Here is a 230,686-nt window from a genome sequence, read left to right as displayed (position 1 = left end):
AAAGCTTGCTTTCAGGCTTAAAACGTACCAAACAAATAGAAAAAATACAAGATTATGTATTTATGATTAAGGTTTATAATAATTAATTACCCAAATAAATTAATATTCTTGAAACCCTGTTGATTAATCTCCTCAGGGTTTTTTATTGGATTTTATAATTTGATTGTATTAAAATAATATAAAGTCTATGTATTTACTATGCTATTGTTTAGATTTGTTTAAATCAATTTAAAATTAAATAGTTATGAGTATAAGAATAGGCGATACCGCACCGAATTTCCAGGCAAATACTTCAATAGGTCCAATTGACTTTTATGAATATTTAGGAGATAGTTGGGGAGTTTTGTTTTCTCACCCGGCAGATTATACACCCGTTTGTACAACAGAATTAGGTCGCACGGCTGCATTGAAAGATGAATTTGAGAAACGTAATGTAAAAGTATTGGCATTAAGCGTTGATACAGAAGAATCTCATAAAGGATGGATCAACGACATCAATGAAACGCAAAACACATCTGTTGAATTTCCAATTATTGTCGATTCAGACAGAACTGTGGCTAATCTTTATGATATGATTCATCCTAATGCATCAGAAACTTTAACAGTTAGATCTCTTTTTGTAATTGGCCCTGATAAGAAGGTAAAGCTCACAATTACCTACCCGGCGTCCACCGGAAGGAATTTTAATGAAGTTTTAAGGGTTATTGATTCCTTGCAACTTACTGCCAATTATAGCGTAGCCACTCCGGCTGATTGGAAAGATGGAGAAGATGTTATTGTTGTGAATAGTATTAAAACTGAAGATATTCCGGCAAAATTTCCAAAAGGACATCAAATCATAAAGCCATATTTGCGTACAACCCCTCAACCAAATAAATAATTGCATTAATTTTTTTCTATTTCGCAACTTTCTTGTTGAATTATCGAAATAGGATTGCGTTATATGCCTAAATTATTATATTTGATAGTTTTGTTTCAATATTAACGCTTAATCTTATTGTTTAATTGACTTAAATGATGAAAATGATTGATTGAAATACTGATCAAAGCGTAAGAGTTTATTTATTTTATACAATTTTTTATTTTTTATGGCAACCGGAAAAGTTAAATGGTTTAACACTCAAAAAGGCTTTGGATTTATTGTACAAGAAGACAATAAAGATCTATTTGTACATTTTAAAGACGTTTTAGGCGGAATCGAAAGCTTAAAAGAAAACGATGCAGTTGAATTTGAAGTAGCTGAAGGCAGAAAAGGTTTACAGGCAGTAAACGTTAAAAAAGTTTAAGCGAAAACTATATATCTCATCCAGCAAAAAGAGGCTGTCCAAAAAGTCAACCCGTCATTCCCGTGAAAACCTATCATGCAGATACAAATATTTTCAGGTAATGATTATGTCGTCATTTCCACAAGCAAGTGCTCATCGAAGATAATCTTAAAACTTTCGATATTGAAAATGCATTAAGATACCCGATTAAACTGGAGATTACGACAGAACGAGTTTTTTGGAGGGCCTCTTTTGACTAATAGTACTGTACAATTGTTGTTTTTAAAACAATATTATTACCATTAATATCTTTTGTGAAAATCAAAAAGCGATCTTTATCGGGCTTTACTTTATACTTTTTAGCTAAATCCTCTGGTTTAGCAGGGTAATTTCTCACAATAATATTACCAGATAGCTCAGAAGCTTTTTTTAGTTCTCCTGTCGATAAAACTTGATCTATTCTGAATATCCTTCCGGCAAAATCAGTGTTCAATTCATCTGAAATATACAATTGCGTATAAGGATGCAGCTTTTGTAAATTATATTTCTTACCTATAAGATTAAATGCACCAGATTTCAGTAATGCGGCATCAGGTTCGTATAAATAATTTGATTTAGAAATTTGTACGGCAAAATGAACCTCATCGTTTAATTCTGATTGTAAGAAAGAAAAATGTTTTTCCGTTTGATTTAGCGTTACTGCGACAATTTTTACAGTTCCGTCAAAATCCTTATCAATTACCCAAAGGAGTTCCTTACATTCATTTTTTAAACTTACAATATGAATCTCACTTACATATTTTAATTCGAGCAACCCTGCAGTAATATCGAGTAACGGAGCTGTTTTAATAATAATTCTTGCAGATTTAGACAGCAGTTTATCTAAATGACTCACCACATCAGGTGTACAATCTCTTAGCATAAAAACTTTTCCTGTTTCAGCACGTCTCGCCGGATCGATGTAAATAGTATCGAAATTTTCGGAACCAGATTCTATATATTTAATTCCATCCAAAGGCAGAAAATCGATATTATCTATTTGCAAAACTTCTGCATTATGTTTTGAGATTTCAGATAATTCAACATTGATTTCGCAATGAACAATTTGTTCAACTTTTTTTGCAAAATAATAAGCATCAACCCCGAATCCTCCGGTTAAATCAATTAAAGAATTGCCTTTTGCTATTCTGGATTTATACTTTGCTGTGGTTTCTGATGATGTTTGCTCAATGGATAAAGGTGGGGGATAATAAATGTTTGAGGTATTGAACCAGGTCGGAAGTTTCTTTTGAGATTTCTTTTTAGCTAAAATTTGCGCCGCAAGTTCTGCCGACGAAACGCCTACAAAAGGACTTTTAGCTAAGGCGATTTGAGCTACATCTGCATTTAAGTTTAAATGGATGTAATCCTGTACGGCTTTGGCTAAAATTTTATCGTTCATTATCTTTATTGAAAAATTATCGTTATTTCAACTGGGGCGCAGTTGAATAAGAAATCCCTGAAAATATGATATGCGGGAAATCAATTACACTCTATTCTTCATTACCATTTGACAAGTGTGGCGACTCTTAACTTCAAGAAGGATCTCTTTATCAACCGTAACGCGGTCTATAGTGTTTTGGTTATAATATCTGATTGTTACCAACTCTAAATCTTTATTGTATTTCACGGCAAAACTTTCCGATAAATCTTTAATTAATTTTTCAATTTGAGCCGGATGATCATCAACACTCACTGAAAAGCTGATGGCTGAGTTCAGCATGGTGTTAATTTTAATTTTATGCTTATGGAAAAGTTCAAAGATGTTACTCAAATTTTCCTCTATGATGAAAGAATAATCTTTAGGAAATATGGAAATTAAGGCCTGATTAATTTTGAAAATAAAAGAGGGAATAGGAAGTGGATTGTTATCTTTCGTAATGGCTGTTCCGGTTCCTGCTGGTTGAATGAAAGACCGCACAAATAACGGGATTCCTTTATTTTGTAAAGGTTTTATGGTTTTAGGATGAATGACCGTTGCTCCGTAATAAGTTAACTCAATCGCATCATGATAAGAAAGCTGTGCTATTTTTTCCGTTTCATCAAACCATTTCGGATCAGCATTTAAAACACCTGGAACATCTTTCCAAATGGTAAGTGCAGCAGCATCTAAGCAAGAAGCAAATATAGCTGCTGAATAATCTGATCCTTCCCGGCCTAGGGTTGTAGTGTAATTTTCACTCGTTCCGCCAATAAAGCCTTGGGTTACAATAATATTATCGGCCAATAAAGGAACTAAATCACGCTGAATAATCTGGTTACTTTTAACCCAGTCTACCTTTCCTTCTTTATAAGTATTATCTGTTTGGATATAGTTTCTGGCATCAGTCCATAGTGATTTATTGCCGGTTTCGTTTAGCCATGCAGCAACAATCTTCGTAGAAACCACCTCACCAATTGAAACGATCTGATCATAAATGTAATCTTCATCATGATCTGGTTCATCTTCAATTAACCAATCAATTTCAACGAAAGAATTAGCAATATCATCATAAACAGGGTTTGATTTGCCTTCAAATAATTCTTCAATAATATTAAAATGAAAGTATTTAATTTTATCGAAAATTGCATGTGTATTATCGCTTTGCGATAAATAAGCAAGAGTTAAATCTTCTAGTTTATCTGTTATTTTGCCCATTGCCGAAATTACAATAAGCAGTTCTCCGTTTTTATAATCGCGAACGATATTGGCCAGATTTTTTACACCAGCAGCATCTTTAACCGATGCACCACCAAACTTAAAAATATCCATATTAAAATGCCTTAACCTGTTCAGTAGAAAGTGCTGCGTTAAGCCAGCCACTTTCTAAATGTGCTTTGTACTTATTATAGAAATTTATTGCAGGCTCATTCCAATCCAGTACTTGCCATACCATTCCATTATATTTTTTGTCTTTTGCCTCTTCAATCACTTTTTCAAAAAGTACTTTCCCAATGCCTTTTCCACGCATATCTTCGGTTACGATAAAATCTTCGAGATATAATCTACATCCTTTCCAGGTTGAATACCGGGTGTAAAACAGGGCAAAGCCAACAATGATTTCATCAACTTCAGCTACGAAAGCTTTCCATACCGGATTTTCACCAAAACCTGCTTCAATGAAATGATTTAAATCTACCGTAACTTCTTCAGGCGCTTTTTCATAAAGCGCCAATTCATTAATTAATGTCAATATTCTAGGGCAATCTTCCGCCTTAGCGATTCTGATGTTTAAATTCATTTAATTTGCAGAGAGATTTTTAAAATGTTTGATTATTCTTTTACCAAAAATGCTGCTCCCGATGCGCACCATTGTACTGCCTTCTTCAATAGCAATTCTGTAGTCAGCGCTCATACCTGTTGATATTTCTTTAAAGGCATCATCCTTGTGAAAGAAGCTTATTTTGATGCCCTCAAAAAATACCTTCAATTCATTAAACTCTGTTGCGATTTGTTTTTCATTTTTGGTATTGGTGGCAATGCCCATCAAGCCTACAATCCGAATGTTTTGTAGTGCCTGGTATTCTTCAGATCTCAAAAGCTCAATCACTTCATCAAAAGCCAAACCAAATTTCGTATCTTCATCAGCAATATAAACCTGTAATAAACAATCAATTATTCTTTTGTTTTTCAAAGCTTGTTTATTAATTTCCTGAAGCAGTTTTAAGCTGTCAACCCCATGAATTAACTTAACAAACGGAGCTATATACTTAACTTTGTTCGTTTGTAAGTGACCAATCAAATGCCATTCTATATCTTTTGGAAGCTGCTCTTGCTTTTCAACCATTTCCTGAACAAGGTTTTCTCCGAAAACTCTTTGACCAGCCTCGTACGCTTCCAATATAGCTTCAACAGATTGTGTTTTAGAAACAGCAATTAATTTAACTCTATCAGATTCTACTTCGCTTTTATATTGCTTAAGATTATCAGCTATGCTCATTTATAACTATTTTTGGGTAAAATTAACAACCTTGCCGCAATTTGGGCAAAAAATAATGTTTTAAATTAATAATGAAGAAACTAGTTTGGGTTTTAGCAGTAGTTGTTTTATGGCTGGGGTGTAAACAAAAAGTGCCGAATGGAATTATAAATCGTGATAAAATGGAAGACATATTATATGATATTCATTTGGTTGACGGTTATCTTTCTACCATTTATATGCAGGATTCGGCCAGGAAGGTTGGTGCTGCTTACTATAATGGCATTTATAAAAAATACAATACAGATTCTGTTCAATACACGAGGAGTTTAACGTATTATAACGGCAACCCTGAAGTGTTACAGGAAATTTATAAGGGGATCGCTAAGAAACTAGAGGATCAAAAGATTAAAATGCAAAAGGCAGATTCGCTTATACAAAAAAAGAGATTTAGAGCAGATTCGCTCAAGATCATTAAAAATTTTAAAACAGACTCTTTAGCGATTAGAAAAAAGATGAAACCAGATTCTTTATCGAAAGCCAAGGCTGATGCCCAAATTAAAAAGAGAAAAGCACAGGCAGATTCACTTCTTAATTCAAAAAAAGGACGTGAATTACAAGTTGTGCCTACATTAGTACAATAATATGTTATATCCCGAAAATTGTTTAGAACGTTTAGGATTTGTAGAGATAAGACAGCTGATTAGCAAACATTGTTTAAGCCCGATGGGGCAAGCAATGGTGCAAAAGATGCAGGTAATGAACCGTTTTGATCAAATCGATAAATTTTTACGCCAAACCAATGAGTTTAAGAGTATCCTGCAAAACCAGGAGCCATTACAAATTAACACCTTTTTTGATATTAAATCACTGGTTGAAAAAATCAGGGTAGAAGGTACTTATCTTTTAGAAGATGAGTGGTTCCAAGTATATACATCTTTGCAAACTGTTTTTTCAGTTTTGCGTTTTTTTGAAGAACGAGCAGAAGTTTACCCTACGCTGGAAGCTTTGTTTGAACATTTGCCTATTGAAAAAAATATCCTTCGCAAAATTGAAACGGTTATTGATCCTAAAGGCAAGATAAAGCCAAATGCCTCGAAAGAACTTCAGGAAATTACCTCAGCAATTTCCAGAACAGAGCAAGATGTTCGTAAAAGAATGGACTCCATTTATAAACAGGCCATAGCCAATAATTGGGTGGCCGATGGTAGTTTAACCATTCGCGATGGGCGGATGTGTATTCCTGTTTTGGCTGAAAATAAACGAAAATTGAAAGGTTTTGTGCATGATGAATCGGCAACTGGCCAAACTGTTTATATTGAGCCGGAAGAAGTTTTTACGTTAAATAATAAGCTTCGTGATTTAGAATTTGATAAACGCAGAGAAATCATTAAAATATTAATTGCTTTAACCGATGATTTACGTCCGTATTCGCCCTTGCTATTATCTTATCACGGATTTTTAACGAAACTGGATTTTGTTAGGGCGAAGGCTTTATTTGCTATGGATATTGAGGCAGAAATGCCCGGTTTGCTTAAAGAACCTAAAACGAAGTTGATCAACGCAAGGCATCCTTTGCTATCCATTTCTTTTGCTGCTGAACAAAAAACGGTTACGCCCTTAAATATCCATATTGATGCAGAAACCCGGGTGGTTTTAGTTTCGGGGCCGAATGCAGGCGGTAAATCTGTTTGCATGAAAACGGTTGGTTTATTGCAAATTATGTTACAAACCGGTTTATTAATTCCAGTTGATGCAAATAGTGAGGTTGGTATTTTTGAAAATATCTTTGCTGATATTGGAGATGATCAATCCATCGAAAGCGATTTAAGTACTTACAGTGCGCATTTAAAAAAGATGCGTTATTTTGTTGAGCATGCCTCTCCAAAAACAATGGTTTTAATTGACGAGTTTGGTACAGGTACTGATCCGCAGTTCGGCGGACCCATGGCTGAAGCTGTTCTGGAAGTTTTGAATAATAAAAAGGTTCGCGGTGTGATTACCACTCACTATTCCAATTTAAAACTTTTTGCGGGGAACACACCTGGATTAGAAAATGCGTCGATGCTTTTTGATAATGCTAAAATGAAGCCTTTGTATGTTTTGGAAATGGGTAAACCCGGAAGTTCTTATGCTTTTGAAATTGCTCAGAATATCGGTTTGCCGGAAGAAGTTATCCGGTTAGCTAAAGAAAAAACAGGGTCGAATCAAAATCGGGTAGATACAATGCTTGTCGATCTGGAACGTGAAAAGAAAAATGTTTATGATGCCAAAGTCAGCTTGGCTAATCAACAGAATAAAGCTAAAAATTTAGTTGCTGAGAATGAGAAATTAAAAGCATTTTTAGAGGAGAATAGAAAAGTTTTAATCAAAGAAGCCAAACAGGAAGCTCAAAATATTATTAAAAGCGCTAATAAGCTTGTTGAAAACACTATTGCTGAAATTAAAGAAAAGCAGGCTGATAAACTTGCTACGAAAGAACTCCGTCAGAATTTGCAGCGTGAATTGGTTAAAAATAGTATTCCGAAAGAACGACCAAAACCATCGCAAGTTGTTGTTGATGGAGAAATTGAAGTTGGTGACTGGGTAAAATTTACAGATAGTGAAACCACAGGTCAGGTTCTGGAAATCAATCGCAATGAATTGGTTTTAGCCATTGGTGATTTACGTTCTAATGTAAAAAAGAATCGCGTTCAAAAAATCAGCAATAAAGAAGCTAAAAAAGTTATTCAAAGTAGTGGTAGTTCTTTTGCCGGCAGAATGAATGATGCAGTTTCAGGGTTTAAGGCTGAATTGGATCTTCGCGGCAAGCGTACAGAAGATGCTTTATTTGAAGTAGAAAAGTATCTTGATAAAGCCATTATGCTTGGTTTTCCATCAATTAAGATTATTCATGGAAAGGGCGATGGTATCCTCAGGAAAATGATTAGGGAGTATCTTCGTAAATACAGCCAGGTGAATAGAATGGAAGATGAACATGCTGATAGAGGTGGGGATGGGATTACCTATGTTTATTTGAATTAAAATTTAAAATATTTCGCGTTAAGTTTTTTCTGTCGCATTTACGCGGAATATTTTCGTACATCGTCCTTGCAAGAATATTCTCCGATTTTTCATTGGTAATAATCGTGGCGATTTCCTTTTGGGTTTTCGATATGAACAACCACGAGATTGCCATAACAATAAGCCTATAATTGATAACATAATAAATACAATGAAAATGATCTTAATTTAGTTCTAAATCGTTTTATTTGTATTGATAAATTTTAAAATGGTTGTTACCAACCCAATGATCTAACCAAATTAATATATGACGATGTTGAAATCTTTAAATGGCTTACTGGCCATTGCAGTTTTAGGATTGGTTTCCTGCCAGTCGGAAAGTAAAAAATCAACTGTAGCTGATTCTGCTGCAGTGGTTAAATTAGTTGCCGATTCATTTCAAAAAGAAATTGATGGAAAGAGCACCGGCCTTTATACATTAAGAAACAAAAATAATGCAGAAGCCATTTTTACCAACTATGGAGGCCGATTGATAAGTTTACTAATTCCCAATAAGGATAAAGAATTAATTGATGTTGTAGTGGGATTTAAAAGTGTAAGTGATTATGAAACCTCAACAGAGCCTTATTTTGGGGCAACGATAGGTCGATATGGAAATAGAATTGCTAAAGGCAAGTTCACATTAAACGGCAAACAGTATTCATTGTTTACAAATAATGGCCAAAACACACTACATGGCGGTAAAAAAGGTTATCAATATGTGGTTTGGGATGCAAAACAGATTAATGATCACATTGTTCAGTTCGATTATTTATCAAAAGATGGTGATGAGAATTTTCCAGGTAATTTGAAAGTTTCAGTAACGTACACTTTAACTGATGATAACGAATTGAAAATGGATTATCAGGCAACAACAGATCAGCCAACAGTTGTAAACTTAACCAATCATGCCTTTTTTAACTTAAATGGAGAGGGAAGTGGCGATATTCTAAATCACGAAGTTAAAATTTTTGCCGATGAATATACTCCTGTTGATTCGACCCTTATCCCGACGGGTAAAATTGAAAAAGTAAAAGACACTCCTTTTGATTTTACCAGTTCTACAAAAATTGGTGCCCGTATTAATAATAAAAATGAGCAGCTCACTTATGGCAAAGGTTATGACCACAATTATGTTTTAAATAAAACCAAAGCGATGAACATGTTTCATGCGGCCAGTGTTAAAGGAGATAAAACAGGTATTGTAATGGATATTTATACCGAGGAGCCAGGGCTACAGTTTTACAGTGGTAATTTCATGCAAAGTAAAAATACGTTTAAAACAGGCGCTAAAGATGATTTCAGAACCGCGTTTTGCATGGAAACCCAACATTTTCCTGATTCTCCTAATCAACCAGCTTTCCCCTCAACAGTGCTAAAGCCAGGGCAGGTTTATAAAACGAGTTCTATTTATAAGTTTTCTAATTAGAAACCGGCTCCACGTATAATATCTATAAAAAACGGACTGCTAATAACGGTCCGTTTTTTTAAAATAAGCTTTTTAAAACCGGATCGTTATAATCTTCAATAAAAGCGATGATATTGTTGTAAGCAGAAAATTCATCTGCATGGTGCATGGTGGTTAAAGCAATACATTTCATTCCTGCATTCTGAGCAGCTTCTACACCTTTTGGGGCGTCTTCAAAAACCACACATTCATCTGCCGGAATACCTAAAATAGCTGCTCCTTTTAAAAATGTCTCAGGATCAGGCTTACTGTTCAAAACATCTTCTGCACTCACAACGGCTTTAAAGTACGAGCGTACCTGTAAATTATCTAAAACAAAATCAATATTAAAAGGGATGGCAGCAGAACCAATGGCCATTAATATTCCTGATTTCTTTGCACTTTCCAGAAAATCAGCCAAACCCGCAATTAAGCTCAGGTGTTTTTTGTATGCTGCCTGATAGCGATGCTCTTTTTCTATTGAAATCTGATCAATTTGTTCCTGAGAAAAATGGCCAACACCAAAAACTCTTTCCAACAAATCCTGATTCTTGCCATACATTTCTTTTTTTACTGCCTCGAAACTTATGCTTGCACCTAAATCTTTTGTTAATATAGAATGCCATGCGTGATTATGAAATTCCATATCGTTAATCATTGTACCATTCAGGTCGAAGAGAAATGCTTTTGGTTTTTTATCCATCATGGAAGCAAAATTATCAGAATTTTTTAATGATTATATTAAATTTAGTTTAATGATTCAAACCCGGGTTAATATTGCCATAGCAAGCCCTCCATTTAAAAGTTTTGTATTTGGAAAATTGTTTTACAAATAATACATTGCAACGTTAATGGTCTCAGGATATTAATAGATGAACTTATGAGTGTAATAAAAGACGATAGTGAGCATTTGATCGAATTTTTAAACAATATTCATCCATTAGGTAAAGAGGTTATTGCTTTAACTAAACAGGAAACTTTTAAAGTGTTCCTGAAAAAGAATGAGGTATTGCCTTGTCCCATTAAGCAAGGGGAAGATGGTGTGTTTTTCATCCTGGAGGGAATAGTAAGGGGTTTTATTGTTGATAATGGGAGAGATATTACAACTTCAATTATGGAGGAAAATTACTTAATCGGCCATGTTCGCAACTCTTACCCGGATAAGCCCGTTTATCAGGAACAGTTTCAGGCACTCGAAGATTCCAAATTGCTGGTTGTTAGTCATAGTTTAATAGATCAACTGTACCTTCAATATCCTGATGTAAATATCTTGGGTAGAAAATTATTGGCTATTCACTTCCATATGTCGAAAGAAGGAGCAATTTTATCAAGAATTCCATCGGCAGAAGCAAGATATAATCAATTCCGGAAAATTTATCCTAACCTGAAAAACAGAGTGCCTGTTAAATTTTTAGCAACCTACCTGGGGATGAGGATTGAGACATTGAGTAGAATCAGAAAAAAAGAGAAATAGATGGATAGCCTAAAGCTGATCAGTTTTTAATGTGCCTTTTTTAAAATAAAAATAACACAATGGGAACAAACAGATCAATCCCAGCAAAAATCCACATAGTGTATCAGTGAACCAATGGGCTCCTAAATATATCCGTGATGGGGCAATAAAAATCATAAGGAAAGCAGAGATATAAGTAACTATGTTTCTTGTTGTTTTGGGGATGTCTTTGAGCTTGTTCATTAGTATAATCAGGAAACCAAAAAACAAAACATAGGAAAGTACATGCCCGCTTGGGTAACTTTGAAATCTATTAACCTCCACCAATCTTACATAAAATGTAGTAGGACGGGGACGATTGATTACATTTTTTATTCCTAAAATAATCAATCCCGAAAATAAAATGGTGGAAATAAACAGTGCTTCACGCTTGAACTTCTTCCAGTAAAATATCGCCGCGACAATTAAAACAGATAATAAGGAATAAGGAAGTTCTCCGAAAAAGCTAATGGCCAGCATGGTTTTATCCAGCCAGCTTGCCTGATATTTCTGTATCAATAACGAGATTTTTATATCGAGCGGTATTATTGGATTGTGCGCAATGAAAATGCTGAGTAGGGTAAAGGCTAAAATAAGTAAAGTAAGTATAATACTTAAGGTGCTGCGTTTTATCTGCATGATAGATGAAATGAATTTCTCAAAACTATCGTTTTCTAATTATTGTACCTTATCATTTATGCAAAAACTTAATTACCTAAGTTAAGTACATTTGCACCCAGGGGCTCTTCTTTTATTCTTTCCAGTTTTTGTTGATGTACCGTAATCATAATTTCTACCGATCCGGTACCAACGGTTGCAGCTAATAAATGACCACCATGTGCTTTCAAATCTTTGCCTGTTACAACGCCATGCGTGTGAAGAGACGCTTTTCCGTTTTGCCAGGCAATTGAACCGTTCATGCTTGCCAGTTCTACATCTTTAAATTCTTTTGGTTCATATTCTTTTGTTTTGAAGTTAAAGAAACCAAATTTTGCATTTACAAATCCCATTCCTGAAAAATTTGCACTTGGGATGTTTTCCTGGTTTGCTAAATTTTCCAGATGTGCTAAAACGTCATCTCCTTGCCGTAATACCATTAAAAAACCTGTTGGTATTTTGATATATCTTTTGGTGGTATCCTGATTAATGCCTTGCGCCATAATGTTCGTGTTTGTTACTCCCCAAAATAGTAACAATAGGTAAATTAGTTTCTTCATTTGATCAAGCCTTTTCTGATGTATTGATAACACGAAGGGTAAAAGAAATGTTTGCAGCAATAAATTTAAGTTAAACACCAGCATCTGGTTTTAAATCCATAAAGGAAATGATGCAATCTATCAAGGAAAAATGCTTTTATGTATAAACGGTTAGGAGATTTAAAATTGATTTACAATCTTCACATCAGATAGTAAGGATATCTATGCTTTTATAGTTGGCAGATTTAGTGATCTGCCAGCTGAAAGGCCAAAATCAGTAACAACAGAAAAATCATTCTTAAAGTTATATTCCCAAAAATTAACGCTCCAACCGAAATTGACCTCCTTCAAAAAAGGAGGCAATCAGGTTGATTCGATTTTCCTCTTTTTAACTTCTTCAGTAAACAATAGCTAAACTTTAATGGTTTATTGTTTATGGACACTAAGCCATATACTAACAAAAGCAAAATTAAAGTTCCCCGCTTTGAAGAAAGTGCTGGTTTTTACACTACTCCACAGCACAGCAAAACGATGGCTAAGAACAGGGGAAAAAATAGTGGTCCTGAATTAAAACTACGTAAAGCGTTATGGGCTAAACGCATTCGCTTTCGAATTCATCCAAAAGGATTTCCGGGGAAGCCAGATTTGGTTATCAATAAATATCGTTTAGCAATTTTTGTTGATGGCGATTTTTGGCACGGTTACCAATGGGAAGAGAAAAAACAAGCATTTAAAAAAAATGTAGACTTCTGGATTCCAAAAATTGAAAGAAATATGCAGAGAGACCAGGAGATAAATGAACTGTTGATTGCCAAAGGTTATACTGTAATGCGATTTTGGGAACACCAGATCAAGGAAAAACTGGCATTATGTGTCAATCAAATAACATTATTTATAGAAGCAGCCAAAATGGGAGTACTTCCAACATTAGATGATTAATTATCCGTTCGTTTTAAAACTTATTATTTGACTACAATTTGTTTTGGATCAGTAACCACGATCTGGCGTTTTCCTTTGAACTCAGAAACCACGCCAGTTACGCAAATATTGTTTCCGATAAACATTGCCGATGGCTCAGAGGTAAATTTGGCCTGATCTTCTTTATTGATTACGATTGTTAAAACCTCATTTGGATAAGCTCCACCTAGATTAATTAAACTTAAATTATCCAACAACTTTGAGCTATACACAGAATCACATACGCTTACAGTTTTCCCGATATACTGAGCGGCATCTTTAGCCAATATTAATGTTTGACTTTTGGCAACGCCAGCCGCCAGAACGATCAAAAATAGGAGAGAGAACTTTTTCATATTGATGGGATGAGTTGTTTGGCTAAAATACTTTTACGCTTTTGTTTAGCAGAACAAAGTTAAAAACGAATTTAATAGAAAACAATGTATAATTGTAAATACTGAAATATAGTTTAGTTATTGAAGTGTAATTTTACAATTACTTAGCTTATAATTTTTACTTGTACGTAAAGCCATCTAATAACTCCATCGTTTTTATAGCCTCTTCTCCACTGCAGGGGTTGTCCGCCTGATTTAAAAAATAAGCCACTACCTTTTCAATCATGGGTTGTTCTACATGTTCTATAGGCAGAAAATCAAGTGTTTCTACAATAGTATTTACAGTAAGTTTAATCTGATGACCAAACATTGGGAAACTGATTTTTCCTTTTGATCCGTAGATATTACAAACATCCTGCTGTTCGCCATCGGCCACCGTAAAGCACCAAGTGCCATTAAAAATAATGCCCTTTTCAAATAAGATATGCCCCGTGACTAAATCATCCACTTCCCGATCGGTAGCCTGGCTTAATGATACGCCGTGAAAATTCTTTACTTTTCCGAAGAAGTATAGCATTAAATCGAGCTGATGCGGGGCCAGATCGTGAAATAAACCACCTCCGGCAATTCCGGGATCCAATCTCCAATTGTAGTCAGATTTTGCAATAAGATCTGTTTTTTCAGATTGTAGCATTCTTAGATCGATAAAACGAATATCTCCAATAATTTTATTCTCTAACAGATCTTTTATCTTTATAAATAAAGGTTGCTCCCTCCGGTAATGAGCTACACTTAATTTCACGTTGTACTTATTTGCTGCAGCCACCATACGCTTAGCAGCAGCGCTGTTTAAAGCCATTGGTTTTTCTACATAAACTGGTTTTCCGGCTGCAAGTGCTTTTATGGTATATTCTTCATGTTGCAGCGGCGGAGTGGCAATGTATATCGCATTTATTTCCGGATCATTAATTAATGCATCTGCATCGTTGTACCATTTCGGAACACCGTGTCTTTTTGCATAATCTGCCGCTTTAATAGCATCTCTTCGCATTACTGCTACTAATGATGAATTCGGAACCTTGTTAAAGGCAGGTCCGCTCTTTACTTCGGTTACATCGCCGCAACCAATTATTCCCCATTTAATCTTATCCATAATGCGAAGAATGATTTTTTATTGGGTTTGAAGTTAACATTAGCTTTTTATTTTCATTAAAAAAGATTAGTAAAAAGCAAAAGTAAGCAAAACGGTTAGAACCGTTGCTATACAATGCTTTATAAAATAGTAGTCTTAGTTTGGAACTCGGTGTCTGATAGGTTTTGGGCTTAAAACGACAAGGTTAGGTTACTAATTCGTTACCGATTGATAAAGGCAACTATATAACTTAACTGATTATATTTCAGCGTTTTGCACCCATTTTTATATTTCCTTGTAACTCAATGTAATTTAATTTTAAACATTAAACATTTGAGTTATGGAGCAGACAAAAAAATCGACGTTCAAACTGCTTTTCTATTTGAAAAAGAACGAACTGAAAAAGAATGGTAACGCCCCGATTATGGCACGTATTACCATTGATGGAACAGCTAAAACTTTGGGAACAAAGTTAGAAATTGACCCTAACAATTGGGATTTAAAATACGGAAGAGTTGAAGGCAAGAGTGCCACAGCTTTGGGCATTAACAAAAAGCTGGACAACATACGTGGGCGTATCGACAAAATATACGAAGATATGCTGAAGCACGAGGGCTTTGCAACCGCACAGAAAGTAAAACTTTCGTTTTTGGGTGTTGGTGTAATGGATGATGCCATATTGAAAGTGTTCAACGACCAAAATGAAGATTTTAAAAAATTGGTCGAAAAAGAAGAACGGTCTGAAAGCACCTATAATAAGTACATCACAGTTTACAACCATCTTAGCACGTTTATAAAAGAACGCTATCATCGTGATGATATGGCTTTTCGGGAATTGACTGCCGATTTTATCCGTGAGTTTGATTTTTACCTCCGGTACGATTTACAGTGTGCACATAATACGGTTTGGGTTTACACAATGCCTGTATTAAGTCTGGTGGAGTTAGCTATTAAGAAGGGCTTGATACGTAATAATCCGTTTCAGGATTACGAAATTAGTATGGAAGAAACCGACAGGGGTTATATTCTAAAAGAAGACGTAGAAAAATTGATGATGTGTATGCCGTCACACCCACGGTACGAACTTGTAAAAGACCTGTTTATTTTCAGTTGTTTCACCGGGCTTGCTTATGCGGATATTAAAAAATTGACAAGGAACAATATTCAATCTTTCTTTGACGGTCATCAGTGGATTATCAGCAGGAGAAAGAAATCAGATGTTGCTTCCAATGTTCGGTTAATGGAAATCCCGAAACGCATCATTGAAAAGTATCAGGGTGCAACCCGTAATGAATTTATCTTTCCGGTTCCGACCAATGCGACCTGCAATACTCACGTTGGTAAATTGATTGAGAAAGCAGAAATTATTACGGAACAAAAAGTAACTTTCCACACGGCAAGGCATACTTTCGGAACAATGTTCTTAACAGAGGGTGTACCGCTTGAAAGCCTTAGCAAAATGATGGGGCATAAAAATATTTCTACTACACAGATTTATGCAAAGATTACCAGCCAAAAAATCAGCAGGGATATGGATTTGGTTTCGCCTAAGTTTAAGGCTATGGAAGATGCGTTTTTAACGGTAGCTATTTAATTAAATCCAACACAACTTATAGAACAGAGCTTGACGGCTCTGTTTTTTTTTGCCCAAACTTTTTGATAGCCAAAGCACATTTACCGCTTTCCTATTCCCTCACTGTAAAAGAGTTTTTTCGGCTACTTCTGAAACAGCCATTTGAAAAATGCTCCATCTCCGCTAAAGCCATTTACAACATTTTTAAAATCCCTGGTAATGTGGCTGTCAAAGCCACACAGAAAAAAAACATTTATCAATCCAGCTAATTGGAAGTGTTATTTCAAATCACTACGAACCATTTTCCAATGCCATCTTCTTAGGCTTCCACAATAGTTTTTATCCAAAGTGCCGTATGCTTTTTTGTCCCATTTCAAGAGCAAAGGTATTTCCGTGTTCTTAACGCCGACAAAAGGTCACGCAAGTTTGGAAAAAAATCTCCACCCCTTGGGTAGTATTTGTTTTCCAAAACCTTGTGTCGGCTAAACCCGAACCTTTTATGCTCGTGAAACGAAACATAGCATACTCCGGCTCTTTAAACGAATAAAAAAAATGTCAGATACGAAGATTAAAAGCATTGAAAATGGTAATGAAACGAAACAGCACCTCCTCCCATTGCCGAATAAATCAAAAAAAATCAAATCGAAATCAATAACTAAAAATCAAAGAAGATGAACATTACAGGAAGACTGACAAGAAATGCGGAAGTACGCACATTGTCGAACGAAAAACAGGTAGTAAACTTTTCAGTAGCGGTAAACGACAGCTATCGGAACAAACAGGGCGAACGAGTAGAGCAAACCACCTACTTCGATTGTGCCTATTGGATAACCGCAAACGTGGCAAGGCTACTGACAAAAGGCACTTTGGTAGAACTCACAGGACGAGTAAGTCCGAGAGCGTGGGTAAACAAAGAGGGCGAAGCAAAAGCAGGTCTGAATTTCCATACCTCACAAATCAAACTGCACGGAGGTGGAAACAGAGCCGAAACCGTACAGGCTACTGCACAATCTGAAAGCAACGGATTTACAACAGAGGGAACAGAGGACGACCTACCATTCTAACAACTAAACGAGTATTCAATCATTTTTTAACATCAAAATTTTATCAAAATGGCACATAATATTTATTTCAATGAGAGAACAGGAAAGCACAGTTTCTTTTCAGTACAGCAAAAAGCGTGGCACGGTTTGGGGCAAATCGTGGAGCAATACCCAACGAGCGAGGAAGCAATCAAACACGCTGGGTTAGATTACGAAGTCGTAAAATCCCCACTATTTACCAAAGGTTCGGACATTATCGAAACAGCCAACGGCATAGAAATAGGCAGTAGCGAATTGGAAGTGCCCAACTATTTTGCCAACATTCGCACCGATAACAATACTGTATTGGGCGTAGTGGGTAAAGATTACCATATCGTACAAAACCGTGAAGCCTTTAATTTCTTTGATGCTATTGTAGGCGGTGGTGAGGGTATTCTATACGAAACCGCAGGAGCATTAGGCAAAGGAGAACGCATTTTTATCACAGCCAAATTGCCCGACTATATCCGTGTAGGCAATGGCGATGATGTAACCGAAAAATACATTTTCCTTACCACTTCGCACGATGGTAGCGGAAGTATTACGGCAGCGTTTACACCTATCCGTATCGTTTGCCAAAACACCCTTAATGCTTCTTTACGTACTATGACCAATGTTGTCCGTATCAAACATACTTCGGGAGCAAAACAGCGTATTGAGAACGCCCACAAGATTATGGGATTGGCAAACACATTGAGCGACCAATTAGAGGGCATTTTTAATGATTGGACAAAGGTAAGAGCCACAGATAAAGAAGTAAGAAAACTAATCCAATTGGCACTTTGTCCAAACAAGGAAACGCTTGACCTTATCCAAAAAGGTGCGGAGGATGAAATGTCCACCGTGTTCAAAAACACCGTTGATAATGCTTTTCTCTATGCAATGACAAGCGATACCCAACAAATGGACACCACCAAAGGCACTTTGTTCGGAGCGTACAACGCTGTTACAGGCTACTTCCAAAATGTACGCAGTTACAAAGACAACGAAGCCAAACTACAATCCATTGTTTTAGGTGGAACGGCTCAACTCAAATCACAGAAAGCATTTGAATTGTGTACCGCCTTTGCTTCGGAAGGTGCGGAAATCCTAAACCTTAATTAAATAACAACAGGCTACCGCCTTAATCGGTGGTAGCCTACTATAAACTAAAACAATGACAATAGGAATATATAAAGCAACGCTGAAACACGACACAGGCACAACAACGCTCAGAGTAGTATCACTAAGCGGAAAGCAGGGAGCTATACAGCAGATAACAACCGCAGAGGGTTGTCCCGAATGTGCCATTGTGGGTATAGTAGAAATTTTTAACGATACAAGACAGCAGGATATGAAAGCAACAACAATTGGGGAAGCAAAAAGTCGGGCGAGAGCCAAGAGCCTTGAAAAGAAGCACAAAGACGAAAGCATATTTATTATTTACTGCAATCGTACAGAGCATTTCTACATAGATACGGACGGTTTAATACGCCTTTGGGAAAAGTCGCACGGCTACTATGTAAATGGGGTTTATACCGCAGAAGATTAACTAACAATAAAACATTTGATTATGGCAAATTGGTGTAACAATGCGGTTGTTTTCGAGGGAAGACCCGAAGCAATCGAACAGATACAACAGCTATTCAAGGCAATGGCTGAAAAACAGAAAAAAGAAGAATGCGGACAATTGCCCGATTTCGTAGAGGACAACAATGGCGGTTATTTCTTCAACATCTATTGGAACGAGGGAGATAAAGGGATTTTTCAATACGAAACAAAATGGTCGCCCAATACCGAAGTTTTGAAAAAGATAGCAGAACAGTACGAAGTTGATTTTGTACAGGACTATGAGGAATTGGGAAATGGTGTATATGGTAAGTCAACATTCTATGACAAGCTACTCACAGATATTTATTTGGAAGATGAGGATTTTGAAGCCTATCAGTTTGAAGAAGAAACCGACATCTATCATTTCGAGGGTGAGGAATACGGTAGCGACTGTGAAATATTGGAAACCTTGTTGGAGCGGAAAATTAAAAATCATCAACTTTTAAACCAAGCACAATGAAAACTGAAACAATAGCCACAAAGTTTGTCCGTCACGATGTACCCGAATTACAATCCCTGCAATACGCTAAAGTGTACGTGTTAAGGGAAAAACTGAACAAGGGCGAAAAGATGAACAGAGCCGAGAAAAATTGGCTTGCAGAAGCCGTAAACCGAAATGCCTTTTTCAAAAAAGCAGTTCCCTTGCAGGGTTATCGGTTTGGGTTTGAGGATGTGCTGAAAACCTATTTGGTTAAGCAGTACGACAGTTGGCACGAATACAATGCCCCCGACAAAACAAGTCTTAAAAGCATTGTTTACGGCAGAATTGACCAAATAGCAGAAATCAAAAATTAACAGGATAGCAATGTAAATAACAGATTTAAACGGTTGCCTAATTGAAGTAACAGACCTTGACGAAGCCATAAGAATAACGGCAGACTACAAGGAATACAGGCACAAAGACAAAAGTTTTTCGGAGTTTGACAAAAGGCAAAAAGCCTATTGGACGGATATGTACGAGAAACTAACAGCAATCAAAGAACAAGTAACAACACATTAAAATTTAAGAGCAATGAACACAAATTTTTTCAATCAGATACAGCAGTTGGATTTTACAGGAGTATTGCAACTGAACATTTCCAAAGGAGCAGAAAATAACCTAATCGTATCGGTATTGCTCAATAACGAGCAATGCGGAGATAGTGCCAAAAACCTCATTCCCCCATTGACGTTCAACGCCACACCCCAAGAGTTTGACGAGGGATTTTTTGAGCAGATAAAAGCACCTGTCAAAACCGTTTCGGGTGTAATGGTGGATATGGAAAAGTTCCTAAAACAAATGGAAGAAGTCAAAAAGCAATCGGCAATGGAGAAAGAAAAAACCGAGAAAGCCAAAAAGGAAAAAGAAGCCAAAGACAAAAAATACAAAGACGGTATGGCAAAAGTGGACGAACTCGAAAAAGAGGGCAAGTTCCGTGAAGCGTGGATTAAAGTACCCGACATTACCGAGTTTCCCGAAAAAGCGGACGAAATACGCAAACGCAAAACATCATTGTCCGACAAATTCGCTACACCGAGCCTATTCGGAGCAATGGACGAACCAACACCCGAACCGCAAGAGCCAAAACAAGCGGAAGAAGTTACGGCAGATTATCCCATTGATGAAGTAGAGGAAGAAGAAACAGAATATTAACGATTAAAAACGAATAGTATGTTATTAGCAACGCGATTAGAACGAGTTTTTATACTCAAAGATAAAGGACAGGACATCAGACTGACCGACCCCGAACCACGTTGGAGTGTGGAAGCAGTAATGAATTTTTACGCCAATATGTACCCGATACTTACAACCGCAAAAGTATCCGCACCACAAATCAAAGATGATGCGGTAGAATACAAATTTGAAAGCGTAATGGGAACGAAAGGTTAAACCAAAAATCAAAAACGATGAATTATGCAACGCAACATCATATCGGGAACTATCAGCATACCCGAACAGAAACGCCAACGGCAATTGCACCGACAGTTGAGCGAGTTTGCCCATTGGATGCAAAGACCAAAAGATGCAAACGAAGTGCGGAAAGACAAGCAGAAATCCGTACCGATTGCAATGCTACCAATGGTTTTTTAAAATCGGTATTCCTGCCTAAACTGAAAGAAACGAAAACCGTACAGGCTTTTAAGGAAACCGCAAAAACGGAGAGGGATTTTTACAAGTCCCTTTCCAATCTTGCCGAGCATTACAGCATTGAAACAATGAATACCAAAGATTTTAAATTTCCGTACAATATTGCTTTGGGTATGTGGGATATTGAAGCCAAACTAAAACGTACCAATGCAAATTGGGATAATTTCAAATTGATACAGGACAGTAAGAAAACCTATTTTGTGAGTGAGGAAAGATATGATACAGGCACAACCCTTTATTATATTCCAATCCTGCCACTTTTTAAAATGTTGCACAATACGAAGCATAAAAAGAACGCCCAATTGTTGATTTCAGTTTGCAGTTACCTCTATCACATTGCCGACATTCCTTATTACAGACAGGAAAACAGCTATTTGTATTGGCTCTACGAAATGCACAAAGATTGGATAGAGGATGATTACGAAACAGAAGAAACAGATACCTACAAAAATGAGTTGAACAAGGCGGAGCAAATTGGCGACAATATAGAACAGAAACTATATAACCGCATCAATTTAACGGTATTTGAACAGCGTTTAAGCCGTTTCAAAAGCCGTAATACATTTGACAACGAATGTTGGCAGATAGCTTCTAATGCCTTTGCCCTTTATACGGAATATCCGACAGCAAGTATTTTCAGAAATGCACCCATACCCGAACAAGACCCTTATAACGATGATTACGAAAATGAAGCTATCGGAATGGAAAAGTACATTTCTTTTACAGCAGACACTAAAGGTTGGTTATATGAAAACCTTACCGATAGTATCAACAATGAATTTAACGAGTGCGGAACAATGGAAGAACCTACCATTCACAAAACCTTTGACGGTAGCGAAATAACCGCAACCAACCTTGATTTTGAAAACCGTCTTTTTGCCTTGTTAGACGAATTGTGTTCGCTATTGTATAACTATTAAAACCACAACGTAATGAACAGCGTAAACGACATAACAGGGAATTTTGGAACATTGTACCTGCCAAAATCTGCTTTGGTTTTTTATGAAGCCAAAGGAACGGAAAAGACAATGTATGTTGAGCATTTTGATATGGATAAAAATGGCAATCCTGTTAATGCACACCCATTGAGCGTAAAGGAAGCCGAAGTATTGGCAAAGTCTTTACAGACTGATGAAGAAAAGAGTAAGGCATTTTTAAAACCGAAGGGAATTTTGCCGACTAACATTCTGCACATCAATCCGAGCAATGATAAAGGTAAGGTGCTATGGTACACCAAATCACAGCAAAAACAACTGTATTTTGTCGATAGTCTGGGCATACCCAACGGAAAGGCACAAGTACCCGCAATGCTTTGGTTAGCGAGTAAAACCAGTCTGACTGTTTTTGCTTTGGCAAACGACAGAAGACCCACCGAAAAAACACCTTTGCACTATGTACCTTTCTTCAATATCTACGAAAAGGGCAATGTATGTATGGGAACGGTAAGCATTGATATTAAAAATTCGGCTTCGGTTGAGGAATTTATACAGGCTTGGGAGCATTATTTTTTCAATTCCTATTTCAGTCATTCATTATGCGAAAACTTAACCAAAACGAATATTGTAAACCTTTGGAAAGACCTTATCAATACGGATAAACCCTTTCCGAAAGAAACATTGAAAAAGACCAACAAAACCCTTAAAAATCTATTGTGATGAATACCGAGAAAACAAAAATACATTTTACGGATAATTATCTGATCAATCCGACCAATCCCATTACGGTAAACCTTATCGGAGCAGGTGGCACAGGGTCAAAGGTATTGACAGCTTTAATGGAAATGAACCACAGCTTAATTGAATTGGGACACGCAGGGTTACAAGTCCGACTTTGGGATGATGACATCATCACAAGTGCCAATTTAGGCAGACAGCGTTTTGCAGAATGCGAAACAGGATTGTACAAATCCGTATCACTAGTAAACCGAGCCAACCGCTTTTCGGGTACAAGTTGGAAAGCAGAAACCCAAAAGTTTGAAAAGGATAAATTCGGGCGATTACCCGAAAATGCAAAATCCACTATTTATATTACGTGTGTGGATAATGTACAGACAAGGTTTGGTGTAGCCGAAATTCTAAAGGAAATCAGCTACCGTAGAAACTACAGCCGAGATGAACCAAAGTATTGGTTAGATTTTGGGAACAGCAGGCACACAGGGCAAGTGTTACTATCTACAATAGGAACTATTAAACAACCCAATTCAGAAAAATACGAAACGGTGGCAAGCCTGCCATTTGTTACCGAAGAATTTGGTGATTTGCTGAAGCAATCTGAACAACAGGACAACACCCCAAGTTGTTCACTTGCTGAAGCATTGGAAAAACAGGAATTGTTTATCAATTCATCATTGACCCAAATGGGTTGCTCTTTACTATGGAACTTATTCCGCAACGGAATGACCGAATACAGAGGTTTTTTCCACAATCTGAAAGACTACCGCACCCAACCGATAAAAGTCGCCTGACGGGAAAATCGGGCGGCGAAAAGACACTTCCTTCCGTTGGTCGGAACCGCCTTTTCGCATTTAAATCGGTGCAACCACTTTGCCAAAATGTATTGCATCGCACCGTCCTCACTTCACATTTTATCAAACAGGTTGCGACATTATTTGCGTGGGATATTCGGTATCCCTTTCGTTGTTTTAGACGACTTCTTTTCTTTCCACATAAGCGACCAAAGAAAAGAAGCAAAAGAACGCCGCCTGATTAGAACAGATATTTTTATACTATTGAAGCTGGATGATTATTTATTGTCAAAATATTCGTGGGCAATTTTCGATACTCCCACACTAAAATATCTTTTGTCATTGATAACTCCCTCAATTGCTGTTTTAAAATCGTCCGCATCGCTACCGATAAGCAGATAATTTTCAAAACCAATTCCCAAAAGACTTTTTACCGTTTCATCTGTATCAATATCACTATGGGCAATCAGTTTGATATTTGGATATTTCGACTTTAATTCCCGAAGCTGTGCCAGCACATTCTTGTCGTGAAAATCAAGGTCAATAATACAGGCTTTAGGAAGTGTTTTTAAAGCGGATAATTGCGATAGTCCGTCCTCAATGCTTTCTGAACGGAACAATACATTAATTCCTGAAGCAACGAGGTCGTTGCTGGTCAAATCCAAAATCGGGCTTTTATCATTGATAAAGGCAATGTTGGTTTGTTCGGGGTTGTTTACAGTGTTCATAATACCAATTTTTAATGTTTAGTAAGTGGAACCCTGCACAAAAAAAGAGGCGTAGGCAACCACACTTACCGATACTAAGGCACTGGTACGCCCAAACCCCGAATAAGCGAGCGCCCACGCCATAACGTGAGCGTTCTTACTTATTGCCTCGGGGTTACAAAAATTACCAGTTTTTAGTACCAAGACCTAAAGCAAAAACACTTTAAGTATTTTCTATATTTTCAAATACAAATATAGTGAAGCTATAAAAGTTCAGCAACATATATTTGGTTAATAATTACCAAAGCCTATGAGAAATAGCTTTATCTAGTTTTCTCCTTCAATTCTTTCACTTCATTTTTTAATTCCCGTAACATTCGCATAATGGCGACACTATCCAACTGCAAATCATCTTTAGAAAATTCCTTTGTTGCAATACTGCAAGCATATTCCCATATTTCAAATATATCCCAAAGCGGAATATTGTAAGGTTTAAAACAAGAATTGTCGGGACACACCTCCAACGCTTCATCAAAAACACCTGATAGTCGTTTATAGGTAATCCCTTCACTTCGAGTTATAAAAACATAGGTTTTCCCTACTTTTAAATCAGTCAGTTGCTCCAGATACTTTCCGATAATATACGAACTATCCTGATGGGGAGGCATAGAACCTCCATCGGCAGGAAAAGCTCTGTACTTTCCAAATGTCAGGAAAGGCAAAGAAATGGTTTGTAGGCTTTCGATATATTCGGGGTCTGCATATCCGTTCAGGTAGCCCATTGAGGCTTTATGCGGTATAATTTCAATTTTGTTTTCCCCTCTATTATCAACCTTTACAGGCAATAAAATTCGGTTGTCTGGCAATTCCAAAATATCTTTTAAGGGGTATTTTTTTAAATCCACGGAGACCAATAAATCTATACTGACATTGTAATATCTTGAAATCTTTAATAGAATTTCAATTGGTGGTTCTGCTACGTTGTCTTCATACTTCCCATAACGACCACGGGTTATAATAAGGTCATCAGCTACCCGTTGTTGAGAGTAACCAAGCTGACCACGTAAATACCTTATATTTTCAGATAGCAACAACATTGCGAAGATTTGTAGCAACAAAGATAAAATATTTTGCTACAAATCTTAGTAATTTTGACAATTAAGATTTTGTGAGTTATGGAACGTACCATTGTACATTGCGATTTAGATACCTTTTTTGTTTCTGTTGAACGCCTTTTAAACAGCAACCTTACTGGAAAACCTGTATTGATTGGAGGCAGTTCCGACCGTGGTGTTGTAGCTTCGTGCAGTTACGAAGCACGTAAATTCGGTGTGCATTCTGCTATGCCGATGCGACTGGCGAGACAGCTTTGCCCCGAAGCTATATTGGTGCGGGGCGACCACGACCTATACAGCAAATACTCCAATATCGTTACAGAAATCATCGAAGAAAAAATCCCGGTAGTGGAAAAAGCATCTATTGATGAACACTATTTGGATATGAGCGGAATGGATAAGTTTTTTGGTACGTGGAAGCTGACACAGGAACTTAGGCAGCGTATCATCAAAGAAACAGGGTTACCCATATCGTTTGGTTTATCAGCAAATAAGACCGTGAGCAAAATTGCTACCGGAGAAGCCAAACCCTGCGGAGAGCGCAAAGTAGATGGCGGAACAGAAAAGCCTTTTTTAGCACCGCTTTCCATTCGTAAAATACCAGGCATCGGCGAAAAGACCTATCCTTTACTCCGTAATATGGGTATATCCCATATTTACACCTTGCAACAGATGAACGTATTTACAATGAAGCAGGTATTAGGCGAAAATGGTATCAGCATTTGGAACAAAGCCAATGGTATAGACAACAGTGAGGTATTGCCATTTCATCAGCAAAAAAGTATGAGCAAGGAACACACTTTTGAGCAAGACACTATTGATATGGAACTATTGAGAAGAATAATGCTTTCAATGGTAGATGAACTCGCTTTTGACCTTCGGAAAGATGGCAAATTGACTTCCTGCATTACGATAAAAATCCGTTATAGCAATTTCGATACCCATACTACACAAGCCAAAATTGCATTTACTGCATCAGAGCGGGTAATTTCCGAAAAGGTACTTCAGCTTTTTAAAAAGTTATATAGCCGTCGTATGCTCATACGCCTGATTGGGGTCAAATTCAGCAATCTGATAACAGGCTCGTATCAGGCAGATTTATTTGATGATACGCTTGAAGACATAAACCTTTCCCGAGCAATGGACAATATCAGAATACGGTACGGGCATCAATCGGTAATGCGTGGTTTTGCACTTTAAAATTCAATTTTGTTATGTTAGTTAATCTGCACAGCTATTTTAGTTTGAGGTACGGTACAATGAGCCTTGCAACGCTCATTGAGAACCTTCGTACATATGGTTATGATACGGCAGTATTGACGGACATTAATAATTCTTCGGCAACATTGGATTTTATCAAACAATGCCGTGAAGCAGGGATAAATGGATTGGCAGGAATGGATTTCAGGAACGGCAATCAGTTCTTATACGTTGGAATTGCTAAAAACGAAGAGGGCTTTAAGGAACTGAACGATTTAATGACCTTTGCCAACCGTAACAAATCAGACTTACCAACCGTAGCACCCGAATTTAAAAACGCATTTGTGGTTTATCCCTTTGGCTCGATTAAGGAACAGGCACTAAAGGATAATGAATACATCGGCATCCGTCCACAGGAAATCAATAAATTTATTGTTGCTCCCAAAAAGCATTGGGAACGTTATGTAGTATTACAACCTATTTCATTCCTGCAAGCCGATTTTCAACTCCACAAGCAATTGAGGGCTATTGATAACAATATTCTTATTTCCCAATTGTCGCAGGAGCAAATCGCACAGGAAAGTGAAATTTTCATAAGCAAGGCAGCACTTATTAAAGCGTACAATCCAGTACCTATATTGATAGAAAACACCAACCGTTTACTGGCTGAATGCAGTTTTAGTTTTGATTTTAAAAGCACAAAAAACCGTAAGACCTTTACGGGAAACCGATTTGATGACAAGCAACTCTTATACAAATACGCTATTAACGGTTTTGCCAAAAGATATGGTGCAAATGACAAACAGGCGAAAGAGCGTGTATTAAAGGAGTTGGATATAATTGACAACCTCAATTTTTCCAGCTATTTTCTCATTACAGACGATATATGTCGATATGCGAGAAGCCGAAATTTTCACTATGTTGGCAGAGGCAGCGGGGCAAATAGTATTGTAGCCTACTGTTTAGGTATTACGGATGTATGCCCCATTGAACTGAACCTGTATTTTGAACGTTTCCTGAACCCCAAGCGTAAAAGCCCACCAGACTTTGATATTGACTTTTCGTGGCGTGACCGTGACGAAATGTACGATTACATTTTCAGGCGATATCAGAGTGAACATACCGCACTAATGGGTGCAATGGGAACATTCAGTGACCGTTCCATTATCCGTGAATTGGGGAAGGTTTATGGACTGCCTAAAAGTGAAATAGACCGTCTTGTAAACGAGCCGGAAAGTATGCTCAATAAAAATGAAGTAACCAATACAATATTGTCTGTGTATAATCAGATGGCAGACTTTCCGAACCAGCGAACGATACACGCTTCGGGCGTTTTGATTTCTGACAAGCCACTCACGTATTATTCTGCACTGGACTACCCACCAAAAGGATTGCCTACCGTACAGTATGATATGTATGTGGCAGAAGATATTGGCTTTGAAAAGTTTGATATTCTTTCCCAAAGAGGCATTGGACACATCAAAGATTGCAAGGAATTGATACGTGCCAACAAAGATATAACGGTAGATACCTCAAACCCCAAACGGTTCTTTACCGACCCTGTTATTGCGGAGCAACTGCGTTCGGCAAATACTGTCGGTTGCTTTTATATCGAAAGTCCGGCAATGCGACAACTGATAGGCAAATTACGGTGCGATAATTACCTCACATTGGTCGCTGCAAGCTCTATCATTCGCCCGGGCGTGGCTTCATCAGGAATGATGCAAGCGTATATTGAAAGGCATCTGAACCCCGAAAAGGTTGAGTATATCCACCCTGCTTTTAAAGAGCAGTTGGAGGACACTTACGGTATTATGGTATATCAGGAAGATGTGATGAAAATAGGGCATCATTTCGGAGGTTTGGATTTAGCGGAAGCCGATGTATTGAGGCGTATGATGAGTGGAAAATACCGGAACGTTAATCATTTGGCAGAGATTGAAGACAAATATCACAGCAATTGCCGTGAGAAAGGTTATCCCGATGAGGTAGCCAAAGAGGTTTGGCGGCAAATGCAATCATTTGCAGGATACAGCTTTAACAAGGCGCACAGTGCATCTTTTGCAGTAGAAAGTTATCAGAGCTTATACTTAAAAACCTACTACCCATTGGAATTTATGGTTAGTGTACTTAATAACTACGGTGGCTTTTATTCCCGTGAGGTTTACATAAATGAAGCGAGAAAAGCAGGTGGAAATATCTGCCTACCTTGTGTAAACAAAAGTGCCTTTGATACGTCCATTGACGGGAGCGATATCTATTTAGGATTTGACTGTCTGCTGAACCTCGAAAATAGATTAGCTCAGCTTATCCCTGAAGAGCGGGAACGCAACGGAGCTTACCTAAGTCTGGAAAATTTCAACCTGCGTACTGGTGCAGGATTAGAACAGCTAATTATCCTTATTCGTTGTGGAGCATTCCGTTTTTTGGGAGTAGGAAAAAAGGAACTGCTTTGGGAAGCACATTTGCTTTTGAATAAAAGCAGGAATACCAAATCACAGGTCGGACAGTTGTTCGAGAGTAGTACCGAAAAACCACAATTGCCTGTATTCGTTACCGATGAATTGGAGCACCTTTATGATGAAATTGAGCTAATGGGCTTTCCCGTTTCGGGCAGTATTTTTGACCTCGCCAAATCGGATTATCGGGGTAATGCAAATGCAAAAACACTGGCTTCATATCGTGGGCAGATTGTGAGAACAGTTGCTCATTTGGTTGCATCCAAAACGGTACGGACTAAAAACAAAAGTCTGATGAAATTCGGAACATTCATTGATGTGAACGGCGATTTTATTGATACGGTACATTTTCCGCAAAGCCTCCAAAAATCGCCATTGCGGGGTAATGGTCTTTATCTGATAGAAGGCAAAGCAGTTGTAGATTACGATAGTCCCGCCATAGAAGTACATCGCTGTGCGATGATGCCCATTAAACCCGACCCAAGAAGCGTTTAGCTATACTTTAATGCTGCTATAATTTTGCTCCAGTATGGTCATAATATCCGTTTCCTTATAAATAATTTTACCGCCTATTTGTATATACGGCAGAATATTATCATCACGGTATTGCTGTAAAGTCCGCTTGCTGATATGGAGCAGCTTGCAGACATCTTCGCCCGACAAGTAAATTTCTCCGTTCATTACAGGGCGGTAGTTTTTCAATATGCTTTCAATACGGTTTCTTAGCTGCCTAATCATTTCCTTATGGGCGATGATTTCGTCATTGTCATTCGTGAATAAATCCATTTTCAACAGTATTGTACGGCTGTCCGGCTTCGAGCAAAGCCTGTACATCCGAAAGTTTATAATAGTTCTTACGGTTCAGTTTTGAATGAGGCAGCAAGCCTTTGTCCTTGTAGGTCTGCAAAGTCCGTTTGGTAATGTTCATCATCAGGCACACTTCCTGGTTATCGAGCCATTGCTCTTCCTTGAAAATGGGCGTGTATTTCCGAGTGGCTTTTTCGGTCAGTTCCAAAAGCTCCTTTATATCATTCTTCATTCCGTCTAATGCGGATTTCTGTACTGCGATAACTTCCATAGTCTGCTCAATTTTTCTGTGGAAGTCGAATTTATAAAGGCTTTTTGCAGGGTTAGGAAAGGTTGCACCCGTTGGCTTTGAAAGGCAGTATTTGGCAGTTTATTATTGTCATTAAATGAAAAATCGGATAACCTTTTGGGCTACCCGATTTTGTTTTAAATCTTGTCAGAAGAATATGTATCAGCGTTGGGCAGGTTGTTCTGCATTCACTTCCTGCTGTTGTTTTTCCTTTTTCTCACGGGAATACACCCACAATGACAACAATCCGAATATAATCAGTGCATAAGCTATCCATTTGCCAACCCTTTCGACAAATTTAATAAAGACAGAACTTTCATAAGAGGAAAATCCCTCTGCTCCCATAGGGCTGCGCCTGTAAAACTTTCTACGGTTAATCCAGTAACGAAGCCCCAAGCCTGCAACCAAAAATATTATACCTATAACCAATGAAGCGACCATAACCTATGCTTTTAGTATTCCAGTTGATAAATTTAAAAAATATTGACGAACCTTTAAAATTATCCCTGTTCAATATGCTGTAAATCAGAACGATTTACCTTTCGATAAGCCGTTTTTTCTGAAACATACAAACCAATTTAATCACTACTGTTAAACTGAAAACTTATCTGTTTTTCGTTCCCGAAACTGTCGGAAATCCAAACCTCAAAGGATTGCGATACGGCAGAAGCGGAAGTATAATACAACCTGAACTGCTCTGTGGGCAATTGGTAAAGGTCATTGGGCAGGTACGGCGGTTCATCATAATACTGCAATATGCCTTGTCCGTCAAACTGGAAGTAACGGATGAAATACTGCGTGTTGCTGTAATTTCCTGTTCGCTGTATGGTAATGCGTATCTCAACGGTCTGCCCATTGGCAACATCTTTAGGTACAGGCATCACTTTTACCTCAAAAGGAAAATCATTCTGTATTTCGAGTTCATCGTCTTTGCTACAAGATACCAGCGAAATTGAGCCTGTCAGGATTGCCAATAATAGGTATATTGGCAGTAATCCCGTTCTGAATTTATTGAATATTGCTATCATCGTTTTTACGTTTTAAAAGTTAAACCTTAATCCCAAACCTGCCGATGGTCGGAACTGCTGTAAGTCTGTACCCCAAAGGACTTTTGTACGCCCTTGTAAGACGAGTACAAAACGGTCGGACAGATACGTTTCAAAAGTCAGGCGACCACCTGTACCATAAATGAAATTATCCTCGCTCAGTATCTGAGCTCCGTCATACAACATTGCTTCGCCCCGGTTGATGGTTTCGTAACCGACCACACCAGTTATCCCAAAATTCAGCGTGATATTTTTTCGGGCATCGCCCAACAAAAAGAAGCTGTAACCGCCCTCTGCGGAATAGGTTTCCTGTGGGATGCGGAGGTCTTTGTAATCGTGGTACTGGTGCGTGTATTCCAACGCCCAAATCTGATAATTGCCATTTTTACCGTTCACGGTCATACCGATATTGATATAATAGTCATTGCCGATTTTGTCATCGGACAAAATACCTGTACTCACTTCCAATCCTTTTTGCTTTGGCAACATTCTTTGTGCCTGTGTAACCGTGATGGCCATAAAGATGAGCATCACGGTATAGATATACTTTTTCATATTATCTGCTTTAAAAGGTTATTAAAATTTTAGGTGCATATCGTTAATCAAACGAGCTTTGATTAAGTCGGAATTTTCTACCTGAAGCGTTTGATGTCTGCCGCCATTCTTCTCAAAAATCTCAATCAGCAATACCTTGTCATCGGCAATGGTAAATTGGTCAAGCAGAAACACATTTTGTTCAGTCGATTTTCCGTTTATTCCGTCCTCCAATGGCTTATAAGTTCTTAATGGTATCAATGGTCGTTCCTGCACTACGGTACGTTTGGCTACTTTCTTATCTACTAACTTGAAATTCACAAAATCAATCTGAAATGGTACATTGGACTTGTTTTTGACTTCCGTATGAAAATAGTATTTCCCGTTGTGGATGTAGATGCCTTTCAGAATGAAGTGTATTCCAAAACTCTTAGCCCCGATATGCTTTACAATCCTTTTGTCTTTCTTGTAAATGGTTTCCAATAACAAGCCTGCCAATGACGGCGAATTGTTGCCCAATTCCTCGAAAAGCACATCGTTTCCATTGGCTTTATCTACTGCCTTTTGCATAGTCAGCAGGTCATAGCTCAATGCTTCCGGGTAAGAACTGTAATACACATTGAAGCTGTAAAAACGTCCGTCATTGGTAATCACAGAAAAGTTCGTTTCCGGCTCAAAATCCCTTACGGTTGCCTTTACACGCAATACGTTTTCCGCATCTTCTGCCTTACCTGCAATCAGGTATTCGCTTCCTAAATCCACATAACGAATGGCGGTCGGGAAAATAAGGTGCGAAGTTTTATCGTAAGTAACTTCCATACGATACGGTTCTATCTTGCCCAGGGCAAGCGGTGTTTTTGCATTTACACTATCCTGTGCAAAAGAGCTTACGGCAAAGCCGATAGTAAGGGCGAATGCCCAAAAGGTTTTAAAAAGATTTTTCATCGTCTATAATATTTAATTTTAATGGTGATGAAGCTTGTCCTGTTGTACAGGACAGGTTTCATTGTTTTATTTATTTGAGTTCAACATTATTTTTTAGAAACGAGGAAGACCTGATGACCTGCCTTTAGGGTAACTTTGGGTGTTCTTACCTTTTTGGCGAAATAGCCCGAAATACCCTGCACCACGCCACGGCTTAAATCAGCAGCGACCTGTTGTCCGGCATTTTGCGTGAGCATTACACTGGTTCCTCCTGTCTGGCTCATATTGCCTGCCATTTCGGTAAGAGCATTCATTTCGGGAGAATACGGCACGTATAGTCCCGGTTGTCCGTCCAAATCGTAAATGGTAATATCCACGGGGATAATATTACCCTCCAATTCGATATTGGTAATTTTGAGTTGCAAACGTCCGCCCTGAAATTTGGCATTGGCGGTTACAATCGTTCCTTGCGGAATGGTGCGGATTGGCGTTTTTGCAGGTTCCAATAATCGCAATCTTACACCCGTTTCGCCGACAACCGTTTGTGCATCGTGTACACAGGCTTTGATACTGTTTTTCGGTTGCACCATTTGCTCGGCAGCACCTGCGGTATAAAAACCTCTGTTTCGGGTTTCACTCCAATCGGCTAAAAATGCACTATCACTTGGCTCACGGTACAAGGCTGATACGGTGTTTTTCCTTGTAGGCGTGAACGCCACAAAATGCTCTTTTTGATTAGTTCCCGAAGTTGCTGAAGCTGTACCACTATTAGCAGGAGTGGCTTCTGCTGTGTTCGTAGTACCTTGTGGAAGATACTTTGCCGCCATCTGGTAAGATTTTTCCATTAGGGCAAGCTGGTCATCAACGGTTGTAGGCTTAGGTATATCCCGTTCAGCTAATTGCTCTTTGAGTTCGTCCAACTGTCTGCGGAGTTCAATTGTTTCCGAATTGTCGTCCTGGTAGAAATTACCCAAGGTGCTTTGCATATTGCGGTAACTGCTCAATGCAGGATTGCCGTTTCTTCCCGAACCTCTGCTACCAACATAGCTATTGCTTTCGTCTTCTTCGGGAAGCTCATCTATGGGTTCATCTTTGTCTTCGGTATTCCAATAGTCCGAAAGTGTTGCAAGTGCATTGCGTTTTTCCTGCTCTTTGCGTTCGAGCATTTCCAACTCGTAAGCCTTGCCTTTGTCGGCAGGCATTCCTGCTCCTGTAGCTTGTGGTACGGCATCGTTCAACCCGATGTTCTCGATTTCGTTTTTGTCTGCGGAGGGTTTAAATATCAAGTACATACAGCCTACAAAGACAATTCCCATCAAGCCAAATATGAGCGGCTTTTTGAGTTTTTCGGCTTTGTTCTGTGTGCCATCTTGCAGCACATCGGCGGTTTCGTTCGGGCTACCTTCTGTTATCCGAACAACCGACTTTTTGTTCTCATTTTCTTTCATAAATCTGATTTTTTAAAATTGTTGATACTGTGTCCCGCAAGGCTGCCGGACTTTCACGTTTTTTGAGGACAGGGTTTTCGATATGTTCAATGACTATATCATTGGACTTTCCGGCATCATACCATACTTTGAGAACAACCCCTGTGGTAAGCAGCAGATAGCCCACAAAAAAGTACAGCGTATATTGGTGCTGTTTCCTTATGGGCAATGCCCGCCAACGGTCATCCAGCTTGTCAAAATACCTGTCCATATTTTCCCTTAATTTTTTCATACTATTACTGTTTGAGGTTATTACATTCTGAACCCTCTTTTGCGGGGAGCAAGCTGTTCTTTAGGCTTTTCGCTTACCTGGGCAATGGCTTCTTTCCTTGTCGGAAGCGAACTTGTTGAGAGGTCTGTCAATTTCGATTGCTTCAGTAATTGCCCGTACCGGTCTGTTCTTTCAATATTCATTTTCTGTACATCGAAAAGACCGTCTTCATACTTTACCCACATATTGCATTCAACCTTTGGCTTATCGTCACCATTCCATTGCAGGTAAGTTTTCAGCATCAGGATGTTGGGCAGCATCGGTTTATCCATTCCGTTTTTACAAGCCTCCAAAAACCTGCTGATGCTGTCTTTGATTTTGTCGGCATAGGCTGCCTCCGTTTGGAAATAACCATCGTACCCTTTATCGGTCAGGGTTTTTGCGAATGTGTCTAAATCAAGTGACTGTTTCATATCACTTATTTTTTTAGCGTTCGATGACTTCTATATCCCGGTTTTCTACCACCGAAAATTTTTCGATGTTAAAGCCCTGGGGATTGTTGTCGGAGCGAACGGAGTTTACGAGATAGCAGGAAGTAATCAGGTTGCGTCTGGTTACGTTGCTCGACCGGATAATGAACTGTTTGGCATAGGTTCGTACCGCATACGGATAGGTGTCGAAGTTGCAGACAACACTATCTACTTCTATGCGCTGCTGCACGTTACCCGAAATTATCCGGCTGTAATAGCCCTTTTCCGACAAGTCTTTGTAATAATCGAAAGCCGATTTATCGGCAAGGTTGAATGCCCTGCGCATATTGCTTTCGATAGCATTTTTGTCGGGAGCAAGCGTAAAGAAAAGCTCGTGAAAACGTCTGACGTGTTCCCTTGCTTCCACAGGTCGGTTGATACTTGCATCCTGCGATAAGGCAAGCATCAGTGATTTACCATTATCCAGTACATAGATTTTCTGGCGTTGTTCGTCTGCAAAGCGGTAGGATTGCCATACGGCATATCCTACCACGCCAATGCAGAGAACGGCAAACACAATGGCATACAAACGTATCTGCCTAAAGCTGTTTTCTATATTTCTTAGCGTTTTAAATTCCATTTTTAAATGATTTGATTGTTTTTATTTTCCCATTAATTTCCCACCGATATTACCTGCCGCCGAGCCTGCACCAGCTCCGGCAATATTTCCGGTTTTCATTGCAGCTTGGTTTACGTTGCGGGTAAAGTTCCCTGCACCTCCGGCTTGGATTACCCACCCTGTTACGGTCGGTATAGTGAAGTACCCAATGATGCCGATAATCATAAAAATGATGTACACCGTATTACTCGTATCAGGTATATAGGTAGGGTCAGCCAGCATTGCTATATCCCTTTCCAATATGAGGGATTGTATTCTTGCCAGCATAGAACTGAACAAATCCGAAACGGGAAGCCACAAGTAAACACTTACATACCGGGTCAGCCATTGCGTGAGCGTGGACTGAAACCCGTCCCATACGGAAATAGCAAAAGCTATTGGTCCGAGTATGGAGAGGACTATCAGGAAAAATGTTCGTATTGTATCAATAACCAAAGCCGCCGCCTGAAAAAGTATCTCCAGCAGATTGCGGAACCAATCTTTTATGGCTTTTTCTATCTTGTAGGCTTGCCTGTCCATATACATTCCTGCCATTGTGCCAATGTCGGAGGGCGACCAACCGAGTTCGTCCAGTTTCTTATCAAACTCTTCGTCTGATACCATATAGGCGGTTTCGGGATTTCTGACCATTGCCTCGTATTCCAATTGGTCTTTCTGTTGCTGCAATTGGTTCAGGTCGAGCACCTGGTCTTCGAGTATCTGGTGAGTCCCTATAACCACCGGGCTTAGAACCGCATTGATGGTTCCCAAGACGATAGTCGGAAAGAACATAATGCAAAGCCCCAAAGCGAACGGACGTAACAAAGGGAACATATCAATAGGTTCGGCACGGCTTAATGCCTGCCAAACCTTTAATGCCACATAGAACAATGCTCCCAATCCCGCCAGCCCCTTAGCCACTGCCGCCATATCGCCTGCAAGCGGCATCATATCGTCGTAAAGCGAACGCAGGAGTTCGTGAAGATTATCCCATTCCATTTTTACCAGTATTTTTGGTTAGCAGTTCCATAGAGTTCAAGCACTCTTTGGGCATCGTTTTTCTTTTTCGCTCTCAGGTAGCTTACAGAAATATTCTTATTGGTGTAGTAGCGAACAAGGCTGTGGTAGTCCTTAACTTCTTTGTACACACGGTCAATAATATCCATACGCTCTTTGTCGTTCAGTGAAAGGCTTGATGCTGTTATTATCTGTTTGAGTTCTTTCAGCAGTTCGGTACTTTCATTCAGCAATGCCGAATAACCGTTACCAATGGCTACCAATTCCTGTGGCGAAAAATTGGGGTCGTTCATCATCTTGCCGAAATTCTGCACATACATTTCGGACACATCACCTACCAGCAAAACAGTCTGTTGAACCTTACGGGCATCTTTCACAAGGTTATTGATTGCTTTGAGCTTATCGTAATACTCTTTGCCTTGCTCATATACTTTCTTCACTTCGTTGAAGTTCTTGACCACATTGCTCACGGTGGAAGAAGTCTGTACGATTTCGTTCGCAGAGTTGAGAATACCTGAAGCCAGATTTGCAGGGTCGGTTACAACCCATTGGGCATTTGCGGACGGTGCTACGGCAAGCATAAGTGCCGTACACACCAGTAACATTACTTTTTTCATTGTCTTGAAATTTTTGATTGTTAATAATTATTGATTTACCTGTTCACGCCGTTGCATAGCGATATGCTTGATGGCGAGTTCGACGTTACCGTCGAGTTCCGATGCGAGCTGCATCACTTCCATTTTTTCGGTTTCTTCGGTGGTGTATGCAAGATATTCCTCCAAACTAACTTCGGTGGCATATACTGCCGAGTGTGTACCACCTAAGCCAATCCAAACCTCTTTGTACAGTCGGCTCGCATCGTTGTTCATATTGATGGAAAGTACCTGACCTTTCTCTTTGTCCGTCAATCCGAGCATCGCTTGTATGTCATCGAATTTGTTCATATACTTACGTTGGTCTAAGAGGATTTTGCAGTCGGAGTTATTGATGATACTTTCCTTTACAATGGGCGACTGGATAATGTCGTCCACCTCCTGCGTGACCACAATGGCTTCTCCGAAAAATTTCCTCACAGTCTTAAAGAGGTACTTAATGTATTCTGCCATTCCTTCTTTGGCAATCGCTTTCCAGGCCTCTTCAATCAAAATGAGTTTGCGAATACCTTTCAGCCTCCGCATCTTGTTGATAAAGACTTCCATAATGATGATGGTTACTATGGGAAAGAGGATTTTGTGGTCTTTTATCGCATCAATTTCAAACACGATAAAGCGTTTGGAAAGCAGGTCTAATTGCTTATTTGAATTGAGCAGATAATCATACTCGCCACCTTTGTAATAGGGTTCGAGTACGTTCAGGAAATTGGCAATATCAAAGTCTTTTTCCCTTACCTGTTTTTCTTCGAGTACCTTACGATAATCGCCTTTTACATACTCATAGAAACCGTTAAATGACGGGTAAATATCTTCCTGTTTGATACGCTCGATATAACCGGAAACCGCATTGGAAAGAGCAACTTCTTCCGAACGGGTTGGCGGTTCATCATCACGCTTCCACAGTGTCAGTATCAAGGTCTTGATACTTTCACGTTTTTCGATATCAAACACGCCATCATCGGTATAAAAGGGATTAAATGCAATCGGGTTGTCTTCGGTGTACGTGAAGTAAACCCCGTCTTCGCCTTTGGTTTTTCCTTTAATCAGCTCGCATAAGCCCTGATAGGAATTACCGGTATCTACCAAAAGTACATGTGCACCCTGTTCGTAATATTGCCTAACCATGTGATTTGTAAAAAAAGACTTACCCGAACCTGACGGACCAAGAATGAACTTGTTCCGGTTCGTGATAATCCCACGTTTCATCGGTAAGTCTGATATATCCAAATGGATAGGCTTTCCCGTAAGCCTGTCCGCCATTTTGATACCGAACGGAGAGGGCGAATTGTGGTAGTTGGTTTCTTCCGTGAAGAAGCACAGTGCCGGTTCAATGAACGTGTAAAAACTTTCTTCGGAAGGAAAATCTCCGGCATTGCCCGGCATTCCAGCCCAATACAAAGTGGCTACGTCCGTAGTGTTATGTCTGGGCTTACACTCCATCAACGCCAACGCACTACCGCAATCATTCTTTAGCTGTTTCAGTTCCGCAGGATCTTCCGACCACGCCATAATGTTGAAGTGTGCTCTTATGGAAGACAGCCCGAACGAATGTGCTTCGTTCAGGTATTTTTCTATCCATTCTTTGTTGATTTGGTTCGCACGACTGTACCGAGCCAATGAGTGCATATTGCGGGCAGACTTCTCAAACTTTTGCAGGTTGTCGTCGCTGTTATCTAAAAACAAATACTGATTGTAGATGTGGTTGCAGCTTAACAACAAGCCCACAGGTGCGGCGAATGATAGACGGCAATCGCTCCGGTCGGTAGATAGCTTTTCAAAACGGGTATCTGCCGATACCGTTCCAGGCAAATCGTCCGTATCGGACAAGGTATGCAGCGATAACCTTTTATTTCCGATACGGACTTCTTCAGCCCCCAATGCGATGTCCTGCATTGGGGTTCCGGCTTCTCTTGACAGCGTAAGGTATTGCTCTAACAATCCCTGCTTTTCATCAGTGCCGATAATGTCATCTTCGGTCAATCGTCTAAGCGTTACAAAACCACTATCGTTTACGATACGCTCAAATTGAGCAACCGCCTCCATAAAGCGGTGTATCGTTTCCTTGTTCCTGATTTCTTTTGGTATCAGCATTCCTTTGCAAAGCGAACTGAAGTTGCTTTGCATACGCATTCTTTCCTTAGTGGTCTTGGTCAGGAACAGGTAGCAATAGTGGTTCAGAAATGGTCGCTCGTTGAAATGACTTTGATAGCTTTTAGACAGGAAACTTTGGTCTTCCTGTGCTAAATCGGGAGCGTAGTTTTCTTTGATGTACCAATCCTGCTTATGGATTACCGTAAAATCGGGCAAGGTTTTGATTGCCTTGTGCCAAGCGGAATGAACGGCTTCATATTCCGCAGATGCTACCGTAAACAGCTCCGGCAAACGCACTTCAAAGCAGGCGGTAATGTCCGCATCTTTGGAAAGGATGCAGTTGTTCTCTACTGCCAGCAATGGAAATTTGTTTTCCAGCGTTGTTGTCTTTGCAACGTTTCTCATAGGGCATTCGATTTAGGAGTGAATTTTAAATAGCGGTGTACAGGTTTGCGACAGATGATGTAGCGGGGATGCCTTTTATTCGCACCAATTTTCATTAGTCCGTGTTCGCCATACTTTTTGTTTAGTGAAAAGGTCTGCCACACAATGAGCGAAGCACCGCCTGCTCCGAGGAACAGGCAGATGTAAGAGTTTACGCCAGCCATATACAGTATCATCACGAAAATGAGTGTGCCGAGTAGCCCACCTGCAAAGATGAAGAGGTACTGTGCTTTCAGTCCTTTAAATTCCACTGTCCTGCCAATGCCTTTGTTTATGTTGTAACTGTTCATAAAGCAAAGGATTAAAGGAAGAATGAACGCAGGATGGTAGCCGCTACGATTAAGAAGATACACGCACCGAACCAGCTTGCCGCAGTCTTCGATGTATCAGGGTCGCCCGAACTGAATTTGTTGTACACCTTAACGCCTCCGATGAGCCCAACCACCGCACCGATGGCGTAGATTAATTGGGTTGCGGGGTCGAAATAAGACGTTACCATTTGGGTAGCCTCGTTGATACCAGCCGAACCGTTTCCCTGTGCGAACGCACCAATTCCTGACAGCATTGCCACGGCTGCCAGCAAAACTTTTTTTCTCTGTTTTTCCATAATTGAAACACATTAATTTGTTACAGTTTGCCCACACCTTGCGGGCTTTCGGAACAAAGGTGTTTCGGAAATCAAAGCAATCTAACAAAGTGGCTGTCAAAGGAATGATTTGGCGTTGAGTGGCGTTGTAGAACTGACTTATATAAAAAAAGCATCAAGCTATTAGGCTTGATGCTTTCAAATACCAAAGTTACTACTATAACTATTTACTTTCTACAGCCAAAACATTGGTAACAAATCTTCGTCCTCTATTTTGTGCTCCTACAACTACAACTATATATTGAACCAGTAAGAAAGAAAAATAATATATGTTAATCGGCCAAGTTGCAATAACAAGAGCAGGAATTCCAATAAAGACTATAAATAGAAAGGACAATGAAGCAGAATCTCTAGCTAACAAGAACGTTCTGTGACTTTCGGAAATTACAATATCTAAAGTGTTTTTCTGGTAAATTTTATACCACAGCCTGTTTTGATCTTTGGGATTTTTAGGTAAATTCCCATGAATCTCTTTCAGTTTTTTTCTGTCTATTCGAGGATCTTCTTTACTTAGTTTTGAAAACGCTATTGAGCCTGGCAAGGGGTTTTTGAGTTTCCAAAAAACCAGTATAGCTTTTTGATTGCTTGATAATAAACCATTCAATAAAAACAGCAGTAATGGAGCTATAGATGCACCAAGACCTTTTATTATTAAAACGATATCGAATTCATTTGCTATTTCTTTAAAATACTGTGGGAAGATTATACCACATATAATTAAAATATTTGCTGACAGTAGGATCCACAATTGTGGAGTATTCTTTGCCTTTAAATTCACAGGTTTTTCCATATTCACTTCAATTTAAAATACGTAAGGAAATATACCGGTTGGAGTAATAATGGATAAAAACACAGGCAATGGCGGTTGAAGATTACTACATTCTTCTTTGTGCTTCTTCACGCTTTCCATATCCTGTTTACTAAGACAATTAGGTCCATCAGGATGAGTGTGCCATTCCCCGACATAACCAATTTGACCTCCTGAACTCTTTTCTATTGCTGAAATTTCATTCGCTAAACCATTTTGTCCTCTGACAAACTGTGTTGTACTACCTTTGCTATCCAAAGGAGCTTTGATCGAACCAGTAATATGAATTGTTTTCGTTTTATAATTACAAACACCAACAAATACACCTCCCGTCTCATTTTTTCCAGCAATCGTAAACTCTTTAGTCAATTGCTCTACAATACCTTGCTTAAATCGAATTTCCCAATTAGTATTGTTAACTGCCTGAAACATATCAAATGGTTTTACATTAAACACCTGTGTTTCAATTCTATAGTCTTTTGAATCTATAATGCGATTCAAATATATTTTACCTTCCGCTGACATCATACTCATTTCTTTCTGTAGAACACCAGAAAAATAAGATGCATGAGAGGAAATTTTATGGTCTGATAAAACTGTCGTTTCCGAATTACAGCCTACACCAACATGCACTGTTAAATTAGAGTGAGCGGATGCCTGTTCATTCTTAAGCCAGTTTCTAATATTCAAATCGTTTTCAGCAAGACTAAACAAATACACTTGCAAATCATCCAATCTGGGGTTTCTATTATTACCTTCTTTGTACATTATCCCCAAATTTCCAAAATCACTTATTGAGGCACTTACTACATGATTATTATCTATATTTCTTAATGTAGACAATCGATTAAAAAATGCTTCGGAAGCAGTAAAATCTAATACCCAATCATATTTCTCAAATGTTTCTTTTTGGCCTATAAGCCCATCCTTAAAAGAAGTACCACTTATTATTTTTGTATTTTCATAAGGGTAAATTTTCTCTATTTTTTCTGCTAATGCTTCGGCTTTATTGTGACCTACATCCTCTCCAAATAATGTGTGTCTAACTAAGTTATGCGGAGAAATATAATCTGGGTCGATCAAAGTTAAGTTTGTCTGTCCAGATCTCGCTAAATGCATTATCATCTTAGATCCGATTGCACCACACCCAAAGATAACATTTCTTTTGCTGTCTGAAATTTTGTCCAATCCTGATATATGACCGGCTAATTTTTTAGTTAGAGGTTGGTTGTGCGATAACATATCTATCGGTACGTTATTGACAATTTTTTCCTGTTCGATGTCACTGGAAGTTACCTTAAAGCGTAGGTTTATGAATTCTACATTCGATGAATAGCCAATCAGTTGACTAGGTCTACGTATTCCAATTATTACAGGAAAATAGATATACTCGTTTATTTTACTATAGGTAGTAATGAATTTTTCAAACTCTTTATATTTAATATGATAATACTCACAAAACAATTTAAACTCGTCCCATGACCTTGGAATATTTACTTCATATTCTCGTCTTATCACATCTTCTTCACTCCATAGCACATATCCGTAATAATATTTCTTTCTTGTAACATCTTCTTTGTCTTTTTTACGTTCCTCGTCAACTTCCTTAATAGTAGTAAGTGCATTTTTATCAGTAATCGGCCTAACAAATTTATACGTATACCTACCCAAATTACTCGGACGTTCGAACAAGACAATTGAAAACTTATCTCCAAATTCAAAAGCTGCTTTATTAGCAACAACAGTCAGAAGGGTATCATAGTCATAAATTATACTTCCCGAGTATCCCTCTAATCTCAATGGTTCATATTGTTCACCATTTTCAGTTAACTCACCTGTAGCACCATCTCTAAGCCAGTTGCTTATTCGTATTACGAGGTCTTCAATCCTTTTATTTGCATACCATTCGTCTGCATTTCCTCTTACATAACAGAAGGCCGGCGGGCGATTATTAACTGCTACATAAAGATGAGCAAGATTGTTTTTAGGAAAATCTAACCTGTCAGTATAAACTCGAGGAGCTGAAACTGGATAATTAATTAAATCAAACACAAAAATAACAGGCTCTTTTTCTCTAATGTCTAAATCGTCAAAATTCCCCAGACTAGGTAAGTCAATATTGATCTCAATTGGAATAGCGATTCTACTATTTCCCCAATCCAAAATCTTTACTTGATCACCTTGAAGTTGACATAATGATTTTAGAGAATCCTGAATTTCAGGATTCTCTATATCATTAGTAAATAACGGTAGGCTATCACTAAACTTCTCCATTTCCGTATTTTGAAGTGGTGTTTACAATACCTAAACCAGCTCCTCCGGCAACCTTAGCTGAACCCTCAACATGCTTAGGTTTTACTATTCCTTGAGAAGTAACCTCAAACACGATTGGTTGCGGAATCTTGTTAACTATGTTATACGTAGTAGTATTCAGAAAATTTCCATCCGTTACTTTTTTAACATACTCGCGTTTAGCCTCATAATGAGGTGGATTATCCTCGTCATTTAAGATTTTTTTACTTGATGCAATAACCTTTGCATTATTCCTCCTGTAGTTTAAAACTTCCAATGAAGTATCTTTCGGATCAGGATTTTCTTCTTGTGGCCTATCGTTAAAGAATGACCAAGAGCAGTGATGAGGAGAAAGAAATAAATCCCATTTCAAAGCATGTTCATTTTTGTACTTTTTAGTTTTTTCTAAAATAATACACCATGAAGTGTGATCAGAATCCCCCCCAAACATTGCAAGAGTTGAGAAATCTTGCTGATAAGATGTCTTTTTAAATCTCGCTTGAAACACAATGCTCGTTGAATTTTTTTTATCGTCACCTAATGCTTCAAGATGTTCCTTGAAGGGGGCATGTATGAATATTGAAAACAATACTTGATTTCGGTCATTAAAGCGGTCTACTATGTCTCCTGGTTTAGCTCTTAAATGATCTAAGTCTTTATAATCTGTACTTCCGTCATACCCGATAATCTTAATTCTATTTCCTGCATTATCCTTTTTAGGGTCTTTGCTTCGATGTAGTGAAAGCCGGCGTTCTGCTTCCTTTTGGTAAGCATCTTCATCATCATTTGTATGTTCCTCAGCAATCATTGGAGAAAACCACATTGTGTCTACTCTGATAAGCCCTTCCTTCTTATCACTTTCTGAATATTTTTCGGGAGCTCCTTGATAGAAGTGCTTTTTAAAGCCTCTACAATGATCTTGATCACCATGAGTTAAGATAAATACGTCAACATAGGGTATACCATTACTATACTGCAAGCTTTGCAATAAATCTTTTTTAACATCATATGTTTCGTCGTTGTCACAATTCCTGATGTTACAATCAACCACAATGGTTGTTTTGTCTTCCAAAGTAATTAGAGAGGTATCTCCATTACCAACTGGGTAATACTTAATAGTAGCGTTTGCCATTTAATTTTCTTTTTTATTTAATTAATACTTTTATCATTATCGTCTACCTAATTTTATAAAAATGGTAGTCCTAGCATAAACATTAGCAAAGCCAGACGATCATTGACCACTATAAGAAAAGAAAATGACAATTATATTTGCACAAATAACAAGTTTGTTTACTTTTGTGCTATTCCAATCACAATATCATTTATCCATTCTCATAAGTGGACACTTGAAAGAAACAGTAGGCATAGTTTAAGTTGTCGCATTTCTTAAACTATGCTTAAATTTCTCTAATATTTTTTTTTACGTTTTTATTCTATTTTTTTCTCAAATTTTCCACCTCCTTTTTTAAATCATTAATAGTTTCTGTTAGCTCTTTACCAGCCTTAAGGTATTCCATTGGATAATCTTCCTTGAGCTCATTCATCATTAGGTAATATATAGGCTTCAGCATAGTTCTAAGATCCAAATCATTATTATCACTAAACATATCTAAAGCAATATCATATTCTCTTTTAGCAATCAGTAACAGGAAAAATTCTACAAGTTCTGAAATATTTCTGTGAGCATAGCTATCATCATCAGTGCTGTTATGTAAAATGGCAGCTTGCTTTTTTACAATGCCTATTGCTTCCGTCAAATTGTCGTTCCACAATAGTATTTTAGCATAAAGTAACTCAAAGCGACTATTTATATCGTCTGGTTTGTATTTTTCAAGCAACTCTTTTGTGAATTTTTTCCTATTATTTCTCTTAGATCTATAGATGCTCTGTACCCAACATCCTATCACAGAAGTATCGCCTAATTCTATTGCTTTCTCAAACATTTTATCCGACTTCTCAAACAGCCCTTCTCTGTGAAAGAGATGAGCCAACTGATGTGCTGATTCAGCATCATTATGTGATACTCCATTTTCAAGAACAGCAATTGCCATGTCGTTTTGTTTCTGTCTAAGATATAATCTTGCTAATTGAGTATACCCATCAATTTCTCCCTTGTCAATGGCTAATTTAAATTGCTCCTCCGCTTTTTTGAAACTTGGTTTGCTTTTAAACATGTAGAGTCTTCCAAGATTAATATTACTATCCTCTTCGTTCTCCTTAACCGCATTCAAAAGAGCTATCTCAGCATCTTTTTTCTTTTTCATTTTAGAAAACAATTTTGCCAAAGCAGTATTAGATTTATCTAATTTAGCCTCTACAGCATCTCTAAAATATTTCTCTGCCATTTCAAAATCATTAAGATCTAAATAAATATTTCCTAAGGAAATCAATGACTGTTTAAAATTCTTTGTCACAGCTTGTTTATGATATTTTATCGCTGACTCGTAATCCTTTCTCTTTTTATAAATACTACCTAACCTATTAGCAGCATATGGATGAGGATGTGGTAATGTCAATGACTTCTCATAATATTCTATAGCTTTATCAGGATCATTTAAGTGCATGTCATAAATAACTCCTAATGTGGTGGATGTAAATGTATTTTGATCATCTAAATTCCAAGCTGATTTTGCTGCGTCTAATGCTTTTTCATGATCTCCTTGCATTAAATAAACAGATGTAGCTAACATGAAATAATCAATATCTTTATTTTCTACATCGTTGAGTCGACTAACAGCTTCATCAAAACGCTCATCTTTTAAGAGCTTTTTAATGTCATCTAATACATCCTTTTCAGCAGTTTTTGCCCCTTTTAATATTCTGTCTGGTAAGATAGAATTAGTAGTACTAATCAATTCTTCCTTTAAATTCTCCGGGATGTTCTCGCAAGATAAAAATGTATTACCCATATCTATTGCAGCAACAGCGTCATACTTACCATCTTTAAGGTTGCTAATATGATTTTTAAGTCTTTTAGTTAGCTCACTTTCGTCACACCAAGCATCAAAAAATCGAACTAGCCATATCACATTTTCCTTATCATGTTTTCTTCCAAACCTCATTAAGTACCAAATATTCATAAAGCGTTCCTTTATTCTATATAAATGATTCTTTGTAGAAGTAGGCACCTTCTCAATCAATTGATTTTTTTCTAGATATGATAGTATCGATGATATATTTTTGCTTTCCAATCTAGTCCGCTTTGCGATTTCTTTAACAGAAATCGCGTCCCATTTTCTAGCTATAGCATCAATTACTTTCTGTTGTTGAGTTGAAAGTTGATCTAACTCAGACTTATATAATAGTGTTAATGTATCTATAAGAAGATAAAGGTCTTTAATAGCCTTGCCATTTTCATTATCTAAAAAAATCTGAAAAAGATAAGAGATTGTTCTTGGTACACCTCCAGTTAATCTTCTTAACGCTTCAACTCTACCGGGGTAATTCTCAATAATCTCTTTAATCTGATTCTCCTCTCCATATTGTTGACCAATTTTTATTAGAAGTTTTTCGCAATCTTGTTGATTCAGCCCATCCAATTGCACCGTATTAAAAAACTTATAAAATGGATCGCCAAAGTCAATTGTTCCATCATTGAAAGAAGTTGAAGAACCTATTATCCTAAAATGAGATTCAGAGGTTAAAATTGACTTAAGTCGCTTTTTTTCGTATTCATTTAGCTTCTTTAAAAAAAAGTTAACATTCTCGATAAAAAGAATGGCCGTTTTGTTTTTTGACTTCAGAAACTTTTGCAAAAAACTAAATGATGCTTTTTCATAATCTTCTTCCGTGTCAATAATCTTCTCAATGGAATCAGATAGTTTTTCCTTATAAAAATTATCATCAATTCCCATAGCTATAGCCTCCCAAAGATTCGTTAGATCAGATAAATTGTATTGTTCTTCCGAGAACATAATAGGAAGGTAGATATCCGACAGCAGCTTTTCATCAAGTATAGCGTAATTCAGTCTATGCATTAATGTTGTTTTTCCAGCACCGCGCTGTCCAATAATAATAGTGTTTAAAGATTTACTTTTAATATCTCCATTCACTAAAATGTCTTTGATATAATCAAACTCATTTGTTCGTACAACAAACCCATCTACTATCGCAGACTTAGATTTGCTCCCCGTATTGTTTCTTAAAAATATATCTTGCTCACTCATAGTTGACGATAAAAATTTTGTCAAAAATAGTGACTATTTTTTTATCGTCAAAATTTTTGGCGATTTTTTTTTCGTTAAAACCATTTTTATCATGATTGTAGAAACAAAAGAAGCAAGAAAACTTCAGTTTTCTTGCTTCTACAATTTCTGACAAACGTAAATATTTCCTATACAAACTCCCCAATATCAAAATCACTTAAATCACTTTTCCGCAAATTGGAAGAACCGGCTTCGGTATCAGATGATGAAAGTGTGCTGTCCAGAAGCTCGGCAATCTTTTTGGAAGCACCTTGCATTGAACTTTCGAGTAGAGCAAATAATTCGGTTCCCTGTAATCTTTGAACTATATCAATCGCTGTTTCCTTTTGGGCTGGTTCCAATGTTTCTTTTTGGAGCAACACCCCCACGCTGTTTAGTTCTTCAAAGGTAACCCCCTGGGCAAAACCGTCATCGCTACCGGAAGTTCTGTACCTGTTCAAATCTTCTTCTTCCTCTGCCAAATCGGGTACATTATTACTGAACACCTCGTCCAGTTCTTCCTGCGGAATTTGTTGAATACCTACGTTTTCATTTGTGTCGTATTCGATGTCTAAATTATCAATATCTACCTCCGGTTCCGCTATCTGGCTTTCATTGGCAGTATTTGGCAGGGATTGGCTTCTTACGGGCTTTGGTTGCCCCATAATATCGGGCAGTTTCGGGTCCTGTTTCGGCTTTTGTTCCGACTTTCTTTTAATGACAATCTTGTCCTGCAAAAGCAGGGCAATAACTATCAGCAGGCATACTACAATTACTATTTCCATCGCTAAAAAATTGGTTTGTTCTGTTTGTTGTAATAATCGATGATGTCTTCGCCAAATTCCTTGAAGTGATGCTCAAGAATGTTGTCTATTAATGAGTAAAGCGTGGCTTTTTCTTCTCTTGACACCTGTACAATGCGGAGCAAACGTTCGTGGTATTCGGGGCGTATGTACACTACTTTTCCGTGCCGTCCTGACGGAAAGCGGTTGATGAGGAATAGAGAGGGATAAAGGTTTTTCCACTCTATATTTTTCTGGTTTTTTCTATTGTTGTTCATCGCTATAATTTTTAAAAAGTTGGTTTATCTGCTTTACCATAAAGCTCTTTCATTTCCGTTCCGAAATCATCAAAATGATGCTGAAGCAAATTCTGTAAATAATCGGCAAGGGTCAGCTTGCCACCACCGAGCATAAATACAAGCAGGTTCAGTTTCTGATGAAACTCTTTGCTGATATATACCGTTTTCCCTTTCCTTGCCATAAACTCTGTAGGTGTAAGGAAAGTGGATTTGTATTGAGCCGTGCGTAAGGCTTTGTCTGTTTTTTTGTTTGTATTTTTCATAATCAGATGCTTTAAAAAATGGGTTTAAATTTCTCGTTAAAATCATCGGTAATTGCTTTCTCAAACAGTTCAAAATGATGTTCGAGAATGTTATCGAGGTAAGCATACAGCGGTATCTTATCTTTCCCGATAACCTGTACGATACGGGAAAGGCGTTCGTGGTATTCCTGCCGGATATAGATGCTCTTGTCGCCCCGCTTTTCCATTGAGTGCGTATTGAGAAAACGTTCACCGTAGGTACTGTCTGAATTTTTTCTGGCTCTTGTTCGCTCTTTTTGCACAGGCTTCTCCTGTATTTGATCCTTGACCTCTTCTTTAGCAATTTCTACTTCTTTGATTTCCTCTTTGGCAGGCTCTTTGGCAGGCTCTTTGGGCGTCTCGGCGGGTGGCTGTTTCATTCCCTCTTTGCGGACACCGCCAGCCATTAATGACATCACATATTCTTCGTCAATTTCAGGGCTGTTTCTTTTTTTATTTCCTTTTTCCATAATCGTTACAGTTCAATGGTTCTTAAAAATTCCTGGATAAATAAATCCAACTGACAAGCAGCCATCAGCCTTTGGTCGGGCGGTAGCAAAGAAGAACGAAAAGGCGTTTTTTCCATCGCTTCACTTTCTTTTCTGAAACGCTTGCTGTCCGTTACATAAATTTTCATCAGGGAGAAACCCAAGTCCGCTATGAATTTGCCGTACAAATCATAGAGTTCCGATTTTTCACGTCTGTCCACCTGGTTCCAAAACAGGTGGATACCTTTAATAGTGCTTCCCCCGTTTTTCATTATAATATCAGTAAGAGCCTGTGTAAAGCTCAGTGTACTTTCCACGACAACCCTGTCAGCCGTGATAGGCGAAAAAATGTAGTCCATTCCCATAAGGGTATGAAGTATTCCGGCAGAGTTGACCGTTCCGGGCAAGTCGAAGAAAACTACATCAAACGGAATAGTTGAGGAACGGAGTAAATTATCGGCTTCGCTCAAAGCGGTTTCCGCTTTGCATTGCTCTATCGTGTAGGCTTTCTTATTAATGGTCATAAATTGCCTGTGGGCAATCCGCTTAAAGTGTTCGTTTTCCCTTACGGCTTTCAAATCCCTTTCACGCATTTTCAATAAACTGTACTGCGGATAATCGCAATCCAACACGGCTACATTGTAGCCCATCCGGTAATGGAGCAGGCTGGCAACAAGTGCCGTAAATGTGCTTTTGCCAACGCCGCCTTTTTGAGAGGAAAAGGCAATGAACAGCGGTTTCTTTTTTGTTTCCATATCTTAAAAAATTAAAGTTTCTACTTTCTTGCAGGCTTCCCGTCCTGAGGACTGTCTGTCAGTCATTCCTGATTTCATTCCGGCTTCCTTGCAGGATAGCCAGCCATCTTGCTTTACTGAACTTGTGACTGTCTGCCTCTCTGCAATACGGCAGGACTGCACCCGTTCCTGTTTGCTATCAGTCAGTATAGCCGTCATTCCTGTACTCCTGCAAACCTGCATACGTTCAGGAAGTCTGTCTTGCGTGATTGCCTGTCGTCAGTCTATCTCGTTTGCTTTCTTACAATCCTGCAATCTTGCAGTCTTGCAATCCGGCTTGCAGAATGGCCTGCATTTCTGAACGCTGTCTATCCGCTCTGAATGATGGTCTGATAGCGTTCCTGCCTGAAATCTGATACAAAGAACCAATGTTATTTTCCTTGTTGTACACAGGTGGCAGTGTTTGGCGTTCAAAGGCAGTGTTTGGCACTCTGTTACACTGCAATGCTTTCAGAAAGAGGCCTTTACTTTGTAAAATGAATTTTATTAACGGATTTATGCAAAATCGAATGGACAAAACGGAATTTAACAGTAACGGCATCGAGCCGTTTTTCCCTGTTAAAATCAATCCGTCCCGCAGGGCGGATTTTTGTGTTCAACAGAACACGGCAAGTTGTGTTTTGAGCATCTCGAAAACTTTTCGGATGCTCAAAACAACTTGCCCTTGCAGGGGGCAGAAAACGTCCTCCGAAGTCGGCGTTTTTGTGTGAATTAAAAATGGATTAGTGATGAATGAGAACAGCAAAAAGCAGTTAAAAAAGACGGGGCGACCGCTTAAAGACGACCCTGCGAAAATCCGCTACACAATTTCCTTTACCGAGGAAGAACACGCCCGTTTTCTTGCCCTCTTTGATAAATCGGGAATGCAGGTAAAGGCACATTTTATAACGTCCTGTATCTTCAATAAGACGATAAAATCGGTGCATATCGACAAAGGAACGGTTGATTTCTATATGCGACTGACTTCGTTTCACAGTCAATTCCGCTCAATTGGTGTCAATTATAATCAGATTGTGAAGCTATTGTACAAGAGTTTTTCCGAGAAAAAAGCATCGGCTTACCTGTATAAATTGGAAAAACAGACAGCAGAAATGGTCGAATTGTTCAAAAAAGTGGTGGAGATAACCGAAGAGTTCGATAAAAAATACCTCAAAAAACAGCGGTAGTAATGATAGCGAAAATAGGAAGAAGTGCAAATTTATACGGAGCATTGGCGTATAATAATCTGAAAGTAGAGAAAGAAAACGGACAAATTCTGTTTGCAAATAAGATAATTGAAACGGCAAACGGGCAGTATTCCGTTGCACAATTAGCACAATCTTTTGCTCCTTATCTGTTAGCTAATCAAAATACAGAGAAACATACCCTGCATATTTCGCTCAATCCCGACCCGAAAGATACCGTTAGCGATGATAAGTTTCGGGAAATGGCACAGCAGTATATGCGGGAGTTGGGATATGGCGAACAGCCTTTTGTGGTATTTAAGCATACCGATATTGACCGTACCCATATCCATATCGTGTCGGTTTGTGTGGACGAAAACGGAAAAAAGATTTCGGACAAATTCGAGAAAATGCGGTCGATGAACATCTGCCGTGAACTCGAAAAACAACACCATTTGATACCTGCAACAGATAAAGAGCGTAGCCAGAACGATAAAATTTTCCACCCTGTGGATTACAGTAAAGGCGATGTAAAAAGTCAGATTGCATCCGTTGTCCGACACCTGCCGAACTATTATCAATATCAGACTTTGGGAGAATACAATGCTTTGCTTTCTCTTTTCAATATTACCACCGAGAAAGTGGAGGGCGAATTGCAGGGAAAACCACAGCAAGGTTTGCTGTATATTCCGTTGAATGAAAAAGGCGAAAAAGCAGGAAATCCGTTTAAGGCTTCCTTATTCGGAAAGAATGCAGGGCTACCAGCATTGGAATTGCATTTTGCGAAATGCAAAACGGCTTTGAAAGACCACCCGACCAAGCAGACGTTAAAAACAGCCGTTACCATTGCCCTGCAATCTACGGATAATGAATTGAGCTTTAAGAAGCAGTTGGGCGAGCAAGGTATTAACGTGGTGGTTCGCAGAAACGACACCGGACGTATCTACGGTATGACGTTCATAGACCACAATTCAAAAACCGTTTGGAATGGCTCACGGTTAGCAAAGGAACTTTCTGCCAATACCTTTAATGATTATTGGAACAATAACATCAAGCCCGACATCAAAGAGCTGGACGAGCCACAAGAAAAAATATCCCGTTTAGAGGACAGAGAGGAATTAACATCAGAGCAACCGCACCCTATGTTTGAATTTGATGATACCAATAAGAAAGACGACGGTTTGATTGAAGCCTTTGGTGGTTTGCTCATTCCCGAAGCACAGGGAGAAGATTACGATGAAGCGGACTTTGCCAACAAAATGAAGAAAAAGCGGAAACGCAAAAGAGGTCAGTAGTTATATTCAGCCAAACACTGCCACGTACTGCCTTTGACTGCCACAATCTCACAGTCACACTATATAGCTCATAAATTCACGCCCGAACATTTAAAAATTTATAAAAATGCAGGGAGAAGACGATTTAAGAGGGCTTGCAAAGATTATGGCTTTTATGCGAGCAGTAAGCATCATTATAGTATTGATGCACTTGTATTGGTTTTGCTACGGTTTCTTTATAGAACGTGGCTGGACGTTAGAAATCATCAACAAAATATTAAGCAATTTTCAGCGTACCGCCGGACTGTTTTCACATACACTATATACGAAAGTTTTTGCTTTAGTATTATTGGCATTAAGCTGTTTGGGTACTAAGGGCGTTAAAAACGAAAAGATAACCTGGTCTAAAATCTATGTGGCTTTAGCTATCGGCTTTGTCCTTTTCTTTCTGAACTTTCCTCTCTTAAAGCTACCACTGAACACAGCTACATTTCTGTATATACTTACCACAAGTTTAGGTTATATCGCCTTAATGGTAGCTGGAGTATGGATGAGCCGATTGCTCCGTACTAACCTGATGGACGATGTTTTCAATAATGAAAATGAGAGTTTTCAGCAGGAAACCAAACTGATGGAAAACGAGTATTCGGTCAATCTACCTACCAAGTTTTATTACAAGAACAAATGGAATGATGGCTGGATTAATATCGTCAATCCTTTTCGGGCAACGATTGTGTTGGGAACTCCAGGTTCCGGAAAATCGTATGCCATTGTAAACAATTATATCAAACAGCAGATTGAGAAAGGCTTCTCAATGTACATCTACGATTTCAAGTTTGACGACCTATCTACGATTGCTTACAATCATTTACTGAAGAACAGGGATAAGTACAAAGTTCATCCGAAATTCTACGTGATTAACTTTGACGACCCAAGAAAGAGCCACAGGTGTAATCCATTAAATCCCGACTTTATGACGGATATTTCAGATGCCTACGAAGCGGCTTATACGATAATGTTAAACCTCAACAGGTCGTGGATACAGAAGCAAGGGGATTTCTTCGTGGAAAGTCCAATTATCTTGCTTGCAGCAATAATTTGGTATCTGAAAATTTATGAGGATGGTAAATATTGCACCTTTCCCCACGCCATTGAATTACTCAATAAAAAGTATTCGGACGTATTTACGATTTTGACCTCTTATTATGAATTAGAGAATTATTTATCTCCCTTTCTCGATGCCTGGCAAGGCGGAGCCCAAGACCAGTTGCAGGGGCAGATTGCATCGGCAAAAATCCCTTTGTCAAGAATGATTTCTCCGAGCCTTTATTGGGTAATGACCGGAGATGATTTTTCGTTGGACATCAACAACCCAAAGGAACCAAAGATTTTATGCGTTGGCAATAATCCCGACCGTCAAAATATTTACTCCGCAGCATTAGGGTTATACAATTCAAGAATTGTAAAACTCATCAACAAAAAAGGACAGCTAAAGAGTTCTGTTATCATAGATGAGTTGCCCACAATTTATTTTAGGGGCTTGGATAATCTTATCGCAACGGCGAGAAGTAACAAGGTGGCTGTGTGCCTGGGCTTTCAGGACTTTTCACAGTTAACGAGGGATTACGGCGACAAAGAGAGCAAGGTAATACAGAACACGGTTGGTAATATATTCAGTGGTCAGGTGGTTGGCGAAACGGCAAAAAGTCTTTCGGAACGCTTCGGAAAGGTATTACAGAAACGCCAAAGTATGACCATCAACCGAAATGACAAATCAACTTCAATTTCTACGCAGTTGGATAGTTTGATACCAGCTTCTAAAATCTCAACACTTACACAAGGTATGTTCGTGGGTTCGGTATCTGATAACTTTGACGAGCGTATCGAGCAAAAGATATTCCACGCTGAAATCGTGGTGGACAATGACAAGGTAGCTGTCGAAACCAAAGCCTATCAGAAGATACCAGAAATATTATCCTTTGTTGATGAAAACGGTGAAGACAATATGAAACGGGACATTGAGGCTAATTATAGACAAATAAAACTGGATATCGTTCATATTATCGAAAGTGAGTTGGAAAGGATTAAGAATGATCCTGACTTACAACATCTGGTGCAAAAAGAATAAAAAAATTAGCTATCTTTTTTAGGGTAGCTATTTTTTGTTTACAGATACAGCTACATTGTCCGTAATCGTACAGAATTCCCTTGTAAATCATTAATATTAATGGTTTCCTCATGGTGCTCAGTCTCCTGATTTTTTAAGTCAGGGGTAATGGATAACTGTATTTTTCGTTCCACGGCAGCCAGTTCCGTTTTAAGTTCGCTCAATCGGCTTTCCTTAGACCACGTTCCGCCCACTACTTCCTGAAGTATAGGCAGGTCTTTTTTAATTTCAGTAATCTTCTTTTGTTCCTGGTCAATATAGCCGGGCAATTTTTCCAATGCCCTCAAAAAGTTCAATGATGCGGTTTCGGGTTCTTTCGCCATTAAACCATTGTTGTAAGTGTACTTGATATTGCCCTCTCCCTGTACCAAAAAGCGGTTTACCCGAATATCTACGCCCTCTTTTTCGGATATTTCGGTTTTAACCAATAAGGTAAATCCATACAGGCTTCCTATTTCTTCATACTGACCTCCGGTGCGGGCTTTATCCGCAAGCTGGTTGAGTTTCGCTCCGATTTGTTTTATATCCGCATTGGGCTGTAAGCCGTCCAACTGAACAGGGTTTGCGATAGTGCCGTCAGAACGCTTTTGTATGCGTTGCTGTAAATTTTCCCAATCAAGGCTCATTCGGTTTAACCAACTTTGGGAGGCTTCCAGCAATTCCGTAAAGTCTTGTAGCTTGTATTTAGCACTGAATTTAGAACGGTTGAACGCTTGCTTTTCGCTTTCCAGTCCTGCAATCTGCTTTTCTAATTTGGCTTTGTCCAACAGGTCTGTATTTCCTGAAAGGATAGCCACATATTCCGAAAAGTTCATTCCCGATTTTTCGTCCATACTGCCCTCGTCAATGGTACGTTTACCGAGATTATTGTTTTTTAATTGGTCAATAAATAGCTGTTTATTGTACAGCAGGTTGAACTTATAACTGTCCAGTGATTTTTCTACGGCATAGATGATTACATCTACTTTGTTATCTGCAAAAAACTTGGCAATCTCATTGCCCTTACGAACAGCTCTGCCATCCCTTTGGGCAAGGTCGCTCGGTCGCCAAGGGGTATCTAAATGATGAACGGCAACGGCTCTTTTCTGTGCGTTCACGCCCGTACCCAGCATACTTGTAGAACCGAACAGCACACGGATTTTACCCTCGTTCATTCCCTTAATCAATTCCTTACGTTGCTTGTCCGTTTTGGCTTCCTGAATAAACCGGACTTCATTCGCAGGTATACCGTGGTCTTCCACGAGCTTACGTTTAATTTCGGAGCACACGTTCCATTCGCCCGGCTTGTAGGTTCCTAAATCAGAGAAAACGAATTGTGTTCCTTTCTGTGCGTTGTATTGGTTATAATACTTAGCAATATTATTGGCACAATGCGAAGCCTTATTATCTGGATGGTCTTCATAAGCACCGCTTACCATTCGCATATCGAGCGACATCTTACGGGCGTAATCCGTAGCAATAAGCATCTTTGCTTTTTCTTCGCTGGCACTTAGCTTTGGTCTGCCCAACAGTTCCGCATTTCCTGTTTTGGCAAACTCCATTAGTTTTTGGATAAATTCAGCTTGGTCTGGAGTAGGTGGTATGTTATACAGCACCTCGTTCTTATTCGGGCGGTCAATGCCTATATCCTTTGCTGTTCGGTAATCCGTGATTTCAGAATAGAATTGGGCAAGCTCCGGCACTTTGATAAAGTATCGGAAACGCTCTTTTGCCACGATATTGTTAGCGACTGAAAACTCATAATCGGTTGTTTTCCTCGCATAGATAGCTGCCCACGCATCAAAAGAATGAATACCCTGCTTTTCCATTGCTCTTGGTCGCAGGTATTTGAACAGCAGGTACAATTCCGTTAATGAATTGCTGATAGTTGTACCCGAAAGGAAAGTTGCTCCCATATCCGCATTGATGCGTTCCTGAATGGTACGGATAGCAAAGAGCAGGTTCATTGCCTTTTGACTACCGTCCACATTGCCCAATCCGGCAACCCGTGTATGCCTTGTATTGAACATCAGATTTTTGAACTGATGGCTTTCGTCCACGAACAAATGGTCTATACCCATCATCTTAAAATCCACCACATCATCTTTGCGGTTTTGAATATCGTGTTGTAGGGTTTTGAGCTTTACTTCGAGGTTTTCTTTCCGCTTGATTACTCCGGCAAGCATTCCTCTGGTCACTTCCTTGCCTTGCGATTGTAGGGCATCGAGGTTACGCTCTACGCTGTCCAATTCTATTTCAAGGATTTCTTTTTGTATTTCGGGGCTTTGGGGTATCATTCCGAATTGGTCGTGTGTAAGGATTACACAATCCCAATCGTTATTTTTAATATCCCCGAAAATCCGCAGGCGTTTTTGGGGCGTAAAATCTTCTTTGCCAGGAAACAGGATTTTAGCGTGTGGATAAGCAGTGCGGTAGGCTTCGGCAATTTCGTGAACATTGCTTTTCAGCCCGATAATCATAGGCTTGTGGGCTAAACCCAAACGCTTCATTTCCTGTGCTGCCACACACATCACAAGGGTTTTTCCTGCACCTACTTCGTGGTCGCAGATAGCACCGTTATTGAGTTTTATCATCCAAACGGTGTCCTTTTGGCTCGAATACAGGTCTTTAATGCCCAATGCTTTACGGTCTAATCCCGGAAAATCCTGATGTGTTCCTTCATAGTTGGGGCGGACGAAGCAATTAAACGTATCGTTGTATTGGTCGGTCAGCCTGTTTTTAAACTCATCGTTTTGGGCGTGAAGCCACTCGGTAAATGCGGTACGGATTTCGTCAATCTTGGTGTATGCCATTTGTATGGCTTCCATATCCCGTACCTTGACCTCTTGGTCGCCAACCTTGATTTTCTTGGTAATATCCGGTGTGGTATTGACAAGGGCGTGTTTTAGTAAAGCAATCCCGTCAAACGTTCTGCTTTCGGCTTTGACAGCATATTTTTCCCATATGTGTAAATTCTTACGGTCGCACTTTACTGAAAAATCGTCGGAGCTTTCAGAATAATGAACAAGTACGTCCGTATCAAAAAGATGTGAAGCAAATCGGGCATAAATGCCTGTGGGTATCCAGCGTTCGCCCAAATTAAAATCGAGTTCCTCAAATTCGATACGTCTTGGTCGGGCTTCCTCCAATACCGTAAGGCTTGCTTTAGCCTGGGCATCATCAGGATTGTTTTCGATGTAGGTTCTTACGTCCTCTGCTTTCTCCACCACATTGCCCGCAATCCAGCGTTCGGATATTTCATATTCCTTTTGCAATGGATTGTAGTAAATACGACCGTTCAAGGCTTCTTTCAAAGCATCGTCAGGCATTCCGCTTATTTCGGACATATAGCCCAAATCCACGCTTCCGTATTTGTTAAGGGATGCCGCTAATGCTTCTTCGGGATTGTCCGTTGCTATGGTTACGGTAGAAAAACTTACAGGGCGGCTGAATATATCCGCTTTGTGTACCACACCGCCAACGACACGCTCCAAATAAGGGATTTCCTTACCGGAACTATCCGTTTTAATGAGCTTGACATTATCGGCACTGTTGAGGTTTCCGTACCTTTTTACAAAGGCATCGTATAAGCGGTTAAGATTTTCCCTTTCTTCTTTGTGTTCGGTCTGAAAATTTGCCTCCTTATTGTAAAGCTCTTGGTATATATCCCGTACCGCTATGTACGCTTCGGCTCTTGCTTTCTGTGAGGTTGGTAATTGCAGCGGGTGGAAAACAGCCGTACCGTCTGCTGTATCTACATCTTGCAGATGACCTACCCAACCATTATCCACCACAAGGCAATCGTTTCGGTGGAACGATTGCAACTTGCCACTATAAGGAGCAGGTTCGGGAATGGTATCGGGAACGGCTGGCTTATCAGCTTGGCCATTCCCGTTGATACCCGAAAACAAATCGCCAATAACTTCTTGTTTATTACTATTGGTAGCCGTTGTTCCGTTTGTAGTACCGTTTGAAACCGGAGGTGTGTAAGGCTGTTGCGTAGCAGAACTGAACAGGTCAGTTTGGCGACCTATCGCACCTCGTCTTTTGTTAGCGGTTTGTCTTTTGGCTTGCGTGGTTCTTTTGGGTGGAGCAACTGCCATTACAGGTTCGCTCACATTTTCAAACAGGTCGAAAATGCTTAACTGCTTTTCCTGTGAGCTTTCCTTTACTATGGTTGTTTGCGTAAAACGAGGTTGTTCCGGCTGAATGATTTCACGCTCAATGACCGGAGGCGTTGGCTGTACCGGAATTTGTACGATTGGCTCATCGTTCCGTTCGCCTTTGTACAAATCCACATTCAGGTGCTTTCCAAAATCATCGGAAAGCATCATTTTCAAATCTTTGGCAATTCCGGCAACACCGTCTTTATGGATATAGATAATTGCGGGCTGTCCGTAAGGGTCGGTATCTATCTTACGGTCGGTATGTATGACCCTTGTACCATTCTGAAAGTAAGCATTGCTTGGCGTATTGTATTTGGTTTGCCTGCTTTGGCAAAATAGTTCTTCCGTTTCGTTCAGGCTTTGTTTTGCCGTATTCTTTTGCAGGATTATCAGGTCGCTTCCAACCTCTGTACCTGCATATTCTGTAAACAGATTGTTTGGCAGCCGCACAACCGAAACCAAATTATTATCCTGCATTAACGCCCTGCGTATCGGCTCATTCTTTGGGCTATTCAGAATGCCTTGTGAAGTGATGTAAGCCAACAAGCCACCCTCACGGAGCATATCGGTTCCTTTCAAAAAGAAATAGTTATGAATGCTTCGGGCAGCCTGTACTTTTGCACTATCCTTACTTCGGGAATAGGATAAATCAAAGACGGAAGTATCGCCAAAGGGGATATTGCTGGCAACAACATCATAGGTGTTGTGTTCCTTTTCGGGGATTTCCTCAAAGCCACTCACACGGATATTGCTTTCAGGATAAAGCTGTTTTAAAATTTTTCCTGTCAGCACATCCTTTTCATAGGCTGTAACTTCGGTTTGGCTCTCTGCAAAGGATTGAACAAATGAACCGATACCTGCGGAGGGTTCGAGGAATTTCTGAATGTTCAGACCGCTTTCACGCAGGGATGCAGAAATAGCATCTATAACCTGTGGAGGCGTATAAAAAGCCGTCAGTACGGAACTTTTCATACTATCCACATATCGGCGGTATTGTTTATCGTCTTCGGAATTTTCTTTGAGTAGCTGGTGGAGTTCCTGCGTGATTGGGAACAGGTCGTGTTCCGTCTTTCTCCAATTGTTGATGTCTATTTCTTCCGCTATGGGGTTCAGCACGAATTTAAGACCACCAAATCCGCTGTATTGCATCATTAGCAGTCTTTCACCTACGGTGGCTTGACGGTTCTCCTTTTCCAGTTTAAAAGCAATTCGCAGGGCATCAATGTTTTGTTGGAGATGTTGCTTTTTACTGAAGCCCATTTTCCTCTATCCATATTGCGATGGTTCCTGTTATTTCGGTGTAGAGCAGGTCAAACTCATACCCGTAAGCGAAATCATCGGTTAGTTGATACTTTGCAAAAACAGCCTCACAAACAGGGAACATTTTTAGTGCGAACGGTCGCAATTCCTCGTCTGCCATTAGGGTATCAAACTCATCGCATACGACTTGGAAAACCGTATCGAATTTGGAGAAATGCAGTTTTTCAAACAGGATATAATTGGCTATTTCGTTGCATTGCTCAATGGTATTTCCCGAACGAAAAGCACCCTCGTAGGCATTGGCAGCCCACGAAGAACGCTGGTCTATAAACTTTTGGTCGTTGGCTTTTTCGGGAAAGCTCGTGTTTAATAATTCTTGCAGTAGTAATCTGAAATACGATAGGTCTTTTTGCTGTGTATCCATACTATAATTTTGTTTAGAAATTTACTTGAAGCCTAAAATTATAGCAGTAGATAAGAGCCTTTGCAGAAGTGGCAGGGTTTGGCTTTGAGTGGCGGGATTTGGCGTAAAACCACGTAATAACGAAGAGTTTAATTTGTATTTTTGATAATTGATAAAATCAACAATTAAAGAACGGTCATTAAATAATGAATGAATTAGAACCCTTAAAAAGTATTTTTAAAGACAGAATATTTAAAATACCCGATTATCAGCGTGGTTACGCTTGGACAACAAGACAACTGAAAGATTTTTGGGAAGATTTAGTCAATCTTCCTGCCGATAGATTTCATTATACAGGTTTACTCTCTTTGAAAAAAGTCGATAAAAATATCTGGAATAACTGGAATGACGAACGATGGTTAATTGAAGATAGAGGATTTAAACCTTTCCATATTGTTGATGGGCAACAGCGATTGACAACATTTGTAATTTTCATTCAAGCCATTTCGGAACAATTAAAAGCAATACCGGAAAACAAAGGCAAAAAAGATGAAGAAATTTATCTTGGCTCTTTTAGCTTAAAGGCTATTAAAGAAGAATATTTAGTAATAGAAAAACCTCCTCAGTTTATTGTTACAACCTACAAGTTTGGCTATGAGATCGATAATCCGAGTTTTAAATATTTACGTCATAAGGTTTTCTTAGAACCAAATAGCGGAACAGTACAAGAAACTTTTTACACGCTCAATCTTGAAAATGCAAAGCATTTTTTCAAGGAAAATCTGCAAAACTATTTTGAAACATACGGTTTAACCGAGATAGAAACATTATTCAAAAAAGTTACGCAAAACCTGATGTTCAATGTTTACGAAATAAGTGACGATTTTGATGTTTTCGTAGCATTTGAAACGATGAATAATCGTGGCAAAAAGCTGTCAAATTTGGAACTTCTCAAAAACAGGCTAATTTATTTGACGACTTTGTATGATGAAAAGGAGTTAAAAACTGATGAGAGAAATTCTCTGCGTGAAAAAATCAATGATGCTTGGAAAGAAGTTTATTATCAACTTGGGAGAAACAAGAAAAATCCACTTAATGATGATGATTTTTTAGTGGCTCATTGGATAATGTACTTTCAATACACGAGGGAGAAAGGAGATGATTATATCCGTTTTTTGCTGGAACAGAAATTTACACCTCAAAATATTTATGCAAAAACAGAGGTGAAAATAAGTTCGTTGCAAGAGTTTGAAGAAGTTCGGGAGGATGAAGATACCGACCAAGAAGAAGTTGAAATAAACGGCGAAGAAGAAGTAATTGTTATGCGTTCCCAACTTTCTCCCAAAGAAATAGAAGATTATGTGAACAGCTTAAAGGCTGCCGCTGTACATTGGTATAATACCCATAACCCTGTAAATAATCCGGACTTAACCACACAGGAAAGTCTTTGGATAGACCGTTTGAATAGAATTGGTATAATCTATTTTCGTCCACTCGTAACAGTAGCTTATTTGAGTAAGAATGTTAATCCTGATAAGAGAGTTCAGCTCTTTAGAGCAATTGAGCGTTTCATTTTTATTACATTCAGGCTTAGCCGAGCTTTTTCAACATACAGAAACAGTGAATTTTATCGTGCAGCAAGACAACTGCGAAATGGGGAACTAACAATTGACAATATCATTCACAGATTGAATGAAAGAATGGATTATTGTTTTTATACACCTGAAAATTCTGAAGAAATCTACTTTGATTATACCTATTTTCAAAAGTTCATTGACAAGAAGTTTAAAAGCGGAGGAGGTTTCTATTCTTGGAATGGGCTTCGATATTTCTTATATGAATATGAAATGGAGAAAGTTAGACAAAGAGGAAGCCAAAAGATAGATTGGAAACTGTTTGTTAAGAGCGAAAAAGATAAGGTTTCTATTGAGCATATTTATCCACAGACACCAACAGATAAATATTGGAAACAAAATTTTAAGGAATATAAAAAGAATTTTCATCCTTTTTTTCAGGGAACATTGGGCAATCTTTTACCATTGTCGCAAAGTATAAATTCAAGTTTACAAAATGATTGCTTTGAAGATAAGAAAACAGCAAAATATAATGACAGAAAGGAAAAAATAAGACAAGGATATTCTGACGGTTCGCATTCAGAGATTGAAGTGTCTGGATATGATGTTTGGAACCCGGTTGCTATACTTGACCGAGGTAATAAATTATTAGAATTTATGGAGCAACGCTGGGATTTGAAATTTGAAGATGATGAAGCTAAAGCAGAATTATTATTTCTTGATTTTATGCTTCCAGAAGAAGAACATAGTATAGAAGAATAACCTAAAATATTTATGTAAATGAATTATACAGAAAACATTGAACGCTTAAAAATACTACTTACAGGAGCATCTACCGATGTTACTATAACAAGTGATAATGAAGCAGAATATAAAAGATTGAAAAGTGAACTGAATAAATCTGCGAAGTTCCAAACCAACCAACCAAAGGAATTTAAAATTTGCTTTACTCTTCAAGAATTTAGAAGAGAAATGCAAGCAAAAGGAGGATATGCGGAACGAAGAAAATATATTAATGAGATATTCTACCCTCTAATTTCAGATGAAAACTCCCTATTAGATAGCATCGAGGAAATACAACAAAATGTAAACTTTGGGCATTTAAACCTTTTGCCGCAAGACATACAACAAAAAGGACGAGAAATGTCGGAAGTCTATTTGTATTTATATTGTATTGAAAATTCTTTAAGAATATTTATTGAAGAAATTATGAAGACTGAAACAATAAATATTCCCCGAAAAGTACAAGAAACCATAGATAAACTAAAGAAAAGCGAACAAGAAAGTAAATATTTGCCCATTCGAGGTAATAGTGATTTATTTTACTGCGACTTTATTGAGTTAGGAAAAATAATAGTTGGGAATTGGACAATTTTTGGGAAGTATTTTCCTAAGCAGAATGAACATTGGTTGAATGTAATGGTTGATGAATTATACAAAATACGGTGTTTGGTTGCTCACAATAGTTATGTTGGTAAAGATGAACGTGATGCACTAAAAGTTTATTATAAGAGTATCACAGCCCAATTACAGTTATAGTATAACAATAAACCCTCTGAATGGAGGGTTTATTGTTGATTAAGGATTTGAAGCATCCTGCCAACTTCAATATCCATTCGTGAAAAGGCAAACCATTTTTTGCCCAAGTCTTTGAGTGATGCTCCGATATGATAAAGCTCCGTATCGTCGATAATCAAAAATCGGTCGTGAGCATCGGAGAAAACCTCAACCTCAATCGGATGATATTGGCTGTTATATCGTTGCAAATCCAGCCGTAATTGAGTGCTGATGCTTTTGGTATAGATGATGGCAGTTACATTCGTATTGCGTTTGCCTAACAAGGTCAGCACCGTATCGTCCACATAATTATCAAGCAGGATAATGGAGCTTCCGGCACTTCGGATAATATCTGATACAAAGGCGTAGGCATCAAAAACCTGTCCGTTATAGAAAATACCTTTTTCGCTGTGGAGCTTGTCGTTTTCCAATGCCTTAAATAACTCTTCAAATTTTTCGTCAGCTTCTAATTGCTTCAGTTCAATCTTATCCAACCGATGAAACAAAGAAGCATTGCTAGTAAGCATACGCCGCATTTCTACAAAGGCTTCCATAATTTCAACACTGACTTTAACGGCAATATCTGAACGGAGTATGGCAGAAGCCATTGCAACCCCTTGTTCGGTAAAAACATAGGGCAAATAACGTCTTCCGCCGTAGTTCAAACTTGAGGTTCCAATTTGGAACCTCAAGTTGCTGGCTTCCTCTTCGGTCAGTTGAAAGCAAAAAGAAGCCGGAAACCTTTCAATATTTCTTTTTACGGCTTTGTTGAGGTTCTTTGTTTCCACTTGGTATAAGGAAGCGAGGTCGCTATCCAGCATTACTTGCTTGCCACGTATGGTATAAATCAGGTTTCTGATTTCCGTTGTACTAATGTTAGGTCTATTTTCCATTACTTCTTGTAATTTTTACTTTTCTCAAATTCAAAGGAACTATCGGCTTGCTCATTCAACACGATGTAAGCATCGAATTTCTTTCCGGCTTTGCTTTTCATTCCTTTGATAAGTGAGGTTTTGCCTTTATTAACAAGGCTTTCAATATCGCCTATGCCGATTTGTACACCGCACACATTGCGGAATTGTACCCAATTACATCTTTCATCAGGGCATTTGGCAATCTTGTCACGGATAATGAGTTGCTGGCTTTTACATTTCGGACAGGTAAGTTTAGGCAGGTTGCTTTTGGCAATGGAGGTTTGCAACAGCTCATTGGTAATAGTAGAAGCATAGGTTTCCATTTCCTTTTGAAACGCACTTGCATCTGCTTCGTTGTTTTCGATTTTCTGTAAAGCCAATTCCCATTCGGCGGTCATTGCCACATCTGCAATTTTTCGGTCTTTAACCAATTCATATACCTGCAATCCTTTTTCGGTTGGGATTAAGGATTTCTTATCCCTTTGGATATAATTTCGGGTAAACAAGGTTTCGATAATCGCCGCCCTTGTTGCAGGTGTACCAATACCGATATTTTGCAGGGCTTTCCGTTCCTCTTCGTTTTCGATTTCCTTTCCGGCACTTTCCATAGCCGACAAAAGCCCTGCTTCGGTATAAAGCACAGGCGGTTTGGTTTGCTTTTCCAAAACGGTGGCTTCCTTAATTTTGAGTTCATCACCTTTTTTCAGTTCAGGTAAATCCTGTACAGGTTCGGTATCATCATCCGAAAAAGTCCCTTTAAGGGAACGCCAACCTGGTTCAATAATTTTACATCCTTTTGCCGTAAAATCGTAATGCAATGCCTGTATAGCAATATCGGTTATCTCCTTGATACAGGCTTGTGAAATAGCTTCGAGCAGTCGAAAAGCAATCATATCATAAACCGCATTTTCCTTTGCGTTCAGGGCAGACGGTATTTTATCCGTAATCAACAAACCGTGATGGTCTGTAACACGCAGGTCGTTCACGATACGTTTGTTGAAACGACCCCATTTCACTTTGGTTACAGCTTGTTTGCAGGTTTGCCTGTCCTGCAATGCTCTCACGAGATTGGGAATTTCTGCCCACATATCTTCGGGAATGTATTTGCTTCCGGTGCGAGGGTAAGTGATAAACTTCTTTTCATAAAGGCTTTGGGCAATGTTCAGCGTTTCTTCGGCAGAAAGGTTAAGCTTTTTGTTCGCTTCCTTTTGCAGTCCTGTAAGGTCAAACAACAAAGGCGGTTGCTCCGTAACGCTTTTTGTTTCTACCGATGTAATTGTTGCCGTATCGCTTCGCTGAATGGATTTCAGCGTATCATTGGCGAGTTTTTGGTCTTCCCATTTAGTTTTAGAAAGGCTTTTAAAATCAATACCTGCTTTGTGATGCAACAACTGTATCTGCCAATATTTCTTTACCGAGAAATTTTTGTTTTCCAAATAACGTTTGCATATCAAAGCGAGTGTGGGTGTTTGTACTCTTCCGAGCGAGTAAACTCCATTGCCTGCAGCAATGCTCAATGCTTGTGTAGCATTGATGCCCACCAACCAATCGGCACGGCTTCTGCCTTGTGCTGCCTGATACAACCCGTCAAATGCTTTTCCGTCTTTCAGGTTGTCAAAGCCTTTTTTGATGGCTTTTTCGGTAAGCGAACTAATCCAAAGCCGTTCAAACGGTTTCTTGCATTTGAGGTGTTCGTATATATAGCGAAAGATAAGTTCGCCCTCACGTCCTGCATCGGTAGCTACAATAATGCTATCGCTACGGTTGAAAAGCTGGTCTATTATTTTCAGTTGCTTTGACGCACCAGCATCAGCGGTATAACCTTTGTCTTTTTTCACTTTCCGGACGGTCAGTAAAAACGGGTTGGGGAGTATCGGCAATGATGCTTTGTCAAATCCCGTAATCCCGTAATCTTCGGGCATTCCCAATCCTATTAAATGACCGAATGCCCACGTAACAAAATAGCCGTTACCTGTCAGGTAGCCGTCCTTTTTATCGGATGCTCCCACAAGTCCGGCTATTTCCCTTGCTACGCTTGGTTTTTCTGCAATTATTGTTTTCATATTTTACTACATTTTTCTGCCTTTGGACTTTGCAGGTGCTTTGGGCTTTTCCTGTTGTTCCTGCTGTTGTTTATTTTTCGGTGTTTGCTGTCCGGACTTCAAAGGCTCGTTGATATTTTTGGTCGCTTCGTTGGTCTTGCCCTCCGAATTGACCGCAGTTTGCGTTTTATGGGATTCGGTTGGCTGCATTCTTTCTTTATATTGATTTGGAAACTCAAAGCCAGTTTTTCCGGTGTCTTTGTTGAACGTGATGTAACCGTTGTACGTTTGCCCTTTCTTATCAACCAGACCTGCCATATATATGGTTTGACCCGCTTTGAAATCCTTGTATTGATCATCGGTCAGTTCCTTGCCACGAAATGTTTTTGGAGCTTCCTGTGGTTGGCTTTGTTGATTATTCTGTTGGTTGTTTTGCTTTTGTCCGTTGTAGTTACTGCGGTCAAACAGAAATTCGGTATAGCGTTTATCGGCATTGTACTGTACCGTTGCCGAAAACTCCGTTCCTTTTGTGGAAATCATACCCTCCAATTTGAGCGGTTTGCCCTCCATTAAGGTTTGCTTTTGCTCATCATTGAGTTTTACACCCTTAATCTCATCGGGAATTTTAATAAAATCCGTTCGCAGTGCAATGACATCATTGGTAAGCCTGTCAATACTGATAATGGACGGCATTAGTTCGCCAGTCTTGGAATTTTTCAAATCAACCACACGCCCCATATTGCCCGTTTCGAGCAGGTTTTTCTTGTCCTCATCAGTAAATTTGTGTCCAAAAAACTCAAAATGCAGATTAGGCTCTTTTTTGATGCCGTGTATTCCCACAACAATTTTTCCGTCTTCGGCTTGCTGTAATGACAGTCGGGCGTCTGTGCGGAGAATAGTACCTCCAAGATTAACCCCTATCGGTACGAGTTCATTGGTTTTATAACCTTTCAATAAAGGTTCAAGCAGGTTTCTTTTTTCAAGGTATTCCTTGCTTAATCCGAGATTGGTCATTGTATCCCAATCAATCTGCTCCGGCTTATAGCGGTATTCGCTTACATCCGGCGTTGTCTGTGCTGTTGCCATATCATTTTTATTTTCTTGTTTATTATTCTCTTGTGTGGCGGTTTTGACTTCGTGTTCTTTCATCACTTTTTCGCCTTCCGAAGTTGGCTTATCTACCTGCTTTTGCATTTCCTGTGCTTTCTCAACGGCGATAGGTGCAGGCACTTTGAAAAATGAAAAATTGGTAGGGTTCTTTAGTTGGCTAAAAAAATTGGAAAAGAAGTTGGAAAAGAAATCGCCACTCTTGTCCACACGCATAAACTGGTTTTGGTTTTTCTTCGTGGGGTCAACGGTTTCCATTTTCCCGTTTTCGTCTATGCTCTTTACGGCTTGGATTTTCATTTTTTCTTTGTCCAGTACCAATAATATGTCCGATAATTGTTCGGGCATTTCCTGTTTATTTGTGGTTTCTTCACTCATAATATGAAAATTTTAAAAGTTTACCGCCGAATGTAAAGGAAGCGTTCACTACGTTGCCCGAAGTGGCACTTAAAGGCAGTGTTTGTCACTCAAAGGCGTTATAGTTTTGCAGATGGTGGATTAAAACTCTCTCTTATGAACTGATGCACATCGGATAGCTTGTAATACAGTTTGCCGCTAATAGTATAATAGGGTAGTTTGCCGATGGAGCGATACCGTTGCAGGGAACGGTTGCTGATTTTCAGCATTTGAAGCAAATCCTGATTATCCAACAATTCCTCTCCGTCTATACTGTTGCGTTTCTTTTGCAACTCATCTATATTATCACCCAGCATATCGAGGCGACCTATCAAGCGTTCCATCCACGCCAAAAATTCCATTCTATCAATATTCATAGCACCTACTTTTTATCCGTTTTCAATTGTCTACCTTTTTCGATATAGCTTTTACCTTTTGCCATAAGTTCCTGTACAAACTCATCACTGCTCTGTACGGCATAGGCATTAAGCATATCCTTAATTGCTCCGATGGTGTAGAAGTATTGTCCGTACATTTTGGAGTAGGCTATTTCGCCTTTGGTACGCATACGCCACAAAGTCTTTTCGCTGATGTGCAGGTATTGGCATACCTCGTGGTTATTTAGCCACAGGTCATCATAGCTTTTATCTTCCTGTTTTTTCAGGTAATCGGCAATGGCATTGATACGGCTGTTTAGCTGTTGCCACGCTTCTTCTTCGATTGTAATTATTTTCATCGCATTGATCCTATAATGTTTACAATGCAAAATTGCTAAGGGTGGTAGTGTTTGTCTGCCAAGCCTTGCCAATTGGTTTGGCAGTTTTTTGAATTTTTTTGCAAACAGGGAAAACTCTTGTTTGATAAGGGTTTAAATGTATTGGAGATATTTTGTGAGGGAGTTTTGCCTACATTTGCCAATTGGCATATATGGGCAAAAGAAAAAGCAGTACGTTTTGGGTACTGCTTTTAAATTACTGTATTGAAATGGCTAAAGGTCTTTATCCATATACTCTTCGAGGGATATTTTGAGTTGGTCTAAAAATGCAGTTCGGGAACCTGCTCTTGTTTTCATTCTATGAAATGAGTGATGAAGGTCGCCAAGATTAACACGGAAAATTATTTGAAACAATAGACTAATTTTTCTTATCCCAATTTTTCCATGTGAGATAGCTCCAGAAGCATGTAATGCATAAATTAATTCCACAAGTGAATTTTTACTTTCTGTCCAGAAGATATCTTTTGAGTTTTCGGGTTTTTGAAAAATCATATCGGGGTCTTCGGCTGGATTAATTTTAGTAAGAAGATAGGTATAGATCAATTCATTGGCAATAATCCTGGCTGTTTTATAGTCAAAGAAAGTGGAAAAAGATGGATCCATCTCAAAGACGATACTATTTAAGCCATCGTGATAATTTATATTACCTCTTTTGAAGTAAATAGTATCACGGTCGGTTCTGCCTGATCGATAGTACCTATAAAAATCGGAGTTGCAGATATATTTAATGTACTCACGCTTCAATTGTGCGAGTTGGTTTGAAAAATAGTTATTGTATAGCTTCCCGTTATTTACAGGACAGGATGTTTCTATTCGATAAACTTTATTGTAGTAAATTAGCTTTCCGAGTATTTGGGGCTTGATATTCCTGAAGAAATCAATTTCTTCAACGTCTGTTTCAAACCCATCATTGGTTACAAAGTCTTTAACGGAAGATAATAAGTTTTGAAGATACGTGGTCATTTCATATGCTTCTTCAATCAATTTCTTGTTTTGAGAAGCAAGTTTATCTTCTTTTCTATGTATCTCTAAAATTATGTGTTTTAATGAGTTCTTCATAATTTTTATCACAGTAGGTTTTCAGATTCATTAGACTTGAAAGTATTGTTGCAAATATTCTGAATAAAAAAGAATTTGTTGCCCAAGCTTATCCCAAGCTGGGAAAGATTTTATTTATCCGCTTCGCGTTATAATTATCAAAACGGACATAATATTTAGTAAATTTGTTCCCTATAATTCAGCAAAAAAGTGGTAAAAGTTTTAATAATAGACGATGAGGAAAAATTGAGAAATCTACTTTCAAAAATTATTGGTTTTGAAGGTTTTGAGGTTTTTCAGGCATCTAGCATAAAATCGGGATTGCAACGATTAGATGTAGAAGAAATAGATGTGGTGATATGCGATGTAAAACTCCCGGATGGAAGTGGTGTAGATACCGCAAAAGTTATCAAAGAAAAATATCCTGCTGTAGAGGTAATTCTTTTGACCGCTTTCGGAAATATTTCTGATGGTGTACAGGCAATAAAGAACGGGGCTTTCGACTATATTACGAAAGGTGATGACAACAATAAAATAATCCCGCTTCTATATAAAGCCAGTGAAAAGGTTGCTTTAAACAAGAGAGTTCAAAAATTAGAAAAACAATTAGGCGAAAAACATTCGTTCGATAAAATCATCGGTACATCTAAGCCTATCATCAAAGCTATTGAGCTAGCCCGAAAAGTGGCTGGCACAGACACGACTGTTTTATTGACAGGAGAAACAGGTACTGGTAAAGAAGTCTTTGCACAAGCCATCCATCAGGGAAGTCAACGGGTTAACCACAACTTTGTAGCTATCAATTGCTCAGCATTTAGTAAAGATCTGTTGGAAAACGAATTGTTCGGGCACAAAGCAGGGGCTTTTACAGGAGCCTCAAAAGACCAGAAAGGGCTTTTTGAGGAAGCGCATAACGGCACTATTTTTCTGGATGAAATCGGGGAAATGGCACTGGATCTCCAAGCTAAGATTTTGCGGGTACTGGAATCAGGCGAATTGCTTCGTGTGGGGGATGCAAAGCCCATTAAGGTCAATGTACGTATCATTGCTGCGACAAATCGTAATCTGGAAGAGGAAATAGAGAAAGAACATTTTAGAAGCGATCTCTTTTACCGTCTTTCTGTCTTTGGCATTCACCTGCCTTCATTAAGGGAACGTCCCAAAGACATCAAATTATTAGCAGAATATTATGCCAGTATATTCGCACTAAAATCAAACAGAAAACCTTTGAGGTTAACGGATGAATACATGGAGGCTCTGGAGAACAATGCATGGAAAGGTAACATCCGTGAATTAAAAAACGTGATTGAAAGAAGTGTAATTCTGGCAGATGCTGACGTGCTAGATCTGGATACATTACCCGCTGACCTACAATATGCCAAATCCAATGCGCAACAGTTGTCCGCATTTTCTATGGCAAGTGCTGAAAAACTGCACATACAGAAAATTCTTAATCATACGGGAGGTAATAAAGCGGAAGCAGCCCGATTACTGGAAATTGGGGTAGCAACACTTTACAGAAAAATGGAGCAATACAAAATTCAGTAGTGAGCTATTCTTTTTGTGTTTTTAAAAGTATTTGTGACGTCAAAACTAAAATAGGTAACTCTATTAATGGACCAATCACTAAAGCCAAAGCAATCATTGGTTCTGCGGAAAATGCCGAAACAGCTATGGCTAATGAAATTGGAGAATTTCTTGCCATAGTAGTAAACGTTAAGCTTACCTTGTCTGCATAATTGAACCGGAGTAATTTGCTTGCAAGAAATGCGACAAGGAATGCTACCCCAAAAAAAAGTAAAACCGGGATAAGCATTTTGTAAATAATACTTGGATGGCTGATTAAATCTTTTCCTTCAAACGCAAACATAGCAACTACAGCTAAAGCCAAAAAAAAGACTTGAGAAGTCTCAAAAAAATTTAAAAAGCTGCTTTTGCTTACATTTTTGCCTTTCACTATTGTTTTGGCTATAAGTGCCAGAATGAACGGTAACACCAAAACAATCAAGATGCTCTCCGCAAGTGACCCTAAGGCTACATTTCCTGATTTTCCAAAAAAGAACAAGAGATATACTGGTAGAAGTAAAACCTGTAATATTAAATTCGCTGGAAGAATGGCTGTTGACAAAGAAACATTTCCTTTAGCTACATTTGTAAAAACTAAATACCAATCGGTACAAGGTGTGACCATAAGCATGACGAAACCAATCCATAGAGCTAAATCACTATGTAAAAATATACTTCCCAGTAAATAAGCGAATACAGGTGTCCAGACGAAATTGATAAGAATACTGGTTACTGAAAATTTAACATTCAGAAAAGCGTGCTTTAGTTCTGTAAGATCAATGGTCAGAAATAACCCAAAGAGCATTACCATCAACAGCGGAATAATCAAGGATGACGAAAAATCTGAAATCGTAAAAGATTGCCCAAGAAGTAGACCTACAATTACAGCGATTAAAATAACTATCGTTTGGTACCTATTGATTTTATCCATTTTGGTTTATGCAAAAAATGATCTATTCAAATTTCCCTTTAGCAAATTTCTGTAAATCTTCATTAGCTCCATAAATTACTATGATGTCATCCCGCTGAAGCATAGTAGTTGGTTCTGGAATTCCCTGTACATTGGCTACTATTTTGCTTCTGCCCAAAAAACTTTTTTCCGGTGTATCTCGAATAATGGTTAGAATCAACACATTGTGAAGTTCTCTGAATTTAACTTCCTCTATGGTTTTGCCGACATATTTTTCAGGCACAATAATCTCTACGATACTGAAATTCTTGTTTAACTCGAAAGAATCTACTACACCTTTTAGACATAACTTTTTAGCCCAACGTTCAGCAGTTTCTTCTTCCGGTCGTACAATTTCATTCACACCGAGAGCTTGTAGTACATTTTCATGCAAAGGATTAATGGAACGACTGATTAGTCTTTTTACACCTAAATTTTTGAAGTGTGCCGTTACCATAATGTTAGCACCTTCGTCTTCTCCAATACAAACCATCACTACATCGGTGTTCTTTAGTGGAAGGTGTGCTATAGCAGACTGATCGGTTGCATTCATGCAGATGGTATGAGACAACTTATCCTTTAATGCCACTACTTTTTCATCACGTGAATCTACCCCGATTACTTCATTTCCCTGTTGGGTTAGTTTTTCGGCTAATGAGCCTCCAAAGTTGCCCAAACCTATAATTATAAATTTCATTTTAAATCTTCTTTTTAGTTGATTAATATTTCATCCGATGGATAATGATAATTACCTTGCTTCACCTTCTTAAAAAAGGCAATAAGGATAGTCAGCATACTTACCCTGCCAATAAACATCGTAGCCACCAACACCATTTTACTCTCGCTACTCAAATCTCCTGTTATCCCCAAACTAAGACCAACGGTGCTGTAAGCGGAAAAGCTCTCAAATGCGATATCTAATAGAGGAACATGATTGTCGTAATGAGAAATCAAGAAAACACTAGAACCGATGACCAATAAAGATAGGCTCATCACAGCAAAAGCCCTCCGTACGGAAATGTCTGCTACTTCCCGTCGGAAAATTTCGATTTTACGTTTGCCTTTTGCCAAACTCAAATAGTTTAAGGTGGCAATCGCAAATGTACTCGTTTTAATACCTCCACCGGTTGAGGCAGGAGATGCACCTACCCACATTAAAAAAATGATGATGATGATAGACGAAAAGTGCATCTGACTAAAATCAATGGAATTAAAACCTGCCGTTCTGGGTGTAGTGGCTGTGAACAGTGCCGTGACAATTTTCCCGACCCCTTCATGATTACTCAAAACATTGTGATATTCCTTGATGTAGATAATGACGGTTCCTAAAACTATCAAGATGGAAGTGGTCAATAAATTTATTTTATTGCTCAAGGTCAAAATCCATGGACGGTAGTTGTTCTTCTTTTCTACAAACCAAAGAATATACCTTGCTATCAGATGTTTTATATACCGTACGGAATTGATCACGATCGGAAATCCTAATCCTCCGAATACAAATATGATGACAATAATAAATTGTAGCGGATAATTATATACATAACTAGCTTCCATCATGCCATTTGGCAATGTTGAAAAACCGGCATTGCAAAAAGCCGAAATAGAATGAAAAACGGAGAAATATACTCTCTCAGAAAATAATGGAATTAAAGTTTTATCCAGATTCAAGAAAATGAGTATTGCTCCGATAAATTCTATCAAAAATGTAATGGTCAAAATCCTTTTTACCGTCGTAAAAACCTCGCCAATTTTCTCAGAATTGGTCATATCACTTAATGCAAGTTGATTTTCATAGGTGGATCCACCCTTGAAAAAGTAACTAAAATAGCTGGCAAATGTGAGGATACCTAAACCACCAGCCTGTATCAGCAACATGATTAATGTTTGTCCAAAAGAGGTGAAATAACTGCTCGTATCTACCACGATAAGCCCGGTAACACATACGGCACTGGTGGAAGTAAACAAGGCATCTACAAAGCTTATCCCTTCATAAGTTGCTTTAGGAAGCATTAAAAGTAAAGCACCGATTACGATCAGACCTATAAAACTGATGATAAACAATTGAGCAGGATTCAGTAAAGAACGCTTATAACTTACTCGTGGACGAGTAAATTCCCTTACCAATTTCAAAATAACAGCCCACCTTATCCAAGGGCTTATGTCTGATAATCCATCTGTTGATAATTGCTTGTACAAACAATAGAGCACAAACAACACACTCAATGTGTCAAAAACAAAAACACTTAATATGAATTCTTTCCGATGATAATAGTATTTCAGTACAGTATAAAAAACACCAATAACCAATACAAACAAATACAATGAAATGATACCCAATTGTAAGCTTGAATTTAGTATAAAGCCATAATCCCCTATAAGTGCTGTAAGTGCTACCAAATGAAGGACAACAATAAGTCGCTGCACCCATCTGGCATATAAAAAATCTTTCATTATTTTTTTCTCTGCGGCTATTCTGACTGTGTATCTTGCAAAAGCAGTGTGTTATCGACCTTAAGTCGCTCATTTAGCCATTTCTTTATTTTGGTTTTATCAGTTTCTTTTGCTCCCTTTTCAAGATGGTATAAAACCACCCATTCAATCCTTGCACTGTCGGTCCCGGTATATTTTTCTATTTTGCCGAGGGACACATCTTCAAGTTCCGGAAAAAGGACATTGATCTCTTTCACTAAACCAGGTTCGCTTACTTTATATCTATTCAATTCCTGCCTCAAATTATTGATGGTAACATCTTTTTCAGATAAAGAAGCATCCTGCTTATTCAATTCACTGAGAATTTCAGATTTGAGATCTGCATCGTCCTGTCTAAAACCCAACGTTGTATTATGAATACCTCTTTCATCCAATAGCCGGTTATACATCTCCATTTCTTCTTTGCTCAATTTTTTGTCTAGGAAAGCAATATCCACTTTTTTAGGTTTGGAGTTATAATTCAGTTTTTTATAAATCACGGTATAACCTCTGCTGCTAAATTCTGAACTGATAAACTCTTCTACTGTTTTTGTGAATTTTTTCTCTTCAAAAAGATTATAAGCCAGATAAAAGCTAGGGATAATCATGACCATCATTAAAGTCGTAATACCATATCGGATACGCTTTTCATTTTTAGGCTCGATCGTTGCGGATGCAGGATATTTTAAATACTTGATTACCAAAAAAGTGGCAATACATATAAAGAAACAGTTGATCGTGTACAGATAAAAGGCACCAAAGAAATAACTAAAATTAAAGGTTGCCAAACCATATCCTGCGGTACACAACGGCGGCATCAATGCTGTTGCAATGGCAACTCCCGGAATTGGATTTCCTTTCTCTACCCGGGTGATGGCAATAACACCTACTAAACCGCCAAAGAAAGCAATCAACACGTCATATATGTTGGGCGAAGTACGAGCCAACAATTCAGATTGCACGTCTTTAAACGGACTGATATAAAAATAAAATGCCGACACCAGCAAGCTGACAATTGTGGCAATTAACAGGTTTTTGATTGACTTCCTTAACAGCAGGAAGTTATAGGTTCCTAACGCAAATCCTGCCCCTAATATAGGTCCCATCAAGGGTGATATCAGCATCGCACCGATAATCACCGCTGTGGAATTGACATTCAATCCAACAGAAGCGATAATGATGGCACAGGCCAATATCCAAAGGTTGGATCCACGAAAGGAAATGTTAGCCGTTACGTTTTCTAAAACTTTTTGTTTATCTTCTTCACCATTGTGCAGGTTGATAAAATCCCATATTTTATTACTCATCTGCTATTGAATATTAAGATTTCTTTCTCGCCTGTTTGCTGAGTACATAATACCCCAACACACCGCCGATAATAGATGCTGCAAAAATTCCTATTTTAGCCTGTGTCATATATTCTTCATGCGAAAAAGCTAATGAAGTCACAAACAATGACATCGTAAATCCAATAGAAGCAAGCAAACCTACACCAAATAGGTTTCGTACATTCATCCCTTCCGGGAAAGGAGCAACTTTAAGCTTAACCAGAAGCCATGTAAATCCGACAACGCCTACTACTTTACCGACCAACAAGCCTAAGGCGACGCCCAATGCCACATTCGTACTGAACAAATGTTCCATATCTATAGCCAATGAAACGCCCGCATTTGCCAGTGCAAATATCGGAATGATTATAAACGTTACCATGGGGTGCATCGCATGTTCCAATCGTTGTAATGGTGGAGTCGCTGCAACCGTACTATTTTGAATTTCTTCGAGAATATGCAGCTGTTCATTCGTCAGCGTAGGTTTACTGTTGTCCGGATCTATTCCTTTAAACTTATCCAGCAACCGTTGAATATTATTGCTGAATATTTTTTCATTGATTTTCACATCTGCCGGAATAGTAAATGCAGCCAGTACTGCGGCAATTGTCGCATGCACGCCAGACAACAAAAATGTAGTCCAAACACCACCTATCCCTAAAATCGCGTAGAACAAAATGCTTCGCACGCCCATTTTATTACCAATGTACATCGTCAACAGTACCAAAGCACCGATGATCAAATGAAACATGGATATGTCCGATGTATAGAAAAAAGCGATGACCAGCACGGCTCCCAAATCGTCAACAATAGCCAAAGCCGTTAAAAATACTTTGAGCGTTAGCGGAATTTTGTTTCCTAATAAATAAAGTACGCCTAGAGCGAATGCTATATCTGTTGCCATGGGTATTCCCCAACCACTGTGTACTTCACCTGTTGGATTCAGGAAGAGATATATAGCGGCAGGTACAGCCATACCACCAAATGCCGCAGCAATGGGTAATAGCGCTTTACGTGGGTTGGACAACTCGCCTCCGACAATCTCTCTTTTTAGTTCCAAACCGACCACAAAGAAAAATATAGCCATCAGACCATCATTGATCCAGTGATGCAGGTTATACTCAAAATAAGTATTTCCGTCTAATTGAAAACCAAACCTGTGCTCTAGAATATGGTGATACTCTTCCGATAATGGTGAGTTTGCTAATATCAAAGCAATAACTACGCTAATACCCAATACGATTCCACCTGCTTTTTCATTCTTAATGAAGCTCTGTATAGGTGATACAATTTTTTCAATAGGTGTCCTTTTTACTTTATTCATCTTTTATAATTATCCCTCTTGTTTATGCTGAAAATGACTTAGAAGAAAGTCAATTTGCGATTTTATAAAGTACAAAAATATAAAATTCAAAACGATTCTCCTTACTAATCAAGGCAATATCGCTCCACCAAGACAGCATACCTTTTATCATCAATTGACATGGTCGTATCATTATGAGAATGACCCTATCATTATGAGAAGGTTTTTCGGAAGAAAGAATTAAAGGAATTTAAATAACAAACTTATTTACAGTTGTTTATACTGTATTTGTTTTCACTGGAATGAATATTGGCATAGTGTATACAAACGAAATTAAAAATGAGAAAAAGAAATGTCAAATGGAAACAGCAAAAAGAACCGCCGTCGTTTCCAAAATGGCTCAAATCATATCATTTATTGCTTTTTGCATTGATCGTGATGTTGATATTCGGAGCCATTATGAAGCACATTAGTGAGGTATAATCTTAAAATTTATAACATGATAACAACAGTTTTAGTACTCGCAGGGTTAGCCTGCTTCGGCCTGTTCATAAAGTCAATCGACTTCTTTGAGAAAATCTAAAATAAGATGAAAAAAGATGTGAATACATTGAGCTCTCATCGACCATTTTAAGGAAAATAAATAGATGAAAACAAAAATAATAAATACGATACAACAATGGGCTCCTGAAGCTGCAAGACTAATTCCCGATTTGGATAATCTGGATGACGCTATTGCAGACTACCTATTGCTTCACAAATTGGCAGAAGTTTGTTCCCAAAAAATTTGTTCGGGATTGGAGGATGAATTAGAGCGGGTTCAGGAGATAGCGAAAGTAATTAATCTTTTGTACCAGGGAGGAAATCAATACACACGAAATGCTATTGAAAATGAGTTCCTGACAGCATTGTCGTTTGATGAGAGCCCAGGTAGTCTAAAAAAACACCTGGATTTATTTCCGATCGAATTGCGAAAAGGATATATCAAAACCATTTTGGAAAACTAAGTAAACATGAAAGTTTCAAAAGAGAAAGAACAGTGGTCTTCTAAAATAAAAAAGGCAGCATTAGCAATATTATTATTTCTCCTGTTTGCAGCCTCTGTAAAGCTTGGTGGGTTTGCAGGTCTTTTAATTGGCTTTGTCTTTTTCTTCTTATTCTTTCAATTAATCAGCAGATGAAAAAAGAACGAAAATCAAACAGAGAAATAGTTACAGATATATTGGCAAAAATACTTTTAGCATTTATTGTCTTCTGCATTTTCTATGGGATGTTTTTCAGCAAATAAAAAACAATCAGAACAATGAATGAAATAAACGAAAATGCAGCCAGTGTTTATCTGGCTCAGCATTATGGGGAAATTCAAGAAGAAATCACCGAATTATCCTCGAAAAGAAACTTTGCAGGCATATTTCAGGCAATCGTTAACCATATCAATCTTCTACTCTCCAAGGGACAGATAGAGAAAATTGGGGTGAGAATTAAGTTTATCGGTTGGCTCCATAAAAGAGGAAATGAATACGTAAGGTATATTATTGAGAATCTTTTTGTCCGCTCTTTTGAAGGAATGAAAAGGCGTTGTACAGCAGAACAATGGATATACGTGTATCAACTTATCCCTAATAACCTGAAACATGTTTATCAGTTTCAGCATACAAATTATTTAATACAAAAAACAAGTCTATGACCGCATTATTTATAGTAGCCATAGGTGTATTTGCTTACATCTGCTACGTATTGCTTAAACCGGAAAAATTTTAAACCGTTTCAGTAGATGAAGAAAAATACAAAGGTGAAGATCAAGGTATGGATATCCATTATATTCTGGGTGCTGTTCTTTATTTCTATTATCTATTTGGCGTTTCTAAAAATTCAAATATTGCTATGAAAAAGATAATCAATGAAATGAAAGATGTAGCCCGAATTGCCTTGATATTCCTGATCGTATTGGCATTCGTCAAGCTGCTTGGGTGGATGTTTAAAACCATATTTAATTAATAAAAATGAACACAGAAATTTTAGGAATAATCGTAATGTTTACCTTGTCGATATTGCTGGCAATACCGCTGGGTAAATACATCGCAAAAGTCTATGGCGGCGAAAAAACGCTGCTCGATCCGATTTTTAATCCAATAGAACGGATCTTTTACAAAATCAGTGGTATCAATCCACATACAGAGATGAACTGGAAACAGCAGATGGTCGTGATGATCTCGATCAATATGGTCTGGTTCCTATTAGGAATGGTTGTTTTGATGAATCAGGGAAATCTTCCTTTGAACCCGGATAAAAACCCGAGTATGTCGGCAGACCTTGCATTTAATACTGTCATATCATTTGTGGTAAACTGTAATCTACAGCACTATTCGGGGGAGTCTGGGTTAAGCTATCTGGGACAGTACTGGCTGATGTTTTTACAGTTTGTAAGTGCAGGAACTGGTATGGCAGCCGCAGTAGTATTATTCAGGGCATTCAGGGATAAAACCGCCGATACCTTGGGAAACTTCTACAGCAATTTTGTAAAATCATGTACCCGTATTTTACTACCCATATCATTTGTAGTAGCCATCATATTGGCGTTTGAAGGCACGCCGATGACTTTTGAGGGAAAAGATACCATCACTACTTTACAGGGAGATTCTGTAGAGGTGTCAAGAGGGCCAGCAGCTGCTTTTGTACCCATTAAACACGTAGGAACTAACGGTGGTGGATTCTTTGGTGTAAACTCTGCTCACCCTTTTGAAAACCCATCCTATTTATCCAATATGGTAGAAATGGTTGCCCAGCTGATCGTGCCTTTGGCTATGATTTTTGCTTTCGGCTATTTTATCAGAAGAAGAAAACTCTCGTGGATGATATTCGGCGTAATGACGGTAGGTTTTCTAATGCTGACTATTCCAAATATCAATATGGAGATGAACGGAAACCCTGCTATAGCAGCTATGGGTATCGATAATTCATTGGGAGCAATGGAAGGGAAAGAAATCCGATTAGGAGCACCTGCTTCCGGATTTTGGAGTATCGTAACCACCGTGATCTCTACGGGTTCAGTGAACTCCATGCATGATAGTTCGATGGCGTTATCCGGGATGAATGAATTACTGGCCATGATGATCAATGCATTCTACGGCGGTGTCGGCGTTGGTTTATTGAACTTCTTTATTTTCATCATACTGGCTGTATTTATCAGTGGATTGATGGTGGGAAGAACGCCCGAGTTCCTGGGTAAAAAAGTAGAAGCGAGAGAAATGAAAATCGCCATGATTATCGCCCTGTTACATCCGTTCCTGATACTTGTCGGAACAGCACTGGCAGCAGCTTTACCACAGTATACGGCTGACTCTCTCAATAATCCAGGATTTCATGGACTTAGCGAAATGCTTTATGAATATACCTCATCATCTGCCAACAACGGTAGCGGGTTTGAAGGGCTGGGTGATAATACACCTTGGTGGAATATCAGTACTGGATTTGTACTAATCCTTTCCAGATTCTTACCGATCATAGGTCCCGTTGCAATTGCAGGCTTATTGGCACAAAAGAAATTTGTACCGGAAGGTGACGGAACATTGAAGACCGATACAGCCACTTTCGGACTGATGGTGTTCGCCGTAATCGCTATTGTAGCTGCGTTGGCATTCTTCCCGGTTTTGGCATTAGGCCCAATTGCAGAATACTTCTCACTTTATTAAACTGATTAAAGAATTTAGAAATGAACAACAATACATCATTGTTTCAAAAAGATATGGTTCAGGAAGCATTGAAGCAATCTTTTGTGAAACTCAATCCGAAAACCATGTTCCGTAATCCGGTCATGTTTACTGTATGGATCGGTACCTTGGTCATGTTAGCCGTGAGCCTCTGGACATTGGCAGGAGCTCAGGGACAAGGAAGTTTTGGCTATAATTTTACGGTTTTCATCATCCTGTTATTGACATTATTGTTTGCCAACTTTGCGGAAGCTATTGCCGAAGCAAGAGGTAAGGCACAGGCTGATAGTCTGCGTAAGACGAGAGAGGAAACTCCTGCAAGATTGAAAAACGGAAAAACCATCTCGTCTGCGCAATTGCAAAAAGGCGATATTTTCATCTGTGAAGCAGGCGACATAATCCCAACCGATGGAGAAATTATTGAAGGTTTGGCTACCATTGATGAAAGTGCCATTACCGGAGAGTCTGCTCCTGTAATCCGTGAAGCGGGTGGTGATAAAAGCTCCGTAACGGGTGGTACCAAAGTTTTGTCGGATAAAATCGTGGTGCAGGTGACAACGCAGCCTGGTGAAAGCTTCCTGGACAAAATGATTGCGTTGGTAGAAGGTGCTGCGCGACAAAAAACACCCAATGAAATCGCTTTAACGATTTTATTGGCAGGGTTTACATTGGTATTTATCATCGTCTGTGTGACACTCAAACCATTTGCTGATTACGCCAATGTGGGAATTACCATTGCATCGTTTATTTCCCTGTTTGTCTGTCTGATCCCCACCACCATTGGAGGCTTATTATCAGCCATTGGGATTGCCGGAATGGATAGAGCCCTGAGAGCCAATGTGATTACCAAAAGTGGCAAAGCGGTTGAAACCGCTGGTGACATTGATGTTTTGCTATTGGATAAAACAGGAACTATTACCATTGGTAACCGTAAAGCAACCCATTTTCATGCCGCCAATGGTATTGATGAGAAAAGATTAATAAAAGCTGCGGTATTGAGCTCCATGGCGGATGAAACACCGGAAGGAAAATCGATTATAGAGCTTGCCGGGGTTAATCCATTAAGCTATGAAGCAAGAAACCCTCAGTTTATCAAGTTTACGGCGGAGACAAGGAGTTCAGGTGTAGACTATGAAGGCACACGTATCCGAAAAGGTGCAACGGATGCCATTAAAAGCATGGTTACACGAGCAGGCAATACGTTTCCAAAAGAAGTTGAGGAAAAAGTTAAAGCTATCTCATCTAATGGTGGTACACCGCTGGTCGTATCAGAGAACGAAGTCGCTTTAGGAGTGATCGAATTACAGGACATCATCAAACCCGGTATCCAGGAACGTTTTGAACGTCTGCGTAAAATGGGTATTAAAACCGTGATGGTAACCGGAGACAATCCTTTAACTGCAAAATTTATAGCAGAGAAAGCGGGTGTCGATGACTTCATTGCTGAAGCAAAGCCCGAGGACAAGATGAATTACATCAAAAAAGAGCAATCAGAAGGTCGATTGGTAGCTATGATGGGGGACGGAACCAACGATGCTCCGGCGCTGGCTCAGGCTGATGTAGGCGTTGCTATGAATTCTGGCACACAGGCAGCGAAGGAAGCGGGTAATATGGTGGATCTGGACAACGATCCTACCAAATTGATTGAAGTGGTGGAAATCGGAAAACAATTGCTGATGACCCGTGGTACATTGACTACATTCAGTATTGCCAATGATGTGGCTAAGTATTTTGCCATCATTCCTGCCCTGTTTATCACAGCGATTCCTGCATTACAAGGGCTTAATATTATGAATTTACACAGTCCGGAGAGTGCCATATTATCAGCTGTAATTTTCAATGCAATCATCATTCCGATGTTGATTCCATTGGCATTGAAAGGTGTAGCTTACAAACCTATTGGAGCAAGTGCATTACTTAGAAGAAACCTGTTCATTTATGGTTTAGGTGGCGTACTGATACCTTTTGCTGGAATCAAGCTGATAGATATGCTTATCTCGGTTTTCTTTTAATCAATTATAAAAAATAATAGTAATGAAAAAACATATTTTGCCCGCTATAAAATTGACTGCTGTTATGATTCTGTTTTTTACAGTCATCTACCCACTTGCAGTCTGGGGTATCGCACAGTTTGCTCCCAATGCTGGAAAAGGAGAAATTATTGAACACAACGGAAACAAGCATTATGTGAATATTGGCCAGTCTTTTACAGACGACAATTATTTCTGGTCAAGACCATCCGCTGTGGATTACAATGCTGCCGGCTCAGGAGGTAGTAACAAAGGCCCTTCCAATGAGGAATATTTAGCAGACGTTCAGGCACGAATTGACACTTTTTTAGTACACAACCCGGAGGTTGATAAATCTGAAATACCTGTTGATCTGCTGACAGCCAGCGGAAGCGGATTGGATCCGAACTTTTCCGTTCAAGCCGCCAAAGTACAGGTAAAGCGGATAGCTAAAATAAGAGGTGTTGATGAAGTCAAGTTGAATCAATTAATTGATCAGCAGACTGAAAAACCTTTATGGGGCATTTTTGGTCCAGAAAAGATCAATGTACTGAAACTAAATATTGCATTGGACGAACTCAAATAAGCAACCTCAGTCTTTTCAAGCCGTTAATTCAAATGTATGTGTAGCCATTTTAAATATAGGGCGTGAGAGGAATTCAATAAAACAGTTTAAATTTTAATAATTCAAAAATGAAAAAAATAATTATGTTCTCAGCGATCCTGCTGGGAGCAACAGGAAGTGTATGTGCTCAGGAAACAGAAAAAAAACCGTTGACCATCAGCGGATATGCAGAAGTTTATTACCAACAGGATTTCAATAATCCAAAGTCGAACACGAGACCCGGATTTGTGTACAGCCATAACCGTAACAATGAAGTGAGCTTAAACTTAGGTTTCATAAAAGCCGCTTATGAAACAGACCGTATGCGGGCTAATCTGGTTCTTGGAGTGGGTTCCTATATGAATGCCAACTATGCCGCTGAAGAAGGTGTGCTTAAAAACATCTACGAAGCTAACGTGGGTGTAAAGGTATCGAAAACCAAAAATCTTTGGATAGATGCCGGTATTCTACCGTCGCATATAGGTTTTGAAAGTGCTATCGGAGCAGATTGCTTTACATTGACGAGAAGTATGATGGCCGACAATTCACCTTATTTCGAAACAGGGGCCAAATTGTCCTATGCAACCGACAACGGCAAGTGGAATATGGCGGTACTGATATTAAACAGCTGGCAACGCATTCAACGTGTAGAAGGCAATACAACGCCCGCCTTCGGACATCAGTTAACTTTCAAACCATCAGACAGGATCACCTTGAACAGCAGTTCCTTTATAGGCAACGATTTTCCGGATGATGAACGTAGAATGCGTTATTTCCACAATCTGTACGGACAGTTTCAGATCAGCAATCAATTTGCCCTGATTGCCGGATTTGATATTGGTGCACAGCAGAAAGAAAAGTCAAGTGATGACTATGATACATGGTACACACCCGTACTGATTGCAAAATACAGCCCTACTGAAAAAGTAAGTATTGCTGCCAGAGGAGAATATTATCAAGATAAGAATGGAGTTATCATCGGTTCCGGTACAGAAAATGGATTTCAGACTTTTGGAGCTTCGATCAATGTAGATTACCAAATCTTGCCTAATCTGGTTTGGCGTACCGAAGTGAAAAGCCTGAACAGTAAGGATGCTGTATTCCTGAATAGAGATGAACAAATGAAGAAAGATAATGTGATGGCGGTTACATCGCTTGCGATACGTTTTTAGTGATAAAAGGGTGGTATTTAATCAATACCACCCTTCAATAATTAATATCTTTACGTAATAATAGCAAACAATGAGGATAGCCATATTGACATTAGGAACAAGAGGAGATGTGCAGCCTTACGCTGTATTAGGAAAAGCGCTTAAAGACAAGGGGCATGACGTCGTATTATCCACAGCGAAAAACTTTCAGAACCTTGTGGAATCGTATGAACTCGATTTTGTTCCAGTTGATTTGGACTTCCAAGAATTAGTTAATTCAAAAGAAGCAGGCGATTTGATGAAAAACCCTTTAAATGCGATTCGTTCAGCGAATAACCTTAAAAAGATGATGGCTCCACTGGTACAAGATGCGCTGAGAACTTTTTTCGATTTGTCCAAAAACAGTGACAAGGTTTTGTTTCACATCAAGACACTGGCAGACAGCTTTGCAGATCAATTTCCTGAGAAAATGATCATCGCCAATGTGGTTCCTGCCAGTCAGCCAACTTCGGCATTTCCCAATCCCGTTTTCAGTGCATTATCGCTGCCTTCCTTCTTAAACAAACTAACATTTAAACTGACAGAATTAGGGCTAAGGATGTGGAAAAAGCCTATTCAGGAGTTTCGGCAAACCGTTGGACTTCCCAATAAGTTCAGGAAGCCGGACCTGATGTCAATATATGGTATAAGCGAGCTAGTTTTAAGAAAGCCGGATGATTTCCCAAGGAATAGCTTTTTTACAGGCTTTTGGTCGACTGATTCTTCTTCTGAACTAGGTCAGGACTTAACCGAATTCCTTGCCAATGGTAATCCACCCTTGCTGATAACATTCGGAAGTATGCCCTTTAGCAAAAAAATCAATATTCCTAACCTTGTCAATATGATAAGTGAAGACTTAGACACCAGAATAATCGTCGTGAAGGGTTGGGGAATTTCAGATGCGGAAATATCTAATTTCAACAGGGGAATAAAAGTAATAGATTCCGCTCCTTATGATAAATTGTTTCCGCTCGTTAGAGCTGTTATACATCATGGTGGTATCGGAACAATTGCTGCTTGCCTTAAAGCGGGCAAACCCTTTTTAACCTGCCCGGTATTACATCCTTTAGGCGACCAGTTTTTTTGGGGTAAAATTGCGTATGATAAGGGTGTAGCTCAATATCCACTACCTTTAAAAAAAATTACACCTGATAATTTTCTTAAAAGTGTCCGTGGATTGTTTAATAATAACGACCTGTATGTGAATGCTGAATTATTTGCGAAACACCTATCCATGGAAAATGGAATAAACAATGCGATAGATATAATCGAAGGTAAAGCTATCGGTCGGGCTAATAAACAATAATTATGGACGAAAGAAAAAATGCCGAACATTTTTTGGATCTGATCCAAAAATCGCGAAGAGGAAAATTTAAGCTCTACATCGGGATGAGTGCCGGTGTAGGTAAAACGTACCGTATGCTGCAAGAGGCTCATACACTCTTGCGCAATGGCATTGATGTAAAAATCGGTTATGTTGAAACACACAAAAGACCTGAAACACATGCTCTGCTGGATGGGCTTCCATTAATACCAAGACGTAAGCTTTTTTATAAGGGTAAAGAATTAGAAGAAATGGACTTGCAGGCCATTATCAATCTGCGACCGGAAGTGGTCATTGTAGATGAACTCGCTCATACCAACATAGAAGGAAGCAACAATGAAAAACGTTGGCAGGATGTCCTGGATATTTTAGACGCAGGTATCAATGTGATCAGTGCCGTCAATATCCAGCATATTGAAAGCCTGAATGAAGAAGTACGGGATATTACAGGGATAGATGTTCAGGAACGTGTGCCGGACAGTGTTGTAGCCCAAGCGGATGAGGTAGTCAATATTGACCTCACGGCAGAGGATCTGATCGATCGTCTGAAGGAAGGTAAAATTTATGAAAGTTCTAAAATAGCAGCGGCTCTGGGTAATTTTTTTAAGAGTGAGCACATCCTACAGCTTCGAGAACTAGCTTTAAAAGAAGTGGCTTCACAAGTTCAGCGAAAAGTAGAGACAGAAGTCGTACTGACAAGAAATATTAAGAAAGAACGCTTTTTAGCCTGTATCAGCTCTAATGAAAAAACAGCGAAAAACGTTATACGAAAGACCGCACGTTTAGCAAATTATTATAACAGCAAATGGTATGTGATGTATGTACAGACCCCTAGAGAAAGTGCCGATAAAATCGCATTGGATAAACAAAGACACTTGATTAATAATTTCAAATTGGCGACTGAGCTGGGGGCTGAAATTATAAAGGTTAAATCAAAGAATACAACGAAAGCGATTATTAAAGAATGTGAAGACCGTAAGATAACGACGGTATGCATTGGCAAACCACATATCACATTGGCAAAAATCATTTTAGCGACTGATACTTTTAATGCTTTGCTGAACAAGTTGTCACATGAAAATATAGATCTCGTAATACTATCGTAAGATGAAAATAAAAGCAAAATTAACGGTTGGAGTTGGTGCTCTGTTCTTACTCATATTGGCATTAGCTGTTGTTAGTGGCTGGTATGTAAACCAACTCAAAAAAGATACGAATAATATCCTTGTTGCCAATTACAATACCTTGCAATATTCCAGAAATATGCTATTGTCTTTGGAAGATTTAGCAATAGACAAATCTGCTTTGGACACCTTTCAAAAGAATCTGGATCTGCAACAGAAGAATGTAACCGAGATAGGAGAAGTAGAGGCCACCAACCTAATCATTAAACATTTTAAGCAGCTAAAGATACAGCCCGAGGATTCCTCTTTGATATCCAACATTCGGAAAGATATTACGGAACTAATGCGCTTGAATATGGAAGCTATTAACCGGAAAAGTGACATTGCCGATGATACGGCTCAAAACGCAATTGTCATTATTTCAGTTACAGGCTCACTATGTTTCATGATTGCATTTATTTTACTGGTCAATTTACCTTCTAGTATAGCCAATCCTATTAAGGAGTTAACCGATAGTATAAAAGAAATAGCAGGACAGAACTATAGAAAGAGGGTACATTTTGAAGGACATAATGAATTTGGTGACTTGGCAAAATCATTCAACACAATGGCTGAGAAACTGGAAGAATATTCCGAGAGTAAATTGGATAAAATCCTAAAAGGTAAAAAACGCATTGAAACTCTGATTGATAACCTGCATGATCCGGTTATTGGTATCGATGAAAATAAAAAAGTTCTTTTTGCTAATGAAGAAGCATTGAATATTTGCGGTTTAAGAAAAGACGAATTTATTGGTAAACAAATACAGGATATAGCCGTTACCAATGATTTAATTAGAAATATTATCAAGGATATTTTTATTCCGAAACCTGAAAATGTAAAATCCGAACAATTAAAAATTTACGCAGACAGAAAGGAAAGCTACTTTGAAAAAGAGGTTGTGGACATCAACATCGTTCCTACCGGAGAAGCAGATAGTGAATTTATCGGTCAGGTTATTCTATTGAGAAATATTACACCATTTAAAGAGCTGGATTTAGCAAAAACCAATTTTATGGGAACGGTTTCCCATGAATTTAAAACACCCATTTCATCTATCCAAATGGGTATTCAACTGCTAGAAAACAATCAGGTAGGGAGCTTAAATGAAGAGCAGATAACATTGATAAAAGGGATTAAAGATGATGCTGAGAGACTTTTACGAATTACCGGAGAATTGTTAAACATCACACAGGTAGAAAGTGGGGCTATTCAGATAAATCTTATTGCTTCTGAAATAAGACCTATGGTTGATTATGCTGTAAATGCAAATAAATCAGCTGCTGAACATAAAAACATAAACATTGAAATCAGTTTAGAGGACGATGATCTTGTTGCAGCGGATAGCGAAAAAACGGCATGGGTGCTGACTAACTTAATCTCTAATGCAGTTAGATATTCCTACGAAAATTCGACGATTCATGTAATAACAGAAAAGGTAGAAAATGTAATTCAATTTTCTGTAACAGACACGGGGCAAGGTATACAGCCCCAGTTCCTCAGTAAGATTTTTGAACGATACTTCCGTATTCCCGGCACTAAAAAAGAAGGAACCGGCTTAGGACTGAGTATAAGCAAAGAGTTTATTGAGGCTCAGGGAGGTAAAATATGGGTCGAGAGTGAGTACGGTGCAGGAAGTACTTTCTATTTTACACTCAATATATTTAATATTAATCAGTAATTTTCAACGTCTCTGAGCTGACATGATCTGAAGCTCGTCGTGGAAACTTCCACATATTTTTCTAATGCATAAATTTTACAAAGATAAACTTCGAGAACTTGATAGTAGACTAGAAGAACTTAAGATCGAATTTGATGAGCCTATTCAGCTATCAGAAATGGCTGTTAACCTCATACTTAGTTATCTTAAGGACATCAAGCTTTATGTTCTGGAAAAAGGTTTTATTGAAGAGAAAGATGAAATACACTTCTTTAAAAAACTAAAGCCAAGCATACTTTCAAAATTGATATACTATAATGCCGTCTTTAAGATTGAAACAAAAAAGCCATATGGCGGTTTCAAATCCATCAAAAAGTATCTTACCAATGAGCAGATAAGATTAAGGAAGTTCTTCGATAACAATCTGGAGTTCTATAAATATTTTAGAACGGACAGCAGTTATTTAGATAACAAGTACTTTCTAAGAGGAAAGCACGATATAAAATTAAGCCTTGACACGTACTATTTTGAATCCGACCATAGTTTTTCAACTTCTCATGATTATAAAGTAGCAAAAATATTAGCCAATGATTTAATACAAGTGTATATTGAAGATCAACTGGCGTGCTTGCATAAAATTAATAAACCTTCAACTATTCAAACAAGTTTAAACTGGACAGCAAGTAAGACATCATTGATAGAATTGATATATGCACTACACTATCAAGGAGTTTTTGATAATGGTAATGCGGATGTTAAACTAATTGCAAAATATTTTGAAAGCGTTTTTAATATTGAATTAGGCGATTTTTATCATACCTATCTAGAATTACGAAATCGAAAAATGAGCCGAACCAAATTCTTAGATACGTTAAGGGAGTCCTTAATCAAGAAAATGGATGAACAAGAAGAAAAACAGTGAACCATACATAATGCACTAATATTTTCGTAAATTAGCGATTGAATTACAAGGATTTTTAGTGAAAATGAATGCATCTAGCACCATTACTAAATCGTTACCGATAACATTTCCGACTCTTGTAAACTACTCTTTATGAGCCACTTTTGGCTTTATTGATCTTTTTTAGTAAAAAAGATGACACGGACTTCCTTTACCCACAAATTAATGGCAAGCCTAATTACTGGATTAACCACTGGCGCGGTTTTCAGGCGGCTTGGTTCTAAATACCTTGTTCATTACCTTCCACTAGATGTAATTTTTATACTAGCTTACCTGTTTTTGTTATCAGGAATTGCATTTGCCTTTGTTTGGCACTATAGCGAAAAAAGGAAGAAAGTTAATTTAGACTACAAGCATGGCTTGGTACAGCTTATTGCTTTTGCCCTGGCATTGGATTTGACCATGTTCGGCTTTCAGAAATTGTTAGGGTTTCAAATGATTGTTCCTTTGGGTTTGCTGGACACGCCCTTCTCGTCATTCTCGGGCGAAGATTTGGTTTGGGCCTTTTTTAAGCATTCGTACGCCTTTACAAGTGTAGTTGCCTTTATGCAAATGGCTTCGGCAATATTGTTATTATTTCCCAAAACTAGGTTGTTTGGTAGTTTGATAGCATTGCCGATGCTGGTATTTATTTGGCTAATGGATTTTTTTTATCAAATGCCAACGGGTGTTTTGCTCCATGGTTCAATTCTCTTAACTGCCATCTTTTATTTTTTGTGGCTGTATCGTAAGCGGCTATTGTCTATCTGTTGGATTAATGTGTCATCGGTAAATTTTCATTACACTTGGTTATGGATTTTACTATTGATGGGTATTTCTGCTTTTTGTCTGATTAACAGGAGACATCCAGATTTGCATCCTCAACTAACTGGTAAATATGCCGTAGCAGACTTAAAAATTGAAGGATTGTCCCAAAAGGCTAAATATTCGACAGATAGCGTTCTTACTTTTGTTTACTTTGATTTAGATGATGACGTGGTTTTGCGTTGGAACGATCATCGCAGGCAACGTATAGGACGGTACCGGTTAAGCAACCAAGGACGAATTACTATGAAGTGGCGCTATCCTGATAATAAGCTTCCAGCTTTTGAAGGTCAACTGATTGGAGTTAAAGATGGATTTCAATTAAAAGGGAGGATGGATACTAGCAATTATGAAATGTTGCTGATTAGAGATGAAAAGTAGGGTAAAATGGCGAAAATAAATGATGTATGTGTGGGGATTATCCGAAAAGTGGCCATTCATTCCTGACCAAAATGGCCACTCATTTCGCTCCAAAATGTGCACTGATTACCGTTTAAAGTGTGCAGTTGGCTGATTTTTAGCGTTTTTAAACTTCGTTTTCAGGCTTCCGGAATCTTCATCAACTCGATAACAGAACGCGCTACAGATGCTTTAAAATCCGCAAAAAAAGAAAGTGTAGATTGTTCTGTGTGATCTGGTTTAGATGGGCTGTTTTTTCGTGCCTGGGCACCTTTTGAATGATACCTATTGGGCCTCTTGGAGATTCAGGGATCCAAAATCTATCTTGGAAACCTCGCGGAGCGGATCGCCGCACTTAAAAACTGAAAGCTGAAATTTCGGATGAACTTTTATCTTTGGGACAGATTGATTCAGATTTCCCTACATCCAGGGACTAAAGCCGGGAGCACACTTTGGATTGAAATCCGGTGTCTACTATCCCTGATATCCCCAACATGGTAGTTTTTCTGCTTTTTAAGATAAAAAAGCAAGCTAAAATTAGTTTTCACATAAACTGAATTAAGGTTAACAAAATTAGCCATGCAGTCTGAAAACGTCAAGATATTCGATGGTCGAACATCTTGTTAAACAAGTGGTTATAAATAATTCGGTAAGTTCTGTTAGTCCCAGAATTACTTACCGAATCACACACTTTTAATATGAGATTCGGTAAGTATCTTGGTTTTTCTACTAAAACAAAAAAAAAGCTTGCAATCATTTGATTTGCAAGCTTTTACGTAATTTTTATACTATTTTCTGTGATCCCGCTGGGATTCGAACCCAGGACCACTACATTAAAAGTGTAATGCTCTACCAGCTGAGCTACGGAATCTACTTTGTTAAAAACGTTATCCGTTTTCTTTAAAGTGGTGCAAATATAGGGTTAACATCAATTGCTTGCAAATAAAATTTGAGGAAATGTTATACCATATTGATTTATAGGCTAATTAATTTTTGCTTTCGCTTTTTTAAACATAATCGATAATTTTAAGGCTTACATTTAGCATCACTCCATGTCCAGATCTTTTGTTTTATCACTTGTTTTGCCGCTTCTTTTTTTGTTTTCCTGCCAATCCAATCCTGAAAAGGCCGATGAAGTTAAGCGAAAGCAAGATTCAATGGCATCATGTGAAAAAAATCTTCCAGGCCGTTTTGGCGCTACAAGAGATACTTCAACTTTCTCAACAAACAAAGTTGATCATGCCGGAATGGTTTATATTCCTGCAGGCGAATTTAATATGGGCGCAGCTGATCAGGAAGGGGGGGAGGATGAATACCCCCAACATCCGGTTAAGTTGAATTCATTTTGGATTGATGTAACAGAAGTTACCAATGCTGATTTCAAAAGGTTCACTGGTGCCACCGGCTATGTAACCACTGCTGAAAGAAAACCAGATTGGGAAGAAATGAAAAAACAACTTCCGGCAGGTACACCTAAACCCCCTGATAGTGTTTTTGTGGCAGCTTCTTTGGTTTTTCATCAACCCAAATCAATAACAACACTTAATGATGCTTCGCAATGGTGGAGCTGGGTTAAAGGAGCAGATTGGGAACATCCGCAAGGCCCGAAAAGTAATATTAATGGTAAAGAAAATTATCCTGTTGTTCATGTTTCCTGGGATGATGCAATGGCATATTGCAAATGGGCAGGAAAACGCCTGCCAACGGAAGCTGAATGGGAATTTGCGGCCAGAGGCGGAATAAAAAATGCGTTGTATCCATGGGGAAATGAAGCTGTTGAGAAGGGATTAAGTAAAGCAAATACATGGCAAGGCAATTTTCCTTTAAAAAACACAGGTAAAGATGGTTTTTATGGGTTGGTTGCGGTTAAGAAATTTAAACCGAATGGTTATGGCTTATATGATATGGCAGGCAATGTTTGGGAATGGTGCAGCGATTGGTACCGTCCTGATTATTATCAAACTTTGAGCCGCGTAACTGCTAATCCGCAGGGCCCAACTGATAGTTACGATCCAATGGAACCAACAGTACCAAAGAAAGTGGTTAGAGGAGGTTCATTTATGTGTAATGCTTCTTATTGCAAAGGTTACCGGGTTACATCGAGAATGAAAACTTCAACAGATACAGGATTAGAACACACTGGATTCAGATGCGTCAGCTCAAATTAAAATTAATTGAAAATTACGCAAACGTTTGAGTTGAAAATTGATAATTTAATTGCTTAGTTTGGCTTCCGCAACTTAAACCAAGCTAAATTTTATGTTAAGTATTGTCAGTCCTAACCAAACCAGAGGACCAAAACCACTCGTTATTATTTGTGCGTTATTTTTCATATTTGGATTTGTAACCTGGGCAAATGGAACGCTCATTCCGTTCTTCAAATTATCTTTTGGATTGTCTGATATTCAGGCCTTTCTTGTAACTTTTGCCTCTTATATGGCTTATTTTTTTCTTTCTTTACCTTCATCCTGGATACTGAAAAAGATTGGTTTCAAAAACGGTATCATCCTCGGACTTTTTGTTTTAGGTGCTGGTTCACTGCTTTTTATTCCCGCTGCACAAACCAGAACCTTTGGTTTGTTTTTAACAGGAATTTTTGTTCAGGGAGCAGCATTGGCATTGCTTCAAACTGCATCTAACCCATATTTAGCCATAATTGGTCCTATTGAGAGTGCCGCAAAACGAATTAGTATTGCAGGAATTTGTAATAAGTTTGCAGGGATCATTGTTCCCTTTATCATGGGGACACTATTTTTGAAAAATGCATCTGAAATTGAAGCCAAAATTCTTGCGGCAACAGGACTTAAAAAAGAACTTTTGTTAAATGATGTTTTGGGTCGGGTAAATATGCCTTATATTGTTTTAGCCATTATTTTTTTATTGTTCTCGTTGGTAATAAAGTTTACAGATTTACCTGAAGTTAATGTTGAAGAAGATATTGTAGATGAAAGCGAAGGTAAAGTGGTTAGGCACCAAAGTATTTTTCAGTTTCCACATTTGTTTTTGGGTGCCTTTTGTATTTTTGTTTACGTTGCAGCCGAGGTAATGGCCGGAGATATTATTGGCGTTTACGGCAAAGCCTTAGGTATCAGTGCCGATATTAGTAAATATTTTACCTCACTAACACTTGGAGGGATGCTTGTTGGCTATATTATTGGAATTATCGCCATACCGAAATACATTTCTCAACAATTTGCACTAAGAGTTTGTGCTATTTTAGGCTTAATTTTTACCATTGCCGCCTATCTTACATCAGGATACACATCAGTGATTTTCATTGCACTTTTAGGATTAGCAAATTCATTAATGTGGCCTGCAATTTTTCCGCTCGGAATAAGTCATCTGGGCAGGTTCACTAAAACCGGATCGGCCATTATGGTTATGGGTATTGCTGGTGGAGCGGTTTGGCCATTATTATATGCCTATATTAAAGATCATTTGCACCTTGATTTTCAGCTATCGTACTTTATAACGGTAATGCCCTGCTACTTGTATATTCTATACTTTGCTGTTAAGGGACATAAAGTTGGACTTAACATTAAATAATATTAAATCTTCTGCCTTTAAACCCAATCCAAATCAGGTTGGGTTTTTTTGTGATTAATTTTTGCCTATTTTTGGGCGCAAAGTTTGGATGGCTATAATCATTTTCATTTCATCATCCATGTTATATTTCATATGAATAAAGCTATTTTTCTCGATCGTGATGGCGTTCTCAATCACGAAATCTACGATTACATTTGTCGTGTTGAAGACTTTAAAATTTTAGATTATCAAATTCCTGTTTTAAAGAAATTCTTTGATGAAGGTTATTTACTGATCGTGATTACCAATCAGGGTGGTATTGCCTTAAAAAGATATAGCGAGCAAGAACTGGCTGTCATGCATCAGATGTTAAGAAATGCCTTTGTCGCTAAAGGAGCTGATATTGCTGGGTTTTATTATTGTCCACACCATCCAACTGTAGGAGGAGCGTGTAAATGTCGCAAACCCGCATCGGGAATGATTTTAGATGCCATTGATATGTATGACATTGATCCTGCACAATCTGTAATGATTGGCGATAAACCCAGAGATGTGGAAGCTGCAAATGGGGCAGGAGTGAAAGGAATTCTGATTGAGCCCGATGAACAGATCAGTTATGAGAAGATTAAGGAAGTGCTAAGTCGTGAGTCTTTAGTCTAGTTTGGAGTTTGGGGCTGGGAGTTTGGAGTTTCCCAGGTGCCTAAACCGCAACAAACATATAATCACCGGAGATCTAATTCTTTGAATACAAAAACAAGAGATGTAAAATGGGACAGGGAAAACGGATGATGTAGCCTGCAATTTGTAATCACACGAACTGTGCAAAATTGAAAAGATAAAAGTGTAATCTGTCCATCATCCACTTTCTTCTCACATCTATCATAAAATAAAAAAGTCCTAAGTTAAATGATACTTAGGACTTTTTTTGCGCTTGGAACTTCCACTCCAAACTCAGTACTCCAAACTTATTTACCAACTGTCTTAGGGCTTCTTATGTTGGAGACTCAAGACTCCGAACTCAAGACTCTGGACTTATTTCCCCGCTGCCTTAGCATGATCTGCTAAGAAAGTTGCTAAACCGCTATCGGTTAACGGGTGTTTTAATAAGCCAACAATTGCTGCTAATGGAGCTGTAATTACATCAGCACCTAATTTAGCGCAGTTTACAATATGCAATGGTCCGCGGATCGAAGCCGCTAAAATCTGAGTTTCGTATCCATAGTTATCAAAAATTGTTCTGATATCTTCGATTAAAACTAAGCCATCACTGGAAATATCATCCAAACGGCCTAAAAAAGGAGATACGTAAGTTGCTCCGGCCTTTGCAGCCAATAATGCTTGTCCGGCAGAGAAAATTAAAGTACAGTTTGTCTTAATTCCTTTTGATGAGAAGTATTTAATGGCCTTAACACCATCTTTGATCATTGGAACTTTAACCACAATTTTAGGGTTCAAAGCTGCCAATGCTTCGCCTTCTTTTACAATTTCATCAAAAGTGGTAGAAATTACCTCTGCACTTACATTATCATCAACAATATCACAAATTGCTTTATAATGATTGATTACATTTTCTTCGCCGGTAATACCTTCTTTAGCCATTAAGCTAGGGTTGGTGGTTACGCCATCTAAAATGCCAAGATCTTGAGCTTCTTTGATTTGATCAAGGTTAGCTGTGTCAATAAAAAATTTCATGCTTATAAATTCTTAAAATGATTATTAGGTTCAATTTCAGAAACCCTGAAGAATTTAATTCCCCCTTCAGGGGATTGGGGGAGAAAAAAAGGGCAAGCACCTTCTATCGCACCGCTACAACCTTCTACCCTTGCTGCGTTCCCACCCTGGGGGAGTTCAAAGGGAGCTGGTCGTAGAAGACTTGCCCGGCACAAAGGTAGAAAAAGAAGTTGTTTTGCAAAATGCATTTTTTTAATTTTTTGGTCATTTAGGCTATGTAGCTGATTAATAAATTAATAAAATTTTTTATTCAATCAATATACATTCGCGATTAAGATGATGATAGATTTGTTATATTTATTTATGAATTAAATATTTATAAGTGAATTATTTTAATAAATCGATTTATACTTAAAATTCATAAAGAAGAAGGAATTATTGTATGATATTGTCATTATTGATTTTTTAAAAATAAGATTAAATTATTGCTGATATTTTAATTTAATGTTTAAACTTTGCTTAAAAACTAAAATTTTCCTAAAAGTCATAGCAACTCTGTAATTTAAAGTTCGTTTTTTATATCTTAGTGTTTCCTATACACTAACAACTAACGAGCAAAGAATGGAACCAAACAGTGGATTGTACGATGCGCAATTTGAACACGATGCCTGCGGTATTGGGTTCGTTGCACATGTGAAAGGGCGAAAATCGCATCAAATCATCTCTGATGCACTTACAATTTTAGAAAATCTTGATCATAGAGGGGCATGTGGAGCAGAACCAAACACTGGCGATGGCGCCGGGATCATGATTCAGATTCCCCATGAATTTTTTTACGATGAATGTCTGAAAGCTGGATTTAGCTTGCCTGAAACCAAAGATTATGGTGTAGGCATGTTATTTATGCCAAAAGATATCAGATCAAGAGAAGAATGCAGAGAGCTTATTTATCGCGCTGCTGAAAAGCTGGGACTGGAAATTTTAGGTTTCAGAAAAGTAAACACTGATACAACAGATATCGGTAACATGGCACTTTCCGTTGAACCGGAAATTGAGCAGGTTTTTATTGCCCGTCCTTACGCAATAGCCAGGGGAGCTGATTTTGAACGCAAACTTTATATTTTTAAAAACTACCTGATCAAGCTGATAACCAATACAGTTCATGGCGGTAAAGATTTTTATATTGTTTCTCTTTCTGCCCAAACCATTATATATAAAGGGCAACTTACCTCTTTGCAGGTTCGTACTTACTTTACCGATCTGAGTGATAAACGAGTGGTTTCTGCCTTGGGACTTGTTCACTCCAGGTTTGCAACCAACACATTCCCTTCCTGGAGATTGGCTCAGCCTTTCCGTTTCATTGCACACAATGGAGAAATTAATACTTTACAAGGAAATTTAAACTGGTTTAGGGCTGGTGTTAAATCATTTGCTTCTGCATATTTCACTCCTGAAGAGTTAGATATGCTGTTGCCGGTTATTGACGAAACTAACTCAGATTCAGGTTGTTTGGATAATGTTATTGAATTGTTACTTCATGCTGGCAGAACATTACCGCATGTTTTGATGATGTTGGTTCCAGAGGCCTGGGATGGTAATGAGGATATGGATCCGGTTAAAAAGGCTTTCTATGAATTCCATGCAACTTTAATGGAGCCATGGGATGGTCCGGCAGCCATTGCTTTTACTGATGGTAAGTTAATCGGGGCAACACTAGATCGTAATGGTCTTCGTCCTTCCCGTTATGCAATTACTTCTGATGATCGTGTAATTATGGGATCTGAAGCCGGTGCGTTGGCGATTGATCAAAGCACTATTATTGAAAAAGGCAGATTAACACCTGGCAAAATGTTCGTTGTAGACATGGAGCAGGGTAGAATCATCAGTGATAATGAAATTAAACAGCAGGTTTGTGGCAAAAGCCCTTATGCCGACTGGATTAATCAATATCAAATTCGTTTAGAGGAGTTACCTGAGCCACGTGTAATGTTCACAGGACTTTCGGCTGAATCGGTTTTTAAATATCAACAGGTTTTTGGCTATAGCAGAGAAGATATTGAGCTTTTGCTTAAACCTATGGCTATTGAGGGTAAAGAGCCAATTGGTTCAATGGGAACTGATACGCCTTTAGCGGTTTTATCAAAACGTCCGCAACATTTATCCAATTACTTTAAACAGTTATTTGCTCAGGTTACCAATCCACCGATTGATCCGATCCGTGAAAAAGTGGTAATGAGTTTAGCGAGTTTTATGGGCAGCAACGGCAATTTGCTGGATGAAAATCCTAAACAAGCACACTGTGTAGCAATAAAACATCCTATTTTAACGAATCAGGAATTAGAAAAATTAAGAAGTATTGATACCGGTGTTTTCCAGGCCAAAACTTTGCAAACTTATTTCAGGGCTGATGGTGCACCCGGCGCCATGGCAAAAGCTTTGGACCGTTTGTGCCGTTATGCGGTAGATGCGGTTGAAGATGGCTTTCAGGTTATCGTGCTGACTGACAGAGCTATAGATTCTGAACATGCGGCTATGCCATCATTGTTAGCGGTTTCAGCGGTGCATCATCATTTAATCCGTAAAGGATATCGTGGGGCCGTTGGTATAGTGATTGAAGCTGGTGATATTTGGGAAGTTCATCATTTTGCTACCTTATTGGGTTTTGGTGTCACTGCGATCAATCCTTATTTGGCACTTGAAACGATTAATGGCTTTCAGGAAGAAGCGGGCCTATCAGCTGAACAATTAACCAAAAATTATATTTATGCAGTAAATAGCGGCTTGCTTAAAATCTTCTCAAAAATGGGAATTTCAACCTTGCAGTCATATCAGGGAGCACAGATTTTTGAGATTTTAGGCTTAAATAAACAGGTGGTCAATACCTATTTCACAGGAGCGGTTTCCCGTATCGGTGGGTTAGGGTTGGATGAAATTGCTTATGAAACGTTAATTAAACACCGTCGCAGTTTTGGCCCAATCACTCAAATTGAGAATTTGTTGCCGGCTGGAGGTACTTATAAATATCGTCGTCGTGGTGAAGCGCATTTGTTTAATCCGCAAACCATTCACTTGTTGCAAAATGCAACGCGAAAAAATGATTACAATATCTTTAAACAATACTCTAAACTGGTAAATGAGCAAACCCAACAGGCTTATACCATTCGTGGGTTGTTTGAATTTAACTATAGTCGTCCGGCTGTTCCGCTAAATGAAGTGGAGTCAACAGAAGCGATTTTAAAAAGATTTGCAACAGGAGCAATGTCTTTTGGTTCCATTTCACATGAGGCTCACTCTACTTTAGCTATTGCGATGAACCGGATTGGCGGAAAGAGCAACACTGGTGAGGGTGGTGAAGACGAAATGCGCTATACCAAAATGGAAAATGGCGATAGTATGCGTTCTGCTATTAAGCAGGTTGCTTCTGCGCGTTTTGGGGTAACAAGTTACTATTTAACCAATGCTGATGAGTTACAAATTAAAATGGCTCAGGGTGCAAAACCTGGCGAGGGCGGTCAATTACCAGGACATAAAGTGGATGATTGGATTGCAAAAGTTCGTCACTCAACACCTGGTGTAGGTTTGATTTCTCCTCCTCCGCATCATGATATTTATTCGATTGAAGATTTGGCACAGCTGATTTTTGATTTGAAAAATGCCAACCGCGCCGCAAGAATCAACGTGAAACTGGTTTCTAAAGCAGGAGTAGGAACTATCGCTGCAGGGGTTGCCAAAGCACATGCCGATGTGATTCTGGTTTCAGGCTTTGATGGTGGAACAGGAGCATCTCCTCTAACTTCGATTCAACATGCAGGATTGCCCTGGGAGCTTGGTTTGGCAGAAGCACATCAAACATTAGTGAAAAACAAATTGCGCAATCGCATCGTTCTGCAAACAGATGGTCAACTAAAAACAGGTAGAGATATTGCAATTGCAGCTTTACTTGGAGCTGAAGAATTTGGTGTTGCAACAGCTGCATTAGTAACCGCAGGATGTATTATGATGCGTAAATGCCATTTGAATACTTGTCCGGTTGGGGTAGCTACTCAAGATCCTGAATTAAGGAAATTATTTACCGGCGATGCAGATCATGTTGTAAATCTATTCCGTTTTCTGGCTGAAGAATTACGCGAGATTATGGCAGAACTTGGCTTTAGAACCATTCATGAAATGGTGGGCCAGGCAGATATTTTAAAAGTGCGTGAATTGCCGGAAGAAGATTGGAAGTTAAAACATTTAGATTTATCTGCAATTTTATATAAGGCTGAAGATAATGGCCTGCCTCAGTTTAATACAGAGGAGCAGGATCATGGCTTAGCTAATGTGTTAGATCATCAGCTAATTGCTGCAGCACAGCCGGCAATTACCAATAATGAGCCTGTGTTTGCCAGTTTTAACGTGAAAAATACCGATCGTGCACTTGGAACCATGTTATCTAATGAAATTTCAAAGGTTCACTTAGGCGCAGGCTTACCGCCAGATACCATTAACTTTAAGTTTGTGGGATCTGCAGGACAAAGCTTTGGGGCATTTAACACACGTGGTGTAACTTTATCATTGGAAGGCGAAGCAAACGATTATGTAGGGAAAGGCTTATCAGGAGCGAGACTGGCGATTTATCCTTTCTCAAATGCTACATTCGTTCCTGAACAAAATATCATTATTGGTAACGTAGCGCTTTATGGTGCCACTTCGGGCGAGCTATTTGCCCGTGGAAAAGCAGGTGAACGTTTTGCTGTTCGTAATTCTGGTGCCACTGCTGTTGTAGAAGGTGTTGGAGATCACGGTTGTGAATACATGACTGGCGGAGAAGTTTTAATTCTTGGTGATACAGGAAGCAATTTTGCAGCAGGCATGAGCGGTGGTATCGCCTGGGTATATGATGCGAATGGGACTTTTGCCCGTAAGTGCAATAAAGAGATGGTTGATTTAGATCCACTTTTAGCTGAGGATGAAGAAAGAATTTTAGCTTTACTAAAAACACATATTCGGTTGACCGATAGTAAGGTAGCAGAATTCATCTTAAGTGATTGGAAAACTCAATCTAATCATTTTGTAAAAGTATTCCCTAAAGAATACAAAGCGGTATTAAATAAAAGAACATCACAAGTTAAAACGCACTAAGCCATGGGAAAAGTAACAGGATTTCAAGAATACGATAGAGTTGCGCCCACAAGAGAAGCGGCTGCAACGCGTGTAAAACATTATGGGGAATTTTTAAATGAATTACCTGCGCAAGAATTGAACAGACAAGCGGCCCGCTGTATGGATTGCGGTGTTCCGTTTTGTCAATCAGGGTGCCCATTAGGCAATGTTATTCCAGAATTTAATGAAGCGGTTTATCAGGCTAAATGGGAGTTAGCTGCTGATATTTTATTAAGCACAAATAATTTCCCTGAGTTTACAGGGAGAATTTGTCCTGCACCATGCGAATCTGCATGTGTGTTAGGGATTAATCGTCCACCGGTTTCCATAGAGGAAATTGAAAAGCATATCATTGAAATCGCTTTCGATAAAGGTTATATTAAGGCAAAGGCACCTTTAATAAGATCTGGTAAAAAAGTAGCTATTATTGGTTCAGGTCCGGCAGGGTTAGCCGCTGCTGCTCAATTAAATAAAGTTGGACATGAAGTTACCATTTTCGAACGTGACGATGCTCCCGGAGGTTTATTAAGATATGGTATTCCTGATTTTAAATTGCAAAAAAATGTAGTCGATCGCCGTATTGATTTGATGAAAGAAGAGGGCATTGTTTTTAAATGCAATGCTAATGTTGGCGAGAATGTAGAGATCAGTACCTTGTTGAGGGATTTTAATGCAATTGTTTTAGCGGGAGGCTCAACCATTCCAAGAGATTTGCCAATTCCTGGCAGAGAAGCCAAAGGAGTACATTTTGCAATGGATTTCTTAAAACAACAAAATAAACGCGTTGCGAATAGAGAAGTAAATACTGAAGATATACTCGCAAGTGGTAAAAATGTAATTGTTATTGGCGGTGGCGATACGGGCTCTGACTGTATAGGAACTTCAAATCGCCATGGTGCAAAATCAGTTACGCAATTTGAAATTATGCCTATGCCTCCTCAAGCTAGAAATGCAAATATGCCTTGGCCAACTTACCCGATGCTTCTTAAAAATACCTCTTCGCATGAAGAAGGTGCTCAAAGAGCCTGGTCAGTTAACACCAAAAATTTCATTGCTGATGAAAATGGAAATCTGAAAGCATTAAAAGTTGTTGATGTAGAATGGGAAATTGATGCCAATGGAAGGCCAGTTACTTTTAAAGAGGTTGCAGGATCAGAAAGAGATTTGCCGTGTGAATTGGTACTCCTGGCAATGGGTTTCTTGCATCCGCAAAAAGAAGGTTTAATTGAAAAATTAGGTATAGAATTGGATAATCGCGGAAATGTTAAAGCTTCCGAACATACTTATCAAACCAATATCGCTAAGATTTTTGCTGCAGGTGACGTTCGCCGAGGACAATCATTGGTGGTTTGGGCAATTTCTGAAGGTAGGGAAGCAGCTCGTAAAGTAGATGAATACTTAATGGGTGCTACCAAATTAGCCTCAAGAGATGCTATTGCTTATGCTTAGTACAGGTTTAATTTTTATATTTTTAAGTCGTGGCGAAAGCCACGACTTTTTTTGTTTAAGTTAACTGTGTTCATATGTCACCAAGGTCTTGAAATAAACGGCGCAGACCTCTTGAATACCAATAAAAACTTAAAAACAAATGAAAAATTCAGGATGACGGCCGTTCATGTCTGGCGTTTATGCATGATGCTTAACCATTTCGTCGTGCTGAACTTGGTTCAGCATCTTTTCCGTAGCTGTACAATAAAGTCTAGAAATAAATTCAGATATAATATGACAGCGGTAGTGATTGTGCTTTTATATGCCTAATCAGAACAGCCTCAGTTGCTTATCTCTTGGAGGTTGTTCTCTTCCAAATACCGTCCTTCCTCCATATTTCCAGCTTTCCGTTCTTTCTTTTTCAATTACTTTATCAAAATCCATGTTTGGGGTAAAATCCCTTTCAGCATTTCTGGTAATTTGATGTAAAGCTTTTATAGCTTGTTGTTTATCTGTATTTCCAATTTTTGCTTTTTCAACAGCATGTTGTAATACGCTAATGGTTTCATCATAAACATTAACCGGTACAGGGAATGGGTGCCCATCTTTACCACCGTTTGCGAACGAATAACGAGCGGGATCAGAAAAGCGGGAAGGTGTGCCATAAATTACCTCACTTACCAGCGCCATAGATTGAAGTGTTCGCGGTCCCATGCCTTCAAGCAATAAAAGCTCTTCAAAATCTGATGGTTTTTTCTCTTGCGCCAACCATAAAATACTCCCTAATCGTTTTAAATCGATATCCTTTGACCTTACATCATGATGATTCGGCATGACTAACTTTTGTACCTCAGCTATCATCCGATTTGGAGATTCATCAGTTATACTCATCATCGTTTTTCTGGTTAAATCCGCTTCATTTGCCGTAAGATTTAATATTTTGCCTTGATTAATACCACAAATACCGGTATGGGGTTCCTCAACAAAAGATTTAAGGTTTTCAGAATGCCAATGGTAACGCCTCGCTGTTGAATTTGCATCACTCATTCCTTGCTGTACAACCGCCCAGTCGCCATCGCTGCTTAGAATAAAGCTATGAAGATAAAGTTGAAATCCATCTTGAATAGCCGTATTATCAACTTTGGCACTCAGTTTACTTGAGCGTACCAATTCCTGCCCGTTCAAACCAGTTTTTTCAGCAATTTTTAAAAGTTCATTTGGAGTTTCTCTGCTGAATTTTCCTTTTCCACCACAAATATAAATGCCCAGTTCTTTTGAAAGAGGATTTATTGATTTCTTCAAAGCTCCCATTACGGAGGTGGTAATGCCTGATGAATGCCAGTCCATTCCCATCACAGCACCCAAGCTTTGAAACCAAAAAGGATTACTTAATCGTCGAATAACTTCGGCTCTGCCATATTCTAATAGAATAGATTCTGTAATGGCTAAACCAAGTTTGGCCATGCGTTGGGCTAACCATGGTGGAACATGGCCATAATGTAAGGGTAAATCTGCGCTTCCTGATCTTTTCAATGCTAACAAATTTAGTAAATTAAATTTCATAATTAAATTATTACAGAAAAAAGCTATTTGAAATATAGATATGCCGTCTTTTTTCCTCTGTATAGGCTACTTTCTTTTGCTGCTTGCTACGTTAGAAAGGCTGAAAACTAACGTTAGGAGATGATTATCTGTTAGTTGTTATGGATAGAAAGAAATCTGGATGGAACGATGGTCATCTTGTACTGAACCCATCGTTATCACTTATCACTGACAGATCCAATTGCCCTGTGCTTGTAGTGGCAGAAGACCAGATGATCCAATTTAGTCGATTTATGCTATTTGTAAATGGAGAGGCGGTGAGCCTGATATTATAAAGGCAGATGAATTTCATTTTACCAAAAGGAAATATTCCTGCACTCCCCAAAATAATCCATATAAATCCGTTTAAAAATCCTGTTTAATGATCTGACGCAACAAAATGTAAACTTGTAGATGAACATCAGTAGGGAAATAGTACTAAAGATTGCTTGTGCTAAATGCTTTTAATATTTTTGGCTGTTAACAGCACACTAACAAATACAACCTGCCATTTCTAGCTTGGCACCATTTATGATAGCCAGAAATACCTAAAACTAAGTATTTTATGATCGATCCGCAGGCAGAAGATATATCGCCGATTCAACCATTAATCACTTATTTCGAAAAGCTCGTTTCCCTTCCTGAAGCAATGAAAAAGCTGATTATCAAAGAAACCACTTCAGTCGTTTACAAAAAAAATAAGTTTATTGTTAGTCCGATAGATTTGGAAGATGCAGTGTATTTCATTGTTAAGGGAGCTGTAAGGGGATTTGTTAAGGATTCGGGACAACAGATTACAACCTGGATTAGCGTAGAAGATAATATTGTTGGTACTTTCTCAAATGATTCGCCATTTAAAGTAGAAAAGAACGATTACATTCAAACCATAGAGGAAACAGAGGTTATCGTAATTCCATATCAATTAATTGAGATGTTATACCTATCCTTTCATGAAATGTCTATCATTGGCAGAAAAGTGCTGAAGTTTCATTATCATGAATCGAAAGAACGGAATTTCATGATCAGACTTCCTACTACAGAACGAAGGTTTGCACGTTTGCGACAAACTCATCCACATCTACTTAGCAGAATACCCCTTCAACACCTGGCCTCCTACCTGGGAGTAAGAATTGAAACCTTAAGCAGGTTGAGATCAAGGATTGGTAGAGATAGCCATTAAAAATGTTTCAGGAGAGTTATCACTGAGATGATGATATAGCTTCTCAATAAATTTAATTAGAAAAGTTTCAAACGCATATGTTATTTAGCGGCAGGAGTTGATTAAAGTTACTTTTAAAACAATAGAGCTAAAGGATTTGTTAAAAAAGAGAGTTTGCAGGTGCAGCTTTTGACTGAAATACTGGCAAGCTTTTAAAGTAATAAGATTCCCTGAATCATCCTGATCCTAAAATTGAAATGTATGAAAGATTTGAACAGTTATTGGAAACAACGTTTATCAGGCAAACGAGTATTGATAACAGGTGGTAGCACCGGGATAGGAAGGGAAGTGACAATTCTACTGGCTACGCTTGGTGCAAAATGTATGATTTGTGGTCGCAATCAGGAACAAATAGATGAGACTATTGCTGAAACAAAGAAGGTGTACCCTGAAAGCTATTGTATTGGCCTTGCTGTTGATCTTGCAAATAAAGAAGGAATTGAGCAACTTTTTACCACTCTGGATCGTGAACTTGGAGGAATTGATGTATTGGTTAATAATGCAGCCATAGGATCGGGAAGTATTTTAGATGGGGTTTATGCAGAATGGAAATACTCAATTGATACAAATCTTCTGAGCTACCTGGCTTGTTGCCATGAGGCGGCTAAAAGAATGGAAGTAGACGGCAAAGGACATATTGTAAATATCGGATCAATGAGTGCAGATGTGCGGGGAGAAGGAAGCTCCATCTATGTTGCGGCTAAAGCCGGAATTCAGGGTTTTTCTGAAGCGTTAAGAAAAGAGATTAATCCGAAAGGGGTAAAGGTAACTCTGCTCGAGCCCGGAGCAGTAGATACTGACATGCAGGAAGGTGAAGCAGCAGAGAAACTAACTAAGATTGAAAAGCAGGAAATGCTCAAAGCTGAAGATATTGCCATAGCCGTAGCATTTTGTCTGGTGCAGCCAGATCGTTCAGAAGTAATATCTTTGCAAATCAGACCGCACCTTCAGCTTATATAATAGGCTTTCTTGTCAATATTGCTAATCTTTCCTGGAACAGCATTGGCTTAATGTATAGTCAAAAATATTACATGCTGTCCACGTAATCAGAATTTTCAAAAGATTGAGCAGACATCGAAGCCATACCCGAAAGTAGAGAAAAACAATTAAGAATTCCTTTACGAGCTGTAAATTGGGCTTAGTTTAGTGATTCAGTAAACAGGGGATTAATTGATGGATTCTAAATATTCCTGTAATAATTTGGCACATCGGTTCACGGTTTCTGAAACGATGGTTTCATGCGATCCTAAGAAATTCATCCGCTCGGAAAAGGCAAGTTTGCCTTTGTGTAATGCGTAAATGAACATAGTGCCCACGGGTTTTTCAGGTGTTTCACTTCCACCCGGGCAGGCAAGTCCGGTTACTCCAATGTGAATGTCAGCAGAAATCATGGAGGTTAATCCTTCGGTAATGGCTTTAGTTACTTCCATAGATTCGGGAGTGAAATCCTCGACTAGCCGGGGATCTACCTTTAAAAGATCTTCTTTTATGCAGGCATCATAACAGGCTATTCCCCCTTTAAGAAATTTCCCCGCATCTTCAATTAATGAGAATTCAGCACATATCCAGCCTGCAGTGGCGCTCTCGGCAAATGCAATGGTAAGCTTTTTATCAATGAGCATCAAGCCCACGTTTTTCATTATTGTTTGCTTCATATTAACAATCTGGTTAGTACCGGGCAGCATGGAAAAATGAAATTACACTGCCTGATTGTTCTTTAAACAGCACTTGAATTCTTATTGTTTTAGCAATATATTTAATGAAATCGAAACGTATTGCAATAAAATCTGCTCAGGTATATTTGTGTTTGTTAAATAAATTATCTGAATGAAAGAATAAGACATAAAAGGAATGTAGGTCATGACGGATGATCTACACTAAAGAATCTCATTTGTTATTATTCCAGATCTTCTTTTTTTATTTTAACGCCATATTCCCCATTGCCAACTTTTTCTGAAAAATCTTTAAGGATATTGATCTTTTTTTCCAGATCGGATGTTTGTTTTTTTACTTCCTGCTCCAATCGTACCCGATCCTCAAAATCGCTCAATGCACGTCTGTAAAAATACAAGGTGCTACCTAACGCAAAAATAAAAGCAACAACTATGGATACCAATGAAATTTTTGCATAGAGATTCAATGTAGAAAGTCTGATGGCCAGAAGGAGTTCTTCACGGCTCTCCATCCGGGTAATAATGGTGCGTGTGCGATCCATGTAAGATTTGCCCATCAACAACACTTCTTCACTAATTTGTCCACCATCTCTTTTTTGTGAAATGGTAGATTCCATCACTCTATATTTTTCAATGATCAATGCTTTAAGCCCTTTGAATTCGCTTTGCTGTGCTGGATTATCCAAAGTAAGCGTTTTAACGGTGTCGAATGCAGCGAGTGTATTGTCTTTAGATCCTATATATGGCTCAAGAAATTTTTCATTTCCTGTTAACAAAAATCCTCTCTGACCGGTTTCCGCATCTTTCATGCTCGATATAATGGTTTCTAATTTGCCACGAACCTGATTGGTATGGGTTACCCATTTCTCGCTGTCAAAGAAACTCTGTACGTAATAGTAGGAGAGTGCAGAAGTAGCAATGGTTAAAATGATGGAAAAAACAAAACCGACTGTAGGACGATTAAATAGGGAGTTGTTCATTGGGATGATTAATTTGATGCGAATGTAATATTTTCCGGGCTTATTTATATATCTACATCAGGAATACACGACTATAGTATTGCCTGAAAACACCCACAGGCAATAATAAATTCAATATTAACATGCTGTAGTTGTTAAGGATTAGAAATGGGTTATTAGTTACAGTATCATTTATGGCTAATTAAGCAACTCACTAACTTGTTTTGACAGGTTATAGATATCAAACGGTTTGGTCACAATAGCATCAGGATTACATGGAATCTCCGGGATGGTATGCAGTAAAGCTGCCGTCATCAGAATCACAATGATATGGCTTGTTTGAATATCAGATTTGATTTTATTGCATAAAATCCTTCCATCTTCACCTTCTAAAAGAATATCCATCAAGATCAAATCAGGTTTAAATTTAGCCAGTATGTTTGATAAATCTTCGACTTTCAAAAGTGTTCTGGTCTCAAATCCCTCTTCATCGAAGATGGCAGCGATCATTTCGGCATTAGAGAGGTTATCTTCGATTATTAGTATTTTTTTCATAGGGAGCGACGCCTCTAATTTAATAATAAATTATACTAAAGGGTGTAAAATCGCAAATTTCTACAAAACATTTGTTAATGCCTCTGCTACCTCGTTAAAGTTCTTTTATTTTCGGTAATGTAAATGATGTAATTAATTATCAATCCAGATCATCTGTGTAAAGGCGCCATTTGCAGCAATGTCCCAGGCTTCTACTCTAACCCATTTACGATTGGCTAGATTTATTGGCCAGCTGAAAGTTTTTTTGCCAAAAGCTTGTGTGTCATTTAAATTAATGCGTTCGCGATAAATATGAGTGCCATCCCCCGAAACAATTTCTGCAAAGTTCATCGGGAAGGTCCAATCGAGCTGCATTTTAACTGTTGCTTTACCTGTTTTATCTATCTTCAGTGTTTCGCCAGATTTTTTACCATTAATGCTGAATGATGGGATAAGTACCTCGCCAGTGGAAACAAAGAACTTTCCGTTACGAATGGCGTCCAGTACTGGTTGCCAACCCTGATCGTATGATGGCAATTTGTCCATTTCCAGATAATTCACATTTAAGTGCGCATACATTTCATTTTGATGGGTTATTGTAAAAATATCAGCTTCAGAAATGACGTGTTTCTTTAATCCCCAATTAGCCATGTCATCCAATAATTTCAATACCCGTTGACTAAGCGTTGGTATTGACAGATCTGCGGGAATTGCTTTCCATGCGGCACCCAGAAATGTATCTGATTTAAAAAATGGTTCTTCTTTATATATATCCGGGTATCCGGTTGATCCCTTGGTACGGGCATGGGCGGTCCATGCTAACCCCTTTTCGAGTTCAAGAAGTTTTAACATTTCCTCCTTGTTGCCGATATGATAAACCTTTCCCAAAGAAGGATCTTCTTTTACAAAGGGTTCTTCGGGTTTACGCGACATTACCCAATAGATCGGTTTTGGAAAAAAAGCCAGCCAATGGCCACCATAAAAGTTGTTGGCTTCTTCTCCGGGCAACAGCAAAAAACTTGAGTCAGACAGGCGTTTGGTTTGTTCAAACAGTGCTTTTAATTCTTTGAGCCGCTCCGCATCAGGACCTTTAGGATGTCCTGGGCCATGGAACTCAGCAAGCTTTACAATATCCAGGCCATGCTTTTTCAAAACCTCCACAAACTCTGGTTTTTCGGGAACGGGTTTACCGGAGAGTGCCACTTCTGTTGTAAACTCATTATGGAAATGTGTGGCCATCGTTTTATAACCTGCCACAGCTTTATAAGCATCCTCATGCGTAAACATTTTTACTTCATCCAAAGCCTGAGCAGCATTGCCTGTATCTAATAAACAGAAAAAGTTTAACCGTTGCTGGGTGCCCGGAGGAGCATTGAACCATGGAACATATCGGTTATCTCCCAAAGGATCTTGCCTGATGCCCATACCAAATCCGGGAATAAGGTTATGGTAGTTTTTTCCATACCAGGTAAATTTCAAATTGAAAGCTTCATCAAGTGGATAAAAATATTGATGTGGTGCAGGAAACAGCGCCAAACTACCATTGGTATTTTCTCCAATAATGGTTCTATATTTTACTTCTACATTTCTGCTTGTATCTGCTGGCGTTGGTGTTGCTTTCTGCATTTCACCACCTACATTTGACCAGGCCATGGATTTCCAAAGTGATTTCTTACTTACTAATCCTGCATCATAAAGAATTGCTGTGGAATCTACTTCGGTTGATAATACCGCTGCTACGTTAAACAATGGACTACCATTATAGAGGGTTATTTCAAGTGAGCCTTTAAAACGATCAGCGTTTGCTCCTGAAATGTTAATAATGGTTTGCTGGCCATTAGTCGTTACTTTTGCATTGCGTTTAACTATGGCTACAGCGTAAGATTTATAAGGTTTACGCGGCACACGATCAAAAAAAACGTCCCACCCCCCGCTGTTTGGGCTAAGTGTGCGCTTTCCAACAGTGAGCACAAAGGCGGGGTCTAAACCCGAAGTAATTTCTTTTAATGCTTTTCCTTTTCCCAATTGAATACTGCTGAAAAGAGGATTGTTGTTATCGAGATCAAGCACCATTCTTGCAGTGCCGCTTTTACCTGCAGGCCAGGTTACTGTAATCAGTTTTTGGTTAACTGTTACCGCTGAACCGTTATTTTTAAATCCGGAGCGATCTACATTCGGGGTTTGAGCCCAGGCATTAACGCAATAAAAAAAGAAAGAAATAAGGACAAGTTTTTTCATAAGTTCTTAAAAATAGAAAAAATAAATAAAAAAACAGTGCTGTACTTTCTTCTCTGGTTTCTAAAGTAAACCGGGCATTATGAAAATTTCTGGAAATTACCTGTGGCTTAGGATATTGATAATCAGTCTTTTGTTTGTGGCGCAGAAACAGCTACTTCTCCAGACAATTGTGTTGAGAGTTGTTTTTAAAGACCAATAGTCTTTTAAAATCCTTTATAATTGGTTCGATGGTTTTACAGGGAACTTGTTTGTTCATAATGGTTTCTGGTGCAGGATTATCAGCGGCATGCGAACGAAATGTATATTTTTTTTCAAGACATTGAAGGGGTTTTTGGTTGAAGATGTAAAACCTTTTCTCGGTAATATTATCTTTCGTTGCCCCTTCTACAGCACTTCCAGATTCAAAACTCCATAATACACTTTTAAAATATGCAAAGAATAAGGTATCATCCTTCACAAAATATTCATCCGTAGCGGAATAATGGTCGTACTCGTTGTAACGATGCCTGATCATACTCAACTTTCCCTGATGTGAAAAGTAAGTGATGATGCCTGTTCGCTCGTGATCACAATCATATTTGATTAATATGGAATCTAGCTGTTTGTTTTCCAGTTGTTCGATTGTGAATTTATAAGCTTGTTTGATCTCAGCAACTGAAGAAGGAACAGAATGAACTGAATTGCCTTGAACAACTGATCTGGTTTTTGCGTTTCCATCTGTCTCAGGCAGTTCGTTGCTTGTTTCCTGTTTTTGTTGGCAAGCCACAAAAAATAAACAGGCAAAAAGATAAATCAAATTTTTCATAAGCTTTTGTAAATCTTTCATTAACAATGTTCAGGGCTTTTTAGTTTGTCTTTAGATTATCTTTCCATTTTGTTACTGATGAATATGGTGGATATGTTTTATAATTGAACGATAGTTTAAGCTATCTTTGATGGTCCTTAAAGGTTATTCAGGATAAAAAGTGATGAATGAAATTGGAAAATTATTAAGCAAGATAATTGCTGAAGATCGAATTAAAACAAGACTGATAGATTTAGTTTCCTATGCTTCGGATGCCGGGTTTTATTATTTAAGGCCGAAAGCTGTTGTTCAGCCAATTTCTATTGAAGAGATTATTAAGCTTTTTGGTTTTTCTCAGCAAAATCAAATTCCAATTACCTTTCGTGCGGCGGGGACAAGTCTTTCCGGACAATCTGTTTCTGATGGTATTCTTGTAGATCTTAGCCAGTATTGGAATTTGGTAAGGGTAGAAAGCGGTGGTGCGCAGGTTCGTGTTCATCCCGGGGTAACCGGATCGGTCGTTAATGCTGAATTAAAAAAATACGGTAAAAAAATCGGACCAGATCCTGCCAGTATAAATTCGGCAATGATGGGTGGAATTCTATCCAACAACGCCAGTGGAATGTGTTGTGGAGTGAGTAAAAACTCCTATCATACTCTAAAGTTCATTAAATTTGCGCTGCCCAACGGAAAATGTTATTCTACTGAACAAGCTGCAGATTATGCCCGCTTTGAAAATGAATGTCCTGAAATTTTTAGTGGAATTGTATCCTTAAGAAATCAGATCGTTTCCGATCCTGAAATTTTTAATCTCATTAGAAGTAAGTATAAAACAAAAAATACAGTTGGTTATTCAGTCAATGCATTTATAGATTATGAGCATCCATTGGATATTTTGGCCCATGTTCTGGTTGGGGCAGAGGGCACGCTGGGTTTTATTGCCGAAGCGGTTTTAAATACAGTACCTGATTACCCTTTAAAAACCACATCGCTGTTGTATTTTCCTAATATCTATGCAGCATGTAACGCGATTTTGCCGCTAACGGTTTCTGGTGCAGAGGCCGTAGAATTAATGGACAGGGCATCCTTAAGGTCAGTGGAAGATATTAAAGGCGTGCCCGAAGTGCTCAAAATACTTCCGGCTGAAGCAGCAGCACTTTTGGTAGAATATCAGGACCATACACAAGCTGAACTGGATATAAAATCGGCTCAGTTTCTGGCTGTTGTTGATCAGCTTGAGTTAATCTACACCCCGGAATTTACCAATGACCCGATTGAACAGGCTTTTTTATGGAAGATTAGGAAAGGAATGTTCCCCTCAGTTGGTTCAGTAAGAGCAAGTGGAACAACGGTTATCCTGGAAGATATTGCCGTTCCGGTAAAAGAACTGGGAAACGCGATTTTAGATTTACAATCCCTTTTTGCAAAGTACCACTATGAAAATGCGATCATTTTTGGGCATGCGAAAGATGGAAACATTCACTTTGTGGTTACACAGGCTTTTGATACAACAGAAGAGATTATCCGCTACGATAATTTTTTAAAAGAAGTGGTTTCATTGGTTACCCAACAGTATAAAGGTGCTTTAAAAGCTGAGCATGGAACCGGCAGGAACATGGCACCATTTGTAGCAACAGAATGGGGCGAGGGCATATATGAAGTAATGAAATCGCTTAAAAATTTAATAGATCCACTCAATCTTTTAAATCCGGGTGTAATCATCAATGAAGATAAGCACGCACATATTCAAAATTTAAAAGATTTACCTCAGGTGGAAGAGGAAGTTGATAAGTGCATGGAATGTGGTTTCTGCGAATATAAATGTCCGAGCAGAAATATCACTTTAACCCCCAGAAGAAGGATTGTTGTTAGAAGAGAACTACTTAAATTAAAAAGAAACAATGAGAAAGTGAGTTACCGGGAACTTCTCCATGAATATCAATATGATGGTTTAGATACCTGTGCCGTAGATGGATTGTGCGCAACGGCCTGTCCTGTTGATATCAATACGGGATCTTTGGTTAAACGTTTACGAAGGGAGAATCATAGTAAATTGGCCAATGGTTTAGCTTTAACCGTAGCCAAAAACTTTAAACCCGTAACCTCAGTGGTAAAGTTCGGTATTAATGTGGCATCAGGAATAAATTCGGTGTTTGGTGCCAATACCATGACAAACCTTACTAAAGGATTTAAAAAGTTTGTTCCTGCGATCCCGTTATGGTCTAATCAGATTAAGCCAACAAATTCATTTTCGAAATACCAAAGTGAATTGACAGGAACAAATATTCCGTCGGTGGTTTATTACCCAACTTGTATAAGCAGAACAATGGGAGGAGCAGTAACCGGACAAAAAAATATCATTGAAACATTTATTGGTATATCAAAAAAAGCCGGAATTGATTTTAAAATCCCTAATAATATTCAAAGTACGTGCTGCGGACAAATTTTTTCGTCAAAGGGGTTTAATGATGCATTCAGATTTACCATTAATGATACGGTAAGCAAACTTTGGGAATGGAGCGGAAATGGAAAAAGCCCCGTTGTACTTGATATTACTTCCTGTACCTACACGCTTCAGGAGTGCAGGCCCTCTTTAAATGATGAAAATAAGAAAAAGTTTGATGCACTTACCATTATAGATAGTGTAGACTATATTCTGGATTATGTTCTTCCGCATGCAAATATTCTAAGAAAAAAGGAAAAAATTGCACTTCATCCGGTTTGCTCATTACAAAAAATGGGATTAGAGGGAAAATTTGTTAAAATAGCCAATCAGCTGGCAGATGAGGTTATGGTACCTTTGCATTCCGGATGCTGCGGCATGGCTGGAGATAGAGGTTTTCTATTTCCTGAATTAACAGCTTCAGCCACATTACCAGAGGCAAACGAGGTTAAAAAAGACCACTATGATGGATATTATTCATCAGGTAAAACTTGCGAAATTGCCATGTCAGAAGCCGTAGGCAAAAATTATGAATCTATCGTTTATATGCTCGATGAGTGCATGTAATTTCGGGAAGTAATTAAAATTTTATGAAATGTAGCAGTTTCCGATAAACATTTCTGCTTTGCTGGTGTTAAAATTAATATCACAATGCATTTAATTATGGAAATTAAGAACGAGAAGAACTACAATTCAAACCACAACAGCGAATCAGTTCAGGCGGTCAATAGAGATCACAATCTTACTGTAGCCGGTATAAATGATATTAGCCGTTCCTTTTGGGATGAAATAAATAATGAAATAGCGGCTAATGATTTACCACTTTGGAGACTGTGGCGTTAAGCTATACTTAGCTAAAAATGGAAAGTTTGTTTTTTAAAGATTGGATCAGTGTAATTTATGTGATCATCTGTGCGGTAATATCTTTTATCACGCTGTTTGTTTTCATCAGGATTTCAGGGAAAAGAACATTGGCCAAACTTAATGCCTTCGATTTTGTGGTAACCGTAACGCTTGGATCTACTTTATCTTCGATGATTTTAAGAAAAGTTCCATTAGCTGAAGGCATTGCTGGTCTGCTTGTCATTATATTATTGCAGTATGTTCTGGCTTTAATGGCTAAAAAATCGCATAAAATGGAAAAAGTGATTAATTCATCTCCAACGCTGGTGTTTTATAACGGGCAATTTCTTCAGGAGGCGATGGATAAAGAAGTAATCACGGAGGAGGAGATATATGCTGAAATCAGAAAATATAGAATTCATAAGCTTGAAGATGTTAAGGCTGTGGTAATGGAACTGAATGGAGAATTCACTGTTGTAAAAAAATCAAATTCGCCTGGTGCAACCTCACTTGATGATATTAAGTCTTAAACATTGATCAGGTTATTCTAATTCATAAAGCACCTTTCTGATTTAGCAGATCATCATTTCAAGTTAACAATGACATAGTGTTAAACGTAATGTTTTTCATTCTTTTAAAAACATTCTCCCAAGAAATCATCTTATATTCTATAAATCAATTTCAAAAATGAATCGTTTTCAAAATAAAACAGCATTGGTAACAGGAAGTAGCCAGGGAATAGGTGCGGCTTGCGCATTGCGATTGGCAAAAGAGGGCGCAAATATTATTCTTAACGGACATCAATTTGATGAAAGAGGAGAGAAGCTGATTGCTGAAATTGAAGGAATGGGCAGAAAAGTTAAATTTCTCGAAGCTGATGTAAGTAAAACGAAAGAGGTGCTGAAGTTAGTTGATGATGCGGTTGACGTGTTTGGTTCATTAGATATTTTGATTAATAACGCGGGACTGGAAAAGAAAGCTGATTTTTGGAAAGTGACTGAAGAAGACTACGATATTGTTATGGATACCAATTTAAAAGGCGTTTTTTTTGGAATCCAGGCTTTTGTTAAATACTGTAAAAGCAAAAAAAGACCTGGTACAATCATCAATATGAGTTCGGTACATGAGGAAATAGTTTTCCCTCACTTTGCTGCATATTGTGCCAGCAAAGGTGCGCTTAAAATGTTGTGCAGAAATTTAGCAACTGAACTGGCACCCTTAAATATTAGAATCAACAATGTGGCGCCAGGTGCGGTTTCCACTCCAATTAATCAGGACCTTTTAAGCAATAAGAAACAATTGGAGAAAGTACTTCAGAATATTCCGATGAAAAGGATGGGAAAAGTAGAGGATGTTGCAGCCGTTGTTGCATTTTTGGCATCTGATGAAGCTGCTTATGTAACCGGATCTACTTATTTTGTAGATGGAGGTTTAACTTATCATTATGAAGAACAGTAGATTATGGTTTACCTGTTTTTCTACTTATTTGTTTGTTAAGTTCAACTGCTGCACTAATTAAAGCCAAATGTGTAAATGCCTGCGGGAAATTGCCCAAATGTTCTCCTTTTTTCCCGAGTTCTTCACTAAACAAAAGCAAATGGTTGGAATAGCCAATCATTTTTTCGAAATTTTCTACAGCACGTTCCAGATTTCCGCTTTTAGCAAGGGCTTCTATAAACCAAAATGAGCACATGTTAAAGGTGCCTTCTTCTCCATCCAGTCCATCAATTTTTTTCATTCCGTTGTTATACCGATAAACCAAAACATCAAGCAACAATTCCTCATCAATTGTTTTTAAAGTAGACAGCCATCGGGGCTCTATCGGAGAGATAAAGTGAGTTAAGGGCATGAGCAGCACGCTGGCATCAACATGTTGAGCGCCTTTATACTGAACCCAGGCACCTAGTTTTTCATTCCAGAAATTATGATAAATGTCGTTATAAATTTTACTGCGGATTTTATGCCATTCATTTTCAGGGTAGGGAAAGGAGCGGTGCTCAGCAATTTTTATTGCTCTATCCATCGCTACCCAACACATTAAACGCGTATGCAGAAATTGTTTCTTTTCGCTTCTGATTTCCCAAATGCCATGATCTGCCTTTTTCCAGTTTTTGACCACACAAGCAATTTGTTTTTCAATTAAAGTCCAAAATTCATAAGTAATGGGTTTATATGATTTATTGTAAATGTAAATCGTATCAATTAGTTCGCCATAAATATCAATTTGTAACTGGGTGGCTGCTGCGTTTCCAATTCTAACAGGTTTTGATGAGTGATAACCATCAAATTGTGCCAGTTCTTTCTCATGAATATCAGAATCGCCATTTATTTGATAAACCAGTTGGAGATCAGTTTTTTGACAGAGATTAAAAATCCAATCAATAAATGCCGTTGCTTCATCGTAAAAACCTAAGGTTAAAAAAGCATACATGGTAAATGCAGCATCACGGATCCAGGTGTAGCGATAATCCCAGTTCCTGTTCCCTCCGATAACCTCTGGCAAGCCGAAAGTGGGTGCCGCCACTACTGAACCAAATTCTACTGAAGTTAGCAATTTCAGTGTTATTGCCGATCGGCGAATAAGTTCGCTATACCTACCCTGGTAACTGGTTTTATTAATCCATTTAATCCAGAAATCCTTTGTTTGATGATAGGCATCCTGAAGGTAAAAATTTATATTTTCTCCCCGCTCACCAGGCGATAAAAATTCTAAAACAATGGTAGCAATTTCAGTTTCTTTTAGCGTAAATTCTGCGTAGCCATTTTTACGCCTTACTATCAGGGGCTGATCAGAAAGCATTCTGATTACTGATTTTTCTTTTTTACAGGTAAACAGAATTTCTTTTTCTAAACACTCAACTTCATGTTCACTGGCAGAATAACCAAATCTTGGTACACAACTTACTTTAAATTTGATACTCCCACGGATGGTTTTAATCTGCCTGACAATGGCGCTCTTATGTGATTTGTTGCCTTCTTGTACTGGCATGAAATCAGTAAGTTCAGTTATGCCCGCGTCTGAAAAATAACGGGTTAATAAAATAGCCGTTCCCGGTAAATAAAGTTGCTTGCTGGTATAATTTTCTAAATCTGGTTCCACTGCAAAGAAACCTCCCTTTTGAGCATCCAGCATGGATGCAAAAACCGTTGGCGAATCAAATTTTGGTGCACACATGAAATCAATTGATCCTTGTAACGAAACAAGCGCCACTGTTTTAAGATTTCCAATGATTCCATAATTTTCTATGGGTTGGAAAGGTCTTTTGGTATGATTCATATGAGGATAATCTTTATGGATTGACTTTCTAATTTCTTAATAAAGGAAAGTCAGCCGCATTTTGTTTGATTAACCTGTGGATTAACAATAGCACCATTCAGAATATTACATAAAAAAATCCCAGCTAATTTTGTATTAACCGGGATTGAGATCATTTTCAAGGGGGTTAAACTAAAAAACCACCACCTAATAAATCGTTTCCTTCGTAAAATACGGCTGATTGACCGGGTGCAATGGCAGAAACATGATGATCGAACACCACACGCATTTTATCTTTCTCTTGTACAATTGTACTGAGCATACCTGCATCTTTATATCGGATTTTGGTAATTACATCATTCATCGGCTCTTCAATACTGGCATATTTAATTAAGTTGATGTTTCGAACCATTGCTTCTTTGCGCTCTAATTCTTCCGCTCTGCCTAAAACCACCGTATTGCTTTCTGGTAAAATTTGGGTAACAAACATCGGTTCTCCAAATGCTACGCCTAAACCTTTACGTTGACCAATGGTGTAAAAAGGATAGCCCTTATGTTGACCAACAACCATTCCGTTATTCAGAATGAAGTTACCACCGGCAACTTTATTTTCTAAATCTTCAACTTTATGTTTTAGGAAGGCTCTGTAATCATTATCTGGAACGAAACAAATCTCATAACTTTCTGATTTTTTAGCCAGTTCTTCCTGTCCCATATCTAAAGCCATCTGTCTGATTTCAGATTTAGCAAAGCTGCCTAAAGGAAATTTCGTTCTGGAAAGGTTTTCTTGTGAAACCCCCCAAAGCACATAAGATTGATCTTTGTTTTCGTCTTTACCTTTCGAAATTACATAACGCCCGCTGTCTTGTTGGCGGATATTTGCATAATGTCCAGTGGCGATAAATTCACAATCCAATTTATTGGCACGTTTTAACAATGCTTCCCATTTAATATGGGTATTGCACAATACACAAGGATTTGGTGTCCTTCCGGCTAAATATTCATCTACAAAATTATCGATAACATAATCGCCAAATTCATCTCGAATATCTAATATATAATGAGGAAAACCGTAGTTCACAGCCAGTGTACGGGCATCGTTTATACTATCCAGAGAGCAACAACCAGTTTCCTTGCTACTGCCCCCCGAACTTGCATAATCCCAGGTTTTCATGGTTAAGCCAATAACCTCATAACCCTGCTCATGCAACATTACAGCTGCTACTGAACTATCAACCCCGCCACTCATGGCAACCAGAATTCTACCGTGTTTACTCATTTTTAAATTATTGGATGCAAAAATAAGGTTTATTTAGCTGAAATTATTTAAAGCAAGTCAGTTACTTGTAAAAAGCAGAATTGTCGGTTAAATGACAATCCTTTCCTTTCCCATTATTGCCCGAATATTCTCTGGTTTTTCATCGGTAATATTAGCGACAACCTTCCTTTTGGGTTTTAAATTAGCGATACAAGGAGAGTTGATTCCTATGGTGTATGGCGCACAGACTATTTTATTTAGCCACAACAAATGAATTAGATCATGATTGTATTTTTTATGTTGGTTAAACGATTTAGATAAAGATTTTAAACAGATTTGCATTTTAATTAATACCTTAGAATTTTAAAAAAAATAAGTTCAATTTTTAACAAATATGATTAAAAAAGTTATCCTTCCCTGTCTGCTGTTTTCTTCATTTATGGCATTTGCACAGCAGAATCTGGTTCAATATGTAAAGCCAATTATCGGTACATCAAAGATGGGACATACCTATCCGGGCGCAACAGTTCCTTTCGGTGCGGTGCAATTAAGTCCTGAAACAGATACACTCTCTTACGAAGTAAATGGGAAATATAACGGCGATGTTTACAAATATTGCGCTGGTTACAAGTATGAAGATAAAACAATCACTGGCTTTAGTCATACCCATTTTAGCGGTACTGGTCATTCTGATTTGGGCGATTTTTTAATTATGCCAACCCAAGGTAAACTGCAATTAAATCCTGGTACTGCCGATAATCCCAAAGGTGGTTACCGCTCAGCTTACTCACATGCAAATGAACAGGTAGAGGCTGGTTATTATAAAGTGAAACTGGATGACGATAACATTATTGCTGAATTAACTGCTACCAACAGAGTTGGAATGCATCAATATACTTTCCCAAAATCAGATCAATCGCACATCATTTTAGATTTGATGGCAGGAATTTATAACTATGAAGATAAAACCGTTTGGACTTATGTTCGGGTGGTTAATGATACTTTAATAACAGGCTATCGCCAAACCAATGGATGGGCGAGAACAAGAACGGTTTATTTCGCAATGAGTTTCTCCAAACCGTTTAAAAGCTATGGCAGAAGAAGTTATGATGCCAAACAAGCTTACAGAGGTTTTTGGGGCAAGTTTAATCAAGATCAGAACTTTCCGGAAATTGCTGGTAAAAAGATAAAAATGTTCTTCGATTTTGATACCCAGGAAGGGGAAAAAGTAAAGATTAAATTTGCCCTATCGCCGGTAAGTCAGGAAAATGCCCTGCAAAATATGCGGGTAGAAATTTCGGGCTGGGATTTTGAAAAGGTTAAAGCGCAGGCACAATCTACCTGGAACAAGGAATTAAACAAAATTCAGGTATCTACTTCCAACGATAACAAAATTAATTTCTATACAGCTTTATACCACGCCTTTATTAATCCAACAACCTATACTGATATTAACGGAGAATATAAAGGCCTGGATCAAGGCATTCACAAAGCGGAAGGTTTTACTAATTACACCACTTTTTCTTTATGGGATACCTACAGGGCTTTACATCCATTTTTTAATATTGTACAACCTGTCCGCAGTAATGATATGGTAAAATCTATGATGGCGCACTACGATCAGAGTAGTTTGAAAATGTTGCCCATCTGGTCGCATTATGCAAATGATAACTGGTGTATGAGCGGTTATCATAGTGTTTCAGTTTTGTCTGATGCAATTATTAAAGGCACTTATAACGGAGATGCCAATAAAGCGCTCGATGCTTGCGTGACGACTGCTAAACACCGCGACTATGAAGGAATTGGTTACTATATGGATAAAGGCTATATCCCTGCCGAAAGGAGCGGGGTATCGGTTTCCAATACCTTGGAATATGCTTACGATGATTGGTCGATAGCCCAGTTGGCTAAGAAATTAAACCGCATGGATGTTTATGAAGAGTTTATAAAACGTTCTAACAATTGGAGAAATAATTACGATAGTGGATCGGGTTTTATGCGTCCACGTTTAGCTGATGGAACATTCAAAAAAGCTTTTGATCCGAAAGATACAGAAGGACAAGGTTTTATTGAAGGCAATAGCTGGAATTACAGTTTCTTTGTTCCGCATGATCCTGCTTCATTAATTGAAGTAATGGGTGGCAAAAAGAAATTTGCAGCCAGATTGGATACTTTATTTAGCATGCACTTACCTGATGAGTTTTTCGCTCACACTGAAGATATTACCCGCGAAGGCATTATTGGTGGTTATGTTCATGGCAACGAGCCCGCGCATCATGTTGCGTATTTGTACAACTGGACAGATGAGGTTTACAAAGGTCAGGCGCAGATTCGCCATATTTTAAATATGCAATATAAGCCTACTGCTGATGGTTTAGGTGGAAATGACGATTGCGGACAAATGAGTGCCTGGTATATGTTCTCGGCAATGGGATTTTACCCTGTGGCTCCTGGTTCTGATGTGTATTCACTTGGCAGTCCGTTGGTTAACAATGCCATCATTAATTTAGAAAATGGCAAAACCTTTACTGTTGAAGCCATTAAGCAAAGCGATAAAAATGTTTACGTTCAAAAAGTAATGTTGAATGGAAAGGAAATTACTGATCATCAAATTAAACATTTAGATATAACCAATGGAGGAAAGCTTACTTTTTATATGAGTTCGAAACCGAAGAAATAATTCAAATTCTTAACTATTATCAAATGAGGCTGGCTTCTGGCCAGCCTCGTTGTTCTTCTGAAAACTACCCTGTGAACATCTTTAAAACTTTGCGTCATATCCAATTTAATTGGGTATCTTAATGCGTTTTTCAATAGCGAAAGCTTTAAGATTATCTTCGATGAGCATTTTCTGGTTTCTGCCTGCGCGGAAAAGATCATTAGCGATTGGTTTTGTGTTTTAGATATCTCTGTGATTATCAATCACTTTCATTATAACTGTTGTTAGTCTGATGGATAATTTATTTCACAAAAATCAATATAAATAACGTTGAGATTCTTCAGGTGTTTTCCCGCGGATGCCGCAGATAAGAAATAAAATTAAGTAAATCAGTGCGGTATTAAGGTTTGTATTTCATCGCTTAGGAATTATTCAATAATAACGTATTTTCAATCGTACTCATGCTTGCTTCGCAGGTCTTCACTGCGTTCAGAATGACAAAGTCCGAATATGTATGTCATTCTTGAGGAATAATTTATTTTATTAAATCAATATAAATGAGGTGGAGCTTCTTCAGGTGTTTTCCTGCAGATGCTGCTGGTTACGCAGATAAAATAAAATCTGCGTCATTTTCTTAAATCTGCGGGATATTATTTCTTTAAAATTTAAGTAAATCAGTGCGGTATTAATTTTGCATTTCATCGCTTGGGGATATTCATTAATAACGTTATTTTCAATCATACTCATGCTTGCTTAGCAGGTCTTCACTGCGTTCAGAGTGAGAAGGTCCGAATATGTCTGTCATTCTTGAGGGATAATTTATTTCACAAAAATCAATGTAAATGACGTTGAGATTCTTCTGGTGTTTTCCTGCAGATGCCGCTGATTACACAGATAAGAAATAAAATTTGCGTAATTTTCTTAAATCTGCGGGATTATTATTTCTTTAAATTTAAGTAAATCAGTGCGGTATTAATTTTGTATTTCATCGCTTAAGAATTATTCATTAATAGCTTTATTTTCAATCGTACTCATGCTTGCTTCGCAGGTTTTCACTTCGTTCAGAGTGAGAAGGTCCGAATATATCTGTCATTCTTGGGGGGATAATTTACTCCATAAAATCATTGTAAATGACGTTGAGATTCTTCAGGTGTTTTCCCGCAAGCACCGCTGATTACGCAGATAAGATAAAGTCTTCTTAATTTTCTTAAATCTGCGGGATATGATCTAATTATGTACGATTTCGTAAACCCTTTTCATATACAAGGCTTCGTCTATTTTTGTAAAAAATTCACTCCATTCATCTCTCGTAAAAACCAAACTGATATCAGGAAATGGGGTAGACAGGATGACCACTTCTTTTCCATCAGGACGATTTTCTAAATAGTCATCAAATCGAAGCTTTTTGGTAGCACTATAAAATGCATCAAATTGCTCGAATGAGAAATTCATTAACACACCCGATCTCCAGATATTTAATACCTTGCAGTTATTACACTGTGCAATGGTAATGTTTTTGTTTTGAGCCAGAACAGTTGTTTTGCACATAATTCTCTATTTTTAATTCTTGCTTGACTTAAGCAAATATCAGATTATTTAGAATAATTCCAAATAATATTTTAAGTTTATTCTTAGTGATGTTGAAACCCTTTTGAATCATTTTCGTATATTAAATATTATTAACGGTTCATTATGTTGACTAATCAGGATCATTTTTTTGCTAATCTTCAGATCAATAAAATCCCTTTACATCATTTGCTTAGGAGAAAAGATTTATTCAGTCAAGTTCCGGATGACTGGCACATTATCATTACTGATATTAAAAGTTCAACAGCTGCTGTAAATTCAGGATTGCATGAAAATGTAAATCTAATCGCTACGGGAAGTATTGTTACCGTATTAAATATTGCATTTAAAGCTAACGTTGCTATTCCTTTTTTCTTTGGTGGTGATGGTGCAACATTTATTGTTCCGCCGGTTATTGTTGATAAAGCCATGAAAGCACTCATGATTTATCGCCGCAATACTTTACAAAATTTTAATCTGGACATTAGAGCAGGCATTGTATCGGTAAAAGAAACTTATGATATGGGGCATAGCTTAAAAATTTGCAGATTTAGTATCTCCAGGATGTTTTCTATTCCAGTTGTTTTAGGAAATGGTCTGGATTATGCTGAAAAAATAATAAAAGGAGAAAATTATTTATTTTCCGATCAAACCGAAGACCAGGGCGAATTGGATTTAAGTGGCATGCAATGCCGTTGGGATAAAATTCAACCACCGGAAAACAGCGAAGAAGTGGTAACGTTGATCGCTATTGCACAAGACCATACCAAACAAGCCGAAGTTTTTAGCAAAATAATAGAACAACTGGATCATATTTACGGGACACCGGAAAAACGGCAACCGATATCAATTCCAAAATTGATTTTTAGAACAAGCTTTAACAATTTAGGCAGGGAAATGCGCCATAGATTAGGGAAAATAAGATTTTTAGAATTAGTTAAAACCTGGTTTATCAATGCTTATGGATACATCTATTTCAGAACTGCACATGGTAAAAGATATCTTAAACAATTGGTTGAAATGTCGGATACTTTAGTGATTGATGGCAGAATCAATACTGTAATTACGGGAACTGAAAAACAACGCAAAATGCTTGAAAATGCTTTGGATAAATTTGAAAATAATAATGAAATTTTATACGGCATTTATGTTAGTAGTGAGTCGGTAATGTCCTGTTATGTCCGCGATCTGGAAGATGATCATATTCATTTTGTTGATGGTGCAGAGGGTGGTTATACCAAAGCCGCAGGTATTTTAAAGCAGAAAATTAAAAGTTTAAAGCAACTACCATCTTCAACCCAACGCCTGTAAGCAATTAATAAAAATTATCGAACACAAAATTTTGTACGCTTTGTTAAAAGCATATGAGTATTTCATCAATTAATCCTTTTAATGGAGAAATCATAAAGGAATATCAGGAGCATTCAGAAAAAGAAATCAATGATAAAATTGATCTGGTTCATCAATGCTGGCTGGATTATAAAAACGTAGATTTTCAAACCAGGGCTAAACTATTATTAACAGTTTCAAAATTACTTATTGAACGTAAAGCATCACTGGCTGAATTAATGGCCCTTGAAATGGGTAAGCCGTTAAAGGATGGTATTGCCGAAATATTAAAATGTGCAGCAGTTTGTGAATTTTATGCTAAAAATGGAGCAGACTTTCTTGCTGATCAGGTTATTAATACAAGCGCCAGCAAAAGTTATGTGAGTTTTCAACCTATAGGTATTGTATTGGCAATTATGCCATGGAATTTTCCCTTCTGGCAAGTTTTCAGGTTTTTGGCTCCCGCTTTAATGGCTGGGAATTGCGGTTTATTGAAGCATTCCTCAGGTGTTACAGGTTGCGCACTGGCCATTGAAAAAATTGTTGCAGATGCCGGTTTTCCGCCAGATGTTTTTAAAACACTCATCTGTAACAGCAAAGCAATTTCAAAAGTTATTGAAAATCCGCTCATTAAAGCTGTAACGCTCACGGGCAGTACCGAGGCTGGTAAAAAAGTGGCTGCTCAGGCTGGAAAATTAATTAAGAAAACAGTTCTCGAACTTGGTGGCAGCGATCCTTATTTGGTTTTAGCCGATGCAGATTTGGCTAAAACAGCAGAAGTTTGTGCTAACGCCCGCTTAATTAACAACGGACAGAGTTGTATCGCCGCTAAAAGATTTATAGTGATTGAAGAAGTGCTGGATGAATTTACCAGGCTTTTTAAAGCAGCGATGTCTGGCAAGACTACAGGGAACCCATTGGAAGAAAATACGCAACTGGGACCAATGGCAAGAAAAGATTTGAGGGACGAACTGCACCAACAGGTATTAGAAAGTATAAAGCAGGGGGCTCAATGTATTCTTGGTGGAACAATCCCTGAAATAGAAGGTGATCATGCCTTTTATCAGCCTACTATTTTAACTGCTGTTGAAAAAGGAAACCTGGCCTACCACGAAGAAATTTTTGGGCCGGTTGCCGCTATCATTTCGGCAAAAGATATTGAAGATGCCATTAAAATTGCCAATGATACCAACTTTGGTTTAGGTGCAGCTGTATTTACCAAAAATGCTGCGCTGGCAGAAGATATTGCCAGAAATAAACTCAATGCCGGATCATGTTTCATTAACGAGGGAGTTAAATCAGATCCCGCTTTACCTTTTGGTGGAATTAATGAATCAGGATACGGCAGAGAATTAAGCATGTTCGGCATCCATGAATTTGTAAATATTAAAACTGTATACATAAAATAACCTAGCCTATGAAAGCGATAAGAATTCATGAATTTGGTGGCCCTGATGTTTTATCAATTGATGATATTCCAGTGCCAAAACCAAATAAAGATGAAGTGTTAATCAAAGTACACGCTACAAGCGTAAATCCTGTCGACTGGAAAATTAGAGAAGGACTAAGGAAGACAAAATTTCCTTCCAAGCTGCCTTTAACACTTGGGTGGGATGTTTCAGGCGTGATAGAAGAACTTGGAGAGAAGGTTGGAACTTTTAGAAAAGGCGATGAGGTTTATGGCAGGCCAGAACCCACAAAAAATGGTGCTTATGCAGAATATATTGTGGTGAATGCAAATCAGATCAGTATTAAACCTACAAATATCGGGCATACAGAAGCTGCTGCAGTACCACTTGCAGGGTTAACTGCCTGGCAAGGCCTTTTCGATCACGGTTTGTTAAAAGAGGGACAGAAGGTTTTGATTCATGCCGCTGCTGGTGGTGTTGGTACCTATGCCATTCAGTTTGCTAAATGCAAAGGCGCACATGTTATTGGCACTGCATCAGCACACAATATTGATTTTTTAAAACGTTTGGGAGCCGATGAAGTGATTGATTATAATATGGAAGATTTTGAAAAGGTTTTAAAGGATATTGATCTGGTACTGGATACTTTAGGTAGTGAAATACAATTAAAATCCATCGATGTTTTAAAAGCCGGTGGCAGATTGATTACCACTTTGATGCCCGAATATGTAGCAGAATCAAAAGCCAAAAAAGTGCATCTTATTGGTTTTACAGCACAATCAATTCCCGATCAATTAACAGAAATTGCCAAACTCATTGATAATGGAAAGGTAAAACCTATTGTGGAAAAAGTATTGACTTTAACTGATGCAAAAAAAGCTCAAATTGAAAGTGAGCAAGGACATACAAGAGGTAAAATTGTTTTACAGGTAGTTTAAATAGATTTAACGACTTGCTTTAAGCATCGGCATATCATTAAAAAAAGCACCAAAAGCATAACGAGATTTCTTGTCATGACTAATTGGTGCTTAACTTTTTGTAAAAGCGTTTATTTTAAAATTTCATCAATTATTCTAATCTCATCTGAAGTAAAGGTCGTATGATCTAAAGCCTTAATGGAATCGGTAATTTGTTCCGGTTTACTGGCTCCGATCAAAACCGTTGTGATTCTCTTGTCTTTCAGTATCCACGAAAGTGCCATATGCGATAGTTTTTGCCCACGTGATTTTGCTATTTCATTGAGTTTGGAGATTACTTCAACTTTTTCTGGCGTGATATTGCTCTCTTTTAAAAATACACCACTTGTTGCAACCCGTGAATCGGTGGGAATGCCATGTAAATATTTATCAGTTAATAATCCTTGCGCAAGTGGAGAAAAAGGAATACAGCCAACGCCGTTGTTTTCCAGAACGTCAAGCAACCCGTTTTCCACCCAACGTTCAAACATTGAATACTTTGGTTGATGAATTAAGCATGGTGTTCCATTTTTTCTTAGAATTTGGATAGCCTCTTCAGCTTCTTCTGCATTATAGTTTGAAATACCAACATAAAGTGCTTTTCCTTGTTGTACCAATAAACTTAAAGCACCCATCGTTTCTTCTAAAGGCGTTTCAGGATCAGGACGATGATGATAAAAGATATCAACATAATCCAATTTCATTCGCTTTAAACTTTGATCAAGGCTTGAAACCAAATATTTTTTTGATCCCCAGTCGCCATAAGGGCCATCCCACATGGTGTACCCAGCCTTACTGGAAATAATCATTTCATCACGATAACCATTAAAATCTTCGTGAAGAATTTTTCCGAAAACTTCTTCAGCGGAGCCGGGGGGCGGACCATAATTATTGGCTAAATCGAAATGGGTGATACCATTATTGAATGCTGTGTAAATTAAGTTTTTACTATTTTCGAACACGTTTACATGCCCAAAATTATGCCATAAGCCTAAAGATATTGCCGGCAGTTTCAACCCGCTGTTACCACAACGGTTATATAACATTTTCTCGTAACGGTTTTCTGAAATATTTTTGTTCATTTTATATACTGATAGTTGGCAAATTAAAGAGATTCTGATCAAAATCTATAATTTAAACTGAGTTAGGGTTAATATTTATGATATAAATAGCGATTTATTTCAGTTTTACCACCTGAAGCCAATAGCCTATTTAACGCTGGTATATCCCTCGATACTTTGCGGTTTTAAAAAGAACAAAATTGATGTAGTTGAAACTTGATGATTCACAATCGAAAATAACAGATACGAAAGATTTTTATGCAAATACTTACAATAGAATAAGAGGTCGTATATCAATCGCTAAGGGAAAAATTTATATCTGTAAGAGTAATGAAGCGATGATAGATAAGACTGATGAAAACCAAATAACTATTTTTTCTTCTTATTGCCCGGGCATTTCTTGCAGCGTTTCCCTTTCTTAAATTTCTCACAACACTTTTTGTGTTCTGCTGTGCAGCTAAAGATATATCCCATGCCTTTCTGAAATTCCGGATCGGTGGGTAGGATAAATATGTCTTCTTCTCTCTCGTAAATCATTGCAGCACAAAGGTAAGTGTTGTTTAGAACAATTCCAATTAAAAACTATTCTTAAGAGATTTAAAATTATTAATGCATGGTTTTTAAAGGCAATTAGTAATTTAGCAAACTAACCAAAATTTCGTAAAATGATAAATAAAGTTGTATCTGGTGCAGAAGAAGCCATAAAAGATATTTCAGATGGGGCAACGCTTATGCTTGGTGGCTTTGGGCTTTGTGGCATTCCGGAGAATTGTATCAATGCTTTAGTTAACAAACAGGTAAAAAATCTGATCTGCATATCAAACAATGCGGGAGTTGACGACTTTGGGATTGGGTTAATGCTTAAGCAGCGGCAGGTTAAAAAAATGATATCTTCTTATGTGGGCGAAAATGCAGAGTTCGAGCGGCAACTGTTAAGTGGAGAATTAGAAGTTGATTTGATTCCACAAGGTACATTAGCCACCCGTTGTTTAGCTGCGGGATATGGAATGCCTGCGATCTTTACCCCTGCGGGTGTTGGTACTGAAGTTGCTGAAGGCAAAGAAATTCGGAATTTTGGTGGAAAGGATTATTTAATGGAATATGCTTTCGACGCTGATTTTGCAATTGTAAAAGCCTGGAAGGGTGATACTGCCGGTAATTTAATCTTTCGGTCAACCAGTAGAAACTTTAATCCGGTTATGGCTATGGCGGGTAAAATTACCATTGCCGAGGTAGAAGAATTAGTGGAGGCTGGAGAACTTGACCCCGATTATATTCATACCCCTGGAATTTATGTTCATCGTATTTTTCAAGGTAAAGATTACGAAAAAAGAATAGAACAGAGAACGGTTAGAAAGGTTCAATAGTTCATTGGCATTCAATCAATCTCTCATTCAAAATTCACTCATTTCAATTATGTCATTCTCAAAAGAAGAAATTGCACAGCGTATAGCTAAAGAAATTAAAGATGGTTATTATGTTAACCTTGGAATTGGTATACCAACTCTGGTGGCCAATTACATTCCAGAAGGAATAAATGTTGTTTTACAATCAGAAAATGGCTTGTTAGGGATGGGACCTTTCCCATTTGATGGCGAAGAAGATGCCGATTTAATCAATGCCGGAAAACAAACGATTACCACTTTACCAGGTTCATCAATTTTTGATTCAGCCATGAGTTTTGGGATGATCAGGGCTCAGAAAGTAGACCTAACCATTTTAGGTGCTATGGAAGTTTCAGAAAACGGTGATATTGCGAACTGGAAAATTCCTGGAAAAATGGTTAAGGGCATGGGTGGGGCGATGGATTTAGTGGCATCAGCCAAAAACATTATTGTAGCCATGCAACATATCAACAAAGCAGGAGAGAGCAAATTATTGCCCAAATGTACATTACCGTTAACTGGTGTAAAATGCATTAAAAAGATTGTTACAGAGCTCGCCGTTCTGGATATATTGCCTGAAGGTGGTTTTAAGCTTCTGGAGCGTGCGCCTGGTGTAAGCATTGACTTTATTAAACAATCCACTGCTGGAAAATTAATAGTGGAAGGAGAGATTCCCGAAATGAGATTGGATTAATATGCGCTCCATGGTTAGTGGCGTGCCAACCATTTATATTATTTATCAAAGAAGTCGGGTTTTCAAAACCTGACTTCTTTGATATTGAATTTTCTCTTATCTATTGTACGTCTACTAAAATATTCCTTTTTAAATCATTGGAGATTTCTTCAGTGACTGCGATGATCTCTTCTGGTTCATCGGTATTGTTCATTACGATTTTATGGCACTGTTCCCTGTAAGGCAATAAATATTCCTTATAGGCGGGTACCACATGATTATACCATTTATATAAAACATCATCCTCAGGATAGCCACGTTCCAGGCCATCGCGTTTAATGCGTCTATCTAAAGCGATTTGTTCATCAGAATCAATAAAGATGGTATGATCAAGTAAAGCTGCAATCTCTTTAAAATGAAGGATGAAAAGCCCTTCGACAATAATAATAGGTGCAGATTTAATTTCTAAAATCTTTACCACAGCTAATGGGTTATTGAAATTGTATTCTTTTTTGTAAACAACTTCACCATTCATCAATTGCTTAATATCTTTTAAAAATTGTTCACTATCAATGGTAGAAGGGAGATCAAAATTATATAATTTGTTTTCCTCTTGTGTCATTTCACCAGCAGGAATATAGTAATCGTCCTGAGAAACTAAGGTTACTTCATCTTGTTTAAAATGATGAAGAAAGCAGTTTAAGAAAAATGTTTTACCGGAACCACTACCACCGGCAATACCTATTATAAAAGGTTTTTTGTTCGAACTCATTGAGCACTATATGTTAAATTGCAGAAAAAACGTTTGTCTAAAGCGCCTAATGAATCAGCAACGGCTTTAGTCATTACAATGATAACATCTTTTGTGGATTCGTTCTCTGTAAATTTACCAACAACTTTAGCGAAAGTGGTACGATTAGTCATTGGATTTGTAATCTTAATTACCCGGCCAACCGGAGCGGTGCGGTGCAAAACCAACATTTTCGAGCCATCTAAATCTGCATCCGCTATCCAAACAGCAGCGCCTTTTTCTTCAATCTGACTTAAACCATATACGCTTGGGTCACGGCGAAGCTTTGGATCTTTAACCATGGTGCTATCAGGTTCATTTTCTTGTTCTTCTCTTGAAAGTTCGTTGACCGATTTCGGTTGCGGAGGTTTTGGAATAATCAATTTCTGATCAACTTTAATTGAATTGTCAGTCAGGTTATTCGCTGTTCTGATTTGATAAGCTGTTAAATTATATTTTTTGGCAATGGTAAAAATATTTTCGCCGTTCGCAACAGTATGGATAAAGCTTTCCTCTTTCGGTAATACCGGATTTTTAGTTACCTGCTCAGCTTGTTTTTCTTTAGGCACCTGCACTTCTGTTATAATACCGCCCGGAACTTTTAATACTTGCCCGATGGTAATTGAATTGTCAGGTAAATCATTTAGTTTTCTTAACTGATATGCGGTAACTCCATATTGCTTAGCAATGGTAAAAATGGTTTCATTTCTTAAAACCGTATGTTTTCCGGCAGCATCTGCAGATTGGCTTTCCTGAACTGGTTTTTCTTCTGAGACACTGATCACTTTATTTTCTTCAATGTTTTTTGTAGCCGGAATTCTTAAAACCTGGCCTATTCGAAGGTTATTGTTGGTTAAATTATTTGCTTTTTTAACTTCTTCAACCGTTGTTCCATACTTTTCCGCAATTTTGTTCAAAAATTCCTTTGGCGCAACGGTATGCTCAATCATGGTTCCATCAGTTGATGTCGTATTATTTTCAGCTATAGGAGCAGAATTTACTTTTGCTGGTTGCGAAACTGATGAGGTTGAAGTTGAAACTTCAGCACCATTTTTTGGTGCAATTTTTAAAACCTGACCAATGCTTAAATTATTCCCGGTTAAATTGTTCAGGTTTTTAATTTCATTAATGGTGGTCCCATACTTTTCTGCAAGCATGTTTAAGTTTTCTTTAGCTTTAACGGTATGTTCAATAATGCCATTATTTGCTGATGAAACCTGAATTGTGGAGCCACTTGTTGATCCCCAGGGAATATTTGTAGGCACTTTGATAATTACACCAACCTGGAGATATTTGTTGTCATTAAAAGCCATAATGTCTTTAGGAGAAACATTATATCTTCTTGCAATAGAATAGTAGGTGTCTTTGGCTACAGTTTGATGAACGATAAGTTTCTTGCCATTATTGTTTTCAACGCCGATAGAGTCTCTACCCGTGTTTGCTTTAGCATTTGCAACGTTTAAAGCAAATAGAACAAAAGCAGATAAGTATATTTTGTGCATTTATTTTCTATAAATTTCTAAGTCAAAGAAAGCAATTATACGAATAATATTATTAACCATATTTACATCGCTAAGCCGATTTTAAGTAAAAATACAATGACTTCAATTTCATCTGAATGATATATAATTCATTAACAATTACTTGTGAAATGTTAAACTGATTCAATATTGATTAATAAACGAACTAATAAATAAGGTATTGTATAAACAGGAATTTAGATTAAAACTTTTGTAAATTTGGATTGTTAGGTACTCATCAAAAAACAAATAAAACTAATTAAAATGGATGCTAAAGAAATAAGCTTAAATGAAAAAGAGGTTAAACCAGTTGTTGATCTTTTAAATGACTATTTAGCTAATTATCATATTCACTATCAAAAATTAAGAGGTTGCCACTGGAATATAAAGGGGCAAAACTTCTTTACCCTTCACATTAAGTTCGAAGAACTTTATACCAATGCACAATTAACCATCGATGAAATTGCTGAACGTGTTTTAACTTTAGGTAAACCGCCACACAGCCGTTTTGCTGATTATATTAAAGAATCGCAAATCAAAGAAATTGATACCATTGGCATGAAAGATTTAGATATGGTTGATGCAGTTTTAGATGATATGGCTAAATTAATAGAAATAGAGCGAGAGATTTTGGATGCTACTGCTGAAGCCGGAGATGATGGATCGAATGACATGGTAAACCGTTTCATGCAATTTAAAGAAAAAAACACCTGGATGTTGCGTTCTTTCGCTGGAAAGAAATAATGTTTTAATAACAGGTTATTAGCCTTAGTTAAATGGAAGAATTGTAAAATCTGTTTATCTAAGGCTTTTTCGTTTCACAGAAGATCTAATTATTTATCTTTGGGCATGGCATATAAAAGTTTAGTAGAATGTGTTTCCGATTTAGAAAAACATGGTCATTTAATCAGAATTAAAGAAGAAGTAGATCCCTACTTAGAAATGGCTGCCATCCATTTAAGGGTTTATGAAAATCAAGGTCCCGCTTTGTTATTTGAAAAGGTTAAAGGGAGTCCTTTCCCTGCTGTTTCAAATCTGTTTGGAACGCTGGAGCGATCCAAATTTATCTTTAGAGATACCTTACCAAAAGTTCAGCAACTGGTTTCTTTAAGGAATGATCCCATAAAAGCTTTGAAAAATCCTTTTAAATATGCGGGCTCTGCCATGTCGGCATTATCCGCTTTGCCAATGAAAACACCTGCTGCCAAAGATAAATTCCTTAAAACCAGCATAAGTCAGTTGCCACAAATTATAAATTGGCCAATGGATGGAGGTCCGTTTGTTACGATGCCTCAGGTTTATACCGAAGATGTAGAGAAACCAGGAATTTTGAATGCAAACCTTGGTATGTATCGCATTCAACTTGGCGGAAACGATTACATTCAGGATAAAGAAATAGGGCTGCACTATCAGATTCATCGTGGGATTGGCGTTCATCAATCAAAGGCAAATGCAGCAGGACAACCTTTAAAAGTTAGCATTTTCGTTGGTGGGCCTCCATCTCATCCTCTAGCTGCAGTTATGCCATTGCCCGAAGGGTTATCGGAAATGACTTTTGCAGGCGCTTTGGGCAATAGAAGATTTCGTTATTTTTATGATGATGAAGGCTTTTGTATTTCTGCTGATGCCGATTTTATTATCACAGGAACGGTTTATCCTAATGAAAATAAACCCGAAGGACCTTTTGGTGATCATTTGGGATATTATAGTTTGACACATCCTTTCCCGTTAATGAAAGTGCATAATGTGTATCATAAAAAGGATGCCATTTGGTCCTTTACTGTAGTTGGTCGTCCTCCACAGGAAGATACCAGTTTTGGGGCATTAATTCATGAGATCACAGGCTCGGCAATTCCACAGGAAATTCATGGTTTGAAAGAGGTTCACGCAGTAGATGCTGCAGGTGTTCATCCCTTACTCTTTGCTATCGGAAGTGAGCGTTATACACCTTATTTAAAGGAACGAAGACCACAGGAAATATTAACCATTGCCAATCATATATTAGGGAAAAATCAATTAAGCTTGGCAAAATACTTGTTTATTGCAGCTAAAGAAGATGATGAAAATCTAAGTACCCATCATATTGAAGCCTTTATTACCCATATTTTAGAACGTGTTGATTTAACCAGAGATATCCACTTTTACACCAATACCACTATTGATACTTTGGATTATAGTGGAGATGGTTTGAATAGTGGTTCGAAAGTTGTAATCGCCGCAGCGGGAGAGAAGAAACGCAATTTGTGGAGCGAAGTGCCTTCTAATTTGAAACTATGCAATGGTTGTTACAAAGCACGTATTGCCATGCGTGGGGTAATGGTTATTGAATGCGATAAATATTTAAGTGCAGAGAAAACAGCAACAGAAATTGCCTTATTGAACATCTCTTTAATGGATCAGAATCTTTCCGGTTTGCCACTGATTATTCTTGCAGATGACTCGGCATTTACGGCAGCGAATATTGATAACCTGGTTTGGATCGCATTTACAAGAAGCAACCCTGCTGCTGACATTTATGGTGTAAACGATTTTACCATTAACAAACATTGGGGCTGCAAAGGTTCGCTCATCATTGATGCCAGAAAAAAACCTCATCATGCACCAGAATTGATAAAGGATTCTGCCATTGAGCATAAAATTGATCAGTTGGCAAAAGATGGAAAATCACTTCAAGGGATAATTTAATTGAAAAATTAAAATAATTTATTGATTTTTAGGTACATGATTCTCTATGGTTCCTAAATTTTGTAGTGCTTTTTGTTTTTTCATCTTAACGCTAACTTGTTGTTTCAAATCATCAGCTCAGCAACTTGACAGTGTCGCTTCTAATTTATATCATCACGGTTTGCAAAATGCAGAATCAACCTTATTTGTACACTTTGATAAGAACATTTATTCCAATAATGATCAGGTTTGGTTTACTGGTTACCTGCTCAAAACCATTACTAACTTAAATAATTACCATACTTTATATGTCTCTTTAGTAAACAATAAAGACAGTACAGTCGTTCTTCAGGATAAGTTCCTTATCGATAGCGGATTTTCTTTTGGAAATTTAACACTTCCAGATTCCTTGCCAGGTGGTTCCTATCGTTTTGTGGTCAGTACAAATATTAAAGTTAAAGGCGAAATCGATGGAGAATTTATTCAACCAATTTTAATAAAATCCACTACCAAAAATCCATTGATTGCAAATGTTTCCATTTTTAAATCGTACGATGAACAAACAAAAAACGGAACAGCTCTTCTCAAAATTTTAACAAGCGACAATCGATTTGTAGAAAACGCCGAAATTAAATATACCATCGGGCGAAATAAAATAATGAGAAGTGGAAGTGCGAAAAGCAGCGTTATTGGAGAACTGATGATCGACTTTCCTGCAGATAAAATTGAACCTGAGAATAATTTATTGACCATCAGTATTAAAAAAGATAATCAGCTGAGGTATATAAAATATGATTTGCCGATTTTTAAACCTAAAAAATATAAAGTTAACTTTTATCCTGAAAGCGGTTATTTGGTCAATGGATTGAATGGTAAGGTTGGATTTGAAGTTAAGGATTTAGAAAATAATGTGATTAAGCTGAGGGCTGTATTGTACCAAGGAAACAATGTGATAGATACCATAAGCTCGAATACTGTTGGTTTGGGTTCGTTTCATATTAAACCAAATATTGATAAAAAATACACCATTAAGCTTTTAACAGCAGATCAGGAAGAGTATTGGTTTGAATTACCGGAAATATTGAAGAACGGAGTTACCATTAATGCAAAGGATGTTGTTGCTGATAATGATTTAAGAGTACAATTACAGAGCAACATTAATACTAAAGTATATGCAATTGTGCATGATTATTTAAATGTTTCACTTCAAAGTGAATTTGATTTAAAGCAAATGTCAATTCAAAATGTGAAATTTAACCTCGATTCTGTTCCAATAGGATTAAATACACTCACAATTCTTGATAGTTCATTCAAGCCTGTTGCTGAACGAATTTTTTTTGCCCATTATGATCAGCTTAATCAATTACAAATCTTAACTGATAAAGAAGAATACAATACGAGAGATAGTGTTCAGCTTTCTTTAAAAGTAGCTTCAGGTATAAGTGCTTCCTTTCAGGGATTGGTTTCAATAGCTTGTGTTCAAACCAATCGGTTTTCAACTGCAAACAACATTAATATTGTGGATTACTCTTTGCTTGAAAAAGAACTGGTAAAACTACCGGTTAATCCGATGGGATTAAAGATTTCAGATCGGGATTTTCTCAATGATGTTCTTTTAATTAAAGGATGGCGGAAATATAAATGGCCATTAATTAAACAAAATGATTTAAAGAACAGGATATCAAGTGCTGAAGTTACAGGCCAGATACTCAAAGGGAAGAAAAAACCCGGAGAGCCAATAACGATAAATGCAATCACACAAAACACTATTCATTCTGTAACTAGTGATGATTCGGGTAGTTTCAATATCCCGTTCGAAAGTTTAATTACAACTGATAAGGATCAAATATGGTTAAATTTAGGCGTTAAAAATCCTGCAAACTATACTTTAACCATAAATGATCCGGTTAATGAAATAAAAAAACAGCTGCAAAAACAACATTACGAAACAGAAATAACCAGATCTATGATTGTGATCGACCATCAGAATATTTCTGCTCCAGGTGGAATCAATCTGAAAGAAGTTACAATTAAAGGTGGTCAGGATAATTTTACCTTTGTCTCTAATAAATGTGGCGATTATGTTTGTCCGTATAATATTTTAAATTGTCCAAACCATCAGTTTAACTCCACAAATAAACCGCCAATAGAAGGTAAATCATATTCGAACGGACGAGGGGGAACAATTGTTTATGGAGGTTGCAGAGATCAAGGGAACAAATCCAATATTTACATGCTTAAGGGGATAAATCTTCCCAAAGAATTTTATGTCTCTGATATTAAAAATAAGAATGAACCTATAAATTTTGCCACCGTATATTGGAATTACCAGAAACAATTGAACAATGAGGGAGAGGCCAACGTTACCTTTAATACAGGAGATTTAACAGGAAGTTTTAAAATTATTATTCAAGGAGTAACCAGAAATGGCGTAGTGTATGGCGAAAAGTATATTTCGATTAAGCATCCATAAAAAAACTCCCGAATTTAATCGGGAGTTTTAGTGTCTGCTAATTAAAATTTTAGTGGCCTGTTATTTAAAACCTCACTCCAAAAGTCACATAAACATTATCTGCTGTGTTTTTTAAGTTAGCAGTTGGACCTGCACTTGTAAAGTTATAATCTGGATAGTCGGCCGAAATGGTATAAGGAGAACTTGTCGAATCAAATTTAGTGTGTCTGTAAGTTACATCTAAATAATAATTATCAAAACGATAACCTAAGCCCCCACTGTATGAAGTGGTATTGATATCGATGTTTTTATAAGGTGATCCGGCATAGTTGAAACCTCCTCTAATCATAAATTGATCTACTACCTTAAATTCGGCACCAACTCTGTAGTTGAAATTTCCTTTATAAAGAGCAGCTATATCCCTGTTGGTATTTCTCTCTTCATTAACAAAATCAGAAGAGAAGTGTATGCTGCTGTAATCTACATACTCAATGTCTGCACTAATTAAGCCACTATTGCCAATGATGTAAGATGCACCACCGTTAACTCTATAAGGGGTTCTTAAACGATATTCAGAATCGTAAGTCTCTAATGCATTTGTATATTCTGGAATAGCAACTCCATTAGCTTGTTTGTACCTGGTGCTCAGGTTTTCAGAAAATCTATCTGTTAAGCTATACCATGTCGGTGTAATAAAACTTAACCCTAATCTCAATTCATTAACTGGTTTATATATTAAACCTAATTTTGCATTAATACCATTACCTTTGGTTTGTTGAATGGAGTTATATGCAAAACTGTAAGTTCCACCAGCAAATACTGGGTCCTGACCGGCAAAGGTTCTATTTGTACCACTTTCAGTATAGGCCCGGTCTGAAGTATAGTTAATGTTAGCTAAACCAACAGAAATACCAAGATATAATTTATTACCATAGTTGCCTGCCATTCCCAGATTAACCTCAGATTGAGAACCAGAACGGTTAATGATATTCTGCTGATTACTGTTTAAATTAGTTGTTGGAAAATATCCTGCTGGATCATATTCAATCAAGAAGTTTTTGTAAGCCATGCTTTCAAGTGAGCCCGGTGTAAGTGCATTGGTATTATTTGCAGGATTACCATTACCATAAGTAGTAGCTAAGTCTGCAAAATAATCTGCCATTGAACTTGTAGGGTTTACACCGCCATAAGTAATGTTGGTATTGAAGTTATTGGTTTTGTTGTAACCAATGCCAAAATTCACACTAACCCATCCTTCATTCAAATTTGATCCTTTAACTTTATTTACAGGAGAATAGAACACCGCCCCGATTTGATTGATTCCTACTCTGCTTTTGCTATCATCAATTCCATTGTTCAGGTATGAAGAGCCAACTTTAAAGTTATTAAATTCAGGAGTAAAGTTAAATTCCGATTTGGTAAAAAAACCTAAACCTGCCGGGTTAGATGATAAAGCACTAATGTCGCCACCTAAAGAAGTTTGAGCATTTCCCAAGCCTTTAAATCTTGAAGTAGATCCTTGCTCTGGTTGAGAAAAACGTAATACATCACTTGTGTATTGGGCATATAAAGAATTGCTGGCAAAAACTATTCCTGCCACAATTAATATTGATCTTAGTTTCATTTTATAAATATGTGTGTGTATTACAATTAGTTACCGCCTCTTGTTGGTCTGCCGCCGCCACCGCCGCCGCTGGTGCTTCCACCACCACCACCACCTGAAGATTGAGCAGGGGGAGGAGAGTAGCTACCACGATCTGGTCTGCTTGATGGTTGAACTGATTGCGGTTGAGGTTGTGGCCTGTAACTATCATCACGACTTGGTCTTGAACTTGTACCAGCCGGACGTCCGCTTACTGTTGAGTTGTTGCCGTTAGACCATCTTTCAGGACGGCCCGCGTTATTATTTACTGTTGAAGGTCGGCCGTAGTTGCCATTTGAAGGAATATTACTTGTTCCTCTGTTACCATACGCTCCACGGTTGTCGCCATCTCTGTTTGGTCTTGGTTTGTAATTGCTATTGGTATAAATGCCACCGCCATAATAGCCGCCGCCTACACCCCAGCCTCCACCGTACCAGCCGCCGCCCCAACCAAAGCGATCGTAGTATGAATATGGACCCCAGGCATTCCAGCCCCAATTGTTCCATCCGTAACCGAAATTGCCATAATAAAATGGATTGTTCCAGATGCTGCCATAGCCGAAACCACCGCCCCAGCCCCAGCCGCCAAGCCCAAAGCCTGTATTCCAGCCTAAGCCATAACCTAAATAGTTGGTTACGCCGTAACTATTTCCATAATAAAAGTTTTCGTAATAGGGATCGTAATATCCGCGCCAGCTGTAACCGTTATAAAATCGATTAATTCTGGATGAATAATCCATATCGTAATAAGGATTACTTGTTCCATAATATTCATCATCGTAATCAGGCTGGCCCTGCGCCTGAACCTGAGTTTGAGGTGGAACGTAAGCTTCTACCTCCCTCGCTTTCGCTACAGTATTATAAACATCATCATTAGCTTTTGTCTGAGCCAATTTTGATGTAGAGCATGATGCCACCAACCCGGCGGCGGCAATCATAACAATGGGTAAAAATTTAATTGGTTTCATTGTGTTTATATTTAGTTGTGTGTTGTACTAATTTACTAAAAAATAGATCAAATTTACTAAAAATCAACTATTTAATTAGTCAGATTTATGTATTTAAATAAATGCCGGCCGTTCATAATCGTTTTGTAGGCATAAATTTATAAATTTGTGATCGAATCTTACATTTTTTAACACACAAATTACGTTCCAAATACATAATATGAGCAAAGAAATTACAAGCAGAGACGCAGATTATTCGCAATGGTACAATGATATTGTTTTAAAGGCCGATCTTGCTGAGCATTCAGCAGTTAGAGGTTGTATGGTAATAAAGCCAAATGGCTATGCTATTTGGGAAAAAATGCAGGCTGTACTCGATAAAATGTTTAAAGATACAGGGCACAGTAATGCTTATTTTCCTTTGTTCATTCCGAAGTCATTTTTCTCTAAAGAAGCCTCTCATGTGGAAGGCTTTGCGACAGAATGTGCAGTTGTTACACATTATCGTCTTAAAAATGATGGTAATGGTAATATTGTAGTGGATGAAACCGCAAAACTTGAAGAGGAGTTAATTGTTCGTCCAACTTCAGAAACCATTATATGGAATACGTATAAAGGTTGGATTCAATCCTACAGAGATTTACCAATTTTAATTAACCAATGGGCAAATGTTGTACGTTGGGAAATGCGCACCCGGTTGTTTTTACGTACTGCAGAATTTTTGTGGCAAGAGGGGCACACTGCACATGCCACTGCTGAAGAAGCTATCGAGGAAACGGAACGCATGTTACACATTTATGCCGATTTTGCTGAAAACTGGCTGGCCGTTCCGGTAATTCGGGGAAGAAAATCTCCTAATGAAAGATTTGCAGGAGCACTTGATACTTATTGCATTGAAGCTTTAATGCAGGATGGGAAAGCCTTGCAGGCTGGCACATCTCACTTTTTGGGGCAAAATTTTGCAAAGGCTTTCGATGTTAAATTCACAGGTAAAGATGGGAAATTAGATCACGTTTGGGCAACCTCATGGGGCGTTTCTACCCGATTAATGGGGGCTTTGATTATGGCACACAGTGATGATTCAGGGTTGATTATTCCGCCAAAATTAGCACCAACTCAAGTGGTAATTGTGCCAATTTATAAAGGAGATGAAGATTTAGCAAAAATTTCTACTTACGTAAATGAGCTTACCATGCGTTTAAAAGGAATGGGTGTTTCCGTGAAATACGATGACAGAGATACACAACGTCCTGGATTTAAATTTGCAGATTATGAATTAAAAGGTATTCCTGTTCGCATTGCCATTGGTGGTCGTGATATGGAAAATAAAACCGTAGAAATTGCTCGCCGTGATACCAAAGTAAAACAAACAGTTCCTCAGGAAGGATTGGATATTTACATTGTGAAATTACTTGAAGATATTCAAACCAGTATGTTTAATAAGGCGTTGGCTTACAGAGATGAACATATCACCGAGGCCAATAGCTATGAAGAATTTAAAGCACTATTGGATGGCAAAGCAGGTTTCATTTCTGCACACTGGGATGGAACACCGGAAACCGAGCAAAAAATTAAAGAAGAAACAAAAGCAACTATTCGTTGTATTCCTTTAGATAATAAACTGGAAGATGGTGTATGCATCTATTCCGGAAAACCGTCTACACAAAGAGTATTGTTCGCAAGAGCATATTAGGTTAGTCTTGAGTCGTGAGTTCTTCCAGCTCACAACTTAGACAAGTCTTTGAATTGTTAATTTGGAGTTCTTGTTATCGATTTAAACGTTAATGTAAAAATAGTTTCAGAGATACAGATGTTTTGAAATCTTATCTCGATACTTGATACTCATATCTTGATACTATAAAAAATGAAATTCGGAACAAAAGCCATACATGCGGGTCAAGAGCCTGATCCAACAACTGGTGCTGTAATGACACCTATTTACCAGACTTCAACTTACTGGCAAAAATCTCCCGGAGATAATAAAGGATATGAATACTCCAGAGGAACCAATCCTACCCGGAAAGCTTTAGAAGACTGCCTGGCCGCTTTAGAGAATGCAAAATATGGTTTAGCTTTTTCAAGCGGCATGGGTGCAACCGACGCAGTATTGAAATTACTTCAGCCTGGTGACGAGGTTATTACCGGTAATGATTTATATGGAGGATCGTACAGGATCTTCACTAAAATTTTCACTAAATATGGTATAAAATTTCATTTTCTGGATCTTTCAAAACCAGAGAACATGTTACCGTATATCAATGATAAAACCAAACTGGTTTGGATTGAAACACCTACAAATCCAACAATGCAGATAATCGATATTGAAGGTGTTGCAAAAATTACCAAAGAGAAAAATCTTATTCTAACCGTTGATAATACTTTTGCATCTCCTTATTTGCAAAATCCTATTGATTTAGGCGCTGATATTGTAATGCACTCTGTAACCAAATATATTGGCGGCCATTCTGATGTAGTGATGGGAGCACTTATCACCAATGATGAGCTATTATATAAAGATCTTTGGTTTATTTATAATGCCTGTGGTGCAACACCTGGCCCACAAGATTCATTTTTAGTTTTAAGAGGGATAAAAACCTTGCATCTCAGAATGAAAGCACACTGTGAAAATGGCGAGCGTATCGCTCATTATTTAAAAACGCATCCTAAAGTTGATCAGATTTATTGGCCAGGTTTTGAAGATCACCCTAATCATGATGTGGCTAAAAGACAAATGCGGGGTTTTGGAGGAATGATTTCCATCACTTTAAAAGGAGCAGATTTAGAAGAAACCTTTAGAATTTCATCGAATTTCAAAGTATTCACATTGGCAGAATCTTTGGGCGGAGTAGAGTCATTAATCAATCACCCTGCAACCATGACACATGGATCTATCCCTAAAGAGGAGAGAGAAAAAGTTGGCGTGACAGATAATTTATTACGACTTAGTGTAGGCGTAGAAGATATAGATGATTTGCTTGAAGATTTAGAAAATGCCTTAAAATAAAATTGATCGGATTTCAGCTTCAAATAGGCTGTGTAGATATTTATTTGTCATCCAACTGATAAGCTCATGCATATTAATTGGATGACTTTTTAATATAAAGTAAGAATGGATTTTTTAGATCTTAAAAATTTTCTTGACAGTAAAGTAGAACAATATAATCAGCCCAATTTTATCGAAAATGATCCGATATGCATTCCCCATCTTTATCAAAAAAAACAAGATATAGAGATTTCAGGTTTTTTTGCAGCTGTTTTAGCCTGGGGCCAAAGAAAAACGATCATTAATAAATGTAAGGAATTGCTGGCCAGAATGGATAATGCACCATTTGATTTTGTATTAAATCATCAAGATCATGATCTCAAGAATCTGCTAAATTTCAAACACAGAACTTTTAACGATACTGATTTACTCTATTTTATATCTTTTTTTAAAACACATTATTCAACTTTTGAAAGTTTAGAACAAGCTTTTATTCCGCAGAAAGCCGTTTTTATCAGTGATTATATGGAAATAACAAATAATCACGATGGTGTCGGGTTATCATCAGCGGTTTGTTTATCAGGAGCGCTCAGTTTTAGTATCGAAGAATCTCTGAATTATTTCAGGGATTATTTTTTCTCATTAGAAGATTTTCCACGCAGAACGAAGAAACATATTTCCTCACCAAGGCAAAAATCTACTTGTAAACGATTAAATATGTTTTTAAGATGGATGGTTCGGCAAGATGATCAGGGTGTTGATTTTGGAATTTGGGAGACACTAAAGCCCCGAAATCTGATTTGTCCCTGTGATGTTCATGTGGATAGGGTAGGACGTTTATTAGGCTTAATCAACAGAAAGCAAACCGATTGGTTTACAGCTTTAGAATTAACTGATCATCTGAAACAATTCGATATAAACGACCCGGTTAAATATGATTTTGCTTTATTTGGGTTAGGAGTTGAAAAAATACTGTAAAAAGGACATAAAAATTGAGAAAAGTCAAAAAAAACTTCTTTTTTTCAATCAATATTTATATACTTACATGGTAATTCTAAAAAACCTTTAGAATAAAATCTATCCCTATAGTTATTTATAAATGATTGCAGTTAATTTATCTGATAAAGATAGGTGGAAGAAATACAATAATTTTTCTCCATTGATTTCAATTTTTAAAAAATTTCATCCGCTCAATGATGAGATAGAAATACGTATTAATCAACATACATTTCCCATTAGCTATAAAAAGCATAAATATCTGGTTTCTCCGGTTGATCGAAATAAATATCTCTTTCTTATTGTTAAAGGTGTTGTAAGAGGATTTATCAAAGATGGCAACAGTGAAATAACAACCTGGATTGCCAAAGAAAATGAAATTGTGGGAACAATCCGGAATTTATGGATTGATGGCGATTCAGAAGAATATTTACAGGCTTTGGAAGACGTTGATTTAATTGCGATTCCTCATGTACTTTCAGAATATTTATATGAAAACTTTGCCGAAGCAAATATTGTGGGGAGAAAGCTGATGGAAATTTATTATAGATCTGCAGAAGAGCGGGCATATTTATGTAGAATCTCATCGGCTGAAATGAGGTATAAAAGATTTTTAATATCTTTCCCAGATTTAATCAATCGCGTTTCACTCAAATATATTGCATCGTTTTTGGCTATAAGATTAGAAACTTTAAGCAGAGTTAGAGCCAAAATATAGCAATATTCCAAGCCGTCGCTTCATCATCAGAATATACATTCTTTAAATGGCTGAGATTATAAAAATCCCGGGTCATTTACCTTGTTTTAAAATTACATTTTTCATTAAAATCCATACAATAACACTATATGTGATTATAGTTGTTGATTATTGTCAACAAAACGCTCTTCTATTGCTATGTAATCAGATATCAAAAAAGTTATTCTCTTTTTTTGTTTACTTTGTAGTATTGGTAATACAGTTTTTGTTAATAATTGTACAATAAGCAACGTGAAAATGACACATTTTATGACTTTTTAAAACATTGGGTTTAGCCGCTGTTTTTATTAATGAGCGTGATTTAAATCAAATGATAACCGGTTTTTCAAATTGTTTATCGGATGATTTTTTCCTGATCAAATTTAAATGGGGCTTGATGCATGGAAATGAGAAACAAAAACAGAATTTACCTATATACATCATACAGGAAAATGAGTAAACTTTTTTAACATCCTCAATCACGTTTTATTAAAACTGAACGGCTAATAAGAATTGGACTGCAGGTGTCAGCGCTTTTGTGGTCAGCATTAGCGGCCAATGGCGTTGAGATATAAATTTGATGGGCTGCTGATATTGCCTTTTGATAAGGAATTTATTGCCCTGGCAAACTTGAATGATGATGTTGCCGCTACAAATAAAGAAGTGTATTGGAGTTTTTTAAGTGCAAAAAGTGTAAAAACATGTGAAATTGTATAATAATGTTTACATTTACAGGTATACAAAATAGTCTTTTTAATAATTAATTGCATACATCATCGCATAAAAAATATAACTTTAAGAATTGAATAATACTTAATATAATGAAATCAAAAAATACAGGAAGTACATTTACCGTACTGGTAGCAGATGATCATGAAATCATTCGTCGGGGATTAAAAAGTTTAATATCTGATTTTTGGGCTGGTGTTGAAATTATTCATGCCTCCACATTGGAACAGGCATTGGTTGAAACAGAAAAGTCGCCAAACCTGATTATCATCGATGTTAATTTGCCGGGCGGTAATAATTTGAAAGTAATTGATCAGATTAAATTGGTTCAGCCAAACGCTAAAATATTGGTTTTTTCATCTTTAAATGAAAATATTTATGCAGTTCCTTATTTAAAATCAGGTGCATCCGGATACTTAACTAAAAATGCCGAAGAATCTGAAATTGTAACTGCAATTACCACTATTCTGGCAGGAAGCCGTTACTCCAGTAGAAATGTTAAAGAAAATATGTTTAATAGCATTTTAGGTAACGATGCAGATAATCCTTTTACCAAACTATCTGGCAGGGAATTAGAGGTTGCTGAATTGCTTACCAAAGGCATTGGAGTATTAGAAATCTCGAACCAGTTGAACTTACAAATGGGAACGGTAAGCACCTATAAGCTTAGGCTCTTCCAGAAATTGAAGATTAAAAGTATTATTGAACTCGCTGAGAAAATGAGTATTTACGAAAAATAAAGGAGTGACCATCACTCCTTTATTTTCTGTTTTTATTTGTAGTTCCAACGCCGTTCTCATCACCTGATTCGTTCGGGGTAGTACCTGCCTGACCATATTTGTCAGAAGCCCCTTTTCCGTTTTGATCAAAACTGGCTTTTTCTTTAGAAGTGCCGCTTGATTTGCTTTTGCTATCTTCCGTTTTCTGTTTCTTCATAACTGTTTTCGTTTAATAAAACTTTACTGATACTAAAAATAAACAATGTTGATGGCTGAAGGTTTTTTATTTCGCTTTCTAAATCGAAGTTTCCAAAGCGCAGCCATTGAATGAATAACCCGAAGTTTAATTGAGGAAATTGAAGAACCGAATCCAAAATTGTTAAACAATAATTGTAAATTAAGGTTATAACGGTAGTAATTAATTTTTTTAGTGGGTGCCCCGGTGGAAATGCCAGGGCATTTTTTTTGCTAATCTATATTAGTTCTTCTTGTTTTGTTGTTCCCATTTATTCTGAACTTATTTCATCAATTCGGTTAACAGCATTCCTATAAATGAGGCTACCCGTTATTTCAGGGCTTTTCTTCCTTAAACTTACTTCTCTACTTATTCAAATAATTGATCTAATGAGAGATCAGAATTAATTCTTCTTTTTTTTGTCTAATATAATTAGTTTTTTTTAAGAAAAAAGTTTGAATTTCTGTTTTTATTACTATTAATATTAGTATTTTTGACTAATGAAATACAGCTTAATGGCAAATTGATCATGATTAACTGAATGACAGATAAGGAAAAACATATTATTCACATGGATCAGGATGCTTTTTTCGTATCGGTAGAACTACGGAAAAACCCAGATTTAATTGGTAAACCTATAATTGTTGGTGGTAATGCCGATCGTGGAGTGGTAACCTCGTGTAGCTACGAAGCCCGTAAATTTGGCGTACATGCAGCAATGCCTGGTAGGATGGCGAAACAACTGTGTCCGCAGGCCATATTTGTGCGTGGTAGTATGGATGAATATTCAAAGGCCTCGCAGGAAATTACCGAAATTATAGTTAATCGCGTCCCCTTATTTGAAAAAGCAAGCATTGATGAGCATTATATCGATATGACTGGAATGGATAAATTTTTTGGTTGTATGAAGTTTGCCTCTGAATTAAGGCAAACCATAATTAAAGAAACAGGATTACCCATTTCTTTTGGCTTGTCGGTAAATAAAACTGTCGCCAAAATAGGAACCAATGAATGTAAACCTAATGGACAAAAGGAGGTTCCTTTTCCCGAGGTCCGACCGTTTTTAAATCCATTGGCTATACATAAAATACCAGGTATTGGTAATGCAACTTATAAAAAGCTAAGTGAAATGGGAGTACGTAAAATTCAGACATTAGCTGAAATTCCTCAGGATTTGATGTTTAAAATTTTGGGACAACATGGTTTGGGCCTTTGGCAAAAAGCAAACGGGATAGATTTATCGCCTGTAGTTCCTTATCGTGAAAGAAAATCGATCGGTACACAAACTACTTTTGAGAGCGATAGTATGGATATTTCCAGCATGAAAGCCATTTTGAGTGGGATGGTTACCAATTTGACATACGAACTTCGGAGTCAGCAAAAATTAACGGCATGTATTACAGTTACCATTCGTTATTCGAACTTCGAAACGGTAACCCAACAAGCCCGGATTCCTTACACTGCACTGGATTCTTTCTTGATTGCTAAAGCACATGATTTGTTCAAAAGACTTTATACCAAGCGTATGTTATTACGGTTAATTGGTGTAAAACTTTCGCATTTGGTAAATGGGTATGAACAAATTGGTTTGTACCATACTTCGGAAGAAGAATACGATTTATATCAGGCAATGGATAAGGTAAGAGATCATTACGGTGTAGAATCGGTGGTAAAAGCCTGTATCGTTAAACGACCGGAAAGGGATAAAAATGGAAAAGTAATTAAATATAATCCGCGAAAAATAAAAGGAGAGGAGCACAAAACTGAAGAGGAAAGGAAAAGATCGAGAATTCGGACTTTTATCAATTCTGATTTAGGTACAGCGACGAAATTGGATTAGAGAATAGTTTGAATTGGTTAGTAGTTTGAATTGGTTAGTTGGTTGAATTGGTAAATTGGTTAATCGTTTAAACTGGTAAACTGGTAAACTGGTTAATTGGTTAATTGTTTGAATTGGTTAAAGCGATCAGCATAGCGCGGTGGCCATAGCGGAAAGGGCACAACCTGGCGTTAACAGACGTTTGGTTAGCGCGGTGGTCAGGCTTTGACTAAAACGGTCGTTATGCTGAATTTATTTCAGCAACTTTCCTGCTATTACGGTGCTGAATCATGTTCAGTATTACATGATGTTATGGCAAGGCGGCTATAATACGTTGGCACAAGTGTTTGGCTAAAACGGTCGTCATGCTGAATTTATTTCAGCATCTTTCCTGCTATTAGGGTGCCAAACCGCATTTAGTATGACGTGATTGTTATGGCGAGGCGGCTATAATACGTTGGTAAAAAGTGTTTGGCTAAAACGGTCGCCATGCTGAATTTATTTCAGCAACTTTCCTGCTATTAGGGTGCTGAACCATGTTCAGTATTACATGATGTTATGGCAAGGCGGCTATAGTACGTTGGCAACAAGTGCTTGACTAAAACGGTCGTCATGCTGAATTTATGTCAGCAACTTTCCTGCTATTAACGTGCTGAACTTGTTTTACAAGATAGAGTTTTGTTTTTAATGATTTTGTAGCCACTTCGTGGTCAGCACCTTTCCAGTTAAGTTAACGACGTTTGGATTCCATCTGAAATAACGGGATTGAGGGTAAGTAAACACTAATGTCTACGCAGGATAAGAAATCATTCATCATTCATAAAGAGAAAATAAACATACCAAATGTTTCTTAATGTACACTCTTCATATAGCCTGAAATACGGAACGATGGACATCCCGGCAATCGTTTCAAATGCCCGTGCTTTAGGGATTCATCAAATGGTTTTAACCGATATTAATAACTCTACAGGAGCAATAGAGTTTATAAGGGAATGCTTAAAACAAGGAGTAACAAAAGAACCCGATGAGGTTCAAAAGGGTAATATTCCGTATTATATAAAACCTGTTGCAGGTATCGAATTTCGAAAAGACAATCAACCCTTATACATTGGCATTGCTAAAAGTAAAGAAGGGATGAGAGAACTGAATGAGTTTTTAAGTGCTCACAACATTGAAGATATTCCCTTACCAAGCGATGCGCCTGTTTTCAAAAATGCTTTTATTATTTATCCTTTCACTAAAATCTTCAACCGGGTTTTAAAACCAAATGAATTTGTAGGCATAAGAAGTAATCAAATAAATTACTTGTTCAAACATCCTTTACTTCAGCAAAAAGAAAAGCTTGTGGTTTGGCATCCTGTTACCATAGGTAATAAAGTGGAGCATCGTCTGCACGAATATTTACGAGCCATAGAATTGAACACCCTTTTAAGTATGGTTCCCGAAGAATCGAAATGTGCTAAAGATGAATGTTTAATTCCTGAGGAAGAGTTGAAAATCAAGTTCGAAACATTTCCTTTTATTGTTGAAAATACTCAAAAGTTAATTGATGCTTGTGATTTAAGCATATATTTTGAGCCTGAGTTAAAATCCAAAAACAGGTATTCATATTGTAAAGAGGGTGAAGAACTTGATAAGTTGTTACTTAGAAGAATTGCATACAAAGGCTTGGAATACCGGTATGGAAAAAACAATCCCGTTGCATTGGAGCGGATGGAAAAGGAGTTGCGGATTATTGAATTAAAGAATTATTGTGCTTATTTTTTAATCACTTTCGATATTGTTCGTTACGCAATAAGTAAGTGTAAATTTTATCATGTTGGCCGGGGTTCAGGAGCCAATAGTATTGTTGCATACTGTATGCGTATTACAGATGTTGACCCCATTGACCTCGACCTTTACTTTGAACGCTTCTTGCATGAGAAACGAACAAGTCCGCCTGATTTTGATATTGATTTTGCCTGGGATGAAAGGAAAACCATTCAGGAATATATCTTTAAAAAATATCCTAAAAGGCACGTTGCTTTCTTAGGAACGATGAGCACTTATAAAGACCGGGCAATTATTCGGGAAATAGGGAAAGTTTTGGGCTTGCCGAAAGTAGAAATTGATGGTTTTACTGATCCTGCAAGAGAGCGGGAAAACCAGCAAAATGCCACCTATCAAAAGCTCATTGCTGTACATCAGCACCTGAAAAGTAAACCTAATCAGCGTTCTATTCATGCTGGAGGAATTCTTATTTCTCAAGAACCTATAACTTATTACACTGCTTTAGATATGCCACCAAAGGGATTTCCAACGGTACAATGGGATATGTATGAAGCAGAAGCCATTGGTTATGAAAAGTTCGATATTTTAAGCCAGCGTGGTATTGGCCATATTCGCGAGGCAGTACAAATCATTAAGCAAAATTGTGATTGTGATATCGATATTCACGATTTCAAGACTTTCAAAAACGACCCCAAACTCAACGGTATTTTGAGGGCAGGCCAGCCGATAGGTTGTTTTTATATTGAATCGCCAGCCATGCGTCAGTTGTTGAAAAAGCTGAAATGTGAAGATTACCTTACTCTGGTGGCCGCAAGTTCTATTATTCGGCCAGGGGTGGCAAGTTCCGGAATGATGAAGTCTTTTATTGAACGCTACCATGCCCCGGATCAGGTAGTGTATTTATGTAAAGAAATGGAAGAACAACTGAAAGACACTTATGGCGTAATGGTATATCAGGAAGACGTAATTAAGGTTTGCCATTATTTTGCTGGTTTGGATTTAGCTGATGCAGATATTTTGCGTAAGGCCATGAGCGGAAAATACCGGTCGAAACTTGCTTTTGAAGAACTGGTTAATAAATTTTTTATTTCTGCCCGTAAGCAGGGGCATTCGGAAAAATTAATTACCGAAGTTTGGCGTCAAATCTCCTCATTTGCAGGTTATAGTTTTTCAAAAGCACATTCTGCATCTTTTGCAGTAGAAAGCTATCAAAGTTTATATCTTAAAACCTATTATCCCAAAGAGTTTATGGTTGCCGTTTTAAATAATTACGGTGGTTTTTACAGTCGTTGGGTTTATGTGCATGAACTTCAAAAAACCGGAGCAAAGGTTCACTTGCCTTGCGTAAATCATAGTGATGAAGTGGTAAATATAAATGGTAATGATGCTTATTTAGGGTTTATTGGTATACAAGGCCTGGAAAGCAAATTTATTGAAACTATTCCCCGTGAACGTAGGTTGAATGGGTTTTTTAAAGATCTGGAAGAATTTGTAAAACGTACGCAAATCACTTTAGATCAGGCAATTTTATTGATCAGGTTAGGTGCTTTGAGATTTACAGGTAAGGATAAAAAGACATTGCTTTGGGATATTTATAATTACCTGGGGCATAAACAGAAAAAAATAAACGCCACTGAATTATTTAATCTCGAACATAAACAATATGTGTTGCCAGAACTCGAAAACTCAGAACTTGAAGATGCTTATACTGAACTGGAGTTACTGGGCTATCCTTTAAATTTTAACATGTTCGATTTTTTAAAAACCAGCTATCGTGGCAATGTAATGGCTGCCGATATGCATAAACACATTGGCCAAACGGTAAAAATGGTTGGTAACTATGTTTGCGAAAAAACAGTTCATACGATTAAAAGTACTAAAATGTGGTTTGGTACCTTTTTAGATGCCAATGGCGATTTTTTTGACACCACACATTTCCCCGATACGACTCCGATCTATCCTTTTAAAGGAAAAGGATGTTATTTGATTTTAGGCAAAATAGTTGAGGATTTTGGTTTTCAAAGTGTAGAAGTTTTAAAGTTTGCCAAACTGGATATACATATGAATCCGGTGGCAGTTGAATAAATGAGCCAATTAACTGGTCTGTTCGGCTCATGATTTAGTTGTTTTATGAGCCGAATAAATATTATATTTTTATTTATGATTCACTTTAATGCAGAAATAGAACGGTTTGAACAAATGGGCGAAAAAACAGGTTGGAGTTATGTTTTTATTCCGGCAGCAATCGCTAATGATATCAAACCTGATTGCAAAGTATCATTCAGGGTAAAAGGGAAAATTGATCATGTTGAAATTGGCGGCATGGCCACCATTCCGATGGGAGCAGGTGATTTCATTATTGCATTAAAAGCAGAGCTTCGTAAAAAGTTAAAGAAAGAAGCGGGTGCAAAGGTAGAATTATGGCTGGAAGAAGATAAAGATTTTAAGATCGAAATGCCTGAGGATTTAGAAATCTGTTTAACTGAAGAAGAGCATTTGTTAACTTGTTTTCTCCAGCAACCGAAATCTCATCAGAATTATTTCATCAAGTGGATTAATGAGGCTAAAACTGAAGCCACAAGAACTAAACGACTGGCCATGACCGTAACAGCAATGGAAAAACTGCAAGACTTTGGTGCGATGATACGGGAAAGTCAGGGTAAGAAGTCTTGAGTCTAAAGTCGTTAGTCATTATTTTAGTAATGAACAAATGACTAATGAACCTTATTCCCGTTTATAATCCCTGAACCAACTGCTCACTTTCATTTGAATGACACCTAAAAAAGCCTCTCTGAAAATTTTGGTGCTCATTTTAGAAGTCCCTTCCGTTCTATCTGTAAATATAATCGGCACTTCTACTACCTTGAATCCAAATTTAATCGCTGTAAACTTCATTTCGATTTGAAAGGCGTAACCCACAAATCTGATCTTATTTAAAGGAATGGTTTCCAATACAGTCCTTCTGTAACATTTAAAGCCGGCAGTAGCATCCTTAATGTTTATTCTTGTGATGAAACGAACATACATAGAAGCAAAATAAGACATTAAAACCCTGCCCATTGGCCAGTTTACAACGTTAACGCCTCTAACATATCTGGATCCGATTGCTACATCAGCGCCATTTACGCAAGCTTCGCGTAATCGGGCAAGATCATCAGGATTGTGAGAAAAATCGGCATCCATTTCAAATATATAAGCATATTCTCTCTGCAAAGCCCAGTTGAATCCATAAATGTAAGCTGTGCCCAAACCCTGTTTACCGGCACGTTCTTCAATAAACAAATGGCCATTGTATTCTTGCTGAAGAGTTTTTACAATTTCAGCCGTCCCATCTGGTGATCCATCATCAATGATTAAAACATGAAAAGCCTGAGGTAAAGAAAATACCTTACGAATAATCTTTTCAATGTTTTCCTTCTCGTTGTAGGTGGGAATAATAACTAAACTGTCTGACACTTATTGTGGTTTTAATATTTTAGATCTTAAGCTTTAGCCTTTCACTTTCTAAGGGGCGAAAGTAAATATTAAATATGAAAAAACCCGTATTAACTAAGTCAATACAGGTTAAATCTTGTTAAATGTTTTATCTAACCTCGTGCATTAATTTTTTAATTAATTGTGAAAAGACAATTAAAGCTAATCCGGCAATTAAGGAATATAAAGCAAGTGATTTATACCCTTCAGTATAAGCAATCAATTTAGTTGGCAAAGTTGCATTGTCAATGCTCGACATTTCTGCGCCTAATTTACCAGCCGCCAATTGCCCGAAAGCACTAAATAAAAACCACAATCCCATCATCATGCCAAACATTTTCTTTGGAGAAAGCTTGGTAATAATTGACATTCCTATTGGACCAATGCACAATTCGCCAAGAGTGAGCAGTAAATAAGCAAAAGTAAAAACATTTAAAGAACTGATGCCTTGTTCATTTGCAAAGAATCTTGTTGCATAAAAAACGTAAAAGCTTGCAGCCAATAACACAAAACCCAAACCAAATTTTACTACGGTATTAGGTTCGATTTTACGTTTGTATAAGCCCAGCCATAAAATACCAACAATAGGACTAAACACAATAACGAAAAATGAATTTACACTATTGTTAATCACATTAGGGTCGACATTAAAAAAGAGCAGATTATGATTTAAATTATCTTTCGCAAATAACGATAATGAACCGCCGCTTTGCTCAGAAATTGCCATGAAAATGAAATAGCAAAAGATAAATACAAAAGCAGCTAATAATTTATATTGAGCTGTTTTATCTTTGATTTTGATGGTTTCATAAAAGAAATAAACCAAAGCAATTATGCCGATTGTGTACATGAAGTAGTCGGTAAACGCAGTATTTCTAACCATGATAAAAATCAAAGGGATACAAAATAATGAGCCTGCATAAACCACTATTTCGTAAGCTGTTCTTTTGGCTTTTTCTAAATGAAGAAGCGGAGAATTACCAATCGGGCCTAAGTATTTTTTGGTAAAAATAAAAGTACCTAAACCAAATGTCATGACTAAAGCTGCCGAAAGGAAGCATAAATGCCACGAAACATATTTACCCAGGTAAATACACATGGCGCCACCTAAAAGACCGCCAACATTAATTCCTGCATAGAAAAGGCCATAACCTGCATCTCTTCTATTGTCTTTTTCGTGATAAAGTTCTCCAACCATTGATGAAATATTGGGTTTGAAAAAACCTGTGCCAATGATGGATAAGGTAATGCCCACATAAAATAAATCATGTGGTGAAAAGGCAAGAATCAGGTTTCCGATAATCATTAAGGAGCCACCCCAGAACAGAGATTTTCTGAACCCTAAAATTTTATCGGCAAATATTCCACCTATAAAAGTAAAAGCATAAACGAAGGCCTGAATAGCGCCATATTGCAGGTTTGATTTTTGATCAGTTAAACCTAACTGATCGACCATAAAGAAAGCCAAAACGCCACGCATTCCGTAAAAACAGAATCGTTCCCACATTTCTACTAATGATAAATGCCAAAGTTGTTTAGGGTATTTACCTTCAAAATTTTGAATGGCTTCTAAGGTTTCTATAGAAGGTGTTTTTTCTGTAGCTATCTGCATGTTATTTTACCCCGTGCATTAGTTTTTTGATGATAGGAGTGAGGAGCATAATGAAAATGCCCAATCCTACTGGTATCAATGTGAATATCAAAAAGAATGTTGACATGGAATATTGAGCTGTAATTTTATCAATCATTCCACCCATGGTGCCAGCAATTTTATTTCCAATCGCAATGGCCAAATACCATATGCCAAACATAATTCCGATCATTCGACCAGGAACCAGTTTAGAAACATATGATAAGCCTACCGGAGAGATGAATAACTCTCCCATGGTGTGAAAGAAATAAGCCAGGATAAGCCAGATCATGCTCACTGATGCAACTTTTGCTCCTGAAGGAATGGTACTTGATCCATAAGCCAAAGCAGCAAAACCTATTCCCAATAAAATCATTCCTAAACCATTTTTAACGGTTGCTGTAGGATTGAATTTGCTTTCCCAAAGCTTCGAAACAATTGGTGCACAAGAAATAATGAATAAAGAGTTTAATACACCAAACCATGTTGCCGGAACCTCTGCCTGAACGTCGGCATATTGGTTTTTAAGCATGTAAATTACCAATCCCCAAATGATTGCAAAACCCGTAGCCAGTATGATGTTGCCCAAAGCGAATTTGGCAAAGGTTTTTCTGAATAAACTGAAAAGTACATAAGTGATAATTACTAATGGAATCACGGTAATTAATGTATTGGCAACATTGAAAGTGATCTTTGCATTTCCTTCCAGCAATCTGGCAGTATAGTCTTTTGCAAAAATTGTCATTGAACCTCCTGCCTGTTCAAATGATGCCCAAAAGAAAATCGTAATGAAAGCAAGCACAATTACAACGATCATCTTATCTCGAAGTTGAGGCGTATATTGAGCAATTCTTTTTATCAAAATAAAAATAAATAATGTCAGTGCAACAATAATGGCAAAATTATCTCCCGTTAAAGCACCAACATTAAAGTTGAACACGGTAGAGCCTGTAATTTTAGAGACTGGATCATTGATAATCCAAACCAGGCCAACAATTGAAATTAAAGCGATCAGAACGATGTCAAATATAGAGAAGGGATTTTTCTTAGCTTCAGCCGGATCTTCATCCTCGTCAACTACAACATTGTTTTTCTCAGGTTTTAACCCAATAGAGCCAAAAATATTTTTCGTGAAGTAGAATTGAAGCATTCCAACAAACATGAAAATACCTGCCAGGCCAAAACCATAGCTCCATCCCCAGTTTGGATTTTCGCCAATATAACCACATAATAACATGCCCAAAAATGCTCCTGAGTTAACACCCATGTAAAAAATAGTGTATGCGCCATCTTTTTTCTGAGGATGTTTTTTGTACATGTGCGACAAAATCGAAGTCATGTTTGGTTTAAAAAAGCCATTCCCTGTTACCAAAAGGCATAAACCTAAATACATGAAAATCGGATTGAATTCAAGAGCCATCGATAAGTGACCAAGAGTCATTAATAGTGCACCAAGGATGACCGCCCAGCGATAACCGATAAATCTGTCGGCAATAAAACCACCTAAAATTGGTGTTAAGTATGCTAAAGATGTATAAGAACCATAAATAGCAAGTGCATGTTCTCTAGGCCATCCCCATCCAGGATTGTCACCAAACATTGATGAGGTCAAAAATAAAACGAGCAGTGCCCGCATGCCGTAGTACGAAAATCTTTCCCACATCTCTGTAAAAAAAAGCACGAATAATCCTGCCGGATGACCCAATACTTTGCTACTAAAGAAATCGTCTTTGGTTTCAATCGATGTTTGCATAAAACATTTGTTGGTTTTAGTTTATGAATTCAGAATTTGTGTGTAGTTTAAGCTAGTTTGCAGGGCGCAATATAGGCAGTGAATGGCAAACTCACAAATTTTTAGTGCGGTGGAAGCGTAATGATTTGTTAAGAATTGTTAAATGCTAAAATTTTCTGATGGGTTTAACATTTTTCTTAGGGTCTGCATAAAGCTCATCAGTGGCATTCGGATCATTATTCAGTTCTAAGCCTTCCTGAAGCTTTAATTTTCCTCCGATAATTTTGAAACCATCAAAAGTTCCATCCGATCCATAAAATTCGAATCTTCCAACCATTTCCGGATCAAAAGGAGCAATATGATCAAAAACAATCATTCCCGCTTTTTTATCTGTTTTAAGAAACATGGCGTTCGATTTGGTGTATTCAAAAATCAGTCTGTTCTTTCCTTTAAGTTCTTTGCCATCGAAAACAGGAGCACCGAATGTCAAATTATCTTTATTAAAAGAAAGAATTTCAATCACTTTTTTTGTGGTGCTTTGATTGTTTCCTTTCCATCCTAATAAAACATAATAGGGAAGGTGATTGCCACTGGTAACAGGAATGATCTCATAATAACGGGCACCAAACCATTTTTGATTATCGGTAATGATGTTTGGATCATTCATGTTTTCGGTTTGATCTATCAAAGGGAAAAGTTTTAAAGGCCCATTATTCGTGTTCATTTGAATTGCTCCATAATAGCGATAGGTGCCATTTTCCAATTGTAAGTACCAGCTTAATATCCTGAAAGCCTGATCTGGAGATTTGATTACCGATACATTCTTTAATGAATCGAATGGATAGTTGAAGGAATTTGGAGTTTTTAAGGCATCAACCAGGGTTTTAACAAACCTGCCATTAATGCTAAGCTTGCTTTCATCAAAAGCTTCTGCATGAGCAGCATTGGAAATTTTAATCAGTGTATCCTGAAAAATTTCAAGTTTCTGTATGTTTTGCTGAGCTTTGGTATTAAAACCAGCCAGCATTACGATTAATAAAATATATAATCTTTTAAATTTCATTTGTGAATAATGATGAGGCTGTTTATAAAGTATGCTTCTTCGTCGTCCCTAACCTGATTGAAGATCTTAAAGCGATGTTAATGCTGCCATTAATGGATTTCCATTTTCGCAGGGCTGACGAAGAAAGAAACTTTCGGACAACCTCATGCTGTTATAGTTTTTCTATTACGATTGCACTCGCGCCACCGCCACCATTGCATATTCCAGCAACGCCTATTTTTCCTTCATTTTGTTCAAGAACCGAGATCAGCGTTACCATAATCCTCGCTCCTGAAGCGCCCAGCGGATGACCTAGCGATACGGCGCCTCCATTAACATTAACCTGATCATCTGATAGGTTTAACAACTGATTGTTTGCTATTGAAACCACAGAAAAAGCCTCATTAATCTCAAAGTAATCAACATTTTTGATGTCGATGTTAGCCTTATGTAACGCTAGCGGAATAGCTTTCGAAGGTGCCGTTGTAAACCATTCTGGTGCTTGTTGCGCATCGGCATAACCTAAAATTTTAGCTATTGGCTTAATTCCAAGCGCTTTTGCTTTTTCAGCACTCATTAAAACCAATGCTGCAGCACCATCATTAAGGGTTGATGCATTTGCAGCTGTAACTGTTCCGTCTTTTTTAAATACCGGTTTTAAGCCTGGTATTTTTTCAAATTTAACTGCGGCCGGCTCATCATCCGTATCAATTACAGAAACTTCACCCTTTTTATCCTTAACCTCTATTGAAGTGATTTCTCCTGCAAATTTTCCGGCAGTTTGTGCTGATTGAGCCCTTTTGTATGATTCTATGGCAAAATTATCCTGCTCCTCACGACTGATACTGCATTCAACAGCGCAAAGTTCTGCGGCCGAACCCATGTGATAATCATTGTAAACATCCCAAAGCCCATCTTTTATCAGGCCATCTGTAACCTGCCCATGTCCTAAACGGTATCCATTTCTGGCTTTGTCTAAATAGTAGGGTACATTGCTCATGCTTTCCATTCCGCCGGCAAGCACAATGTCACTATCGCCATTGGCAATGCTTTGTGCAGCAAGCATAATTGCTTTGGTACCAGATGCACAAACTTTATTAATGGTTGTTGCAGGAAGATCTGGCAGTCCGGCATATTTAGCAGCTTGGGTGGCAGGTGCCTGTCCTAAACTGGCAGATAACACATTGCCCATATAAACTTCCTGAATATGTTCTGGCTTTAAACCAGCTTTCTCAATAGCGGCTTTAATGGCAAATCCACCTAATTGTGTAGCAGAAAATTGAGCTAATGAACCACCAAAGCTTCCAATCGGTGTTCGCGTAGCTGATACAATTACAACTTCTCTCATGAATAAATTTTTTATGATTTTTGGTTAGGCCGCTAAGTTATACATTTTTTAATATTGCAATAACGAAGATCTGGCCATTTTAGCATAGACACATATTCATTATTTCCATCGTTACCATTTTTAGGGGAATGAGTGAAAAAGCGATTTTATCGCTATGATAAAAGCATAAAAATGCCGATCTCATGATCAAATGAACGAAATTATTCTTCTTTTGCTTTTCCTTTCTTTCTCGATTTTAATGCTTGCGTAAGCAAAAACTCTATTTGACCATTTGTGCTTCTGAATTCATCAGCAGCCCAGATTTCTACTTCTTTTAATAAAGCAGGACTAATTCTCAATACAAAAGCTTTTTTATCTTTCTCAGCCATCCTTTAACTTATTGCTTGTATGTGATATCTTGTTTTTAAATTGATTAGAAATAATTCCATTTCTTCAATTTTGTTTGAACTGAACAAAAGTTTTTTCCCATCATTAAATTCAATTTGAAGGCCTTTTGATTGATCATTCAAAATATAAGCCTTGTCCCGAAAGTTGAACCAAAGCCTGTGTTTGAAGCCGTAACCACCATAATCGCCCAATGCATTAAATTTAGTAATGTAAACACTTTGAATGGAATCCCAACTGATCAACCTTAATTTGAGTATGAAAGGGAAATAACGATATGAAATTCCATTCTGGTTAATGCTCAACGTTAAAGTGCTTTTTTGAATGGCAAAAATAAGGACAAAAGGAAACAAAACGGCCCAAATGGGTGCAAAATAGATATCTTTCAGATCCTGGAAACTCATCCCGCCCTTATCGAAAAGCACAATGCAGGCTACTATAATTGCATCGGCCATAAGCAGAATATAAAGCCACCAGAGATTAAGGCGTTGTTTCTCCTCGAATTCCATGATGTTAATTGTATAATGTGCCGGTATTTACAACAGGTTGAACATGCCGATCTCCGCATAACACCACAAGCAGATTACTTACCATTGCCGCTTTTCTTTCCTCATCTAAATCAACAATGCCTTTTTGCGAAAGTTTTTCCAATGCCATTTCAACCATTCCTACTGCACCCTCAACAATTAATTTTCTAGCTGCAATAACAGCAGTTGCCTGTTGACGTTGGAGCATGGCGCTGGCAATTTCAGGGGCATAAGCCAAATGAGAAATTCTGGCTTCCAATACCTCAATCCCGGCTCTGGATAACCTTTCATTTAATTCGTTTTCGAGTAATTCACTTACTTTTTCAGCTCCATCTTTTAAAGTAATGCTATCTTCTTCGCCTTCGGCATGATCATAAGGGAAAATATTGGCCAGATGCCTGACCGCTGCTTCACTCTGAATGTTTACATATTGCGTGTAGTTTTCTACAGAAAAAACTGCCTTCGCGGTTTCATTAACTTTCCAAACAACAACGGCTGCAATTTCAATAGGATTGCCCAGTTTATCATTAACTTTTAGTTGCTGCCCGTTTAAGTTGTTGGCTTTCAATGATAATCTTCTCTTTGCAGTTAAAGGATTAACCCAGAAAAAACCATCTGCTTTCACAGTTCCCATATATTTTCCAAACAAGGTTAAAACCATCGATTGGTTAGGGTTGATGATTAGAAAACCAGGAAATATTAGAAAAATATCTACAGTTAACAGAATGCCTCCCCAAATAAAGCTTTCAGTAACAAAACAAAAAATTGCAGCACCTAAAAGCGCTAAAAATAATACAAAGGTTAAATAACCTGATGGAGGACTGATAATTTTTTCTTGATACATAATTGATATTGATTTGATATCATAAAGTAAATTAAAAAATCTGGTAATTGCAAACAAAATCAGGAAAATGTATATTAGATAAAAATGTTAATTTTGAAAGCACAATAATCTTATCGTTTTGGCCAAAATCAAGAAAAATTCGCACAAAATACTTTACCGTAAATATTCATCAAACCTGAAATATGTGATGATGATTTTTACAGTTTTCATTATTACACTTTTTCTTCCAAAGCAACCTCGTTTCAGGTATGAATTCGAAAAAAACACGGTTTGGAAAAACAAGGATCTGATTTCTCCGTTTAGCTTTGCGATTTTAAAAACCAACCCGCAGGTTAGTAATGATAAAAAAAATGCTTTAAAAAATATCCTGCCCGTTTACCAGTTCGATAAAGGGATTGCAAATAATTCACTGGAAGAATTTTCCAACGATTTTGATATTAAATGGAAATCGACACAGTTGGATGAAAAAGAAAGGGCTTTATATAAAAATGAAGCTTATAATCTTTTAAAGAGCATCTACCAGAAAGGGATTATCGGATTAAATGTTAAACACCAGGCCGGTGCTAAAAATTACGATTTTTCTTTAATGGAGAACAATGTTGCTAAAACGAAAAATACTCAGGATGTATTTACGGCAGAAACTGCATTGTTGTTTTTTAAGGAAAATTTCAAAGCCCCAAATCAGGTAATGAGCGATTTGATAACCAATTTAGCTTTAGATCACATTGTTCCTAATATTATTTTTGATGAGCGCCTAACGCAAACCATACAAGATAATACCATCAATAACATTTCTACCACAAAAGGAATGGTTCAGAAAGGGGAGTTGATCGTTTCAAAAAATGATGTGATTGATGAAGAAATCTACCAGAAACTGGAATCGTATAAAACAACTTATGATGCACAAACCAAAACAATAGGCAGCAGGGTATTGGTTTATTTAGGCCAGGTGGTGTTGGTTGGTTTCATCGTCACCATATTAATGTCTTTCCTTTTTCTATTCAGGAAAGATATTTTTGCTGATAATCGTCAGCTTTCTCTTATCTTAATCGTTACCACTGGGATGCTACTGGCCTTAACCTGGGCCATAAAAATGGAGATTCCAAGCCTCTATTACATTCCTTTTTGTGTAGTGCCCATTATCATCAGGATTTTGTTTGATACACGTTTAGCACTTTATCTGCACATGCTGGTTATTCTCATTGCGGGATTTTTCGTGGCCAATAGTTTCGAATTTGTGTTCTATCAGATAACTGCCGGGATGGTTGCCATTTTCAGTATCAAAAATTTCGTAAAAAGAGAGCGTTTTCTCGTTTCGGCGCTGTTTATACTATTAGCTTATTTTGTTTCTTTTGTGGGCATTGCTTTACTGCGCGAAGGTTCTTTTAGAGAAATTGAATGGATTAATTTTGTGCCTTTTGTATTTAGTGTACTGCTTTCGCTTTTAGCATACCCACTTATTTATCTTTTTGAACGAATTTTTGGTATCACATCCGATGTAGCTTTAATTGAATTAACCAATACCAATAATAAATTGCTCAGAGAACTGGCTTTTAAAGCTCCCGGAACATTTCAGCATTCCTTACAGGTTGCAAATTTGGCAGAGGCCGCCATTTTTAAAATTGGCGGAAACTCTGTTTTGGTTAGGGCGGGAGCATTGTACCATGATATTGGAAAGGTTGATAACCCTCAATATTTTATCGAGAATCAAAATACAGCCGTAAGTCCGCATGATAAACTGCCGTATGAACAAAGTGCGCAAATCATCATTCAGCATGTGCATAAAGGAATTGAGATCTTAAGAAAAAATCAAATCCCTGAAGCCATTATTGATTTTATCCGTACCCATCATGGAAATACCCGGGTTGATTATTTTTATCAGTCATTTTTGAAAAATACCCCTGAAAAATTTGTCGATGAGAATATTTTTCGATATCCGGGACCTATTCCTTTTAGTAAAGAACAAGGGGTGTTAATGCTGGCAGATTCTGTAGAAGCGGCCTCAAGAAGTCTGAAAAATCCCGATGCTCAGAATATAAATGACATCGTTGAACGCATCATTAACTATAAATTGGAGCAAAATCAGTTAGATGATTGCGATTTAACATTAAAAGATATTGAAACTATCAAATTGATTTTCAAGACAATGCTGATGAGTATCTATCATGTGCGAATAGATTATCAACAAGTTTTGTAATTTTTTTTTGTAGAATAGGTTGTTTTACTATATTTGCAGACCTCAAAACAAGGTCGGTAGGACAAAATTTTGAGTGTTGAGGTGAGGTGCCTGAGAGGCCGAAAGGAACAGTTTGCTAAACTGTCGTACTGGTAACGGTACCGCGGGTTCGAATCCCGCCCTCACCGCAAAAAAAAGTAACAAAAAAAATGGAATTATCATTTTAAAACCGTTACTTTGCAGCCCCTGGAAAAAGGGAAAAAGAAGATACCAAGTTCGGGATGTAGCGTAGCCCGGTATCGCGCCTGCTTTGGGAGCAGGAGGTCGTAGGTTCGAATCCTGCCATCCCGACAAAAAGTTCAAACCTACTTTTACAAAAAGGTTTAAAAAAAGGTGATACCAAGTTCGGGGTGTAGCGTAGCCCGGTATCGCGCCTGCTTTGGGAGCAGGAGGTCGTAGGTTCGAATCCTGCCACCCCGACAAAAAATGTTAAATTAGAAAAAAGAGGCTTTTGCCTCTTTTTTCGTTATACAGCTGTTTTTTGCAATCATAGTTGATAGGTCAGGACAAACCTGACTAATCATATGCTGAATTTCCAATTGCATGTGTACGCATTGACCTTGCAGTAATGATTATTGATTATCAGTCTGTTCGGTATTTGAGACAAGCCTTTCCCACCGGCCTTTTTACTAATAGTCAAACGAATTGGAAAAGCATTCGCTAATTGACACAGGTCAATTTTTATGTGTATATTACCTAAGTAGTTTAAAAGATTATGAAAGTTAATGAAAATACGTCCAAAAACGATTTGGATAAAATTCAGGTGGGAGATACGATTGAAGATGATAATGGAAACAAAGGCACTGTAGCTAAAATTGACATATCCAAATACCGGAAGTTTGAGCAATATTATTTTAGAATCTTAGGAGATGGAACCATAGACATCCTTAAAAACAGATTCGTATATGCAAAAAAGTAAATACGCTCTTTCAATAGATACGTAAGCAGAATCAGGTTGCCCAGTCTGGAACTGCTTAACGCTCATAGATAGATCTAGCAGGGGAGAGCAAACCTTATGTGTTTAGTTTATTCTTACTTAAGATGACGAATACTGGAGCTAACAGGTTATTTTTTCAATAAGCTCATCAATAGCATAGGGCTTGCCAACGTAGTTGTCGAAATTTGAAAATATCGGATTATTGAATTCATTATCGTCATTAACTGCAGCACTAAATAATAATACCTTGATGCCTGCGATAGAAGGATTGGCCTTAATTTGATCACATATTTTCCTGCCGTTGTGTAAGCCAATATTGAAGTCCATTAAGATTGTATCGGGTTTGAAGGTTTCAATTTGTTCGAAGATATGTTCTGCATCCGGTAATGCCAGTACTTCAAAATCGTACATTTCCAATACGATTTGTGTCGCTTCCATTACTGATGCCTCATCCTCAACCAACATTATTTTTTTTATCATAGATAGTTTAGGTAAGAATCATAAACAAGATTATTTCCGCTCTGAGATGCTCATCGCAAGAAAAAAGGATACCGAACAGATACCCTTATTGCCTGTATGAGCATTTATGTTTCTTAACATATCAAAGTATGCATAAACACTATTCCCGTGAAATGGTTTTCAATTTATAGACGATGCTCTAAAAAAGGGTAGGCCTAAACCTAACCTACCCCAAACCAAACTAAACTTAAAAGTTTTATGCTTCCATAGATAGATGGAAAAGATCATATATAAGTGGTTTTCGTTACAATCTGATTGATCCGGCTTGTACGAATGTTTTTTACCCTTTTATTATTAACTAAACTTTTAATTGTGACTAATATAATGCTTATTTCAATTATATTTGTGTAGTATTTAAGTTACAAATCAAATATTGAAATAAGCAAATAATGCGATCCTAAATCATCAGAGAGAGCTAAAATGTGTTCTGAATAAGTTTAATCAACAAATCTGGCGTTATGTAATACTTTGTTTACTGCTATTGTTTTTAGCTATTTGTATTGATTATCATACATAAATTATCTTTATTTAGAGAGATTATTTTCCTGTTTCCATATGGGGTGCATCAACTGGTTTCGATTCTGGAGACCCTTTCTGACGAAGAAAGATAGTCAGGATCACTATAGATGCCACAGATAGAAATTCACTTTGCCAGTTTTGAAAAGTTTCAAACCAAAAGTTGGCCTGGCCAAGATACGCTGGCATGCTGTCTGTTGGTTTGCCCATTAAAGTTTGCTCTATATTATGGTCCTGCCAGCTGCCATAAAAATGTAATGCCCAGCTGATAAGGAACAGTAAACCAAAAGCAATGGAAAGGGAATGGCTGTAGATTTTCAAGATCCATCCGCCTTTTTTTACTGGCCACGGAGCATCCTTTGATGGTACCGGAATCCTGTCAACATCTTCTTCTTCATCAAGTTTTTTTGATTCAGCTGAACCGATCTGGCGAAGGTTAATGGTTAGTACAACATATAATGCCATTTGCAGGAACTCACTTTCAAAATTCTCAAAAGTGGCTGAGATAAAATGACCTGAAATGAGGTAAGTACTTAAGGAGAGTGCTGGTGAACCGAGATCGGACAGTTCACTATTATGAGTATTCCATCCTGTTAAGGCCTGAGCCATAAGGGTTATTAAAAAAATAGTGATAAAAAATACCGATAATCCGTTTCGGTAGAGCCAGTTTTTTTTTGATTTGTTCGTCTTGCGTTCCATAGGTGCTTTTTTATTGATGGGTTCTAAATATTCCTGTAACAATTTAGTGCATCGGCTCAGGGTTTCTGAAACGATGGTTTCATGCAATTCTAAAAATTCATTCGTTTCGAGAGAGGGGAGTTTGCCTTCGTATAATGCATCAATTTTATTGAATTATTTGCCATCTTATTATGAAGATCGAGATTTACTTTTAAAAGAAGAAAGTTTATAGGATTAATAATTTTAAAAACGGCATTCATTCAATGTTAAAGTTTTTGCTACCAAATCCGGGACAAGAATTGATCTTATCGAAAGGGAGAAAGTAACCTGGAAAAACCCCAATGAAAAGTACATCAACGCATTATAGACGTGTACGATGATAAAGCAGCCTTTTTACACGTAAACAAGTACAAATGTTAACTCTGAGCGTTTGCACATCCTGTTTTGGTAAATGAATTGCTGAAACTTCCGTTCCAATAATATTTTCTCAAACTTTAACTTTCCGGACTTGTTATCCATTTAAATAAAAAATTATGGCAACTACAGATAAAAGTGATTCGAAACTTGAAAACGGAAATGAAAGAAAAGATCAGGAGCAATTAAACCAGCAGGCCCTTGGAAATACAGATATAACACAGCATCCTGAAAAAAACAATAATGATATTTTAAATGTGCCCAAATCGTCAGGAACGGGTTCTAATCTCCCATCGGCAGCACCAGATTCGCTTATTGTTCACGAAGACGAAGAGGGAGATGCGCGTTACGAAAAGGGAAGCGAAGCAGAGGAGAACTCAGATCATGAATAATAATTGATATGATTGAAGTAAGATTTGAAAACAATATAGCACCTGTCGCTTTTAATCTTTATGATGGTGGCAGTAAGATTGGAGAAATGATTGTGGAAATAACTGATGGAAATCTTAAGGTTTACCATACCGAAATCGATGAAAATCAGGAAGGAAAAGGTTATGCAAAAAAACTGATGGATGCCATGATCAACCATTGCCGAACGGAAAGTTTAAAAGTTATTCCACTATGTACTTATGTCGCTTTGCAATTTAAAAGACATCCTGATGTTTATAATGACATTTGGAACAAGGACATTAAACCGTCATTTTGAATGCTGATGTAAAGCACTTTAACGCCGCTCGCCAATCTGTTGCCTCCACATCGAATAATATAAGCCCTTGAGTTCCAGAAGTTCATCATGGGTTCCCGATTCTGATACCCGACCTCTTTCAAGTACGTAAATGGTATCTGCATGCATGATTGTGGATAGCCGGTGTGCAATCAGAATGGTCATTTGTTCTCTCCGGTCTGATATTTCCCTGATGGTATCTGATATTTCTTCTTCGGTAAGGGAATCAAGTGCCGAGGTAGCCTCATCAAAAATCAGTAAACGCGGATGACGTAATAATGCTCTTGCAATCGACAAGCGTTGCTTTTCTCCGCCGGATAGTTTCATTCCATTTTCGCCAAGGATAGTATCGAGTCCATGTGAAGCCCTCTCAATCAAGCCTGTAGCTGAGGCTTTCTGAAGTGCTTGTTCAATCTCCAGTTCACTTGCAGTGGGATTCACGAATAACATATTATCCCGAATAGAGCCCGCATAAAGCTGGGTATCCTGCGTAACGAATCCGATTTGTCTGCGTAAAGGGTTATACCGAATGCTTTTGGAGCTGATGCCATTAAACAACAGATCTCCTTCTACCGGAAGATAAAGGCCCACCAAAAGTTTAACCAATGTCGACTTTCCTGAGCCAGAAGGCCCCACAAACGCCGCAGTTTGTCCTGTATTAATTTTAAATGAGATATTATCAATGGCATTGTAATTTGCCGTTTTGTGTCGGAAAACCACATTTACGAATTCCAGCTTTTCTAATTTTCCAAGTTCAATGGAGTGATCTGGCCTGGTTTCTACCGGCTTGTTCATGAGCTTGTCAAAGGTTTTCAATGAAGCATCGGCTTCTCTGTAAAGAATGATCATGTTTCCAAGATCCTGAAGCGGTGTGAATATGGCGGTGGAAATGAATTGCATGGCAATAAGTTCTCCTGTAGAGAGCACTTTACGAAAAATGAGCCAAAGCAGAATGAATAGTACAGACTGCTTGAGCAGATTGAGCATATTTCCTTGTAAAAAGGAGAGCATGCTTACCTTTTTTGCTTTCAGCATTTCCAGGTCAAAAATTTTGAGAGTTTGAATATTAAGCCTGCGGATCTCTGAGAAGGTTAATCCCAAGCTTTTAACCAGTTCGATGTTACGCAGGCTTTCAGTGATTACACCGGCCTGACTATCCGCCTGTCGGTTTATGGAACGTTGTATGCCTTTGATTTTTTTAGAAATTAATCCGGTTAGAGATCCAAGCAATACAACTCCAATAAAAAAAACCGGAACCAGTAACCAGTTTTTGTTTATGCTGTACCAGAGCAGGAAACCTATGCCCACTGTAGAGGAAAAGAGAATATTAATAAATGCGTTGATAAACCTTTCTGCATCGGTTTTTACTTTTTGGAGTATTGAAAGTGTTGTTCCACTCCGGCTTTCCTCGAATTCCTGAAAAGAAAGTCGCAGAGTCTGTTTCAGTCCATCATTGAAAATGCTCATGCCAAATCTGGCCACTGCTTTTCTTGTGGTAAATTCCTGGATGGCTTTGCAGAGTTTAGCCACAACAGCGATTCCCAAAGCCAGAAACAGCCAATAAGTTACCTCGATAATGAGTTGCCGTTCGCCCAAATTATTTTTATTGGTAGAATATTCATCAATAATCCGCCCGAAAATAACAGGATCCAGCAAATTAAGTAATTGTGCTATTGCAGCTAGGCTTAACGACAGGATGATCAATAGACGGTGTGGTTGAAGATATTTCCAAAGTATGCTCATAAATCAATTAAAAGGATATGTTCAATTTTAAACATATCGGAGATTCAATGGTTTTAAATCTTATCAGTACAATTGCTGGGCTTGATCAATATTGCTTTTAAAGAATACCACAAATTTTATTTTGGCACCAATGGAACCACAGATTTTAACTTTGCTTATAAGGCGGTAGCAAGCACTTTTACAATATTTTAAAGTTTGGTATGAATGGCAGGAAATCTGAAAAATTATATACCGGGGGAATGGGTTTCGCACAGAAATCAGTCCATTCAGGAAGATTCCATTCATCCTGAAATCAGTTCATAATATGTTTACCAGGGAAGCTGGGATTACTTTAACCTTCTTCATCGATTCGAATTACCTTGTCATTCAAATTAAATAAATGGCTTTCGGTTCAGGGCTGTACATTATTGTATTCTTTACCAGTCAGAACAGCAGAATAGGTCCTTTTGGTTTGTCACAGGAAAACATCAGGATTTTTCTTTTCTCGATCCAAGATATTCAGGCTGGATCGGCTGGAGCCAGAGCATCAACATGCTTAGTCATCTGATGGAGTCAACTGGCAGTAGTTACAGAGCCGTCAGTTGTATTTAACCTCAAAAAGCACAAAACCTTTAACTGGTTTATTTGGTTATTAATCAAAATAATAATTAAAGCTATGAACGAGATTAATCAAGATCCAAAGGATAAAAAGAATTGGGATGATCAGGACGAGAATCACAAAAAATCAGGCTATGAGGATGAAAAAACGGAAGATAATGATGTACAGGAAGGATTGACCGGTGAAACTGACGACGAAGAGGATGTTTCTGGAGATTTGGCTGGCAATGCTGCAGGTAATCCCGAAGACTGATAATGAAAGTTTCTTATACTCTTGGACAAGTGTTAGAAAAATTTGTAAGAAATGATCCAAGAGGTGTTTCTGGTATCGCTCAACAGCTCAAAATCAGCAGGAGAACACTGTACAATTGGTTTCTGAAAGATGATTTGACACAAAGCCAGCTTGATCAATTGCAAGTTGGCTTAGGGGTGCGGTTGTGCACAAAAAGAAATGGTGCAATGCCCTCGATTAAAAATGTTCGCCAGTTAAAAACACTTAATAAAACTTTTGTTGTAAATGATTCTGTAATCATCTGGAAGCAAAAATATATTGATTTACTTGAGAAATACAACTACTATTTATTGAATAAATCCTTTAAATAAATAGCATAAGATAGCCAGAGCAAGTATTTACTTACTTAATCATTATGCTGTAAAGGATATTGGCCTGAGGTCATTCATTAGTATGAGCATTAGCTTTGGCTATCACGACCCTGGCTAACTCTGTTAATAATGCTCCAGGCAAATATAATCCATACACAAATTACGGTACTTATTCCTAATTCGATATCGGCAATTTTACCAGAAAATAATAGTGCAGTAGCAGATATCAGACAAGAAAATAAGAAAAATAGGATATTTTTCATAACAATCTGATTTAGTTGCTGTTAATTGCTTTCAAGATAGCTAAAATTTTTAATATTTTTAAATTATTTCGGAGATATTTAATTAATAATCAGATTTTATTTGTTTTTAGTCATAGAAGTTTAAGAATTTATCTATTATGCTAATTTTACGGGATAAACTCTTTATCCCCCACCTCAAATATCCTTTCTTCAGTTTGAAATGATGCCTGCCTAAACGTAATTGCATTATCTAATTAAAAAAGCAGCAGATATAAACTACCTGCTGCTTTTTTAATAATTGATCTTTTTTCAACCTGAACTGCTGCAGTGAGTTTTAAAATCCAAAACCACCGCCAGCGGGTTCCTGAACTTTGCTTTTCCTGAAATCTTTCATAGATTGAGGCTCTTTATCTGCCAGGGTACTGAAATCAACCACGCCCGTTTTCCTTGCCCAAGCAAAATATTTAACAGATAGTTGACTAACTAATTCATGGTTTCTGGAAGCCAGGTTTTGCGTTTCTCCTCTGTCTTCGTCCAGGTTATAAAGCTCCCAGGCGTAACTTGGCCAATGCGATACCAATTTCCACTTGCCCCACCTTACAGCGCGGTTACCGGCTCTTTCCCAAAATAAAGGTTCATTGCGTTGAACAGTATCTTGCTTTCCAAATAAAACAGGCAGCAAACTTTTTCCCGGGAGTTGATTTGGTGTAACCTGATTAAACTTTTTTGGATAGGATGCACCAGCCAATTCATAAAATGTTGGTGCTAAATCAATAATGTGACCAGTTCCTTTACTAATTTGACCTGCTTTGATTTTTGATGGATACCAGGCGATAAAAGGAGAGCTGATTCCTCCCTCGTACATATAATCTTTAAAAGCTAAAAAGGGTGTGTTAGATGCATAAGACCAGTTTTTACTCTGCGATTCATAAGAACCAATCGTTCCAACAGGGCCGGTATTGCGTGTTGCGCCGTTGTGCCATTTAATCATTTCCTCAGCTGGAGCGCCATTGTCAGAGATAAAAACAATAAGCGTATTTTCATCTGCACCGCTTTTCTTTAGTTGATCCAGAACCTTGCCAATGCCCTGATCCATTCGGTCAACCATGGCGGAGAAAACCTCCATTTTAGCGGCCCATTGATGGCGCTGATCATAAGAAAGTCTGCCCCAATCATAAATGTCATCATCCTTAACCGAGAGTTTCGTGTTTTGATCAACTATACCAAGCTCCTTTTGCCTGGCAAACCGTGTTTTTCTCAATTCATCCCAACCTTTGTCGTATTTGCCCTTATACTTTGCAATATCTTCTGGTAAAGCGTGCAACGGCCAATGCGGCGCGGCATAAGCCAGATATAGAAAAAATGGTTTATCTTTTTTACTTTCTTCAATATATTTCACGGCTTGCTCGGTAACCACATCGGTTTGGTAAAATTTTCCGGCCTCTAAAGGATAGGGCTTTCCATCCTGGAAATAGGGTTGTTTCTTCCCGCCATTATAATCGCCCTGATCAAAATAGCTGCCATTATTAGCCATCAAACTTTTATCAAAGCCCCTTTGCCAGGGAAAACTTTGCTGATTGCCTGAAACATGCCACTTACCAGATAGCAGGGTAGTGTAACCACTGTTTTTAAGTACTTCTGCCAGGGTTAATGATTCTTTGTTCAAGTATCCCTGATAAGCGGGTAGTCCTAAATCATTAGCAAAATAACCAACACCAGCTTTATGTTGATATTGCCCCGTTAACAAAGAAGCTCTTGTTGGTGCGCATATGGAGTTATTGTAAAACTCTTTTAACCGAATGCCCTTATTTGCCAGTTTATCCAAATTTGGTGTTTGAATTTCAGAGCCATAAGCGCCTAAATCGGAATAACCCAAATCATCAGCCAGAATAAGGATAATATTTGGTTGTTGTTTCTTTTGAGCCTGCAGGTTGATAGCATTTAATGCCATCAAGGCAAACAATGTTAAAAATGATTTTTTCATTTGTAAAAATTTATTTTCATGATTTAGTTCAACCTTGCACCACTGCCTTGATTTTGTCCACTTCGGATAACCGGTGTTGTTGGTTTAGGTTTTAAAAGTTCATAGTCAACCACATCGTTTTTCCTGGCCCACTCATTGTATTCCGATTTCAGCTTCTCCACAATTTCAGGATGTAATGCAGCAAGATTATTATTTTCAGCTCTGTCTGCTTCAATATCGTACAATTCATATTTACCTCCTGATGCAGCTATGGAAACCAATTTCCATTTTCCATTGCGAATGGCTTTATTCCCACCACGTTCCCAACCCAATGGTTCTTTTCTTTGCACTTCATTTGCGTTTCCTGTTAATAACGGCAACAGGCTTTGTCCGGCGAGTGGATTGATTTTAGTGCCATTAAATTCTACCGGATATTTTACACCCGCTAATTCGTAAAATGTCGGCGCTAAATCAATGATGTGTCCGGTGCCCTTTTTAATGGTACCCGCCTTAATTTTGCCGGGAAACCAGGCAATAAATGGTGCACTGATACCGCCTTCGTATGGTGTTGCTTTATAATTTCGTAATGGAGAGTTGCCAGTTTGCGACCAGTTGCTGTTTTGCACTTCATAAGAACCAGGAGCACCAACCGTTTCAGTGGTGCGTTGTGTGTAAAGCCTTAGGTTATTTCCACCTTGTGCGCCGTTATCAGAAATGAAAATGATAAGGGTATTGTCATCCTTTTTAAGTTCTTTGAGTTTCGAGCGTATTTTACCAATCCCCTGATCAACATGATCGATCATTGCAGCAAAAACAGCCTGGCGAAGTTGCCAGTATTGTTGCTCATCATAACTTAATTTATTCCAGGGTTTAACCTGTTCATCGTGTTGGGCAATTTTCTGGTCAGGGGAAATTACACCTGCTTTGATTGCATTTTCGTAACGTTGTTTACGTAAAGAATCCCAACCGATTTTATAAGTTTCCTTATACTTTTCAATATCGGCTGGTAAAGCTTGCAGCGGCCAGTGTGGTGCATTGAAAGCTAAATACAGAAAAAATGGCTTTTTCTCTTTGTCCTGATCTGTAATGAATTCCAGGGCATTGTTTGTAATCTCATCAGTAAGGTATTTTCCAGGTTCAAGGTACAAGGGCTTATTGTTTTTGATGAGCGGAACAGTTGGGTTTTGCTGATCTCCAATTTCATAATAATTGCTTGCACCGCCGATAAAACCAAAGAATTTATCAAAACCGCGTTGATTTGGCCATTGATCCTGATCATCACCTACATGCCATTTACCCGACATTAATGTGGAGTAACCTCCATTTCGAAGCACTTCTGCAAGGGTTAAACTTTCTTTATTCAGGAAGCCCTGATAAGCAGGTAAGCCTAAATTTACATTGAAATAACCTACGCCAGCTTTGTGCTGGTATTGACCGGTTAACACTGATGCACGAGTTGGTGCGCAAATGGAATTGTTGTAAAACTCCTTCAGTTTTAATCCGCTTTGAGCAAGTTCGTTTAAGTTTGGGGTTTGAATTTCATTCGCACCATAAGGGCCCGTATCAGAAAAGCCTAAATCATCAACAAGAATGAGAATGATATTTGGTTTTTTCTGTTGTGCAAAGCTTGCTGAAAAGGTTAAACCCAATCCAAGACTTAACATGGCTGTTTTAAATACTGAATGTTTGATTGATTTTTTCATCCGTATAATTTGTTTAGGTAATGAGGCTATCAGGATTTTGTTTATGTACTGGTAATTCTGAAAATCATGATGGATTCATCTGGTAAGCATTAAGGTTTATATTTCTGGTTAATAGCCAACCCAATCCGGATGTTGTTTCAGTTTTGGATTCAGGCTGATTTCTCTTGCTGGCGTAGGAAAATGGATATGACGTTTTGCCGCGAGCGTTTTACCGGAGGCTTTAAGCGTTGCGATATAATAATCGGCACCCCTTCTGGCCAGATCAAACCAACGTTGATATTCGTAAACCAGTTCTTTTCTACGCTCCAGGAATACGGCCTCTCTAAAATCGCTCTCGTTCAAGGCTGGGGAAATATCAGAAAGTTTGGCAATGTGCGCTCTTTGACGAACCAAATCAATAGCTGCATAAACATCAGCATTAGGTCCGTGATTTAGTTCATTCAATGCCTCAGCATAAATTAACAGCACTTCAGCATAACGAATAATGGGAAGATTTTTAGAAGATTGGCTTTGATTTCCTATAACAGCAGGGTCGTAATATTTATTGAATTGTGGCGCAAAGGTGTATAACTTGCCATCGGTCGGACTAATCAGCTGGGTAACGAAGGTCACTTCTTTGCGGGTATCTTCATTTGAATAAGTGTTGTAAAGTCCGCCGGCAGTATGGAGTGCATCGGCATAATCGCCATTAATTCCCGGAACATCGGCTGATGCTGATCTGCTGGCCAGACTGTTTCCCTGATAACCCGAATTACCCTGAAACTGTGCGGAGAATATATGTTCCTTACCATTTTTGGTGGCCACATTAAATACATCGGCAAAATTTTCAAATAAACTGTACCATTTGCTATCAATCACTTCCTTGCTTTTTGCTGCGGCGTTGGCCCAATCCTTCTGTGTAAGGTATACTTTTGACAAAAGACTTTTTGATGCGCCGGAAGTTGCACGACCAATATCTTTAGTATTTTGTGCTGTAGGGCTTGGCAGTGCCTCTGCATCTTTTAAATCTTTAATGATTTGCTCATAAATGTCAGCTTCGGGAGATTTTGCCACATATATACTTTCAGGATCCAGGCTTGTCGTTTCTTTTAATACCAATGGTACATCGCCAAACCATCTGACCAGGTTAAAGTAGTGCAGTGCCCTTAAGAATTTGGCTTCATTAATCAGTTGTGCCCTGACCTGAACACTAATTTTATCAGCATCGATCAACGCGATTTTTTCAATGGCGATGTTTGAAACATTAATGGCATCATAACTCTGTTTCCAAAGCTGTTCCATTCTATCGTTTGATGAATCATGTGTTAAACCTGAAATAGCCCTAACATGTGCATTTCTGGCCCTTGGTCCAGCTTCATAATCATCAGTCGCCATTTCAACTCCTATTTGAAACAAACTGTTGTAAAGCGATTGGCCGCTTTCATAAAGTTTTCTATATGCGGCAGTTATGGCAGCAGTAGCTTGCGATTCGTTTTGGTAAAATTCACTTGTTACCAGTAAAGCATCCGGCTTTTCATCAAGTTTACTGCAGCTCGAAAAAGTGAGTAAACCGACAGCGAAAACGAATAATATTTTATTTTTTTTCATCCTTATAAATTTGTTTTTAATTGTGATGAAGCTATCATGATTTTAATTATTCCTCTGTTGACTTTTGCAAAATCATGATGGTTCATATCTAATCAGGTTATAAAGTAATTTTTACACCGGCGTAAAATGCTCTTGAAACAGGATATATACCAGAATCTGTTCCTGGTGAAACATTGCTTCCAGAGGTAATTTCAGGGTCGAAACCGGTATACTTTGTCCAGGTTAAAAGATTTTGTCCGCTTAGGTACAAATAGATATTGTTAATTTTGGCTTTTTGGGTAAATGCTCTGGGTAGGGTATAGCCTAAATTCACATTCTTAACCCGCAGGAAAGAGCCATCTTCAATAAACCTATCGGAAAATACTGGTGCTGGATCAAGCTTTGCTCTTGGTATCGTTTGACTGGGGTTCGTCGGTGTCCATCTATCCAATGCAGATGATGATGCATTTTGCTGACCTGTAAAAAGCTCGAGTGTTTGCTTGTTGGCATTCAGTATCTGGTTACCATAAGAACCCTGAAGAAATATGGAAAGATCGATGCCCCGCCATTCAAACGTATTGGTAATACCAAAAATAAAATCGGGCTGTGCATTTCCAATAATGGTTCTATCCAGGGCAGTGGTAAATGTTCCGTCGCCATTGAGGTCTTTGTATAATCTATCACCTGCTTTAGGTACAGCACTTCCCGTGTATTTTCCTTTTGTACTTTCTTCACCAGGCTGCAAAATACCATCGGTAACTGTTCCATAAAAACTACCTAATGGTTCTCCAACACGAATAATATAATTTCCGGTAATGTAAGAAGCGGCTCCATTTCCAATGGTTAATACCTTATTTCTGTTTACAGAGAAGTTAAGATTGGTATTCCAGGTAAAGCCATCCGTTAAATTTCTTGTATTTAAGCCGATTTCAAAACCTTTGTTGCTAACCGATCCAAAATTTTGCAGAACTGAAGCCTGGCCTGTTGTCCAGGGTAATTCTACATTCAATAATAAATCGGTGGTTTTTTTGTAGTAACCATCCAGTGTTAGCTGAACCCGGTTGTTGAATAAACCAACATCTAAACCGGTATTATACTGATAGGTGGTTTCCCAGCTTAATTTATCATTTGCAATTCTGTTTGGTGCAAAACCAGTGATGATGTTTCCTCCGATGATGTAAGTATAAGTACCTAACGTAGCCAAAGATTGATATTCTCCAATTTCAAGATTTCCTGTAGTACCAAAACTGGCTCTGAATTTTAAATCGCTGATGGTATTTAGCATAGGTTCGAAAAATTTCTCGCTACTTACTTTCCAGGATAGGGCAGCAGACGGGAAATACCCCCATTTGTTACCAGTGCCAAATCTTGATGAACCATCTGTTCGCAAACTTGCTGTTAAAAAGTATTTACGATCGTAATTATAATTAACGCGGCCTAAATAGGAGTGAAGGATCCACTGAGATGCATCGGATGCCGGGCGAACCAAAGTAGATCCGCTTTGGAGCGAATTATAATTTAAATCATCAAGTACGAATTTCTGCGCACCAGCATTAAATTCCTCTACTCTATACTCTTGTTGCGTAAAACCTGCAAGTATATCAAAATTATGTTTGCCAATGGTTTTATTATAGGTTATGGTGTTTTCATTTAACCAGGAATAGGAGTTGAGCGAACCTCTTGCTGCCGTTCCTCCTGTTAAGCTGCCTTCGTAAATGGTACTTGGAATATAGCTTTTTTCAATGCCGTTAGTTACATCGGTACCAAAAAGAACTTTAACATTTAAACCAGGAATAATGGAATATTCTGCAAAGGCAGTTCCTAATAAACGATTGGTGGTTGATTTATTGATCTGCTCGTTGAGCGAAGCTATCGGATTGGCAAAAATATTTTCAAATGGGTTTCGAAGGGTATAACTTCCATTGGCCTGATATACACTTGCTGTGGCGGGCATGGTAAGTAAGCCGCTGATAATACCCGATGGAGCAAGGTTTGCATCAGATTTACTGAAGTTGAGGCTTGCACTGATTTTTAACTTTTCAAAAGGATTGGCATCAATATTTGCCCTGAAATTCAATCTGCTGAAATCGGTGTTTTTTACAATTCCATCTTGTTTGAAATAATTTCCTGAAAGTAAATACCGTGTTTTTGCATTTCCTCCACTAAAGGAAAGGTTGTGATTTTGTGCATTTGCAGATCCGAAGGCCTCGTCCTGCCAGTCGGTTCCGGCACCAAGATTGTCAATTTGCGCCTGACTTAAATATTGATAGCGGCCATTTGCCGGTGTGGCATCAAAAAGTGCATCATTTCTTAAAATGGCAAAATCGCGGGCATTTAGGAGATCAATCTTTTTACGAAGGGATTGTACGCCAAAACTTCCCTCATAACTGATATTACTCCGGTCTGATTTACCTTTTTTTGTCGTTACAATTACAACGCCGTTAGCACCTCTTGATCCATAGATAGCTGTGGCTGATGCATCTTTCAAAATATCAATTGTTTCAATATCGGATGGATTAATACTTGATAATGGATTGACCAAAGCACCGCTCACTACACCAGAAGTGCTTGGGCTGTTATAAATCGGGAAACCGTCAATAACATATAAAGGTTCATTTCCACCTTGTATTGAACTTCCCCCGCGGATTCTGATACTTACACCACCGCCGGGCTGTCCTGAAGTTTGCGTAACCTGAACGCCTGCTGCTGCACCTTTCAATGCCTGATCTAACGAAGAAACGGGCTGTTTCAATGCGCTTTGCGGAATGGTAGAAATTGATCCTGTTAAATCACTTTTCTTTTGTGTGCCATAGCCAACCACAACTAAATCGTTGAGGTTATTGGCCGTTTCTTCAAGTTCAATATCAAGATGCTTGCCCGTAGCAATAACTTCTGCTTTTTTATAGCCAATATAACTTACCAAAAGTGTATAAGGGAACTTTTGGCCGGTAACGAAGTTAAATCTTCCCTGATCATCAGTGACTACCTCGTGAGTAGTACCTTGAATATGAACAATTGCTCCTGGAATTGGTAATTTATTTTTGGCATCCAATACTCTTCCTGTAAGGGTAGAATTTACCAATGGTTGCGTTTTGATTTGAGCCTGAGCATGAAAGAGATACAGACTAAAAACCAGTAGACTGGCCGTAACTTTTCTTGTTATTTTAAATCTATGCTTCAGTTTCAGAAAACTATTTTCCAGCATAGATTGAAAGGTCTTCCTGACCTTTTCATTTATTTGCATATCTTTAATGGGTTTATTTTATCGGTTGGAACAGGCGCCAACGCCAATTGATAGCCTGTTTCATTAACTTGAACCTGGGAGGGATGCAATGCATTCCTCTTTTTTATTTATTCTTTTAGTAATTTTTTTTTCGTTTTTCCTCCTTTTTTAAATCTATTTATCCTGAGCGCATCGAAAACCGAGATGCTCCATACTACTGTCTTCTGTCGTTTTCATCCTTCTTGCTACGCGATAACCAGAGCAATAACTGTCATTACATAAAAATGAACCACCTCTAACCACATGCTTTACCGCATAAGGTTCATCAGGATCTCTTGAAATGGCGGGACCTTTCGGATTATCCACCCCATTTGGTTTATTTATTGTACTATAATATTGGTAATCATAAAAGTCGGCGCACCATTCCCAAACATTTCCGGCCATGTCATATAAACCATATGCATTCGGATTAAAGGATTTTACAGGGGCACTGGCGTAAAATTTATCTGCCAAAGTGTTTTTATAAGGGAAATTACCTTGCCAGCTATTGGCTTTAGGTTTGCCTTTATTTACTGGTTCATTTCCCCAGGGATAAATGTTGTTTTTTAATCCGCCTCTTGCAGCCCATTCCCATTCAGCTTCAGTAGGTAAGCGTTTGCCCGCCCATTTGCAATAGGCCAGGGCATCTTCAAAAGAGATGTGAACTACCGGATAATTTTCCTTACCTGCAATATTACTTTTTGGTCCTTGCGGATGCTTCCAATCGGCACCTTTTTGCCAGGTCCACCATTGCGAATAATCATTTAAACTTACTTTGCCTTTTGCGGGCTTAAAAACCAATGATGCTGCGACCAAAACACTATCTGGTGGTTTGGGTGTTCCCGGCGGAACCTGGCGTTTCAGTTCTTCCCAGTTCGGTTTTCTTTCTGCGGTGGTTTGATATCCTGTTGCATTAATAAAAGCTGCAAATTGTTTGTTCGTTACTTCTGTTTGATCGATCCAGAAACCATTTACCCGAACCTTGTGTTTCGGAAATTCATCTGCTGATGCTTGTTTATTGTCGCCACCCATCATAAAATCGCCCGCGGGTATCCAAACCATATTTTTATGGTCAGCAGATTTTGAAATTTTTCGGATGTAGAATGTGATGCAGGCATGAATCTCGGTGGAATATTCGATTCACAGCAAATAGCCACATTCTTATTAAATGCATTTTTAACATTTAATGTAGCCTGTGCAGCTTGCTTTTGCTTACAAGATATTAGCGCGAATAACATAGTTATACCGAGGTAAAATTTCTTCAATTTGAAACTTTTTGATGTTAAGAAAAAAATCTTTTGAGAAAGCGATAGCCTTTAAGATTGGCTTGTATTATGTTACAACTGCCAAGATTTAACAGTTATGGTTATTTGCAACAACAATACATCATCAATAAGTGCATGGAAAAATTGTTAATTTTTTTCATGTAAGCAGAATGAGGGATGATGGTTTGGGTTGACATGATTTTATTTATTGGTGGTTATCTGAGGCAAATATAAAAATAAAACCATTAAATACAATTAAATCTATAGATTTAGTAGTTTATTGAGTAGATTTAACAAGATGTTGTGGTTTGCACAATGCATAAACGATCGTCATCCTGAATTTATCATTTGTTTTTAAGTTTTTATTGGTTTGGCATCACGCTTAAAAAATCATACATGAACGGTCGTCATCCTGAATTTATTTCAGGACCTTAATGGCATAAACGTATAGCAGGAAAGATGCTGAAACGAGTTCAGCATGACGTGGTGGTTAGGCATCACGCTTAAAACACAATACATGAACAGTCGTCATCCTGAATTTATCAAGTTCAGCATGACGTGATGGTTAGGAATCATGCTTAAAACACCATACACAAACAGCCATCATTCTGAATTTTTCGTTTTTTTTCGTTTTTATTGGTATTCAAGAGGGCTGCGCCGTTTTTTTCAGGACCTTAATAGTATTAACGCATAGCAGGAAAGATGCTGAAACGAGTTCAGCATGACGTGGTGGTTAGGCATCACGCTTAAAAAATCATACATGAACGGTCGTCATCCTGAATTTTTCATTTGTTTTTAAGTTTTTATTGGTATTCAAGAGGGCTGCGCCGTTTATTTCAGGACTTTAATAGTATTAACGCATAGCAGGAAAGATGCTGAAACAAGTTCAGCATGACGTGGTTGTTAGGCATTAAGCATAAAAAACATACATGAACGGCCGTCATCCTGAATTTTTCATTTGTTTTTAAGTTTTTATTGGTATTCAAGAGGGCTGCGCAGTTTATTCAGGACCTTAATAGTATTAACGTATAGCAGGAAAGATGCTGAAACGAGTTCAGCATGACGTGGTGGTTAGGCATCATGCTTAAAACACCATACATGAACGGTCGTCATCCTGAATTTATCAAATTCAGCATGACGTGATGGTTAGGCATCACGCTTAAAACACCATACACAAACGGCCATCATCCTGAATTTTTCGTTTTTTTTTATTGGTATTCAAGAGGGCTGCGCCGTTTATTTCAGGACTTTAATTGCATGAACGTGGAAAGATGCTGAGATAAATTTACTTCATAGCTTTCAGCTTCGCTGCAGGTCAGCAGGAAATGGTGGTTAGGTTGATTCTTACCTGCGTGAAAATGACGGCAACAAGTATGGCCTGAAAAATATTCGTGTCCATACGATGCTTAAGTCAATCATAAATGATAATTTCCCCTGTAATTTTTTAAATATTTCTTCAGTTCAATTCTGGCCTGATGGATATGAGTTTTAACCGTGCCTAATGGTATATTGAGTTGTTCAGCAATCTCATGGTATTTGTAACCTTCAAAATAACGCTGGAAAGGTATGCTATAGGCAGCAGGAATACTTTTTAACGCTTTTTCGATATCGCCCATTACAAATTTCGATTCAGAATCATTTCTGGATGAACTTTTCAATAAATATGCATTGGAAATTTCTTCTTCGGTTGTTATTAAATCCGTTCGTTTTTGATCTTTCCGATAATTGTTGATAAATGTGTTTCGCATAATCACATAAAGCCAGCCTTTGATATTCGTTCCCTCATCAAAATTATGGCAGAATCTTATTCCTTTTAATAATGTTTCCTGTACAAGATCTTTTGCCTCATCTTCGTCTCTGGTAAAACGCATAGCGTGTGAATGTAAGGAAGAGGAATGCTGATCTGCGGTTTGACTAAATTCTTTCTGATTCATTGCTATTTTCGTTTGAGGATGTTATTAAAAAATACGTTAATTATTGATTCTTTTGGTTAATGTCAGGAGATTTGATAACAGCCTATTTTAAATATGGTTTTTCAATTTTCAGCCATTTTAGCTTATAGGTAATATTTATCGTATTTATACTTGAAATAATACTTGTATCGTTCGGAAGATCCATACACTTATTAACAATATTGAAAAAGCCAGAATCATGATCCGGTTGTAGGATATCTTTATTTCTTCCAAACTTTTGCTGTTTTTTTAGTGTTAGCAAAAAAAACATCCCATATGAAAAAGATAGCATTTAATTCAATTGGCTTACTGAGCTGTTTGTTTTTCTTTGTTTCCAACGCCTTCGCACAAAAAGGGCATCCGGCAAAAACGCCCACAACGGTAAGTGTCAGCACTTTCTATCCTCAACATGAAGATTTTAATCAGCAACTGATTTCCAGGCTTAAAGTTCCCAGCGGATATAAAGTAGAAGCCGTAGCTACAGGGCTTGGCAAACCCAGGATGATGGCGGTAAATGACCAGGGCGGATTATATATTACCCGCCGGGATGTTGGTGATGTGCTTTTGCTGGAAGATAAGGATGGCGACGGAAAACTGGAAAGTTTAAAAACCGTTTGGTCAAATTTTTTGGGCGTTCATGGCATTACCATTCATGATGGTTATTTATACCTCTGTTCTGACAAAGCCCTTAAGCGAGGAAAGTTAAATCCTGATGGCTCTTTACACGACACAGTTACACTAATTTCAGATTTGCCCGAGGGAAGTCAGCATGATAACCGGGTAATTGCGTTTGGCCCGGATAATTTGCTTTACATCAGCGTAGGGTCCAGTTGCAATGATTGTGCAGAAACCAATCCTGAACATGCTACCATTCTTCAAGTACAATCCGATTTTAAAACCCGAAAAATATATGCCAGAGGTTTAAGGAATACCATTGGTTTTGACTGGCATCCTCAAACGAAAGAAATGTGGGGTGCAGATAACGGAACTGACTGGAGAAGTGATGATATGCCCCCAGAAGAACTGAACAAAATATTGCCAGATAAGGATTATGGATGGCCCCGGGTATTTGCGAAACAACAGGTAGATGAAACACGTGAAGATCCAATTGGTACAACAAAAGCTGCTTACGCGAAAACAACCGAGCCCTCAGTCATGGAATTTCCTGCACATTCGGCTCCAATCGATTTTAAGTTTTTAACGAAGGCTACTGCTTTTCCAAAAGATTTTCAGGATGATGCACTGGTTTGCTGGCATGGCTCATGGAATCGTAAGAAACCAGAAGGTTATAAAGTACAGCGAATTAAATTTGAAAACGGACAACCAACGGGAGTGGAAGATTTCTTTAGCGGATTTTTAAGTTCTGATGGTAAAACAAGATTTGGCCGTCCAGCCGGATTAGCAATATCGAATAAAGGAACGGTATATATATCTGATGATGAAAGTGGTGTAATCTATTCTGTTATCCCATTAAATAAGTAACCATGAAAAAATTAATCTATACTATCGCTGCAATGGCGATTGCTTTTTCACTAAAAGCACAAACCCCGAGAATTACCTTTAAAGTTCCCTTGCTTTATCCGGAAGGTATTGCTTATGATAATCAAACGAGGAATTTTTTTGTAAGCTCGGTTAAAACAGGTACAATTGGAAAGGTAGATCAATCAGGAAATTATACCGAATTTTATCAGGATAAAGATTTGATATCCAGTTTTGGGATGAAGGTTGATGCCAATGGCAGCAAACTTTTTGTGTGTTTAAGTGACCCTAATGCCAATTATAGCATATACAGTACCCCAAAAACTTTTAAGAAAATGGCCAGAGTGATTGCGATTGATCTTAAAAAGGGCAAAAAAGTTATGGATGTCGACTTATCAAAAGTTTATAAAGGCGATCATTTCATTAACGATCTTACTATGGACGTGGTAGGTAATCTTTTCCTTACAGATAGTTTCTCTCCTGTTATTTATAAGGTAGATGCCAGTGGAAAGGCGAGCGTGTTTGCCGAGAACGAAATGTTTGGCTCTGAAGATATTGGACTTAACGGAATTGCTTTTAATCCGGCTGGTTATTTAATTGCAGTAAACAATAGCAATGGATCTATATTGAAAATTGATGTTAAAGATCCAAAAAAAGTAACCAGGGTAAAGATAGATGCACTTTTTCCGGGTGCCGATGGGCTTTTAATCGATCAGGGCGATTTAATACTGGTACAAAATAAAAGTGTAAACAGAGTTTACCGGATTAGTAGCAGCGATAACTGGCAAACTGCGAAAATAAAAGCAGCTACTGCAGGTGAAGATCGTTTTCAGCAACCCTCAACAGCGATTATGAATAACGGACAGGTTTGGGTATTAAACTCAAAACTGAATGAACTTTCAAACCCAACACTTGTACCTTCAAAAGAGTTTTCTGTACAACAGGCCATATTTAAACCGGTAAATTAGGTATTATCTTAATGAGAATTGATTGTTATCCGGGCGATAAAATCGCCAGTTTCGTTCATCCTCATTACAAACGAGGACGATAAAGGTGGTTAAACTTACGAAGTTCTATCCACGCTAGCGGCCTGTAAAACTTCGTAAGTTGAGAAATCTTGATGCAAATTATACAATTCACACTAAAGTAATTTATCTGGTGTAATAGGCAGTGATCTGATTCTTTTTCCCGTAGCATTAAATACCGCATTGGCTACGGCAGCAGCAACGCCTACTATACCTACTTCGCCAATTCCCTTGATGCCCATTTTATTTGGAATTAAATCTTCCTCATTAATGAACATGGCATCTAAATCGCCAATATCAAGGTTTGCCGGTACATGATAATCTGCAAAAGACCTGGTGGCAAAATTTCCGTATCTGGGGTCGATGATTGATTCTTCTGTGAGCGCCATACCGATGCCCCAAACGTTTCCACCAATAATTTGTGAACGGGCTGTTTTGGGATTTAAAATCCTTCCCGCTCCGGTAACCGCTAAAAAACGCGTTACTTTTACCATTCCCGTAATGCTGTTTACCCTTACTTCGGCAAAATTTGCATTGAAGCTGTGCGATGAATATTTTTCTGCTTCAGCTGGCGCTTTCGAATCAGAACGGGTTTGAAAAACATCAATGTTTTCTGAAATCATCAACTGGTTTGCAGTGGGGCGAACAAAAAACTGTTTCCCCGACTTAGCCAATAGCTCATCAGTAATTTTGATACAAGCATCATTAACTGCATTTGCAAAACTCGATGCACCGACTGAACCCACGGAGCCGGCAGCAGGAGGGAGATCAGAATCGCCCAGATTTACCGTAATCTGATTTACAGGTAGCCTAAACCATCAGCAGCGGTTTGGGCCAATATTGTATTGGTTCCCGTGCCCAGATCTGATGCGGCAATTTCTACCGTTGCATGAACCAGGTTATTCTGACGAATGAGTTTAATGATGGCCGAACTATCTCTTTGCCTTGCCGGGTAAGTGCCACAAGCTACGCCATAACCAATCAAATCGTTCCCAATCTTATTGGTTGCTGGTTTAGCTTTTCTTTTGTCCCATCCAAATGCTTTGGCCCCTTCCTTTAAACATTTTATTGTTGTTCTTGACGACCAGGGCTTTCCATTCGATGGATCTTTTTCCGGCTCATTTTTAATCCGCAATTCGATTGGGTCCATGTTCAGTTTATAAGCAAGCTCATCCATTGCCGATTCAAGGGCAAAGCTTCCTGTAGATTTCCCTGGTCCACGAGTATAGGTAGGCAAAATGAGGTTCATGGGCACTACCCGATAGCTGATCAAGGCGTTCGGAACCTCGTACATAATTTTAGAACAATCGCCGCAAGGTTCAATATATTCATTATCCACTGCAGTGTGTGAAGTAATTTCATGGGCCAGTGCAATCAGCTTTCCATCTTTTGTTGCACCGATACTTACTTTCTGCATATTTCTTTGTCGCAAACCAACGGAATTAAACATTTGCTGACGGGTAAGTGCAAGTTTTACCGGTCGGTTAACCATTTTTGCAGCTACCGCCGTAAGTACCAGGTTTGCCCACTGGCCTCCTTTTGAGCCAAAACCGCCGCCAATGTAAGGCGATACAATCCTGACCTGTTCCGGCTTGATGTTTAGCGTTGCAGCTGCCGAAGTTTGTGCGCCATTAATAATTTGTGAACCGTTATAAAGGGTTAATTTATCGTTTTCCCAAACGGCTACTGTTGCATGCGGCTCCATTGGATGATGATGCTCAATGGGGGTTTCATATAATTCCTCTACTTTAACTTCAGCGGTGTTCATGGCCGCTTTTCCAGCGCCACGAACTAAATCTGCAAGCTCTTTTCCTTTAGGTAGTACAGCTGCAGGGGCAAGTTTTTCAAAATCAGTTTTTTCTTCGTGTTGTTCATATTCTACCCTAATTAAATGAGCAGCGGCAGTGGCTTGTTCAAAGGTTTCGGCCACCACCATTCCAATGTGTTGTCCGTGAAATACAATTTCTGGTCCTTGTAGTAAAGCCCCACCTCGTAAACCACCTTTGACATTCAGTTTGGGTGCATTTTTGTGTGTGATCACTTTCAAAACGCCAGCTGATTCCTCTGCTTCGCGAGTAGAGATTTCTTTGATCCGGCCAGCAGCTATGGTGCTTTTGAATAACACTGCATAAGCTATGTTTTTTACCGGATAATCAGTGGCATAGGTTGCTTTACCTGTGATTTTTAAAATCCCGTCAATGCGGTTAATCCCTTTGCCGATGGACTTTTTGCTATCTTCCATATTCATCATTTTGCAATTGTTTAAGATTAACCATTCAACGCCATCTCCAGTGCATTGATCAAAGTTTTTTTGCCCATTTCTATCTTAAATTGATTATGCGATAAAGCTCTTGCAGCACTCATTTCAGCTTCTGCGGCCTTTGTAAAATTGGCTAATGTAGCTGGTTTGCCTTTTAAAACCTGTTCGGCCTGAATGGCCCGCCAGGGCTTATGGGCTACACCACCCATGGCAATATGCGCAGACTGAATTATATTTCCGTTGAGATTTAAACCTGCGGCAACTGAAACCAGTGCAAAAGCATAAGAGTTTCTGTCTCTCACTTTGATATAAGCGGAGTGGGAGGCAAGGTTGTTTTTTGGAATTTCAATGGAAGTAATCAGTTCGCCATGTTTTAAACTATTATCTATTTCGGGATGATTTTCCGGAAGTATATGAAAATCTTTCATTAAGATGGACCGCTCAGAAAAGTTGGTTTGCATCACTTTTACGGTGGCATCTAAAGCTGATAAAGCAATTGCCATATCGGATGGATAAACGGCAACGCATTGTTCTGACCAACCAAAAATTGCATGCATTCTGTTAAAGCCTTCTATAGCCGAACAACCACTTCCAGGAACCCTTTTATTGCACGGCATGGAAATATCATAGAAGTAGCTGCAACGTGTACGTTGTAATAAATTTCCGCCATTGGTGGCCATGTTCCTGATTTGTGCCGAAGCCCCGGCCAAGATAGCTTTGCTCAACAATGGAAAGTCCTTTCTGACCAGAGGATGATTCGCTGTTTCTGTGTTTTTTGCCAATGCACCTAATGAAATACCTGTTGGGGTTGCCTTAATAGTCTTCAGATTCAGTTTTCCCAGATCTATAATTTCGTTTGGCAAAGCAACATGCTCTTTCATTAAATCGAGAAGATTTGTTCCTCCGCCTAAAAAGGCTGCTTCAGGATTTTTAGTGCGTATGCCAATCGCTGTATTCAGACTATCAGCTGCTGTAAACTTAAAGGGTCTCATAATTGATTGTTTAGTTTAACCTGCAAAAAGCCAATTTTGCGTAATGTTCTTTCCGCTTTGGGCTTCCTTGATTGCTGCCACAATGTTGGGATAAGCGCCACATCGGCAAATATTTCCTGACATTCGCTCTGCGATTTCTTCATCAGAAAGCAAGAGTGACTTTCCATCTTCCCTTATGTTTTTAGTGACATAACTGGCATTGCCTTCTTTAGCTTCCTTCATTAAAGCAACTGCTGAACAGATTTGGCCGGGAGTACAAAAGCCGCATTGAAAACCATCGTGTTTTAAAAACGCCGCTTGCATTGGATTTAACGCATTTTCTTTAGCCAATCCTTCAATTGTTATGACTGATTTGCCTTCGCAGGTTGCTGCCAACGTTAAACATGATAAAACACGCTGACCATCCACAATAACCGTACAGGCACCACATTGACCGTGATCGCAACCTTTTTTTGATCCTGTTAAACCGATTCGTTCACGAAGCGTATCCAATAAAGTCATTCTTGAATCAATTAATACCTTTTTAACACTTGAATTTACCTTGAAACTTACGTTAATGCCATTTTCAATGGCTTCAGGTATCAGATCAGGGATTTCATCTGTTTCAATTGCTCTGGCAAATAGCTGTTCTGCACCAATTGCATGGCTAGCCAGAAGACCAGCTGTGGCCAATCCCATCAGCTTAATAAAATGCCGCCGGTTAAAACCAGAATTGATAACTTCTTCAAGTTCTTCTGGCATGAGGTCGCCGAAGAGTTTTTGCTCTTCAGGAGTAAGTTGAGTTTTGTTTTGTTTCATGTTGCTGTTTTGAGGTTAAAACAGTTAATGTGCTGCTGATTAAGTTATTAAAACAGTGGCTTAATTTAAACAGCAGCACTGGCATATGGTTTTAGCTAATCGTATTTTGTTGCGAACTGTTTACAGCAGGTATTTATCCAGAAGAGATAGGGATTAATTATCTTAAGTCTTTTCAAATGGTAAGTATTCCTGAATAGAAGAGCTGGAATTGTGATTGAGTTATTTTATATAGATAAAGGCCAGGGAAAGCTTGGCTTAATGGTAGTGATCAAGTGCAGAATTAGTCCATGTTAAACATCCAGTATTTCGCTAACATTAACCTTCAGTTTATCGGCAATTGCTTTGATAATACTTATTGAAGCATTAGTTTCTGCCCGTTCAATTCTTCCAATTTGTCTTGTATCAAACTTTGTCAGCTCGGATAGTTTTTCCTGGGTTATTTTTTTACTATCGCGAATTTGTGCCAATCGCAATCCAACTTTCTGTAAATAACTTTGATCCTTGTACTGTTTTCCCACAGTGGAAAAGTCAAAATTTAAAATAATTAATGTTAGGACTTATTTGTCCTTTTTAAATTTATTTCTTATATTCGTTTATTATAATTATAATTGGATATTAATAAGAGTCTTGTAAGTATGAAATCTCACATTGTAATGCAAGACATCAGATTAATACCCGAATTTATATGTAGGTGTATATATTTACGTTGAAATAAATACTGTTCGATTGACTTCATCCCGGAGCAGTCTTTTAACCTGGTAATTGTGTGTTGATAAAACGCATAGTCTGGTTATTCATCCCATTGAGTGCCCGTTTAATCGCTTTAAGGCCTAAAAACTCTGTTTAGTTTGAGGTAGCAAGCCCTGTACTGCTCCAGTTTTTCGTAAGAATTATGGGTAAAGGAGTGGTCAGGGTTTTGCTTTTTTAACAAGTTTTGTCATTCCGGGTGCAACGAAGAATCTCTAAGCTACAAGCACTGGCTGTTGTTTTGTTTAGTCCCGTTGTTGGGGTATTCATGGCCAGCAACTGATTGCCTGCAAATTATTACATCATGTTTTTAGTGTACTTTATGCCCAATTTGGGTATGTTAATGCGATTTTTAATATCTAAAGCTTTAAGATTATTTTGTATTCTTCAATGCGTTCAGAATGACAGTGACTAATCGAATGATTGTTGACAACTACTAATGCTTTTGTCCCTTATTTACTTTGAACAGATGTAATATTTGAGGGAAAAGCGCATCCATACTTTCTTCCACTCCGGTTTTTGAACCTGGAAACGTAAGCACTAAGGTTTCATTAATGAAACCCGAAATTCCTCTTGATAACATGGCATAAGGCATTCTTTCCTGACCATATCGTCTGGCGGTTTCCATGATCCCATCAATTTTACGTTCTATTAATGGCGCTACAGCTTCCGGGGTAACATCTCTTGGCGAGAGGCCTGTTCCGCCTGTAAAGATAAGAAGGCTATAACCAGCTTTGCTCAGTTCAATTGCTTTCAATCGGATGGTTTCAAGTTCATCGGGTACAATTTCATACTTCTCTGTATTGATTCCAAACTGCTCCAGTCTTGAAATCACTACTTTTCCCGAACGATCTTCATCGGTTTTTTGAAAAACAGAATCAGAACAAACTACCACTGCAGCATTAAGTTCAGGGAATTTTACATTTTTCAGATCTGATTTTCCGCCCTTTTTCTGAAGTAAGCGAATGTTTTGAATTTCAATGCCTTTATCGATTGGCTTAAGCATATCATACATGGTTAGTGCCGTAACTGAAGCACCATGCATGGCCTCAACTTCCACACCTGTTTTATATATGGTATGTACTTCTACGGTAATCATGATATTTAAACCATCAATATCGTAACTGATGGTTGTATATTCAATGGGCAAAGGATGGCAATCGGGAATAACATCGCTCGTTCTTTTTACGCCAAACAAGCCTGCTGCACGGGCAAATTCGAATACATCTCCCTTTGGAATTTTTCGCGCTAAAATGGCATCAATAGTTTCCTGCTTTGACACTTTAACCGTAGCACTCGCAACAGCTATTCGTAAAGTATTCGATTTTTTAGTGATGTTTACCATATTACTTATTCTCTTTCCATTGATGCGTTTTGTTGTCAAATATTTCTTTTCCCCAAATCGGTAGTTCAGCTTTTATTCTTTCTACAATCTCCGTACAGGCATCGATGGCTGGCTTGCGATGTGCAGCGGAGGTAAATACAAAGAGGCAAATCTCGCCGGTTTTAATGTTTCCTAAACTGTGATGGACATGCATACAGTGAAGTGGATATCTTGCAAAAATTTCTTCCCTGATTTCATGCATTTTTTCCAAAGCCAAATCTTCGTAAGCCGTATATTCTATTGCTGTAACCAATTTTCCATCTACCTCATCATTCCTTACCTGCCCCATAAAAATACTGTGACCACCAATTGTCGTTTTACTGCTATGCCCGGCAATGCTGTCGGCTATAAATGAAGGACTAATTGCGCCTTCAATGAATATATTCCTGATTTTTTTTTCACTCATTTGATTCCCTCAAAAATGATTTCTCCATTTAACTATTCCACCTTTAAGGCTGTATATTTTTTTAGTATTTCCATATTTTTCATGAAAGGCTTCTGCAGCACTCAAGCTTCTAATCCCATGCTGACAGATAAAAACAATTTTTTCCTGAGTGATATTTTGATTTAAAAGCTCCTCCAACTCAGACATCGGTGCCTGAGTAATGAAAGGATCATTTAATTTAGGAAATTCATGGCGTTCTCTCACATCAATGACTAAAGTTGAAGGTTGATTTTGAAGTGATTTTAATTCTTTCGCATCAATTTCTATATAATTTTGCGATACTTTGCACGAATCTTCATATTCCATGTTTGATAGTTCTGTTGCTGTTTTGGGTAAAGTGTAATGATTAGCAGGACTAATATTTATTTCATACTGCTCACCGCTAAGTATATTGTAGTGGCGTAATTTGTTAATTAATGGTGTTCCGGTTTTTGTGATGAACTTAATTACTTCTGTGGCAGCAATGGTACCGATAACACCAGGTAAAACGCCTAATATACCATTTTCTGCACAGTTTGGAATTTCTCCCTCTTTGGGTTGAACAGGAAAGATGTCGCGATAATTGGTGCTTTCATTTTGATTATCCGGAACATTGAAAACAGCCAATTGCCCTTCGCACCCTGATACTGCTGCAAATATTAATGGTTTATGCAACAAGGCACAGGCATCATTAATTAAATACCTTGCGGCAAAATTATCGGTTCCATCAAGAATAACATCATAATAGTTTAAAATGTCGATTACATTGCTTTTGTCAATTTTAACCGCATAGGTGTTTATAGAAATTTCAGGATTCATTTGCTGCAACCTTTTAGCGGCAATTTCCACTTTAAGTTTGCCGATATCTTCGGTTGTAAAAAGTACCTGCCGATGGAGATTGGACAGCGAAACAACATCATCATCAACTATACCAATTGTACCGATACCAGCAGCAGCAAGATATTGCAAGGCCGGGCAACCCAAACCACCAGCACCGATTACGAGGACAGCAGACCCGGTTAACCGCATTTGTGCAGGCATTCCAAATCCTTGCAACATGATCTGTCTGTTGTATCGCTCTTTATTCATTGATTATCCTCCGGAAAAAGGCGGCATAATAGCAATGGTATCATTGTTTTTTAATTCTTGTGAGGTTTGTACCATGTTTTTGTTTAATGCCAGTTTGTATTTCATGCCCACCAGTTTTGGGAAACACTGTTCCAGATAGGTTTTCAACTCATCTGTATTGCTCATGTCGGGGATTTCCATTTTCTGACTTTCCATGAATTCTGAAATCTTTCCAAAGCTGATCAACTGTATTTCCATTACTAATTTACCTGTAAGATGCTTATTTTACTTAATCCTTTTACAAACCTTCTTCCGGTTGCGGCATCGCTCGTGGTGATCATCGCAATATTCCCCTTTTCTGCTTTTGCAGGATCGGTATCAAAACTCGTTAAGATTAAAATATTGTTTTCACTTTTAGCATTGAAAACTTCATTCCAGGAGAAAACCACTTTATAATTATCTGTCGCGGTGCAAACCAAATAATATTCACTTAGTTTTTTAGGCGATTCTTCATCGATATCCACTTTTGATAAGACTTCCTTCAGCGAAACCCCTTTAATGTTTTTGATACTGCTTTTTCGTTGCAACAGGTGGTTAAAAATCGTCATGCTGTCGATGCTGATCGATTTATATTGCTTTAGGGAGGCGAGATCGATAGTTAATTTGTTCTTCACTTTTCCGTCGACAACAAACTCTTTGCTTTCCTGCGCCGTGGCAGCGAAACTAAACAATAAAAGAATGGGGATAAGATATTTCATATTATGCGTGGGTAAATAATAATTTATAAGCTGCTAAGGCCAATACACAGGCCAGTACATTTTTTAACACGGTTTGGGGGAATTTAAGCGCTCCAAAATAGGCGCCACATATTCCACCTAAAAAAGCAATTCCAACGTAAGCGAGCATATCGTTATTAAATTGGAAACCTTTAATTAACTGACCGCCTAAACCTGCTACCGAATTTACAAAAATAAATGCTGCACTGATTGCTGCGGTTTGTTTTTGATCAGCCCATTTTAGTAGTAACAAAACAGGAGAAAGGATAATACCACCACCAATGCCAATCATACCAGAGAGCAAACCAATAATGCCCCCAATGGCTAAAGAAAGCGGAATATTTGTCTTATTGAAATTCTTTGGATCGGTGTTTTTAAAAAAGAAAAACCTGATTACCGGGACAAGCAGCAGCACACCGAGTATTTTTTTGTATAAAGCACTCTCAATGGCCATTGTTCCACCAACAAATGACAGTGGGATAGAGGCTGCTGCAAACGGCCAAAACATTTTCCATTTAAAATGCCCTCCCCGATAAAACTGAATGAATGATGTGGAGGAAACGAAAAGATTTAAGAGCAGTGCGGTGGGTTTCATCACGGCAGGTGAAATGGCAAAAATTGCCATGAGCGCCAAATAGCCACTGGCCCCTCCATGTCCAACCGAAGCATATAAAAATGCTACGATGAATAATAAACAATAAAATAAAATAAAGCTTTCTTGCATAATTAATGAGGTAAGAGCATAATATCTACAGTTTCGCCAGGTGCAAAAGATTGTTGATTTTCTTTTAAGCAAATTAAACAATTTGATTGTGCAAAGGAACTTAAACGATATGATTCCTGCGCATTTAAAGGAGTGGCTTGATCGTTTTTGTAAATGCCCTTTAAGAAATGTGTAAGTCCGGCAGGTTTTTGATAGCCCGCTGTTAGTTTAGCCTGTAATGTTTTTACAGAATTTTGTTTGTGGGAAAGGGTTTTTATTGCAGGTAAAACATAATTATAATAACAACTTAACACCGATGATGGATTTCCGGGAAGACCGAAAATCAGTTTTTCGTTCTTAGTTCCGAAGAACAAAGGTTTACCAGGTTTTTGTTTTACTTTATGGAATATCTGATCAATACCGCAGTTTTTAGCAGCCTCGATTACAAAATCATAATCGCCCACACTAACGCCGCCGGTAAGTAAAACCACATCATTTTGATTTAGTGCTTTGTTTAAGGTTGCTGTTAAAAGTTTCAGATCGTCGCTGACCCAAAGTGATTCGATTTGAGTTATGCCCTCATGCTTCAGTGCTGCCGACAGGGAATAGGAATTTGATTCGTAAACCTGACCAAATTTCAACGTTGAGCCAGGTTGCTGAAGCTCATTGCCTGTAACAATAATAGCTATACTGGGCATGGGAAAAACCTTTGCTTCAGTGACTCCGATTCCGGCAAGAAAACCAATGGCTGCCGGGCCAATTAAATCTCCTGCTTGCATAGCCAATGCTCCGGCCTTAATTTCAGTGCCTTTCTCCCTGACATTTGTGCCAATGGAGATTTGAGAATCATTCACTATGATTTTATTTTCCAGCTTTTCAATTTTTTCCTGCATCACCACCGTATCTGCACCATCAGGAAGTGGTGCGCCTGTAAAAATCCGGCTCGTTTCTCCAGGTTTAACTTCAAAAGAATGGCTGGTGCCGGCGGCCATTTCCCCAATCAGGGTCAGCACTTCTAAATTTTCTTCAAACCGGAAAGCATAGCCATCCATTGAAGATTGTTTGAAGGCTGGAATATCATAAGCTGCATAAATATCTTTGGCCAGTACATGGCCGGCAAGCTGATCAAGAGGCAGTGTGACCGGTTTAAGTGCACTAACGTTTTCGGAAATGAGCTGTTTGGCTTCTTCTACAGTAATCATTAAGGTTATCCTCCAATGGTAATCATACTCCGGTTTTTAATGGCATCGGCATCTAGCTTTTCGAAATGGGTCATCAGCTGTCCGCCAAGTTCTTTTTTCTTGCTCCAGATAGAGGCCTTGATCATCGGAACCACATCTTGCAGATTTCGTAATGCAGTAAGTAAATCTGTTTCTCCATCAGAGAATAAACAATTTTTTAGTTTTCCATCAGCTGTTAAGCGCATTCGGTTACAGGTATTGCAAAAAGGTGCTGTCATGGTGCTGATAACGGCAAAAGAACCGTCGTGCCCGGGAATCATGAAATTTTTAGCAGTATCATTTGGCGAGCCTTCAACAGGGAGTACCGTAAAATCCTTTTCTATCTGGTTTAGAATTTCCTGATAAGAAAACATTTTATTGCTCGTCCATTTATTTCCGCTAAACGGCATAAATTCGATGAACCGAACCTGAATAGGATTGTGTTTTGTCCAGTTGATAAAATCTTTTATTTCGCCATCATTTAACCCTTTCATGACCACCATATTAATTTTAACAGTGATTTTTTCCTGCAGCAGTAATTCAATATTGCTACGTACCTGATGAAAAACATCGCGACGCGTAATAAGCATGAATTTTTCTGGCTGTAAGGTGTCGAGACTGATGTTTACGGTTTTTATACCAGCTTCCTTAAAAATCGGTAGCATTTCTGCAATACGTGTGCCGTTAGTGGTGATAACCAATTCTACTGGTAACTTTCCTAATGCTGCAATAATTGTTGCGGCATCTTTACGTACCAAAGGTTCGCCTCCTGTAAGCCGGATTTTTTTAACACCCTGTTCCACAAAAATTCTGGCCAGTTGTACAATTTCATCAGTTTGCATTAATCGCGAAGCGGGAGTAAAATCATAATCCTCTTCGGGCATACAATAAAAGCAGCGGAAATTGCAATTATCGGTTAACGATATGCGCAAGTAATCATGTACCCGTCCAAAAGAATCTGCTATCATTAATCTTTAATTAAATTGTTATAATCTGTTTCCGTATCGATATCAATATGACCATGTTCAAAATCAATCGTTTCAGTATCATCTCTGTTCTCGTTCAATATTGGTTTTGCTCCGCTGTTTTCCTGTAAAGCTAAAAGTTGAGGGAAATACCTCTTGTTGAACAGTACTGGTGTGCCGGTTGTTTGTGCATAACGGCTTGCAATAATACCTTTTCCTGTTGAGATTTTTTGTTGATAAAGCCTGGCAAATATTTCTGCGTTGATAAATGGTTGGTCAGAAACCGCTAAAATTACATCTTCCAGATCAGGTTCCTTTTCCAATATTGCCGACATCCCCGCTGCTATACTTGCTGATATTCCTTCGTGCCAGCTATCATTTATAATGTAATCAAGTTTTAAATTTTTAGAAATCAACTCTGCATTTGCACCTAAAACTACGATAACGGGAGTAAAAGCAGTTGCAAAGGCGGCATCACTTACTATATTGATAAGGGATTTGTCCTTATAGCTTAGCAACTGTTTAGGCTTTCCTAAACGACTTGAACTACCTGCGGCCAATATGATGATTCCCGTTTTCATTTGATCATTTTAGTCGTAAACATGAATAGGTGCTTTTTTTTCTTTCAATAACCCGGCAGATGCACCTGAAAAAACAGCTTTGATTTCGGCGATGATGGAAATGGCAATTTCTTCTGCTGTTTCTGCACCGATATCAAGTCCGATTGGTCCATGTACTCTCGATTGATTTTCATCAGTATTCAATCCCAGCTCATCAAGCATTCTGATTAACTTTTTTTTGGGTCCTAGCGTGCCAATATATTGTGCTCTGGTCGGTAGTAAGCGGTTTAAAAGATCGAAATCGTAATTGTAGTTATGCGTCATTAAAACAAACGCTGTTTGCTCATCTATATCAATTTGTGTTAGAAGCTGATCGGGTTTTAAAACCAATATCCGATTAGCCTTTTGAAAACGTTGTATAGTAGCGTGCGTTGGTCTTCCATCAACAACCGTAACCTGCCAACCTAAAAAGTAAGCCATTTCAGCTAGTGGTTGAGCATCGTTTCCGGCACCAGCGATAATGATAGAAACGGGTGGATTGATGAATTCCAAAAAAGCAATAACCGGCTCTTCATTTAAAGTGTAATGCTCAACTTTTGAGGTTTTGTCATTTAGTACCTCTTTTAAATCGGCCAGCAACTTATTATTAATTTCTGTTGTGGTTGCGGTTGTATAACCTGAACTTCTCAGTAATATGCATGTTCCGATTTGGGCTTTGCACTCCAATGAGAATAAAGTGGCTAAAACTGCACATTCTCTTTTGCTTTCCAGTTCAGATAAGATAGTGATCGGATTTACCTCTACATCATCTTTTATTGGTTCAAATAAGATATAAACAGTGCCATTACACCCGAGTTGAATACCAAATTTGGCATCCTCTTCATCAGTAGTATCGTAGGTAACAAGCTTGTTTTCCTGTTGATGAATTGCTGAAAGCGCTTTACGCAAAGCATCGCCTTCCAGGCATCCACCGCTAATGGCGCCGGTAAGTTGCCCATCTTCAGTAATGAGCATTCTGGCACCCGCCCTACGGTACGAGGAACCTTCAACTTTTACAACGGTGGCCAGGGCAGTTTTCTTCCTTTCCTTTTTTGCCTTTTGATAGGCGACCAGTATATCTGAAATTTCTTTCATAAGGATGATTTAAGGTAATGCAATTTAATTATTCTTGCTTATAACTATCCTTAATTTCTCCATAAATTACTTTTCCTTACATCAAAATAGAGTATTTGGCTAATCGACACGTTTGATTTAACCAAATATGCCAAAGAAATGGATGTTCAATGAAATTTAAGAGGAGGAATTATCCTGTTGCAGGAAGTTGTTGCTGACTGCTTTTTACGAGTGTTAAATCATAGCGTTTAAATTCATAATTAATTGCCAGTTGGCGAAGTGCATCAATCTCTGGCAGGAAAATGGAATGAGCATTTTTAATTTCAGAAAGCTGTTGAATTCTCTCAATAACCTTTTTATACTCTTGGTCGGTAAGGATTTGGTTCATTTTGATTTGTGTTGAGCTGTTAAATTTCAGGATGAAAACATTTTTTGAACACAAAAGTTTTCTACATATGTTAATTTTATCAGCAGTATTTTAAATGTATTGATAATGTTATAAGAAGAACATTTATTTTAAGAATGAGGAAACAAAACCTACCTTTATTATAGATATTATTAAGTGCTTTTTACTTTGAGGCGCTAACAACAACAATCCAAATTAATGGACCACAATTTTTACAATTACCTTTTCGAAAAAACACATAGCGATATTAATATTCCTACAAATGAAGTTATTGCAGCGTGGGCTGAACAGGTTATGAACTTACTTTTTATTGAAAATACCAATAAAAAATTTGAAAGTGTAGCTGCGCTTAAGGCGCATGTATTTGAGTTGGAACAAGAACTTTCAAAAATAATTTCAGCCAGTTGCAAGCTAAAAGGTGGTGCATGTCATCAATCTGCAGCACGTTTTTTTGAACAATTGTCTGAGTTGTACCGGATTCTGGATACTGATATTAACGCGATTTATGAGGGAGACCCTGCTGCAAGGAGTCGTTTTGAGGTAATCAGAACTTATCCTGGATTTTATGCAATATGCCTTTACCGAATTGCCCATTTGCTTTTCAATTTGGATATTCCACTTGTTCCGAGGATACTGACCGAGCATGCGCATTCTAAAACGGGAATAGATATTCATCCTGCAGCAGAAATTGGTGAATATTTTTACATTGATCATGGCACTGGTATCGTGGTTGGAGAAACTACCGTTATTGGCAAATATGTTAAATTGTATCAGGGTGTTACCTTGGGAGCTTTAAGTGTTAAAAAAACACTGGCTGGCAGTAAACGACATCCAACAGTGGAAGACAGGGTAGTGATTTATTCAGGTGCAACCATACTTGGTGGCGAAACTGTTATTGGTCACGATAGCATTATTGGTGGAAACGTGTGGTTAACAGAGAGCCTTGCGCCTTTTTCTACAGCTTACCACTCACCAACCATTACCATTCGTAATATTAAAGAAACCAATTAAAATGGCAGGAATAATTGATTTGATAGGCAATACGCCAATGGCTGAGCTTAAAAGACTTCATACCAATCCTCATGTTCAGATTTTTGCAAAACTGGAGGGAAATAATCCGGGCGGTAGTGTAAAAGACAGGGCATCATTAAATATGATTCGAAGCGCTATTGAGCGTGGAGAAATTACAAAGGAAACCAGGCTGGTTGAAGCCACGAGTGGCAATACAGGTATTGCATTGGCTATGATTGCCAGTTTGTATGGTTTAGAAATTGAACTCGTTATGCCCGAAAATTCGACCAGAGAACGCAAAGTAACCATGGAAGCTTTTGGTGCAAAAGTAACCCTGTTGGAAAGTATTGAGATTTGCCGTGATTATGCTGAGGAAAAAGGAGTAAAACCAGGTTATTTTTTACTGAACCAGTTTTCCAATCCCGATAATTATGGTGCACATTATAAAAGTACGGGTCCGGAAATCTGGAAAGATACCAATGGTGGAATTACCCATTTTGTAAGCTCAATGGGTACAACGGGTACCATTATGGGGTGTTCCCGTTTTTTAAAAGAACAAAATAATAATATACAGATTATAGGTTGCCAACCAACAGAAGGCTCATCCATTCCAGGCATACGCCGTTGGCCAGAGGAATATTTACCTAAAATATTTGAACCTGAGCGTGTGGATCGGGTAATGGATATCGATCAGGCAGATGCTACTGCAATGGCCCGCCGACTGGCAAAGGAAGAAGGATTGTTTGCCGGCATGAGCAGTGGAGGCGCTTGTGCTGCTGCATTAAAACTTGCCGAAGAATTGGAAAGCGGAATGATTGTTTTTATTGCATGTGATCGGGGCGATCGTTATTTGAGCAGCGATCTCTTTGGGTAAATTATTTGTTACCGTTTTCTTGCTGGCAAATCACCGCAGGTAATGTAGGAAACGGATTTTGCCCTGTATAAAAAGTATTTTACAAAAACCATGAATTCTTGATAAATATGAAAATTAGTTTTATTTTTCAATAATTATTTGAAATTAAAACCAACGCTCTAATGTTTAAAGATCCTTTTTCATTTTACGGCAGAATTCGTCGTACAGAATACGCACTCACTACTATTGGCTATTTCTTCATCCTGTTTATTATTAGCGCACTGGCAGAAAATGCAGGACAGGAATGGATGGGTATTTTAATTTTATTGCCCGTATATTTAATGATTAGCCAGGGCGTTAAACGTTGTCACGACTTAGGGAGGTCTGGATGGTGGATTATTATTCCTTTTTATGGATTTGTGATGCTTTTTGGGCCGGGTGATTACGGTCCGAATGAATATGGAGATAATCCGAAAGGCGAAGGAAATGATATTTATCAGGATCCTTTTGGTTATGACATCAAAACCGGCACTTTTAATCAACCTGATGCTGACTCAGCACAATTTTCAGTACAAAATGAAGAATGATAATCTTGTTCTGAGTATGTAAAATATCAACCACACAAACAATGCCCGGGTTTTCTAGTTTTATTTTTGTAATCAGTAAATATGAAACACTACGACGCAATTATTATAGGAGCCGGGCAAGCAGGTATTCCATTGGCGAAGAAATTAGCAGAAGCCGGGAAGAAAACAGCAATAATTGAAAAAAGATTGGTCGGTGGAACCTGTATAAATGATGGTTGTACGCCCACTAAAACAATGATTGCTTCGGCTAAAGCAGCTTATCAGGCAAAAAATGCAACTCATTTGGGGATAGAGGTTGGGCAGGTTAAAGTTGATTTTAAAAAAATAAAAAAACGAAAGGATGAAATCGTTGAACAATTCAGGGCTTCATCTGAAAGAGGCATTGAATCGACAAAGGGGCTAACGCTATTAATGGGTAGAGCTACTTTTACGGGAACGAAAGAACTGAGGGTTGATTTAGCGGATGGTAAGATTGAAAACCTGAGTGCAGATCTTATTTTTATTAATACGGGTGCAAAAACCATTATTCCACCTATAAAAGGTTTAAATGAAGTTGATTATCTCACTTCAACATCTATTTTAGAACTGGATGAGGTTCCGGAACATATTGTCATCATCGGCGGGAATTATATTGGTTTAGAATTCGGACAAATGTTTAGCCGTTTCGGCAGTAAAATTACAATTCTTGAAAAATCGCCGAATATTCTGGCCAAAGAAGATCAGGATATTTCTAAGGAGATATGCAATGTACTGACCAATGAAAAAATAGAGGTATTAACGGGTGTTGATGTTACTGAAATCAAAAAAGCAAAAAGCGGTTTACAAGTAGAACTCAATTCAGAATCATCAGCAAAAAAAATAAAATGTAGTCATGTGCTCATCGCTACCGGACGTAAACCTCAAACTGAAGATCTCGGTTTAATTTACTGTGGTGTTAAGACAGATCATCAGGGACATATCCTTGTCAACCAAAAACTGGAAACCAATATTAAGGGTATTTATGCATTGGGTGATGTGAAGGGTGGGCCTGCCTTTACGCATATTGCCTATAATGATTATACCATTGTTTACCGCAATCTGATTGAGGGCGCTAAGCTTTCCATAAAAAACAGGCCCATTCCGTATTGCATGTTTACAGATCCTCAATTGGCCAGGATTGGCATTTCGGAAAATGAGGCAAAAGAAAAAGGATTAAACTATAGGGTTGCCATACTTCCAATGTCGCAGGTAGCCAGAGGGATTGAAACAGGTGAAACAATGGGCTTAATGAAAGCAATAGTAGATGCAGAAAGCAAAAGGATTTTAGGTGCAGCGATTATTGCTTCGGAGGGCGGAGAAATTATGTCGGTATTGCAAATGGCTATGGAAGGTGGAATCACTTATGATCGAATCAGGCATTGCGTTTTTGCACATCCGACTTACACAGAGTCGTTAAATAATCTTTTTATGAAATTTAAGGATGAAGCATGATTAAACTCAATGCCGTTAATAAAAGCTTTTGTGATACTCAAGCGGTTAAGGATGTTTCTTTTGAGGTTTCAGAAGGAGAAAATCTGATCTTGCTGGGAACAAGTGGTTGTGGGAAAACCACTACACTTAAAATGATTAACCGCTTGATTGTACCTGATTCGGGTAGTATTAGTATTGATGGAAAAGATATTGCAAACGAACAAACTGAAAAATTACGACGTGGAATCGGATATGTATTGCAAAATATTGGCTTGTTTCCGCACTATACCGTTGCAGAAAATATAGCAGTTGTGCCAAAATTACTGGGGTGGAATAAGGAAAAAATTAAATCGCGAAGCACTGAGATTTTGGAAAAACTTCATCTTCCCGGGAAATATTCATCTATGTTTCCGAATGAACTGAGTGGCGGGCAACAGCAACGTGTGGGTTTGGCTCGTGCTTTGGTTACTGATCCTGCCGTTTTATTAATGGATGAGCCATTCGGCGCTTTAGATAATATCACGCGTTTAAGCATCAGGAAAGAGTTCAAAGCCCTTGAAGAACTTAAGCGAAAAACAATTGTAATGGTCACTCATGATATTCATGAGGCATTCGATCTGGCCGATCGGATTTGTTTGATGGATCAAGGCACAATCATTCAAATAGGTACACCTAAAGAATTGCTTTATCATCCGGTTAATGAATTTGCCAGAAATTTTTTAGCCAGCGAGCGGCTTTCATTAGAGTTCAAAATGATATCACTAAATGATATTTGGGATTTATTACCAAATTTAAAATCTGACGGTAATGCGTCCATTTCATCAACAGAAAGCATTTGGGATGCCATGGAAAAATTACAATCGCAACAGGAAAATAAACTCACTGTAAATGGACAATCAAACGAACAAAAAACAATTGACTTCAATGCTTTAACAACAGCGTTTAATCATTACCAAAATAATCAATACCATGAATGAAACTCAACAAAGCTTGTGGCAGTTCATGGCAGCGCAATCTGATAAATTGTTCAACCAAACCCTGCAGCATTTAGGACTTACCTTCATCTCGCTGTTTTTTGCAGTGCTGGTTGGTTTACCGCTGGGCATTTTGATCGCCAGGAAAAGAAAGCTTTCGGGTACTGTACTTGGTTTTGCAGGCATCCTTCAAACCATTCCAAGCATTGCTTTATTGGGTTTTATGATTCCACTGCTTGGAATTGGCGCTAAGCCAGCAATTGTAGCTTTACTTATTTATGCGCTTTTACCAATTGTTCGAAATACCTATACTGGAATTATTGGGGTTGAACCAAGCGTAAGAGAAGCAGCAAAGGGGATGGGAATGAGCGCTATGCAAATTTTATTTAAAGTAGAACTTCCATTAGCTATGCCTGTTATTTTGGCGGGAATACGTACAGCAACAGTGATTAATGTGGGAGTGGCAACCCTGGCTTCGTATATTGCAGCTGGTGGACTAGGTGAATTTATTTTTGGTGGTATCTCTCTAAACAACACCAACATGATTTTGGCTGGTGCTATTCCTGCAGCCGTTTTAGCAGTTTTTTTAGATGGTGCACTGGCATTGCTGCAAAAACTCAATTTTAAAAAGTTAAGAAAAATTCTGTTTGTTTTGCCTTTTGCTATTCTTTTGTTGAGTGGATTATATTTAATTCCCAAAACTTATGGTAGTTCGCTCACTGCAGGTTTTACTCCCGAATTTATGGGCAGGCAAGATGGCGATTTAGGGTTGAAATCCGTTTATGGACTCAAAATTCGCACCATCGTAATCAGTGATGCAGTAATGTACAAAGCAGCTTATGCGAAAGAATTGGATGTGATTAGCGGATATTCTACCGATGGAAGATTAAAGGCATTTGATTTAACGATATTGAAAGATGATAAATCTATTTTTCCACCATACTATGCAGCACCAATTGTCCGTCAATCTGCTTTGAAAAAATTTCCTGAACTGGAGAATGTGCTGGATTTGCTTGCCGGGAAAATCACAGATTCCATCATGACCGATCTGAACTACAAAACCGATTACCTTCATCAAAGTCCTGAAAAGGTGGCCAAAGATTTTCTGACCGCACAAAAACTATATAAAGCACCCAGAAATGGTAATGGAGAAATAGTAAGAATTGGTTCGAAAATTTTTGGAGAGCAATATATTCTTGCCGAAATGTACAAAATGCTCATTGAGGGAAATACTCATTATCAGGTTTCTACCAAAACCGGTTTAGGTGGCACTAAAATTTGTTTTGATGCTTTAGTTAATAATCAGATTGATTTTTATCCGGAATATACCGGAACGGGATTATTGGTTCTGCTTCAACCTGAAGCTAATTTTGCAAAGAAAATTGCACACAATAAAGATGAAACCTATCATTATGTAAAAGATGAATTTCTTAAGAAATTCCAAATCAAGTGGTTAACACCTATTGGCTTTAATAATTCTTATGCTTTAATGATGAGGCGAAAACAATCAAAAGCGCTGGCTGTTTATAGCATTACCGATCTCAAAAATTACCTAGATAAAAACTAATGAATTTGGTAAACGAATACTTAAAAATCAGAAAATATTCAGAAGAAATATGTGAGCCCTTACAAACGGAGGATTACGTTGTTCAGCCAATTGTGGATGTGAGTCCACCGAAGTGGCATCTAGGTCATACCACCTGGTTTTTCGAAACCTTTATTTTGAAGCCATATTCAGCAGGTTACCAGGAATTCAATGAAGATTATAATTATGTTTTCAACAGCTACTATGAAACGGTGGGTGCGAGGGTAATTCGTACAGATCGTGGAAATTTAAGCAGACCAAGTGTGAATGAGGTTTATCAATACCGGGCTTACGTAGATGAAGCCATGACCAGGTTGCTTGCTTGTGCTGTTGATGAAAAATTAATGGAATTGCTTTTACTTGGTTTTAACCACGAACAGCAACATCAGGAGTTATTACTCACTGATATTAAATACATTCTTGGAAACAATCCGTTATTTCCTGCATATTCCAGGAATTGGAAAGATAAAACTGATGGGGTTTCAGCAGTTGATGCGATCAATATCTCTGAGGGTGTTTACGAGGTTGGTTATCAGGGCGATGGATTTTGTTTCGATAATGAATTATCGCGACATAAGGTTTACCTGCAGGATTTTTCGATCAGTACATCATTAGTGACCAATGAAGAATATCTTGATTTTATCATCGCAGGAGGCTATCAAAACTTTATTTATTGGCATGCAGAAGGCTGGGATTGGGTAAAAAACAATCAAATTAAAGCACCCCTGTACTGGAACGAAATTAATGATACCTGGTTTAATTATACCTTACATGGCCTGCGGCATATTGATTTTAAAGCACCCGTAACTCATGTCAGCTATTACGAAGCATATGCTTATGCCAGTTGGAAGGGTATGCGTTTACCTACGGAATTTGAATGGGAAATTGCTGCACGGCAATTTAGCTGGGGCAAAAGGTGGGAGTGGACAGAGAGTGCCTATTTACCTTATCCTGGTTTTAATAAAGCACCTGGTGCGATTGGAGAATATAACGGAAAATTTATGGTCAATCAAAAAGTACTCCGTGGCGCATCAGTTGCTACACCTGAGGGGCATGAACGTTTAACGTACAGAAATTTTTTCCATCCGCATTTAAGATGGCAATTTACAGGAATTCGATTAGCTAAATAAAATACACATGAATCCAATGATTACACCACCCATTGTCACGGTTGGTTCGCAGTTTTTAACCGATGTTTTAAATGGATTGCAGGCTGAACCAAAGTTTCTAAGCTCGAAGTATTTCTATGATGAAAATGGTGATCGAATTTTTCAGCAGATCATGGAAATGGATGAATATTACCTGACCGATGCGGAGATGGAAATCCTTCAGGAGCAATCGTCAAAGCTGGCCAGGTTTATTGCTGCCACCGATGATGCTTTCGATTTAATAGAACTGGGTGCAGGAGATGCCACTAAATCTATTCATTTGCTAAAGGCATTGGTACAGCAACAACTGGAATTTACCTATTTGCCGATTGATATTTCTGAACATGTAATCAGCGATTTGGAAGAAAATTTGCCGAAAAAATTACCTCAATTACAAATGAAAGGATTAAACGGCGATTATTTTAAAATGCTTAAAAAAGCCAAGGAAATTTCTGACCGGAGAAAAGTGGTCTTATTTATGGGCGCTAATATTGGTAACATGGATTTAATGGAAGCTGAAGCATTTTGCCTTGATCTCCGAAATGAATTATCGCCCAATGATCTGTTGATTATTGGCTTCGATCTGAAAAAAAATCCACAACAAATTCTTGCAGCTTATAACGATGCTGCCGGGATTACCCGTTCTTTTAATTTGAATCTTTTACATCGCATCAACAGAGAATTAAACGGCGATTTTGATGTGTCGTGTTTTGATCATTACGCTTCTTATGATCCGGAATCAGGAGCATGTAAAAGTTATCTCATCAGCCTGGAAAATCAGACGGTTAACATTAGCGATGAAACCATTCATTTTAAAAAGAATGAATACATTTACATGGAAATTTCACAAAAATATGCTTTAGAAGAGATTGACGCTTTAGCCAATAAAACTGGTTTTATGCCTGTTCATCGTTTCTTTGATCATCATGAATACTTTGTTGATGCCATTTGGAAAGTAAGCTAATCCTTTCCATCCAGCACATCCAGTAGTTTTTCCAAATCATTTAAAGTATTGTAAAAGTGAAAAGAAAACCTGGTTCCTGCGCCCCTTGCTGAGCAAAGAATTTTAGCCATATCGAGTTTTTGCACCGTTTGCTCATCCAGTTTTAAGCTCACGATGTTCGACTGACTGTCCCTGCTTACCATCCATTCGGGTAGTAAACCTCGTTTGTAAAATTCTGATCTGGCTTTTTCACTAAGCAGTTGATTACTTTTCTCAATATTATCTATTCCTATAGATTGAAGAAAGTTAAGACTTTGATAAAGCGATCCGAAGTTTAAGGTATCTAAATGCCCGGGTTCAAAGCTCATGGATAAATGATCTTTTCCCTTTAAAAATGGTGCTGTAGGCAGATCTTTCGTTAGCCGATCCTGATAAATCTCAGCTTTAATCTGATCGGAAAGTAAACTGAATCCATTTCCATAACCACCGAGCAGCCATTTGTAGCCACTTGATATTAATGCATCAAGACCAGAAGCTGAGAAGTTGAAATTAGTAGTGCCACAAAATTGAGTTCCATCGGCCAGCAGTAATAGCTGAGGGTAAGTTTCTTTAATTTTTTTAATGAAATCTTCTGATAATTTATATCCGCTGATGTATTGCACCAGGCTGAAAGCAAATGCAGTTGGTTTGAATTGGTCGATTGCTTTAATGATGTTTTCTTCCAGATTTTCATCGATATCAATAAGTTGATATTCAAAGCCGCTGCTCGTTACCGGATACGCCACAGAAGGGTATTCTTCATTCAAAAGCAAAAAACGATGGTTTTTATCCAAACCATTTAAAAGTGTATTAAAGCTAAAAGAAAAATTTGGCGTGAGAAACACGTTGCTTGTTGATGTATTATAAATTTCAGTGAGTTTTCGTCGTAAATCTTCAATGATTGTTGCATGCTTCAACCTGAAATTACTTCCACCATCCATAAATTCCTGATCGTGTTCTGTACGCCATTGTGCCAGGGGTTGATAAAGAATTCCGGAATTAGCCGTGTTTAAATAAGTATATTCTTTAAGGACAGGGAAGATATCTTGAAAGTTCATCCTCAAAAATAAAAGAAAATTGGAGAATTTGCTTTTCATCTGTATGAAAATGTTTGAGAGTGTAGCAATAATGGGGCGTGTTGATAGGTAGCGACATTCTCTCTTTTCCCTCCTTGCAATAATATTCTCCGATTTTTCATTGGTAATAATCGTGGCGATTTTCTTTTGGGTTTTGACTTTGAGGTTACAGCAATGAGATTGCCACAAAACGATGAAGGATCGTGGCAATCTTTCATTTTTTCGTTCAAACCATCGTTATTCAACTTTGTTAATTTAATAACTGGTCAAAACAATTATGGATAATCACACTTCAATTTTAATAAACGAACTTAAAAAACTCCTTAATGGGGGCGGTGCTCATGTTGGATTGAAAGAGGCCTTAGCAAATCTTTCCCTCAATCAAATTAGCGAAAGGCCTTATGGTTTGCCTTACAGCATCTGGCAATTGGCTGAGCACATTCGTATTGCCCAATGGGACATGTTTGAATTTAGTAAAGATGCCAACCATCAATCGCCCAAATGGCCTGATGAATATTGGCCAAAAGAACCTGCCCCAAAAGATGAGCAAAGCTGGAAAAATACTCTTATGAATATTGAAAAAGATCTGAAAGAATTCATCAAACTAATTGAATCGCAAGATCTATATTGCGAAATTCCTCATGGCAACGGGCAGACACTTCTGCGTGAAGCACTGCAAATCGCAGATCATAATGCTTATCACCTTGCAGAAATTATCGTGATCAGAAGGTTAATTGGTGCCTGGAAAAGCTAAACTTATTTAATAATCAGCTGAAAAATAAGGTACTATTCTCATTAAAAAACTAAAACCATGTTACAAGAAAACAAAGCATTCAGTTCTTTTTCCGTAAAGGATATAGACGAGGCAAAAACATTTTATCAGTCAATAGGCCTAAAAACCAAAGAAGGCTCAATGGGTGTGCTCGAATTGGAAGTGAATGGCTCTGCAAATATCATGCTTTATCCTAAAGATAATCATGAAGCCGCAACATTTACAGTGTTAAATTTCTTAGTGAAAAACATTGAAGAAGCTGTTGATGAACTTACCAGTAAAGGAATAAAGTTTGAACAATATGATACCGAGGATTTAAAAACCGATGAAAAGGGGATTTTCAGGGCAGGCCCAAAGATTGCCTGGTTTAAAGATCCTTCAGGTAATATTTTGTCGGTAATAGAAGAATAAAATATTCAATCCATCATCAGTTTTAACCTGCTGCTGATGGATTACTTTATCAATTTAAGCCAGTAAGCTAAAACATTGATGCGCAATTTCGTATTCCTCATTAGTTGGAATGACCAAAATTTTAACTTTTGATTCGCTTGTATTTATCTCTGCAATGCCTCCGGTATATTGTGCATTAAGTGCATTATCCATTTCAATGCCAAGATAATTTAATTCATTACATACTGAAGCCCGCATAAATTTATCATTCTCGCCAACACCGGCAGTGAAAACAATAGCATCCAATCCATTAAGAATTGCTGCATACGAACCAATAAACTTTTTAATTCTGTAGGCATACAGTTCGAGCGCAAGTATCGCACCATCAACTCCTTCAGCAGCCAGCTTTGAAATATCCCGCATATCGCTTGAACCGCCAACACCAAGTAAACCTGATTGTTTATTAAACAACGTACTCAGTTGACTTAGGCTGTAACCAGCATGTTCAATCAAATGGAAGATAACCGAAGGATCAATATCTCCGGAACGGGTGCCCATTACCAAACCACTCAGCGGGCCAAATCCCATGCTGGTATCAACAGATTTTCCGTCGTGAACAGCTGCCATACTGCAACCATTACCCAAATGAATGGTAATGATTTTCGAATCTTTTTTATTTAACCATTTGATGGCTTCCTCGCTTACGTATTTGTGACTGGTGCCGTGGAAACCATAAACCCTTATGCCATGATCCTTATAATAATGATCAGGAATGGCATATCTGAAAGCTTGCTGAGGTATTGTTTGATGGAAAGCGGTATCAAATACTGCAACTTGTTTCGCTTTTGGGAAAGTTTGCTCGGCTACCTCAATACATTTAAGGTTTACAGGGTTATGAAGAGGAGCAAGAGAAAATAATTTTTTAATCTGCACTTTTACTTCTTCTGTAATCAAAGCAGGACCGGAGAAATTTTCTCCGCCATGTACTACCCGATGTCCTACGGCTACAATATCATCCGGACTTGCAATTACGGCCTGATCTCCTTCGCTGAGTAATGCCAATACCTGATTTAACCCTTCTCCATGATCAGCAATAAAAGCTGATTTTTCAGTAATGAACTTTTCTGTACCCCGAAAAACAGTGTGTTTAATGTATGAACCTTCAATGCCGATCCGCTCGACCAACCCACTACAGATTGGTGCTTTCACTGGCATTTTAAAGAACTGATATTTTAGGGAGCTGCTCCCTGAATTAATGACTAATATATTCATGTTAATTTATAGATCCTGGCATTGTATGGCGGTAATCACTACGGTGTTAAAAATATCATCAACTGTACAACCTCTGCTTAAATCGTTTATGGGCTTGTTTAATCCCTGTAACATCGGACCAATTGCCAATGCGCCGGTTTCACGCTGTACAGCTTTATAAGTGTTGTTTCCAGTGTTTAAATCAGGGAAAATTAATACACTCGCTCTTCCTGCCACATCAGAATCAGGCATTTTTTGTTTTCCAACCATCGGATCAACAGCGGCATCATATTGAATTGGTCCTTCAATTTTAAGTTCGGGATGCCTTTCGCGCACAATTGCAGTTGCTGCCCTTACCCGCTCTACATCTTCACCCTCGCCTGATGTTCCTGATGAATAAGACAACATTGCAATTCTTGGTTCGATACCAAATTTAGCGCTGCTTTCTGCTGATGAAATGGCGATTTCAGCCAGTTGTTGTGCGGTGGGGTTAGGGTTTACCGCACAATCGCCAAAAATGGCCACCCGTTCTGGCAAACACATAAAAAATATGGAGGAAACCACCGAAACGCCTGGTCTGGTTTTTACAAATTGCAGTGCAGGCCTAATGGTATGTTGTGTCGTGTGCACAGCGCCAGAAACCATTCCATCGGCATCGCCTTTATAAACCATCATGGTGCCAAAATACGAAACATCTGTCATCATGTCTCTTGCCATTTCCATATTTACATTTTTTGCTTTACGCAATTCATGTAAGGTTTCAACATACGAATCATAATGTTCGGAGAGGGCAGGATTATGGATGTGAATGGCATTAATGTCGAGATTTAATCCCAATCTTTTAATCGAACTTCCTATCTCCAAAGGATCGCCGAGCAGTGTAATATCAACAATGTCCTGGGCAATAAGCTTTTCAACAGCTTTTAATATCCTGTCATCATTACCTTCAGGCAGCACGATGTGTTTTTTTTCTCTTTTCGCCCATTTTACCAATTGATACTGGAACATGTGTGGCGTAATGCCCTGATAACTGAAAGTGATGATTTTATCATCAAGCGCTTTTAAATCTACATGTCTTTCGAAAATGTCGATAGCCAGGGCAATCTTTTTCTTGTTGTCTATGGTAATTTTAGAGTGAATTGAGCCAATGGTTGTGGTGGTTTCAAAAGTTCCTTTTTGAACGGAAATAATCGGGATAATGGTTTGTAAACCTTCAATCAGCTTAATCATTGGTTCATCAGGCAAACTGCCTGCTGTAAGCACAATACCGGCAATTTTTGGATAATTAGCAGATAAGTTTGCCTGTAATGAGCCAATAATAATATCGCCTCTATCGCCAGGGGTCACAATGAGCAGATTATCTTTGATATGCCTTAAAAAGTTGGGTAGCATCATGGCGCCAGTAACAAAATTATCGACCTGATTATCCATTAAATCTGCCCCGAAAAGTATTTCAGCATCCAATGCATCAGTGATTTCTTTCATCGTTGGGCTTTGCAGTCCGCTTTCCATTGGAATTACCGCAATGAGCAACTCAGGTGGCAGCTGGTTAGTGAGAGCTTGTTTAATCCGTTCTGCTTCTTCCTGATTAACCATGTTTGCCACCACGCCAAGAACCTGAACATCTCTTAAAAGGAAATTTCGATAAATATTTATTGCCGTTTTAAATAATTGACTGGCCGTTTTGCCTTTTCCTGATACAACAATTAATACCGGAGCGCCAAGGTTTTTGGCCATTAATGCATTCGATTCAAATTCAAATGCACTTCCTTCTCCAAGAAAATCACTTCCTTCAATAACCGTAAAATCATAATTATCCTCAAGCTTTTTGTATTTGCTGATAATGGTATTGATCACCACTCCACTGTCTTCAGATTGATGGAGCATATCTTGTCTGGTAAAAGCAAAAGCATCCTCATAACGTATGGGTAGCCCAAAATAATCAAGCATGGCTAATACATGTTCATCTTTTTTATTGGGGTCTTCCTGCGCAATGATAGGTTTGAAATAACCCACTTTTTGTGTCTTGGCTAAAAGCATGTTGATCATGCCAAATGCAATTACTGATTTTCCGGTATAGGGTTCGGCAGATGCTATAAAGATGTTCTTTGTCATAAAAATAGGATTATACTGATTAGAATAACCAACTCTTGCCAATATAGTTGGAAATTTTTTAAATCCGTATTAAAAAATTGTTTCTGTTTGTGTGTTGGCTTTTTTGCTTAATTTGGGATGGTTCTTGAGGTTTCGCAATTGCTGATCAGTGAAGCGGAAAGCTGTGAAGTGAATTTATTTCAGCATCTTTCCTGCCGTGTGTTCATGCCATTAAGGTTCTGAAACAAGTTCAGAATGACGACCGTTCGTGTAAGGTGTTTTATCAGCATCCTACTTAATGCTGTGTGTTCATGTCATTAAGGTTCTGAAACAAGTTCAGAATGACGACCGTTCGTGTAAGGTGTTTTATCAGCATCATACTTAATGCTTTATGTTCATGCCATTAAGGTTCTGAAACAAGTTCAGAATGACGACCGTTCGTGTAAGGTGTTTTATCAGCATCCTACTTAATGCTTTATGTTCATGCCATTAAGGTTCTGAAACAAGTTCAGAATGACGACCGTTCGTGTAAGGTGTTTTATCAGCATCATACTTAATGCTTTATGTTCACGTCATTAAGGTTCTGAAACAAGTTCAGAATGACGACCGTTCGTGTAAGGTGTTTTATCGGCATCATACTTAATGCTATATGTTCATTGCCATTAAGGTTCTGAAACAAGTTCAGAATGACGACCGTTCTTGCACGGTGTTTTATCAGCATCATACTTAATGCTTTATATTCATGCCATTAAGGTTCTGAAACAAGTTCAGAATGACGACCGTTCGTGTAAGGTGTTTTATCAGCATCATACTTAATGCTTTATGTTCATGCCATTAAGGTTCTGAAACAAGTTCAGAATGACGACCGTTCGTGTAAGGTGTTTTATCAGCATCCTACTTAATGCTTTATGTTCATGCCATTAAGGTTCTGAACAAGTTCAGAATGACGACCGTTCTTGTAAGGTGTTTTATCAGCATCATACTTAATGCTTTATATTCATGCCATTAAGGTTCTGAAACAAGTTCAGAATGACGACCGTTCGTGTATGGTGTTTTATCAGCATCATACTTAATGCTTTATGTTCATGCCATTAAGGTTCTGAAACAAGTTCAGAATGACGACCGTTCGTGTAAGGTGTTTTATCAGCATCATGCCTTTATTTTAGTCTAAATTTTTATCTTGCTCCAATTATGAAACCCACAATTACCATTGAGTATTGCCCAAAATGTGGCTGGATGCTTCGTGCCGCTTACATGGCTCAGGAGCTTCTTCATGCTTTTACTGAAGAAATTAAAGGTGTAATGCTTATACCAAGTGAAATTGGTGGCGCTTTTTTCATTTCAATTGATGATCAACTTATTTTTGATCGTAAGCAGATGGAAAGATTTCCTGAAATTAAAGAACTCAAGCGTTTGGTTCGCGATCATGTAAGTCCTGAAAAGGATCTCGGCCATACTGATCATAAGTAACATAAGTAATTAATAGCTTAATATTAAGCATTAGATTCTATAATGAGCTTTAATGTTTTTAGTCTTTCAATTAACGGCTGGTTTACCTTGGCTGTTAAATTTGCTTTTAACGGGTGGAAATGACTTTGAAGAAAAAGGTCATAATCGGTTATCTCTGTTGCCTGATTTAAATAAATCGGTACCTGCTGTTTGCCTGCGTTTCTGAAAAAATCCTCTAACTCCTGAAGTTCCTGCATTGTCATGCCCCGAAGTTACAAATGAATATCCAACAGATTTAAATAAAATTTGCTGCTTCTGCTATCTTGTTATTTTTCAGCTTATTTAATTGTGAACATTGTTTTTTCAAAAATCCTGCTTTTCTTAAAAGGAGATTTAATACGTATTTACAAAAAAAACAAAACCATTTTCCAGATTCTGCGTTTCTGATTTGCTCTTGCAGCCTAATTAAAAAATCAGCCAAATGAAAGAAATAAACAGTGAATTATTTTGTCAGATTGGAGAAAGTTCTAATGACGGTTACTTCATCTATCACTTAAAAACTGAAAGTTTTGCCTATATCAATTCAGGGTTGGCCAAGATTTGGGAAATTGATAAAGAAACCATTTTAAAACAAACCCATAGTCTTTTTAATGCAATATATGAAGATGATAAGGAACATGTTGTATTCTGTTATGAAGAATGCCTGGAAGATATGACGCCCAAAAAATATGAGTTCAGACTTGGGTTTTCCAATTCAAGAGAGAAATATGTTAAGGCCAGCATTTATCCGTTGCAATTTAAAAACACCGTAATTTGTGGAATAGTGGAAGATATTACTGTTGAGCGCCACAATAAATTACATATTGAGCAGATTAATTACCGTAAAAATATTACCCTGGAAGTATTATCCCATGATTTGAAAGAACCTTTGGGCATGATGAAATTAACAGCATCATCCATGGAGAAAGGCATCGCCAAAATAGGCGATAAAGAACTGCAAGAATCGATGGGGTTTATTGTAGATATGTGTGAACGCAATAATCGTTTGGTCAGAAGTCTCATTAATCATGAATTCTTAAAATCAAGTGAGGTGGAAATTAAAAAGGAGCGGGTAGATTTGGTTTGGGAGTTAAAAGATGCATTGCGCTTTTACCGGAGATCCAGGTTACGGGAGGTAAGGAACTTTGAATTCAGCAGCAATAAAGACCGAATTTATCTGGCATTGGATAGTATGAAATTTCTTCAGGTAATCAATAATTTAATATCGAATGCAATTAAGTTTACAGATGAAAACGGAACGATAGGAATTACAGCCGAGGATAAAGAGAATACTGTTATCGTTTCCGTATATGATGATGGTATTGGGATTCCGGAAGAACTGAGAGCTGATTTATTTAAACGGGGAGAACAGGGTTTAAAGCTTGGCTTAATAGGTTTAGATTCCGGAGGTTTAGGCATGGGTATAATTTACAGTATCGTAGAGATGCATCATGGTAGAATCTGGTTCGAAACTGAAACCGGAAAAGGAACAACCTTTTATGTAGAATTACCCAAATAAATACGTGATTTCACACAAAATGCACAAGTTTTGAGCATATCAAATATAGGCTGTTTTCTGAATTACTTTCCTTCAATTATATTTGGTTTATGATCAAAATAATCCTGGTAGATGACCATCACTTAATGCGTGAGTCGCTTACCGCACTTATGGATAAATACGAATCGGTTGAAGTTGTGGCAGATGTTGCTAATGGACGTGAACTGCTCAGTTTAATAGATGCTGGTATACAGGCTGATATCATTCTATCTGATGTGTTAATGCCTGAAATGGATGGAATTGAAATGATTCCATTGGTAAAAAAAAGGTCTAAAAATCTAAAAGTCGTTCTCTTAAGTATTTTAGAAGATGAAAAATATGCCTCGAATGCTTTTTTAGCTGGAGCGAGTGGCTATCTCCTTAAAAGTGTTGGTGCTGATGAGCTGATGTTTTGCCTGCAACATGTAATGAAAGGACATCAATATGTTTCATCAAGTCTTTGTATTTCAATCCTAGAACGCTTTAACAAACAGCTTGTTATGCTTTCTCCTGAACAGGGCCACCGGCTACAGTTTTCGGAAAGAGAACTGAGTGTACTCAAGCTAATAGGTGAAGGAATGACAAATCAGGAAATGGCCGACAGATTGTTCTTAAGCAGACGAACTGTTGAAGGATTAAGGCAGGCACTTATTGATAGAACAGGCTGTAAAAATACGGCAGCTTTAGTTCGTTTTTCCATATTAAACGGGTATGCCGTTTAAAGAAAAACCTCATTTTTGGGGTAAAAAAACAATTATTTACAGAATCAGTATATTATTGCGTATTTATACTTTTTGCCACGGTAATTGCCCACTCGATAAATTATCCGAGCCTGGCTTTAAATAGGATTTAAAGCTGTCGATAAAAATTGAATTATGCATTAAGCATTTCTTTAAATATCAGTTGTGTAAATGCTCATTAAATTAAGCGCTTTACCATTCCAATTACCTCATCCATATCAAACGGCTTATTGATTATACCATCTTCCTTTGAAGGAATTTTTTCGATTTGTGTGGGCAATAAAGCGGAAATTAAAACAATAGGTAAATTTTGGGTGGCCTTATTTGCTTTAAGTTCATTGCAAATCAATCGCCCGTCACTTTGGCCCAATTGAATATCTAAAAACAAAACATGTGGCTTAAAATCTTTGATTAAGGGAAGAAGTTTTCTGGAAGATTGAATGTGAGCTGCCTCAAACCCCCCTTGTTCCATGATCATGGAAAGCACTTCTGCATTGGAATGGTCATCATCAAGAATCAATATTCGCTTAACCATCGTATTTGTGAAATTCAAAGCACTAAAGTTAAGTTTTAAAAACAGTAGGCTTTAAGTATAAATACTTGGTTATATACGTTTATTGATGAATCTTTGGTAACGTTTTAATAGAAATAACCTGTATCAACCGCATTTGTAAAAAAGTTGTTGTGGTTTCAAAAATCTCTTTTTAAAATCAAAATGATTAGCTATTTTAAGAGTATCAAATCCTTGAAATATGGAAAAAAATCAAGAGTATGTAAAAATTCCTAATTTCCTTGATCGCATTAGGAATGAATGGCCTGGAATGATCGATCGCTTTGAGTTCAAAACGCCTACAGTTATTTATGTTCATTTAAAAGAGGGAATATCCAGTATGGATTTTCTCGGGCGCCTGTCAAAAAAGGTTGAACGAATGATCGACTTTAGTATTCCCATTATTCTTTATCATGTAGAGCGTGACGGCTTAAGCATCCGTTCTCATCCAATTAACTGGTATTCAACCATTGAAAATTAATTGGTATTTACTATTGATTTACCCTTAATTAAGGGATTATTGGGACATTAAAAATAATGTCCCAATAATATTAATATTATTCTGATTCAACTGATTGATTTCTTGTTAGTTTGGCCGTATAAACCACTGCTGCGGCTAAAACTGCCGTTAAAAATATACCTTCTACTAAATTGGCGGTTTTCTTTCTTCTTAGCCCTTTGTATATTTTATAGGCAGCAATACCACCTAAACCAGCCAACTCAAAATTAACCGGGCTGGCAAGATCCCTCTTAGGAGAATGAGACAAAGTGGTGTTTACACTTGAATCAGCAAGACTAAGACTTTTTGCTATCCTTTTTTCGAGCGTTGGTTTAGTTAAATATATGCCAAATCCCATTCCTGCAGCTCTAATTCCTTCAATTAAAACGCGATAGATCAAATTTTTTTTGGTGTTTGTTGCTGTCATTTTGTTGTGTTTTAATATGTTAATGTGTAAAGTCTATTGTTTACATATTACCTGGATTAGTTCAAACAATCACAAATATTTTGTTGTTTTGTTATTAATATCTTAATCATCCTCTCAATCATAATAAAATGGAACAAGGCAGGCGACCAGAGCAAACAGAACATAGCGTGAAAGCTAATTTCTATAGTATATTAATTGTAGTAATACTTGCCCTTGTTATTTCTGTATTTCAACCAGACCTTTGTAAAGGTTTTCATAAATTAATGGTGGTTGTCCAAAATTTTCGAAAACATTGATACTTCTGCTTTTTATCATCAGTAATTCTTTTGGCTTAACAATTTAATTTTTGCCATTTGTTAATCACTTAAAATCAACACCATTTATTTTTTAAAGTTTTAATAAATTGTAATTGTTATGCTCAAAAGGAAATTACAGAGTAAAAAAGAGAGATCAAAAAGTCCTGTTCAGTCATCATCTTCAACTCGATTGAGATCTTAATAGGTTTTTCCATTGAGAAAGTTTAAGACTATCTTTAATGAGTGCTCTTATATCCTATAGAAAAACTGGTTGGACTTTAAATAGCTTATTATCGCAGAAGTTAGATCTGCTGTATATTCTCATTTACCAGTGGTTTCCCCACCTGATTTGCGATCCATTCTTCCGTAAATGAAGCTACTTCTTCCCAACCTGTTTCGTTGCAGATATAGTGACTTCGGCCACTGAACTCTTTTATGTCAGTCACGCTGTTTTCATCAGTGTAGGCTTTATGTTCCTTTTCAATTAAAGAAGCCGGGCAGATCATATCTTCAGATGCTGAAAGGAATAGTAATGGCGCATGAGGTAATTCTACATCTATATCCGCTGAGTCGCTCATACAACTCCTAAATACATTCCGGCTATCGGGCGTTGCGGTTTTTTCAAATTCAAATTGTGCTTCATCGTCATTCAACGTATTTGCAAATGCTCCCTTAAATGTTTCTAAATCCATTGGTATTGGCTCATTGCCTTTAAGTGGATTGGCAATCGTTGCTGCATTCTTGAAGAAAGACCAATCGAAGGTGATCATATTATTTGGCGCTACCGAACAAATTGCTACGGCTGCACTTACCGTTCCTCTTGCAAGCAATAGTTGAGCAATTAAACCGCCCACTGAATGCCCGATAACAATTGGCTTTTCATCTAATTTTAATATCATTGTTTCCAGTGGAGTGATGATATCATCCAGTACTAAATTCCCAAGGTTTTCAGAAATATGATTGCGTAATTTAACAGGCTCTCCCTCATGATAAGGCCATGCAGGCGATATACATTCATAACCTTTAGATTCAAAGAATGAGATCCATTTTTCCCAGCTCTTCGGGTTTTGGAACATTCCGTGTACAAATACAATTGTTTTTTTCATTTGTTTATATTTTTATGGGTAATGAAACGATCATGATTTATAATGATTACCCTGGGGGGCTTTAGTGAAATCAGGATGGTTCATAGTATTGATTTTTATATTTAGGACAAGCAATATTAAAAAAATGTTTAAAAAATAAGTCCTAAAAGCATAGCTATGGGGAATGCTGTAGCACTTTACCTGTAAAAAGAAAAGACTTCCATTTGGAAGCCTTTTCTAATTGTTGAAGATTATAACTTATTCGTCAGCAGCCTGAGCATTAATTGTTCCTTCTGCAATTTCTGTCAAAGCTACATCGGTAGCTTTTTCATTCTCAAGGGTTTGAGATAAAAGCTCAACAACATTTGTATGCCCCATATTTTCAGCAAAAACACGTAGCGTTCCATAAGTTGCAATTTCATAATGCTCCACCTTTTGTGCGGCCAGAATTAATCCAGCATCTCTGATCATTGTACCTTTTTCAGTTTCTTCAATAATCCCATCGGCTTCTTCCAATAGTCCGGCCATTGCATCACATTTTTTAGCAACTGCTTTTTCATCTAATAAAGAAAAAACTTCTTCTAATGTAGCAATGTGCTGCTCAGTCTCCTGCGTGTGTTTTTCAAAAGCATCTGCAAGTTCAGGACTTGTTGCTGCTTTCTTCATTTTTGGTAAAGCCTTGGCCAGATGTTTTTCTGCCCAATAAATGTCTTTAAGCTCATCAACAAAGAATTTATGAAATTCTGAGTCTTCCATTTTACCAGTTTTACCTGAAGGTTTCGTGTTTGCTTTTGTTTTTTTTGTTGTCGTTGCCATATTATTTTAGGTTGATGTTTGATTGAATAACCAAATTAAAACCACATAGTTTTAATGTTTGGCATGTTCAGTATAAATACATTTTTAAATCTGTATTGTTCATGTTATTATTACTTTTTTAGAAGTAAAATAAACGTTGAAATGGTGTTAATTTCCCGCGGATCAAGCTGATTTTATAGACCCGAAATGCTCAATGCAGCTAATTGTAAAGCACAATCCAGATACCTTTCTTTAAGATATCCATTTAAGGTAAGTGTGACCCCGATGTTTTCGCTAATTCAATTTTAAAAGCTTAGCAAGCTGTTCACATTCGTATATTAAAACAATTCGCTACAAATCGGGATTGTATAAAGAAATTAAATATGGATTTAAAATTAGTAATTGGTATATCTGCAGGCATTTTAACGGCATTGGCTGTTGTTCCTCAGGTTGTAAAAACCATTCGGACTAAAAAAGCAGCCCATGTTTCTCCATTTATGTTTTTGGTGCTTTTGGCTGGAAACGGTTTATGGTGTTATTATGGCTTTTTGATCTCCGATTTACCTATCATTATTACCAATGCATTTTCATTTAGCATGGATATTTTAATGCTGATTTTGAAGTATGTATACAGAGATCGGGATTAGATTTTATTTTAAAGAGGAAAACTGTTTTGCCTGAGGGATGGTTATACCATTAGAAATCTATGGTTTTAATCGGCTTTTAAATTTTAATGATGGAAAATAACAAGAACAACCCGCAAAAAGATAATGAAAAAACAAATGCTGATCATGTTGAAAAAACAGGTGTGATCCCAAATTCTGATTTAAGTGGGAGTGATGCTGATCTTGCATACAATGAAGAGGGAGAATTTAAGAATCCCGCTACTTCAAATGATGATAAATCTAAAGAAAATAAAAAGGGCTCAGATGCTGACCCTGATGAATAAAAGATATCATGATGAAAGGGAAGTTGTGTAAAAGTCTTATTAGATGGTCATATTGGTAAAAACCTATCGTTGTGGGTGCATTTTAAAATTTTGCGTCATACCCAATTCCCAATTGAATTGGATATCCTAATGCGTTTCAATGTGAAAGCTTAATATTTCTGCCTTTCTCTATCGCTCCCTCTGAAAATATTGCATCTATACAATAGTTTTCAGAGAAAGGACAGATTTGACTTTAGACAATCTTTTTTTATGCTCTGTAATAAGCATCATTCTTGTAATTTTTAAGGTTCTTTTTAAGTTCGATCCTTGCCTGGTGGATGTGCGTTTTAACCGTTCCAATAGGTAAACCCAGTTCCTCTGCAATTTCATGATATTTGTAGCCCTCAAAGTAGCGTACAAAAGGATCTCTGTAAACTTTTGGAAGCCTATCTAATGCCTTTTGGATATCATTCATCATAAATTTATTTTCAGCAACATTTCTGGTGGCACTATGACTTAGATTCGCGTAAGTAATCTCTTCTTCAGTTGTGATGAGCGCATTTTTCTTTGTTGTTTTACGGTAGTCGTTAATGAAGGTATTGCGCATAATCACAAAAAGCCAACCCTTAAGATTGGAGCCTTCCTCAAATTTATGAAAGAATCTGATGGCTTTCATCAGGGTATCCTGTACCAAATCGTTAGCATCATCAATATCCTTTGTAAACTGCAGCGCATGAGAGCGAAGTGAGCTTGCATTATTGTTAACAATGCAGCTAAATTCTGTTTTGTTCATAGGGGTTCTAATGTTTTAGGGTATGTGATTATAAAGCGGCAAACTTCATACCGATAATGATAAATGAGATTTATTTGCGTAAAACTACTTTTAATGTTTTAGTTGTTATTGTGTCGATAAACAGGGTCAGGACTGCTCATAACCTATATGTTTCGGCTTAAGGCTGACCAGCACCTCCGGCGGCACCGTAGATTTGTCCGGTTGAAAAACTTGCATCATTCGCTGCGAGCTGTACATAAATCGATGCAAGTTCTGCTGGTTGTCCTGGTCGGCCCAATGGTGTATCTTTTCCAAACTCTTTCAGTTTTTCGGGTGTGGAGCCTCCACCCATTTGCAGTGGTGTCCATATCGGGCCTGGTGCAACGCCATTTACTCTGATTCCTTTTGGTCCCAGTTGCTTAGCCAATGATTTAACGAAATTTGTTGTCGCTGCTTTTGTTTGCGCATAATCAAATAAATCAGGAGAGGGGTCTGTTGCCTGAACTGAGGTTGTTCCAATAATCGATGATCCTGGTTTTAAGTGTGGCAGTGCTGCTTTAATAATCCAGAATGGTGCATAAATATTGGTTTTCATTGTCCAGTCGAACTGGTCAGTGGTAATATCTAAAATGGATTGATTACTTTGTTGTCTTGCCGCATTACTGATTACAATATCCAAACCACCAAGTTGAGTAACAGCTGTATCTACCATTTTTTTGCAAAATGATTCATCACGGATATCACCAGGTATGGCAACAGCTTTTCTGCCAGCTTTTTTTATTAATTCCAAAACTTCTTTTGCATCTGCTTCTTCTTGTGGAAGATAGCCAATAGCTACATCAGCGCCTTCTCTTGCATAGGCAATGGCAGCAGCCCTTCCCATACCTGAATCTCCCCCGGTAATCAGCGCTTTTCTGCCAGCTAATCTTCCCGATCCTTTGTAACTGGTCTCTCCGTGATCTGGCCTTGGGTCCATTTTACTTGCCAATGCAGGCCAGGGTTGATTTTGATGAATAAAAGGAGGTCTTGGATATTTCGTAGTCGGATCTTCAAGTGCCAAAGCAAAGAAGTTTTGGTGTTGTGGCTGCTCAGCTGCATTTAAAACAGGCGAAACGGCAACGGCCGCTAATCCCAAACCTAAACCACCAATGGCTTTTCTTCGGGTCATTTTGTTTTCGGTATTCATATTTCAAGTTTTTAATAGGTATGTTATTTATAACCCACCTATTTTTAGCTTGGTTTTTATTTTTTGAAAAAAAATCTCCGTCAAAATGATTAAGGCCTTGGATTTGTTGCGTTTCCTAAGCTATCCTGAAGTTTCATGTTTGTAGTATCCATAACACCCATTGAATCTGTATCTACAGAGTCGATCAATGAGCTATCAGCCAAAGTGGTGTCTGAGCTGTTGCTTTTTTTATCGCTGTTACAAGCAGAAATGGCGATTACCACTGCTGCTGAAAAAATTAATAAGTGCTTTTTCATATCCATTTGCATTTAAGTATTGGGTTCTTTACCAAAGAGTTTCCTCAACTCTTTCTTGGCATCTTCAAGAACTTCCTTTTGTTCATTATCTAAATTTTTACCCGCTCTGTTAATGTAAAAAGTTAACATAGACATGGCAGAACGATATGGAGAAGATTTTCTTCTATCGCTTTCTTCAGCAGATTTTTTTAATGATGCAGCAATCTTTTTTGGATCTGTGGATTCAAATACATGAGCTTTTAAATCAAGTGCATCACTTTCTTCAGTTACTTTTGCCGACCATTTTTTGGTCTTGGTGCCATCTTGTTTTTTTGATTCTGCCTTTTTCATAATCCAAAATATGATTCTTAAATAACAGGAGTAGTTGTAATTTAGTTTCCATCAAAATAAAATTCCGGTTAAATGTTCTTATTACTGAAAGAAGGGTTTAAACTTTTTATGGTTTTGTCTGTTACAATAGGCATGGATAAACTTCAACGTAGCGTTTATATACTTTTATTGATTGTGTTTTTTTTTGGCGGGCTTTATATAGCGGGCTCATTTTTAATTCCTCTGGCACTTGCGGCGGTTTTCTCTATGTTGTTTATTCGTTTATGCAATTATTTTGAATCTAAAAAAATAAACAGATCTATATCAGCATTGATTTGCATTTTGATATTTGTATCTTCTATTTTATTGATTGTAAGCTTGTTATATTGGCAAATGGGTAGTTTGATCGAAAATCTGGATGAAATGAAGACCAGGTTGACCAGTATGATACAGGAAATCCGGACATGGATCAATCAAAAAGTTGGGATAGACAAGAATCAGCAAAAAGAGATTGTTAAACAAGGGAATAATCAAACTGGCGCTATGATAGCGGGTTTTGCTGTGAATGTGGTTAGTATTGCTGTAAATGCAATTCTGGTGCTGGTTTACATGTATTTGTGCCTGTTTTACCGTTCACATATCAAGAAATTTATCTTAAAGCTTGTTCCAAATGAGGAGGAGGACAGAGCGGCAAATATTGTGCATGAAAGTGGTCAGGTTGCGCAGCGATATTTAAGTGGTTTGGGCGCAATGATTGGAGTTTTATGGATTATGTATGGCATCGGTTTTAGTTTGGTAGGAGTAGAGAGCGCCATTTTCTTCGCTGTATTGTGCGGAATACTGGAAATTATTCCATTTGTTGGTAACCTTACCGGAACGAGCATTACTGTTCTTGCAGTACTGGCTCAGGGAGGAGATTCTAAAATGATAATTGGTGTGCTGATTGTTTACGGAACTGTACAATTGGTGCAAACTTATGTTCTGGAACCTTTAATTGTTGGCGAACAGGTAGATATTAATCCGCTTTTTACCATTATGGCGATAGTTTTAGGCGAATTTATATGGGGAGTTGCAGGAATGATCCTGGCTATTCCACTTTTAGGGATTGTTAAAATCATTTGTGATCGTGTTCCGGCGCTGCATCCTTATGGCTTTATCATTGGTCCGGCGAAACCTGTGGTTAAAAGAAAAAACCTTTTTAAAAAGAATAAAACATGAAACTCAATGTATGAAGAAAAAAATTCTCATAATAGATGATGACAATGATCTACAGGAGGTATTTCCACTCATGTTTAAGCACAAAGATTATGAGTTGAAACCCTTGCTGGATATAGAGAACATTGATGAGATCATATCGTCTTATAAGCCAGATTTAATTCTCCTGGATATCTGGATTGGCAAAATTGATGGCCGTGTGGTTTGTAATTACTTAAAGAGCCATGAATCAACCGCCCATATCCCGATTCTGCTTATCTCAGCCATATTGATAGATATTGATGATGCTCATTGTCGCCCAGATGCAATTATGCAGAAGCCATTTGAAATGGAAGAGCTCATCAATATGATGGATGAATTATTGGCTGAATAATTACACATTGTATCTTTAAGGTCATATCAATAACAATGATGTGTGGATCTTTTATTTAAAGGATATTTTTGTGCCGTAATTTATAAAATGCCGCACATGGATATTAGCTTATTGAAAAAAATCCCATATTCTGTACTTGATCTGGCCACTGTTTTAGATGGCTACATCGCTGCTGATACTTTTAAAGCGAGCCTGGAAATAGCCCGGCAATCAGAAAATTTGGGTTACAAACGCTATTGGTTTGCAGAACACCATAACATGGCTGGAGTAGCAAGTTCTGCCACTGCTGTATTAATTGGCTTCATTGCGGGTGGTACTAAAACTATCCGGGTTGGTTCGGGTGGCATTATGTTACCAAACCATTCCCCATTAATTGTAGCAGAGCAGTTTGGAACACTGGCTTCTTTATACCCTAACCGAATCGATTTGGGATTAGGGAGAGCACCAGGCACCGATCAGGTTACTGCAATGGCCATCAGAGGAGAAAACTTCCATGCTGTACACAATTTCCCAAAAGATATTGATCGTTTACAACAACTATTCTCTATAAATAATGCCCATTCCAATGTTCGTGCTATTCCAGGTGAAGGTCTTGATATTCCGATCTGGGTACTGGGTTCAAGTACTGATAGTGCGAGATTAGCTGCAGAAAAAGGCTTGCCGTATGCTTTTGCCAGTCACTTTGCTCCTGCATTTTTTGAGCAGGCCATTTCCATCTATAAAAACAATTTTAAACCTTCCATTTATCTTGCTGAACCTTACGTAATGGCCTGCGTTAATGTTGTTGCAGCAGATACAGATCATGAAGCAGAGATATTGTCAAGCTCAGTTAAGAAGATGTTTCTTGGTGTGATCACGGGAAAAAGAGAACGTTTAAAACCACCTGTAGAAAATATTGATGCGCATTGGGATGAATTAGAAAAAGAAGCTGTAGAGCAAATGCTATATTATTCTTTTATTGGAAGTAGAGATACAATTAAGCAAAATCTCACTGCATTTGTATCAAAATTCGGTGTGAATGAGATCATGAGTACCTCTCATATTTATGATCATCAGGCAAAATTATATTCAAATCAATTATTTGCAAGCGTATTTGAATAGGGAGCGTGAGTTTGACTAAATTAAAAGAGAGTGTCCAAAATTTGTTTATCTGAGTGAAGTATAGCCGGATCATGAGTTATGAATCTTTAAAATAAAATCATCTATTTCAGATTTCTATATTCAACTCTGGTTCCCCATTAATGGAAACAATTTCTGGACACTCTTTTATGATTATGATTTAAGTGCTGCTGCACCGGCGCTGGCAACTTCGTGATCCTGATCTACCGTTCCTCCTGAAACGCCTATGGCACCGATTACCGTACCACTTTCATCCTTTAAAACCACACCGCCGGGAAAAGTGATTAACCCACCATTCGAATGTTCAATATTGTATAATGGTTGTCCGGGTTGTGATAGTTTACCTATCTCGCCAGAATCCATATCAAAAAACCTGGCAGTTTTTGCTTTCTTTATTGAAATATCTATTGATCCAAGCCAGGCATTATCCATCCTATGAAACGCTTTTAAGTTTGCACCTTCATCAATTACGGCGATATTCATAGCCACGCCGATTTCCTTTGCTTTTGCTTTAGCAGCCGATGACATTTTTTCAGCTGATTCTAATGTTAAACTCATATTCAATCTTGGTTAAGTGTTTTCAAGTAACAATCATTAATTCGTTATTGTTCCGATAAATAATATCTTAATATGCAAATCAGAAAACACAAGTGGATGTTATTGTAAAAAACGGCTTAAAATAAGAGAAGTCAAGTTTTTAAAAACTTGACTTCTCTTCATTCAATTACCTCGGTGGCAGTTTTCTGGTGGTATCTCTTTTCAGTGTATCCCTCTTTAGCGTATCTTTTTTAGAGGGATCTTTTTTGTCCTGTTTTTTTGGCCATTCGGTTTTCTTTTTAACGGTATCAGGCCGTGTTTGCGCAATTGTGCCCAAGCTAAATGAAGCTAGCAGCAATAAAATCATTAGTTTTTTCATAGGATTTAGTGTTTTTATTGTAACTAACTGTAAAACCGTATGATTAATCTGATGGTTTTAAGTTTTTGAAAAAAAATAATGAGATGGTACAAACCTGGAATGTAAGAATAGAATGAAAAAGCGAATGGAGATCCAAAAGATCTCCATCTGTTTTTTTAGGAAAATAACGATTGGTGTAATTTGCCTTTTTAAGCTTTGACTTTTTTTGCTTTTCCTTCTGCCTTTTCCGGGATCTGAATGGAAAGAATTAAATCGATGCTCTCCGAATTTGTTTCGTAATCGGTAGCTATCTTTTCCCACTTTTTAAGTTCAAGTTGAAGATTTTCAATTTCCTTACTTAAAGATTCTATTTTGCTTTGAATTGATTTTCTAACGTTTGTGTTTGCCATACTACAAAATTATGATTTGAATATTAAATTAGTGTGAGTTGATTACCCACTAATCATATTTAAATGGCTTTTGTCTGTTTATCAAAAGGTTATAAAATTTATAAATTTTCAACATTTTCAACGGCTGAAATGTGAATATTTTTAGCCGCTGAAATACAGCCAGTAACGCGTTTTAACAAGCAGATATATGTATGTTGCTTTGTCGCTTAAGCACAAACCATTAAGTTTACAACTCAAAGAATACTGATTTAGTATTCGAAGATTATAGGAACCGAACATTTTAATTACCCTTGCAACTCTCTATTTTATCCTTTCAGGAAGATCGCCCTGTTGTACTTTCTGATTTGCGTTTCTTTATAACCGAGGCCGCTCATTATGTGATGGCCTTGAATTTTCAGCAGGAATTTGAATTATCGTATATCGACCTGAATGCCAAACCAAATGGTAAAGCTGGAATAGTAGGCTTAAAATTAATTCGGGATTCCAGGAAAACCATGCATCCAAAAATTTATGATCATTTGGCTTTAATTAACATATCATCGGTATGTGCGGCTACAATTTATACCAATGGAAAAGAAAAAGTTAACAAGGAAAAATCAAACTATCCTTCAAATGCTGAATTGATGGTTACTGATGCTTGCATGGATGACTATGAACATTTCAAAAAGAACATGTTACCGGTATCAAGACAGTTTTTGCTCCGCCCACTTTATACTGAATGGAATACCATTTTAACTGCGTTTAACTTTTTCTTAATGGACGGGGTTTGGGAAGCTGTGATGTTTATTGCATCATTTATCGCCAAGCATCAAAAAGAAGGTTGCGTTAGTCATTTGCAAATTTTTGATCAAATAGCCACTCAGGATTTTTACGCCATGTTATGTGCATCAATGGAAAATCTTCTCCATCATCGGTACCCATTGAGTAAAGAATCTTTGAAATTGGATTTGTGAATATCTGCTAATTAAGAAAATAATCTGCTAAAGTGATTTTCTAGGTGATTTCTCATTGCATTGCGAAAGAGTTCAGGAGATCCGTTTTCCAATATATCAACAAGACCTTTGTGTGAAACATACTTATGCAGGCTAATTTGCTTTTTAAGCAAGCCGCTGTTATGCACATAATCAAATATGGGCAATAACATATTTTGAAATTTCCTTAAAGTTTCATTCCCTGTGATATCATATAATTTCCCATGAAAAGCAATTTCATGTTCAATATTAAAAATATGATCTTGTGATGCATCTGGTTCGTTGTTTACGATTTTCTTAAGTTCTTCGATATCTTTTATGGTAATTCGTTGAAATAAAAAGTCAGCCATCCCAATTTCCAATACCAGCCTTATTTCAAATATTTCTCTAAGCGTATCCTGATCAAGAATGTGTGGATTCATGCTTTTACTCAAAACCCCAAATATATCTGGAGAGGTGATGACAGCGCCTTTTTTCTTTTTTGATTCGATTAAGCCCATTAGCCTCAACCTTAACAGCGCTTCTCTCACAACGGTTCTACTCACGCCTAAACTGCTGCACAATTCCAGTTCTGTTGGAATACTATCGCCAACTTTAAGCTTTCTTTCTTGTAAAAGTTGTACAAGGTTATCTTCAACCCGATCTACTAAAGAACTGGTATCTACCTGTTTAAAATTTGTAAGCGCGTCCATTATTATGTATAATTTATTTTTAATGATAAATGTGGCTTAACACCATTTAAAAGCAAATATATAGGATATGTTCCAAAAATTATCCACATAAAATTGATTTTTTATTTGCAAAACTATAAAATAATTCTGTACTTAGTGTTATTATGTATGACATAATAATTTAAACTGTAACCAAATTATGAAAGAAATTTACCAAACATTTGCTAAGCATTTGCTGCTTAGTATGGCTGTTTGCTTAACTACACTAGCAGCCATCGCACAACCGGGTATTATATCCGGTAAAATCACTGATGTTTCTGGAAGTGGCATTCCAAGTGCAAGCATCTTTATAAAGGGAACCAAAACCGGGGTTTCTTCTGATAATGACGGGCGATACCGGATCAGTGCAAAACAGGGAGACGTGCTGGTTTTTACCTTTACAGGTTACCTAACCAAAGAAATTGCTGTGGGCAGTAGCTCAAGCATCAATGTGAGTTTAGAAGAAGATAATAAAAATCTGGATGAAGTTGTTGTTTTAGGTTATGGTACTATCCAAAAATCAAAACTGACAGGTTCAGTTTCAAAACTTGATACTAAGGTTTTGGAATCGGGTATTCGTGCTAATCCGGCATCGGCCCTGGCCGGAACAATCTCAGGTTTAAGGGTTCAACAAACCTCTGGTCGTCCGGGTGCGGTACCTAGCGTTATTTTACGTGGGGGAACCAGTTACACGGGTGGCGGTTCACCATTGGTAATGGTTGATGGCTTTTTAAGATCTGGGTTTAGTGACATTAATCAGGATGATATTGAATCAATCGAGGTTTTGAAAGATGCTTCTGCCACTGCTATTTATGGTGCCAGAGCGGCTAATGGTGTGGTTTTGATCACAACTAAAAAAGGTAAGGCAGGTGTTTCAAATATTTCCATCAAATCTAAAGTAGGTATTAATAAGTTGA

Annotated in this window: 209 protein-coding genes, 4 tRNA genes, 1 other RNA gene and 1 pseudogene (2 of these 215 only partly in view); 101 read left to right on the top strand and 114 right to left on the bottom strand. The window is 37.9% G+C overall.

What is annotated here, in order from left to right:
• The 3 genes from DU508_RS04030 to DU508_RS04020 form a co-directional block, all read left to right on the top strand.
• Nucleotides 1–86, top strand: the 3' portion of a protein-coding gene (locus DU508_RS04030) for a S1C family serine protease (RefSeq protein ID WP_115401814.1). Its footprint begins 1,021 nt before the window's first position; 86 of the gene's 1,107 nt are visible here — the last part of the coding sequence; the start codon falls outside the window, past its left edge; it ends in the stop codon at nucleotides 84–86.
• A gap of 158 nt (nucleotides 87–244) precedes the next feature.
• Nucleotides 245–880 (top strand): peroxiredoxin, encoded by a 636-nt coding sequence (locus tag DU508_RS04025; RefSeq protein ID WP_115401532.1) that lies wholly within the window; start codon nucleotides 245–247, stop codon nucleotides 878–880.
• A 208-nt stretch (nucleotides 881–1,088) separates the two neighbouring features.
• Entirely contained in the window at nucleotides 1,089–1,286 is a 198-nt protein-coding gene (locus tag DU508_RS04020; protein WP_115401531.1) for a cold-shock protein, read from the top strand.
• Nucleotides 1,287–1,521: 235 nt separating this feature from the next.
• On the opposite strand, the gene DU508_RS04015 is transcribed toward DU508_RS04020, so the two are convergent.
• From DU508_RS04015 to DU508_RS04000, 4 genes are all read right to left on the bottom strand, one after another.
• Nucleotides 1,522–2,706, bottom strand: coding sequence for a THUMP-like domain-containing protein (locus tag DU508_RS04015; RefSeq protein WP_115401530.1), 1,185 nt, complete (start codon nucleotides 2,704–2,706; stop codon nucleotides 1,522–1,524).
• Between the two features lie 84 nt (nucleotides 2,707–2,790).
• Complete coding sequence (locus tag DU508_RS04010; protein ID WP_115401529.1) at nucleotides 2,791–4,056, bottom strand: aspartate kinase; 1,266 nt, start codon at nucleotides 4,054–4,056, stop codon at nucleotides 2,791–2,793.
• 1 nt (nucleotide 4,057) lies between these two features.
• Complete coding sequence (locus DU508_RS04005; protein ID WP_115401528.1) at nucleotides 4,058–4,525, bottom strand: GNAT family N-acetyltransferase; 468 nt, start codon at nucleotides 4,523–4,525, stop codon at nucleotides 4,058–4,060.
• Nucleotides 4,526–5,224, bottom strand: a complete 699-nt coding sequence (locus DU508_RS04000; protein WP_115401527.1) for a YggS family pyridoxal phosphate-dependent enzyme — start codon at nucleotides 5,222–5,224, stop codon at nucleotides 4,526–4,528. It abuts the gene before it with no gap.
• 71 nt (nucleotides 5,225–5,295) lie between these two features.
• Between DU508_RS04000 and DU508_RS03995 the strand changes: the two genes are divergently transcribed.
• The 3 genes from DU508_RS03995 (at nucleotide 5,296) to DU508_RS03985 (ending at nucleotide 9,674) form a co-directional block, all read left to right on the top strand.
• Nucleotides 5,296–5,847, top strand: coding sequence for a DUF4296 domain-containing protein (locus DU508_RS03995; protein WP_115401526.1), 552 nt, complete (start codon nucleotides 5,296–5,298; stop codon nucleotides 5,845–5,847).
• Nucleotide 5,848: 1 nt separating this feature from the next.
• Nucleotides 5,849–8,227, top strand: coding sequence for an endonuclease MutS2 (locus DU508_RS03990; RefSeq protein ID WP_115401525.1), 2,379 nt, complete (start codon nucleotides 5,849–5,851; stop codon nucleotides 8,225–8,227).
• Nucleotides 8,228–8,519: 292 nt separating this feature from the next.
• The gene (locus DU508_RS03985) at nucleotides 8,520–9,674 is read left to right on the top strand and encodes an aldose epimerase family protein (protein WP_115401524.1); all 1,155 of its coding nucleotides are present in this window, start codon (nucleotides 8,520–8,522) and stop codon (nucleotides 9,672–9,674) included.
• 58 nt (nucleotides 9,675–9,732) lie between these two features.
• Here DU508_RS03985 and DU508_RS03980 read toward each other — a convergent pair whose 3' ends face one another.
• Complete coding sequence (locus DU508_RS03980) at nucleotides 9,733–10,395, bottom strand: HAD family hydrolase (RefSeq protein WP_115401813.1); 663 nt, start codon at nucleotides 10,393–10,395, stop codon at nucleotides 9,733–9,735.
• Between the two features lie 177 nt (nucleotides 10,396–10,572).
• On the opposite strand from DU508_RS03980, the gene DU508_RS03975 reads away from it, so the two are divergent.
• Nucleotides 10,573–11,166 (top strand): Crp/Fnr family transcriptional regulator, encoded by a 594-nt coding sequence (locus DU508_RS03975; RefSeq protein ID WP_115401523.1) that lies wholly within the window; start codon nucleotides 10,573–10,575, stop codon nucleotides 11,164–11,166.
• Nucleotides 11,167–11,175: 9 nt separating this feature from the next.
• Here the strand turns inward: DU508_RS03975 and DU508_RS03970 are convergent, their stop codons facing one another.
• Nucleotides 11,176–11,823, bottom strand: coding sequence for a phosphatase PAP2 family protein (locus DU508_RS03970; RefSeq protein WP_115401522.1), 648 nt, complete (start codon nucleotides 11,821–11,823; stop codon nucleotides 11,176–11,178).
• 68 nt (nucleotides 11,824–11,891) lie between these two features.
• The gene (locus DU508_RS03965) at nucleotides 11,892–12,401 is read right to left on the bottom strand and encodes a PPC domain-containing DNA-binding protein (protein ID WP_115401812.1); all 510 of its coding nucleotides are present in this window, start codon (nucleotides 12,399–12,401) and stop codon (nucleotides 11,892–11,894) included.
• A 414-nt stretch (nucleotides 12,402–12,815) separates the two neighbouring features.
• On the opposite strand from DU508_RS03965, the gene DU508_RS03960 reads away from it, so the two are divergent.
• A complete protein-coding gene (locus tag DU508_RS03960; RefSeq protein WP_115401521.1) occupies nucleotides 12,816–13,319 on the top strand; it encodes a very short patch repair endonuclease in 504 nt (167 codons plus the stop codon).
• Nucleotides 13,320–13,342: 23 nt separating this feature from the next.
• Here DU508_RS03960 and DU508_RS03955 read toward each other — a convergent pair whose 3' ends face one another.
• Nucleotides 13,343–13,693 (bottom strand): hypothetical protein, encoded by a 351-nt coding sequence (locus tag DU508_RS03955; protein WP_115401520.1) that lies wholly within the window; start codon nucleotides 13,691–13,693, stop codon nucleotides 13,343–13,345.
• A gap of 157 nt (nucleotides 13,694–13,850) precedes the next feature.
• Nucleotides 13,851–14,825, bottom strand: a complete 975-nt coding sequence (locus tag DU508_RS03950) for a Gfo/Idh/MocA family protein (RefSeq protein ID WP_115401519.1) — start codon at nucleotides 14,823–14,825, stop codon at nucleotides 13,851–13,853.
• A 319-nt stretch (nucleotides 14,826–15,144) separates the two neighbouring features.
• Between DU508_RS03950 and DU508_RS03945 the strand changes: the two genes are divergently transcribed.
• From DU508_RS03945 to DU508_RS03885, 11 genes are all read left to right on the top strand, one after another.
• The gene (locus tag DU508_RS03945) at nucleotides 15,145–16,398 is read left to right on the top strand and encodes a site-specific integrase (protein ID WP_115401518.1); all 1,254 of its coding nucleotides are present in this window, start codon (nucleotides 15,145–15,147) and stop codon (nucleotides 16,396–16,398) included.
• Between the two features lie 650 nt (nucleotides 16,399–17,048).
• Nucleotides 17,049–17,441, top strand: a complete 393-nt coding sequence (locus DU508_RS03935) for a single-stranded DNA-binding protein (RefSeq protein ID WP_115401516.1) — start codon at nucleotides 17,049–17,051, stop codon at nucleotides 17,439–17,441.
• A 48-nt stretch (nucleotides 17,442–17,489) separates the two neighbouring features.
• Nucleotides 17,490–18,563, top strand: coding sequence for a DUF932 domain-containing protein (locus DU508_RS03930; RefSeq protein ID WP_115401515.1), 1,074 nt, complete (start codon nucleotides 17,490–17,492; stop codon nucleotides 18,561–18,563).
• A 52-nt stretch (nucleotides 18,564–18,615) separates the two neighbouring features.
• Complete coding sequence (locus tag DU508_RS24035) at nucleotides 18,616–18,990, top strand: hypothetical protein (protein ID WP_233509387.1); 375 nt, start codon at nucleotides 18,616–18,618, stop codon at nucleotides 18,988–18,990.
• 21 nt (nucleotides 18,991–19,011) lie between these two features.
• Nucleotides 19,012–19,509: a DUF1281 family ferredoxin-like fold protein gene (locus DU508_RS03920; RefSeq protein ID WP_115401514.1), complete on the top strand. Its 498-nt coding sequence runs from the start codon at nucleotides 19,012–19,014 to the stop codon at nucleotides 19,507–19,509.
• Entirely contained in the window at nucleotides 19,506–19,844 is a 339-nt protein-coding gene (locus tag DU508_RS03915) for a molybdenum ABC transporter ATP-binding protein (protein ID WP_115401513.1), read from the top strand. Before DU508_RS03920 ends, DU508_RS03915 begins: the two co-directional genes overlap by 4 nt.
• A 217-nt stretch (nucleotides 19,845–20,061) precedes the next feature.
• The gene (locus tag DU508_RS03905; RefSeq protein WP_115401512.1) at nucleotides 20,062–20,682 is read left to right on the top strand and encodes a PRTRC system protein E; all 621 of its coding nucleotides are present in this window, start codon (nucleotides 20,062–20,064) and stop codon (nucleotides 20,680–20,682) included.
• A gap of 18 nt (nucleotides 20,683–20,700) precedes the next feature.
• On the top strand, nucleotides 20,701–20,919 hold the full coding sequence (locus tag DU508_RS03900) for a PRTRC system protein C (protein WP_115401511.1): 219 nt from the start codon (nucleotides 20,701–20,703) through the stop codon (nucleotides 20,917–20,919).
• 17 nt (nucleotides 20,920–20,936) lie between these two features.
• Nucleotides 20,937–22,097, top strand: coding sequence for a hypothetical protein (locus DU508_RS03895; protein WP_115401510.1), 1,161 nt, complete (start codon nucleotides 20,937–20,939; stop codon nucleotides 22,095–22,097).
• 12 nt (nucleotides 22,098–22,109) lie between these two features.
• Entirely contained in the window at nucleotides 22,110–22,832 is a 723-nt protein-coding gene (locus tag DU508_RS03890) for a PRTRC system protein B (RefSeq protein WP_115401509.1), read from the top strand.
• Nucleotides 22,832–23,641 (top strand): PRTRC system ThiF family protein, encoded by an 810-nt coding sequence (locus DU508_RS03885; protein ID WP_115401508.1) that lies wholly within the window; start codon nucleotides 22,832–22,834, stop codon nucleotides 23,639–23,641. Before DU508_RS03890 ends, DU508_RS03885 begins: the two co-directional genes overlap by 1 nt.
• 278 nt (nucleotides 23,642–23,919) lie before the next feature.
• Here the strand turns inward: DU508_RS03885 and DU508_RS03880 are convergent, their stop codons facing one another.
• On the bottom strand, nucleotides 23,920–24,369 hold the full coding sequence (locus DU508_RS03880) for a DNA-binding transcriptional response regulator (protein WP_115401507.1): 450 nt from the start codon (nucleotides 24,367–24,369) through the stop codon (nucleotides 23,920–23,922).
• Nucleotides 24,370–24,671: 302 nt separating this feature from the next.
• Nucleotides 24,672–25,445, bottom strand: a complete 774-nt coding sequence (locus tag DU508_RS03875) for an XRE family transcriptional regulator (protein WP_115401506.1) — start codon at nucleotides 25,443–25,445, stop codon at nucleotides 24,672–24,674.
• A gap of 78 nt (nucleotides 25,446–25,523) precedes the next feature.
• Here DU508_RS03875 and dinB (DU508_RS03870) point away from each other — a divergent pair, with 78 nt between their 5' ends.
• Nucleotides 25,524–26,663 carry a DNA polymerase IV gene (gene dinB / locus DU508_RS03870; RefSeq protein WP_115401505.1) on the top strand — a complete coding sequence of 380 codons (1,140 nt, stop codon included), beginning with the start codon at nucleotides 25,524–25,526 and terminating at the stop codon, nucleotides 26,661–26,663.
• A 14-nt stretch (nucleotides 26,664–26,677) separates the two neighbouring features.
• Nucleotides 26,678–29,617, top strand: a complete 2,940-nt coding sequence (locus tag DU508_RS03865) for a DNA polymerase III subunit alpha (protein WP_115401504.1) — start codon at nucleotides 26,678–26,680, stop codon at nucleotides 29,615–29,617.
• Here the strand turns inward: DU508_RS03865 and DU508_RS03860 are convergent, their stop codons facing one another.
• From DU508_RS03860 to DU508_RS03745, 24 genes are all read right to left on the bottom strand, one after another.
• The gene (locus tag DU508_RS03860; RefSeq protein WP_115401503.1) at nucleotides 29,618–29,908 is read right to left on the bottom strand and encodes a helix-turn-helix domain-containing protein; all 291 of its coding nucleotides are present in this window, start codon (nucleotides 29,906–29,908) and stop codon (nucleotides 29,618–29,620) included.
• Nucleotides 29,889–30,200, bottom strand: a complete 312-nt coding sequence (locus DU508_RS03855; RefSeq protein ID WP_115401502.1) for a helix-turn-helix domain-containing protein — start codon at nucleotides 30,198–30,200, stop codon at nucleotides 29,889–29,891. The genes DU508_RS03860 and DU508_RS03855 overlap by 20 nt, the downstream gene beginning before the upstream one ends.
• A gap of 180 nt (nucleotides 30,201–30,380) precedes the next feature.
• Nucleotides 30,381–30,659, bottom strand: coding sequence for a molybdenum ABC transporter permease (locus DU508_RS03850; RefSeq protein WP_115401501.1), 279 nt, complete (start codon nucleotides 30,657–30,659; stop codon nucleotides 30,381–30,383).
• Nucleotides 30,660–30,796: 137 nt separating this feature from the next.
• A complete protein-coding gene (locus DU508_RS03845; RefSeq protein ID WP_115401500.1) occupies nucleotides 30,797–31,246 on the bottom strand; it encodes a DUF3872 domain-containing protein in 450 nt (149 codons plus the stop codon).
• 12 nt (nucleotides 31,247–31,258) lie between these two features.
• Nucleotides 31,259–31,819, bottom strand: coding sequence for a conjugal transfer protein TraO (locus tag DU508_RS03840; RefSeq protein WP_115401499.1), 561 nt, complete (start codon nucleotides 31,817–31,819; stop codon nucleotides 31,259–31,261).
• Nucleotides 31,820–31,840: 21 nt separating this feature from the next.
• Nucleotides 31,841–32,743: a conjugative transposon protein TraN gene (gene traN / locus DU508_RS03835; RefSeq protein WP_115401498.1), complete on the bottom strand. Its 903-nt coding sequence runs from the start codon at nucleotides 32,741–32,743 to the stop codon at nucleotides 31,841–31,843.
• A gap of 86 nt (nucleotides 32,744–32,829) precedes the next feature.
• Nucleotides 32,830–34,170, bottom strand: coding sequence for a conjugative transposon protein TraM (traM, locus tag DU508_RS03830; protein ID WP_115401497.1), 1,341 nt, complete (start codon nucleotides 34,168–34,170; stop codon nucleotides 32,830–32,832).
• Nucleotides 34,157–34,441: a nitrogen regulatory IIA protein gene (locus tag DU508_RS03825; protein WP_115401496.1), complete on the bottom strand. Its 285-nt coding sequence runs from the start codon at nucleotides 34,439–34,441 to the stop codon at nucleotides 34,157–34,159. The genes traM and DU508_RS03825 overlap by 14 nt, the downstream gene beginning before the upstream one ends.
• 20 nt (nucleotides 34,442–34,461) lie before the next feature.
• On the bottom strand, nucleotides 34,462–34,893 hold the full coding sequence (locus DU508_RS03820) for a hypothetical protein (protein ID WP_115401495.1): 432 nt from the start codon (nucleotides 34,891–34,893) through the stop codon (nucleotides 34,462–34,464).
• Nucleotides 34,894–34,906: 13 nt separating this feature from the next.
• Nucleotides 34,907–35,530: a conjugative transposon protein TraK gene (gene traK / locus DU508_RS03815; protein ID WP_115401494.1), complete on the bottom strand. Its 624-nt coding sequence runs from the start codon at nucleotides 35,528–35,530 to the stop codon at nucleotides 34,907–34,909.
• Between the two features lie 21 nt (nucleotides 35,531–35,551).
• A complete protein-coding gene (gene traJ / locus DU508_RS03810; protein ID WP_115401493.1) occupies nucleotides 35,552–36,547 on the bottom strand; it encodes a conjugative transposon protein TraJ in 996 nt (331 codons plus the stop codon).
• 2 nt (nucleotides 36,548–36,549) lie between these two features.
• Nucleotides 36,550–37,182 (bottom strand): DUF4141 domain-containing protein, encoded by a 633-nt coding sequence (locus tag DU508_RS03805; protein ID WP_115401492.1) that lies wholly within the window; start codon nucleotides 37,180–37,182, stop codon nucleotides 36,550–36,552.
• Nucleotides 37,183–37,209: 27 nt separating this feature from the next.
• On the bottom strand, nucleotides 37,210–39,714 hold the full coding sequence (locus DU508_RS03800) for a TraG family conjugative transposon ATPase (protein WP_115401491.1): 2,505 nt from the start codon (nucleotides 39,712–39,714) through the stop codon (nucleotides 37,210–37,212).
• Nucleotides 39,711–40,043, bottom strand: a complete 333-nt coding sequence (locus DU508_RS03795) for a DUF4133 domain-containing protein (protein WP_115401490.1) — start codon at nucleotides 40,041–40,043, stop codon at nucleotides 39,711–39,713. The genes DU508_RS03800 and DU508_RS03795 overlap by 4 nt, the downstream gene beginning before the upstream one ends.
• 11 nt (nucleotides 40,044–40,054) lie before the next feature.
• Nucleotides 40,055–40,360 (bottom strand): DUF4134 domain-containing protein, encoded by a 306-nt coding sequence (locus tag DU508_RS03790; RefSeq protein WP_002979435.1) that lies wholly within the window; start codon nucleotides 40,358–40,360, stop codon nucleotides 40,055–40,057.
• A 202-nt stretch (nucleotides 40,361–40,562) separates the two neighbouring features.
• Nucleotides 40,563–41,189, bottom strand: a complete 627-nt coding sequence (locus tag DU508_RS03785; protein WP_115401489.1) for a hypothetical protein — start codon at nucleotides 41,187–41,189, stop codon at nucleotides 40,563–40,565.
• Nucleotides 41,190–41,201: 12 nt separating this feature from the next.
• The gene (locus DU508_RS03780; RefSeq protein WP_115401488.1) at nucleotides 41,202–43,481 is read right to left on the bottom strand and encodes a ThiF family adenylyltransferase; all 2,280 of its coding nucleotides are present in this window, start codon (nucleotides 43,479–43,481) and stop codon (nucleotides 41,202–41,204) included.
• Nucleotides 43,468–44,631, bottom strand: coding sequence for a ComEC/Rec2 family competence protein (locus tag DU508_RS03775; RefSeq protein WP_115401487.1), 1,164 nt, complete (start codon nucleotides 44,629–44,631; stop codon nucleotides 43,468–43,470). Before DU508_RS03775 ends, DU508_RS03780 begins: the two co-directional genes overlap by 14 nt.
• Nucleotides 44,632–44,932: 301 nt before the next feature.
• Entirely contained in the window at nucleotides 44,933–47,665 is a 2,733-nt protein-coding gene (locus tag DU508_RS03770; protein WP_115401486.1) for a tetratricopeptide repeat protein, read from the bottom strand.
• Between the two features lie 167 nt (nucleotides 47,666–47,832).
• Nucleotides 47,833–48,468 carry a conjugal transfer protein TraD gene (locus DU508_RS03765; protein ID WP_115401485.1) on the bottom strand — a complete coding sequence of 212 codons (636 nt, stop codon included), beginning with the start codon at nucleotides 48,466–48,468 and terminating at the stop codon, nucleotides 47,833–47,835.
• 2 nt (nucleotides 48,469–48,470) lie between these two features.
• On the bottom strand, nucleotides 48,471–48,743 hold the full coding sequence (locus DU508_RS03760) for a DUF3408 domain-containing protein (RefSeq protein ID WP_115401484.1): 273 nt from the start codon (nucleotides 48,741–48,743) through the stop codon (nucleotides 48,471–48,473).
• A gap of 11 nt (nucleotides 48,744–48,754) precedes the next feature.
• Nucleotides 48,755–49,027, bottom strand: a complete 273-nt coding sequence (locus tag DU508_RS03755) for a DUF3408 domain-containing protein (protein ID WP_068597194.1) — start codon at nucleotides 49,025–49,027, stop codon at nucleotides 48,755–48,757.
• Nucleotides 49,028–49,038: 11 nt separating this feature from the next.
• Entirely contained in the window at nucleotides 49,039–49,515 is a 477-nt protein-coding gene (locus tag DU508_RS03750) for a DUF3408 domain-containing protein (protein WP_115401483.1), read from the bottom strand.
• A 5-nt stretch (nucleotides 49,516–49,520) separates the two neighbouring features.
• Nucleotides 49,521–50,288 carry a ParA family protein gene (locus tag DU508_RS03745; RefSeq protein WP_115401482.1) on the bottom strand — a complete coding sequence of 256 codons (768 nt, stop codon included), beginning with the start codon at nucleotides 50,286–50,288 and terminating at the stop codon, nucleotides 49,521–49,523.
• Nucleotides 50,289–51,055: 767 nt separating this feature from the next.
• Between DU508_RS03745 and mobA the strand changes: the two genes are divergently transcribed.
• From mobA to mobC, 3 genes are all read left to right on the top strand, one after another.
• Complete coding sequence (mobA, locus tag DU508_RS03730) at nucleotides 51,056–51,493, top strand: conjugal transfer protein MobA (RefSeq protein WP_115401479.1); 438 nt, start codon at nucleotides 51,056–51,058, stop codon at nucleotides 51,491–51,493.
• Between the two features lie 2 nt (nucleotides 51,494–51,495).
• The gene (gene mobB, locus DU508_RS03725) at nucleotides 51,496–52,785 is read left to right on the top strand and encodes a conjugal transfer protein MobB (RefSeq protein ID WP_115401478.1); all 1,290 of its coding nucleotides are present in this window, start codon (nucleotides 51,496–51,498) and stop codon (nucleotides 52,783–52,785) included.
• A 106-nt stretch (nucleotides 52,786–52,891) separates the two neighbouring features.
• The gene (gene mobC / locus DU508_RS03720; RefSeq protein WP_115401477.1) at nucleotides 52,892–54,892 is read left to right on the top strand and encodes a conjugal transfer protein MobC; all 2,001 of its coding nucleotides are present in this window, start codon (nucleotides 52,892–52,894) and stop codon (nucleotides 54,890–54,892) included.
• 50 nt (nucleotides 54,893–54,942) lie between these two features.
• On the opposite strand, the gene DU508_RS03715 is transcribed toward mobC, so the two are convergent.
• Together DU508_RS03715 and DU508_RS03710 are read right to left on the bottom strand one after the other, a co-directional pair.
• Nucleotides 54,943–60,336 (bottom strand): N-6 DNA methylase, encoded by a 5,394-nt coding sequence (locus DU508_RS03715; protein WP_115401476.1) that lies wholly within the window; start codon nucleotides 60,334–60,336, stop codon nucleotides 54,943–54,945.
• On the bottom strand, nucleotides 60,323–60,760 hold the full coding sequence (locus DU508_RS03710) for a DUF1896 domain-containing protein (RefSeq protein WP_115401475.1): 438 nt from the start codon (nucleotides 60,758–60,760) through the stop codon (nucleotides 60,323–60,325). The genes DU508_RS03715 and DU508_RS03710 overlap by 14 nt, the downstream gene beginning before the upstream one ends.
• A 185-nt stretch (nucleotides 60,761–60,945) precedes the next feature.
• On the opposite strand from DU508_RS03710, the gene DU508_RS03705 reads away from it, so the two are divergent.
• Both DU508_RS03705 and DU508_RS03700 read left to right on the top strand, forming a co-directional pair.
• Nucleotides 60,946–63,075, top strand: a complete 2,130-nt coding sequence (locus tag DU508_RS03705; RefSeq protein WP_115401474.1) for a DUF262 domain-containing protein — start codon at nucleotides 60,946–60,948, stop codon at nucleotides 63,073–63,075.
• Between the two features lie 18 nt (nucleotides 63,076–63,093).
• On the top strand, nucleotides 63,094–63,852 hold the full coding sequence (locus tag DU508_RS03700) for a Swt1 family HEPN domain-containing protein (RefSeq protein WP_115401473.1): 759 nt from the start codon (nucleotides 63,094–63,096) through the stop codon (nucleotides 63,850–63,852).
• Between the two features lie 29 nt (nucleotides 63,853–63,881).
• Here DU508_RS03700 and DU508_RS03695 read toward each other — a convergent pair whose 3' ends face one another.
• The 6 genes from DU508_RS03695 to DU508_RS03665 all read right to left on the bottom strand — a co-directional run bounded on the left by DU508_RS03695 (nucleotide 63,882) and on the right by DU508_RS03665 (nucleotide 70,163).
• The gene (locus DU508_RS03695; RefSeq protein ID WP_115401472.1) at nucleotides 63,882–64,763 is read right to left on the bottom strand and encodes an ORF6N domain-containing protein; all 882 of its coding nucleotides are present in this window, start codon (nucleotides 64,761–64,763) and stop codon (nucleotides 63,882–63,884) included.
• Complete coding sequence (locus DU508_RS03690) at nucleotides 64,763–66,847, bottom strand: type IA DNA topoisomerase (RefSeq protein ID WP_115401471.1); 2,085 nt, start codon at nucleotides 66,845–66,847, stop codon at nucleotides 64,763–64,765. Before DU508_RS03690 ends, DU508_RS03695 begins: the two co-directional genes overlap by 1 nt.
• 6 nt (nucleotides 66,848–66,853) lie before the next feature.
• Nucleotides 66,854–68,311, bottom strand: coding sequence for a DUF3945 domain-containing protein (locus DU508_RS03685; protein ID WP_078690908.1), 1,458 nt, complete (start codon nucleotides 68,309–68,311; stop codon nucleotides 66,854–66,856).
• Between the two features lie 98 nt (nucleotides 68,312–68,409).
• Nucleotides 68,410–68,706, bottom strand: coding sequence for a helix-turn-helix domain-containing protein (locus tag DU508_RS03680; protein WP_078690909.1), 297 nt, complete (start codon nucleotides 68,704–68,706; stop codon nucleotides 68,410–68,412).
• A 5-nt stretch (nucleotides 68,707–68,711) separates the two neighbouring features.
• Complete coding sequence (locus DU508_RS03675) at nucleotides 68,712–69,065, bottom strand: helix-turn-helix domain-containing protein (RefSeq protein WP_115401470.1); 354 nt, start codon at nucleotides 69,063–69,065, stop codon at nucleotides 68,712–68,714.
• Between the two features lie 252 nt (nucleotides 69,066–69,317).
• Entirely contained in the window at nucleotides 69,318–70,163 is an 846-nt protein-coding gene (locus DU508_RS03665) for an RteC domain-containing protein (RefSeq protein ID WP_115401468.1), read from the bottom strand.
• A gap of 189 nt (nucleotides 70,164–70,352) precedes the next feature.
• On the opposite strand from DU508_RS03665, the gene DU508_RS03660 reads away from it, so the two are divergent.
• Complete coding sequence (locus tag DU508_RS03660; protein WP_078690912.1) at nucleotides 70,353–71,690, top strand: sigma-54-dependent transcriptional regulator; 1,338 nt, start codon at nucleotides 70,353–70,355, stop codon at nucleotides 71,688–71,690.
• 4 nt (nucleotides 71,691–71,694) lie between these two features.
• Here DU508_RS03660 and DU508_RS03655 read toward each other — a convergent pair whose 3' ends face one another.
• From DU508_RS03655 to nhaA, 5 genes are read right to left on the bottom strand one after another with little or no spacing between them, the layout of a single operon-like run.
• Complete coding sequence (locus DU508_RS03655) at nucleotides 71,695–72,639, bottom strand: arsenic resistance protein (RefSeq protein WP_115401467.1); 945 nt, start codon at nucleotides 72,637–72,639, stop codon at nucleotides 71,695–71,697.
• 22 nt (nucleotides 72,640–72,661) lie between these two features.
• Nucleotides 72,662–73,354: a potassium channel family protein gene (locus tag DU508_RS03650; RefSeq protein ID WP_115401466.1), complete on the bottom strand. Its 693-nt coding sequence runs from the start codon at nucleotides 73,352–73,354 to the stop codon at nucleotides 72,662–72,664.
• Between the two features lie 14 nt (nucleotides 73,355–73,368).
• Complete coding sequence (locus DU508_RS03645; protein WP_199562635.1) at nucleotides 73,369–75,108, bottom strand: TrkH family potassium uptake protein; 1,740 nt, start codon at nucleotides 75,106–75,108, stop codon at nucleotides 73,369–73,371.
• A 17-nt stretch (nucleotides 75,109–75,125) separates the two neighbouring features.
• A complete protein-coding gene (locus DU508_RS03640; RefSeq protein ID WP_078690915.1) occupies nucleotides 75,126–76,433 on the bottom strand; it encodes a DUF389 domain-containing protein in 1,308 nt (435 codons plus the stop codon).
• A 13-nt stretch (nucleotides 76,434–76,446) separates the two neighbouring features.
• Complete coding sequence (nhaA, locus tag DU508_RS03635) at nucleotides 76,447–77,778, bottom strand: Na+/H+ antiporter NhaA (protein WP_115401465.1); 1,332 nt, start codon at nucleotides 77,776–77,778, stop codon at nucleotides 76,447–76,449.
• A 626-nt stretch (nucleotides 77,779–78,404) separates the two neighbouring features.
• Between nhaA and DU508_RS03630 the strand changes: the two genes are divergently transcribed.
• From DU508_RS03630 to DU508_RS03570, 13 genes are all read left to right on the top strand, one after another.
• Nucleotides 78,405–78,764, top strand: a complete 360-nt coding sequence (locus DU508_RS03630; protein WP_115401464.1) for a DUF7674 family protein — start codon at nucleotides 78,405–78,407, stop codon at nucleotides 78,762–78,764.
• Nucleotides 78,765–78,770: 6 nt separating this feature from the next.
• On the top strand, nucleotides 78,771–78,938 hold the full coding sequence (locus DU508_RS23765) for a hypothetical protein (protein WP_158542122.1): 168 nt from the start codon (nucleotides 78,771–78,773) through the stop codon (nucleotides 78,936–78,938).
• A 122-nt stretch (nucleotides 78,939–79,060) separates the two neighbouring features.
• Nucleotides 79,061–79,444: a DUF7674 family protein gene (locus tag DU508_RS03625; protein WP_078690918.1), complete on the top strand. Its 384-nt coding sequence runs from the start codon at nucleotides 79,061–79,063 to the stop codon at nucleotides 79,442–79,444.
• Nucleotides 79,441–79,518, top strand: coding sequence for a potassium-transporting ATPase subunit F (locus tag DU508_RS24295; protein WP_078691099.1), 78 nt, complete (start codon nucleotides 79,441–79,443; stop codon nucleotides 79,516–79,518). The genes DU508_RS03625 and DU508_RS24295 overlap by 4 nt, the downstream gene beginning before the upstream one ends.
• 242 nt (nucleotides 79,519–79,760) lie before the next feature.
• Entirely contained in the window at nucleotides 79,761–81,449 is a 1,689-nt protein-coding gene (gene kdpA, locus DU508_RS03610) for a potassium-transporting ATPase subunit KdpA (protein WP_078690920.1), read from the top strand.
• Between the two features lie 20 nt (nucleotides 81,450–81,469).
• Nucleotides 81,470–83,479: a potassium-transporting ATPase subunit KdpB gene (gene kdpB, locus DU508_RS03605; RefSeq protein WP_115401462.1), complete on the top strand. Its 2,010-nt coding sequence runs from the start codon at nucleotides 81,470–81,472 to the stop codon at nucleotides 83,477–83,479.
• Nucleotides 83,480–83,501: 22 nt separating this feature from the next.
• Nucleotides 83,502–84,062: a K(+)-transporting ATPase subunit C gene (locus DU508_RS03600; protein ID WP_115401461.1), complete on the top strand. Its 561-nt coding sequence runs from the start codon at nucleotides 83,502–83,504 to the stop codon at nucleotides 84,060–84,062.
• Nucleotides 84,063–84,169: 107 nt separating this feature from the next.
• Complete coding sequence (locus DU508_RS03595) at nucleotides 84,170–85,252, top strand: porin (protein ID WP_115401460.1); 1,083 nt, start codon at nucleotides 84,170–84,172, stop codon at nucleotides 85,250–85,252.
• A gap of 70 nt (nucleotides 85,253–85,322) precedes the next feature.
• Complete coding sequence (locus tag DU508_RS03590) at nucleotides 85,323–86,576, top strand: glycosyltransferase (RefSeq protein ID WP_115401459.1); 1,254 nt, start codon at nucleotides 85,323–85,325, stop codon at nucleotides 86,574–86,576.
• A 2-nt stretch (nucleotides 86,577–86,578) separates the two neighbouring features.
• On the top strand, nucleotides 86,579–87,700 hold the full coding sequence (locus DU508_RS03585; protein WP_199562634.1) for a sensor protein KdpD: 1,122 nt from the start codon (nucleotides 86,579–86,581) through the stop codon (nucleotides 87,698–87,700).
• 169 nt (nucleotides 87,701–87,869) lie between these two features.
• The gene (locus tag DU508_RS03580; RefSeq protein WP_233509386.1) at nucleotides 87,870–89,438 is read left to right on the top strand and encodes an ATP-binding protein; all 1,569 of its coding nucleotides are present in this window, start codon (nucleotides 87,870–87,872) and stop codon (nucleotides 89,436–89,438) included.
• Nucleotides 89,439–89,502: 64 nt separating this feature from the next.
• Nucleotides 89,503–90,339, top strand: a complete 837-nt coding sequence (locus DU508_RS03575) for an RteC domain-containing protein (protein ID WP_078690926.1) — start codon at nucleotides 89,503–89,505, stop codon at nucleotides 90,337–90,339.
• A gap of 204 nt (nucleotides 90,340–90,543) precedes the next feature.
• Nucleotides 90,544–91,563 (top strand): hypothetical protein, encoded by a 1,020-nt coding sequence (locus DU508_RS03570; protein WP_115401456.1) that lies wholly within the window; start codon nucleotides 90,544–90,546, stop codon nucleotides 91,561–91,563.
• Between the two features lie 816 nt (nucleotides 91,564–92,379).
• Here the strand turns inward: DU508_RS03570 and DU508_RS03565 are convergent.
• Nucleotides 92,380–92,452, bottom strand: a tRNA-Lys gene (locus DU508_RS03565).
• Between the two features lie 181 nt (nucleotides 92,453–92,633).
• Here DU508_RS03565 and DU508_RS03560 point away from each other — a divergent pair.
• From DU508_RS03560 to DU508_RS03550, 3 genes are all read left to right on the top strand, one after another.
• The gene (locus tag DU508_RS03560) at nucleotides 92,634–93,749 is read left to right on the top strand and encodes a formylglycine-generating enzyme family protein (protein WP_115401455.1); all 1,116 of its coding nucleotides are present in this window, start codon (nucleotides 92,634–92,636) and stop codon (nucleotides 93,747–93,749) included.
• 91 nt (nucleotides 93,750–93,840) lie between these two features.
• Nucleotides 93,841–95,127 (top strand): sugar MFS transporter, encoded by a 1,287-nt coding sequence (locus DU508_RS03555; RefSeq protein WP_115401454.1) that lies wholly within the window; start codon nucleotides 93,841–93,843, stop codon nucleotides 95,125–95,127.
• Nucleotides 95,128–95,259: 132 nt separating this feature from the next.
• Complete coding sequence (locus tag DU508_RS03550; protein WP_115401453.1) at nucleotides 95,260–95,766, top strand: D-glycero-alpha-D-manno-heptose-1,7-bisphosphate 7-phosphatase; 507 nt, start codon at nucleotides 95,260–95,262, stop codon at nucleotides 95,764–95,766.
• A 372-nt stretch (nucleotides 95,767–96,138) separates the two neighbouring features.
• On the opposite strand, the gene fsa is transcribed toward DU508_RS03550, so the two are convergent.
• Both fsa and ffs read right to left on the bottom strand, forming a co-directional pair.
• Nucleotides 96,139–96,798 carry a fructose-6-phosphate aldolase gene (gene fsa / locus DU508_RS03545; RefSeq protein ID WP_010602758.1) on the bottom strand — a complete coding sequence of 220 codons (660 nt, stop codon included), beginning with the start codon at nucleotides 96,796–96,798 and terminating at the stop codon, nucleotides 96,139–96,141.
• Nucleotides 96,799–96,885: 87 nt separating this feature from the next.
• Nucleotides 96,886–96,985, bottom strand: an RNA gene (ffs, locus tag DU508_RS03540) — signal recognition particle sRNA small type.
• A gap of 413 nt (nucleotides 96,986–97,398) precedes the next feature.
• Here ffs and gltB point away from each other — a divergent pair.
• Together gltB and DU508_RS03530 are read left to right on the top strand one after the other, a co-directional pair.
• A complete protein-coding gene (gene gltB, locus DU508_RS03535; protein WP_115401452.1) occupies nucleotides 97,399–101,898 on the top strand; it encodes a glutamate synthase large subunit in 4,500 nt (1,499 codons plus the stop codon).
• A 3-nt stretch (nucleotides 101,899–101,901) separates the two neighbouring features.
• The gene (locus DU508_RS03530; protein WP_115401451.1) at nucleotides 101,902–103,368 is read left to right on the top strand and encodes a glutamate synthase subunit beta; all 1,467 of its coding nucleotides are present in this window, start codon (nucleotides 101,902–101,904) and stop codon (nucleotides 103,366–103,368) included.
• A gap of 309 nt (nucleotides 103,369–103,677) precedes the next feature.
• Here DU508_RS03530 and DU508_RS03525 read toward each other — a convergent pair whose 3' ends face one another.
• Complete coding sequence (locus tag DU508_RS03525) at nucleotides 103,678–104,910, bottom strand: DUF763 domain-containing protein (RefSeq protein WP_233509385.1); 1,233 nt, start codon at nucleotides 104,908–104,910, stop codon at nucleotides 103,678–103,680.
• A gap of 583 nt (nucleotides 104,911–105,493) precedes the next feature.
• Here DU508_RS03525 and DU508_RS03520 point away from each other — a divergent pair.
• Both DU508_RS03520 and DU508_RS03515 read left to right on the top strand, forming a co-directional pair.
• Entirely contained in the window at nucleotides 105,494–106,108 is a 615-nt protein-coding gene (locus DU508_RS03520) for a Crp/Fnr family transcriptional regulator (protein WP_115401450.1), read from the top strand.
• A 240-nt stretch (nucleotides 106,109–106,348) separates the two neighbouring features.
• On the top strand, nucleotides 106,349–107,107 hold the full coding sequence (locus DU508_RS03515) for an SDR family oxidoreductase (RefSeq protein ID WP_115401449.1): 759 nt from the start codon (nucleotides 106,349–106,351) through the stop codon (nucleotides 107,105–107,107).
• 206 nt (nucleotides 107,108–107,313) lie between these two features.
• Here DU508_RS03515 and DU508_RS03510 read toward each other — a convergent pair whose 3' ends face one another.
• From DU508_RS03510 to DU508_RS03490, 5 genes are all read right to left on the bottom strand, one after another.
• Entirely contained in the window at nucleotides 107,314–107,802 is a 489-nt protein-coding gene (locus DU508_RS03510; RefSeq protein ID WP_115401808.1) for a CinA family protein, read from the bottom strand.
• 242 nt (nucleotides 107,803–108,044) lie between these two features.
• Nucleotides 108,045–108,800, bottom strand: a complete 756-nt coding sequence (locus DU508_RS03505; RefSeq protein ID WP_115401448.1) for a CHASE3 domain-containing protein — start codon at nucleotides 108,798–108,800, stop codon at nucleotides 108,045–108,047.
• A 177-nt stretch (nucleotides 108,801–108,977) separates the two neighbouring features.
• The gene (locus tag DU508_RS03500; protein ID WP_115401447.1) at nucleotides 108,978–109,334 is read right to left on the bottom strand and encodes a response regulator; all 357 of its coding nucleotides are present in this window, start codon (nucleotides 109,332–109,334) and stop codon (nucleotides 108,978–108,980) included.
• 132 nt (nucleotides 109,335–109,466) lie between these two features.
• Entirely contained in the window at nucleotides 109,467–111,551 is a 2,085-nt protein-coding gene (locus DU508_RS03495) for a CehA/McbA family metallohydrolase domain-containing protein (protein ID WP_115401446.1), read from the bottom strand.
• A 151-nt stretch (nucleotides 111,552–111,702) separates the two neighbouring features.
• Nucleotides 111,703–112,356, bottom strand: coding sequence for a hypothetical protein (locus DU508_RS03490; protein ID WP_147273586.1), 654 nt, complete (start codon nucleotides 112,354–112,356; stop codon nucleotides 111,703–111,705).
• Nucleotides 112,357–112,519: 163 nt separating this feature from the next.
• Between DU508_RS03490 and DU508_RS03485 the strand changes: the two genes are divergently transcribed.
• The 4 genes from DU508_RS03485 to DU508_RS03470 all read left to right on the top strand — a co-directional run bounded on the left by DU508_RS03485 (nucleotide 112,520) and on the right by DU508_RS03470 (nucleotide 117,079).
• On the top strand, nucleotides 112,520–115,345 hold the full coding sequence (locus DU508_RS03485; RefSeq protein ID WP_115401444.1) for an FAD-binding and (Fe-S)-binding domain-containing protein: 2,826 nt from the start codon (nucleotides 112,520–112,522) through the stop codon (nucleotides 115,343–115,345).
• 96 nt (nucleotides 115,346–115,441) lie between these two features.
• On the top strand, nucleotides 115,442–115,621 hold the full coding sequence (locus tag DU508_RS03480) for a hypothetical protein (RefSeq protein WP_147273585.1): 180 nt from the start codon (nucleotides 115,442–115,444) through the stop codon (nucleotides 115,619–115,621).
• A gap of 17 nt (nucleotides 115,622–115,638) precedes the next feature.
• On the top strand, nucleotides 115,639–116,151 hold the full coding sequence (locus tag DU508_RS03475; protein WP_115401442.1) for a DUF421 domain-containing protein: 513 nt from the start codon (nucleotides 115,639–115,641) through the stop codon (nucleotides 116,149–116,151).
• Between the two features lie 157 nt (nucleotides 116,152–116,308).
• A complete protein-coding gene (locus DU508_RS03470) occupies nucleotides 116,309–117,079 on the top strand; it encodes an SDR family NAD(P)-dependent oxidoreductase (RefSeq protein WP_115401441.1) in 771 nt (256 codons plus the stop codon).
• Nucleotide 117,080: 1 nt separating this feature from the next.
• Here DU508_RS03470 and DU508_RS03465 read toward each other — a convergent pair whose 3' ends face one another.
• Complete coding sequence (locus DU508_RS03465) at nucleotides 117,081–118,898, bottom strand: glycoside hydrolase family 15 protein (RefSeq protein WP_115401440.1); 1,818 nt, start codon at nucleotides 118,896–118,898, stop codon at nucleotides 117,081–117,083.
• 166 nt (nucleotides 118,899–119,064) lie between these two features.
• Nucleotides 119,065–120,156 (bottom strand): tRNA 2-thiouridine(34) synthase MnmA, encoded by a 1,092-nt coding sequence (gene mnmA, locus DU508_RS03460; protein WP_115401439.1) that lies wholly within the window; start codon nucleotides 120,154–120,156, stop codon nucleotides 119,065–119,067.
• 373 nt (nucleotides 120,157–120,529) lie between these two features.
• On the opposite strand from mnmA, the gene DU508_RS03450 reads away from it, so the two are divergent.
• Complete coding sequence (locus DU508_RS03450) at nucleotides 120,530–122,815, top strand: GH92 family glycosyl hydrolase (protein WP_115401437.1); 2,286 nt, start codon at nucleotides 120,530–120,532, stop codon at nucleotides 122,813–122,815.
• A 1,206-nt stretch (nucleotides 122,816–124,021) separates the two neighbouring features.
• Here the strand turns inward: DU508_RS03450 and DU508_RS03445 are convergent.
• On the bottom strand, nucleotides 124,022–124,342 hold the full coding sequence (locus tag DU508_RS03445; protein ID WP_115401436.1) for a hypothetical protein: 321 nt from the start codon (nucleotides 124,340–124,342) through the stop codon (nucleotides 124,022–124,024).
• A gap of 144 nt (nucleotides 124,343–124,486) precedes the next feature.
• On the opposite strand from DU508_RS03445, the gene DU508_RS03440 reads away from it, so the two are divergent.
• Genes DU508_RS03440 through DU508_RS03430 form a run of 3 tightly spaced genes read left to right on the top strand, consistent with a single transcriptional unit; the run spans nucleotide 124,487 to nucleotide 128,036 of the window.
• Nucleotides 124,487–125,671: a DUF3095 family protein gene (locus tag DU508_RS03440; RefSeq protein WP_115401435.1), complete on the top strand. Its 1,185-nt coding sequence runs from the start codon at nucleotides 124,487–124,489 to the stop codon at nucleotides 125,669–125,671.
• A gap of 53 nt (nucleotides 125,672–125,724) precedes the next feature.
• Complete coding sequence (locus tag DU508_RS03435; RefSeq protein ID WP_115401434.1) at nucleotides 125,725–127,098, top strand: NAD-dependent succinate-semialdehyde dehydrogenase; 1,374 nt, start codon at nucleotides 125,725–125,727, stop codon at nucleotides 127,096–127,098.
• Nucleotides 127,099–127,106: 8 nt separating this feature from the next.
• Nucleotides 127,107–128,036: an NADP-dependent oxidoreductase gene (locus DU508_RS03430; RefSeq protein ID WP_115401433.1), complete on the top strand. Its 930-nt coding sequence runs from the start codon at nucleotides 127,107–127,109 to the stop codon at nucleotides 128,034–128,036.
• A gap of 110 nt (nucleotides 128,037–128,146) precedes the next feature.
• On the opposite strand, the gene mgrA is transcribed toward DU508_RS03430, so the two are convergent.
• Nucleotides 128,147–129,136: an L-glyceraldehyde 3-phosphate reductase gene (gene mgrA, locus DU508_RS03425; protein WP_115401432.1), complete on the bottom strand. Its 990-nt coding sequence runs from the start codon at nucleotides 129,134–129,136 to the stop codon at nucleotides 128,147–128,149.
• A gap of 644 nt (nucleotides 129,137–129,780) precedes the next feature.
• Here mgrA and DU508_RS03420 point away from each other — a divergent pair.
• The gene (locus DU508_RS03420; RefSeq protein ID WP_115401431.1) at nucleotides 129,781–130,482 is read left to right on the top strand and encodes a CoA transferase subunit A; all 702 of its coding nucleotides are present in this window, start codon (nucleotides 129,781–129,783) and stop codon (nucleotides 130,480–130,482) included.
• A gap of 49 nt (nucleotides 130,483–130,531) precedes the next feature.
• Complete coding sequence (locus tag DU508_RS03415; RefSeq protein ID WP_115401430.1) at nucleotides 130,532–131,194, top strand: CoA transferase subunit B; 663 nt, start codon at nucleotides 130,532–130,534, stop codon at nucleotides 131,192–131,194.
• A gap of 100 nt (nucleotides 131,195–131,294) precedes the next feature.
• Here DU508_RS03415 and DU508_RS03410 read toward each other — a convergent pair whose 3' ends face one another.
• On the bottom strand, nucleotides 131,295–131,945 hold the full coding sequence (locus tag DU508_RS03410; protein WP_115401429.1) for a uridine kinase family protein: 651 nt from the start codon (nucleotides 131,943–131,945) through the stop codon (nucleotides 131,295–131,297).
• Entirely contained in the window at nucleotides 131,942–133,465 is a 1,524-nt protein-coding gene (locus DU508_RS03405) for a muramidase family protein (protein WP_115401428.1), read from the bottom strand. Before DU508_RS03405 ends, DU508_RS03410 begins: the two co-directional genes overlap by 4 nt.
• A gap of 282 nt (nucleotides 133,466–133,747) precedes the next feature.
• Between DU508_RS03405 and DU508_RS03400 the strand changes: the two genes are divergently transcribed.
• From DU508_RS03400 to DU508_RS03390, 3 genes are all read left to right on the top strand, one after another.
• Entirely contained in the window at nucleotides 133,748–134,227 is a 480-nt protein-coding gene (locus DU508_RS03400) for a Dps family protein (protein ID WP_115401427.1), read from the top strand.
• A 105-nt stretch (nucleotides 134,228–134,332) separates the two neighbouring features.
• Complete coding sequence (locus DU508_RS03395) at nucleotides 134,333–136,168, top strand: UbiD family decarboxylase (protein WP_115401426.1); 1,836 nt, start codon at nucleotides 134,333–134,335, stop codon at nucleotides 136,166–136,168.
• A 160-nt stretch (nucleotides 136,169–136,328) separates the two neighbouring features.
• Nucleotides 136,329–138,620, top strand: a complete 2,292-nt coding sequence (locus tag DU508_RS03390) for a hypothetical protein (protein WP_147273584.1) — start codon at nucleotides 136,329–136,331, stop codon at nucleotides 138,618–138,620.
• 64 nt (nucleotides 138,621–138,684) lie between these two features.
• On the opposite strand, the gene DU508_RS03385 is transcribed toward DU508_RS03390, so the two are convergent.
• Nucleotides 138,685–140,223 (bottom strand): OmpP1/FadL family transporter, encoded by a 1,539-nt coding sequence (locus DU508_RS03385; protein ID WP_115401424.1) that lies wholly within the window; start codon nucleotides 140,221–140,223, stop codon nucleotides 138,685–138,687.
• Between the two features lie 26 nt (nucleotides 140,224–140,249).
• A complete protein-coding gene (locus DU508_RS03380; RefSeq protein ID WP_115401423.1) occupies nucleotides 140,250–141,209 on the bottom strand; it encodes a hypothetical protein in 960 nt (319 codons plus the stop codon).
• A 199-nt stretch (nucleotides 141,210–141,408) separates the two neighbouring features.
• Between DU508_RS03380 and proS the strand changes: the two genes are divergently transcribed.
• The 6 genes from proS (at nucleotide 141,409) to DU508_RS03355 (ending at nucleotide 147,372) form a co-directional block, all read left to right on the top strand.
• Nucleotides 141,409–142,881: a proline--tRNA ligase gene (gene proS / locus DU508_RS03375; RefSeq protein WP_115401422.1), complete on the top strand. Its 1,473-nt coding sequence runs from the start codon at nucleotides 141,409–141,411 to the stop codon at nucleotides 142,879–142,881.
• A gap of 171 nt (nucleotides 142,882–143,052) precedes the next feature.
• Nucleotides 143,053–144,192, top strand: coding sequence for a cystathionine gamma-synthase (locus DU508_RS03370; protein WP_115401421.1), 1,140 nt, complete (start codon nucleotides 143,053–143,055; stop codon nucleotides 144,190–144,192).
• Between the two features lie 105 nt (nucleotides 144,193–144,297).
• Nucleotides 144,298–145,149, top strand: coding sequence for a TIGR02757 family protein (locus tag DU508_RS03365; RefSeq protein WP_115401420.1), 852 nt, complete (start codon nucleotides 144,298–144,300; stop codon nucleotides 145,147–145,149).
• Between the two features lie 121 nt (nucleotides 145,150–145,270).
• Nucleotides 145,271–145,885, top strand: a complete 615-nt coding sequence (locus DU508_RS03360) for a Crp/Fnr family transcriptional regulator (protein ID WP_115401419.1) — start codon at nucleotides 145,271–145,273, stop codon at nucleotides 145,883–145,885.
• Nucleotides 145,886–146,461: 576 nt separating this feature from the next.
• Nucleotides 146,462–146,620, top strand: coding sequence for a hypothetical protein (locus tag DU508_RS23760; RefSeq protein WP_158542121.1), 159 nt, complete (start codon nucleotides 146,462–146,464; stop codon nucleotides 146,618–146,620).
• Nucleotides 146,621–146,724: 104 nt separating this feature from the next.
• A complete protein-coding gene (locus DU508_RS03355) occupies nucleotides 146,725–147,372 on the top strand; it encodes a response regulator (protein ID WP_115401418.1) in 648 nt (215 codons plus the stop codon).
• Between the two features lie 19 nt (nucleotides 147,373–147,391).
• Here the strand turns inward: DU508_RS03355 and DU508_RS23755 are convergent, their stop codons facing one another.
• Complete coding sequence (locus DU508_RS23755) at nucleotides 147,392–147,568, bottom strand: hypothetical protein (protein ID WP_158542120.1); 177 nt, start codon at nucleotides 147,566–147,568, stop codon at nucleotides 147,392–147,394.
• Between the two features lie 559 nt (nucleotides 147,569–148,127).
• Between DU508_RS23755 and dinB (DU508_RS03345) the strand changes: the two genes are divergently transcribed.
• From dinB (DU508_RS03345) to DU508_RS03335, 3 genes are all read left to right on the top strand, one after another.
• Nucleotides 148,128–149,426 carry a DNA polymerase IV gene (gene dinB, locus DU508_RS03345; protein WP_115401416.1) on the top strand — a complete coding sequence of 433 codons (1,299 nt, stop codon included), beginning with the start codon at nucleotides 148,128–148,130 and terminating at the stop codon, nucleotides 149,424–149,426.
• A gap of 822 nt (nucleotides 149,427–150,248) precedes the next feature.
• A complete protein-coding gene (gene dnaE / locus DU508_RS03340) occupies nucleotides 150,249–153,260 on the top strand; it encodes a DNA polymerase III subunit alpha (protein ID WP_115401415.1) in 3,012 nt (1,003 codons plus the stop codon).
• A gap of 75 nt (nucleotides 153,261–153,335) precedes the next feature.
• Entirely contained in the window at nucleotides 153,336–153,848 is a 513-nt protein-coding gene (locus tag DU508_RS03335) for a YdeI/OmpD-associated family protein (RefSeq protein ID WP_115401414.1), read from the top strand.
• 51 nt (nucleotides 153,849–153,899) lie between these two features.
• Here the strand turns inward: DU508_RS03335 and DU508_RS03330 are convergent, their stop codons facing one another.
• The 8 genes from DU508_RS03330 to DU508_RS03295 all read right to left on the bottom strand — a co-directional run bounded on the left by DU508_RS03330 (nucleotide 153,900) and on the right by DU508_RS03295 (nucleotide 162,156).
• Nucleotides 153,900–154,631, bottom strand: a complete 732-nt coding sequence (locus DU508_RS03330) for a polyprenol monophosphomannose synthase (protein WP_115401413.1) — start codon at nucleotides 154,629–154,631, stop codon at nucleotides 153,900–153,902.
• Between the two features lie 127 nt (nucleotides 154,632–154,758).
• Nucleotides 154,759–156,261 (bottom strand): peptide MFS transporter, encoded by a 1,503-nt coding sequence (locus DU508_RS03325; RefSeq protein WP_115401412.1) that lies wholly within the window; start codon nucleotides 156,259–156,261, stop codon nucleotides 154,759–154,761.
• A gap of 1 nt (nucleotide 156,262) precedes the next feature.
• The gene (locus DU508_RS03320) at nucleotides 156,263–158,032 is read right to left on the bottom strand and encodes a peptide MFS transporter (RefSeq protein WP_115401411.1); all 1,770 of its coding nucleotides are present in this window, start codon (nucleotides 158,030–158,032) and stop codon (nucleotides 156,263–156,265) included.
• A 145-nt stretch (nucleotides 158,033–158,177) separates the two neighbouring features.
• Nucleotides 158,178–159,074 carry a hypothetical protein gene (locus tag DU508_RS03315; protein WP_115401410.1) on the bottom strand — a complete coding sequence of 299 codons (897 nt, stop codon included), beginning with the start codon at nucleotides 159,072–159,074 and terminating at the stop codon, nucleotides 158,178–158,180.
• Between the two features lie 151 nt (nucleotides 159,075–159,225).
• Nucleotides 159,226–160,401, bottom strand: coding sequence for an acetyl-CoA C-acyltransferase (locus DU508_RS03310; protein WP_115401409.1), 1,176 nt, complete (start codon nucleotides 160,399–160,401; stop codon nucleotides 159,226–159,228).
• Between the two features lie 200 nt (nucleotides 160,402–160,601).
• Entirely contained in the window at nucleotides 160,602–160,769 is a 168-nt protein-coding gene (locus DU508_RS03305) for a ribbon-helix-helix domain-containing protein (protein ID WP_115401408.1), read from the bottom strand.
• A gap of 3 nt (nucleotides 160,770–160,772) precedes the next feature.
• Nucleotides 160,773–161,294: a hypothetical protein gene (locus DU508_RS03300; RefSeq protein ID WP_115401407.1), complete on the bottom strand. Its 522-nt coding sequence runs from the start codon at nucleotides 161,292–161,294 to the stop codon at nucleotides 160,773–160,775.
• Nucleotides 161,295–161,298: 4 nt separating this feature from the next.
• Nucleotides 161,299–162,156 carry an SPFH domain-containing protein gene (locus DU508_RS03295; protein ID WP_115401406.1) on the bottom strand — a complete coding sequence of 286 codons (858 nt, stop codon included), beginning with the start codon at nucleotides 162,154–162,156 and terminating at the stop codon, nucleotides 161,299–161,301.
• A gap of 118 nt (nucleotides 162,157–162,274) precedes the next feature.
• On the opposite strand from DU508_RS03295, the gene DU508_RS03290 reads away from it, so the two are divergent.
• From DU508_RS03290 to DU508_RS03270, 5 genes are all read left to right on the top strand, one after another.
• Entirely contained in the window at nucleotides 162,275–164,353 is a 2,079-nt protein-coding gene (locus tag DU508_RS03290; RefSeq protein WP_394341365.1) for an HD family phosphohydrolase, read from the top strand.
• 80 nt (nucleotides 164,354–164,433) lie between these two features.
• Nucleotides 164,434–164,520, top strand: a tRNA-Ser gene (locus tag DU508_RS03285).
• Nucleotides 164,521–164,609: 89 nt separating this feature from the next.
• Nucleotides 164,610–164,683: transfer RNA gene (locus tag DU508_RS03280), tRNA-Pro, on the top strand.
• Between the two features lie 55 nt (nucleotides 164,684–164,738).
• Nucleotides 164,739–164,812: transfer RNA gene (locus DU508_RS03275), tRNA-Pro, on the top strand.
• Nucleotides 164,813–165,107: 295 nt separating this feature from the next.
• Nucleotides 165,108–165,311: a hypothetical protein gene (locus tag DU508_RS03270; protein ID WP_115401405.1), complete on the top strand. Its 204-nt coding sequence runs from the start codon at nucleotides 165,108–165,110 to the stop codon at nucleotides 165,309–165,311.
• A gap of 138 nt (nucleotides 165,312–165,449) precedes the next feature.
• On the opposite strand, the gene DU508_RS03265 is transcribed toward DU508_RS03270, so the two are convergent.
• Entirely contained in the window at nucleotides 165,450–165,809 is a 360-nt protein-coding gene (locus DU508_RS03265; protein WP_115401404.1) for a response regulator, read from the bottom strand.
• A gap of 576 nt (nucleotides 165,810–166,385) precedes the next feature.
• Nucleotides 166,386–167,063, bottom strand: coding sequence for a DUF6766 family protein (locus tag DU508_RS03260; RefSeq protein WP_115401806.1), 678 nt, complete (start codon nucleotides 167,061–167,063; stop codon nucleotides 166,386–166,388).
• Nucleotides 167,064–167,575: 512 nt separating this feature from the next.
• Between DU508_RS03260 and DU508_RS03255 the strand changes: the two genes are divergently transcribed.
• Nucleotides 167,576–167,848 (top strand): hypothetical protein, encoded by a 273-nt coding sequence (locus DU508_RS03255; RefSeq protein ID WP_115401403.1) that lies wholly within the window; start codon nucleotides 167,576–167,578, stop codon nucleotides 167,846–167,848.
• Between the two features lie 8 nt (nucleotides 167,849–167,856).
• Nucleotides 167,857–168,162 carry a GNAT family N-acetyltransferase gene (locus DU508_RS03250; protein ID WP_115401402.1) on the top strand — a complete coding sequence of 102 codons (306 nt, stop codon included), beginning with the start codon at nucleotides 167,857–167,859 and terminating at the stop codon, nucleotides 168,160–168,162.
• Between the two features lie 18 nt (nucleotides 168,163–168,180).
• Here the strand turns inward: DU508_RS03250 and DU508_RS03245 are convergent, their stop codons facing one another.
• Nucleotides 168,181–169,923: an ABC transporter ATP-binding protein gene (locus tag DU508_RS03245; protein ID WP_115401401.1), complete on the bottom strand. Its 1,743-nt coding sequence runs from the start codon at nucleotides 169,921–169,923 to the stop codon at nucleotides 168,181–168,183.
• A gap of 655 nt (nucleotides 169,924–170,578) precedes the next feature.
• On the opposite strand from DU508_RS03245, the gene DU508_RS03240 reads away from it, so the two are divergent.
• Both DU508_RS03240 and DU508_RS03235 read left to right on the top strand, forming a co-directional pair.
• Nucleotides 170,579–170,773: a hypothetical protein gene (locus tag DU508_RS03240; RefSeq protein WP_115401400.1), complete on the top strand. Its 195-nt coding sequence runs from the start codon at nucleotides 170,579–170,581 to the stop codon at nucleotides 170,771–170,773.
• 2 nt (nucleotides 170,774–170,775) lie between these two features.
• Nucleotides 170,776–171,123 carry a hypothetical protein gene (locus DU508_RS03235; protein WP_115401399.1) on the top strand — a complete coding sequence of 116 codons (348 nt, stop codon included), beginning with the start codon at nucleotides 170,776–170,778 and terminating at the stop codon, nucleotides 171,121–171,123.
• A 576-nt stretch (nucleotides 171,124–171,699) separates the two neighbouring features.
• Here the strand turns inward: DU508_RS03235 and DU508_RS03230 are convergent.
• From DU508_RS03230 to DU508_RS03205, 6 genes are all read right to left on the bottom strand, one after another.
• Entirely contained in the window at nucleotides 171,700–173,349 is a 1,650-nt protein-coding gene (locus tag DU508_RS03230; RefSeq protein WP_115401398.1) for an arylsulfatase, read from the bottom strand.
• Nucleotides 173,350–173,372: 23 nt separating this feature from the next.
• A complete protein-coding gene (locus tag DU508_RS03225; protein WP_115401397.1) occupies nucleotides 173,373–175,031 on the bottom strand; it encodes an arylsulfatase in 1,659 nt (552 codons plus the stop codon).
• A gap of 108 nt (nucleotides 175,032–175,139) precedes the next feature.
• Nucleotides 175,140–176,618, bottom strand: coding sequence for a RagB/SusD family nutrient uptake outer membrane protein (locus DU508_RS03220; RefSeq protein ID WP_115401396.1), 1,479 nt, complete (start codon nucleotides 176,616–176,618; stop codon nucleotides 175,140–175,142).
• A 97-nt stretch (nucleotides 176,619–176,715) separates the two neighbouring features.
• A complete protein-coding gene (locus DU508_RS03215; RefSeq protein ID WP_199562633.1) occupies nucleotides 176,716–179,841 on the bottom strand; it encodes a SusC/RagA family TonB-linked outer membrane protein in 3,126 nt (1,041 codons plus the stop codon).
• 153 nt (nucleotides 179,842–179,994) lie between these two features.
• Nucleotides 179,995–180,921, bottom strand: coding sequence for a formylglycine-generating enzyme family protein (locus DU508_RS03210; RefSeq protein WP_115401395.1), 927 nt, complete (start codon nucleotides 180,919–180,921; stop codon nucleotides 179,995–179,997).
• A 1,618-nt stretch (nucleotides 180,922–182,539) separates the two neighbouring features.
• On the bottom strand, nucleotides 182,540–183,058 hold the full coding sequence (locus tag DU508_RS03205; protein WP_115401394.1) for an RNA polymerase sigma factor: 519 nt from the start codon (nucleotides 183,056–183,058) through the stop codon (nucleotides 182,540–182,542).
• Nucleotides 183,059–183,352: 294 nt separating this feature from the next.
• Here DU508_RS03205 and DU508_RS03195 point away from each other — a divergent pair, with 294 nt between their 5' ends.
• A complete protein-coding gene (locus tag DU508_RS03195) occupies nucleotides 183,353–184,558 on the top strand; it encodes a PQQ-dependent sugar dehydrogenase (RefSeq protein ID WP_115401392.1) in 1,206 nt (401 codons plus the stop codon).
• A 2-nt stretch (nucleotides 184,559–184,560) separates the two neighbouring features.
• The gene (locus DU508_RS03190; RefSeq protein WP_115401391.1) at nucleotides 184,561–185,523 is read left to right on the top strand and encodes an SMP-30/gluconolactonase/LRE family protein; all 963 of its coding nucleotides are present in this window, start codon (nucleotides 184,561–184,563) and stop codon (nucleotides 185,521–185,523) included.
• Between the two features lie 173 nt (nucleotides 185,524–185,696).
• On the opposite strand, the pseudogene DU508_RS03185 reads toward DU508_RS03190, so the two are convergent.
• The 15 genes and pseudogenes from DU508_RS03185 to DU508_RS03115 all read right to left on the bottom strand — a co-directional run bounded on the left by DU508_RS03185 (nucleotide 185,697) and on the right by DU508_RS03115 (nucleotide 198,978).
• Nucleotides 185,697–187,822, bottom strand: a pseudogene (locus DU508_RS03185) (xanthine dehydrogenase family protein molybdopterin-binding subunit).
• Between the two features lie 26 nt (nucleotides 187,823–187,848).
• On the bottom strand, nucleotides 187,849–188,832 hold the full coding sequence (locus DU508_RS03180) for an FAD binding domain-containing protein (RefSeq protein ID WP_115401390.1): 984 nt from the start codon (nucleotides 188,830–188,832) through the stop codon (nucleotides 187,849–187,851).
• Between the two features lie 15 nt (nucleotides 188,833–188,847).
• Nucleotides 188,848–189,630: a (2Fe-2S)-binding protein gene (locus tag DU508_RS03175; protein ID WP_115401389.1), complete on the bottom strand. Its 783-nt coding sequence runs from the start codon at nucleotides 189,628–189,630 to the stop codon at nucleotides 188,848–188,850.
• A gap of 290 nt (nucleotides 189,631–189,920) precedes the next feature.
• Complete coding sequence (locus tag DU508_RS03170; protein ID WP_115401388.1) at nucleotides 189,921–190,148, bottom strand: helix-turn-helix domain-containing protein; 228 nt, start codon at nucleotides 190,146–190,148, stop codon at nucleotides 189,921–189,923.
• Between the two features lie 665 nt (nucleotides 190,149–190,813).
• Entirely contained in the window at nucleotides 190,814–191,722 is a 909-nt protein-coding gene (moaCB, locus tag DU508_RS03165) for a bifunctional molybdenum cofactor biosynthesis protein MoaC/MoaB (protein WP_115401387.1), read from the bottom strand.
• A gap of 1 nt (nucleotide 191,723) precedes the next feature.
• Nucleotides 191,724–192,167, bottom strand: a complete 444-nt coding sequence (locus tag DU508_RS03160) for a molybdenum cofactor biosynthesis protein MoaE (protein ID WP_115401386.1) — start codon at nucleotides 192,165–192,167, stop codon at nucleotides 191,724–191,726.
• Nucleotides 192,168–192,176: 9 nt separating this feature from the next.
• Nucleotides 192,177–193,274, bottom strand: a complete 1,098-nt coding sequence (locus DU508_RS03155; protein ID WP_115401385.1) for a ThiF family adenylyltransferase — start codon at nucleotides 193,272–193,274, stop codon at nucleotides 192,177–192,179.
• A gap of 3 nt (nucleotides 193,275–193,277) precedes the next feature.
• Nucleotides 193,278–193,511: a MoaD/ThiS family protein gene (locus tag DU508_RS03150; RefSeq protein ID WP_115401384.1), complete on the bottom strand. Its 234-nt coding sequence runs from the start codon at nucleotides 193,509–193,511 to the stop codon at nucleotides 193,278–193,280.
• A gap of 2 nt (nucleotides 193,512–193,513) precedes the next feature.
• A complete protein-coding gene (locus DU508_RS03145) occupies nucleotides 193,514–194,011 on the bottom strand; it encodes a molybdopterin-binding protein (protein ID WP_115401383.1) in 498 nt (165 codons plus the stop codon).
• Nucleotide 194,012: 1 nt separating this feature from the next.
• Nucleotides 194,013–194,753, bottom strand: a complete 741-nt coding sequence (locus DU508_RS03140) for a sulfite exporter TauE/SafE family protein (RefSeq protein WP_115401382.1) — start codon at nucleotides 194,751–194,753, stop codon at nucleotides 194,013–194,015.
• Between the two features lie 2 nt (nucleotides 194,754–194,755).
• The gene (locus DU508_RS03135) at nucleotides 194,756–195,934 is read right to left on the bottom strand and encodes a molybdopterin molybdotransferase MoeA (RefSeq protein ID WP_115401381.1); all 1,179 of its coding nucleotides are present in this window, start codon (nucleotides 195,932–195,934) and stop codon (nucleotides 194,756–194,758) included.
• Nucleotides 195,935–195,939: 5 nt separating this feature from the next.
• Nucleotides 195,940–196,920, bottom strand: coding sequence for a GTP 3',8-cyclase MoaA (moaA, locus tag DU508_RS03130; RefSeq protein WP_115401380.1), 981 nt, complete (start codon nucleotides 196,918–196,920; stop codon nucleotides 195,940–195,942).
• The gene (locus DU508_RS03125) at nucleotides 196,920–197,498 is read right to left on the bottom strand and encodes a nucleotidyltransferase family protein (RefSeq protein ID WP_115401379.1); all 579 of its coding nucleotides are present in this window, start codon (nucleotides 197,496–197,498) and stop codon (nucleotides 196,920–196,922) included. Before DU508_RS03125 ends, moaA begins: the two co-directional genes overlap by 1 nt.
• A gap of 9 nt (nucleotides 197,499–197,507) precedes the next feature.
• Nucleotides 197,508–198,611, bottom strand: a complete 1,104-nt coding sequence (locus tag DU508_RS03120) for an XdhC family protein (RefSeq protein WP_115401378.1) — start codon at nucleotides 198,609–198,611, stop codon at nucleotides 197,508–197,510.
• Between the two features lie 169 nt (nucleotides 198,612–198,780).
• Nucleotides 198,781–198,978 (bottom strand): hypothetical protein, encoded by a 198-nt coding sequence (locus DU508_RS03115; protein ID WP_115401377.1) that lies wholly within the window; start codon nucleotides 198,976–198,978, stop codon nucleotides 198,781–198,783.
• A 216-nt stretch (nucleotides 198,979–199,194) separates the two neighbouring features.
• On the opposite strand from DU508_RS03115, the gene epsC reads away from it, so the two are divergent.
• The 8 genes from epsC to egtD all read left to right on the top strand — a co-directional run bounded on the left by epsC (nucleotide 199,195) and on the right by egtD (nucleotide 207,567).
• Nucleotides 199,195–200,007, top strand: a complete 813-nt coding sequence (gene epsC, locus DU508_RS03110) for a serine O-acetyltransferase EpsC (protein ID WP_115401376.1) — start codon at nucleotides 199,195–199,197, stop codon at nucleotides 200,005–200,007.
• A gap of 1 nt (nucleotide 200,008) precedes the next feature.
• The gene (cysM, locus tag DU508_RS03105; RefSeq protein WP_115401375.1) at nucleotides 200,009–200,881 is read left to right on the top strand and encodes a cysteine synthase CysM; all 873 of its coding nucleotides are present in this window, start codon (nucleotides 200,009–200,011) and stop codon (nucleotides 200,879–200,881) included.
• A gap of 161 nt (nucleotides 200,882–201,042) precedes the next feature.
• Nucleotides 201,043–201,447 (top strand): DUF805 domain-containing protein, encoded by a 405-nt coding sequence (locus tag DU508_RS03100; protein WP_115401374.1) that lies wholly within the window; start codon nucleotides 201,043–201,045, stop codon nucleotides 201,445–201,447.
• A gap of 81 nt (nucleotides 201,448–201,528) precedes the next feature.
• Nucleotides 201,529–202,917: a mercuric reductase gene (locus tag DU508_RS03095; protein ID WP_115401373.1), complete on the top strand. Its 1,389-nt coding sequence runs from the start codon at nucleotides 201,529–201,531 to the stop codon at nucleotides 202,915–202,917.
• Nucleotides 202,914–203,873, top strand: coding sequence for an ABC transporter ATP-binding protein (locus DU508_RS03090; protein ID WP_115401372.1), 960 nt, complete (start codon nucleotides 202,914–202,916; stop codon nucleotides 203,871–203,873). The genes DU508_RS03095 and DU508_RS03090 overlap by 4 nt, the downstream gene beginning before the upstream one ends.
• Entirely contained in the window at nucleotides 203,866–205,437 is a 1,572-nt protein-coding gene (locus tag DU508_RS03085) for an ABC transporter permease/substrate-binding protein (protein WP_115401371.1), read from the top strand. The genes DU508_RS03090 and DU508_RS03085 overlap by 8 nt, the downstream gene beginning before the upstream one ends.
• Nucleotides 205,437–206,585: an ergothioneine biosynthesis protein EgtB gene (gene egtB, locus DU508_RS03080; RefSeq protein ID WP_115401370.1), complete on the top strand. Its 1,149-nt coding sequence runs from the start codon at nucleotides 205,437–205,439 to the stop codon at nucleotides 206,583–206,585. Before DU508_RS03085 ends, egtB begins: the two co-directional genes overlap by 1 nt.
• Before the next feature lie 7 nt (nucleotides 206,586–206,592).
• The gene (gene egtD / locus DU508_RS03075; RefSeq protein WP_115401369.1) at nucleotides 206,593–207,567 is read left to right on the top strand and encodes an L-histidine N(alpha)-methyltransferase; all 975 of its coding nucleotides are present in this window, start codon (nucleotides 206,593–206,595) and stop codon (nucleotides 207,565–207,567) included.
• Here the strand turns inward: egtD and DU508_RS03070 are convergent.
• Nucleotides 207,564–208,643: an aminotransferase class V-fold PLP-dependent enzyme gene (locus tag DU508_RS03070; RefSeq protein ID WP_115401804.1), complete on the bottom strand. Its 1,080-nt coding sequence runs from the start codon at nucleotides 208,641–208,643 to the stop codon at nucleotides 207,564–207,566. The two genes, egtD and DU508_RS03070, sit on opposite strands and share 4 nt — an antisense overlap.
• Before the next feature lie 295 nt (nucleotides 208,644–208,938).
• Here DU508_RS03070 and DU508_RS03065 point away from each other — a divergent pair, with 295 nt between their 5' ends.
• Nucleotides 208,939–209,415 (top strand): DinB family protein, encoded by a 477-nt coding sequence (locus DU508_RS03065; RefSeq protein ID WP_115401368.1) that lies wholly within the window; start codon nucleotides 208,939–208,941, stop codon nucleotides 209,413–209,415.
• Between the two features lie 57 nt (nucleotides 209,416–209,472).
• Nucleotides 209,473–209,844: a VOC family protein gene (locus tag DU508_RS03060; RefSeq protein ID WP_115401367.1), complete on the top strand. Its 372-nt coding sequence runs from the start codon at nucleotides 209,473–209,475 to the stop codon at nucleotides 209,842–209,844.
• 54 nt (nucleotides 209,845–209,898) lie between these two features.
• Here the strand turns inward: DU508_RS03060 and DU508_RS03055 are convergent, their stop codons facing one another.
• Together DU508_RS03055 and pta are read right to left on the bottom strand one after the other, a co-directional pair.
• Nucleotides 209,899–211,095, bottom strand: a complete 1,197-nt coding sequence (locus tag DU508_RS03055) for an acetate/propionate family kinase (protein ID WP_115401366.1) — start codon at nucleotides 211,093–211,095, stop codon at nucleotides 209,899–209,901.
• Between the two features lie 6 nt (nucleotides 211,096–211,101).
• Nucleotides 211,102–213,189 carry a phosphate acetyltransferase gene (gene pta, locus DU508_RS03050; RefSeq protein WP_115401803.1) on the bottom strand — a complete coding sequence of 696 codons (2,088 nt, stop codon included), beginning with the start codon at nucleotides 213,187–213,189 and terminating at the stop codon, nucleotides 211,102–211,104.
• A gap of 1,170 nt (nucleotides 213,190–214,359) precedes the next feature.
• Between pta and DU508_RS03045 the strand changes: the two genes are divergently transcribed.
• The gene (locus tag DU508_RS03045) at nucleotides 214,360–214,638 is read left to right on the top strand and encodes a SelT/SelW/SelH family protein (protein ID WP_115401365.1); all 279 of its coding nucleotides are present in this window, start codon (nucleotides 214,360–214,362) and stop codon (nucleotides 214,636–214,638) included.
• A 23-nt stretch (nucleotides 214,639–214,661) separates the two neighbouring features.
• Here DU508_RS03045 and DU508_RS03040 read toward each other — a convergent pair whose 3' ends face one another.
• Nucleotides 214,662–214,880 carry a DUF6965 family protein gene (locus DU508_RS03040; RefSeq protein WP_115401364.1) on the bottom strand — a complete coding sequence of 73 codons (219 nt, stop codon included), beginning with the start codon at nucleotides 214,878–214,880 and terminating at the stop codon, nucleotides 214,662–214,664.
• A gap of 218 nt (nucleotides 214,881–215,098) precedes the next feature.
• On the opposite strand from DU508_RS03040, the gene DU508_RS03030 reads away from it, so the two are divergent.
• Nucleotides 215,099–216,175 carry a PAS domain-containing sensor histidine kinase gene (locus tag DU508_RS03030; protein WP_115401362.1) on the top strand — a complete coding sequence of 359 codons (1,077 nt, stop codon included), beginning with the start codon at nucleotides 215,099–215,101 and terminating at the stop codon, nucleotides 216,173–216,175.
• Between the two features lie 89 nt (nucleotides 216,176–216,264).
• Entirely contained in the window at nucleotides 216,265–216,915 is a 651-nt protein-coding gene (locus DU508_RS03025) for a response regulator (protein ID WP_115401361.1), read from the top strand.
• 196 nt (nucleotides 216,916–217,111) lie between these two features.
• Here the strand turns inward: DU508_RS03025 and DU508_RS03020 are convergent, their stop codons facing one another.
• Nucleotides 217,112–217,486: a response regulator gene (locus DU508_RS03020; RefSeq protein ID WP_147273583.1), complete on the bottom strand. Its 375-nt coding sequence runs from the start codon at nucleotides 217,484–217,486 to the stop codon at nucleotides 217,112–217,114.
• A 199-nt stretch (nucleotides 217,487–217,685) separates the two neighbouring features.
• Here DU508_RS03020 and DU508_RS03015 point away from each other — a divergent pair, with 199 nt between their 5' ends.
• Nucleotides 217,686–217,964 carry a hypothetical protein gene (locus DU508_RS03015; protein WP_115401359.1) on the top strand — a complete coding sequence of 93 codons (279 nt, stop codon included), beginning with the start codon at nucleotides 217,686–217,688 and terminating at the stop codon, nucleotides 217,962–217,964.
• A gap of 76 nt (nucleotides 217,965–218,040) precedes the next feature.
• Here DU508_RS03015 and DU508_RS03010 read toward each other — a convergent pair whose 3' ends face one another.
• The 3 genes from DU508_RS03010 to DU508_RS03000 all read right to left on the bottom strand — a co-directional run bounded on the left by DU508_RS03010 (nucleotide 218,041) and on the right by DU508_RS03000 (nucleotide 220,606).
• A complete protein-coding gene (locus DU508_RS03010) occupies nucleotides 218,041–218,409 on the bottom strand; it encodes a hypothetical protein (RefSeq protein ID WP_115401358.1) in 369 nt (122 codons plus the stop codon).
• Nucleotides 218,410–219,007: 598 nt separating this feature from the next.
• Complete coding sequence (locus DU508_RS03005) at nucleotides 219,008–219,811, bottom strand: alpha/beta hydrolase (RefSeq protein ID WP_115401357.1); 804 nt, start codon at nucleotides 219,809–219,811, stop codon at nucleotides 219,008–219,010.
• 237 nt (nucleotides 219,812–220,048) lie between these two features.
• Entirely contained in the window at nucleotides 220,049–220,606 is a 558-nt protein-coding gene (locus tag DU508_RS03000) for a YciE/YciF ferroxidase family protein (protein ID WP_115401356.1), read from the bottom strand.
• Nucleotides 220,607–220,968: 362 nt separating this feature from the next.
• Here DU508_RS03000 and DU508_RS02995 point away from each other — a divergent pair, with 362 nt between their 5' ends.
• Both DU508_RS02995 and DU508_RS02990 read left to right on the top strand, forming a co-directional pair.
• Nucleotides 220,969–221,232 carry a SemiSWEET family sugar transporter gene (locus DU508_RS02995; protein WP_115401355.1) on the top strand — a complete coding sequence of 88 codons (264 nt, stop codon included), beginning with the start codon at nucleotides 220,969–220,971 and terminating at the stop codon, nucleotides 221,230–221,232.
• Nucleotides 221,233–221,321: 89 nt separating this feature from the next.
• Nucleotides 221,322–221,534: a hypothetical protein gene (locus tag DU508_RS02990; RefSeq protein WP_115401802.1), complete on the top strand. Its 213-nt coding sequence runs from the start codon at nucleotides 221,322–221,324 to the stop codon at nucleotides 221,532–221,534.
• 247 nt (nucleotides 221,535–221,781) lie between these two features.
• Here the strand turns inward: DU508_RS02990 and DU508_RS02985 are convergent, their stop codons facing one another.
• From DU508_RS02985 to DU508_RS02970, 4 genes are all read right to left on the bottom strand, one after another.
• Nucleotides 221,782–222,306: an RNA polymerase sigma factor gene (locus tag DU508_RS02985; protein ID WP_115401354.1), complete on the bottom strand. Its 525-nt coding sequence runs from the start codon at nucleotides 222,304–222,306 to the stop codon at nucleotides 221,782–221,784.
• Nucleotides 222,307–222,463: 157 nt separating this feature from the next.
• Complete coding sequence (locus DU508_RS02980) at nucleotides 222,464–223,471, bottom strand: SDR family oxidoreductase (RefSeq protein WP_115401353.1); 1,008 nt, start codon at nucleotides 223,469–223,471, stop codon at nucleotides 222,464–222,466.
• An 89-nt stretch (nucleotides 223,472–223,560) separates the two neighbouring features.
• A complete protein-coding gene (locus DU508_RS02975; protein WP_147273582.1) occupies nucleotides 223,561–223,767 on the bottom strand; it encodes a hypothetical protein in 207 nt (68 codons plus the stop codon).
• Between the two features lie 12 nt (nucleotides 223,768–223,779).
• The gene (locus DU508_RS02970; RefSeq protein ID WP_115401351.1) at nucleotides 223,780–224,097 is read right to left on the bottom strand and encodes a DUF3175 domain-containing protein; all 318 of its coding nucleotides are present in this window, start codon (nucleotides 224,095–224,097) and stop codon (nucleotides 223,780–223,782) included.
• 72 nt (nucleotides 224,098–224,169) lie between these two features.
• Here DU508_RS02970 and DU508_RS02965 point away from each other — a divergent pair, with 72 nt between their 5' ends.
• The 3 genes from DU508_RS02965 (at nucleotide 224,170) to DU508_RS02955 (ending at nucleotide 226,765) form a co-directional block, all read left to right on the top strand.
• Nucleotides 224,170–225,294 (top strand): AI-2E family transporter, encoded by a 1,125-nt coding sequence (locus tag DU508_RS02965; protein WP_233509384.1) that lies wholly within the window; start codon nucleotides 224,170–224,172, stop codon nucleotides 225,292–225,294.
• A 10-nt stretch (nucleotides 225,295–225,304) separates the two neighbouring features.
• Nucleotides 225,305–225,664, top strand: a complete 360-nt coding sequence (locus tag DU508_RS02960) for a response regulator (RefSeq protein ID WP_158542119.1) — start codon at nucleotides 225,305–225,307, stop codon at nucleotides 225,662–225,664.
• Nucleotides 225,665–225,760: 96 nt separating this feature from the next.
• Entirely contained in the window at nucleotides 225,761–226,765 is a 1,005-nt protein-coding gene (locus tag DU508_RS02955) for an LLM class flavin-dependent oxidoreductase (protein ID WP_115401349.1), read from the top strand.
• Between the two features lie 171 nt (nucleotides 226,766–226,936).
• Here DU508_RS02955 and DU508_RS02950 read toward each other — a convergent pair whose 3' ends face one another.
• From DU508_RS02950 to DU508_RS02940, 3 genes are all read right to left on the bottom strand, one after another.
• Nucleotides 226,937–227,341 carry a GlcG/HbpS family heme-binding protein gene (locus DU508_RS02950; RefSeq protein ID WP_115401348.1) on the bottom strand — a complete coding sequence of 135 codons (405 nt, stop codon included), beginning with the start codon at nucleotides 227,339–227,341 and terminating at the stop codon, nucleotides 226,937–226,939.
• Between the two features lie 166 nt (nucleotides 227,342–227,507).
• Nucleotides 227,508–227,699: a hypothetical protein gene (locus DU508_RS02945; protein ID WP_115401347.1), complete on the bottom strand. Its 192-nt coding sequence runs from the start codon at nucleotides 227,697–227,699 to the stop codon at nucleotides 227,508–227,510.
• A gap of 188 nt (nucleotides 227,700–227,887) precedes the next feature.
• Nucleotides 227,888–228,088, bottom strand: coding sequence for a hypothetical protein (locus DU508_RS02940; protein WP_115401346.1), 201 nt, complete (start codon nucleotides 228,086–228,088; stop codon nucleotides 227,888–227,890).
• Nucleotides 228,089–228,378: 290 nt separating this feature from the next.
• Here DU508_RS02940 and DU508_RS02935 point away from each other — a divergent pair, with 290 nt between their 5' ends.
• Nucleotides 228,379–229,041 carry a hypothetical protein gene (locus DU508_RS02935; protein ID WP_147273581.1) on the top strand — a complete coding sequence of 221 codons (663 nt, stop codon included), beginning with the start codon at nucleotides 228,379–228,381 and terminating at the stop codon, nucleotides 229,039–229,041.
• 11 nt (nucleotides 229,042–229,052) lie between these two features.
• On the opposite strand, the gene DU508_RS02930 is transcribed toward DU508_RS02935, so the two are convergent.
• On the bottom strand, nucleotides 229,053–229,751 hold the full coding sequence (locus DU508_RS02930) for a FadR/GntR family transcriptional regulator (RefSeq protein ID WP_115401344.1): 699 nt from the start codon (nucleotides 229,749–229,751) through the stop codon (nucleotides 229,053–229,055).
• Nucleotides 229,752–229,929: 178 nt separating this feature from the next.
• Between DU508_RS02930 and DU508_RS02925 the strand changes: the two genes are divergently transcribed.
• Nucleotides 229,930–230,686, top strand: the 5' end (the start) of a protein-coding gene (locus DU508_RS02925; protein ID WP_199562632.1) for a SusC/RagA family TonB-linked outer membrane protein. The gene runs 2,579 nt beyond the window's last position; 757 of the gene's 3,336 nt are visible here — the first part of the coding sequence; the start codon lies at nucleotides 229,930–229,932; the stop codon falls past the right edge of the window.

Source organism: Pedobacter chinensis, from assembly GCF_003339865.1.
GTDB lineage: Bacteria > Bacteroidota > Bacteroidia > Sphingobacteriales > Sphingobacteriaceae > Pedobacter > Pedobacter chinensis.
The sequence above is the reverse complement of the archived record's forward strand: the minus strand, read 5'-3'. Positions and strand labels throughout refer to the sequence as shown.

Excerpts from the sequence above, each read along its gene's own strand:
- DU508_RS03690 (WP_115401471.1), bottom strand. The coding sequence starts at position 66,847 with ATGAAAACAATAATTGCAGAAAAACCAAGCGTAGCAAGGGAAATAGCC.
- DU508_RS03060 (WP_115401367.1), top strand. The coding sequence starts at position 209,473 with ATGTTACAAGAAAACAAAGCATTCAGTTCTTTTTCCGTAAAGGATATA.
- mobC (WP_115401477.1), top strand. The coding sequence starts at position 52,892 with ATGCAGGGAGAAGACGATTTAAGAGGGCTTGCAAAGATTATGGCTTTT.
- DU508_RS24035 (WP_233509387.1), top strand. The coding sequence starts at position 18,616 with ATGACAATAGGAATATATAAAGCAACGCTGAAACACGACACAGGCACA.
- DU508_RS04020 (WP_115401531.1), top strand. The coding sequence starts at position 1,089 with ATGGCAACCGGAAAAGTTAAATGGTTTAACACTCAAAAAGGCTTTGGA.
- DU508_RS03855 (WP_115401502.1), bottom strand. The coding sequence starts at position 30,200 with ATGGAAGTTATCGCAGTACAGAAATCCGCATTAGACGGAATGAAGAAT.
- DU508_RS23760 (WP_158542121.1), top strand. The coding sequence starts at position 146,462 with ATGGCGTTGAGATATAAATTTGATGGGCTGCTGATATTGCCTTTTGAT.
- DU508_RS02930 (WP_115401344.1), bottom strand. The coding sequence starts at position 229,751 with ATGGACGCGCTTACAAATTTTAAACAGGTAGATACCAGTTCTTTAGTA.
- DU508_RS03805 (WP_115401492.1), bottom strand. The coding sequence starts at position 37,182 with ATGAAAAAAGTAATGTTACTGGTGTGTACGGCACTTATGCTTGCCGTA.
- cysM (WP_115401375.1), top strand. The coding sequence starts at position 200,009 with ATGGCAGGAATAATTGATTTGATAGGCAATACGCCAATGGCTGAGCTT.
- DU508_RS23765 (WP_158542122.1), top strand. The coding sequence starts at position 78,771 with ATGAAAGTTTCAAAAGAGAAAGAACAGTGGTCTTCTAAAATAAAAAAG.
- DU508_RS03260 (WP_115401806.1), bottom strand. The coding sequence starts at position 167,063 with ATGGAACGCAAGACGAACAAATCAAAAAAAAACTGGCTCTACCGAAAC.
- DU508_RS03030 (WP_115401362.1), top strand. The coding sequence starts at position 215,099 with ATGAAAGAAATAAACAGTGAATTATTTTGTCAGATTGGAGAAAGTTCT.
- DU508_RS03480 (WP_147273585.1), top strand. The coding sequence starts at position 115,442 with ATGGAAATTAAGAACGAGAAGAACTACAATTCAAACCACAACAGCGAA.
- DU508_RS03250 (WP_115401402.1), top strand. The coding sequence starts at position 167,857 with ATGATTGAAGTAAGATTTGAAAACAATATAGCACCTGTCGCTTTTAAT.
- DU508_RS23755 (WP_158542120.1), bottom strand. The coding sequence starts at position 147,568 with ATGAAGAAACAGAAAACGGAAGATAGCAAAAGCAAATCAAGCGGCACT.
- DU508_RS03800 (WP_115401491.1), bottom strand. The coding sequence starts at position 39,714 with ATGAGAAACGTTGCAAAGACAACAACGCTGGAAAACAAATTTCCATTG.
- DU508_RS03640 (WP_078690915.1), bottom strand. The coding sequence starts at position 76,433 with ATGAGTAATAAAATATGGGATTTTATCAACCTGCACAATGGTGAAGAA.
- DU508_RS03465 (WP_115401440.1), bottom strand. The coding sequence starts at position 118,898 with ATGAATCATACCAAAAGACCTTTCCAACCCATAGAAAATTATGGAATC.
- DU508_RS03355 (WP_115401418.1), top strand. The coding sequence starts at position 146,725 with ATGAAATCAAAAAATACAGGAAGTACATTTACCGTACTGGTAGCAGAT.
- DU508_RS03315 (WP_115401410.1), bottom strand. The coding sequence starts at position 159,074 with ATGAAATTTAAAAGATTATATATTTTATTAATCGTAATGCTGGCTGGT.
- DU508_RS03145 (WP_115401383.1), bottom strand. The coding sequence starts at position 194,011 with ATGAAATATCTTATCCCCATTCTTTTATTGTTTAGTTTCGCTGCCACG.
- DU508_RS03985 (WP_115401524.1), top strand. The coding sequence starts at position 8,520 with ATGTTGAAATCTTTAAATGGCTTACTGGCCATTGCAGTTTTAGGATTG.
- DU508_RS03210 (WP_115401395.1), bottom strand. The coding sequence starts at position 180,921 with ATGGTTTGGATACCCGCGGGCGATTTTATGATGGGTGGCGACAATAAA.
- DU508_RS03755 (WP_068597194.1), bottom strand. The coding sequence starts at position 49,027 with ATGAAAAATACAAACAAAAAAACAGACAAAGCCTTACGCACGGCTCAA.
- DU508_RS03900 (WP_115401511.1), top strand. The coding sequence starts at position 20,701 with ATGTTATTAGCAACGCGATTAGAACGAGTTTTTATACTCAAAGATAAA.
- DU508_RS03505 (WP_115401448.1), bottom strand. The coding sequence starts at position 108,800 with ATGAACAACTCCCTATTTAATCGTCCTACAGTCGGTTTTGTTTTTTCC.
- DU508_RS03825 (WP_115401496.1), bottom strand. The coding sequence starts at position 34,441 with ATGAAAAAATTAAGGGAAAATATGGACAGGTATTTTGACAAGCTGGAT.
- DU508_RS03915 (WP_115401513.1), top strand. The coding sequence starts at position 19,506 with ATGAAAACTGAAACAATAGCCACAAAGTTTGTCCGTCACGATGTACCC.
- DU508_RS03820 (WP_115401495.1), bottom strand. The coding sequence starts at position 34,893 with ATGAAACAGTCACTTGATTTAGACACATTCGCAAAAACCCTGACCGAT.
- DU508_RS03450 (WP_115401437.1), top strand. The coding sequence starts at position 120,530 with ATGATTAAAAAAGTTATCCTTCCCTGTCTGCTGTTTTCTTCATTTATG.
- DU508_RS03575 (WP_078690926.1), top strand. The coding sequence starts at position 89,503 with ATGCATAAATTTTACAAAGATAAACTTCGAGAACTTGATAGTAGACTA.
- DU508_RS02990 (WP_115401802.1), top strand. The coding sequence starts at position 221,322 with ATGGAAAATAACAAGAACAACCCGCAAAAAGATAATGAAAAAACAAAT.
- DU508_RS03685 (WP_078690908.1), bottom strand. The coding sequence starts at position 68,311 with ATGAGTGAAGAAACCACAAATAAACAGGAAATGCCCGAACAATTATCG.
- DU508_RS03790 (WP_002979435.1), bottom strand. The coding sequence starts at position 40,360 with ATGGAAAAACAGAGAAAAAAAGTTTTGCTGGCAGCCGTGGCAATGCTG.
- DU508_RS03265 (WP_115401404.1), bottom strand. The coding sequence starts at position 165,809 with ATGATAAAAAAAATAATGTTGGTTGAGGATGAGGCATCAGTAATGGAA.
- DU508_RS03435 (WP_115401434.1), top strand. The coding sequence starts at position 125,725 with ATGAGTATTTCATCAATTAATCCTTTTAATGGAGAAATCATAAAGGAA.
- DU508_RS03245 (WP_115401401.1), bottom strand. The coding sequence starts at position 169,923 with ATGAGCATACTTTGGAAATATCTTCAACCACACCGTCTATTGATCATC.
- DU508_RS02940 (WP_115401346.1), bottom strand. The coding sequence starts at position 228,088 with ATGGCAAACACAAACGTTAGAAAATCAATTCAAAGCAAAATAGAATCT.
- DU508_RS03680 (WP_078690909.1), bottom strand. The coding sequence starts at position 68,706 with ATGAATATTGATAGAATGGAATTTTTGGCGTGGATGGAACGCTTGATA.
- mobB (WP_115401478.1), top strand. The coding sequence starts at position 51,496 with ATGATAGCGAAAATAGGAAGAAGTGCAAATTTATACGGAGCATTGGCG.
- DU508_RS03100 (WP_115401374.1), top strand. The coding sequence starts at position 201,043 with ATGTTTAAAGATCCTTTTTCATTTTACGGCAGAATTCGTCGTACAGAA.
- DU508_RS03865 (WP_115401504.1), top strand. The coding sequence starts at position 26,678 with ATGTTAGTTAATCTGCACAGCTATTTTAGTTTGAGGTACGGTACAATG.
- DU508_RS03705 (WP_115401474.1), top strand. The coding sequence starts at position 60,946 with ATGAATGAATTAGAACCCTTAAAAAGTATTTTTAAAGACAGAATATTT.
- DU508_RS03630 (WP_115401464.1), top strand. The coding sequence starts at position 78,405 with ATGAAAACAAAAATAATAAATACGATACAACAATGGGCTCCTGAAGCT.
- DU508_RS03570 (WP_115401456.1), top strand. The coding sequence starts at position 90,544 with ATGGCAAGCCTAATTACTGGATTAACCACTGGCGCGGTTTTCAGGCGG.
- DU508_RS02980 (WP_115401353.1), bottom strand. The coding sequence starts at position 223,471 with ATGAATACCGAAAACAAAATGACCCGAAGAAAAGCCATTGGTGGTTTA.
- DU508_RS03320 (WP_115401411.1), bottom strand. The coding sequence starts at position 158,032 with ATGCAAACATCGATTGAAACCAAAGACGATTTCTTTAGTAGCAAAGTA.
- DU508_RS03560 (WP_115401455.1), top strand. The coding sequence starts at position 92,634 with ATGTCCAGATCTTTTGTTTTATCACTTGTTTTGCCGCTTCTTTTTTTG.
- DU508_RS03750 (WP_115401483.1), bottom strand. The coding sequence starts at position 49,515 with ATGGAAAAAGGAAATAAAAAAAGAAACAGCCCTGAAATTGACGAAGAA.
- DU508_RS03300 (WP_115401407.1), bottom strand. The coding sequence starts at position 161,294 with ATGGAATTCGAGGAGAAACAACGCCTTAATCTCTGGTGGCTTTATATT.
- DU508_RS03795 (WP_115401490.1), bottom strand. The coding sequence starts at position 40,043 with ATGAACAGTTACAACATAAACAAAGGCATTGGCAGGACAGTGGAATTT.
- DU508_RS03470 (WP_115401441.1), top strand. The coding sequence starts at position 116,309 with ATGAATCGTTTTCAAAATAAAACAGCATTGGTAACAGGAAGTAGCCAG.
- DU508_RS03655 (WP_115401467.1), bottom strand. The coding sequence starts at position 72,639 with ATGGATAAAATCAATAGGTACCAAACGATAGTTATTTTAATCGCTGTA.
- DU508_RS03070 (WP_115401804.1), bottom strand. The coding sequence starts at position 208,643 with ATGAACTTTCAAGATATCTTCCCTGTCCTTAAAGAATATACTTATTTA.
- DU508_RS03780 (WP_115401488.1), bottom strand. The coding sequence starts at position 43,481 with ATGGAGAAGTTTAGTGATAGCCTACCGTTATTTACTAATGATATAGAG.
- DU508_RS03000 (WP_115401356.1), bottom strand. The coding sequence starts at position 220,606 with ATGGCAACGACAACAAAAAAAACAAAAGCAAACACGAAACCTTCAGGT.
- moaCB (WP_115401387.1), bottom strand. The coding sequence starts at position 191,722 with ATGGTAAACATCACTAAAAAATCGAATACTTTACGAATAGCTGTTGCG.
- kdpB (WP_115401462.1), top strand. The coding sequence starts at position 81,470 with ATGAACAACAATACATCATTGTTTCAAAAAGATATGGTTCAGGAAGCA.
- DU508_RS02985 (WP_115401354.1), bottom strand. The coding sequence starts at position 222,306 with ATGAACAAAACAGAATTTAGCTGCATTGTTAACAATAATGCAAGCTCA.
- DU508_RS03765 (WP_115401485.1), bottom strand. The coding sequence starts at position 48,468 with ATGGAAATAGTAATTGTAGTATGCCTGCTGATAGTTATTGCCCTGCTT.
- DU508_RS03090 (WP_115401372.1), top strand. The coding sequence starts at position 202,914 with ATGATTAAACTCAATGCCGTTAATAAAAGCTTTTGTGATACTCAAGCG.
- DU508_RS03415 (WP_115401430.1), top strand. The coding sequence starts at position 130,532 with ATGTCATTCTCAAAAGAAGAAATTGCACAGCGTATAGCTAAAGAAATT.
- mobA (WP_115401479.1), top strand. The coding sequence starts at position 51,056 with ATGAATGAGAACAGCAAAAAGCAGTTAAAAAAGACGGGGCGACCGCTT.
- DU508_RS03590 (WP_115401459.1), top strand. The coding sequence starts at position 85,323 with ATGAGGATAGCCATATTGACATTAGGAACAAGAGGAGATGTGCAGCCT.
- DU508_RS03405 (WP_115401428.1), bottom strand. The coding sequence starts at position 133,465 with ATGCACAAAATATACTTATCTGCTTTTGTTCTATTTGCTTTAAACGTT.
- DU508_RS03935 (WP_115401516.1), top strand. The coding sequence starts at position 17,049 with ATGAACATTACAGGAAGACTGACAAGAAATGCGGAAGTACGCACATTG.
- traK (WP_115401494.1), bottom strand. The coding sequence starts at position 35,530 with ATGGAATTTAAAACGCTAAGAAATATAGAAAACAGCTTTAGGCAGATA.
- DU508_RS03695 (WP_115401472.1), bottom strand. The coding sequence starts at position 64,763 with ATGGAAAATAGACCTAACATTAGTACAACGGAAATCAGAAACCTGATT.
- DU508_RS03365 (WP_115401420.1), top strand. The coding sequence starts at position 144,298 with ATGGATTTTTTAGATCTTAAAAATTTTCTTGACAGTAAAGTAGAACAA.
- DU508_RS03040 (WP_115401364.1), bottom strand. The coding sequence starts at position 214,880 with ATGACAATGCAGGAACTTCAGGAGTTAGAGGATTTTTTCAGAAACGCA.
- DU508_RS03845 (WP_115401500.1), bottom strand. The coding sequence starts at position 31,246 with ATGATAGCAATATTCAATAAATTCAGAACGGGATTACTGCCAATATAC.
- DU508_RS03995 (WP_115401526.1), top strand. The coding sequence starts at position 5,296 with ATGAAGAAACTAGTTTGGGTTTTAGCAGTAGTTGTTTTATGGCTGGGG.
- DU508_RS03945 (WP_115401518.1), top strand. The coding sequence starts at position 15,145 with ATGGAGCAGACAAAAAAATCGACGTTCAAACTGCTTTTCTATTTGAAA.
- DU508_RS03700 (WP_115401473.1), top strand. The coding sequence starts at position 63,094 with ATGAATTATACAGAAAACATTGAACGCTTAAAAATACTACTTACAGGA.
- DU508_RS03880 (WP_115401507.1), bottom strand. The coding sequence starts at position 24,369 with ATGAACACTGTAAACAACCCCGAACAAACCAACATTGCCTTTATCAAT.
- DU508_RS03530 (WP_115401451.1), top strand. The coding sequence starts at position 101,902 with ATGGGAAAAGTAACAGGATTTCAAGAATACGATAGAGTTGCGCCCACA.
- DU508_RS03930 (WP_115401515.1), top strand. The coding sequence starts at position 17,490 with ATGGCACATAATATTTATTTCAATGAGAGAACAGGAAAGCACAGTTTC.
- DU508_RS03225 (WP_115401397.1), bottom strand. The coding sequence starts at position 175,031 with ATGAAAAAATCAATCAAACATTCAGTATTTAAAACAGCCATGTTAAGT.
- DU508_RS02955 (WP_115401349.1), top strand. The coding sequence starts at position 225,761 with ATGGATATTAGCTTATTGAAAAAAATCCCATATTCTGTACTTGATCTG.
- DU508_RS03125 (WP_115401379.1), bottom strand. The coding sequence starts at position 197,498 with ATGAAAACGGGAATCATCATATTGGCCGCAGGTAGTTCAAGTCGTTTA.
- DU508_RS03715 (WP_115401476.1), bottom strand. The coding sequence starts at position 60,336 with ATGGGCTTCAGTAAAAAGCAACATCTCCAACAAAACATTGATGCCCTG.
- DU508_RS02945 (WP_115401347.1), bottom strand. The coding sequence starts at position 227,699 with ATGAAAAAACTAATGATTTTATTGCTGCTAGCTTCATTTAGCTTGGGC.
- DU508_RS03195 (WP_115401392.1), top strand. The coding sequence starts at position 183,353 with ATGAAAAAGATAGCATTTAATTCAATTGGCTTACTGAGCTGTTTGTTT.
- DU508_RS03085 (WP_115401371.1), top strand. The coding sequence starts at position 203,866 with ATGAATGAAACTCAACAAAGCTTGTGGCAGTTCATGGCAGCGCAATCT.
- DU508_RS03410 (WP_115401429.1), bottom strand. The coding sequence starts at position 131,945 with ATGAGTTCGAACAAAAAACCTTTTATAATAGGTATTGCCGGTGGTAGT.
- DU508_RS03440 (WP_115401435.1), top strand. The coding sequence starts at position 124,487 with ATGTTGACTAATCAGGATCATTTTTTTGCTAATCTTCAGATCAATAAA.
- DU508_RS03270 (WP_115401405.1), top strand. The coding sequence starts at position 165,108 with ATGAAAGTTAATGAAAATACGTCCAAAAACGATTTGGATAAAATTCAG.
- dinB (WP_115401505.1), top strand. The coding sequence starts at position 25,524 with ATGGAACGTACCATTGTACATTGCGATTTAGATACCTTTTTTGTTTCT.
- DU508_RS03475 (WP_115401442.1), top strand. The coding sequence starts at position 115,639 with ATGGAAAGTTTGTTTTTTAAAGATTGGATCAGTGTAATTTATGTGATC.
- dnaE (WP_115401415.1), top strand. The coding sequence starts at position 150,249 with ATGTTTCTTAATGTACACTCTTCATATAGCCTGAAATACGGAACGATG.
- kdpA (WP_078690920.1), top strand. The coding sequence starts at position 79,761 with ATGAACACAGAAATTTTAGGAATAATCGTAATGTTTACCTTGTCGATA.
- DU508_RS03555 (WP_115401454.1), top strand. The coding sequence starts at position 93,841 with ATGTTAAGTATTGTCAGTCCTAACCAAACCAGAGGACCAAAACCACTC.
- DU508_RS03235 (WP_115401399.1), top strand. The coding sequence starts at position 170,776 with ATGAAAGTTTCTTATACTCTTGGACAAGTGTTAGAAAAATTTGTAAGA.
- DU508_RS02965 (WP_233509384.1), top strand. The coding sequence starts at position 224,170 with ATGTTCTTATTACTGAAAGAAGGGTTTAAACTTTTTATGGTTTTGTCT.
- DU508_RS03500 (WP_115401447.1), bottom strand. The coding sequence starts at position 109,334 with ATGAAAAAAATACTAATAATCGAAGATAACCTCTCTAATGCCGAAATG.
- DU508_RS02960 (WP_158542119.1), top strand. The coding sequence starts at position 225,305 with ATGAAGAAAAAAATTCTCATAATAGATGATGACAATGATCTACAGGAG.
- DU508_RS03385 (WP_115401424.1), bottom strand. The coding sequence starts at position 140,223 with ATGAAACTAAGATCAATATTAATTGTGGCAGGAATAGTTTTTGCCAGC.
- DU508_RS02950 (WP_115401348.1), bottom strand. The coding sequence starts at position 227,341 with ATGAGTTTAACATTAGAATCAGCTGAAAAAATGTCATCGGCTGCTAAA.
- egtD (WP_115401369.1), top strand. The coding sequence starts at position 206,593 with ATGAATCCAATGATTACACCACCCATTGTCACGGTTGGTTCGCAGTTT.
- DU508_RS03525 (WP_233509385.1), bottom strand. The coding sequence starts at position 104,910 with ATGAAATTTAATTTACTAAATTTGTTAGCATTGAAAAGATCAGGAAGC.
- DU508_RS03665 (WP_115401468.1), bottom strand. The coding sequence starts at position 70,163 with ATGAAGAACTCATTAAAACACATAATTTTAGAGATACATAGAAAAGAA.
- traN (WP_115401498.1), bottom strand. The coding sequence starts at position 32,743 with ATGAAAAATCTTTTTAAAACCTTTTGGGCATTCGCCCTTACTATCGGC.
- DU508_RS03240 (WP_115401400.1), top strand. The coding sequence starts at position 170,579 with ATGAACGAGATTAATCAAGATCCAAAGGATAAAAAGAATTGGGATGAT.
- traJ (WP_115401493.1), bottom strand. The coding sequence starts at position 36,547 with ATGGAATGGGATAATCTTCACGAACTCCTGCGTTCGCTTTACGACGAT.
- DU508_RS03645 (WP_199562635.1), bottom strand. The coding sequence starts at position 75,108 with ATGAAAGATTTTTTATATGCCAGATGGGTGCAGCGACTTATTGTTGTC.
- DU508_RS03625 (WP_078690918.1), top strand. The coding sequence starts at position 79,061 with ATGAATGAAATAAACGAAAATGCAGCCAGTGTTTATCTGGCTCAGCAT.
- fsa (WP_010602758.1), bottom strand. The coding sequence starts at position 96,798 with ATGAAATTTTTTATTGACACAGCTAACCTTGATCAAATCAAAGAAGCT.
- DU508_RS24295 (WP_078691099.1), top strand. The coding sequence starts at position 79,441 with ATGACCGCATTATTTATAGTAGCCATAGGTGTATTTGCTTACATCTGC.
- DU508_RS02975 (WP_147273582.1), bottom strand. The coding sequence starts at position 223,767 with ATGAAAAAGCACTTATTAATTTTTTCAGCAGCAGTGGTAATCGCCATT.
- DU508_RS03965 (WP_115401812.1), bottom strand. The coding sequence starts at position 12,401 with ATGAAGAAACTAATTTACCTATTGTTACTATTTTGGGGAGTAACAAAC.
- DU508_RS03305 (WP_115401408.1), bottom strand. The coding sequence starts at position 160,769 with ATGGCTGAGAAAGATAAAAAAGCTTTTGTATTGAGAATTAGTCCTGCT.
- DU508_RS04000 (WP_115401527.1), bottom strand. The coding sequence starts at position 5,224 with ATGAGCATAGCTGATAATCTTAAGCAATATAAAAGCGAAGTAGAATCT.
- DU508_RS04010 (WP_115401529.1), bottom strand. The coding sequence starts at position 4,056 with ATGGATATTTTTAAGTTTGGTGGTGCATCGGTTAAAGATGCTGCTGGT.
- DU508_RS03370 (WP_115401421.1), top strand. The coding sequence starts at position 143,053 with ATGAAATTCGGAACAAAAGCCATACATGCGGGTCAAGAGCCTGATCCA.
- DU508_RS03015 (WP_115401359.1), top strand. The coding sequence starts at position 217,686 with ATGGAAAAAAATCAAGAGTATGTAAAAATTCCTAATTTCCTTGATCGC.
- DU508_RS03860 (WP_115401503.1), bottom strand. The coding sequence starts at position 29,908 with ATGGATTTATTCACGAATGACAATGACGAAATCATCGCCCATAAGGAA.
- DU508_RS03980 (WP_115401813.1), bottom strand. The coding sequence starts at position 10,395 with ATGGATAAAAAACCAAAAGCATTTCTCTTCGACCTGAATGGTACAATG.
- DU508_RS02995 (WP_115401355.1), top strand. The coding sequence starts at position 220,969 with ATGGATTTAAAATTAGTAATTGGTATATCTGCAGGCATTTTAACGGCA.
- DU508_RS03335 (WP_115401414.1), top strand. The coding sequence starts at position 153,336 with ATGATTCACTTTAATGCAGAAATAGAACGGTTTGAACAAATGGGCGAA.
- DU508_RS03150 (WP_115401384.1), bottom strand. The coding sequence starts at position 193,511 with ATGGAAATACAGTTGATCAGCTTTGGAAAGATTTCAGAATTCATGGAA.
- DU508_RS03770 (WP_115401486.1), bottom strand. The coding sequence starts at position 47,665 with ATGAGTGAGCAAGATATATTTTTAAGAAACAATACGGGGAGCAAATCT.
- mgrA (WP_115401432.1), bottom strand. The coding sequence starts at position 129,136 with ATGAACAAAAATATTTCAGAAAACCGTTACGAGAAAATGTTATATAAC.
- DU508_RS03160 (WP_115401386.1), bottom strand. The coding sequence starts at position 192,167 with ATGAGTGAAAAAAAAATCAGGAATATATTCATTGAAGGCGCAATTAGT.
- DU508_RS03920 (WP_115401514.1), top strand. The coding sequence starts at position 19,012 with ATGGCAAATTGGTGTAACAATGCGGTTGTTTTCGAGGGAAGACCCGAA.
- DU508_RS03485 (WP_115401444.1), top strand. The coding sequence starts at position 112,520 with ATGAATGAAATTGGAAAATTATTAAGCAAGATAATTGCTGAAGATCGA.
- DU508_RS03310 (WP_115401409.1), bottom strand. The coding sequence starts at position 160,401 with ATGAGAGAAGTTGTAATTGTATCAGCTACGCGAACACCGATTGGAAGC.
- DU508_RS03295 (WP_115401406.1), bottom strand. The coding sequence starts at position 162,156 with ATGTATCAAGAAAAAATTATCAGTCCTCCATCAGGTTATTTAACCTTT.
- proS (WP_115401422.1), top strand. The coding sequence starts at position 141,409 with ATGAGCAAAGAAATTACAAGCAGAGACGCAGATTATTCGCAATGGTAC.
- DU508_RS03890 (WP_115401509.1), top strand. The coding sequence starts at position 22,110 with ATGAACAGCGTAAACGACATAACAGGGAATTTTGGAACATTGTACCTG.
- DU508_RS03215 (WP_199562633.1), bottom strand. The coding sequence starts at position 179,841 with ATGCAAATAAATGAAAAGGTCAGGAAGACCTTTCAATCTATGCTGGAA.
- DU508_RS03585 (WP_199562634.1), top strand. The coding sequence starts at position 86,579 with ATGGACGAAAGAAAAAATGCCGAACATTTTTTGGATCTGATCCAAAAA.
- DU508_RS03745 (WP_115401482.1), bottom strand. The coding sequence starts at position 50,288 with ATGGAAACAAAAAAGAAACCGCTGTTCATTGCCTTTTCCTCTCAAAAA.
- DU508_RS03155 (WP_115401385.1), bottom strand. The coding sequence starts at position 193,274 with ATGAATAAAGAGCGATACAACAGACAGATCATGTTGCAAGGATTTGGA.
- DU508_RS03675 (WP_115401470.1), bottom strand. The coding sequence starts at position 69,065 with ATGAAAATAATTACAATCGAAGAAGAAGCGTGGCAACAGCTAAACAGC.
- DU508_RS03220 (WP_115401396.1), bottom strand. The coding sequence starts at position 176,618 with ATGAAAAAAAATAAAATATTATTCGTTTTCGCTGTCGGTTTACTCACT.
- DU508_RS03205 (WP_115401394.1), bottom strand. The coding sequence starts at position 183,058 with ATGAATCAGAAAGAATTTAGTCAAACCGCAGATCAGCATTCCTCTTCC.
- DU508_RS03775 (WP_115401487.1), bottom strand. The coding sequence starts at position 44,631 with ATGGCAAACGCTACTATTAAGTATTACCCAGTTGGTAATGGAGATACC.
- DU508_RS03895 (WP_115401510.1), top strand. The coding sequence starts at position 20,937 with ATGAATTATGCAACGCAACATCATATCGGGAACTATCAGCATACCCGA.
- DU508_RS03650 (WP_115401466.1), bottom strand. The coding sequence starts at position 73,354 with ATGAAATTTATAATTATAGGTTTGGGCAACTTTGGAGGCTCATTAGCC.
- DU508_RS03120 (WP_115401378.1), bottom strand. The coding sequence starts at position 198,611 with ATGAAAGAAATTTCAGATATACTGGTCGCCTATCAAAAGGCAAAAAAG.
- DU508_RS02970 (WP_115401351.1), bottom strand. The coding sequence starts at position 224,097 with ATGAAAAAGGCAGAATCAAAAAAACAAGATGGCACCAAGACCAAAAAA.
- DU508_RS03520 (WP_115401450.1), top strand. The coding sequence starts at position 105,494 with ATGATCGATCCGCAGGCAGAAGATATATCGCCGATTCAACCATTAATC.
- mnmA (WP_115401439.1), bottom strand. The coding sequence starts at position 120,156 with ATGAGTAAACACGGTAGAATTCTGGTTGCCATGAGTGGCGGGGTTGAT.
- DU508_RS03135 (WP_115401381.1), bottom strand. The coding sequence starts at position 195,934 with ATGATTACTGTAGAAGAAGCCAAACAGCTCATTTCCGAAAACGTTAGT.
- DU508_RS03970 (WP_115401522.1), bottom strand. The coding sequence starts at position 11,823 with ATGCAGATAAAACGCAGCACCTTAAGTATTATACTTACTTTACTTATT.
- DU508_RS03840 (WP_115401499.1), bottom strand. The coding sequence starts at position 31,819 with ATGAAAAAGTATATCTATACCGTGATGCTCATCTTTATGGCCATCACG.
- DU508_RS03445 (WP_115401436.1), bottom strand. The coding sequence starts at position 124,342 with ATGTGCAAAACAACTGTTCTGGCTCAAAACAAAAACATTACCATTGCA.
- DU508_RS03255 (WP_115401403.1), top strand. The coding sequence starts at position 167,576 with ATGGCAACTACAGATAAAAGTGATTCGAAACTTGAAAACGGAAATGAA.
- egtB (WP_115401370.1), top strand. The coding sequence starts at position 205,437 with ATGAATTTGGTAAACGAATACTTAAAAATCAGAAAATATTCAGAAGAA.
- DU508_RS03760 (WP_115401484.1), bottom strand. The coding sequence starts at position 48,743 with ATGAACAACAATAGAAAAAACCAGAAAAATATAGAGTGGAAAAACCTT.
- DU508_RS03420 (WP_115401431.1), top strand. The coding sequence starts at position 129,781 with ATGATAAATAAAGTTGTATCTGGTGCAGAAGAAGCCATAAAAGATATT.
- DU508_RS04025 (WP_115401532.1), top strand. The coding sequence starts at position 245 with ATGAGTATAAGAATAGGCGATACCGCACCGAATTTCCAGGCAAATACT.
- DU508_RS04005 (WP_115401528.1), bottom strand. The coding sequence starts at position 4,525 with ATGAATTTAAACATCAGAATCGCTAAGGCGGAAGATTGCCCTAGAATA.
- DU508_RS03430 (WP_115401433.1), top strand. The coding sequence starts at position 127,107 with ATGAAAGCGATAAGAATTCATGAATTTGGTGGCCCTGATGTTTTATCA.
- DU508_RS03875 (WP_115401506.1), bottom strand. The coding sequence starts at position 25,445 with ATGTTGTTGCTATCTGAAAATATAAGGTATTTACGTGGTCAGCTTGGT.
- DU508_RS03490 (WP_147273586.1), bottom strand. The coding sequence starts at position 112,356 with ATGAAAAATTTGATTTATCTTTTTGCCTGTTTATTTTTTGTGGCTTGC.
- DU508_RS03885 (WP_115401508.1), top strand. The coding sequence starts at position 22,832 with ATGAATACCGAGAAAACAAAAATACATTTTACGGATAATTATCTGATC.
- DU508_RS03010 (WP_115401358.1), bottom strand. The coding sequence starts at position 218,409 with ATGACAGCAACAAACACCAAAAAAAATTTGATCTATCGCGTTTTAATT.
- epsC (WP_115401376.1), top strand. The coding sequence starts at position 199,195 with ATGGACCACAATTTTTACAATTACCTTTTCGAAAAAACACATAGCGAT.
- DU508_RS03595 (WP_115401460.1), top strand. The coding sequence starts at position 84,170 with ATGAAAAAAATAATTATGTTCTCAGCGATCCTGCTGGGAGCAACAGGA.
- DU508_RS03115 (WP_115401377.1), bottom strand. The coding sequence starts at position 198,978 with ATGAACCAAATCCTTACCGACCAAGAGTATAAAAAGGTTATTGAGAGA.
- DU508_RS03950 (WP_115401519.1), bottom strand. The coding sequence starts at position 14,825 with ATGGATAAGATTAAATGGGGAATAATTGGTTGCGGCGATGTAACCGAA.
- DU508_RS03230 (WP_115401398.1), bottom strand. The coding sequence starts at position 173,349 with ATGAAAAAATCATTTTTAACATTGTTTGCCTTGATGGCATTAAATGCT.
- DU508_RS03400 (WP_115401427.1), top strand. The coding sequence starts at position 133,748 with ATGGATGCTAAAGAAATAAGCTTAAATGAAAAAGAGGTTAAACCAGTT.
- DU508_RS03325 (WP_115401412.1), bottom strand. The coding sequence starts at position 156,261 with ATGCAGATAGCTACAGAAAAAACACCTTCTATAGAAACCTTAGAAGCC.
- DU508_RS03975 (WP_115401523.1), top strand. The coding sequence starts at position 10,573 with ATGAGTGTAATAAAAGACGATAGTGAGCATTTGATCGAATTTTTAAAC.
- DU508_RS04015 (WP_115401530.1), bottom strand. The coding sequence starts at position 2,706 with ATGAACGATAAAATTTTAGCCAAAGCCGTACAGGATTACATCCATTTA.
- DU508_RS03955 (WP_115401520.1), bottom strand. The coding sequence starts at position 13,693 with ATGAAAAAGTTCTCTCTCCTATTTTTGATCGTTCTGGCGGCTGGCGTT.
- DU508_RS03095 (WP_115401373.1), top strand. The coding sequence starts at position 201,529 with ATGAAACACTACGACGCAATTATTATAGGAGCCGGGCAAGCAGGTATT.
- DU508_RS03380 (WP_115401423.1), bottom strand. The coding sequence starts at position 141,209 with ATGAAACCAATTAAATTTTTACCCATTGTTATGATTGCCGCCGCCGGG.
- DU508_RS03960 (WP_115401521.1), top strand. The coding sequence starts at position 12,816 with ATGGACACTAAGCCATATACTAACAAAAGCAAAATTAAAGTTCCCCGC.
- DU508_RS03045 (WP_115401365.1), top strand. The coding sequence starts at position 214,360 with ATGAAACCCACAATTACCATTGAGTATTGCCCAAAATGTGGCTGGATG.
- DU508_RS03140 (WP_115401382.1), bottom strand. The coding sequence starts at position 194,753 with ATGCAAGAAAGCTTTATTTTATTTTATTGTTTATTATTCATCGTAGCA.
- DU508_RS03025 (WP_115401361.1), top strand. The coding sequence starts at position 216,265 with ATGATCAAAATAATCCTGGTAGATGACCATCACTTAATGCGTGAGTCG.
- nhaA (WP_115401465.1), bottom strand. The coding sequence starts at position 77,778 with ATGAATAAAGTAAAAAGGACACCTATTGAAAAAATTGTATCACCTATA.
- DU508_RS03175 (WP_115401389.1), bottom strand. The coding sequence starts at position 189,630 with ATGAAACAAAACAAAACTCAACTTACTCCTGAAGAGCAAAAACTCTTC.
- DU508_RS03495 (WP_115401446.1), bottom strand. The coding sequence starts at position 111,551 with ATGAAAAAACTTGTCCTTATTTCTTTCTTTTTTTATTGCGTTAATGCC.
- moaA (WP_115401380.1), bottom strand. The coding sequence starts at position 196,920 with ATGATAGCAGATTCTTTTGGACGGGTACATGATTACTTGCGCATATCG.
- DU508_RS03395 (WP_115401426.1), top strand. The coding sequence starts at position 134,333 with ATGGCATATAAAAGTTTAGTAGAATGTGTTTCCGATTTAGAAAAACAT.
- gltB (WP_115401452.1), top strand. The coding sequence starts at position 97,399 with ATGGAACCAAACAGTGGATTGTACGATGCGCAATTTGAACACGATGCC.
- dinB (WP_115401416.1), top strand. The coding sequence starts at position 148,128 with ATGACAGATAAGGAAAAACATATTATTCACATGGATCAGGATGCTTTT.
- DU508_RS03850 (WP_115401501.1), bottom strand. The coding sequence starts at position 30,659 with ATGGTCGCTTCATTGGTTATAGGTATAATATTTTTGGTTGCAGGCTTG.
- DU508_RS03055 (WP_115401366.1), bottom strand. The coding sequence starts at position 211,095 with ATGAATATATTAGTCATTAATTCAGGGAGCAGCTCCCTAAAATATCAG.
- DU508_RS03180 (WP_115401390.1), bottom strand. The coding sequence starts at position 188,832 with ATGAGACCCTTTAAGTTTACAGCAGCTGATAGTCTGAATACAGCGATT.
- DU508_RS03905 (WP_115401512.1), top strand. The coding sequence starts at position 20,062 with ATGAACACAAATTTTTTCAATCAGATACAGCAGTTGGATTTTACAGGA.
- DU508_RS03190 (WP_115401391.1), top strand. The coding sequence starts at position 184,561 with ATGAAAAAATTAATCTATACTATCGCTGCAATGGCGATTGCTTTTTCA.
- DU508_RS03065 (WP_115401368.1), top strand. The coding sequence starts at position 208,939 with ATGGATAATCACACTTCAATTTTAATAAACGAACTTAAAAAACTCCTT.
- DU508_RS03510 (WP_115401808.1), bottom strand. The coding sequence starts at position 107,802 with ATGAAGCAAACAATAATGAAAAACGTGGGCTTGATGCTCATTGATAAA.
- DU508_RS03990 (WP_115401525.1), top strand. The coding sequence starts at position 5,849 with ATGTTATATCCCGAAAATTGTTTAGAACGTTTAGGATTTGTAGAGATA.
- DU508_RS03515 (WP_115401449.1), top strand. The coding sequence starts at position 106,349 with ATGAAAGATTTGAACAGTTATTGGAAACAACGTTTATCAGGCAAACGA.
- DU508_RS03550 (WP_115401453.1), top strand. The coding sequence starts at position 95,260 with ATGAATAAAGCTATTTTTCTCGATCGTGATGGCGTTCTCAATCACGAA.
- DU508_RS03785 (WP_115401489.1), bottom strand. The coding sequence starts at position 41,189 with ATGGAAAAACCTGTGAATTTAAAGGCAAAGAATACTCCACAATTGTGG.
- DU508_RS03710 (WP_115401475.1), bottom strand. The coding sequence starts at position 60,760 with ATGGATACACAGCAAAAAGACCTATCGTATTTCAGATTACTACTGCAA.
- pta (WP_115401803.1), bottom strand. The coding sequence starts at position 213,189 with ATGACAAAGAACATCTTTATAGCATCTGCCGAACCCTATACCGGAAAA.
- traM (WP_115401497.1), bottom strand. The coding sequence starts at position 34,170 with ATGAAAGAAAATGAGAACAAAAAGTCGGTTGTTCGGATAACAGAAGGT.
- DU508_RS03360 (WP_115401419.1), top strand. The coding sequence starts at position 145,271 with ATGATTGCAGTTAATTTATCTGATAAAGATAGGTGGAAGAAATACAAT.
- DU508_RS03600 (WP_115401461.1), top strand. The coding sequence starts at position 83,502 with ATGAAAAAACATATTTTGCCCGCTATAAAATTGACTGCTGTTATGATT.
- DU508_RS03005 (WP_115401357.1), bottom strand. The coding sequence starts at position 219,811 with ATGAAAAAAACAATTGTATTTGTACACGGAATGTTCCAAAACCCGAAG.